Source organism: Streptomyces sp. NPDC047917, assembly GCF_043204345.1.
In the GTDB taxonomy this organism is placed as follows: Bacteria; Actinomycetota; Actinomycetes; order Streptomycetales; family Streptomycetaceae; genus Streptomyces; species Streptomyces sanglieri.
The window spans coordinates 1-178,934 of record NZ_JBIDCA010000019.1; the positions used below are offsets into that span (position 1 = coordinate 1).

Annotated in this window: 173 protein-coding genes and 11 pseudogenes; 88 read left to right on the forward strand and 96 right to left on the reverse strand. The window is 69.2% G+C overall.

What is annotated here, in order from left to right; genetic code table 11:
- Window positions 1-104: pseudogene (locus ACGF8B_RS36635) on the forward strand (GNAT family N-acetyltransferase); the annotation flags it as partial.
- An 876-nt stretch (window positions 105-980) separates the two neighbouring features.
- Here ACGF8B_RS36635 and ACGF8B_RS36640 read toward each other — a convergent pair.
- From ACGF8B_RS36640 to ACGF8B_RS36660, 5 genes and pseudogenes are all read right to left on the reverse strand, one after another.
- On the reverse strand, window positions 981-1,457 hold the full coding sequence (locus tag ACGF8B_RS36640) for a hypothetical protein (protein WP_392746944.1): 477 nt from the start codon (window positions 1,455-1,457) through the stop codon (window positions 981-983).
- Window positions 1,454-1,603, reverse strand: a pseudogene (locus ACGF8B_RS36645) (2OG-Fe(II) oxygenase); the annotation flags it as partial. The pseudogene ACGF8B_RS36645 and the gene ACGF8B_RS36640, both read right to left, overlap by 4 nt.
- Window positions 1,599-1,769 (reverse strand): annotated as a pseudogene (locus ACGF8B_RS36650) (methylenetetrahydrofolate reductase); the annotation flags it as partial. The pseudogenes ACGF8B_RS36650 and ACGF8B_RS36645, both read right to left, overlap by 5 nt.
- Window positions 1,766-5,254 carry a methionine synthase gene (gene metH / locus ACGF8B_RS36655; RefSeq protein WP_392746702.1) on the reverse strand — a complete coding sequence of 1,163 codons (3,489 nt, stop codon included), beginning with the start codon at window positions 5,252-5,254 and terminating at the stop codon, window positions 1,766-1,768. The gene metH and the pseudogene ACGF8B_RS36650, both read right to left, overlap by 4 nt.
- A complete protein-coding gene (locus tag ACGF8B_RS36660) occupies window positions 5,251-6,192 on the reverse strand; it encodes a carbohydrate kinase family protein (RefSeq protein ID WP_392746704.1) in 942 nt (313 codons plus the stop codon). Before ACGF8B_RS36660 ends, metH begins: the two co-directional genes overlap by 4 nt.
- Between ACGF8B_RS36660 and ACGF8B_RS36665 the strand changes: the two genes are divergently transcribed.
- Window positions 6,077-6,490, forward strand: a complete 414-nt coding sequence (locus tag ACGF8B_RS36665; RefSeq protein ID WP_392746705.1) for a hypothetical protein — start codon at window positions 6,077-6,079, stop codon at window positions 6,488-6,490. The two genes, ACGF8B_RS36660 and ACGF8B_RS36665, sit on opposite strands and share 116 nt — an antisense overlap.
- Window positions 6,491-6,514: 24 nt before the next feature.
- Here the strand turns inward: ACGF8B_RS36665 and ACGF8B_RS36670 are convergent, their stop codons facing one another.
- Window positions 6,515-6,925, reverse strand: a complete 411-nt coding sequence (locus ACGF8B_RS36670) for a heme-binding protein (protein WP_392746707.1) — start codon at window positions 6,923-6,925, stop codon at window positions 6,515-6,517.
- Window positions 6,926-7,112: 187 nt separating this feature from the next.
- On the opposite strand from ACGF8B_RS36670, the gene ACGF8B_RS36675 reads away from it, so the two are divergent.
- Window positions 7,113-8,570 (forward strand): MFS transporter, encoded by a 1,458-nt coding sequence (locus ACGF8B_RS36675; RefSeq protein WP_392746709.1) that lies wholly within the window; start codon window positions 7,113-7,115, stop codon window positions 8,568-8,570.
- Between the two features lie 70 nt (window positions 8,571-8,640).
- Here ACGF8B_RS36675 and ACGF8B_RS36680 read toward each other — a convergent pair whose 3' ends face one another.
- The 3 genes from ACGF8B_RS36680 to ACGF8B_RS36690 all read right to left on the reverse strand — a co-directional run bounded on the left by ACGF8B_RS36680 (window position 8,641) and on the right by ACGF8B_RS36690 (window position 10,634).
- Complete coding sequence (locus tag ACGF8B_RS36680; protein WP_392746711.1) at window positions 8,641-8,883, reverse strand: hypothetical protein; 243 nt, start codon at window positions 8,881-8,883, stop codon at window positions 8,641-8,643.
- The gene (locus tag ACGF8B_RS36685) at window positions 8,883-9,299 is read right to left on the reverse strand and encodes a cupin domain-containing protein (protein ID WP_392746713.1); all 417 of its coding nucleotides are present in this window, start codon (window positions 9,297-9,299) and stop codon (window positions 8,883-8,885) included. The genes ACGF8B_RS36680 and ACGF8B_RS36685 overlap by 1 nt, the downstream gene beginning before the upstream one ends.
- Window positions 9,300-9,548: 249 nt before the next feature.
- Complete coding sequence (locus ACGF8B_RS36690; protein WP_392746715.1) at window positions 9,549-10,634, reverse strand: methyltransferase; 1,086 nt, start codon at window positions 10,632-10,634, stop codon at window positions 9,549-9,551.
- Between the two features lie 240 nt (window positions 10,635-10,874).
- Between ACGF8B_RS36690 and ACGF8B_RS36695 the strand changes: the two genes are divergently transcribed.
- The 6 genes from ACGF8B_RS36695 to ACGF8B_RS36720 all read left to right on the forward strand — a co-directional run bounded on the left by ACGF8B_RS36695 (window position 10,875) and on the right by ACGF8B_RS36720 (window position 15,865).
- Window positions 10,875-11,462: an RNA polymerase sigma factor gene (locus ACGF8B_RS36695; RefSeq protein ID WP_392746716.1), complete on the forward strand. Its 588-nt coding sequence runs from the start codon at window positions 10,875-10,877 to the stop codon at window positions 11,460-11,462.
- On the forward strand, window positions 11,459-12,283 hold the full coding sequence (locus ACGF8B_RS36700) for an MGMT family protein (protein WP_392746717.1): 825 nt from the start codon (window positions 11,459-11,461) through the stop codon (window positions 12,281-12,283). Before ACGF8B_RS36695 ends, ACGF8B_RS36700 begins: the two co-directional genes overlap by 4 nt.
- A 143-nt stretch (window positions 12,284-12,426) precedes the next feature.
- Complete coding sequence (locus tag ACGF8B_RS36705; protein WP_392746719.1) at window positions 12,427-12,975, forward strand: AMP-binding protein; 549 nt, start codon at window positions 12,427-12,429, stop codon at window positions 12,973-12,975.
- Window positions 12,923-13,372, forward strand: coding sequence for a hypothetical protein (locus ACGF8B_RS36710; protein WP_392746720.1), 450 nt, complete (start codon window positions 12,923-12,925; stop codon window positions 13,370-13,372). Before ACGF8B_RS36705 ends, ACGF8B_RS36710 begins: the two co-directional genes overlap by 53 nt.
- Window positions 13,373-14,837: 1,465 nt before the next feature.
- Window positions 14,838-15,455, forward strand: a complete 618-nt coding sequence (locus ACGF8B_RS36715; protein ID WP_392746722.1) for a hypothetical protein — start codon at window positions 14,838-14,840, stop codon at window positions 15,453-15,455.
- Window positions 15,452-15,865, forward strand: coding sequence for a hypothetical protein (locus ACGF8B_RS36720; protein ID WP_392746723.1), 414 nt, complete (start codon window positions 15,452-15,454; stop codon window positions 15,863-15,865). Before ACGF8B_RS36715 ends, ACGF8B_RS36720 begins: the two co-directional genes overlap by 4 nt.
- 62 nt (window positions 15,866-15,927) lie before the next feature.
- Here the strand turns inward: ACGF8B_RS36720 and ACGF8B_RS36725 are convergent, their stop codons facing one another.
- The gene (locus ACGF8B_RS36725; protein ID WP_392746725.1) at window positions 15,928-16,602 is read right to left on the reverse strand and encodes a hypothetical protein; all 675 of its coding nucleotides are present in this window, start codon (window positions 16,600-16,602) and stop codon (window positions 15,928-15,930) included.
- A gap of 582 nt (window positions 16,603-17,184) precedes the next feature.
- Here ACGF8B_RS36725 and ACGF8B_RS36730 point away from each other — a divergent pair.
- A pseudogene (locus ACGF8B_RS36730) lies at window positions 17,185-18,304 on the forward strand (transposase); the annotation flags it as partial.
- 65 nt (window positions 18,305-18,369) lie between these two features.
- On the opposite strand, the gene ACGF8B_RS36735 reads toward ACGF8B_RS36730, so the two are convergent.
- The 3 genes from ACGF8B_RS36735 to ACGF8B_RS36745 all read right to left on the reverse strand — a co-directional run bounded on the left by ACGF8B_RS36735 (window position 18,370) and on the right by ACGF8B_RS36745 (window position 20,836).
- A complete protein-coding gene (locus ACGF8B_RS36735; RefSeq protein ID WP_392746726.1) occupies window positions 18,370-18,933 on the reverse strand; it encodes a hypothetical protein in 564 nt (187 codons plus the stop codon).
- 502 nt (window positions 18,934-19,435) lie between these two features.
- Window positions 19,436-19,840, reverse strand: a complete 405-nt coding sequence (locus ACGF8B_RS36740) for a hypothetical protein (RefSeq protein ID WP_392746728.1) — start codon at window positions 19,838-19,840, stop codon at window positions 19,436-19,438.
- 21 nt (window positions 19,841-19,861) lie between these two features.
- Window positions 19,862-20,836, reverse strand: coding sequence for a hypothetical protein (locus ACGF8B_RS36745; RefSeq protein WP_392746730.1), 975 nt, complete (start codon window positions 20,834-20,836; stop codon window positions 19,862-19,864).
- A 433-nt stretch (window positions 20,837-21,269) separates the two neighbouring features.
- Between ACGF8B_RS36745 and ACGF8B_RS36750 the strand changes: the two genes are divergently transcribed.
- Window positions 21,270-21,893, forward strand: coding sequence for a hypothetical protein (locus ACGF8B_RS36750; protein WP_392746731.1), 624 nt, complete (start codon window positions 21,270-21,272; stop codon window positions 21,891-21,893).
- A gap of 120 nt (window positions 21,894-22,013) precedes the next feature.
- On the opposite strand, the gene ACGF8B_RS36755 is transcribed toward ACGF8B_RS36750, so the two are convergent.
- The 5 genes from ACGF8B_RS36755 to ACGF8B_RS36775 all read right to left on the reverse strand — a co-directional run bounded on the left by ACGF8B_RS36755 (window position 22,014) and on the right by ACGF8B_RS36775 (window position 26,583).
- On the reverse strand, window positions 22,014-22,364 hold the full coding sequence (locus ACGF8B_RS36755) for a hypothetical protein (protein WP_392746733.1): 351 nt from the start codon (window positions 22,362-22,364) through the stop codon (window positions 22,014-22,016).
- A gap of 506 nt (window positions 22,365-22,870) precedes the next feature.
- Complete coding sequence (locus ACGF8B_RS36760; protein ID WP_392746735.1) at window positions 22,871-24,037, reverse strand: ATP-binding protein; 1,167 nt, start codon at window positions 24,035-24,037, stop codon at window positions 22,871-22,873.
- Window positions 24,038-24,173: 136 nt separating this feature from the next.
- Entirely contained in the window at window positions 24,174-24,395 is a 222-nt protein-coding gene (locus ACGF8B_RS36765; protein ID WP_392746736.1) for a hypothetical protein, read from the reverse strand.
- An 852-nt stretch (window positions 24,396-25,247) separates the two neighbouring features.
- Window positions 25,248-26,126, reverse strand: coding sequence for an AAA family ATPase (locus tag ACGF8B_RS36770; protein ID WP_392746738.1), 879 nt, complete (start codon window positions 26,124-26,126; stop codon window positions 25,248-25,250).
- A 349-nt stretch (window positions 26,127-26,475) separates the two neighbouring features.
- Window positions 26,476-26,583 carry a hypothetical protein gene (locus ACGF8B_RS36775; protein WP_392746739.1) on the reverse strand — a complete coding sequence of 36 codons (108 nt, stop codon included), beginning with the start codon at window positions 26,581-26,583 and terminating at the stop codon, window positions 26,476-26,478.
- 79 nt (window positions 26,584-26,662) lie between these two features.
- Here ACGF8B_RS36775 and ACGF8B_RS36780 point away from each other — a divergent pair.
- Window positions 26,663-26,887: pseudogene (locus ACGF8B_RS36780) on the forward strand (ATP-binding protein); the annotation flags it as partial.
- A 23-nt stretch (window positions 26,888-26,910) separates the two neighbouring features.
- Here ACGF8B_RS36780 and ACGF8B_RS36785 read toward each other — a convergent pair.
- The gene (locus ACGF8B_RS36785) at window positions 26,911-27,285 is read right to left on the reverse strand and encodes a hypothetical protein (protein ID WP_392746741.1); all 375 of its coding nucleotides are present in this window, start codon (window positions 27,283-27,285) and stop codon (window positions 26,911-26,913) included.
- A 223-nt stretch (window positions 27,286-27,508) separates the two neighbouring features.
- On the reverse strand, window positions 27,509-28,285 hold the full coding sequence (uppS, locus tag ACGF8B_RS36790) for a polyprenyl diphosphate synthase (protein WP_392746742.1): 777 nt from the start codon (window positions 28,283-28,285) through the stop codon (window positions 27,509-27,511).
- Window positions 28,286-28,504: 219 nt separating this feature from the next.
- On the opposite strand from uppS, the gene ACGF8B_RS36795 reads away from it, so the two are divergent.
- Both ACGF8B_RS36795 and ACGF8B_RS36800 read left to right on the forward strand, forming a co-directional pair.
- Window positions 28,505-29,542, forward strand: coding sequence for a methyltransferase domain-containing protein (locus ACGF8B_RS36795; RefSeq protein WP_392746744.1), 1,038 nt, complete (start codon window positions 28,505-28,507; stop codon window positions 29,540-29,542).
- A 680-nt stretch (window positions 29,543-30,222) separates the two neighbouring features.
- Window positions 30,223-30,453: a hypothetical protein gene (locus ACGF8B_RS36800; protein WP_392746745.1), complete on the forward strand. Its 231-nt coding sequence runs from the start codon at window positions 30,223-30,225 to the stop codon at window positions 30,451-30,453.
- A 111-nt stretch (window positions 30,454-30,564) separates the two neighbouring features.
- Here ACGF8B_RS36800 and ACGF8B_RS36805 read toward each other — a convergent pair whose 3' ends face one another.
- The 5 genes and pseudogenes from ACGF8B_RS36805 to ACGF8B_RS36825 all read right to left on the reverse strand — a co-directional run bounded on the left by ACGF8B_RS36805 (window position 30,565) and on the right by ACGF8B_RS36825 (window position 36,914).
- Window positions 30,565-31,227 carry a DUF4232 domain-containing protein gene (locus ACGF8B_RS36805; RefSeq protein WP_392746746.1) on the reverse strand — a complete coding sequence of 221 codons (663 nt, stop codon included), beginning with the start codon at window positions 31,225-31,227 and terminating at the stop codon, window positions 30,565-30,567.
- Between the two features lie 595 nt (window positions 31,228-31,822).
- Window positions 31,823-33,292 carry a hypothetical protein gene (locus ACGF8B_RS36810; protein WP_392746748.1) on the reverse strand — a complete coding sequence of 490 codons (1,470 nt, stop codon included), beginning with the start codon at window positions 33,290-33,292 and terminating at the stop codon, window positions 31,823-31,825.
- A gap of 830 nt (window positions 33,293-34,122) precedes the next feature.
- A pseudogene (locus ACGF8B_RS36815) lies at window positions 34,123-34,428 on the reverse strand (SDR family NAD(P)-dependent oxidoreductase); the annotation flags it as partial.
- A 94-nt stretch (window positions 34,429-34,522) separates the two neighbouring features.
- Window positions 34,523-35,542 (reverse strand): zinc-dependent alcohol dehydrogenase family protein, encoded by a 1,020-nt coding sequence (locus tag ACGF8B_RS36820; protein ID WP_392746749.1) that lies wholly within the window; start codon window positions 35,540-35,542, stop codon window positions 34,523-34,525.
- Between the two features lie 136 nt (window positions 35,543-35,678).
- Window positions 35,679-36,914 (reverse strand): MFS transporter, encoded by a 1,236-nt coding sequence (locus ACGF8B_RS36825; protein ID WP_392746750.1) that lies wholly within the window; start codon window positions 36,912-36,914, stop codon window positions 35,679-35,681.
- A 136-nt stretch (window positions 36,915-37,050) separates the two neighbouring features.
- On the opposite strand from ACGF8B_RS36825, the gene ACGF8B_RS36830 reads away from it, so the two are divergent.
- Window positions 37,051-38,004 carry a helix-turn-helix domain-containing protein gene (locus ACGF8B_RS36830; protein WP_392746752.1) on the forward strand — a complete coding sequence of 318 codons (954 nt, stop codon included), beginning with the start codon at window positions 37,051-37,053 and terminating at the stop codon, window positions 38,002-38,004.
- A gap of 111 nt (window positions 38,005-38,115) precedes the next feature.
- On the forward strand, window positions 38,116-38,244 hold the full coding sequence (locus ACGF8B_RS36835) for a hypothetical protein (protein WP_392746753.1): 129 nt from the start codon (window positions 38,116-38,118) through the stop codon (window positions 38,242-38,244).
- A gap of 47 nt (window positions 38,245-38,291) precedes the next feature.
- Here the strand turns inward: ACGF8B_RS36835 and ACGF8B_RS36840 are convergent, their stop codons facing one another.
- Window positions 38,292-38,660 (reverse strand): VOC family protein, encoded by a 369-nt coding sequence (locus ACGF8B_RS36840; RefSeq protein WP_392746754.1) that lies wholly within the window; start codon window positions 38,658-38,660, stop codon window positions 38,292-38,294.
- Between the two features lie 182 nt (window positions 38,661-38,842).
- Between ACGF8B_RS36840 and ACGF8B_RS36845 the strand changes: the two genes are divergently transcribed.
- A complete protein-coding gene (locus ACGF8B_RS36845) occupies window positions 38,843-39,013 on the forward strand; it encodes a hypothetical protein (protein ID WP_392746756.1) in 171 nt (56 codons plus the stop codon).
- 171 nt (window positions 39,014-39,184) lie between these two features.
- Here ACGF8B_RS36845 and ACGF8B_RS36850 read toward each other — a convergent pair whose 3' ends face one another.
- On the reverse strand, window positions 39,185-39,496 hold the full coding sequence (locus tag ACGF8B_RS36850) for an NIPSNAP family protein (RefSeq protein ID WP_392746757.1): 312 nt from the start codon (window positions 39,494-39,496) through the stop codon (window positions 39,185-39,187).
- A 757-nt stretch (window positions 39,497-40,253) separates the two neighbouring features.
- Here ACGF8B_RS36850 and ACGF8B_RS36855 point away from each other — a divergent pair.
- The 8 genes from ACGF8B_RS36855 to ACGF8B_RS36890 all read left to right on the forward strand — a co-directional run bounded on the left by ACGF8B_RS36855 (window position 40,254) and on the right by ACGF8B_RS36890 (window position 48,204).
- Window positions 40,254-41,477 carry a hypothetical protein gene (locus ACGF8B_RS36855; RefSeq protein ID WP_392746759.1) on the forward strand — a complete coding sequence of 408 codons (1,224 nt, stop codon included), beginning with the start codon at window positions 40,254-40,256 and terminating at the stop codon, window positions 41,475-41,477.
- Window positions 41,478-42,038: 561 nt separating this feature from the next.
- A complete protein-coding gene (locus ACGF8B_RS36860; protein ID WP_392746761.1) occupies window positions 42,039-42,329 on the forward strand; it encodes a DUF6355 family natural product biosynthesis protein in 291 nt (96 codons plus the stop codon).
- Between the two features lie 502 nt (window positions 42,330-42,831).
- Complete coding sequence (locus tag ACGF8B_RS36865) at window positions 42,832-42,993, forward strand: hypothetical protein (RefSeq protein ID WP_392746763.1); 162 nt, start codon at window positions 42,832-42,834, stop codon at window positions 42,991-42,993.
- Between the two features lie 142 nt (window positions 42,994-43,135).
- The gene (locus ACGF8B_RS36870; RefSeq protein ID WP_392746765.1) at window positions 43,136-43,894 is read left to right on the forward strand and encodes a TnsA-like heteromeric transposase endonuclease subunit; all 759 of its coding nucleotides are present in this window, start codon (window positions 43,136-43,138) and stop codon (window positions 43,892-43,894) included.
- 143 nt (window positions 43,895-44,037) lie between these two features.
- On the forward strand, window positions 44,038-46,029 hold the full coding sequence (locus tag ACGF8B_RS36875; RefSeq protein WP_392746945.1) for an integrase: 1,992 nt from the start codon (window positions 44,038-44,040) through the stop codon (window positions 46,027-46,029).
- Window positions 46,023-46,304 carry a hypothetical protein gene (locus tag ACGF8B_RS36880; protein WP_392746767.1) on the forward strand — a complete coding sequence of 94 codons (282 nt, stop codon included), beginning with the start codon at window positions 46,023-46,025 and terminating at the stop codon, window positions 46,302-46,304. Before ACGF8B_RS36875 ends, ACGF8B_RS36880 begins: the two co-directional genes overlap by 7 nt.
- Window positions 46,305-46,306: 2 nt before the next feature.
- The gene (locus tag ACGF8B_RS36885; protein WP_392746769.1) at window positions 46,307-47,074 is read left to right on the forward strand and encodes a TniB family NTP-binding protein; all 768 of its coding nucleotides are present in this window, start codon (window positions 46,307-46,309) and stop codon (window positions 47,072-47,074) included.
- Complete coding sequence (locus ACGF8B_RS36890) at window positions 47,071-48,204, forward strand: hypothetical protein (RefSeq protein ID WP_392746771.1); 1,134 nt, start codon at window positions 47,071-47,073, stop codon at window positions 48,202-48,204. The genes ACGF8B_RS36885 and ACGF8B_RS36890 overlap by 4 nt, the downstream gene beginning before the upstream one ends.
- Window positions 48,205-48,590: 386 nt before the next feature.
- On the opposite strand, the gene ACGF8B_RS36895 is transcribed toward ACGF8B_RS36890, so the two are convergent.
- Together ACGF8B_RS36895 and ACGF8B_RS36900 are read right to left on the reverse strand one after the other, a co-directional pair.
- Window positions 48,591-49,049 (reverse strand): hypothetical protein, encoded by a 459-nt coding sequence (locus ACGF8B_RS36895; protein ID WP_392746772.1) that lies wholly within the window; start codon window positions 49,047-49,049, stop codon window positions 48,591-48,593.
- A gap of 386 nt (window positions 49,050-49,435) precedes the next feature.
- A complete protein-coding gene (locus ACGF8B_RS36900) occupies window positions 49,436-50,098 on the reverse strand; it encodes a hypothetical protein (protein WP_392746773.1) in 663 nt (220 codons plus the stop codon).
- Window positions 50,099-50,270: 172 nt separating this feature from the next.
- On the opposite strand from ACGF8B_RS36900, the pseudogene ACGF8B_RS36905 reads away from it, so the two are divergent.
- A pseudogene (locus ACGF8B_RS36905) lies at window positions 50,271-51,023 on the forward strand (IS6 family transposase).
- Window positions 51,024-51,116: 93 nt separating this feature from the next.
- On the opposite strand, the gene ACGF8B_RS36910 reads toward ACGF8B_RS36905, so the two are convergent.
- The 3 genes from ACGF8B_RS36910 to ACGF8B_RS36920 form a co-directional block, all read right to left on the reverse strand.
- Window positions 51,117-51,632: an Lrp/AsnC ligand binding domain-containing protein gene (locus tag ACGF8B_RS36910; RefSeq protein ID WP_392746775.1), complete on the reverse strand. Its 516-nt coding sequence runs from the start codon at window positions 51,630-51,632 to the stop codon at window positions 51,117-51,119.
- Between the two features lie 27 nt (window positions 51,633-51,659).
- Window positions 51,660-52,244 (reverse strand): NAD(P)H-dependent oxidoreductase, encoded by a 585-nt coding sequence (locus tag ACGF8B_RS36915; RefSeq protein ID WP_392746776.1) that lies wholly within the window; start codon window positions 52,242-52,244, stop codon window positions 51,660-51,662.
- 111 nt (window positions 52,245-52,355) lie between these two features.
- Window positions 52,356-53,843, reverse strand: a complete 1,488-nt coding sequence (locus tag ACGF8B_RS36920) for an MFS transporter (RefSeq protein WP_392746778.1) — start codon at window positions 53,841-53,843, stop codon at window positions 52,356-52,358.
- A 72-nt stretch (window positions 53,844-53,915) separates the two neighbouring features.
- On the opposite strand from ACGF8B_RS36920, the gene ACGF8B_RS36925 reads away from it, so the two are divergent.
- Complete coding sequence (locus tag ACGF8B_RS36925; RefSeq protein WP_392746780.1) at window positions 53,916-54,575, forward strand: TetR/AcrR family transcriptional regulator; 660 nt, start codon at window positions 53,916-53,918, stop codon at window positions 54,573-54,575.
- 23 nt (window positions 54,576-54,598) lie between these two features.
- On the opposite strand, the gene ACGF8B_RS36930 is transcribed toward ACGF8B_RS36925, so the two are convergent.
- Both ACGF8B_RS36930 and ACGF8B_RS36935 read right to left on the reverse strand, forming a co-directional pair.
- Window positions 54,599-54,733 carry a hypothetical protein gene (locus ACGF8B_RS36930; protein ID WP_392746954.1) on the reverse strand — a complete coding sequence of 45 codons (135 nt, stop codon included), beginning with the start codon at window positions 54,731-54,733 and terminating at the stop codon, window positions 54,599-54,601.
- 187 nt (window positions 54,734-54,920) lie between these two features.
- Window positions 54,921-55,169, reverse strand: a pseudogene (locus tag ACGF8B_RS36935) (transposase family protein); the annotation flags it as partial.
- Between the two features lie 85 nt (window positions 55,170-55,254).
- On the opposite strand from ACGF8B_RS36935, the gene ACGF8B_RS36940 reads away from it, so the two are divergent.
- Window positions 55,255-56,616 carry an erythromycin esterase family protein gene (locus tag ACGF8B_RS36940; RefSeq protein WP_392746782.1) on the forward strand — a complete coding sequence of 454 codons (1,362 nt, stop codon included), beginning with the start codon at window positions 55,255-55,257 and terminating at the stop codon, window positions 56,614-56,616.
- A 270-nt stretch (window positions 56,617-56,886) separates the two neighbouring features.
- On the opposite strand, the gene ACGF8B_RS36945 is transcribed toward ACGF8B_RS36940, so the two are convergent.
- Window positions 56,887-57,585: a DUF4232 domain-containing protein gene (locus ACGF8B_RS36945; protein WP_392746784.1), complete on the reverse strand. Its 699-nt coding sequence runs from the start codon at window positions 57,583-57,585 to the stop codon at window positions 56,887-56,889.
- A gap of 1,121 nt (window positions 57,586-58,706) precedes the next feature.
- Here ACGF8B_RS36945 and ACGF8B_RS36950 point away from each other — a divergent pair.
- Window positions 58,707-59,363, forward strand: a complete 657-nt coding sequence (locus ACGF8B_RS36950) for a hypothetical protein (RefSeq protein ID WP_392746786.1) — start codon at window positions 58,707-58,709, stop codon at window positions 59,361-59,363.
- 357 nt (window positions 59,364-59,720) lie between these two features.
- On the forward strand, window positions 59,721-59,960 hold the full coding sequence (locus tag ACGF8B_RS36955; protein WP_392746787.1) for a hypothetical protein: 240 nt from the start codon (window positions 59,721-59,723) through the stop codon (window positions 59,958-59,960).
- Here ACGF8B_RS36955 and ACGF8B_RS36960 read toward each other — a convergent pair.
- From ACGF8B_RS36960 to ACGF8B_RS36995, 8 genes are all read right to left on the reverse strand, one after another.
- A complete protein-coding gene (locus ACGF8B_RS36960) occupies window positions 59,906-60,358 on the reverse strand; it encodes a DUF5707 domain-containing protein (protein ID WP_392746789.1) in 453 nt (150 codons plus the stop codon). The two genes, ACGF8B_RS36955 and ACGF8B_RS36960, sit on opposite strands and share 55 nt — an antisense overlap.
- A 551-nt stretch (window positions 60,359-60,909) precedes the next feature.
- A complete protein-coding gene (locus ACGF8B_RS36965) occupies window positions 60,910-61,128 on the reverse strand; it encodes a hypothetical protein (RefSeq protein ID WP_392746790.1) in 219 nt (72 codons plus the stop codon).
- Between the two features lie 116 nt (window positions 61,129-61,244).
- A complete protein-coding gene (locus tag ACGF8B_RS36970; RefSeq protein WP_392746791.1) occupies window positions 61,245-61,388 on the reverse strand; it encodes a hypothetical protein in 144 nt (47 codons plus the stop codon).
- Between the two features lie 480 nt (window positions 61,389-61,868).
- Complete coding sequence (locus tag ACGF8B_RS36975; RefSeq protein WP_392746792.1) at window positions 61,869-62,771, reverse strand: geranyl diphosphate 2-C-methyltransferase; 903 nt, start codon at window positions 62,769-62,771, stop codon at window positions 61,869-61,871.
- 5 nt (window positions 62,772-62,776) lie between these two features.
- The gene (locus ACGF8B_RS36980) at window positions 62,777-64,096 is read right to left on the reverse strand and encodes a family 2 encapsulin nanocompartment cargo protein terpene cyclase (protein ID WP_392746793.1); all 1,320 of its coding nucleotides are present in this window, start codon (window positions 64,094-64,096) and stop codon (window positions 62,777-62,779) included.
- Between the two features lie 65 nt (window positions 64,097-64,161).
- Complete coding sequence (locus tag ACGF8B_RS36985) at window positions 64,162-65,574, reverse strand: family 2B encapsulin nanocompartment shell protein (RefSeq protein WP_392746795.1); 1,413 nt, start codon at window positions 65,572-65,574, stop codon at window positions 64,162-64,164.
- 590 nt (window positions 65,575-66,164) lie between these two features.
- Window positions 66,165-66,320 (reverse strand): hypothetical protein, encoded by a 156-nt coding sequence (locus ACGF8B_RS36990; protein ID WP_392746796.1) that lies wholly within the window; start codon window positions 66,318-66,320, stop codon window positions 66,165-66,167.
- A 206-nt stretch (window positions 66,321-66,526) separates the two neighbouring features.
- Entirely contained in the window at window positions 66,527-67,312 is a 786-nt protein-coding gene (locus ACGF8B_RS36995) for a hypothetical protein (RefSeq protein WP_392746798.1), read from the reverse strand.
- A gap of 296 nt (window positions 67,313-67,608) precedes the next feature.
- Here ACGF8B_RS36995 and ACGF8B_RS37000 point away from each other — a divergent pair, with 296 nt between their 5' ends.
- Window positions 67,609-67,785, forward strand: a complete 177-nt coding sequence (locus ACGF8B_RS37000) for a hypothetical protein (RefSeq protein WP_392746800.1) — start codon at window positions 67,609-67,611, stop codon at window positions 67,783-67,785.
- Window positions 67,786-67,937: 152 nt separating this feature from the next.
- Window positions 67,938-68,138, forward strand: a complete 201-nt coding sequence (locus ACGF8B_RS37005) for a hypothetical protein (RefSeq protein WP_392746801.1) — start codon at window positions 67,938-67,940, stop codon at window positions 68,136-68,138.
- Between the two features lie 343 nt (window positions 68,139-68,481).
- Here the strand turns inward: ACGF8B_RS37005 and ACGF8B_RS37010 are convergent, their stop codons facing one another.
- From ACGF8B_RS37010 to ACGF8B_RS37025, 4 genes are all read right to left on the reverse strand, one after another.
- The gene (locus tag ACGF8B_RS37010; RefSeq protein ID WP_392746947.1) at window positions 68,482-69,594 is read right to left on the reverse strand and encodes a serine hydrolase domain-containing protein; all 1,113 of its coding nucleotides are present in this window, start codon (window positions 69,592-69,594) and stop codon (window positions 68,482-68,484) included.
- 394 nt (window positions 69,595-69,988) lie between these two features.
- Complete coding sequence (locus ACGF8B_RS37015; RefSeq protein ID WP_392746803.1) at window positions 69,989-71,152, reverse strand: serine hydrolase domain-containing protein; 1,164 nt, start codon at window positions 71,150-71,152, stop codon at window positions 69,989-69,991.
- Window positions 71,153-71,334: 182 nt separating this feature from the next.
- Entirely contained in the window at window positions 71,335-73,752 is a 2,418-nt protein-coding gene (locus tag ACGF8B_RS37020) for an FtsX-like permease family protein (protein WP_392746804.1), read from the reverse strand.
- Window positions 73,749-74,480 carry an ABC transporter ATP-binding protein gene (locus ACGF8B_RS37025; protein ID WP_392746805.1) on the reverse strand — a complete coding sequence of 244 codons (732 nt, stop codon included), beginning with the start codon at window positions 74,478-74,480 and terminating at the stop codon, window positions 73,749-73,751. The genes ACGF8B_RS37020 and ACGF8B_RS37025 overlap by 4 nt, the downstream gene beginning before the upstream one ends.
- A 169-nt stretch (window positions 74,481-74,649) precedes the next feature.
- On the opposite strand from ACGF8B_RS37025, the gene ACGF8B_RS37030 reads away from it, so the two are divergent.
- From ACGF8B_RS37030 to ACGF8B_RS37055, 6 genes are all read left to right on the forward strand, one after another.
- Window positions 74,650-75,882, forward strand: coding sequence for a sensor histidine kinase (locus ACGF8B_RS37030; RefSeq protein ID WP_392746807.1), 1,233 nt, complete (start codon window positions 74,650-74,652; stop codon window positions 75,880-75,882).
- Window positions 75,870-76,505 carry a LuxR C-terminal-related transcriptional regulator gene (locus ACGF8B_RS37035; RefSeq protein ID WP_392746809.1) on the forward strand — a complete coding sequence of 212 codons (636 nt, stop codon included), beginning with the start codon at window positions 75,870-75,872 and terminating at the stop codon, window positions 76,503-76,505. The genes ACGF8B_RS37030 and ACGF8B_RS37035 overlap by 13 nt, the downstream gene beginning before the upstream one ends.
- Window positions 76,506-76,694: 189 nt before the next feature.
- Entirely contained in the window at window positions 76,695-76,868 is a 174-nt protein-coding gene (locus ACGF8B_RS37040) for a hypothetical protein (protein WP_392746811.1), read from the forward strand.
- Between the two features lie 538 nt (window positions 76,869-77,406).
- Window positions 77,407-77,841 carry a hypothetical protein gene (locus tag ACGF8B_RS37045; RefSeq protein WP_392746812.1) on the forward strand — a complete coding sequence of 145 codons (435 nt, stop codon included), beginning with the start codon at window positions 77,407-77,409 and terminating at the stop codon, window positions 77,839-77,841.
- Between the two features lie 334 nt (window positions 77,842-78,175).
- Window positions 78,176-78,319 (forward strand): hypothetical protein, encoded by a 144-nt coding sequence (locus ACGF8B_RS37050; RefSeq protein WP_392746955.1) that lies wholly within the window; start codon window positions 78,176-78,178, stop codon window positions 78,317-78,319.
- A 70-nt stretch (window positions 78,320-78,389) separates the two neighbouring features.
- Window positions 78,390-79,529 carry a GDSL-type esterase/lipase family protein gene (locus ACGF8B_RS37055; protein WP_392746814.1) on the forward strand — a complete coding sequence of 380 codons (1,140 nt, stop codon included), beginning with the start codon at window positions 78,390-78,392 and terminating at the stop codon, window positions 79,527-79,529.
- A gap of 245 nt (window positions 79,530-79,774) precedes the next feature.
- Here the strand turns inward: ACGF8B_RS37055 and ACGF8B_RS37060 are convergent, their stop codons facing one another.
- Together ACGF8B_RS37060 and ACGF8B_RS37065 are read right to left on the reverse strand one after the other, a co-directional pair.
- Window positions 79,775-80,923: an HNH endonuclease gene (locus tag ACGF8B_RS37060; RefSeq protein ID WP_392746815.1), complete on the reverse strand. Its 1,149-nt coding sequence runs from the start codon at window positions 80,921-80,923 to the stop codon at window positions 79,775-79,777.
- 80 nt (window positions 80,924-81,003) lie between these two features.
- Window positions 81,004-82,236, reverse strand: coding sequence for a chloramphenicol phosphotransferase CPT family protein (locus ACGF8B_RS37065; RefSeq protein ID WP_392746816.1), 1,233 nt, complete (start codon window positions 82,234-82,236; stop codon window positions 81,004-81,006).
- Here ACGF8B_RS37065 and ACGF8B_RS37070 point away from each other — a divergent pair.
- Together ACGF8B_RS37070 and ACGF8B_RS37075 are read left to right on the forward strand one after the other, a co-directional pair.
- Window positions 82,174-82,494 (forward strand): hypothetical protein, encoded by a 321-nt coding sequence (locus ACGF8B_RS37070; protein ID WP_392746817.1) that lies wholly within the window; start codon window positions 82,174-82,176, stop codon window positions 82,492-82,494. The genes ACGF8B_RS37065 and ACGF8B_RS37070 overlap by 63 nt on opposite strands.
- Window positions 82,491-84,164 carry a caspase family protein gene (locus tag ACGF8B_RS37075; protein WP_392746818.1) on the forward strand — a complete coding sequence of 558 codons (1,674 nt, stop codon included), beginning with the start codon at window positions 82,491-82,493 and terminating at the stop codon, window positions 84,162-84,164. Before ACGF8B_RS37070 ends, ACGF8B_RS37075 begins: the two co-directional genes overlap by 4 nt.
- 159 nt (window positions 84,165-84,323) lie before the next feature.
- On the opposite strand, the gene ACGF8B_RS37080 is transcribed toward ACGF8B_RS37075, so the two are convergent.
- The 3 genes from ACGF8B_RS37080 to ACGF8B_RS37090 form a co-directional block, all read right to left on the reverse strand.
- Complete coding sequence (locus ACGF8B_RS37080) at window positions 84,324-84,848, reverse strand: S1 RNA-binding domain-containing protein (protein ID WP_392746819.1); 525 nt, start codon at window positions 84,846-84,848, stop codon at window positions 84,324-84,326.
- A 160-nt stretch (window positions 84,849-85,008) separates the two neighbouring features.
- Window positions 85,009-85,257, reverse strand: a complete 249-nt coding sequence (locus tag ACGF8B_RS37085) for a helix-turn-helix domain-containing protein (RefSeq protein ID WP_392746821.1) — start codon at window positions 85,255-85,257, stop codon at window positions 85,009-85,011.
- Window positions 85,257-85,667 carry a DUF2975 domain-containing protein gene (locus ACGF8B_RS37090; RefSeq protein WP_392746822.1) on the reverse strand — a complete coding sequence of 137 codons (411 nt, stop codon included), beginning with the start codon at window positions 85,665-85,667 and terminating at the stop codon, window positions 85,257-85,259. Before ACGF8B_RS37090 ends, ACGF8B_RS37085 begins: the two co-directional genes overlap by 1 nt.
- A gap of 519 nt (window positions 85,668-86,186) precedes the next feature.
- On the opposite strand from ACGF8B_RS37090, the gene ACGF8B_RS37095 reads away from it, so the two are divergent.
- A complete protein-coding gene (locus tag ACGF8B_RS37095; RefSeq protein WP_392746823.1) occupies window positions 86,187-86,696 on the forward strand; it encodes a GNAT family N-acetyltransferase in 510 nt (169 codons plus the stop codon).
- A 65-nt stretch (window positions 86,697-86,761) separates the two neighbouring features.
- Here the strand turns inward: ACGF8B_RS37095 and ACGF8B_RS37100 are convergent, their stop codons facing one another.
- From ACGF8B_RS37100 to ACGF8B_RS37115, 4 genes are all read right to left on the reverse strand, one after another.
- Window positions 86,762-87,100 (reverse strand): hypothetical protein, encoded by a 339-nt coding sequence (locus ACGF8B_RS37100; protein ID WP_392746957.1) that lies wholly within the window; start codon window positions 87,098-87,100, stop codon window positions 86,762-86,764.
- A 30-nt stretch (window positions 87,101-87,130) separates the two neighbouring features.
- Window positions 87,131-87,340: a hypothetical protein gene (locus ACGF8B_RS37105; protein WP_392746825.1), complete on the reverse strand. Its 210-nt coding sequence runs from the start codon at window positions 87,338-87,340 to the stop codon at window positions 87,131-87,133.
- A 179-nt stretch (window positions 87,341-87,519) separates the two neighbouring features.
- The gene (locus ACGF8B_RS37110; protein ID WP_392746827.1) at window positions 87,520-88,392 is read right to left on the reverse strand and encodes an RNA polymerase sigma-70 factor; all 873 of its coding nucleotides are present in this window, start codon (window positions 88,390-88,392) and stop codon (window positions 87,520-87,522) included.
- The gene (locus ACGF8B_RS37115; protein ID WP_392746828.1) at window positions 88,389-88,967 is read right to left on the reverse strand and encodes a carboxymuconolactone decarboxylase family protein; all 579 of its coding nucleotides are present in this window, start codon (window positions 88,965-88,967) and stop codon (window positions 88,389-88,391) included. Before ACGF8B_RS37115 ends, ACGF8B_RS37110 begins: the two co-directional genes overlap by 4 nt.
- A 475-nt stretch (window positions 88,968-89,442) precedes the next feature.
- Between ACGF8B_RS37115 and ACGF8B_RS37120 the strand changes: the two genes are divergently transcribed.
- Window positions 89,443-90,186: a tyrosine-protein phosphatase gene (locus tag ACGF8B_RS37120; RefSeq protein WP_392746829.1), complete on the forward strand. Its 744-nt coding sequence runs from the start codon at window positions 89,443-89,445 to the stop codon at window positions 90,184-90,186.
- 111 nt (window positions 90,187-90,297) lie between these two features.
- Window positions 90,298-91,230: an aminoglycoside phosphotransferase family protein gene (locus ACGF8B_RS37125; protein WP_392746830.1), complete on the forward strand. Its 933-nt coding sequence runs from the start codon at window positions 90,298-90,300 to the stop codon at window positions 91,228-91,230.
- 330 nt (window positions 91,231-91,560) lie between these two features.
- On the opposite strand, the gene ACGF8B_RS37130 is transcribed toward ACGF8B_RS37125, so the two are convergent.
- On the reverse strand, window positions 91,561-92,130 hold the full coding sequence (locus ACGF8B_RS37130; protein WP_392746832.1) for a histidine phosphatase family protein: 570 nt from the start codon (window positions 92,128-92,130) through the stop codon (window positions 91,561-91,563).
- Window positions 92,131-92,593: 463 nt separating this feature from the next.
- Between ACGF8B_RS37130 and ACGF8B_RS37135 the strand changes: the two genes are divergently transcribed.
- The 3 genes from ACGF8B_RS37135 (at window position 92,594) to ACGF8B_RS37145 (ending at window position 96,901) form a co-directional block, all read left to right on the forward strand.
- Window positions 92,594-92,890 carry a trypco2 family protein gene (locus tag ACGF8B_RS37135; protein ID WP_392746834.1) on the forward strand — a complete coding sequence of 99 codons (297 nt, stop codon included), beginning with the start codon at window positions 92,594-92,596 and terminating at the stop codon, window positions 92,888-92,890.
- Window positions 92,887-95,763 (forward strand): NACHT domain-containing protein, encoded by a 2,877-nt coding sequence (locus ACGF8B_RS37140; protein ID WP_392746835.1) that lies wholly within the window; start codon window positions 92,887-92,889, stop codon window positions 95,761-95,763. Before ACGF8B_RS37135 ends, ACGF8B_RS37140 begins: the two co-directional genes overlap by 4 nt.
- A gap of 82 nt (window positions 95,764-95,845) precedes the next feature.
- Window positions 95,846-96,901 (forward strand): DUF6801 domain-containing protein, encoded by a 1,056-nt coding sequence (locus ACGF8B_RS37145; RefSeq protein ID WP_392746837.1) that lies wholly within the window; start codon window positions 95,846-95,848, stop codon window positions 96,899-96,901.
- Window positions 96,902-97,374: 473 nt separating this feature from the next.
- Here the strand turns inward: ACGF8B_RS37145 and ACGF8B_RS37150 are convergent, their stop codons facing one another.
- The 3 genes from ACGF8B_RS37150 to ACGF8B_RS37160 all read right to left on the reverse strand — a co-directional run bounded on the left by ACGF8B_RS37150 (window position 97,375) and on the right by ACGF8B_RS37160 (window position 99,692).
- Window positions 97,375-98,154: an alpha/beta hydrolase gene (locus ACGF8B_RS37150; protein ID WP_392746838.1), complete on the reverse strand. Its 780-nt coding sequence runs from the start codon at window positions 98,152-98,154 to the stop codon at window positions 97,375-97,377.
- 294 nt (window positions 98,155-98,448) lie between these two features.
- Window positions 98,449-98,730 carry a hypothetical protein gene (locus ACGF8B_RS37155; protein ID WP_392746839.1) on the reverse strand — a complete coding sequence of 94 codons (282 nt, stop codon included), beginning with the start codon at window positions 98,728-98,730 and terminating at the stop codon, window positions 98,449-98,451.
- 494 nt (window positions 98,731-99,224) lie between these two features.
- Complete coding sequence (locus tag ACGF8B_RS37160) at window positions 99,225-99,692, reverse strand: hypothetical protein (RefSeq protein WP_392746840.1); 468 nt, start codon at window positions 99,690-99,692, stop codon at window positions 99,225-99,227.
- 427 nt (window positions 99,693-100,119) lie between these two features.
- On the opposite strand from ACGF8B_RS37160, the gene ACGF8B_RS37165 reads away from it, so the two are divergent.
- Window positions 100,120-101,568 carry an amidase gene (locus tag ACGF8B_RS37165; RefSeq protein WP_392746841.1) on the forward strand — a complete coding sequence of 483 codons (1,449 nt, stop codon included), beginning with the start codon at window positions 100,120-100,122 and terminating at the stop codon, window positions 101,566-101,568.
- Between the two features lie 832 nt (window positions 101,569-102,400).
- On the opposite strand, the gene ACGF8B_RS37170 is transcribed toward ACGF8B_RS37165, so the two are convergent.
- Entirely contained in the window at window positions 102,401-102,733 is a 333-nt protein-coding gene (locus ACGF8B_RS37170; protein WP_392746843.1) for a hypothetical protein, read from the reverse strand.
- Between the two features lie 63 nt (window positions 102,734-102,796).
- On the opposite strand from ACGF8B_RS37170, the gene ACGF8B_RS37175 reads away from it, so the two are divergent.
- Window positions 102,797-104,041: a hypothetical protein gene (locus ACGF8B_RS37175; RefSeq protein ID WP_392746844.1), complete on the forward strand. Its 1,245-nt coding sequence runs from the start codon at window positions 102,797-102,799 to the stop codon at window positions 104,039-104,041.
- Between the two features lie 151 nt (window positions 104,042-104,192).
- Window positions 104,193-104,612: a hypothetical protein gene (locus ACGF8B_RS37180; protein WP_392746846.1), complete on the forward strand. Its 420-nt coding sequence runs from the start codon at window positions 104,193-104,195 to the stop codon at window positions 104,610-104,612.
- Between the two features lie 223 nt (window positions 104,613-104,835).
- On the opposite strand, the gene ACGF8B_RS37185 is transcribed toward ACGF8B_RS37180, so the two are convergent.
- Window positions 104,836-105,384: a hypothetical protein gene (locus ACGF8B_RS37185; RefSeq protein WP_392746848.1), complete on the reverse strand. Its 549-nt coding sequence runs from the start codon at window positions 105,382-105,384 to the stop codon at window positions 104,836-104,838.
- A gap of 450 nt (window positions 105,385-105,834) precedes the next feature.
- On the opposite strand from ACGF8B_RS37185, the gene ACGF8B_RS37190 reads away from it, so the two are divergent.
- Complete coding sequence (locus ACGF8B_RS37190) at window positions 105,835-106,527, forward strand: TetR/AcrR family transcriptional regulator (RefSeq protein WP_392746850.1); 693 nt, start codon at window positions 105,835-105,837, stop codon at window positions 106,525-106,527.
- Window positions 106,528-106,574: 47 nt separating this feature from the next.
- The gene (locus ACGF8B_RS37195; protein ID WP_392746852.1) at window positions 106,575-108,131 is read left to right on the forward strand and encodes an FAD-dependent oxidoreductase; all 1,557 of its coding nucleotides are present in this window, start codon (window positions 106,575-106,577) and stop codon (window positions 108,129-108,131) included.
- Between the two features lie 108 nt (window positions 108,132-108,239).
- Here the strand turns inward: ACGF8B_RS37195 and ACGF8B_RS37200 are convergent, their stop codons facing one another.
- Window positions 108,240-108,767, reverse strand: coding sequence for a DapH/DapD/GlmU-related protein (locus tag ACGF8B_RS37200; RefSeq protein ID WP_392746949.1), 528 nt, complete (start codon window positions 108,765-108,767; stop codon window positions 108,240-108,242).
- 114 nt (window positions 108,768-108,881) lie between these two features.
- Here ACGF8B_RS37200 and ACGF8B_RS37205 point away from each other — a divergent pair, with 114 nt between their 5' ends.
- The 4 genes from ACGF8B_RS37205 to ACGF8B_RS37220 all read left to right on the forward strand — a co-directional run bounded on the left by ACGF8B_RS37205 (window position 108,882) and on the right by ACGF8B_RS37220 (window position 112,361).
- On the forward strand, window positions 108,882-109,811 hold the full coding sequence (locus ACGF8B_RS37205; RefSeq protein ID WP_392746853.1) for a LysR family transcriptional regulator: 930 nt from the start codon (window positions 108,882-108,884) through the stop codon (window positions 109,809-109,811).
- Window positions 109,812-110,166: 355 nt separating this feature from the next.
- On the forward strand, window positions 110,167-111,150 hold the full coding sequence (locus tag ACGF8B_RS37210; RefSeq protein ID WP_392746950.1) for a helix-turn-helix domain-containing protein: 984 nt from the start codon (window positions 110,167-110,169) through the stop codon (window positions 111,148-111,150).
- Between the two features lie 209 nt (window positions 111,151-111,359).
- On the forward strand, window positions 111,360-111,668 hold the full coding sequence (locus tag ACGF8B_RS37215) for a hypothetical protein (protein WP_392746855.1): 309 nt from the start codon (window positions 111,360-111,362) through the stop codon (window positions 111,666-111,668).
- Window positions 111,669-112,016: 348 nt separating this feature from the next.
- Complete coding sequence (locus ACGF8B_RS37220) at window positions 112,017-112,361, forward strand: hypothetical protein (protein ID WP_392746857.1); 345 nt, start codon at window positions 112,017-112,019, stop codon at window positions 112,359-112,361.
- A 389-nt stretch (window positions 112,362-112,750) separates the two neighbouring features.
- Here ACGF8B_RS37220 and ACGF8B_RS37225 read toward each other — a convergent pair whose 3' ends face one another.
- The 3 genes from ACGF8B_RS37225 to ACGF8B_RS37235 all read right to left on the reverse strand — a co-directional run bounded on the left by ACGF8B_RS37225 (window position 112,751) and on the right by ACGF8B_RS37235 (window position 116,152).
- Window positions 112,751-113,383 (reverse strand): DUF2461 family protein, encoded by a 633-nt coding sequence (locus ACGF8B_RS37225; protein WP_392746859.1) that lies wholly within the window; start codon window positions 113,381-113,383, stop codon window positions 112,751-112,753.
- A 278-nt stretch (window positions 113,384-113,661) separates the two neighbouring features.
- Window positions 113,662-115,341, reverse strand: coding sequence for an ADP-ribosyltransferase domain-containing protein (locus ACGF8B_RS37230; protein WP_392746861.1), 1,680 nt, complete (start codon window positions 115,339-115,341; stop codon window positions 113,662-113,664).
- 142 nt (window positions 115,342-115,483) lie between these two features.
- Window positions 115,484-116,152: a macro domain-containing protein gene (locus ACGF8B_RS37235; RefSeq protein ID WP_392746863.1), complete on the reverse strand. Its 669-nt coding sequence runs from the start codon at window positions 116,150-116,152 to the stop codon at window positions 115,484-115,486.
- A 424-nt stretch (window positions 116,153-116,576) separates the two neighbouring features.
- Between ACGF8B_RS37235 and ACGF8B_RS37240 the strand changes: the two genes are divergently transcribed.
- Window positions 116,577-118,313 (forward strand): immunity 49 family protein, encoded by a 1,737-nt coding sequence (locus ACGF8B_RS37240; RefSeq protein WP_392746864.1) that lies wholly within the window; start codon window positions 116,577-116,579, stop codon window positions 118,311-118,313.
- A 378-nt stretch (window positions 118,314-118,691) separates the two neighbouring features.
- Window positions 118,692-119,576, forward strand: coding sequence for a sensor histidine kinase (locus ACGF8B_RS37245; RefSeq protein WP_392746866.1), 885 nt, complete (start codon window positions 118,692-118,694; stop codon window positions 119,574-119,576).
- Window positions 119,577-119,588: 12 nt separating this feature from the next.
- Here ACGF8B_RS37245 and ACGF8B_RS37250 read toward each other — a convergent pair whose 3' ends face one another.
- Window positions 119,589-120,659: an alpha/beta hydrolase family protein gene (locus tag ACGF8B_RS37250; RefSeq protein WP_392746867.1), complete on the reverse strand. Its 1,071-nt coding sequence runs from the start codon at window positions 120,657-120,659 to the stop codon at window positions 119,589-119,591.
- 107 nt (window positions 120,660-120,766) lie between these two features.
- On the opposite strand from ACGF8B_RS37250, the gene ACGF8B_RS37255 reads away from it, so the two are divergent.
- Both ACGF8B_RS37255 and ACGF8B_RS37260 read left to right on the forward strand, forming a co-directional pair.
- Complete coding sequence (locus ACGF8B_RS37255; RefSeq protein WP_392746868.1) at window positions 120,767-121,402, forward strand: GNAT family N-acetyltransferase; 636 nt, start codon at window positions 120,767-120,769, stop codon at window positions 121,400-121,402.
- Window positions 121,403-121,437: 35 nt separating this feature from the next.
- Window positions 121,438-122,283: a PaaX family transcriptional regulator C-terminal domain-containing protein gene (locus ACGF8B_RS37260; RefSeq protein WP_392746952.1), complete on the forward strand. Its 846-nt coding sequence runs from the start codon at window positions 121,438-121,440 to the stop codon at window positions 122,281-122,283.
- 172 nt (window positions 122,284-122,455) lie between these two features.
- Here ACGF8B_RS37260 and ACGF8B_RS37265 read toward each other — a convergent pair whose 3' ends face one another.
- Entirely contained in the window at window positions 122,456-123,196 is a 741-nt protein-coding gene (locus ACGF8B_RS37265; protein WP_392746869.1) for a class I SAM-dependent DNA methyltransferase, read from the reverse strand.
- Window positions 123,197-123,600: 404 nt separating this feature from the next.
- Between ACGF8B_RS37265 and ACGF8B_RS37270 the strand changes: the two genes are divergently transcribed.
- Window positions 123,601-124,113 (forward strand): DinB family protein, encoded by a 513-nt coding sequence (locus ACGF8B_RS37270; RefSeq protein WP_392746871.1) that lies wholly within the window; start codon window positions 123,601-123,603, stop codon window positions 124,111-124,113.
- A gap of 1 nt (window position 124,114) precedes the next feature.
- Here ACGF8B_RS37270 and ACGF8B_RS37275 read toward each other — a convergent pair.
- The 3 genes and pseudogenes from ACGF8B_RS37275 to ACGF8B_RS37285 all read right to left on the reverse strand — a co-directional run.
- Window positions 124,115-124,348: pseudogene (locus tag ACGF8B_RS37275) on the reverse strand (IS630 family transposase); the annotation flags it as partial.
- A gap of 24 nt (window positions 124,349-124,372) precedes the next feature.
- The gene (locus ACGF8B_RS37280) at window positions 124,373-124,738 is read right to left on the reverse strand and encodes a S26 family signal peptidase (protein WP_392746872.1); all 366 of its coding nucleotides are present in this window, start codon (window positions 124,736-124,738) and stop codon (window positions 124,373-124,375) included.
- Between the two features lie 122 nt (window positions 124,739-124,860).
- Window positions 124,861-125,448, reverse strand: coding sequence for a DUF308 domain-containing protein (locus tag ACGF8B_RS37285; RefSeq protein WP_392746873.1), 588 nt, complete (start codon window positions 125,446-125,448; stop codon window positions 124,861-124,863).
- A gap of 231 nt (window positions 125,449-125,679) precedes the next feature.
- Here ACGF8B_RS37285 and ACGF8B_RS37290 point away from each other — a divergent pair, with 231 nt between their 5' ends.
- The 11 genes from ACGF8B_RS37290 (at window position 125,680) to ACGF8B_RS37340 (ending at window position 137,397) form a co-directional block, all read left to right on the forward strand.
- Complete coding sequence (locus tag ACGF8B_RS37290; protein ID WP_392746874.1) at window positions 125,680-126,291, forward strand: TetR/AcrR family transcriptional regulator; 612 nt, start codon at window positions 125,680-125,682, stop codon at window positions 126,289-126,291.
- A 297-nt stretch (window positions 126,292-126,588) separates the two neighbouring features.
- The gene (locus ACGF8B_RS37295) at window positions 126,589-127,047 is read left to right on the forward strand and encodes a hypothetical protein (RefSeq protein ID WP_392746876.1); all 459 of its coding nucleotides are present in this window, start codon (window positions 126,589-126,591) and stop codon (window positions 127,045-127,047) included.
- A 1,001-nt stretch (window positions 127,048-128,048) separates the two neighbouring features.
- Window positions 128,049-129,449 carry an ATP-binding protein gene (locus ACGF8B_RS37300; RefSeq protein ID WP_392746878.1) on the forward strand — a complete coding sequence of 467 codons (1,401 nt, stop codon included), beginning with the start codon at window positions 128,049-128,051 and terminating at the stop codon, window positions 129,447-129,449.
- A 2-nt stretch (window positions 129,450-129,451) separates the two neighbouring features.
- The gene (locus ACGF8B_RS37305; protein ID WP_392746879.1) at window positions 129,452-129,883 is read left to right on the forward strand and encodes a roadblock/LC7 domain-containing protein; all 432 of its coding nucleotides are present in this window, start codon (window positions 129,452-129,454) and stop codon (window positions 129,881-129,883) included.
- Window positions 129,880-130,263, forward strand: a complete 384-nt coding sequence (locus ACGF8B_RS37310; RefSeq protein WP_124723166.1) for a DUF742 domain-containing protein — start codon at window positions 129,880-129,882, stop codon at window positions 130,261-130,263. Before ACGF8B_RS37305 ends, ACGF8B_RS37310 begins: the two co-directional genes overlap by 4 nt.
- Window positions 130,235-130,855: an ATP/GTP-binding protein gene (locus ACGF8B_RS37315; RefSeq protein ID WP_371097248.1), complete on the forward strand. Its 621-nt coding sequence runs from the start codon at window positions 130,235-130,237 to the stop codon at window positions 130,853-130,855. Before ACGF8B_RS37310 ends, ACGF8B_RS37315 begins: the two co-directional genes overlap by 29 nt.
- On the forward strand, window positions 130,852-132,144 hold the full coding sequence (locus tag ACGF8B_RS37320) for a cytochrome P450 (RefSeq protein ID WP_392746882.1): 1,293 nt from the start codon (window positions 130,852-130,854) through the stop codon (window positions 132,142-132,144). The genes ACGF8B_RS37315 and ACGF8B_RS37320 overlap by 4 nt, the downstream gene beginning before the upstream one ends.
- A 165-nt stretch (window positions 132,145-132,309) precedes the next feature.
- Window positions 132,310-133,389: a polyprenyl synthetase family protein gene (locus ACGF8B_RS37325; protein WP_392746883.1), complete on the forward strand. Its 1,080-nt coding sequence runs from the start codon at window positions 132,310-132,312 to the stop codon at window positions 133,387-133,389.
- 47 nt (window positions 133,390-133,436) lie between these two features.
- Window positions 133,437-135,062, forward strand: coding sequence for a prenyltransferase/squalene oxidase repeat-containing protein (locus ACGF8B_RS37330; protein ID WP_392746885.1), 1,626 nt, complete (start codon window positions 133,437-133,439; stop codon window positions 135,060-135,062).
- On the forward strand, window positions 135,059-136,435 hold the full coding sequence (locus tag ACGF8B_RS37335; RefSeq protein ID WP_392746887.1) for a cytochrome P450: 1,377 nt from the start codon (window positions 135,059-135,061) through the stop codon (window positions 136,433-136,435). Before ACGF8B_RS37330 ends, ACGF8B_RS37335 begins: the two co-directional genes overlap by 4 nt.
- Window positions 136,432-137,397 (forward strand): terpene synthase family protein, encoded by a 966-nt coding sequence (locus ACGF8B_RS37340; RefSeq protein WP_392746889.1) that lies wholly within the window; start codon window positions 136,432-136,434, stop codon window positions 137,395-137,397. The genes ACGF8B_RS37335 and ACGF8B_RS37340 overlap by 4 nt, the downstream gene beginning before the upstream one ends.
- Window positions 137,398-137,512: 115 nt before the next feature.
- Here the strand turns inward: ACGF8B_RS37340 and ACGF8B_RS37345 are convergent, their stop codons facing one another.
- Complete coding sequence (locus tag ACGF8B_RS37345; protein ID WP_392746890.1) at window positions 137,513-138,166, reverse strand: DUF1772 domain-containing protein; 654 nt, start codon at window positions 138,164-138,166, stop codon at window positions 137,513-137,515.
- Window positions 138,167-138,331: 165 nt separating this feature from the next.
- Here ACGF8B_RS37345 and ACGF8B_RS37350 point away from each other — a divergent pair, with 165 nt between their 5' ends.
- Complete coding sequence (locus ACGF8B_RS37350) at window positions 138,332-139,216, forward strand: LysR substrate-binding domain-containing protein (protein WP_392746892.1); 885 nt, start codon at window positions 138,332-138,334, stop codon at window positions 139,214-139,216.
- A gap of 131 nt (window positions 139,217-139,347) precedes the next feature.
- Entirely contained in the window at window positions 139,348-139,878 is a 531-nt protein-coding gene (locus tag ACGF8B_RS37355) for a GNAT family N-acetyltransferase (RefSeq protein WP_392746894.1), read from the forward strand.
- A gap of 484 nt (window positions 139,879-140,362) precedes the next feature.
- Here ACGF8B_RS37355 and ACGF8B_RS37360 read toward each other — a convergent pair whose 3' ends face one another.
- The gene (locus ACGF8B_RS37360; RefSeq protein WP_392746895.1) at window positions 140,363-142,735 is read right to left on the reverse strand and encodes an ABC transporter permease; all 2,373 of its coding nucleotides are present in this window, start codon (window positions 142,733-142,735) and stop codon (window positions 140,363-140,365) included.
- Window positions 142,732-143,499 (reverse strand): ABC transporter ATP-binding protein, encoded by a 768-nt coding sequence (locus ACGF8B_RS37365; RefSeq protein ID WP_392746897.1) that lies wholly within the window; start codon window positions 143,497-143,499, stop codon window positions 142,732-142,734. Before ACGF8B_RS37365 ends, ACGF8B_RS37360 begins: the two co-directional genes overlap by 4 nt.
- A gap of 109 nt (window positions 143,500-143,608) precedes the next feature.
- Between ACGF8B_RS37365 and ACGF8B_RS37370 the strand changes: the two genes are divergently transcribed.
- The 4 genes from ACGF8B_RS37370 (at window position 143,609) to ACGF8B_RS37385 (ending at window position 147,175) form a co-directional block, all read left to right on the forward strand.
- Entirely contained in the window at window positions 143,609-144,829 is a 1,221-nt protein-coding gene (locus tag ACGF8B_RS37370) for a sensor histidine kinase (RefSeq protein WP_392746899.1), read from the forward strand.
- Window positions 144,814-145,461 carry a LuxR C-terminal-related transcriptional regulator gene (locus ACGF8B_RS37375; protein WP_392746900.1) on the forward strand — a complete coding sequence of 216 codons (648 nt, stop codon included), beginning with the start codon at window positions 144,814-144,816 and terminating at the stop codon, window positions 145,459-145,461. Before ACGF8B_RS37370 ends, ACGF8B_RS37375 begins: the two co-directional genes overlap by 16 nt.
- A 336-nt stretch (window positions 145,462-145,797) precedes the next feature.
- Window positions 145,798-146,148, forward strand: a complete 351-nt coding sequence (locus tag ACGF8B_RS37380; RefSeq protein ID WP_392746902.1) for a hypothetical protein — start codon at window positions 145,798-145,800, stop codon at window positions 146,146-146,148.
- Window positions 146,149-146,203: 55 nt separating this feature from the next.
- Window positions 146,204-147,175: a LuxR C-terminal-related transcriptional regulator gene (locus ACGF8B_RS37385; RefSeq protein ID WP_392746904.1), complete on the forward strand. Its 972-nt coding sequence runs from the start codon at window positions 146,204-146,206 to the stop codon at window positions 147,173-147,175.
- Window positions 147,176-147,200: 25 nt separating this feature from the next.
- Here the strand turns inward: ACGF8B_RS37385 and ACGF8B_RS37390 are convergent, their stop codons facing one another.
- From ACGF8B_RS37390 to thpR, 6 genes are all read right to left on the reverse strand, one after another.
- Window positions 147,201-147,767, reverse strand: a complete 567-nt coding sequence (locus tag ACGF8B_RS37390) for a hypothetical protein (protein ID WP_392746906.1) — start codon at window positions 147,765-147,767, stop codon at window positions 147,201-147,203.
- A 222-nt stretch (window positions 147,768-147,989) separates the two neighbouring features.
- A complete protein-coding gene (locus ACGF8B_RS37395) occupies window positions 147,990-148,523 on the reverse strand; it encodes a nucleotidyltransferase domain-containing protein (protein WP_392746907.1) in 534 nt (177 codons plus the stop codon).
- A 247-nt stretch (window positions 148,524-148,770) separates the two neighbouring features.
- Window positions 148,771-149,769: a type I glyceraldehyde-3-phosphate dehydrogenase gene (gene gap / locus ACGF8B_RS37400; protein WP_392746909.1), complete on the reverse strand. Its 999-nt coding sequence runs from the start codon at window positions 149,767-149,769 to the stop codon at window positions 148,771-148,773.
- Window positions 149,770-149,871: 102 nt separating this feature from the next.
- Window positions 149,872-150,825, reverse strand: a complete 954-nt coding sequence (locus ACGF8B_RS37405; protein WP_392746910.1) for a GlxA family transcriptional regulator — start codon at window positions 150,823-150,825, stop codon at window positions 149,872-149,874.
- 664 nt (window positions 150,826-151,489) lie between these two features.
- Window positions 151,490-153,034, reverse strand: coding sequence for an FMN-binding glutamate synthase family protein (locus ACGF8B_RS37410; RefSeq protein ID WP_392746911.1), 1,545 nt, complete (start codon window positions 153,032-153,034; stop codon window positions 151,490-151,492).
- 321 nt (window positions 153,035-153,355) lie between these two features.
- Window positions 153,356-153,982: an RNA 2',3'-cyclic phosphodiesterase gene (gene thpR / locus ACGF8B_RS37415; RefSeq protein WP_392746913.1), complete on the reverse strand. Its 627-nt coding sequence runs from the start codon at window positions 153,980-153,982 to the stop codon at window positions 153,356-153,358.
- A 278-nt stretch (window positions 153,983-154,260) separates the two neighbouring features.
- On the opposite strand from thpR, the gene ACGF8B_RS37420 reads away from it, so the two are divergent.
- Window positions 154,261-154,974, forward strand: coding sequence for a GNAT family N-acetyltransferase (locus ACGF8B_RS37420; protein ID WP_392746914.1), 714 nt, complete (start codon window positions 154,261-154,263; stop codon window positions 154,972-154,974).
- Between the two features lie 283 nt (window positions 154,975-155,257).
- Here ACGF8B_RS37420 and ACGF8B_RS37425 read toward each other — a convergent pair.
- The 3 genes and pseudogenes from ACGF8B_RS37425 to ACGF8B_RS37435 all read right to left on the reverse strand — a co-directional run.
- Window positions 155,258-155,371: pseudogene (locus ACGF8B_RS37425) on the reverse strand (DUF4232 domain-containing protein); the annotation flags it as partial.
- Between the two features lie 554 nt (window positions 155,372-155,925).
- Window positions 155,926-156,324, reverse strand: a complete 399-nt coding sequence (locus ACGF8B_RS37430) for a hypothetical protein (RefSeq protein ID WP_392746915.1) — start codon at window positions 156,322-156,324, stop codon at window positions 155,926-155,928.
- Window positions 156,269-156,706 (reverse strand): nuclear transport factor 2 family protein, encoded by a 438-nt coding sequence (locus ACGF8B_RS37435; protein ID WP_392746917.1) that lies wholly within the window; start codon window positions 156,704-156,706, stop codon window positions 156,269-156,271. The genes ACGF8B_RS37430 and ACGF8B_RS37435 overlap by 56 nt, the downstream gene beginning before the upstream one ends.
- Window positions 156,707-156,789: 83 nt before the next feature.
- Here ACGF8B_RS37435 and ACGF8B_RS37440 point away from each other — a divergent pair, with 83 nt between their 5' ends.
- Window positions 156,790-157,356 (forward strand): TetR/AcrR family transcriptional regulator, encoded by a 567-nt coding sequence (locus ACGF8B_RS37440; RefSeq protein WP_392746918.1) that lies wholly within the window; start codon window positions 156,790-156,792, stop codon window positions 157,354-157,356.
- A 396-nt stretch (window positions 157,357-157,752) separates the two neighbouring features.
- Here ACGF8B_RS37440 and ACGF8B_RS37445 read toward each other — a convergent pair whose 3' ends face one another.
- Window positions 157,753-158,202: an SgcJ/EcaC family oxidoreductase gene (locus ACGF8B_RS37445; RefSeq protein WP_392746919.1), complete on the reverse strand. Its 450-nt coding sequence runs from the start codon at window positions 158,200-158,202 to the stop codon at window positions 157,753-157,755.
- A gap of 90 nt (window positions 158,203-158,292) precedes the next feature.
- Between ACGF8B_RS37445 and ACGF8B_RS37450 the strand changes: the two genes are divergently transcribed.
- Window positions 158,293-158,799 (forward strand): MarR family winged helix-turn-helix transcriptional regulator, encoded by a 507-nt coding sequence (locus tag ACGF8B_RS37450; protein WP_392746920.1) that lies wholly within the window; start codon window positions 158,293-158,295, stop codon window positions 158,797-158,799.
- A 234-nt stretch (window positions 158,800-159,033) separates the two neighbouring features.
- Window positions 159,034-159,402: pseudogene (locus ACGF8B_RS37455) on the forward strand (ArsR/SmtB family transcription factor); the annotation flags it as partial.
- Between the two features lie 281 nt (window positions 159,403-159,683).
- Here ACGF8B_RS37455 and ACGF8B_RS37460 read toward each other — a convergent pair.
- Together ACGF8B_RS37460 and ACGF8B_RS37465 are read right to left on the reverse strand one after the other, a co-directional pair.
- Window positions 159,684-161,585 (reverse strand): SMI1/KNR4 family protein, encoded by a 1,902-nt coding sequence (locus ACGF8B_RS37460; protein ID WP_392746921.1) that lies wholly within the window; start codon window positions 161,583-161,585, stop codon window positions 159,684-159,686.
- A gap of 12 nt (window positions 161,586-161,597) precedes the next feature.
- Complete coding sequence (locus ACGF8B_RS37465) at window positions 161,598-161,951, reverse strand: multicopper oxidase domain-containing protein (protein ID WP_392746923.1); 354 nt, start codon at window positions 161,949-161,951, stop codon at window positions 161,598-161,600.
- Between the two features lie 522 nt (window positions 161,952-162,473).
- On the opposite strand from ACGF8B_RS37465, the gene ACGF8B_RS37470 reads away from it, so the two are divergent.
- Together ACGF8B_RS37470 and ACGF8B_RS37475 are read left to right on the forward strand one after the other, a co-directional pair.
- Window positions 162,474-163,121 (forward strand): RNA polymerase sigma factor, encoded by a 648-nt coding sequence (locus ACGF8B_RS37470; RefSeq protein ID WP_392746924.1) that lies wholly within the window; start codon window positions 162,474-162,476, stop codon window positions 163,119-163,121.
- Window positions 163,111-163,575 (forward strand): hypothetical protein, encoded by a 465-nt coding sequence (locus tag ACGF8B_RS37475; protein ID WP_392746926.1) that lies wholly within the window; start codon window positions 163,111-163,113, stop codon window positions 163,573-163,575. The genes ACGF8B_RS37470 and ACGF8B_RS37475 overlap by 11 nt, the downstream gene beginning before the upstream one ends.
- Window positions 163,576-163,640: 65 nt before the next feature.
- Here ACGF8B_RS37475 and ACGF8B_RS37480 read toward each other — a convergent pair whose 3' ends face one another.
- Together ACGF8B_RS37480 and ACGF8B_RS37485 are read right to left on the reverse strand one after the other, a co-directional pair.
- On the reverse strand, window positions 163,641-164,300 hold the full coding sequence (locus ACGF8B_RS37480) for an MSMEG_1061 family FMN-dependent PPOX-type flavoprotein (RefSeq protein ID WP_392746928.1): 660 nt from the start codon (window positions 164,298-164,300) through the stop codon (window positions 163,641-163,643).
- A 151-nt stretch (window positions 164,301-164,451) separates the two neighbouring features.
- Window positions 164,452-165,363 carry an alpha/beta hydrolase family protein gene (locus ACGF8B_RS37485; protein WP_392746930.1) on the reverse strand — a complete coding sequence of 304 codons (912 nt, stop codon included), beginning with the start codon at window positions 165,361-165,363 and terminating at the stop codon, window positions 164,452-164,454.
- Window positions 165,364-165,464: 101 nt separating this feature from the next.
- Between ACGF8B_RS37485 and ACGF8B_RS37490 the strand changes: the two genes are divergently transcribed.
- Entirely contained in the window at window positions 165,465-166,034 is a 570-nt protein-coding gene (locus ACGF8B_RS37490) for a TetR/AcrR family transcriptional regulator (protein WP_392746931.1), read from the forward strand.
- 255 nt (window positions 166,035-166,289) lie between these two features.
- On the opposite strand, the gene ACGF8B_RS37495 is transcribed toward ACGF8B_RS37490, so the two are convergent.
- The 5 genes from ACGF8B_RS37495 to ACGF8B_RS37515 all read right to left on the reverse strand — a co-directional run bounded on the left by ACGF8B_RS37495 (window position 166,290) and on the right by ACGF8B_RS37515 (window position 169,100).
- Window positions 166,290-166,676 (reverse strand): DUF4440 domain-containing protein, encoded by a 387-nt coding sequence (locus tag ACGF8B_RS37495; RefSeq protein WP_392746932.1) that lies wholly within the window; start codon window positions 166,674-166,676, stop codon window positions 166,290-166,292.
- A gap of 85 nt (window positions 166,677-166,761) precedes the next feature.
- Complete coding sequence (locus ACGF8B_RS37500; protein ID WP_392746933.1) at window positions 166,762-167,145, reverse strand: VOC family protein; 384 nt, start codon at window positions 167,143-167,145, stop codon at window positions 166,762-166,764.
- A 207-nt stretch (window positions 167,146-167,352) separates the two neighbouring features.
- Window positions 167,353-167,913 carry a hypothetical protein gene (locus ACGF8B_RS37505; RefSeq protein ID WP_392746934.1) on the reverse strand — a complete coding sequence of 187 codons (561 nt, stop codon included), beginning with the start codon at window positions 167,911-167,913 and terminating at the stop codon, window positions 167,353-167,355.
- 642 nt (window positions 167,914-168,555) lie between these two features.
- Complete coding sequence (locus tag ACGF8B_RS37510; protein ID WP_124723134.1) at window positions 168,556-168,828, reverse strand: hypothetical protein; 273 nt, start codon at window positions 168,826-168,828, stop codon at window positions 168,556-168,558.
- The gene (locus ACGF8B_RS37515) at window positions 168,825-169,100 is read right to left on the reverse strand and encodes a hypothetical protein (RefSeq protein WP_392746935.1); all 276 of its coding nucleotides are present in this window, start codon (window positions 169,098-169,100) and stop codon (window positions 168,825-168,827) included. Before ACGF8B_RS37515 ends, ACGF8B_RS37510 begins: the two co-directional genes overlap by 4 nt.
- 556 nt (window positions 169,101-169,656) lie before the next feature.
- Between ACGF8B_RS37515 and ACGF8B_RS37520 the strand changes: the two genes are divergently transcribed.
- The gene (locus ACGF8B_RS37520) at window positions 169,657-172,224 is read left to right on the forward strand and encodes an ABC transporter permease (protein WP_392746937.1); all 2,568 of its coding nucleotides are present in this window, start codon (window positions 169,657-169,659) and stop codon (window positions 172,222-172,224) included.
- A 147-nt stretch (window positions 172,225-172,371) separates the two neighbouring features.
- Here the strand turns inward: ACGF8B_RS37520 and ACGF8B_RS37525 are convergent, their stop codons facing one another.
- Together ACGF8B_RS37525 and ACGF8B_RS37530 are read right to left on the reverse strand one after the other, a co-directional pair.
- A complete protein-coding gene (locus ACGF8B_RS37525; RefSeq protein WP_392746938.1) occupies window positions 172,372-173,658 on the reverse strand; it encodes an MFS transporter in 1,287 nt (428 codons plus the stop codon).
- Window positions 173,655-174,194, reverse strand: coding sequence for an ArsR/SmtB family transcription factor (locus ACGF8B_RS37530; RefSeq protein ID WP_392746939.1), 540 nt, complete (start codon window positions 174,192-174,194; stop codon window positions 173,655-173,657). The genes ACGF8B_RS37525 and ACGF8B_RS37530 overlap by 4 nt, the downstream gene beginning before the upstream one ends.
- Window positions 174,195-174,363: 169 nt before the next feature.
- Between ACGF8B_RS37530 and ACGF8B_RS37535 the strand changes: the two genes are divergently transcribed.
- Both ACGF8B_RS37535 and ACGF8B_RS37540 read left to right on the forward strand, forming a co-directional pair.
- Window positions 174,364-174,933: a TetR/AcrR family transcriptional regulator gene (locus ACGF8B_RS37535; protein ID WP_392746940.1), complete on the forward strand. Its 570-nt coding sequence runs from the start codon at window positions 174,364-174,366 to the stop codon at window positions 174,931-174,933.
- Window positions 174,934-175,034: 101 nt separating this feature from the next.
- Window positions 175,035-176,213: a GDSL-type esterase/lipase family protein gene (locus tag ACGF8B_RS37540; RefSeq protein ID WP_392746941.1), complete on the forward strand. Its 1,179-nt coding sequence runs from the start codon at window positions 175,035-175,037 to the stop codon at window positions 176,211-176,213.
- A 139-nt stretch (window positions 176,214-176,352) separates the two neighbouring features.
- Here ACGF8B_RS37540 and ACGF8B_RS37545 read toward each other — a convergent pair whose 3' ends face one another.
- Complete coding sequence (locus tag ACGF8B_RS37545) at window positions 176,353-176,976, reverse strand: L,D-transpeptidase family protein (RefSeq protein WP_392746942.1); 624 nt, start codon at window positions 176,974-176,976, stop codon at window positions 176,353-176,355.
- Window positions 176,977-177,303: 327 nt separating this feature from the next.
- On the opposite strand from ACGF8B_RS37545, the gene ACGF8B_RS37550 reads away from it, so the two are divergent.
- Complete coding sequence (locus ACGF8B_RS37550; RefSeq protein ID WP_392746943.1) at window positions 177,304-178,770, forward strand: FAD-dependent monooxygenase; 1,467 nt, start codon at window positions 177,304-177,306, stop codon at window positions 178,768-178,770.
- Window positions 178,771-178,934 lie beyond the last annotated feature (164 nt).

Genomic DNA, 178,934 nt, shown 5'->3' on the forward strand with positions numbered 1-178,934 from the left:
AGGCCCTCTACGAAACATGGGGATACCGCAAGATCGGCGAACGCCAGCCCTTCCCCGACTCCCCGCTCTACGCCGTCATGCTCCGCGGCCTCCCCGACACGTAAACCGGCCCGCAGTCGTTGCCCGCGCCCTTGCTGACAAGGTAGGGGATCATCGTCGGGGCGACGGCCACCGCGCACCCGTCTTGAGTCTGCTCCGGCAAGGGCAGTCCCAGTATGAGCCAGCCATCCAGTGGTAGAAGCGGCAGCTGACACCGGGCGGCCAGGTAGAAGTGCCGGTAGGCCGTCACCTCGTCGGTGGCGGCCTACCGGCGTTCGTTCGCTCTGATCAGCTCGGCTCGTCGGGGTAGAACGGTCCAAAGCTGTTGATCACCTTGCTGGTGCTCCAGTCGATCAGGGGTCAAGGCCCGCCGAGCCCGCCAAAGGTGCACACTCGCCTCTCCCGCCGGCCCCGAGGCTGGGCAGCCGGTTGTGTCCCGACTGCTGGCGCGGTGACTTCGTCCTCCGTCCCACCAGGAGGGTCCGTGGCGCGTCACGGCTGGAGGCCCTGGCCTTGGCCGGAGCCCGGCTGCTGGTCCTGCTGCTCGTGCTCTTGGCGACGCCGGTCGACCGGCCCGGTCGGGTCGACGGCCGGGGCCGGGTTCTCCCCATCCTCGATGGCGCGACGGCGCGCATTGGCCGCGCGAGATGACCTCCACCGGGTACCGGTGGCCTTTGTACGACGGTGCCGTGGAAGGCATGATCGGCTCCCCTCCCCGGACCCACCAACCCGGAGATCATCCCAGCCGACCGTCAAGGTGACAGTCCCGTCCATCGTGTTCACCAGGTCGATGAAGCGGGTGCTGCGGATCATCCGGGGCGGGAATCCACGGTCGTCAAGAACGTGGGAAAGATAGGCAGTTGACGCCGGGCTGCGCCCGGCCTTTGTTCCATTGGTGACAGAGCCACCGGTCACCACTGGTGCCGCACGTGCGGGTGGGTTTACGGGTGCAGGTCAAGATCCGGGTCAGCGTCCGGTTCCAGGGGTGCGAAGGCGAAGGTGCGGTACGGGTCCCAGTCCGTGCTGAGCCTGAGCCTGCGGCTCAACTGGGCCCAGCCGAGCGGGGCTGCGGCGATGACCCACGCGTCCGGGCTCTGCGCCGTGAGGCGTACCGCGGGCCGCAGCCAGGAGGCTGCCCGCTCCGGCCAGTCCACGATCGCGACGACCGTGCCCCCGTCGGCCTGCCAGGCGGCGCTAAAGGCTTCGGCCGCCGCCCGTGAGGCCGCGTCCCGGCTGTGCCCGACCGCGACGGTCGAGATGCCGGCGGCAGGCGCCGTCAGCAGAGCCAGCAGCGAACGGAGTTCAGCCTTGGTGTGCGGAGCGGGTGGTGGCATCCCGGCGTACCGTGCGGCCAGCGCTGCGGGCATCAGCGGGGAGCGGGAGAGATCCCGGATCTGCCGTCCCGTCATGCGGGTCATGCGGCATCGTGGAAGACCAGGCCCGGGGCGTGGCGGCGGCCGGACCGTACGGTGCTGACGCCGTGCCGCATACCGCCGGCCGGCCAGCCGCGCGTTGAACGGATGGGCCGGTCCCGGGTGGTGAAGATCAGGCCGTGCCCCCCGGGACGATCCGCCGGCACCGTAGGTGACGGACACGAAGGTCGGCGAGAGCGATTCGACCTGCCGGATCGTCCGCCAGAGGGTGCGTTCTCCGGCGTCGGTCTTGGGTGGGAAGAACTCGAAAGAGAAAGTACGGGTGCCAGTTGCCAGGATCTCGCGCAGGGTGCTCATGAGGGGCCTCCATGAGCGCTGAAGTAGCTGGCTTCGGGGTGGTGGATGGTGATCGCGTCGGTGGACTGCTCGGGGTGCAGCTGGAATTCCTCGGAGAGGTTCACTCCGATGCGTTCTGGCTTGAGTAGGTTCATGATCTTGGCGCGGTCCTCCAGGTTCGGGCATGCGGGGTAGCCGAGTGAGTAGCGGCAGCCCTGGTACTCGGTGCGGAACATCGCGTCCAGGTTGTCCGGGTCAGCGCCCGCTATCCCCAGCTCGGTCCTGACCCGCCCGTGCCAGTACTCCGCCAGCGCCTCGGTCAACTGCACCGAAAGACCGTGCAGTTCCATGTATTCGCGGTACGCGTTCGCGGCGAAGATCTCGTTCGCCGCCGCCGACACCCGGTTGCCGACCGTGACGACCTGCATCTCGATGACATCAATCTCGCCGGAGTCCTCCGGACGGAAGAAGTCTGCCAGGCACAACCGGCGCCCATGGCGCTGACGCGGGAAAGTGAAGCGTGTCCGTTCACCACCGTCCTCACCCAGAATGATCAGATCGTCGCCCTTGGACACGCACGGGAAGTACCCATACACGATCGCCGCTTCCAGCATGTTCTCGGTGTGCAGCCGGTCCAACCACATCCGCAACCGTGGCCGGCCCTCGGTCTCCACCAGCTCTTCGTACGAAGGACCGCTCCCACGGGCCGACTTCAACCCCCACTGCCCCTTGAACAACGCGGCCTCATCGACCCAGGCCGCGTAGTCCTTGAGCGGTGTGCCCTTGATGATCCGCGTGCCCCAGAACGGCGGGGTGGGCACCGGGTTGTCCGTGACCACGTTCGACCGGACCGAGCCGCGTTCCTCGTCCGGCTCCTCGATGACGATGACCGGCCGCTCCGCGACGCGGCGCTGCTTGAGTTCGGGGAGGGTGGCGCCGGGGACGCCGCGCTTGACGGCGATCAGCGTGTCCATCAGCCGCAGACCCTCGAAGGCATCGCGGGCGTAGCGGACCTCGCCCTCGTAGATCTCGTGCAGGTCCTGCTCGACATAGGCGCGGGTCAGCGCGGCGCCACCCAGGATCACGGGATAATCTGCGGCCATTCTGCGCTGGTTGAGCTCCTGGAGGTTCTCCTTCATGATCACCGTGGACTTCACCAGGAGACCCGACATGCCGATCACGTCGGCCTTGTGCTCGGTCGCCGCGTCCAGGATCGCCGCCACGGGCTGCTTGATCCCGAGGTTGACGACGTCGTAGCCATTGTTGGACAGGATGATGTCGACGAGGTTCTTGCCGATGTCATGGACGTCGCCACGCACGGTGGCCAGCACGATCGTGCCCTTGCCCTCCGCGTCGGACTTCTCCATGTGCGGTTCCAGATACGCCACCGCGGACTTCATGACCTCTGCGGACTGCAACACGAACGGCAACTGCATCTGCCCCGAACCGAACAGCTCACCGACAACCTTCATGCCCTCCAGCAGCGTGTCGTTGACGATCCGCAGCGCCGATTGAACGGTCAGCGCCTCGTCGAGATCCCGCTCCAGACCATTCTTCTCACCATCGATGATCCGCCGCTGCAACCGCTCATCCAGCGGCAGCGCCGCCAACTCCTCCGCCCGCTCCGCCTTCACCGACTTCATGTCGACGTGCTCGAACGCCTCCAAGAACGCCTCCAATGGGTCGTACCCCTCCCGCCGCCGGTCATAGACCAGATCCAACGCGATCTCTCGCTGCTCCTCAGGGATCCGCGCCACCGGGATGATCTTCGCGGCATGCACGATCGCCGAATCCAACCCCGCACCTACACACTCATTGAGGAACACCGAGTTCAGCACGACGCGGGCGGCCGGGTTGAGGCCGAAGGAGATGTTCGACAGACCGAGAGTCGTCTGCACCAGCGGGTGGCGACGCTTGAGTTCACGGATCGCCTCGATGGTGGCGATGCCGTCCTTGCGGGACTCCTCCTGGCCGGTCGCGATCGTAAAGGTCAGGCAGTCCACCAGGATGTCGGACTCCTGGATGCCCCAGTTGCCGGTCAGGTCCTCGATCAGCCGCTCCGCGATCGCGACCTTGTGCCCGGGAGTGCGGGCCTGGCCCTGCTCGTCGATCGTCAGCGCGATCAGTGCGGCACCGTGCTCCGAGGCCAGTGCGGTGACCTGTGCGAAACGTGACTCAGGCCCGTCGCCGTCCTCGTAGTTCACGGAGTTGATGACGGCACGGCCGCCGAGCTTCTCCAACCCCGCCCGCAGTACGGGCACTTCGGTGGAGTCCAGCACGATCGGGAGGGTGGAGGCCGTCGCGAAACGGCCCGCGATCTCACTCATGTCAAGAGCGCCGTCACGGCCCACGTAGTCGACACACAGGTCGAGCAGGTGCGCGCCCTCGCGGATCTGGTCGCGGGCCATCTCCACGCAGTCGTCCCAGCGCCCTTCGAGCATCGCTTCACGGAACTTCTTCGACCCGTTGGCGTTCGTGCGCTCACCGATCGCCAGATAGGACGCGTCCTGTTTGAACGGCACCGTCTGGTAGAGCGATGCCGCACCCGGCTCCGGGCGCGGGTTGCGCGGGGACAGGTCCAGGCCCCGCACCCGCTCCACGGTCTGCCGCAGGTGCTCGGGGGTCGTTCCGCAGCAGCCGCCCACCAGCGCCAACCCGTACTCCCGCACGAACGTCTCGTGCGCTTCGGCCAGCTCCTCCGGCGACAACGGGTAGTGCGCCCCGTCCTTGCTCAGCACCGGCAGACCGGCATTCGGCATGCAGGACACGGCGATCCGGGCGTGCTGCGCCAGATAGCGCAGGTGCTCACCCATCTCGGCCGGCCCCGTCGCGCAGTTCAGACCGATCAGGTCGATACCGAGCGGCTCCAGCGCCGTCAGCGCCGCACCGATCTCCGAACCCAGCAGCATCGCGCCCGTCGCCTCGACGGTCACCTGAGTGATGATCGGCAGTGCGGTCCCCAGCTTCCGCAGCGCACGGTGCGCGCCGAGAACCGCGGCCTTGGTCTGCAGGAGGTCCTGACTGGTCTCCACCAGGATCGCGTCCACACCGCCCTCCACGAGACCGGCGACGTTCTCCTCGTAGCCGTCCCGCAGGGCGGCGTAAGGGGCGTGACCCAGCGTCGGCAGCTTCGTACCGGGCCCGACCGAGCCCAGGACCCAGCGCGGCCGGTCCGGCGTGGCGAAACCGTCCGCCACCTCCCGCGCCAACCGAGCTCCGGACAAGGCCAGTTCGTGGATGCGCCCGGGTATGCCGTACTCCCCCAGCGCCGCCAGATTCGTACCGAAGGTGTTCGTCTCGACGCAGTCCACACGCGCCACGAAATACTCCTCGTGCACCGACCTCACAATGTCCGGCCGGGTGACATTGAGAACCTCGTTGCAACCCTCCAGGTTCTCGAAGTCGTCCAACGACGGATCCTGTGCCTGCAGCATCGTGCCCATCGCACCGTCGCCCACCACCCGCGTGGCCAACGCCGCCCGGAGGCTCTGCCCTCGTGCGGTCATGACAGCCCCGCAAGGATCGGATCGATCTCGGTTGCGGCGGCCGGGCCGTAGGTGCGCTCGATCCGGTGCAGGAGTTCGGCGGGAACGAGCTTGTACTCCTGGGGACCGACCGATTCGAGTACCACTGTGGCGATTGCGCAGCCGAGCCGGGCCGCTGCTTCGAGGGGAAGTCCGGCGTCGATGCCGGCCAGGAAGCCGGCCCGGAAGCCGTCGCCCACGCCAGTGGGGTCGACCGGGGCCAGGGTGAGTACCGCAGGGACGTTCAGCGGGGGTTGGCCCTCGCGCGCGATGATCACGCCGCCGGGGCCCTGGGTCGTGATCCAGGTGCCGGACCTGTGCAGGATGTCGTCCGTGGTCCAGCCGGTGCGTTCCTGGAGCAGCGCCGCCTCGTACTCGTTGGTGAACAGGTACGTGGCGCCCTCCACCAGACGGCGGGTCTGGTCCCTGTCGAGCCGGGCCAGCTGCTGTGAGGGGTCGGCGGAGAACGGCAGGCCGAGGAGCCGGCACTCGTCGGTGTGGCGCAGCATGGCGTCGATGTCGTTGGGCGCGATCACGACGAGCCCGGGGGATTCACCGTGTTCGGCGATCGAGGCGAGGCCGATGTGTTTCGCCTCGGACATGGCGCCGGCGTAGAATGTCGCGATCTGGTTCTGGTCGGCGTCGGTGGTGCACACGAACCGTGCGGTGTGGAGGGTCGTGCTGACGCGGACGGATCCGGTGTCCACTCCGGTCTCCCGGAGCCATGCGTCGTAGTCGGTGAAGTCCGTGCCCGCCGCGCCGGCGAGCACGGGCCGCAGGCCCAGCCGGGCCAGGCCGACGGCGATGTTGGCGGCGACTCCCCCGCGCCGTACCTCCAGGGTGTCGGCGAGGAACGACAGCGAGACCCGGTCGAGGTGTTCGGGGATCAGTTGGTCGGCGAAACGTCCGGGAAAGACCATCCCGCATCTGTGGCTGGACGGGGGGCGCGGCGCCGGCAGTTCGCTGTACGACCGGCTCGGTGCCGGCTTCACGCTGCTGCGCCTCGGGGCGTCACCACCGGACGGCGCCGCGCTGTGCGCCGCCGCCGCGGACCGTGGTGTGCCGCTGACGGTCCTGGACGTGCCCGGACCCGTCGGACGTGAGCTGTACGGCCGCGGTCTGGCCCTGGTCCGGCCCGATCAGCACCTGGCGTGGCGCGGCGACCGCCTCCCACGCGACGCCGTCTCCCTGCTGGCGCAGGTGACGGGCGCCGGGTGAGCCGACGGGGCGGATGCGCCGGTTTCAGTCCGCCGAACGCAGCGCGTCCACCCCGGCGCGGGCGATGAACAGGTTCTTGCCGTCGCGCGATCCGCTGACACCGATCGCCCCGATCAGCGCGATACCGGGCTGGCTGCCCAGGCTGCTCACCAGCATGATGTTGTCCTCGATGGCCTTGCCGAACACATCGGTGGCCGTGTGCAGGGTCAGCGCGGTGTTGGCCTTGTTCAGCGCGACCGTGGTGGCTGTGTCAGCCGTACCCTCCCTCCTGGCCATCGCCGTCATGTTGCCCCCGGCATCGATCACCACCAACGAGACCCGGCAGTCCAGTTCCTCCGCGTGGGCCAGTGCCGCGCCGATGACCCGCTGCGCGCCGGCCAGGCTGATACTCCGGGCGGTGAACACCGCGGTTTCGGTCTTCCCAAGGTCACTCACGTCGATGTCTCCATCTTCGTTCTTTCGATGTTCCGACGGACACCTGCTGGGTGTCCGTCCCTTTCGGGGGAACAACACCGCCGACGGTCCGGCCGTTGCAACGGACCCCGTCCCGCCGGGGTTTACCCACCAGCGGCTGAGTGCCGCCACCGGCTGACACCCATGGCAACCCATCCGGAGACTCCTCATGGAAGAACAACCGCCCGCCCGGCACTCGGGCTGGCTCCTGGTCTCGCTGCTCGGCGGGATGTTCCTCGGCAGCGTGGACATCGCGATCGTCAACATCGCGACACCGTCGATCCGGGATCATCTCGGAGCCTCCGGCGGCCAGTTGGAGCTGATCGTCTCGGGCTACACACTGACCTACGCGATGCTGCTGATCACCAGCGCCCGGCTGGGCGACCGGCACGGATACCGCACGGTGTACCTGATCGGCCTCGTGGTGTTCACCGCCGCCTCCGCCGCCTGCGGCTTCGCCCCGACGGCAGGGGTGCTCATCGGGGCGAGGATCGTCCAGGGCGCCGGCGCGGCGATGGCCACCTCGCAGGTGCTGACCGGGATCCAGCTGCACTTCGAGGGACGGGAACGGGCCCGGGCCCTCGGCCTCTACACCGCTGTGCTCTCCACCAGTGCCGTCCTCGGCCAGGTGCTGGGCGGGGTGCTGGTTTCGGCCAACCTGTTCGGCACCGCCTGGCGACCCGCCTTCATCATCAACGTGCCGGTCGGCATCGCCCTGTTCGCGGTCGCGTGGTTCTGCCTGCCCGCGGTGGCGCCGAAGCGAAGCAAACGGCTCGACGTCCCGGGCGCGCTGACCCTGTCGGCGGCGCTGCTGCTGCTCGTGGTGCCGATCGTGATGGGCCGGGAGGCCGGCTGGCCGCTGTGGACCTGGGCCAGTCTGGCGGCCTCGGTGGCCGCTTTCGTGCTGTTCGTCCGGGTGGAGCGCCGCCAGGCCGCCCGCGGCGGCAACCCGCTGGTCACCCTCTCGCTGCTGACCCGGCGGCCCGTGGCCCTGGCGCTGATCTCGCAGGCCGCCACAGTGGCCACCTACTTCGGGCTGCTTTTCGCCCTCGCCCTCTACCTTCAGCAGGGGCTGGGCAGGAGCGCCGGATTCTCCGGTCTGTCCCTGGTGTCCTGGGTCGCCGCGTTCGGTGTCGCGGGACCGCTCCTCGGCCGCTCCGGACCACGTGCGAAGCGGCTCGCCGCTCCGGTCGGGCGGCTGGTGCTGGGTGCCGCCTTCGCCGGTCTCGCACTGACCCTCGCCGCCGGGCAGGCCAGCAACGACGCTCTGCTGATCGCCCTGCTGGGCATCGGCGGTCTCGGGTACGGCGCGGCCTTCAGCGGCACCCTGACCGGACTGACCAGCACCGTCACCGACGAGTACGCCGCTGAGGTCAGCGGGCTGTTCAACACCACCATCCAGGTGGGTGGTTCGCTCGGCGTCGCCGTGTTCGGCACGGTCTACCTGGACATCGCCCCGCATGCCGGCCGCGCCGACGCGGTCTCGGCGTTCACCGTTGTCGCCGCCTCGCTGGCGGGCACTGCAGTCGTCGCCGCGGTGATCGCCCAGTGGGCGCTGCGCCCGTCGCGGCCCGTGGCCCCCGCGCCGAGCGAGGAGCCGCGCTCCGAACCGGCGCTGCGCCGCTGACCGCCATTGCCCGGACGTACGCCGCCTCGCCACCGGTTCCGGTGGCGAGGCGGCGTACGTCCGGGCGCTCTCAAACCCGCGGCTGCACGCCCGCGCGCTGACGCGCTATCAGCTGGCGCTCCACCTCCGGCGGCAGCTCCTCCAGTTCCGCCCGCTGCGCCGGCTTCCACCCTGTGACGGGCGAGCAGGCGTGGTAGCCCCTGAGCCGCGCGAGCGGAGCGACCGCGCCGTACAGGGCGCGCTGCAGCGGCCACGGGCGACCGGTGAACCGCAGCACGTCGGAGAACTCCCGCAGAGTCAAGGAGGTCTGCATCAGGTTCGGCTTCCCCTGGTCGTCGCTCCGGCCCTCCTCCGCCAGGCCGAAGAGCTCGCGGAGCAGCAGGACCTCGAACCGTTCCGCCCGGTTGGTGAACTCGACGATCGCCAGGGTCTCTTCGTCGTCGCTCGCGCTGTAGAAGCGGTGCGACGTGCCCGGCGGGACGCCACTGTCTGCCCAGTCTCGTCCAGGATGACGTCCCGGTCGGCCATGCTGACCCGGAGCCGGCCGCGGACGAGCGTGAACCGCTCCTCGCTCGCCGGGTGGAGGTGATAGTCGGCGGCGAAGCCACCGGGAGCGACGTACAGGTCCAGTACCGACCGGGCGCCGCCGGTGTCGGCGGCGGCCGTACGGACGACGATCTTCTGACGGCACGGGGGGTTGTAGTAGACCTCACCGGCACTCACGGCCATCTTCCCTCTCCTTGCTGCATTCTGCGCGGTGGGACACCGGTCGGGTGTTCCCATGTCCTCTCACGTACCTGCGCTGCTGCGTATCTGTGCTATTACCTGCTTGTGCTGTTACCTGCCTGTGCTGCTGAACGGCGCGGGGCACGGCCCCAGCGGCCGGTCCCGGCGGCGGGGGAACCGCCGGAACCACCGCCGGGGCCGTGCCCCGCGCCCTGCCCGGAACCCGTCCGCACCCACCGGACCGAGGGGTGTTCAGGAGGGCATCTTGGTGCCGCAGATGATTCCGCGGACGGGGATCACATCCGGCGGCATGGTGCTGATGTCCCGCGAGATCGCCTTGGTGACCTTGAAGCCGCAGGCTTCCATCCACTGCTCGTACGTGGAGATCTTCTGCGGTCCGCCCTGGGCCATGGTGCAGCCGAGCATGTACGCCGGGAAGAAGTCCACAGAGTTCGAGACCTTCACGTCCTCGGGGTGGATGGGCACCGGGACGTAGACCTGTCCGCCTACCTCCAGCGCATCATGGGCGCTCTGGAATATGCGGTGGACGTTCTCCTTGTCGAACATGTCCAGGAAGTGCTTGATCATGATGGTGTCGAAGCCCTTGGGGAGGCCCTGGAACACGTCACCGCCGATGAACGAGCAGTTCTCCTCCACGCCGTGCTTGCGGAAGTTCTCCTGGGCCTCGGTCTCCTTCTCCGGGAAGTCGAAGCACGTCACCTGAAGGTTCTCGGCACCCTTGACGCCCTTGTGGCGGTAGGCGAAGATCGCGCCGAGACCGGTGTTCCCGGCCAGGTCAAGGATCTTCGTGTCCTTGCCGACGTCCAGCTGGTCGTAGAACCAAGGGTCGATGAAATCGGTGACCTGGTCCATCATGGCGCCCCAGGACGCCTGGAGTTCGGGGTACCGCGTGCTCGCCTCGTAGAAGTTGCCGTCGAAGTCGAAGAGTTCCTTGAGGCCGACGACGGTACCGGTCCTGACGCTGTCGGACAGGTGGTAGAGCTGTCGCAGGCAGACCTCCTTGACCATGTTCATCCACGGGATGACCCGCGCGAGGTCCTCGTCCGTCAGGTCCCGCAGACCGTCCAGCGCGTAGGTGGACGCGGTCTCGTCGAAGGAGACGAAGTCTTCCTTCACCATCAGGTGCAGCAACTGCTCGGCGGCGGAGGGGGTCACGCCGGCCTTCTTCGCTATCTGAGCTGCAGTCAGCCCGCCGCTCCTGTCCTCCTTGAGCGAATCGACGATTCCCAGTTCGAAACAGCTGAGCAGGTTCATGAACCTGAGCGGGCCCAGAGTGTATTCACGGAACTTGGTGAGTACGGCGTCCTGCGAGCTCATCGGTCTCCTTCGTTGGCCTGTCCGGTTTCCTGGCCTGTCCGGCGTCGTTCGGGGCAAGCGTCGTGTGTGCCAAACGTAGAAGCCGGATCGGTGCCGAGCACTCCGGAAGTTGCGGCCGAACCGGGAGCACCGTATGACGGCGTTCCGGAGCACCCGACGGGGAGGGGCGAGAACGACGGCACGAACTGCGGCGACGGGGACCGCGCAACCCTCTACACCCAGCCGGTGTTCTGAACGGCGATGGACGAAACGGCCGAACACCTGACGGAGCGACTGGCAGTGGACCTCGACGACGGCTTCACGGAGCTGGTACGCCTCCACGCCAGGGCGGTCCACGCGTTCCTGTTCCGGGTCACCGGGTCAGCCGTCGAAGCGGAGGACCTGGGACAGGACACCTTCCTGCGCGCCTACACGGCCCTGCGGGGCTACTCCCCTTCGCGCCGACGGGAGTTACGGTGCCGCGCCTGGCTGATGACCATCGCGGCCAACGTCTGGCGCAACCAGATCCGTACCAACGTCCGCCACCCGGTGTCGCCGACCCCGGTCGAGAACTCCGCCGATTCCTGGGCCGACGAGAGCCCCGGGCCGGAGGAACAGGCCACCACCGCCGACGACCGGGGCCGGCTGGTCTCGGCGCTGACCGAACTCCCCGAGAAGTCCCGGGTCGCGGTGGTCCTGCGGCACGTCGTCGGGATGAGCTACGGGGAGATCGCCGAGTCCCAGGGATGCCCGGTGGGCACCGTCAAGGCGCAGGTCTCCCGCGGGGTCGGTAATCTGCGGGAGCTGCTGGAAGCCGGCGGTCCACCCCCGAGGGAGGTGCTGAAGTGAGTCAGAACGACAACGCGGGCCCCGCGCCCCGGGACCACTCCCTGGAGGACGCGCTGGCCGGCCTCACGTCTCCCGGCCCGGTGGATCTGACGCTGCGCATTCTGCGGCACGTCGGGATCTCCCACGAGCGGTACGACGCCTATGTCCTGCTGGACACCGACGCGGGCGGCCTGTACGCGGCGTACAGCCCGACCGCGGTCACCGGCTCCGCACTGGAGTCGATGGTGGTCAGCCCCGAGATGTTCGAGGAGATCCACTGGCAGCGGACCGGACGCACCGCCATCCGCTCCACCGTGCCCTTCCCCGGGCTGCGCCCCGCCCTGCGGACCGGACGCGCCAAGTCGCTGCCCGTCGACCTCACCGGCCTCGACGCCCATGAGCGCGCCGTGCTGGAGGCCGTCAGGACCGTGCCGAAGGGCCAGTTGCGGCCGGTCAGCTGGATTGCGCGGGAGGCGGACGTGGTGGACGTGCCGGGCGTCAACGGCTTCGTCGCTGGGACTCTGGCGCGGAACCCGCTGACACTGCTGATCCCTTGCCACCGGGTCACCTACGAGGACGGCACCCCGTGCGACGGCGCGTACACCCCGGCCACCGGCAGGGCGCTGCGAGCCGCGGAGGGGATCGACATGCTGCGGCTGGCGGAGCTGTTCCGGCGCGGCGGCGTCCTGCTCGGCAGCGACACCACCTACATCTACTGCCATCCGACCTGTGCCCACGCCCGCCGGATCACCCCTCCCCACCAGCGGCCCTTCCGCACCGCCGCCGAGGCCAGGGGCGCCGGTTACCGCGCCTGCCGGAGCTGCCGGCCGGTCTCCGTCTGAGGACTGTCCGGTACGGCGCACGACGCGCTGTCCGGTAGGACGTACGACGCGGGGGGCAACCCTTCCCGGCGCACTGGTGTTCCGTTGTGTGCGGTGCGCGGTCGCCCACCGCCCCGGCACGACACACGGGAGGGACATCCGACATGCGCGACGAACTCGACGACGAGCCCCGCTGGTGGGGCTCCGGACTGCTGGCCCGTCATCCCGCCGACGCGGTGTGGGCGCGGGCCGACTCCGAGGTGACCTACGAACGGCTGCGTGTGCAGGTCACCTCCCTGCGACGGCTCTTCGAGGCGTACGGTGTGCGGCCCGGAGCTACCGTGGCGATCCAGGGCGCGCAGAGCTTCACCCAGCTGTGGTCGGTCCTCGCGCTGTGGTCGCAGGGGGCCCAGGTACTGCTCATGGGCCCGGGGATCCGCGGCAGGGAGCTGGAGCGGCTCCTGGACCGCTGCCGGCCGCAGTTCTACGTCGCCTTCGGCAACGGCGGCCCCCGGTACCGAACCTTCCACGACGAGGCCGAACTCCTCGTCCGCAAACTGCGCGGCGGACAGCGGGCGGTGACCGGCCACTGCCTCATCCACTTCACCTCCGGCAGCACCGGCTTCGCCAAGGCGGTCGCCCGCACCCCGCAGTCGCTGCTTGCCGAAACAGGCTGCCGGAGGAGGACCGCGCGTCCTGCCCGGCCCGGGTGACGCCGATACTCTGACCGAGGGCGGTCTTGACGCGGACACGGCCCGGCAGACCGCGGAGGGCAGTCTCGACACCGGGTGGACGGCCTGCGCCGACCACGACCGGCACCCGCTCACCCGACAGCCGTGCCAGATCACCTTCCTGGACTGTTTTCACTGCGGGAACTGCCTGGTCACCCGGGACCATCTGCCCCGTCTCCTCGGCCTGCTCGACGCCCTGGCCCAGCGCCGCCAGGAGCTGTCCGACGAGGTGTGGTGGCAGCGCTACGGCCCGGCCTGGGTCGCCATCCGCCAGGACATCCTCGTCAAGTTCACCCCCGCCAAACTCCAGCAGGCCCGGACCGAGCAGCCGCAGGACGCTCTGCTTGACCTGGTCGAGAACCCTTGGGAACTGCCGTGACCACCGCCATGCGACTCCTGCCCGGTCCGGGCCTGCTCCCGCAGGCCCGGACCGACACAACGGATCCGTACGTCTTCCACGGTCGGCGCCTACGTGAGGGCTGTCGGCTCGAAGACACCTCGCGGTTCAGCGACGACGTCTGGGTCTTGGACCCGGCGATGCTCAAGAAGCACGAGCCCCGGTCCATCCTCGACTTCACCCTCATTCCCGCCACCAACCGGCAAGCCGCGAAGGAACTCTGCTACGCGATGCTGTCCGGGACTGTCCCGGCAGGCGAGGACCGGCCCGCCGTCGGCAGCATCCGCACCGCCTTCACCGAGTACATCCGGTTCCTGCGCTGGGCCGCCGATCGCTCCACTCGTCTGGACGCCCTGACAAGACGGGACCTTGAGGACTTCCAGCGCTTCCTGATCAAGTCGCTGCCCGCATCTGACGCCCGCCAGAAGGCCCGCTCAGCAGCGCGCAAGTTCTGGATCTGGCGCAACTCCCTGCCCTCGGACGCCCTGCGGTTCGACCCCCGGCACCTCGACGGATGGAGCGAGCCCAAGGCACACAGCGGCGAGAACGCCACCGCACGGATCCCTGAAGAGGTACTCGGGCCGCTGTTCGTCTGGGCGATGCGCTTCATCAACGAGTTCTCCGCCGACATCCTCGCGGCGGACCGCTACTGGAGGACCCCGCTGGCAGCGCCGGCAGAGCCGCACGTCTACGGTGCCCTGCCCACCCAGCTGCGGGCCTGGCTGGACGAGCAGATCGCGGCACGGCGGCCGCTGCCCGGCTGGCGCGGCGAGCCCAGCACCACCGGGGGCGCCGACGCGCTGGGCCGCAGCCCGATCTCGCTCGGCCGCTACCGGCACCTGATCGAGGACGCCGCCGCCATCGTGGGACTCACCTCGCAGACCGTCGGCGACCGGCCCATCCGCGGCCGCCTCGACGACCGGCCGTGGATCGCGGCGATCCTGGCCGACCACACCGAGCCCGACAGCCTCGCCGCCCTGGCCCGCATGCTGCAGGACGCCTGCTACCTGGTCCTTTCCTTTCTCTCCGGCGCTCGCGACAGCGAGATCAAGCACCTCAAACGCGGTGGCCTGAGGACCGAGTGCGACGCGGACGGGGTGCCTTATCGCTGGAAGATGCACAGCCTGGCCTTCAAGGCCGAGGACGACCCCGCCGGCGTCCCGGCCGTCTGGAGCATCGGGGAGCCCGCTGCCCGGGCCATCGCCGTCTTGGAGCAGTTGCAGCCGCCCGGCACCGACTTCCTCTTCGCCCGCCTTGGGCACAGCCCAGGGGTCAAGCGCACGGCCGTCAGCCAGGTGCTGACCAGCGGGGCTACCAATGCCCACCTGAACACCTTCGCCGCCTGGATCAACGCCTACTGTCAGCAGCACGGCCGCACCGACGGTATTCCCGCGGTCAACAAGCAGCCCTGGCACCTGAAAAACAGCCAGTTCAGACGGACTTTGGCGTGGTTCATCGCGCGCCGCCCGGCGGGGTCATTGCCGGGGCGCTTGCCTACCGGCACCACTGCGTCCAAGTTTTCGAAGGCTACGCGGGGACCAGCGAGTCCGGCTTCCGGGCCGAGGTGGAGAGCGAGCAGGCCCTCGCCCGCGGCGAACATCTCATGGCCGCGATCGACGCCCACGAGCACACCGGCCTCACCGGCCCGGCCGTCGAGGAGGCCGCCCGCCGCCTGGAGGAGTTCGGCGCACGAGCCCGATTCCAGGGCAAGGTCGTCCTCGACGACAACCGTCTGCGACGGCTCATGGCCAAGCACGACCCGGCCGTCTATCCCGGCGAGTACATCACCTGCGTCCACAACCACGCCAAGGCCCTCTGCGAACGCGCCCGCCGGGGACGGGCGGAGGGGCTCCCGGACCATGGCGGCTGCAAGCCCCTGGCCTGCCGCAACGTCGCGCTCACCCCGGAGAACAGCGCGGCCTGGCAGCGCGAGGTCGACCGCATCACCCGCCGTCTGGCCTCCCGGCCCACGCTGCCGCCGCTGCTGCGGCACCGGCTGGAGTCCCGCCGCGCGGAGATCACCGCGTTCCTCCTCGAGAACACTACCGTTCTGGAGTCTGCATGAGCCGTCCTGCCGACATCCCCGCCGAGGCCCGCGTCCGCCGGGTCATGGACCGGTACATGACGGAGTGCCAGACCAACGGCACCAGGCCGAGCGTCCTCTCCCTGGCCACCAAGCTCGGCCTGAGCAACACCACCTTCCGGCGGCACTTCCCTGACCTGGCCAAAGAGACCTCCACCGTCCGCCCCAACCCGGAACCCGCCACCGCGGCGGAGAAGCATCCGAGCCCCTATGAGATCCTTGCCGCCAGAAACGCCAAGCTCCGCCGGGCGAACCGGTCACTGACGGAGAACCTCCGCTTCGCGGCGGCCCAGATCCAGCACCTGGCCGTGGACAACGCCCACCTGCGCGAAGCCCTCGAAGCCAGCAGCAAGGTCACCCGCATCGATCGGACCGGTCGTCCTGGACACTGACGATGGCCAGTCGGCCGCAATCCGAGCCGGTGGGCGATGGCGCAAGCCGTGCCGAACAGCCCTCACCAGCAGGGCCGTTGGCCAAGGAGGCCAGACTTCGGTCCCCTGGAGCGGCGCCGAGGTTTGAGCGCCGTGGCCTGAGCTCTGGCGAGCAGATCGGTGAGAACCTCCACGTCGCAGGCACTGTCCAGTTCCGAAAGGCTCCTCTCTACCGATTCCACATCCCTGCTGGTCGGGTCCATGTCCATGTGGTCGAGGGCGAAGGTCAGCAGCTTGCAGTGCCGGAGACCGTCCCCCAGTGCCCGGGCACGGAAGAGCTCGGCTCGCAGACCCTCGGCGTCCAGGACCTCGCACTGCGCTGCGAGGGCGTGGAAGTCGCTGCGTGACCAACCCACGATGGTCTGGAAGTCGTGCTCACACAAGGTGTCGTCGAAGCAGGCCAGGAGAAGGGCAGACCGGGCGGTGGACCAGGCAGAGCCCGAGATCAGGACGCGGTCCACCCGTCCGTGCTGCAGCTGCACGCCGTCGGCGGCGAGCCAGCGAGATTCGGGTTCCGGAGGCGGTTCCGTCGATCTGACGCGACGAAGCTCGTCGAAGAAGGATCGGCACGTTTCCACCGATGGCTCGCCGTCCGCAGGTGGGCGCCGGTGATAGAGGGCTATGAAGAGCGCGCGCTCGACGATGTCCGTCTCGTCCCGACCTAGGAGGACGCTGCCCGGCAGCAGGTCAGCGGTCATATCTCCCGGATCCGCTGCCGCCACCACGCTGCTGCATGCCATGAACTCACCGATGCGGCAGATGGGTCGGGCAGGGTGCGACGGAGGAATTCCTCATCAAGTCGGGCGACGATCCTGCGCAGCCCTCCCCGCGCTGCGGGCGGCAGTCGGCGGAGGGCGTCTTCGAGGGTGTCCCGGGCGTCCGTCGGGTCGCAGCAGGGGCAGTCGTCCCAAGGCAAATACAGGTATCGGCCGGGCCTCTGGAGGAAACTCTCGTATCGGTGCAGGGCCTCAGCAACAGCACCGGGCCAAAGGTGCCAGGCTTCGATCTGGTTGATGGCCGCCCGAGTTCGGCGGGGAATGCCTGGAATCTGGCGGACGGGACGGGTCATGCTTCGGGCTGGCCACCGCTGAGCGCGGATGGCGCCGGGCGGCCTACGCGCCATCGGCCTTTCGGGTCTGCGTCATGACGCCCATCATGCCAGAGCTCACGGTCACAGTCGGCGGGTGGGCCCGGCGGAGAATGACGGCACCAGCCCACCGACACAGGCCCAGAAGACTCTGACCACCGGTCAACGGTCAGCTCTCAACTACCTCCACAACTTGGCCCTGGACGTCTGCACGCACTCGCTGGTCGCCTTCCGGCTGACGCTGGTCTCCGACACCTCCGTCAACATCGCGATGGCGCTGCGGGACGTGACGATGCCGCTGCCGATGCGGACGGACTGGGGCGAGGACCTGGAATGGCCCTACCCCGGCCAGCCCGCCGCGATGGTGGCCGAGTTCGCCGGGCACGCGGTGGCCGGCCTGCCGTTCTTCGCCCCGGAGACGGTGACCGCCGACCACGGATCGGTCTATCGCAGCCACCACCTGGTCGAGGTCGAGCGGATGCTCGGCTGCCAGGTCCTGCCCGCGCGGGTGCTGCGGCCGACAAGGCCGCCGTCGAGCGGGCCTTCGGCGTGATCAGGCAACTGCTGTTCGAGCACCGAGTCGGCTACACCGGCGTCGCCGACCGCAGGGCCGACCCGGCCGCGGACGCGGTGCTGACGGCCGACCAGTTCGAGCACCTGATCGCGACCTGGATCGTCTCCGTCCGGCAAAAGCGCAAGCTGGGCGAGTACGCCCCCGCCTGGGATCCGGACGGCCCGCACAGTCCGAACTCGCTGTTCGCGGCGTCGTTCGCGCAGACCGGCTTCTCGATGGACATCCCCTCTCCGGAGCTGTTCTACGAGCTGCTGCCCGCTCACCACGTCCGCATCGACAAGCGGCGCGGGGTGAAGATCCGCGGACTTTGGTATGACGACATCGAGGTCTTGCGTGACTACCGCGGCGAGCTGTCGGCGCGGGGCGGCAAGCACAAGGGCAAGTGGCTCATCCGCCGCGATCCGCGGGATCGGCGTCGGGTGGTCTTCCAGGACCCGATCAGTCACGACTGGCACCCACTGCCCTGGAACAGGCATGCCCCGGGCCGGGCAGATGCCGGCCTTCGGGGACGCGCGGGCCAGTGCTCTGCTCGCGAAGGCCGCAGCGGCCGGGCTGATGCCGCAACCGGACGCCGAACTGCTGCCGGTGCTGCTGGAGCTGATCGGCTCGAACATCCCGGTCGGCAAGTGGCCGACCCAGCTGAAGAAGTCCCAGCGCACCGAACACGCCCGCGAGGCCCACCAGGCCAAGGCTGCGCAGGCCGACCGGCCGCCGAGCCCGCCCGCACCGTGCCCCTCGTCGGCGCGGACTGGTGCGCGTGGAAGGGACCTGCCATGCGTAACGGCAAGAAGAACGGCACGTCTCCTAGAACCAGCTGGTGACCCACTGCCGAGTTGCGGGGTTCCATGCGACGTCAGTGATCTGTCCGTCCTTGATGCTGACGGCGTGCCAACTGTCAGAAATCCACCGGACGGTTGTGGGGACATCGCCAAGCCCGTGTATGTCGGTGAAGTCGATGGCAGGGAGTAGTGCCAGGGCCTCTACTGGGGTGTGGGTGGAGAGCTGGATCCTCGTTCCCCCTTCGGCGGTGACGGTAAGAGAGGACTCGACCAGGTCGGCTACTTCCTCCTCCGTGCTGATGTCGCCGGCTTCTACCTGCGCACCAAGAAAGCTCATGGAGCGGGTGAGGATGGCGGGCCGTGGCACATGTCGCAGAATGCGCACGGCGACCTCTTCGATCCGCTCGCCCAAGCCGGTTCCCAGAACGGTCGCTACCGAGGTGATGAACGGCGCAAGCGTGACCGCGATGAGCACGTCGGGCAGTTGCATGTCCGACAACGCTCCGTCGACGGACACGCGACGGGACGCGATGTCCAGCTCCCGGCGGTCCAGGTATTCCGTAGCTTGGTCCTTCGCCCAGTAGCCCATTTTTCATCCCCTGCCGCCCGCCCCGTACATGGGCTATCAGCTTCTCCTGACAGCGGACGCGGCGCTGCCGGTTCCCGGGGCCGGGGCTGTCTGCCCGAGATTTCACTGGCCCCCTATTGGAGAGGTGCCGCACCGCGCCGGATTCACCAGACCGTTGTGACCGCTGACGATGCCCGGCTGACCGGCCGGCGGTCAGCGTGGCTCCGCCTCGGTCCGGTCCGGGTCCCGCACCCCCCGCAGTCCCGGCCCAGCGCAAGGCCCGCCGCGAGTACGAGAACCGGGTCAGCACGCTCACGCCCCAACCGAGATCATTCTCAGCGCCAACCGCTGTACCGATGTTCCCGAGGCCGTGGAGGCCCGTGAGTTCAGGAGAGCTGAAGGGCTCTCGTTGCGAACCCGAGGGTCCAGTGTCCTGATTCTCAGGTGCGGCCCTTGGGTTGGTTGTGAACCCGCGCGTGTGACCTCGCCGATGTGGGGGTGGGAGTGTCGTGCGGAATCGGTCTCACGCTTCGTCGCGGTGTATGAGGTGGCCGTCGGTCAGCCGCCAGTAGTGCTGGTGGTCAGTCAATTGCCAGGTCTCGTCGGCAGCAATCGCCTGTGTGATCCATTCGTGGAGTTGCGGGAGGGCATGCGCTCGCAGTACGGCGCGGGTGGCAGCACGATCAGTGGCATCGACCGGGTGGACGTCAATGCGGAAGCCGACCATGTCCGGGTGGATGCCGCGGCCGTAGTTGCGGGGGTTCGGGGCAACCCACCTTGCTCCCAGGACGATGGTCCCGCTGTCATGCCCGGTGAGGAATGCCAGGTCCGTGACTCGGGTCATGCAGGGGCCGAGACACTCGTGGATGTCGGTGGTGGTCAGTGGCCAGGCACGGTGCCGGGGCAGTCTTCGATTTCGTGCGGACATGGCAAGCAGAATGACAGAAGGTCACTGTCGGCTCTCGGGCATTTGTTCGGCGGCCTGCTCCAGCAACGCCCGTGCGGAGTCCGCGTAGCGCATCGCGGTCTTCTCGTCGAGCCCGAAGATCTCGGCGAGGTGGAGCGGGTCAGGGCCTCTGCCCATGGCCTCTTCGAGCTGCCGGTCGACGCGGGTTCTCTCCAGGGTCGCTTCCTGTCCCCGCATCGGAGCGCTGATCCAGTGATTGCTGGCCCGGCTCGTCGTGTTGGCGGTCTGGTTGTTGATCAGCAGGTGGAGGTTCGCGGTGGTCGGCCACCGGCGACGCCGGTGCTCCAGCCAGTCCAGCAGCAGCTGCAAGGTGAGATCGTCGAGCGGGTGGGCGCGTCCGGCGATGGTCAGCCGGCGGTTGCCGAGGTCGGCGTCGTCGAGCATGAGGTTGGCGATCTGGGCGACCCGGGCGGCGTGGCCCGCTGCGAGGGCGAGGATAAGCCGGGTCGCCGGGGTGGTGGCCGCCGCAACGGAGCGGTCGACCTGCTCGGGGATGAGCGGTTGCAGCACGGCGTACTCGTACTGCCCGACCTTGATCCGGCTGGTGGGGTTGCGGAAGATCAGCCCGTTCCGCTTGGCCCAGGTGAACAGCGAGCGTAGGCGAACGAGTTGGTCGTGCCGCTGGTGGCCGTGCAGCGTCTTGATGTAGGTGAGGACGTCGTCGCGTGTCACTTCGCGCAGGTGGTCGTAGGGGTTCGACCATTCCAGCAGGGCCGGGCAGGCAGCGACGGTCGTCAGTTCCCCGGGTCCTTGTCGCCCTTCCGCCGGTTGCTGCTGTACGACACCGCCCCGCGCACGTCCCACCTCGCCTGGCAGCACATTCCGCAGCTCCTGCCCGAGACCTGGATCCGGCAGCACTTCGACGTCCCCGCCCACCTCCACCAGGCACTCCGTCGGGCCCTGCCCGTCCACCTCGTCCAGATGCTCTCCAACGCAACGCAGCGGCTCAGCGCACAACGTGGGCTCGGTAATTTGCCTGAGTCCGTACCGTCGGCGCCTGCTGGTGTCGAGTGTCATGCCGGATCTACGCGCCAGGGGCGGGCCGGGTGACGGTCTGTCCTTCCGGCTCATCCGAATGTGCGCCCTGCCCGGACCGGGATCGTTTGGGGCATGTGCGGTGGCCCGGTGGCTGCGCCGGATGTCCCGGGTGGCGTCCATGGAACGGGAAGGCTCTGGGAGGGAAGGTTCCCGGGCTGCGTGATCAGCCGGCCTGGAAACAGCCCCGGACCAGGCTGCGTTCAACATAGGCCGAAATCGACGATCAAAGTGGCGGGTGACGCCGATAGCAAGGACGTCCAGGGGGTGCGGACAGAATTTACGGCGTGCGAGCAGAAGACATACGCCATACCGTGAAATCGGATGTCCGAATACTTGGAGCGGTGGAGGGAACATGCCTGACTGCAATGAGCTTTCGAAGAGGATTGACGAACTGGACGGAACCTTGCAGAAGTGCCTCAGCGGAGAACCGGGAGGAGACTGTGCAAATCAGCGCATGGCTTTCGAGGCTGCGGTTCAGGCATATTACAGAGCGGGGTGCATGGGTAAACATCACTCAGGCGGTCTCAAATGGGTGCAGCTCAAGGACATCAATGATGGCCTGGATCTTTCGGTGCGGACCCCGGACAACAAGATCGTCGTCGTCGACGACTTCCTCAATCCGCCTGGCATTCCCGGCCTCCACGAAGGCATCCCGGCTCACATCACTACCACTCCGAAATCGCCTGGTTGGGACGTCAGAGTAATCAGTGATTCGGATCCCCGCTATACGATCTGCTTCGATAACGAACCGGTGATTCCGTATGTCAGTCCCCGCCTTGGCGTCAGCTTCCACCATTGCGGTGAGCCGGATTCGTTGATGTACTTCCACTTCAAGGACAAGGTCATCCTGGACCGTCCTCGGGGAACGCTCGGCGTGGACTGTGTCACGCTCCACGTCTTGAATACACAGCTCGACCCTGACGGCGGCTACGGAATCCGAGTGGGTCCGGACAACATCATCGAATACCAAGAGTGATCTCGGAACTTCCGGGGCCCAGCCCTGCTCTCGACTCGGAGAGATGGCGGGGCTTTCAGGGTCACGAGGCGACCTGTGGCGACGGCCCGTCCCGCGCGCAGGGACAATCGCTGACGGGGGCTATCCGGGCACCGTCGCCGCCGGATACGCCTTCTCCCGCGACCGGCTGCCGGTGACGACCAACTGCTCACGGGCACCGGCGGCAACGCTGACCATCGCCTCGACCAGGTCGGTCCAGCGGGTGAGGACCTTGGCCACCACGGCTGTGCCGGAGGTCTCCAGCACGCTGGTGGCCGCTCCGTCCTGGTGGGCGAACAGCACCTCGGGCCGTTCCCGGTGCAGCTGGCACAGACCTGCCCGGTTCCGCTTGCCTGTGCGGCGTCGGCCGGACTCCCAGGCGCTCATCAGACTCGTGTCCGTCGCACCCCCGGTGATCGCGTTCAAGGCGTCGGCTGCCTCCTCCAGCGTCATATTCCGCGCAACCCCGGCCCGCCTGAGCGCCGAATCCGTGCTGCCGGCCGCGGCCACGGACACCGCCCCCTCCGTCCGCCGGCATGTACTCGCAGTCTCCCCTGCCCACGAGCGGTTCAGCAGGCCCTCACCAGCCTTCTCCCCGCCAGTACGTTCCGTGTGCCGGGCGGGAGTGGGACGGTCCCGCCCGGCACGCGATCCGCTGCTTCCCGTCGACCGGCGACAACCGTCGGGCCCCTGACCTGCGCGGTCTTCACCAGCTCCACTCATACGACTCGCCGCGGTCGTCGTGAGGCGCCGCAACATGTGAGTGCGCCTCGCGAGGCAAAATTCCGGTAGCTCGTCGCACTCTTGATGACGGTCTCTCATCTGTGAACATTTGTGAGAACGGTCCCAACTTCGCACGCGCGGTTGTAGGGCCGTTTCTGAAGCCTGACTGAGCGTCCGCACGTTGCCGACGCCCTGCTGGTCCCGGGAACGGGACCAGCAGGGCGGTTCGTTGCCGGTCAGTCCCGGCGGACCCCCTGGACTATCCGGTCGATGACGGCTGCGGCCCGCTCCGGGTCTTCCCGCAGCCACCTGCCGAGATGGTCCTGGACGGCCTGCCTGACACAGTCGTGCACTTCGGAGTTGCCCAGCACTCCGCGAGTGGAGCCCTGAAACTCGGGACGGTCCAGCTTCACCGACACAACCGCCGTCAGGCCCTCGCTGATCTGATCGGCGCCAAAGCCGGGGTGTGTAGCTGTCAGCAGCCCTTGCTCCCGCGCGTACGCGGTGACCGCGGCCGTCATCCCGTCGCGGAGGCCCACCACATGTGTGCCGTCGACGGTGGGCAGGTTGTTGGCGAAGCTCCGCACCCGCTCCTCATGGCAGCCACACCAGCGGAAGGCCACCTCCATCGCCCCTGCCATACGCGGCTCGTCTCGCTCGAAGGCGATGGTGTCCATGGAGGCGGACTCCACCGTACGACCGTCGAGGAAGTCGACGAAGTCCCGTGTCCCGCCCGGGAAGCGGAGCCGCACCGAACGGGACTCATCCGGGCGGCGCCGGTCGGTCAGCGAGATTTCCAGGCCCCGGTTCAGGAAGGCCAGTTCCCTGAAGCGCTCCTCCAGTCCGTCGAACGAGAACTCCGTGGCTTCGAAGATGTCGGTGTCGGGCCAGAAGGTAATGGTGGTCCCGCTTCCGGTCGCCGTCCCCGCCTCGGTGAGCGGGGTGGCGGCCACGCCTCGCGCGTACTCCTGGACCCATCGGACTCCCTCGCGCCGCACCTCGGCCGTCATCCGGCGCGACAGGGCATTGACGACAGCGGGCCCCACGCCGCAGAAGACGAGCGTTACATCGTGGCGGCCTCCAGCACCCGCCCCGGTCTGCATTCGGGTGAGCAGGGCTTCGAGCCCGGGACCGCCAGCGCCCTCCGATTCGTCGATGGGAACGCCCGGCCCGTCGTCGGCGACACACACGCCTCCGTCGGGCGTCAGAGTGATGTCGACGGAGGAGGCACGGCCAGCCAGAACCTCGCTCACCGCCCGGTCCGCGAGCTCGAACACCATCTGACGCAGGCCGTGTTCACGTGTCGAGCCGATGTACATCCCGGGCCGCTTCCGAACCGCTTCCCACCCCTCCAACACCTGGATGTGGCTGGCGTCGTACCTGGTGTCTTCCTTGCTCACCATGTCCCCTCCGGTAGTGTCCAGCAGAACCTTCCAGGCTAGGCGATTACCGGGAAAACACCAGGTCATAGACACTTCACTGATGCCGTGGGCGGGCGCGTGAGCGAATGTCCAGAGGCAGTCGACCAGAGGTCGCGAATCATGCCCCGGAGTGCGGCTGCGGCCCCAACGAGGGTGTGAACGGCACCCCTACCAGCGACCTCCGAGGCCCCAGTTTCGACTTCGGCGGGATCTTGTTCAGCCGCACCTGCCGGGCCGAAGCACCGATCTCGTCCACCTGCTCCGGCGACTGCGCGAGCGCGCCCCGCTTCCAGGGCGTGTCGATCGACCTGACGTCGATCCATCGCTGCAGTCGGAGCACCTGGCCACGGCACTTACTGATGTACGTGACGTCAATCTACTCAGGTCCTACAGCAGCATTCACGGTCCTCAGGACATGGGCATCACGATCCTGAAATCCGCCTGCCCCGACCTCAAGAACTGGGTGCACGATGCTGAGAACTGGCTGCCGGATCGTCAGAACCTCCTGGAATCAGTTGTTTTCGCAGGTCAAGACACATATCAAGGCCTCGCCCTCTCTAACAGGTAGGACAGGCCGTCCCGGACACAGCGCCACGGACACCTCGGGTGCTGAATGCAACCGTGCAAGGTGAGGGCCGGTACGTCGGGCAGGGCCTTCCCCGTCGTTCGTCATACCCATCGGTAAAAACCCTCTTGCGTCCCCCCGTCCTCAACCTGCGAAAGCGCGCCACAACGCGGCTGCAGTCAGCCGAGCACCCGTCACGTGTGCCACGATCAGTCCCACTGCCCTAAGCCACTCTGTTCACCACTGCCACTCAGCGCTCGCAGCCGCCCGATCACCTGTGGATCCCATCGGCGCATCGGAGGCCCTTAGGGGCCGAGGGTGCACCGACCAGTGGGCGCGAAGAGCGCGGGCCTGTGACCCTTCCCCACCCACCCTGACCACAAAGCCGTCGAGAAGTACCGTGAGCGGCTTGCCCTCGCACGGCGCAAGAGGCTCCGCGTCGCCTGAATGTACGCCGCTCCACTCCCTGCCGGGTGCAGCGCCGTATGCGTGCCGGTGTCGATGCCGACCCCGCCTGGGTGGACCAGAATCCACCGGTGCAGGGCCAGACAGTCTCAGGATGCCAGTGCTGCTCCGCGGAAGTTCGTGGAGGGGTGTCGGTAGGAAGGTCTGGACGCGTCGGATGTGTCAGGTGAAGGAGAAGCGCGCGGCGGCTTCGGCGGGCGTGGGTGCTTGGCATCGTCCGGGGACATCGTGGACGGTGGTTGCGCCCTCGGAGCGGAGCTGGTCGGCACCGGCGTTGCGGGTCATGATGGCGGCGTAGGCACGGACGTCCGCGGCGGTGAGGTCCGTGCGGCCTCGCTCGGTGTACTGCTGAAGGAGGTCGGTGACGTCCGGGTTGAATCGAAGCATGGTCACCGGGGCGTCGAAGCGCCTGGCGATGGCGATGAGTCGTGCGCGTGCCTGAGGCGTGACGTTCGTCGACTCGGCGACTGCTGTCTGGCCGTGGGCGAGCCTGGCGACGATCCTGCGGTCACGTTCCTCGAAGATCCGTGCATCCGCCGCGTCGGATTCCGCTCGTGCGGGTGAGGTGCCGAAAAGTTCCGCGCGGATCTCGTCGCTGGACACCACGGCTTCCGCGTCGATCTGCCGGCGCGCGATCAGTGCCTGGACGAAGCTGGTCTTGCCCGAGGCTGGTGGGCCGACGAGGACGACGAGTCCTGCCGGCACCCGGATGGCGGGCGCGAGAGTGTTGAGGTAGAGGTCGCCTGCGCAGTCGAGGGCTTCTTCCGGGGATCCGGCCGACAGTCCGCTGGGCAGGATGTTGTCCTGGTAGCTGTCGTTGCTGGCCGTATGGAGAGCGAAGCCCCAGGTATGCAGCACACCCGTGAAGCGCAGGCGGCACAGCGGCAGGCTCGTTTCGCCGGGCAACTCGGCTGCAACGTAGGCGAATCCTGTGCGGAAGCGGACCGTGATGGCGTCCACGTCGGGCCAGCGTGCGCGGGCGTGACGGTTCAGACGCTGGCGCAGGTGGTGCTGCATCGATTCCGGGGGGTTCTTCGGCACGGGCCCATCCTGCCGGGTGCGGCGGCGGTCCACCATGATCGTTGACCGTGGAGGCTGGGCGACGGGGCGGGGACAGCGGTGGCGGTGGCGATCGGTTCGCGGGTCCGCGAGCGGCTGTTCAACCTCCCCAAGGACTGGGCCCTCCCCAACGCCGGCCGCGGCCGCGGCCGCCCGGTACGGTGTCCACCGGCTGGGCCTGCGTCACCACCGGTGATCAGCTTTTCAACCCGGCCCTCTGTACCCCGGCTCAGCGCTCTGGCCCGGGGTACGGCCGTGTCTCCATCAGCAACGCCGCCCGGCCCGGCACTCTGTGCGCATGACCGGCCCCGGCCAAATACCGCGCGGCAGATCAGTCGGCGACGTGCACGGTCACGTACATGTCCCTGGGGGCACCGCCATGCTCGCCGGGGCCGCCGAGTTCGCGGATACGGAGCTTCCGGCCCTGCCCGATGCCCACGGGAATGCGGACCTTGTGGGTGTGTTGTTCGTGTATGACCCGGCCCTCCCCCTTGCAGGTGGTGCGGGCCCGTGCCAAACGAGCCGAGGCGAACCTGGTCTTCCAGGTCATCTCGAAGCGCTACGAGAAGGGCTCGATCATCCTGACCTCGAACAAGACCTTCAGCGAATGGGGCCAGGTCTTCGGCGACGAGGTCCTCGCCACCGCCATCCTCGACCGACTCCTCCACCACTGCGAAGTGATCTCCATCAACGGCCCCAGCTACCGCCTCAAGGCCATCGAACGGCACAACGACGTGGCCTGACCACCCGGCGGCCGATCACTGGATCAATTGCTGGTCACCCGCTGAAAGATCTCGGAGAACTCACCGTTCTCGATCAGTCCGGCGATCACGTCGGTCATGTTGTCGATGCCGGGATCCCTGACGATCAGGCCGTCCGAGACCCAGAAGTACCGGCCCCCGAGGGCCTCATCGGTCCCTGCCCAGAGTTTCATCAGACGCTCGACTTCCACGACGGTGAACACGGTCGCGGTCCAACGAGATCCGTCCCTCAGAGTCACGAAGACATCGACGTTGCAGACCTCGTCCAAGTCCTCTCCGTCGCTGGGCAGGAACGACGCCTGGAAGCCCTCCATGCGGACCCGATACCAGGGCTCGTCCCACCCTCGCTCGATCGGTTCAGACGATGTGCTGTGGCTCATCGCGCGAGTGTCCCCGGTTGGGGCATCGATCTCAACCGAGATCCTCTGCCGTGCTGCCGCTGCCCGCGGACAGAGCTGGGGACGTTCGTCCGTACGCAACTGGGGAGAAAAGTCCGTACGCCGACAGCAGATGACCGCCGGACTTACGAGCTTGCTCACCCCGGGCGACAACAGCAGGTGGTCGTCGGACCTCGGGCCGGCTCCGGGGAGGCTGTGTGCGTACTCATGCACCATAGCGACGCTGCCGGTCCGAATAACTGCGCAAGGCGCGCAGAAAGTCGATCTCCCGGAAGGCCGGCCAGTAGGCCTCGCAAAAGTACAGCTCCGAGTAGGCGCTCTGCCACAGGAGGAAGTTCGACATGCGCTGTTCTCCGCTGGTGCGGATGACGAGGTCCGGGTCAGGTTGTCCTGCCGTGTAGAGGTGGCGGGTGATGTCGTCCATCGTCAGGCGTGTTGCGAGGTCTTCGAGGGTGGTTCCGGCTGCTGCCTGTTCGTGTAGCAGTTCGCGCATGGCATCGATGACTTCCTGCCTTCCGCCGTAGCCGATGGCGAGGGTCACTCGCGATCCGGTGGTGCAGCTGCGGGTCGCCTCCACCGCTTCCTTGAGAGCGTGGGCTGTGGAGTCAGGCAGGGCGTCGAGGGTTCCTGCGAGGCGCACTTGCCAGCGGGCGTCAGGGCGAGCGAGATGGGTTGCCACCACCTGCTCGATCACCTGCATGAGAAAGGACACCTCGCTGTCGCCGCGGCGCTGCAGGTTCTCTGTGGAGCAGACGAAGACCGTCACGTGCTTGATGCCGGCCGTCTCGCACCAGGACAGCACGTTCTCCACGTGTTCGGCACCGTACCGATGGCCGATGCTCGGGTTGGCCATGCCCATCTGGCGGGCCCATCTGCGGTTTCCGTCCATGATCAGGCCGATGTGCTCGGGCAGCGGGCCCGCTGCGGTCTGCCGGCGCAGCCGACGGGCGTACAAGGCGTAGAAGAGATCGGCGGTGCGCATTGTGAGGCCTTTCGCGTGGTGCCCTGGGCAGAGATGGGGTCTTGACGCGCAGCAGAGGTCGCCTTGTTGCAAGTTCCCGGTCCGGAAGGGCCGGGGACTTGCGCAGCCGCAGTCGCCGGCGTCCGTCCTTCACCGCTACGGAATACTACGCGGCGCGTACTACGTGATGTGTAGCATCATGGGAATGCATCCCGGAGGCCGACCACAGCTGGAGAAGCCATGCGCACCAACGACGCCCAGATGCTTGTGCTGTGCGCACTGACCGATGGTCCGCTGCACGGGTATGCCATCAACGCGGCCATCGAGCAGGTCTCCGGGCATCGTCTGGGGCCTGGGAGCCTCTATGGAGCCTTGGCCCGCCTGGAGGCTAAGCAGCTGGTGAAACCCCTGGAGGGGAAGGGCCGTCAACGCCCGGTCTGTCTCACGCCCGCTGGGCGAGAGTTGCTAGAACGCGAGGCGCACTCCATGGCCCGCCTTTCCGGGCGCGTATTCGAGAGCGCGGTTCCTGATGAGCTCAGCTACCTCGACCGACTGGCCGCGACGGACCTGGCTCGTTCCTATAAGGGGGTCATGCTCGACGCATTGAATGCCCGGCCCGGTGAAACCGCACTCGATCTGGGTTGCGGACCGGGCACAGATCTCGGTGCCCTTGCCAAGGCGGTCACTCCGTCCGGGAGGGTGATCGGGATCGACTCCAGCCAGGAGATGGTCGAGCAAGCATGCGGGCGTACGGGAGATCTGCCCGCGGTCGAGGTACGGCTGGGCGATATCCATACGCTTCCCCTTGAGGACGGCAGCATCGACCGTGCCCGGACCGACCGCGTGCTCCAGCACGCTGCGGACCCGGCCCAGGTGCTTGCCGAGGCCCGGCGTGTACTGCGTCCAGGCGGCAGACTTGTCATGGGTGAACCCGACTGGGATTCGTTGACCATCGACTACCCCGACATCGAGGTCCCGCGTGCTTACACCCGCCACGTGACGGACAAGGTCGTACGCAACGGTGTCATCGGTCGTCAACTGGCCCGGCTCGCGTTGGATGCGGGGTTCGCGGTACCGACCGTTGTCCCGGTCACCTCGGTCTTTCGTGATGTTCTGGCTGCGGACCAGGTCCTTGGCCTTCAGCGCAACACCGAGCGCGCCGTGGCTGCGGGCTACCTATCCGATGAGGCATCGAAGGGGTGGCTCGACCATCTCGCCACGGGGCCTTTCTTCGCGACGGTGACGCTGTACGTCGTCGTTGCGGACGCCACCTTGTAGTTGTGGATGCCAGTCGGCCGCCTCCGCTGCGGACTGGCCATTCTCGCCCTGGCTTGGCCGCACTGACACGTCTCTGCCGGTGCTCGTAGACGGGAGCGGCAGCCACGGCCCCGCGAGGAACATCGCGGACCTGCGATGTTACGCAGCGCCAAGGCAAGCCCGCCCTCGTGCCGAAGGCCGCACAGCAGGATCCTCCGGCCGCGGGCAGCGCGTCCCGAGCAGCGTGCAGCAGCTGGCCGTGCTGCCTGGGCCGGGGCTGGCCTGCTACCCGTGCAGCACCCGTGTGCCGCCTGGCCCATGCAAATGCTGCGCTGCACCACGGACACCACACTGCTGCCCCCAGCAACCTGGTCGGCGTGCCCGGGCGGCGAGGACTGCGACGGAGCGCGGGACGTCGTCCATCGCGGTGCGCAGCCCGGCCGTCATGTGCCGGGCGTCGGCCGTGCTGAGCGGCGAGCGGGCCGCCGTGCTCCTGGTCCTCGGTGCGCTCGCCCGTGAGGCCATCGCTGGACTCGGACACCGACGAGGCGTTCTTCGCCCCCCTCGGGCCAAGCGCCGCTCCAAGAGCGTGATGGCGCGGGGAACCGGCGGCAGTTGAATACGAGAGCCCACCAGTATCAGACCCCGGCTCCGCGTCTGAGACGCTCCATCCGAGCAATCTGCTTGAGGAGGCACGATCCGTGGGTGACTGGCTGAGCTTGGTCTGGGGAGGCGTCGTGGGTGCCGGCGCGACGGCTGTCGCGCTCGACTATCGAAATTTCGGGCTGCGCGTGTATGACCTGATGGTCCAGCGCTCACCTGGTGGCGGGGTCGATCCAAGGTTCTCCCCGGACGTCATGCGAGGGATCTTCGGGGTCCTGGGTGTCGGCTGCCTTGCAGTAACCGGGGTCAGGGCATTCGGGATGTTCTGACCCGATGGTCACGGGCTCCTCGCCGGCCGCCGGACAGGGGCGAGATGTCGGGCCGGCCACCCGCTGGGTGACCAAGGCCGTGGCCGCCGGGGGAGGCCGTGCGCACCGTGTCTACTCGGTCGTGTGTGTGGGGTAGACCTCGACGTCGGTGTAGGCGCCCTTGATGTCTCCGGCGCCTTCGGGCCAGTTCAGGGTGACGGTGTGGGTCTCGTTGGGGGGCGTCACCAGGATGTTGGTCGGGGACGAGAGGCTGTTGCCGGTGTTGTCGATGTCGTAGGAGAGGTTGAAGACAGCGGCGTCGCCGGGCTTCAGGGTGGTGATACGCGGCTGGGCGTGGCCGCGTTCGATGGGGTTCGAGGTGTTGTCGGCGTCCTTGATGTCGACGCCCGCGAAGCCGGTTGCCGAGCAGGTGGTCGAACCCCGGTTGATCATGGTGATGTCGATCCTGCCGGACTCCTCGTCAGGTGCGGCGTCCATGGCGTCGATGGCGAGGTCCCGCGTCTTGCAGAACGTGACCTTGCCGCCGGTCTTCGTCACGGCGTTCGCGGCTGCCTCTGCCTTGGTGTCCTCACCGGAGCCCGTCTCCGCGGTGCCGGCCTCCGAGCCGCCGGAGCCGGCGCCGCCCTCCGCCTTCGAGCCGTCGTTCGAGGACGAGGAGGACGAGGCGCCCTTGGAGGACGAGTCCGTCCCGGAGCCGTCCCCGCTGCAGGCGGTGAGCGAGAGGGTGGCGGCGATACCGACGGCGGCGAGAGCGGTGATGCGGGTGTACTTCACGGTGATCCCCCAGGAATTACGCGGTGCGTGCGGTCGGAAGTATTTGTATCTCGCACCGAGTCACAGGCCGCCCCCCGCGACGTCTTCGTTCTGTCACAGGCACATCGGCCTCACGGTCCACCCTGCGCGGGCACGGCCGGCCCGGTCGGATCGACCCGTTCCAGGGCGGACACCAGAGCGGCCGGCACCCGCTGCAGAAGCCTTGATGCGCGCGCCACACTCCGCCAGCCGCGCCCCCAGATGCCCGTCTCCGTCGGCTCCCGCCCGTGCCGCTCGCCCACCAGATCGCGCTGCACGCGTTCCAGCTCGGCGCGCATTGCGGCGACGTCCTCGTGTTCCTGGCCGTCCTCGACATCCCCGGCGAGGGCGTTGGCGCGTGCTCCTGATCCTCAGGCGCCCCATGTGAAAGGCCCCACACCGCCTGATCGAAGAGGCTCCCCGACCAAGACTTGGCCGGGGAGTCCCGGTCGGCCGGGTTCGGGAGGCCGCGCCCGGCGGCCGGCACGGCTCCGGGCGGTCGGGTCAGGCCCGCGATGGGAGAGGGACGTTCCTGACACCGACCGGCGTCCTCGACAGCCGCCGGGGTGGAGGCCGGCTAGCTGCGGTCGTGCCCGCCGTGGTGACAGTGCCCGTTGCGCTTGATGACGGTGGGGTCGGTGGCGGTGTGAGTTGCGGTGTCGCCGCCTCCGGTGACGGTGGCGGTGTTGGTGGCCTTGTGGTGCGAGTCGCAGTCACAGGAGATCTTGACCTTGAGGGTGATGGCCGGGTAGCTGCCGCCTGCCACCAGGACATCGCTGCGAGTGCACGTGAGGGTGCTCCGGGTGCAGTTCCATCCGGCGCCGCTGATGCTGCGGGCGGCGAGTCCCGGCGGCAGGCTGTCGTGCACGGTGACCGTGCTGCCGTCGGTGACGCCCGGCCCGCTGTTGCCGACCGTGATGGCGTAGGTCCCCTGCTCGCCCTGGACGAACTTCCCGGTGTGGGTCTTGGCGATGGTCAAGGAGGGAGTGACCACCGTGTAGGAGATGATCACCTGACCGCTCTTGTTCGCCGTCCCGATCGCCGAGGCCGTGTAGCTCGTCCCGGTGCCCGTCGCGGTGGCGAGGCTGCTTCCTCCGCCGCCACCTCCACCACCCGCACGGCCGAGGCCGCTGGAGCCGGGGGTGGCGGCGCCGCCTCCGCCGCCTGCGTAGTACCCGCCGCCACCGCCGCCGCCGGCCCCGGCGGCCACGCAGTTGCCACCGGTGTTGTTGCCGCCGGTACCGCCGGTGCCCACCGTGGTGCCGGTGAAGCTGCCTCCCGGGTTGCCCGCGGCGGGCGTACAGCCTCCGGTGGGGGTGGCCGGCGTACCGCCGATGCCGCCGGTCATGGTGGTGGTGCTGCCGCCTTGCCCGCCGGATCCCGGCGAACCACCGCTGTCGAACGCTCCGGCGGTGCCGGCGGTGGCGTCCGGTGTGCCGCCGCTGCCCCCGTTGCCGCCCGCGATGGTGCCGGCGAACGGGGCGCCGCCGCCTGCACCACCGCCGCCGGCGACGACGAGGAGGCTGGAGCCGGTGCTGACGCTGGACGCCCCGCCTCCTCCGGGACCTCTGCGGAACTGCCCCGTGGGGTTGCTCGAAGTGCCGCCCGGCGCGCCGCCGTTGTAGCCACCGGTGCCGCTCCCGTTGCAACCCGCGCTGCCGGTGCCGCCGACGTTGACGGTGTAGGTCGTCGGGACGGTGGTCACCGGCAGCGTGGTGACGACGCGTGCTCCCGTCCCCCCGGACCCGGTGAAGCCGCAGGGAGTGCCGGTGTTGTCGGCACCGCCGGCACCGTCCGCGGTGATGGTGACGACCGCGTTCGCGGGGACGGTGAAGGTCTGCGGGGCCCCGGTGAAGCCGAAGGTGGACGACGGGTCGGTTCCTCGTACCGTTGCCGGGGTGGCCGGCCCGGCGGCGGCCGGTGCGGCGGTCGCGGGTGTCAGCGCGGTGCCGGCCAGTGCCGCGCACAGTCCCGCCACGGCTCCTGCCCGCCGCCACTGCTCACGAGCACCGATGACGGCGCGAGCTCTGCTTCGCTCTGTCTCCACTCCGGTGAGGGGGTGTTGTGGAGCCCGATGACTGGTCACTGATATCTCCCGACGTGCTGGCTCGGGGTGAGGCGGCCCTCCGCCGGTGGGGCAGGCCACTCCACCATTAATCACTCATTGTGATCATACGTGCACTTACGGTAACTTAGAAAAGGTCGGGCCTGACGACGTGTCATTCGGGTCCGGCGTCCCAACTGCGCTCGGACTCCACCGAACGGTTGACGCCAGGTCGGGGCAGCCCGGCTTCCCGCCATGGACAGCACCTGGACCGAGCGCCTCGTCAACGTCGTACACGTCGAAGCGACCTGCTGGGCCAGCTCCCAGCCGCCCGGCGCCGTCAGCGAGTTCCGCACCGAGCTGACCGGCCTCACCCAGTACGAGGTCGAGCAGGGGACCGGCACCAGCACCCCCGGCGCGGGCCCGGCGCAGTGCGGCGGCCTCGGCCGCCGCGGCTTGGTGGCGGCGCTGGGTGCGGGCCTGCTCGATCGGGGCCGGCTCATCGTCCGCAGCAACGTCGGACTCGGGGAACGCACGGCGGGACAGCTTGCGCATCGCCCTGGTCTGCCGCTCCATTGCCCGAGTGATTCCCGGGTCCAGCGGCTGTGCGGGAGTCACGGTCTGATGCGCGGCGAGCGCCTGGTGGAAGCCGGGCGATCCCATCTCGCGGGTCTTCACCGGTGCCTGCGGAGCGTCCGGCGCGGCGGCCGGGGCTTCCGGTGCGGTCCGGGACACTGCCGCCGGCGGCCGGGAGCTCCCAGGCCCGGTCGGCCATCAGCTCGGCGAGGACGGCGGCGAACCCGGAAGGCTCCCGCCCGTCCCGCTTCACGGTCGTCGGTCGGCGGCACCTGGATGCCGGCGTTGTCGAACGCCATGTCCAGGCGACCGAACTCCGTTACTGCGGCCCGCACTGCCGCTTCCGCCTGCTGTTCGTCGGTGACGTCGCAGACGACACCGATCGCCCGCCCGCCGCTGCCGGTGATCTCTTCGGCAGCCTCGTGGACGGCGTCGTGGTCGCGGTCGGCCAGGACCACGGCGGCGCCGGAGCCGGCGAAGGCGCGGGCGGCGGCCAGGCCCATGCCGGAGGCGGCGCCGGTGACCAGGGCCGCCTGTCCGGAGAAGTCGTAGGTGGGGTTCATGAGGGTTCTGCTGTCGAAATCAAAATGAGGTTCCGCGACCTGCCCGGGGGTTCGGGGCCCCGGGAGAGGGCGGCTGGAAGGGGGCGAGTGGGGGTCAGGGCTTCAGCAGGGTCTTGATGGCGCGGCGCTCGTCCATCGCCTTGAATCCCTCGGCGGCCCGATCGAGTGGGAGGGTGAGGTCGAAGACCTTGCCCGGGTCGATCGTGCGGTCCCAGATGAGCTGGATCAGCTCGGGCAGGAACCGGCGCACCGGGGCGGGACCGCCGTGCAGGTGCACCTCGGCGAAGAACAGCTCCTCGCCCGGGATCTCCACCCCGTGGGCCACACCCACGTATCCCACGTGTCCGCCGGGGCGGGTGGAGCGGATGGCCTGCATCATCGATTCCTGGGTGCCGACGGCCTCGATCACGCTGTGGGCGCCGTATCCGCCGGTGAGCTCCTTGATCCTGGCCACGCCCTCGTCGCCGCGCTCGGCGACGATGTCGGTCGCGCCGAACTCGCGGGCGAGCTTCTGCCGCGACGCGTGCCGCGACATCGCGATGATCCGTTCCGCGCCCAGATGCTTCGCGGCCAGGACGGCGAGCAGGCCCACGGCTCCGTCGCCGACCACGGCCACGGTCTTGCCAGGCCCGGCCTCGGCGGCCACGGCGCCGAACCAGCCCGTTCCCAGTACATCGGAGGCGGCCAGCAGGGAGGGGATCAGGTCGTCGTCCGGCATTCCGGGGGTGGCGACGAGAGTGCCGTCGGCCAGCGGCACCCGCAGGTACTCCGCCTGCGCCCCGCCCGCGCCGACGTACTCGGCATGGGCGCACCGCGACTGGTAGCCGGCCCGGCAGATCTCGCAGGTGTTGTCCGAGGCGAAGAACGAGCCGACGACGAAGTCACCGACCGCGGTGTTCTTCACGTGTTCGCCGATCTCGGTGACCACGCCGACGTATTCGTGGCCCATGGGCGTGTGGTCGACGGGCTCGACCCCGCGGTACGGCCACAGGTCGGATCCGCAGACGCAGGCCGCGGTCACCTTTACGATCGCGTCGGTGGGTTCGATGATCTTCGGGTTCTCTCGCTCCTCGACCCGTACGTCTCGGGCGGTGTGCATGACTACTCCACGCATGGTGGTTCTCCTTGTTCCGTGTTCCCGACGCCTCGGGTGTCTGTGTGTGATCAGGAAGTCATAATTTCCTGCGGAATAAGTGGAGATATTCCGGTATGGCGTTGTGGTGCCGTCCTGCGGTCTCGCAGCCGGTGCCCTAGCCGAGGGCGGGGCGGCTGCGACGCCCCTGGATGAGCGCGATGGTGATCGTGGGGATGAGTGCCAGAGCGGCCATGGCGGCACCGACCATGGCCGGCCCGGCGGCCTGGAAGGGCGAGTCGAGGGCCTGCCCGGCGATCCAGGAGCCGACCGCGGTACCGAGGTTGAATGCCGACACGGTCAGGGCCGAGCCCAAGGTGGGGGCCTTGCCCGCGAAGCGGACGCCGAGGGCGATCAGGACCGGAGTGCCGAGGAATCCGACCAGCCCGAGCAGGGCGACCAGCACCACCGTCGGGACGGCGAAGCCCGAGAGCAGACCGAGCGCCAGCAGGGCCACGGTGGTCGACGCCGCGGCGATGATGGTGGTCGCGTACGGGCGGACGTCGCCGGCGCGGCCGCCGACGAGGAAGCCCGCCAGAGCGCCGGCACCGAATCCGACGAGGACGAGCGGCACGAGACCCGGAGCGATTCCCGCCCGGTCGGTCAGCAGCGGCGCGATGTAGGTGTACGTACCGAGCACGCCGGCGCTTGTGGTGGCGCAGGCGGCAAGGACCAGCCAGAGCCGGCCCGAGCGCAGCGCGGAGAGTTCCGACCGGATCGACACCGTCTGTCCGCCGCGGGGCTCGTTCGGGACCGAGCGCGCGATCAGCGCCATCGCGGCCACGGCCAGGACGGCCAGTATCCAGAACGGTCCGCGCCAGCCCATCAGCTGTCCGGCGAACGCGCCGAGCGGCACTCCGACGACGTTGGCGAGCATGGCTCCGGAACCGACCACGCCCACGGCGCGCGAGCTCGCGGCCGGGCCGGCCGCCCTGGTGGCCACGACGTTCGCCACCGCCCAGAACGCCCCGGTCGCCAGCGCGGTCAGGAACCGGGCGGTGAGCAGCAGCCCGAAGCCGTCACCGACGGCGGCGATCACGTGTCCTGCGGCGAAGACGCCCAGGGCCAGCACCAGCGTCCACCGGGCGGGCAGCCGCAGCGTCAGCATCGACATCAGCGGCGCTCCGATGATCATCCCGACCGCGAACACGGTGATCGCCAGGCCGGCACGGGCCACGCCCACCTGCAGGTCGCCCGCGATCTCCGGCAACAGACCCGCCACGACGAACTCGGTCGTGCCCATCAGGAACGTCCCCAAGGCCAGTACGTAGACCACGACGGGAAGCCGGCGGGAGGCAGGTGGTCGTTCCTCAACGTGTTCGTCGACGGGGGCGTGGAGGGTCGCTCCTTGCATGGTGGGGCTCCAAGAGGTGTTCACTGCGGGTTGTCCATCCCAGAGAACCGGTATTCACGCAGGTCAGGAAGGTCGCAGTTATAGGGGGTACAAGCTCCACCTCCCTTCCCGGCGGAACACGCCTACCGTGAAAGGCATGGACAAGCGACCCGACAACCGCTCCGACATCCGGGATTTCCTCGCCGGCCGACGCGCCAGGATCACACCGGAGCAGGCCGGGCTGCCCACCAGCGGCCGGCGCCGCGTTCCCGGCCTGCGGCGGGAGGAAGTCGCCGTTCTCGCCGGCGTCAGCACCGAGTGGTACACCCGCCTGGAAAAGGGCCACATCAACGGGGTGTCCGAAGACGTCCTCGACGCGGTCGCCCGCGCACTCCACCTCGACGACGACGAACGCACCTACCTTTTCGACCTCGCCCGCGCCGCCCAGCCGGCCGACCGCGCACCCCGGCGCCGCAAGGCCGTCGACCTCCCGCCCCGCGTGCAATGGCTGCTCGACTCCATGACCCTGTCCGCGGCCTTCGTCACCAACGGACGCCTCGACATCGTCGCCACCAACGCACTCGCCCGTGCAGTCCTGTCACCCATGTTCGACAGCGACACCGCCGACGACCGCGGCCGTCCCAACTTCGCCCGCTACTACTTCCTCGACCCGGGCGCGCAGGACTTCGTAGCCAACTGGGACCAGGCCGTCACCATCACCGCTGCCTTGCTGCGCGCCGAGGCCGGCCGCTACCCGAACGACAAGGCACTGCGGGAACTCATCGGAGAGCTGTCCACCCTGAGCACCGAGTTCCGCACCCGCTGGGCCGCCCACGACGTCCGCATCCACCACGGCGGCGTCAAATCCTTCAACCATCCCGACGCCGGCCCACTGGAACTCACCTACCAGCCGCTGGACCTGCCCCTGTCCACCCGAGAGGCGCACTCCCTGACCATCTACACCGCCCAACCGGGCTCCCCCGACGAAGACCGGCTCAAAGTCCTTGCCAGCCTGGCAGCCACACCCGCCGGCCCCCAGGCACAACCTTCCCCCGCCACCCCCACGGTCCACCGGAACAGGGCAGGCGACACCAGCGCCTCACCTCAGTAACGGCGTCGGCCCGGTTCGTCGACGCCGACCTCGTACCAGGGCTCGCCGCGCTGGAGCCGGGGCAGGGTGCCAGAGCCGTCACGATCCCGGCTCCCCCACCAGGCCCGGCCGGTGGGTGACCTCCCGGTACGGACGAACTGGCGGATCCTCACCAAGCTCCGTACTGAACCCGCCCGCGTCACCCACCTGTTTCGCGCACTGCTCGTCCTGACGAACATCGAGGCCACTACCGTCAGTTGATCTCTACCGCAGGTAGCCCGCGAGCAGTGCATGCCCCCGGAACAGCGTCACAGGGCCGGGATCGGCTGAGTGAGGTTCACCGGGTTGCCGTCGGGGTCCTGGATGTGGGCGACGCGCTGTCCCCACGGCATGTCGTTGGGGCCGCTGCGGACCGAGCCGCCCAGCGCCGCCACCCGGCCGAGCGTCTCGTCGACGTCGTCGACACCGATGCTGAGCAGGATCCGCGGTGCCGCCCCGGTCCCCGGGTCCGCCTTGGCCACCAGCCCGAGGTCGGTGTCGCCGATGCGCAAGCCGAGGTAGAAGGCCGGGCCTTCCGTCGGTACCCGGAAGATCTCCTCAGCGCCGAACAATTTCGTATAGAAGCCGAGCAGGACATCCTGGTCGGCAGTCACGATCACTGGCTGGATGGTGGACATGGCACTCCTGTCGAGAACGGTCGTGTCGCTGGGTAGACCGTTCGAGGACGGCGAACTCATCGGCAGAACCACCCCACCGGACGATCTACAACACAGACTGCCGACCACAACCAGCACGAGCCCCCGAAACGAGGTCACGCCACCCCGCTGACCAGCCACTTCGAGATGGCGGAGCTTCTCTGGTGAGCGGGGCGTTCTTCTGGATCTGGTCGACCACGGGCGCGAGTGCCTCGTACATCCGCCGCGACATCGGCTCGACGCTGTCGTCGCCGAGTACGTCCGGCCCGGCAGGCGTCTGCTGGAAGTGCGGTTACCAGTGGCGGAGCTCGGTGGTCAGTTCCTCCCACCACTGAAGTCGGTGTTCGTCTTCGGGGTCGAGGTCGGGGCAGGGGCCGAGGGCGAGGACCTGGTCGTCGACGTGGTAGGTGAGGCGGTGGAGCAGGACTCGGGTCGCGCACTCAAGCCGGCGTTCGGTGTACGCCTGCGGCCTAAGGGCTGTCCCGCAATTCCTGGCGGGACAGCCCTTAGGCCGGGCCATCGAGTGGCCGGAGGAAGCGGCGCTCGTACCGCCTGATGCAGCGGGTGTCACGAGCCAACTGGAACGCCTCCTGGCACTCCGGGTCGGACATGCTGTCCGCGCGATACTGCTCGTATGCGGCCAGGCTGGGAAACGAGAAGAGGGCGTAGGCGATGTCGCTGTCGCCCTCACTCGGCAGGAAGTAGCCGTGGTGAGTCCCGCCGAAACGGTTGACGAGCCGGACCCAGCGGCGGCCGTATTCTTCGAAATCCTCAAGCTTGTCGGCGTCGATCTCGTACTTCAGATGAACAGTGATCATGTCCGCAATCATGCCGGGTGCCAGCAGGCAGCGGCCATGGCCTACCGGCCCGGCGCTCCTGCGGCCCGCAGCCCGAACCACCGGGGTCAGGTGAGGCATCCGGTGCGAGGCCGCCCCCCAGCGGTCAGGTACCGATCGCCCCGGGCTGGAGGCCGCCTGTACCGCGGCCCGGCGGCGAACTGATGCCACCCGTCCAGACCGCGGTGGACTTCGCCCTCACCCCCATTGTGCTGAATCACCCCGACCCGTTCGGCAACATCGTCATGCTGATGGAACCGAAGCGTCTGCCTGGCCCGACGATGCAGCGAATCGCCGTCCTCTACTCCGGCAATGCCGGTACCCGCGTACAGGTCGGGCTCCAGCGACAGGACCGTGAGCGGCTCCCCCGCCTTCACCGCGTGCCAGGCGATCACGGCCGCGTGAGCCACCGGCCAGTCCGCGTTCCTCCAGTCCATCGCATCCACCGCGTGCCCGGCGGTGAACGGAACGTTCTCCGCGAACCGCAGGGGACGCCGTGTGCAGGCCCGCACCCGTGACCGGCTGCTCCGCAGCGAGGGCCTTCGACCGCAACCCGGTCCTGCTGCCACCCGAGCTCGCCCGGCTGCGGGCCATCAGTCCACGCCTCACGGTCACCGGGGTGACGATGCCGCCCGCGAGGTCGTCGAGCTGCCGGATGACAGCGGCGCTCCCCTTGGGACGCTTGCTGCTGGAGTTCCGCTCGCTGGTCCGTAAGCAGGAGCCGGGCAGTTGGGAGCACATGGACGACTATGACCTGTCCTTCGAGCGCCTGGCCGACGCCGTCGACGCCGGAGCCAGGGCTCGGCGGGGCACCCGCTGGGAGGGCCCCGACCTCCGGCTGCGCTGCACCACTACCGAGGACGTCTACGAATGGTCGGAGGGCGCCCCCTACGACGGCGGGACGACGGTCACATGGAACGTTCCGGGCTACGTTCCCACGCCACCGGAGACGACTTCACGGACCTGCCTGCCTCGCTGTGCGGCTTCAGGTGGTCGGCTGAGGAAGGCCGGCGGGCGTCGGCGGAGGAAGGCCGGCGGGTGGAGGGCCTGCCGGACTGCCGTGAGTTCCTGCGCGAGGTCCAGCTCGGTGCTGACCGCCCCTGCGGCCGCCGGTGAGGACCGCATGGAGCACAGCCGGATGGCGCAGCACCTCGACGTGCTCCTGACCGTTGTGTTGATGCATCCGCGTACAGGCATCAGACGAGGAGTCGTGATGGGTAGGAAGAAGCCGGGCAAGGCGCGTCGGCCACGTGTGCCACGTCAGTACACCCTCCAGGAGCTCCAGCCGCCTGGTGAGGGTTACGAGGAGTGGATTCGGGTGACCGCTGGCATGAACCCTGACCGGATCGACGATCCGCGGGTCAGCGATGAGGCCCTCGCCTTGATGAAACGGTTGGTTCGGCTCGGCCCTCTGTACGGCAACAAGGTGCCGAAGGCAGCCCTGTATCTGGATGATCTGATCGACACCGGCCGGCTGCCGGTCTTCGGGGACGGCGAGAAGGGCACGCTCCTACCCCTCGCAGAGGCTGCGGCGAGGTTCGGTTTTCAGGATGGTGACCTTCGCGAGTCGCTCCACAACCTGCATGCGGCGGGAATGCTGCTCCTGGACACGGACAACGACCACGACATCGCCGTCATCCGCGTGGTTGCCCAGAAACCCGGGGAACCCGGAGGGCTCTGGCGGTTCCAGGGAGACCCAGACGCGGTCACCGCGAAGACGTGTATCCCGGATGGCATCTGGGAGGATCTGCCCGCTGAGATTGCCGGGGCCGTGATGTATCTGCGAATGTGCCGGTCCCAGTTGCAGGAGCCCGACCCCAAGAAGTTCGGCCAGCACGAGGGAGTGAATGGCACTGCGCACGCCAAGAAGCTGCTCGCCGCGGCGCTGGAGTCCGGCGCTGTCGACGAGAAGGGGTGCGAGGCGTGTCCGGCGGGCCACCTGTGCACCCGCACTGAGGACTGAGCGCGAGCGAGTGGAATGGGCCGCGACCCCGGCAGTTGCGATGCCGGGGCAGGTCGTTGTCACCGGGTGGCTATCCGAGCCAGGTGATGGTGAGGACGGACAGTCGGCGCAGGGACCTGTACCTCAGTAGGTGGGGGACAGTCGGCCGACGGAGACGTGGCGGACGTCCTCGCCCTCGGGGTCCTCCGCCGTTCCACTGCCGAAAGCCCCACGGGCCGCCGGCGGCGTCCAGGACGTCCCAGACCATGTCTTCGACGTGCTCGGGCAGGTTGTCGAGGACCTTCGCGGCCGGGGGCGGAGAAGCGGACCGCGTACGGCTGCTGTGCGGGCACCGACGCCGCCCGCGGAGCTCCGCCATGTCGATGAACTCGCGGGCGTCGTAACCGGAGGCGACGAACGCGTCGACCGCCGGAACGGAGGCGAGGTGGCCCTGCCAGCTCTGGACGACCGCGTACGGAGCGGCGAGGGAAAACGTGCGGCGGGATTCCTCACGACCAGCCGCGATTCGGCCAAGTCGGGGCCTTTGGTTAGCGTTTTTCGCTATATGGGCACTTTCTCCTCGTGAGCACACGACGACTGCTTCCTCTCGCCCTGACCACGCTTCTGCTGGGTATTGCCGCTCCGATGGCTGCGCCCGCGGTTGCGGCAGCCCCTGCAGCGGATCCTTGTGGGTATTTCACCAAGAAACACCTGGCCTTCTACAACCACTGCACCACTGACGGTTCCACCATCCAGATCAAGATCGACCGGATCAATGAGTGGGACACCACGCACTGTGTCCGCCCCGGCATTACTCAACTCGGTACCACTTCGCAGATCCGCAACGCTTGGTACACCGGCAAGCTCTGCTGAGGACGGAGCCTTTTCCGCGACTGCCATGTCGGTTGGGAACGGAGAGCCCGAGATTCTCAAACGGCATGGCAACAGGGCAGGTCAGCCTCGTGGCTCCCGCCAATTGCGCTGCGACAGGACAGCTGTGGAGAGCCCCGTTCGGGTCCCGGATCCGCCAGCTCCCGTGAACAGGACCCGCCAACTGCGATGAGCAGAAGTGTCCCGTCTCGGTGGGCCTGGTCCCGGTCTCAAATGACCTGGTTCGATTCGCTTGGCGTCTCAATTGATCTGGTCCGGCAGGGCAGGTCGGGTCAGATACGGTGCTGGCATGGCAGAGGCCCTTCCCGCTGACGTGGCTGACGTTCTCGACGTCCTTCTCAGCAGCGACGATCCCGTCCACCTGGCGCTCCGCGATCAAATACCCCACCTCCGCGTTCGAGGGCGCTGTACCTGTGGATGTGGCACCGCCTACTTCGAGCTCGACACGGCATCGGTCCGGCCAGCGCCCTCCGGGTCGAGCACGGTGGTAGCAGCAGAAGCACAGATCTACACGGGGAACGGCGATTGCCCCGGCGAAGTCCTGGTCTTTGCCGAGGCGGGCTATCTGTCGTGGCTGGAGGTCTGCTCGTGGAGCGACGACATCAAGGTCACGCTGGCCCTGGCCCAGCAGATGCTGTGCCACTGACCCACCCATGCTGGGCTGCATCGACCAGATTGTTTGAGACGGACTGTCACCCGTTCGTGTGACGCAATCCGGTTCTGAGCCACGATGATCCGCGGATGCTCCACTCTCGCACTGCCGGGGTGATGGAGGCGGGGAGGTGCTCGTGGGTGAGCCGGCGGAGGCCGTTCCGGCCTGGGAGTGGCTCTCGGATATCCAGGTCGGTTTCGTCGGGGCCGACGGCTCCGAGCGGCTCGGTACACTGGCACTGCACTGGGGCGAACGTTTTGAACGTGCCTCGCCCGCTCGGAAGTTCACTGCGTTCAAGGGGCAGAAGAACTTCACGGGCGAGTACTGGGCGGCGACGTCGCGCTCCCTGGTGGGCTACGAGTCGTGGGTTGAGCGGGATGCCGTCATGGCTCTGGACTTCGACCCCGCCGTCACCGCCTTGGCCTCCCAGCCCTTCCGCCTGGTCTGGAAGGACGGGGCGCGCAACCGCGAGCACACCCCGGACTACTTCGTGAGGCTCGCCGATGGCACCGGTGTGGTCGTCGATGTCCGGCCTGAGAGCCTGGTCGATGAGGAAGCCGCCGAGGTCTTCGCGTTCACCGCGCGGGTCTGCGAGACGGCGGGCTGGAGGTTTCGGCTGGTCGGTGACCTGGATCAGCCGTTCCGGGCGAATCTGCGCTGGCTGGCGCGCTATAGGCATCCGCGCTGCCACCGGGCGCCTATAGCGGTCCAGCTGCGGGAGGTGTTCGCTGAACCGCAGTTGCTTGTTGCGGGCGCCGAGCGGGTTGGGGACCGGCTGGCGGTGCTGCCGGTGCTCTATCACCTGCTCTGGATGCACGAGCTGGTGGCGGACCTGGTCTCGGCTCCGCTTGGCGCGGCCACGGCCGTCCGACTGGCGGCCGGGGGGCGATCGTGAGGTCTGCGCGTCCGGGACGGCTGCGGCTGCGGCTGCGGCTGCGGCTGCGGCTGGGCGATCGTGTCAGGTTCGAGGAGCACACCTACACGGTGGTCGGGCTGACCGGGATGCGGGTTCGGCTCGCCGACGTTCACGGCGCCGGCATGCTGGTGGACCAGGCCCAACTTCAGGCCGCCGAGGACTTCGCCGTCCTTGGCGCCGGTGAGCGGGCCGCTCTGGGTTCGGCCGCGTTGCTGGGGCATCTGCCGACGGAGGTGGCGGATCGTGCATTGTGGTGGCAGCGGCACCTGGTCGAGGTCCTGACCGGTCTGTCACCGGATGCCCCGGCCGGGACGAGGCCCCGTCCCGAGTACGATCCGGCCGTTCGTTCGCTGGCGGAGCGCGAGCGGAGCAAGGCGGCCGAACTGGCCGCGCTGGGTGAGGAGATCAGCGCGCGGACGGTCAAGCGCAAGCGGCAGCGTTACGAGGCCGGCGGCGTCGAAGCGGTGGTGGACCACAGGCTCGCCCCGCACGCGTCGCTGCTGGGCCGGGCCGACCCGAGCGTCGTGTCGGCTATCCGCCAGGCCATCGCCGAGAGCGTGGACGCTTCCACCCGGACGATCGAGTACGCGCGCTGGCGGACCGAGCAGATCCTGGCGGCCGAGCATGGCAAGGACGTGGTGGAGATGCCGTCGCGGGCGACGTTCTACCGGCTCTTCGCGAAGTTGTCCGGCGGCGTCCACGTGACCGGCTCGGCCCGCACGCGCCGGTCCCTGGCTGACCAGCCCGAGGGCCCGTTTCGCTACGAGCAGGTCGCGGCGCCAGGCGAGCTGATGCAGATCGACTCCACCCCGCTGGACGTGCTGGTCCGGCTCGATGAGGGGATGCCCGGCCGGGTGGAGCTCTGCGGCCTCGTCGACGTCGCCACCCGCACCATCGCCGCCGCGGTCATCCGGCCGACCACCAAATCGGTGGACGCCTCGCTGCTGCTGGCCCGCGCTCTGACCCTGGAGCCGATGCGGCCCGGATGGATCGACGCCCTCAAGATGTCCCGGTCGGTACTGCCGCACCGCAGACTGCTGTTCCTGGACGAACGCCTGGAGCATGCGGCGGCCCGGCCGGTCATCATCCCCGAGACCATCGTCTGCGACCGGGGCAAGGCGTTCATCTCGGAGAACTTCCGCAACGCCTGCCGAGCCCTGGAGATCACCTTCCAGCCCTGCCACCCCCGCTCGCCTGCAGAGAAGCCCCACATCGAACGCACGCTTGAATCCGTTGCCACGATGTTCTGCCAGTTCCTATCCGGCTACCTGGGCCGCACGGCCGAGCACGGCGGGCGCAACGTCGAGGACGAGCCGCTGTGGTCGATGCTGGAAATCCAGGAATTCCTGAACGAATGGCTCGTCGCCAAGTGGCAGAATCGGCGCCACGACGGGCTCAGGGACCCCGGCAGCCCCGGCCGCACCTTCACCCCGAACGAGAAGCACGCCAGCCTGATCGAGAGCGCCGGCTACGTCCCCCTCGCCCTGGGCGCGGACGACTACGTCGAACTCCTGCCCGCTACCTGGCGGGCCGTCAACTCCTACGGCATCAAGATCAACCACCGCGTCTACGACAACGCGGAGCTGGGCCCCTTTCGACGCCAGCCCTCCGGAGTCACCCGCAAACGGGACCTGTGGGAGATCCACCGCGACCCCTACGACGCCAACTGGGTCTGGGTCCGCAACCACTGGGAAGGCGGCTGGATCCCGGTCCCCTGGAAGCACCTGGGCAGCGTCCCGCAGCCTTTCGGGGACCTGGCCTGGAACCACGCTGCGGCCGACCTGCGTCGGCAGGGCGAGAGCGACCCCACGGAAGAGCAGATCGCCCAGGCCGTCACCGAACTCCTGACCAAAGCCGGGCAGGGGCCCGGCAGCGGGAAAGGCTCCCGGACGCCTCGTCCGTCCCGACGCGACCAGCGTGTCGCCGCCCGGACCCGGGCCGCCGCTGAGGTCCCCGGGCCGAGGCTGCCCAAGCCCGGAACACCACCGGCCCGCACAGACGATCCGCTGCCCCACGATGACGAGGAAAGGGACGGCACGCAGGACGGGCCGATCGCGAAGGTCATCCCGCTCGGCGTGTTCGATCCCTTCAAGGAGGCCGACAAACGATGGTGACCGCTACCGAACAGGGCCCGGACCGGCAGCGTGGATGGCGCACGGCTCTGGACCGGGAGGAACTGCAGCGCTACCTCACCACCCTGGAAGGCTGGCGGGAGTTCACGCGGCAGGATCCGGCCCCGCCCGTCCTGCTGCCCGACAGCGTCCGGGACGCCATGGACCAGGACGAGCGGCTCGACTACGACGACGGCCGGCTCGATTACCACACCCGACTGACGGTGGCCGCGACCTCCACCTTGCGCACGGTCGTCCACACCGGCAGGCGCGCCTGACATTGCTCAACCGGCATGCGATCAGCGCGCGCCGCGGCCTGATCCTGTCTGGCCCGGCCGGCACGGGCAAGACCACCGCGCTCACCCAGTTCGGCAAAACCGTCGAGACCATCGACCGGCGCCGACACCCGGGGGCCGACGGCCGGATTCCGGTGGTCTATGTCACTGTTCCGCCCGCCGCGACCTCACGCATGCTCGCTGTCGAGTTCGCCCGCTTCCTGGGCCTGCCCGTCACCACGCGCGCCAACATCACCGACGTCATCGAGGCCGTCTGCGGCGTCCTCATCGACGCCCGGGTCACCGTCGTTTGCGTCGACGAACTGCACAACCTCTCCCTCGCCACCCGCAATGGCGCCGAGGTCTCCGACACCCTGAAGTACTTCTCCGAGCGCATCCCCGCCACGTTCGTCTACGCGGGGATCGATCTGGAGGAGAACGGACTGTTCGCCGGAACCCGGGGCCGCCAGATCGCCGGACGGTTCAGCGCCATCGAAACCGTCCCCTTCCCCTGCACCGACGAATGGACCGGCCTGGTCAGCACCCTCGAACAGGCCCTGCGGCTGCACGATCACCGGCCTGGCACCCTGGAAGGGCTCTCCCACTACCTGCACGACCGCACCGGCGGCATGATCGGATCGCTGTCCCACCTCATCCGCGGCGCCGCCATCGACGCCATCCTGGACGGCACCGAGAAGATCACCCGCGCCTCGCTGCAGAAGGTGAAGCTCGACCGCGCGGCCCAGACCCGCAAGACCAAGCCCGCCTCGTGAGTGCCCCCGGCAGCGACGAAGGCCGCCTCCGCCTGCTGCCCAACCGCCCGCGTCCAAAAGCCGGAGAGAGCACCGACTCCTTCGTCCGCCGCCTGGCCCTGGCCAACCATCTCAAGCCCAGCTACCTACGGGGCTACCTCGCCGGGCCACCGGACTTCAGCCCTCGACGACGGCTTCGAGCCGACCGGCTCGCCGAACTCACCGGGCGCCAACAGGACGTGCTGGAGCGAACGCTGGCCGACCTCGCCCCGCGGAAGAAGACACCGGCCAAGCCCAAACGACACGTCACGACCGAGGCGGACAAGCCCGCACTCTTCGCGGCGATCCGCGAGGACTCGACAGTCAACCCCGAACTGCCGGTCCAGCGCCTGGCGGAGCGACACCGCGTCAGCCGGCGCATCATCCTCCAAGCCCTCGACTCTCTCACGCCGCCACCACGCAAGAAGCGCGCCGCCGTCAAGAGCCCCACCAGAGAACGCGCCCAAGCAGCCATCGACACGATCATCAACGACCACGCGGCCAAGCACGGCGGCCAGCCTCCAACGGTCATGCAGGCCTGGGAACGGCTGCTCGACGAATGCGACATCACCGTCGGATTCGCCACCGTCCACCGCTACATGTCCGACCACCCGGCCAACAGCCCGTCCACCCTTGCCAGCCACCCGGATCGAACTGCGGGGAACATCCTCGCTCTCACCCGGCAGACCTTCCAGAGCAACGTGTTCAAACACTATCGAGCGCTCCTGACCGCCCTGCAAAGAGACCCGACCCGGCACGGCCTGGACGACTCCTTCGCCGCAAACACCGCCTTCATCCTCGGCCTGGACGCCGGCACCTCCTGGAACATGCTCACGGGCTTCCAGGAGTGGCTCGTCGTCCGCCTGGACCACGGTCACGACCTCACCTGGCCCGTGCTGATCCGCCACCTCGCCCCCGGCGGCTGGATCCATCCGATCACTCCACACGCCGAGTCCGACGCCGTCACTACTCTCTACCGGCTTCTGCGCGAGTACTTCGACCTACGCGAGCAACCCGATGGCCTCGCCGTGATCTTCAAGAACTACCAGTCATGGCTGGCCAACCAGGCGTGGTATCAGTTTGAAACGCCAGAGACGAACCAGGTCAACTGAGACGGCTCCTGGCATCCGCCCCTCCGGGACCCGATCGATTGAGATTTCCGCCGGACGCGCGTCTCAATCGATCTGGTCTCCCCAGGTCAGAGCCCTCTCCTCAGGCCAGATCATCTGAGACGGGACACCCGTGAACAGGACCCGCCAACTGCGATGAGCAGAAGCGCCGTGACCTGCGAGGACTCCGGGATCGATCCGCGAGCGGTCACAATCGGCACTTGGCCACGTCGAGTTCTTGTTGGCCAGCTCGGATTTCGACCGTATCGGGCACTACGAAAAGGCGGTCTCGAAGGGGCGGCCCCCGCGAAGTGTCGAGACTCGGCAGAACGGCGGAGATACCTGTGTTTCTCGCACCCTGCGGGTTGCCCTTGCCCAGGGAGGAGGACTCAACGCCGGAACTGCCTCAAGTGTTGGGCGGCTGCTGATTGGAAGGCTTCGTGTGCCCGGCGGGCTCGGTCTTCCGAGCCGTCGATGGCTGGACGATCGTCGTGTGCGTGGTTTTTGATCTCACTAGACGTGTCAACCAGAGCAGTCGCCAAGCGTAGGAGCGTTGCGTTGTCGGTCGCGAGGGTGAGCGCGGTCACAGCCTTGGTCACTCCGCACTGTGCCTCGAACCGGCCCGCCTTCAGCTCCAGACTTTCCGCCTCGCCCGTCCCGCGGACGACATGTTTCAGGTACTGGTGGCGGCGATAGTCTGTCGCGGCACCGAGCAGGCTGGCTACTGCAGCGGCCAGCGCTTGCCGATCACGATCACGGCGGGCGGAGAGAGTGATGAGGTGCTGCATAGCACCCGCCACAAGAGCACCGAGCAGGGTGCCCAGCACGGCGATGATCGCAGCTGCCACAAGATTCCCCTTCTGCTGTCTTCCTTCCGTATTAGAGGACGCGTTCTCCACCCAAAGCCGGTGTTACCAAATTGATTTGAAGGTACGAGATCAGGTCCTGTCGCGACTGAAGGAGGGCGGTGTCTCGATCCAGCGACTGAGGGCCAACTATCGGTCAACGCTCTGACCACATTGGAATCAACGAAGCACTGGGTGGCCCGGGCCCGGGCCCTGGTCCGGGTCCTGGTCCTGATCCGGGTCCTGATCCGGGTCGGGCCCGTCGTCGGCCCGACCAGGACCCGATGGCCCAGATGGGTGAACCTGAGGGCTCGCGTACGCGGGCGGGGATCTAGGCGAGTGTGCGCAATTACGCCTGAAAGAGAGACGGCGCCGATTGGCGCGGAACACTAGCTTCGGATCATTTGCAGCTTTCCGAGCTCAGCTGAGGGCGTGTCTGGACCGTTCCAGCCAACCCAGCGGGTTCCACTGATGTCGGCGACGAGCGCGGAGCCTACAGTCCAGAAGCTGTGGCTGGGTTCTTCGAAGACGTACCAGCCGTCCAGCCAGAGCGGGATCGACCGGTTGGGCAGGGCCGCCAGCTCGCCAGTGGTGGCGAGGTTGCGGCATCCGAAGACCGTTTCCTGGAGCACGAAGCTCGTAAGGAACTGTTCGAGAGACGGCGTCAGCGGGGTGTACTCGTCTTCCGAGTCGTCGTCCCACATCCAGTGGGCGTTGCTCAGCACGACGGGTGCCGCTGGACCGGCAGCTGTGACACGACATGTCCAGCTGTCCTGGTTCTCGCTGAGGAACTCGACCGTTCCATCGTGAAGGCTCAGAGCCTCGGCGCGTACGAGCACATCTTGTTGTTGGAAGATCCCGGGCGAGTCCGGCAAGTGCTCCTCCGGATTCGGGCCGGGCCAGCGCCCGGCATGACGATACAGGCGTTGGAGCGGCACTGGGAGGAACTCGGGTAGTTCCGTCTCGGTCAGGCCGTAGCTCGGTTGACGTGGTCCGTGCCACACGGTGATGAAGTCCTCAAGCCACTCAACCGAACCATCCGACGCTCGCATGACACCACGATAGACAAAGCCGAATGGGGCGTGAGGCGTGTGAACGGGGCGACGATGGTCACGCGGGCGCAGTCCCCTCGTCGGCCGGCGCGATGACCGAAGCGCGCCGGGATGAAGATGAACTGGACGCGATCGATCCGGGAGGTGCTGTCACGTTGGCTGAGCGGGTGGGATGAGCTTCGGGTTGATCGTGGTGGAGGGGGAGTCCGTGGGGAGCGTGTCGCCGTCGTACAGGGGTCACCGGCACCCGGTCGAGGTGATCTCTCACTGCGTGTGGCTGTACTTCCGGTTCCCGCTCAGCTTCCGTGAAGTCGAGGAGCTGATGCTTCGAGCGCGGCGTGTCTCCTACGAGACCATCCGCCGCTGGTGCCTGAAGTTCGGTCAGCAGTACGCCAACTCGCTGCGCCGCCGCCGGCCCCGACCTGGTGACAAGTAGCACCTGGACGAGGTCTTCCTCAAGATCAACGGCGAGCAGAAGTACCTCTGCCGAGATGTCGACCAGGACGGCATGGTGCTGGACATCCTCGTACAGAACCGGCGGGACAAGACCGCGGCCAGGCGATTCTTCCGTCGTTCGGTGGAGACGACCCGTACGGTGCCGCAGGTGGTCGTCACAGACAAGCTCCGCTCCTACGGCGCCGCTCACCGCGAGGTCATGCCCTCGGTCGAGCACCGCTCGCACAAGGGGCTGAACAACCGGGCGGAGAACAGCCACCAGCCCACCCGGCAGCGTGAACGTGCGATGAAAGGCGTCCGCTCCGCTGGTGGGGCGCAGCGGTTCCTGTCCGCGTTCAGCGGTGTCTCACCGCGCTTCCGGCCCCGCCGCCATCCGATGACCGCCCCCGACTATCGCACCGAGATGCAGCACCGCTTCACCACCTGGGAGCAGGTCACCGGCACCGCCAGTCTGCCCACCACGGCCTGAGTACAGGCCCCACCACGCCCCGACACACCATCAGACACCCAGACACCCAACAACGTGACAGCGCCGGCCGCCCTCGCCGAGCGGGAGGATCAGCTACCTGTCGACGCTGTCGTAGGGGCGCAGCACCTCTCCACCGTCGGAAGTGATGGTGTCCGCACGGCGGTACGGGCTCCCGCCGATGGCGGCGTACCAGGCTGAGTCGAAATCGTTGAGCTGCCAGTGGTCACCTATCGCGACCACCTTCGCCACGGCATGACCGCTCGCGTTGTCGACCCCGGGGATGGATCCAGGCGATTCGAGCAGGAAGCGCGAGAGGATGGCGAAATCGCGCACCTCGACGAGCATCGTGAGCGCGCCAGAACCATTCGTGTGCTCGATGCTGAGGACGTTGGGCAGGCGCGCAGTTGGGTGCGCGACGGCGAGGGCCTGCGAGGGGGCGCAGCTCCGCTGGATGACGGCGAGGCAGGACTCCGGGGCGCCGTGGCCGGCGCCGCGCGGCCCGTGACCCAGGCCGTGCCGCTGTCGCTCGGCCTGATCCAGCGGCGTGCCGCCGTAGCCGGGTCGGCGCCGAGCGTCGAGCAAGGTGTTGCAACGACTACTGGAACTCAAGCGGACAGTGGCGGGACACAATTGTGTTCACTGTTGTGGCCCGGAGTCCCTGGCGGCGGAGCGGGCTGCCGCTGCGGTTCGGTGGATGTGCATCAGCAGCCGCAGCATGACTCCGGGGTCGCTGACCAGTACGCGTCCGTCGGGCTGCGGGTGCAGTGTCCTGGCCGCGCAGGGAACGATGGTGCGCGGGCCGACGAGGTCGCAGCGGGCGCTGGTGAGCAGTTCCTCGGCGGAGGTGAACGAAGAGGGCAGTGGTGTGACAGCGGCCTCCGTGGTCAGTACGGCGGTCGGCAGGGCCGTCAGCGGAGAGCCCGTGGGCGGCCAGCCGAGCCAGTTCAGGGCTGTGGACCAAGGCCATGGCAGTGGCCCGTCGGCTTCGGGCAGAACGATCAGCAGCGCGTGCGTGTCCGCCACCAGCGCCCGCAGCTTCTGCACCTGCGGCGGGAGGGAAGAGGTGCCGGGGTCGGCGTGCGCGGGCAGATTCTCGGGCACCTGGCACAGGTCGATGCGTACGCCGCTGGGCCCTGGCCCGGCGAGTGCGCGCAGCAGAAGTTCCCCGAAGGGGTCGGTGGTCGCGCCGGCGAACAGGCCGAGCATACGTACTTCGTCCATGGTCGTCTCTATTTCAGCGGGAGTTGGACGACAGGGCCCAGGGCTCTGGCGCATGTACGGCAGCGCCCTGTCAGGCGCGCGGTGACGCGGTCCGACGCGGCGCTGCGGGGTTCAGCCCTGCCGTGTTGCCTTGGGGCGCAGCCGGCGGGCGATCAGCATGCCCGCGATGGAGAGCAGGCCGGTGAGGACGAAGACGCCCAGTAGTGCGGTGCGGGTGGAGCCGCCGTGGTTCTGGGCGAATGCGATGGCCGCGCCGCCGAGCCCGGCGATCACGCCGGTCGCCAGGGTCTGGGCGAGCTGCAGCGCGCCGCTGGCTTCACCCTGCTGCTCCGGCGGGGCCTGCTCCAGGGTGTCGGTGGTGGAGGCGTTGAAGCCGATACCCATGCCGAGGCCGCCGATGGCCCATCCGACCAGGGCGGTCCAGGAGGGGATTGCGCTGGTCAGGATCGTCAGCGCAATCAGCGCGACGCCCGCCAGCAGGATGGCGAAGCCCAGCACGGTGGAAGCCGTGCGCGTGCCGTGATTCCCGTTGTCCCGCTTGGCCTGCAGGCCTGAGCCGACAACCCAGGTGAGGGCTCCGGCGGACAGGCCCAGACCGGCCAGTGTGGTGCCCATGCCCCGCAGCTGCTGCAGCCCGAGGGGCAGGAAGGCTTCGCTGCCGAAATAGACACCGCACAGCAGGCCACGGACGACGACACCCGCACCGAGGCCGGCCCGGGCGCTGAGGGTGCCTTCCGGGGCCACCCAGCGCAGCGCGGGCACAGCCATGGCGGCACCGGCCACGGCCAGCACGATCAGCAGGACGAGGTTCTTCAGCAGCAGCGCCTGGAGCAGTACGCCGGTGCCCACGGTGAGCAGGATCGCGCTGGGCAGCGGACGCTTCCACCACAGAGCGGCCGGGGCCGGGGCGGTGGCGGCTGCTTCTGCGCGGTGCAGGCGGCGCAGGCCGGGCAGGGTGAGCAGCGCGGCCACCGCGGCGATCGGCAGCATGAGCAGGAAGACCGAGCGCCACGTGATGAGGTCGGCGAGGATGCCTGTGACAGCGGGACCGACAAGGGAAGGGATCGTCCAGGCCGAGGACACCAGGGCGTACATCCGGGCCCGCAGGCGCTCGGGGTAGGCAAGTCCGATCATGGTGTAGGCCATGGACATGATGGCTCCTACGCCCAGGCCCTGTCCGAAGCGGCCGACAAGGAACAGTGGCCAGGAGGGTGCGGCGCCGGCCACCGCGCAGCCCGCCGCGAAGACGAGCATGCCCAGGGCCATCGGGCGCCAGGGGCCCCGGCGGTCTGCGGCGCGCCCGGCGAGCACGGTGCCGATGATGTTGGCGAGCATCAGTGCCGACAGGCCCCACCCGTAAGCGCCCAGGCCGTCGAGGTCCTCCGCGATGCCGGGCAGCACGGTCGCCACCCCGAGGGACTCGAACGCGACCATGCCGACCGACAGCAGGACGCCGAGGGTGAGCGCGCGGTACGTGCCCGAGAAGACGCTCTCCCTGCCCTCCTTACCGGCTCCGTTCTCTGCGGGGAGAGAGGGTGGGGCTTCTTCGGGGGTGTGCGCGGGGTCGCTGTCCTTCGCGTCGGCGGAGGTTTGGGACATGGGGTGGACTCCTCGAGAGATTTCGTTCCGTTCCATATCGGAACGTAATTGAATGCTACCTATACTTGCCGCATGGTCAACACCAAGAGCGACGGAGGAAGAGCCGGAGCCCGCAGCACCTCCGGCAGGCCGCGGGATACCCGTATCGACGAGGCCGTGCCCGAAGCGGTGATGGAGATCCTCAACGAGGTCGGCTACAGCAGCCTCACGCTGGAGGCGGTGGCCGCCCGCGCCGGTACGAGCAAACCCGCGCTGCGTCGCCGCTGGCGCTCCCGCCAGCACCTGGTCGTGTCGGCTCTGGCCCGGACCATCGGCACTACGCCGACCCCCGACACCGGCTGCACGCACTGCGACCTCATTGCCGGTATCGGCACCCTCAGCGAGGCGTTCACCAGCACCGTCGGCCGAAGAGCACTGCCGGGGCTCGTCGCGGACCTCGCCGACGACCCCCGACTGGAAAAGGAGTTCAAGGACACCTTCTTCCATCCGCGCCGCGCCACCACCGCCGAAGCACTGCGTCGCGGCATCGACCGGGGTGACATCCGGCCCGATGCGGACATCGATCTTCTGCTGGACATGCTGGCGTCGACCACGTACTACCGTGTGCTCTTCGGGCACCTGCCCATCACGCCGGAACTTGCCGAAGACGTCGTATCGGTGGTCATGGCGGGCATCGCCACCAAGCGGTGGTGTGACGAGCACGGTCCCGGCGGCGGTCAGGCGGACGAGTAGGCGGGCGGCAGGAACACCGTCAGCTACTCGCGCTGGCTGACCAGCTCACGCATGGCGTGGGAAACGTGGGTGTTCAGCCCTTCCCACACCAGCACGATCGGCGCCTTGACCAGCTGGTGCGCACCCCCGACCAGGGTGATGAATGCGCGCTCGCCCATGCTGCGGCGTTTGCCTCTGCCCGCGGGGTGGCAGCGCGGGCGGTGGCACAGCCGGGTGCGGGCGAAGGGCCGCGTGGCGATCGGCCCGTCCACCGACAGGCGTACAGAATGCCGTCCGCCGTCCGTCATGCGGCCCCGTCGGCCCCAGGTGCGTCCTTGGGCTGTCCTTGGGGCGGACGGCGGGTGAAGCCTCAGTCCGGTCGTGCATGCGGCCCGGGCGGTCCGCGCCCGACCACAGTAGGCGGCCCTGGCCGTCGCTGACGGTGGTGGTCTTGATGGTGTTCTGCTTCTTCTTGCCGGAAACGAAGGCCCGTCGCCCGGGCCGGTTGGCCTTCGGGCGGCGGACCTGGGGCTCGGCACCGTCGATCCGCGACCGGATCCCTTCGGCCTCGGCGTAGGCGAACACATAAGGGGGATATCCCCCGGTCAAACCCGGAGGAAGCCCCCAGCGCGGCCCGATCCCACCCCAGGCCATGATCGTTTCACCGCCCAGGGAACAAGAACGAGCCGAGGAGTTCAGTATGACCGCGCACCACCAGGCGATCGGCCGACGGAGGCTGCTCGCCGCGACGGCCGGGCTCGCGACCACGGCCCTGCTGGCCCCCACGGCCTCCGCCACGACCACCACCCCCGCCCCCACGGGGACGAAATGCCGGCAGGCCGACGCGCTCCGCGCGCTGGAGAGCGCCGCCCAGCCCCTACGCTCGACGGAACCCAGCGGCAACACCACCGACCTACGGGCGCTGGACGCCATGGTCGGCGACACCAAGGTGCTCGGACTGGGCGAGGCCACCCACGGCTCGCACGAGTTCTTCGCCATGAAGCAACGCGTCTTCAGCCACCTCGTCGAGGAGAAGGGCTTCACCACCTTCGCCCTGGAGATGAGCTGGACGGCGGGCCTGCGGATCGACGAGTACCTGCAGGGTGCCCCCGGCGACGCCCGGCGGATCGCCAAGGAGACACTGACCGGATCACCCTGGGAGCGCGAGGAATTCGTCAGCCTCATCGCCTGGATGCGGCGCTACAACGACCGCCACCCCGACCGAAAGGTCCACTTCATGGGCAACGACATCGGGGCGCCCAAGCTCGGCAACGCTGTCTTTGACCGGGTGCTCTCATACGCCCGGACGAGCCGCCCCCAGGACGTCGCACGCCTTGAGGAACTGTACGCGGGCCTGCGTCCCCTCGACGACGTCTTCGCCTACCTGCGCAAGCCCGTCGCGGAACGTCGCCTCGACGCCACCACCGCCCAGCAGGCGTTCGACCTGGTCACCGCCTACAAGGGGGCCGGCGGCGACGCCTACGAATGGGCCGCGCAGCATGCCCGCAACATCGCCCAGACCTTCGCGTTCACCTCGCTCGACCTGTCCGACCCGGCATCGGTGTCCGCCGCGGAGCACCTCCGCGACCGGGTCATGGCCGACAACACCGCCTGGTGGCACCGCCGCACCGGCGACAAGATGCTGCTCTCGGCGCACAACGGCCATGTGGGCTACCTGGCCACCGACCCGGTGATGTACCCCACGCCCCAGGGCGTCTTCCTGCGCGAGGCCCTCGGCCGGGACTACGCCGCCATCGGCTTCACCTTCGGCCGCGGCTCGTTCCTCACCGCGACCACCCTCGGTAGCCCTTGGAACAAGGTCACCGTCCCCGCAGCCACCCCCGACATGCAGGAGTACACCCTCGACCGGGTACACCACCGCGACTACTACCTCGACCTGCGCACCCTGCCCGCCGCGGGCCGCACCTGGCTGGACATCCCCCGCCCCACCTACGAGGCCGGCTCGTCCTTCAAGAAGGACCCGCTCCCCACTCTCGCCATCACCCGGGCCTACGACATTCTCATCCACCTCAACCAGGTCCACGCAGCCACCAGTCTCTGACCCAGGGTTGAGGGTCCGTCAAACGAGTGGTGTAACTGGGGTTGATGGTTACTGACGGGCTACAGGGAGGCGGCCGCCGTGGATGCAGCCGCAACTGCTCGGCGACGCCCTCGGTGCGCATGGCGGTCTGGTCGTGCATCCGGCCGGGCTGGTCGGCTCCGGATCACAGCAAACGGACGCCCGAATACTGGGCGCATTCGGGCGTTCCGACAACGCGGCGAGGTGCCGTGGCTGTCGTCGCATACCCGCCAGGAATTGCGACGACAGCCCTTAGCCGACCGAGAAGGCGCCGAGCTTGAAGGAGTCGGCGCAGAGGCTGAAGACACCGCCCGGCGAGCCGTCCGCCTTCATCACGTTCACCGTGGTACCCGCGTCCTTCGGCAGCGCGACCTTGACCGTGGGCGATTCCGTCCTGCAGGAGAGGCGTGCGGTGCCCTCGGTGTTCACGTCGTTGTACATCACGTCGGCCGTCGCCGTGCCGCCCGCCGGGATGTCGACCGCATCCGAGCCTTCCTCGGAGTTGTCCGCGGAGACCGGCCCGCTACCCTTCGCCTCATCGGCGACGGTCACGACCGTGGGACCGACGATGGTGCAGGCGGCGCCGGAGGAGTTGGTGATCCTGAGCGAACCGGCGGCCGCCTGCGACTCGCTGGCGTGGTTCGCGCTCTGGCGGAACTGCGCCGAGGTGTTCTGGGTGGTGCAGGCCGCGGTGGCGCCACCACCGGACGAGCTGCCGCCGGACGAGGTGCCGCCGGACGAGGTGCCGCCACCGTTCGAGCTGCTCCCGGACGAGCTGCCGCCACCGTTCGAGCTGCTCCCGGACGACGCCTCGGGCGAAGCCGCGGTCGAGGCCGACGAACCGGCGGCGGCGTCAGCCTCGTCGCCGCTGTTGCAGCCGGTGAGCGCGAGCATGGACAGTGCGGCGAGTACGCCGGCAGCGGCTATGCGGGTACGGGCACGAGTACGCATGAACTTCCTTCTTCCCCATCAAAAAGCCTCAAGGCCAACTGAGAAGCAGGATGATCCTTCAAGACGCACGGGTTGCATCCGAAGGCGCAGTCTCACCAAGTCCGCACGAACTCCGCCCAAGATCATTGCCGATACCCGCGCCATCCGCTCCACCTCGACGAATCCCCGCAGCCACCGTCTCCGGCAACGACGCGTCCCGCGAAGGTCGAGGAGGTCCTCAACCGCTGACGGAGCCACACAGCTCCGCTTCCCCCATGAACGAAGTTCCAGGACCCGTGGAATTCGCCCCATCGGCCTGGGGCTCCGTGGTACGGCAGACTCCGGTCGTCTCGTCTCGTCTCGTCTCGTCTCGTCTCGTCTCGTCTCGTCTCGTCTCGCCTCGACCGGGCCCTGCCGCGCGTAATATCGCCCGACTCTCCGCCGAGTGAAGCGCTCCAAAGCACTGAACGCGTGCCGCCCGGGCCGGGGAGCGAGGAGGCCGCACCGCACTGGCTTTGTTCACGACTCGCCAGGTTCTGGACGGTGAGCTCTGGGACGCACGCGTGCTGCGCGCGCTACGGAAAGCACGCGCGGAGTTGGTCGAACCGGTTCCACTGGCGGAGCTCGTCAGCGACCGGCTGCTCAACGCCGTGCCCTTCCTGCACAGCCGCGCTGTACCGGCCGTGCTACGGCGGCACCCACATTGGGCGCACCTACGCTGCGGACAAGCGGATGTCCCGTGCGGACGGCTTCCTGCGCTGTCTGTGCCGGCAGCGGCGGCACGCCAACAGGGCTGGAAATCTGGAAGTCCGTCTGGCGGGTCCAGGCTCGCCCTGCTCTGCTCTGCTCTGGGACCTTCCCTTGCGGTCCCGACTCCCATGCGGACGACGAGGCCAACGGCCCTGGCCGGAATAGCTGACGCCTACATCTTTCCGAGGCAACTGAGGTCCGGCCGGCGCCTGGCAACAGGCCGGACCTCAATCGTGCTCAGCCGGCTGTCAATGTCCCAGCTCATGCATCACCCGGCACCGGAACCGACTGCCTCCGGTGTTACGGCCCGGCGGCTTCGACCCCTCCACTTGCTCACTTAAAGTGAGCGAGTCTTTACATGCAGCAATGAAGGGGATGTTGTGTTCCGTACCATGAAGCAGCGCCTGGCAGCCGGTGCCACCGCAGTGGCCCTGGCCGCCGTCACCGCCTCGCTCTCCGCCCCGGCCACGGCTGCAGGCGCCAAGGCCGCCACCGACCTGACCTACGGCAGCAAGATCCTGCTGCAGAACCAGTACGGCGGTGACGGCGGCTACCTCGACACGAACGGCGTCTCCGGCCAGCCCGGCGCCACGTACAACGTCAACACCAACCAGACCCCGAACAGCCGGGGCCCGGCGACATCGGAGTGGAAGGTCGTCTCCGCCACCGGCAAGGCAGCCGGTACCCGCGTCACCAGCGGCGACGTCGTCTACCTCATCAACAAGTACGGCAGCGGCACCTACCTCGACACCAACGGCGTCTCCGCCAGGAGCGGCGCCAAGTACATGGTGTCGGCCACCGCCACCAAGGACCGCGGCCCGGGCACAGGGAAGTGGCACATCTTCGGCAAGACGTCCTCCCCCGCGGACGGCCACATCCGCACCGACGACATCGTGCACCTGCTCAACGACTACGGGTCCGCCAACGGCGGGTTCCTCGACACCAACGGTGGCGCCAACCAGTCCGGCGCCAAGTACGACGTGACCACCAGCCACTACACCGACCGCGGCACCGGCACCGGCTCCTGGAAGGTGCTGCCCGCCACCTGACCGCTCCCACGCCCCGCCCGTGCGTGAACCATACGCACGGGCGGGGGCGGACATCCGGGCCGGCCCGCCCTCGTCCCCCACCGCAAGAACCAGCTGATGCGGTCTGGACCGGGGGCTGGTGAACCCCAGCACCAGGGCGTCGACCGTGTCCGCGTGCCACTGGTGAAGAGGCAGTATTTGGACTCTGTGCTATTTCGGGGCCGCAGGAGCGGCCCGGGGCCGGGCTGCTGGTCCTGTGCGCCGCTGCGGGTGCCGGGAACAGGTTTCATGGACTGGGTCTGTCGGGCGAAGGAGCGCGCCCACGGCGGACCAGCTCCACACCCTCGACTTCCGGGGCGGCATCAAGCACCGCATGGAGTGAACCCCGACGACCCGATCGACTCCGTCCGCACGCGGGTCGTCGGGCACCGAGTTTCCGCGGAGATCCCGGCGGTCGGCACCGTCACCATGGAACAGAACGACATCGACGTCGACGCGAAGGGCCTACTGCGTCAGCCCCAGGAGTTCCCGCCCAGGTACGAGCACCGCGAGGTCTGTCCGGGTCACCGGACGGTGAAGCCGGCTGCCTCGGTGTCCAAGGTCGTGGTGCCGTCCTGAGCGGTGGCCAGGACGGCGACGTGCCAGGCACCGCGCGGGGACGACGCAGCGACGGCACTGGTGACCTTGGCGGTGTAGGTGCAGCGCACGGCGTCCTGCCCGGAGGGCTTGCAATCGGCCGACTCCACTGCGGCCATGTCCTTGGCGGTCAGGCCCTCCTTGGCGAAGGACGAGTTCTGCGGCCAGGCCAGTACCTTCACGCTCTTGATACCGGAGGACGCCGTGACTTCGGTGGCGAAGGCCAGCGCGCCGTCACGGTCCCCGTCGGGAGCGGTGTAGCGGGCGGCGCTGTGCGTCAGCGCCGGAGCCTGCTCCGCGGCCTGGGCGAAGGCAAAGGCACCGGCACCACCGAGAAGAACGACGCCACCAACAACGGACAGAGCAACACGTCGATACACGAGATTCTCCGTAACTGTCTCAGCACTGAATCAGGTCGGCGCCGCTCTGATGCGGCGCTGCACCGATACTCCCCGCGTGAGGATTCGCCGGACATGGGCGCTCGTACTCAACCCGACCTGAGTGGTCGGTCAGGGGATTCCGGGGTACGGACGTGCAGCTCGGCGTGCACCGGGGCGATGGGCATCTCCCTCGGCGGGCGCGGGGGCGTTGCGGCGTGGTCTGTCTCTGCGGCATGTGCTGCCGTGTGCTCCTCGGCGCCGGCTGTACGTCTGCGTCGGCCGGTCTGGTCGGTGAGCCGGTGGCGGATCTCCGGTGTGTGTGGCGGCCCAGATCTGGATGAGGTGCTGTTCCAGGACGGTGTCGTCATCCTGAGCGTGGCTGTCGCCGACCGCGGATGCGGCATCGCGTCCCCGGGCGTGGATCCGGAACCTCCGCCACTGGTACTCCTCCTCGTCTCCGAGGAGGGGCACTTCTGCCAGGTCTTCGGAGAGGGGCGGCCGACGAGCGGTCCCTCGGTCGGGAAGTACAGGCTGATCTCAACGACTTCGTCTCAGCCTTGCATGCTCAGGGGAGCCGGGTAGGCGGTCGCGTCGAAGGTGACGTCGACGCGACCGTAGGAGGTTCCGGTCAGGACGGTTGCGTAGGTGGACTCCGCGTTGGTGCAGACGAGCCCGTTGCCCGCGAGCGTGCCGTCGGCCGTCGATGTCCTGGTCGGGTTCTTCGGCGTCCGTTTCCAGCAGAACGTACTGGTGGTGCGACACCTGGACACAGGCAGGGCACTGGACCGTCATCGTCTCTCCGTCGTCTCGGTCCTCCGAACGCCGTGCTGCGGCCCGCCCACCCGGACAAGGTGAGCGAGCCGCGGCACGGCGTGTGCGCTGCGGGTCAGACCGCGACCCAGAAGCCATCCTCGTTCACGAGACGCTCCTGCTTGCAGAACCCGATGATCCGGCCGCCCTGCTTGTCCTGCTCCGTCTCCGTCTCCGGGACCACGGCGATGCCCCGGCCGGCGGCTTCGCCTTCCCGCACACGGCTCGCCGGTTCGCCGCAGCCTTCTTGTCATCGGTGAGGCGGTGCAGCGGGTGCCCGGAGCCGGGCCTGTCGTAGTGGCCGCCCTTCGACTGGATCCGGCGGATGTTCTTCGCGATCTCCAGGAGCGTGCTCATCGTCTTCAGAGTGGGCTTGAGCTTCGGGGCCCCGGCCGTCGTCGGAAGGACGTGAGGCAACAAGACCGGCGCCGTATACATCGCCACCGCCGCCAGTCGGGTGCCAGCCGTCCGAGCATGTGGCTGAGACAACATCACCCGCCGGCCCACTGGCATGCACGCACGATCGTCGACACTGGCGAGTCGGCAGTGGCCGATGTCGTCAGACCGCCGATGACAACGACAGCCCCCGCGACCGCCACAGCGATCACTACCCCCCGGTGGACAACCACCCTGGTACACGGTGCGGTGATACTGGCCGACCGGGGGCCCTTCCGTGAGGGACGGGCCCGCTGGCCGCAGGTCAGACTCGGTCGGCGGCGATGAGGACGTACTGGAAGGAGCCGTCCTTGTAGGAGTTGATGAACGCGTCCTCGATTCCCGTGACCAGCGAGGACGTTGCCCTCAGCTCCCAGTAGGGCAGGGTGGCCGGCGTGAGGTCGATGACGGCCTGCGGCACCAGGCGGTGGTCGGCCATGGCGCGCAGGTACTCCCGGCGTGAGTGGATGTTGCATTCGAAGTGCGCGTTGATCTGGGAGACCCACTTCGAAGGCTGGCCGTACCGCGGGTTCCAGCAGCCGGTGATGGTCACGTAGCGACCGCCGACCTCAAGGATGCGGGAGTGCTCCGCAAAGAGGTCCTGCAGGTCGACGTACATGCTCGACTCGTTGTTCCACGAAGCCGCGGCCTGCCCGGTCTCGAAGGGCGTGGAGAGCATGTTGCAGACGCGGGCGCGCACGTGGTCCTGGATGCGGAGCTCCTGGGCGCGCCGGTTGGCGAAGTCGGCCTGCTTGGCCGACAGGGTGACACCCTCGACCTTGCATCCGAAGCGCTGGTGCGCCATCACCATCGACCCGCCGCGCCCGCAGCCGGCGTCCACCAGGGTGTCGTCACGCCCGATGCCGCCGAGATGCTCCAGGAGGACGTCGGTCTGCGCCGACTCCAGTCGGTGCAGCTCGGAGATCAGCTTCTTCTCGCTCTCGCTGTCCTTGGGGTCGCCGAGTGCGGCGTGGTCGACGTCACCGATGCCGTAGTGGTGGTGGTAGAGGCCGTCGACATCGCCGAGACGCAGGTTCACGGGCCGGGCTTCCCCGTCCCAGTAGCGGGCGATGTCCCCCTGGTAGGGAGTCGCCGGGCCGGGGATGATGACCTGAGCGTCGGTGGCGGTGCGTTCGGTGCTGGTCGTGCTGGTCACAGATGCGTCCATTCTTCCTACCAGAAGTCGGGCAGGCTGTAGCGATAGGTGTTGGTCTGGTGCCAGTGATGGTTTCCGTCGACCCAGGCGGCCACGCCTCGCAGGAAGCGTTGCACGGTCGGGATGGGGCAATCGGCGGCCAGGGCCGCGGCGTTGCTCTCGAAGTCGTGCATGAGCTCGTTGTGGACCTCGACCGACTTCAGATAGGCGTCCCGTTCGGAGAGGCCCTCACGTTCGGCGATCACGACAGGCAGATTCAGATGCCGCCCTGGAGCGTCGAGTTCCTTGGTGTACGAGTACAGGTCGTTCACGATGGTCGTCGCGTTTCCCGCGAGCGCGATGACCTTCTGCATGGCGGTCTGGGCGTGTAGGTCCGCCGGCAGTTCGTAGCCGCCGACGGTGTCTGTGATGGTCGGGCAGGGGCGGAAGTTGTTGAACTGGCGCATCGCCAGGTACTCCCACACCTCGGGGACGTGGTCCATCTGTGCCCAGGCGGCTTCGGCGAGATACCCCAGGTGAAGCCGGGCCATGTCGTGCCGGAACCGGTCGCTCCGCGAGGGGCTCGCCGCCTGGTCGAAGTAGGCCATGGCGGAGCGGTAGGCGCGCCGAGGCGCGTCGGCATGGAGCGACTTCGCCCATGGCGCCTGGTACTCCTCCGTCGTGTACACGGGGTCGAGCGCGGTGTGCGCCAGCAGAAGGCGTTCGCCGAGGCCGTCGGGCGAGCCCCCGTGGTCCTCGCAGTAGCAGTCGTCCACCGCGTTCTCGGCCACCATCAGTCGGGTGGCGATCATCAGGTGGTCGACGGAGGGTGCGTCCGGGTGGCAGCCGACCATGTAGCGGCCCACGGAGAAGCCGTCGAACTGTTCCTCCCAATCCTGGGGGTACAGGGAGACCTCGTCCAGCGCCCAGGACTTGATCCTGCGGCTGACCTCTTCGACCCGCACCGGGTCCGGCTCGGCCACCTGGTGACAGTAGAGACCTGGGATCGGCCTGCCTTCCGCCGCGGGTTCCGACGGCTGAGGAGCCGTCGGAACCGGTGCGCGCGGGGTCAGGCGCAGGCCCGCCGTGCCCAGGCCGCTGGGGCCGCGCATGACCCGCTTCAGGTCGTGGACTGGTGCCGGCACTGTTGGCACCACGGCTGTGGGGGCACCGGCGGGTCGCGGTGCCGGAACGGAATCCGCAGGCGGTGCGGGCACGGACGGTGTACCGGACAGCTCCCCGGTGACGGCCTTGATATCGCGTGCTCGAGCAGCGGCTTCAGCGAGGAAGTGCGCCGTGAAGCGGGCAGCGGCCGCCGACAGGCTCGGCTGCGGAGGTGTCGTCTCAGGCGCGGGCATCGATGGCTCCTTCGTGAGGTGGGCGGCTGTCCCGGGGCCCTTCCGGCAGGTGCGGGCCGAGCCCGCTACCTGGGCCAGCGGGCGATCTGCACGTTCTCCAGCACGCCGACCGCGTCCGGCACGAGGATGGCGGCGGAGTAGTAGGTGCTGACGAGATAGGACGTGATCGCCTGCTCGTTGATGTTCATGAAGCGGACCGACAGACCCGGTTCGTACTCGTCCGGCAGACCCGTCTGGTGAAGACCGATGACGCCCTGGTTGTCCTCGCCGGTACGCATGCAGAGGATCGAGCTGGTCCTCTCCTTCGTGATGGGGATCTTGTTGCACGGAAGGATCGGAACCCCGCGCCAGGCCGGGACCTGCTGACCGCCGAGGTCGACATGGTCCGGGTAGAGCCCCCGGGCGTTGAACTCACGCCCGATCGCCGCGATGGTCTTGGGATGCGCGAGGAAGAACTTCGACCCGCGACGACGGCAGAGCAGCTCGTCCAGGTCGTCCGGGGTGGGCGGGCCGGAGTGCGTCTGGAGGCGCTGCTTGAAGTCCGCGTTGTGGAGCAGGCCGAACTCCTTGTTGTTGACCAGCTCATGCTCCTGGCGCTCGCGCAACGCCTCGATGGTGAGCCTGAGCTGCTCCTTGGTCTGGTTCATCGGCTCGTTGTAGAGGTCGGCGACCCTCGTGTGGATCCGCAGAATGGTCTGGGCGACCGAGAGTTCGTACTCGCGCGGATCGAGTTCGTAGTCAACGAACGCGCCGGGCAGCTCATGCTCGCCGGTGTGGCCGGCCGACATCGCGATCTCCGCCTCGCCACGGTGGTTCTGCCGCTGGTGGGGAAGCGAGGTGAACTGTGCGATGTGGTCCCGCAAGGCCGGCGCCGTGGCGAGTACCGCCTCGAAGTCGGCGCGTGACAGGGTGAGGAGGGTGCCCGATGTCTCTGCGGTGGCGGTGTGCGTCCAAGGGCCGCTTCCGTCCAGCAGAGCGTGGTCCCCGAACCGGTCCCCATCGGCCAGTACGTCGAGGGCGACCTTGTCGCCGTACTCGCCGACGGAGGTCTGGCTGATGCGGCCGTGGGCGATGAGGTGCAGCTTGTCAGCGCTCGCACCGCGTTCCACCAGCGTCTCGCCGACCTGGAAGTCGCGCTGGACGCAGCGGTCTGCGAGGGCGGTCAGTACCTCCATGTCGTCGAAGCCGCGCAGCATGGCCAGCTCACCGAGCTCGCGGGGGATCACCCTGACATCGGCGCCGTCCTGGATGAACTCCACGCGCCCGTCGCCGACGGTGTACGTCAGGCGACGGTTCACCCGGTAGACGCCGCCCTTGGTCTCCACCCAGGGGAGCATCCGCAGCAGCCAGCGAGAGGTGATCTCCTGCATCTGCGGGGCGGACTTGGTGGTGGTGGCGAGGTTGCGGGCCGCCGCCGTGCCGAGGCTGGATTGCTGAGGTGACTCCGATTGTGCTTCCGGGCTCGAGTCAACAGTCATCGGGGCGAGCTCTCCTTGTTCAGGGCGGTGGTGGCACGTCTGCCGGTGTCATCGGACAGGCAGGAGAAAGAAAGGGGGGCTGTGCGAATGAGCATCTGGGCATCCGTCCAGATCCGATTCGACGCTAAAGGCCGCCCCTGCTCGTGGACCACGGGAAGCCGGGGCATTAACTCGATCCGTTGATCATGGCTTGCGCGATGTTTGCCGGGGGACCAGCGGGATTCGGCCCTGCTGCGCCGGCGTTCCGGTCGGTGGCCGATCGGCTCCCGGTGGGCGACAGGCAAGTCGGAGGTGTGGAGGTGTCCTGTTTTCAGTCCGCCTTGGGTGGTTTGGTGCGTAGAGAAGCCCGCCCCTTGCCTCCGCGGTCCGCCAGTGTCGCGGCCGGCACCTCGTCTCACGGCATCGCAAACGCGCCAGGATTCAGTCGGGGCGATGCCACGGCTGGAGGGAGGGTTCGATATAGGGAACCGAAGCCCAGTTCCAACGGCAGTTGCTGCCAGGTGATCCCGGTGTAGAGCACGAGCAGGATGCCCTGCAGGCACCGCCGGTCGTCCACTGGGCGCAGGCCCGGCGACCGCGGCTCGTACGGCCTATGCCTCGGCCGGATCGGGGGCGTGCTTCAACGCCATGCGTGCCGCGACCACGTCCTCGCTCAGCGTCGACCAGTACGGGTGCCGGGTGAGCGGGGCAGGGCCGGGTTCGGCCTGATTGTCAGTGGACGACGAGAGCGAAGGCGGCGTCCGCACTCAAGTTGCATTCCATGCCGTCAGCATCTCGAAGGCCGCGGAATGGCCGCGGCCTTCGACCGATTGTGCCTCCTCCAGCGGCCCAACTTCCGGGTGAGGTAGGCAACATGCCGGTGCACGTCCGGTCGGTCCCGCGATGTCGGCTGCCACCAGCTCCGGAAGCGCCGACCGGCCCGTCAGGCACCGAGTGGTACGCCGCGACCGGCTCATGCCCCGCCGCCACAGCCACCGCCGCACGAACTGGCCGCGCCGACACCGCCGTCGTTGGCCCAGCCGGAGGTAGCGGCGGAGCCCGTACCGGCAACCCGCTCCGGTTCAAGGACGCGAACGCCCGCCTCGGCGACGCAGCGCTCGCACAGCGCCCCGAACTCGGGCCACTGCTCCGGTCCCCTCCGCCCGTCCGCCACACCGAGCCAGACCGCCACCGGCACATGCACGGCCAGGGCGATCATGAACCAGAGCCCGTCCGAGCCCGGCCGGCGGGCGTAGAAACCGATGCCGAGGACGAGGACGGCGAACAGACCGCACACCGCGGCCCACCCTTCCCTTGCGCCGGGCACGTCGCGCGTCCGACGAACGGGGAGGTTGCGTCGTGCTGTCCGCCGCAACTGGGAGCGGAAGGCCGGGAAGCGGGACGATGCTCTCGCCTCCTCCAGAGAGCCGCTCCCTCCGGCGTCGTCGACGGCTGTCTGAAGGGACGCCAGCAGGGGGTGCGTTTCCGGTCCTGCTTCCGGGACCGCCCGGCGCCGGCCGCGGGAGGAGCGGGGCCCGGCGGAGAGCAGCAGCATCCCGGCGTGTGTCGCGGCCCGCTCTCCCTCAAGGTGATACATGGCGAGAACGGGCTTCGCGTCACCGGTCTCGAAGAAGCGTCCGATGGCCTGCCGGTCGCGCCGGAGCACGTACCGGAGGCGGAGCAGCGAGAACGCCATGAACGTCGTGAAAGCGCCCGCCCAGACCACCGCGAAGGCCCAGAAGGTCGGTAAGTCCGTCAAGAAGCCTGGCATCCGTTGCCCCCGCTTTCCCCCGCCGACGCATCCGGTCCTCAGAGTTGCCGAGCGAGCGGCGTCCCTGGCTTCCAGAGTGGCAGGAACGACTCCTGCCGCACAGATGCCCGCCAGATCCGCTTACGGTCAGCCGCGCACGTGCGACCGTGTCGGCGTACTTGTGAGAGTGCTCCATCGAGTACAGAGATCCCTGCACCAGTTTTCGCCCCCCTCTCGGGCCAAGAGCCGCTCCAAGGACGTGATGGCGCGTCCTGCGGAGTACTCTCGCCCCGAAAGGGGGCGTCATGGAGTCACTCGGGACGCTGTTCATGGCCGCAGCCTGGGGTGTTCCGCTGGTCAGTCTGCTGGGTGGCGTGATCGTCGTTGCAGCCGGCTCCCGGTGGCGCCGCCGAGCGATCAGCGCTCTGGAGAGCGCCGAGGCAGAGCAGGGCGGAGCTGCCCTCCACGTTCCCGATCGGTAGCATCCTGGCGGGTCGATCGTGCGCTCGCCGCCCGACAGCGCCCCCGAGCACGGACGTCTCACGTCACCGCCGTCATCGCTGATGCCGGGCCCAACGACGAGCCGCGGCAGAAGCCACCAATGTCCGCCCCGGAGTTGGGCATCATCAGGGTCATGCCGAGTTACGTGCCTTCTCCTGACGAAGTGACCGCCGCGCAGACTCCCGGCGGGGGCTGGACGAGGAGGCAGCTTGCGGAGTGGGGTGTTCCCTGGCCCCCGCCGCAGGGCCGGCGCAAGCACCTGGAAGCAGCGTGGGAGGGCAAGGACGTCCCACCGCTGCAGCACCAGGAACCCGACCAGGACGCCCTGTTCTGAGTCAGCCGCCCCGTCGGCAGGACGTTCAGGAACGCCTGCCGCCGGCGCTCCGTCGGCCTCGCGGCGGCACGGCAGTTCCACGCCCGCGAAGGACACCCAGAAGTCCCCCAGGCACGCACCCACGAAGCCATCGAGGTCCAAGAGCACGTCCTCGCCAAACGCGAGCGACTCCTCGGCAACGAACACCCCACACTCGTGCTGCTCGTGGTGCGCTGTCCCGGTGGCAGTCGGCCGAGGATGATTCTGGGAAGCCACCGTTGCAAAGAGGGACCGTTGGCCCCCACCACCGACGGGGCCGCGTCGGCGACCCCGCGGGCCGCCTTCCCGTCTGTCTCTGCCTGGATCAGCGGCACAGCGCCGTGTCGACGGCGGCCTCCACCCGCTGGGAGGCCTTACCCGTCGGGGCGGTGGTTACCGCGATGCCGGCGGCACGTCCGTCCTCTGTGACGCCTCCTCGTGTCCGGTATCCCAGGGCGGTTCCGCCGTGGCCCCAGTAGACGCCGCCGCATGACAGCGGCGTGCTGGTCAGGCCCAGTCCGTAGCGGACGCCGGGGCCGCGTGCCTCTGCGGGGACGGTGGTGCGCATCTGGGCGAGCTGGGCCGGGGGCAGGAGTTTGCCGTCGAGGAGGGCGGTGTAGAAGCGGTTGAGGTCGCTGTTGGTGGAAACGAGAGCACCCGCAGCCCACGCCATGGACATGTCCATGGTGGTGTAGTCGATCAGAGGTCCGTCGTCCGTTTCCCGTTCGTAGCCCTTGGGGTGGGGCTCGTGGAGGGTCGTCTCTCCGGGGGTGGGGAAGTAGGTGTGGCGCAGTCCGATGCGGTCGATGATGCGCCGGTCGATCTCCTCGCCTACGGGGCGGCCGGTGACCTTCTGGATGATCAGGCCCGCGACCAGGTAGTTCGTGTTGCTGTACTCCCACTTCGCGCCCGGGGAGAAGTGGGCCTTCTGTGCGAGGGCGCCGTCGAGCAGGTCGCGTGGCTCGAAGTACCGGTACCGGACGGCGGGGAAGTCCGCGAAGACGGGGGATTCCATGTATTCGGGCAGGCCGCTGGTGTGCTGGAGGAGTTGGCGGATGGTGATGTGGCGTCCGTCGATGCCTTCGCCGCGGAGCAGGCCGGGCAGGTAGGTGTCGACGGGGGCGTCCAGGGCGAGCTTCTTCTCGGCGACCAGTTGCAGCGTGACCACGGCCGTGAAGGCCTTGGTGTTGCTGCCTGCCCGTACCTGCCCGTCCTTGGGTGCCTTCGCGCCGGTCCTGAGGTCGCCGACACCTGCGGTGTAGTGACGGGTCCGGCCCTCGCGGTCCGCGACGCTCGCCAGCGCGGCTGGCATCTTGTCGTCAGTCACCAGGGCGTTCAGGCTTTTTTGAACGGGGTCCGGCTTGGCGGCGGAGGCCGCGGACGGGAACAGTGCGCCGGTGGTCATGACGGCCCCGGTGAGCACGGTCACGGCGAGCAAGGTCTTACGCCGGCCACCTCGCGCAAGAGTGGGACGGAACCTCGGCGATACACGTGCGTACATGGAACAACTCCTGTCGTGACAGTGGAGAGCAAGCGAAGAGCGAGTCGGTACGCGCCCCAGTGACGGTGGCGGATTCCGACTCCGGGACCGGATACCGGCTCTTGCGGGGCGTGGGGCGATGCCGGGCGGACCGTCGCTCCGGTGGCCTGGCGAAGCTCGTGAGCACGGGCCCGCCCGGGTATCGGTCGCCGTTCCCGCGAGCGGGAGCGGCGACCGATACCGTCAAGCGCCGCTGGCGGCAGGGGCCCGCCCACCGGCCCGACCCGCCCTCATCGGGCGTCTGCGGCCGCGGTGCGGGAGCGGCGGCTTTCCGGTTGGGTCAGTGAGGGTTTCAGCGGCACAGGGTCGTTTCGACGGCGTCCTGTGCGTGCTGTTCGGTGGCGCTGTCGCCCGGCATGGCGGTCAGTGCGATGTTGACCGCACGGCCGTCCTCCGTGACACCTCCAGAGGTGAAGGATCCCGGAATGGTTCCGCCGTGGCCCCAGTAAACGCCGCCGCACGGCAACGGCGTGCTGATCAGGCCCAGTCCATAACCGACACCCGGGGCGCCTGTGGGGACGGTGGTGCGCATCTGGGCGAGCTGGGCCGGGGGCAGGAGTTTGCCGTCGAGGAGTGCGGTGTAGAAGCGGTTGAGGTCGCTGTTGGTGGTGATCACCGCACCCGCGGCCCAGCCCCAGGACGGGTCGAGTTCGGTGACATCGCGCCAGGGCGAGTCGGCTGTGTCCCGGTGGTAGCCCTTGGCGTGGGGCTCGTGGATGGTCATGTCTCCGGGGGTGGGGAAGTAGGTGTGGCGCAGTCCGATGCGGTCGACGATGCGCCGGTTGATCTCCTCGCCCAGCGGGCGGCCGGTGATCTTCTGGATGATCAGGCCCGCGACCAGGTAGTTCGTGTTGTTGTACTCCCACTTCGCGCCCGGGGAGAAGTGGGCCTTCTGTGCGAGGGCGATGTCGAGGAGCTCGCGCGGCTCGTAGTACCTCTGCGGATCCTTGAGGACCGCGCCCTTGTCCAGGTATTCGGGCAGGCCGCTGGTGTGCTGGAGGAGCTGGCGGACGGTGATGTGGCGTCCGTCGATGCCTTCGCCGCGGAGCAGGCCGGGCAGGTAGGTGTCGACGGGGGCGTCCAGGGCGAGCTTCTTCTCGGCGACCAGCTGCAGCACGACCACGGCCGTGAAGGCCTTGGTGTTGCTGGCCGCCCGTACCTGCCCGTCCTTGGGTACCTTCGCGCCGGTCCTGAGGTCGCCGACACCCGCGGTGTAGAGACGCGTCCGGCCCTCGCGGTCCACGACGCTCGCCGACGCGGCGGGTATCTGGTCGTCGACCACCAAGGTGTTCAGGCTTTTCTGAACGGGGTCCGGCTTGGCGGCGGAGGCCGCGGACGGCAACAGCGCACCGGTGGTCATGACGGCCCCGGTGAGCACGGTCACGGCGAGCACGGCCTTACGTCGGCCGCCTCGCGCAAGAGTGGGACGGAACCTCGGCGATACACGTGCGTGCATGGAACAACTCCTATTCGGTAGGGGAACAACATCAAGTGGGTCAGTGAGAGGTGGTCGTGGCGCGACGGGCCTGCCGGTGGCTCGGCCCGGCCCTGTGATGGTCGCGGTGCATGAAGGAACGGCTTTCCGCTCGTGCCCCCGCCCGAGGACGGGGAGCATGAGAGAGGCGGGAGCTGGTTCCGCTACGTGATTCGAGGAGACTTTCGGCGGCGCAGCAGCCGGCGGGCGGGCAGCATGACGGCCGTCGTGCCCGACAGGAACACCGTGCCGAGTACGGCCGCGCAGACCGAGGGGGACACCGACAGCGCGGACAGACCGGTCACCGCGCCGCCGAAGGTCAGCAGCGTCACCGCCGCGACCAGGGAGCCGACGGCGGCCCCCGTGCCGAGTACGAGGAAGGTCTCCAGCCGCAGCATCGCCAGGACCTGGCCGCGGGTCGCGCCGATGAGCCGGAGCAGCGCCAGTTCACGACGGCGGGACGCGGTGGCGACGGCCAGCGTGGTCACCACGCCGATCAGGGTGAACAGGGAGATCGCCGCGACTGCGAGCAGTCCGGGCAGGGCCTGCTGGCGTGCCTTCTCGGTGAGGGCCGCACTGTACTGTCCGGCGGACGTGGCACGGGTTCCGGGGAAACGGTCGAGCACCGGTCGCAGGTCGGCCGCTCCCTTCACCAGGAGGTAGTCGTCGTGGCCCGCGTCGGTGACATGGGCGGCGACCACGTCGTGAGGCAGCAGGACATCCCCGAAGCCCTGTCCCCGGTCGTAGACGGCCACCACCTCGGGGCGGATCACGGTGCCGTCCCCGAGCCAGAGGGACACGGTCGAACCGACCTCGGCCGCGCTGGCCACGTTCGAACTGAGCGCGACCGTGTTCCTGCCGCGCAGACCCTTCAGCGAGCCCGCCTTCACGCCCGGGTCCAGGTTGGACAGTGCGCCCTTCACGCCTTGGGTGGGCAGGGACTGGAGCTGGGCCGCGACCGACATCACCACGGTGGTGCGTTTCACCGCTGTCACGGCCCCCGGTCCGGCCGTCCTTTCCACCGCCCGGTACGTGGCCCGGGGCACGCCCGGCCCGTTCGAGACGAGCACCTGGTCCGCGTGCAGCCCCGCGGCTGCCTGCGTCCGGGTGGCGTTGACCGCGGTGGTCTGCACGAACAGCTGGCTGGCGCCGAAGGAGAGCGCGAGCGCGATCGGCGTGATCACCGACGCGAGTCGCACGGCCGCGGCGGTGGCCGTGTCGGTGGCGAGCCGGCCCGGGACCGGGAACAGGAGGCGCATGGCGGGGCTGAGGACGACGATTCCCCCTCGGGCGATCGAGGGTCCCAGGAGGGCCGCCGCCCAGATGAGGGAGAGCACGAGTCCGCCCATGGCCGCGGTCGCCACCTGCCCGCCGAACGCGAACGCGGTGGCGGCGGAAGCGAGACCGACGACCAGGAGCACCAGGCCGGTGATCACGCGCCAGCGCGGTAGCCGAGTCGGTTCGGCGGAGGTCTCGCTCATGGCCTGGGCCGGCCGGATCCGGGACACGTGTCGTGCCGCGAGCCAGCCGGAACCGACCGCGGTGAGCACCGTGAGCGCCAGGGCACCGACGACGGGCAACGGTCCCAGAGCGAGCTCCAGCCCCGGGGGCAGGACACCCTGCTCGGCCATGAAGCGGTGCAGCAGCGTGCCGAGCCCCAGCGACAGCAGACCGCCCAGGAGCGACGCCGGTACCGCGACCTTGAGCGTCTCGCGGACGATCACCCGGCGGACCTGCCGGGGGGTGGCACCGATGGCGCGCAGGACGGCGAGTTCGCGGGTCCGGTCCCGTACGGACGTGTCCAGGAGACCGGTCACGATCAGCAGCACCACCAGGAGGGCGACTCCGCCGATCGACGCACAGACACCGATGAGGTCGAGTCGTGCCGCCGCCACCTCCGGGTTCTCGACGTCGCCACGGCCCGCGCCGGTCGCGACGACGAGACCGGGGGCGGCTGCCCGCAGCGTCCGGGCGGACGTCTCCTTCGTGCCGAGCACGACCAGCGCGTCCGCGCGCTCGGGACGGCCGCTGAGGACCTGTGCCGTGCGCTGGCCGAACCAGACGTCGCGGCCTGCGCCGGACCCGTCGGCCACCAGACCGGTGACTCGGTAGGGCTCCGGCGCCCTGCCGCCGACCTGGAGACGGACGGTGTCCCCGACGGCCCTGCCGCTGCCGGAGTCCACCGCGACCTCGTGTTCCGCCCGCGGAGCACGGCCGGCACGCAGTTCGACCTCGGTGAGCGCGGTCGCGTCCCAGCCGCGGCCGGTCCGCACGGCCCCGTCCGCGGTGACCACCGGCAGAGAGACGTCCGCGACCACCTCGGTGACCCCCGGTGCCGTGCGTACCCGGTCCGCCACCGATACCGGTACCCGGGCCCGTTCCACCAGCGGCCTGACATCGGTCTGGTCGTCCTTGACGACCTCGACGCGCTGGCTCGCGGCGATGACGGCCACGGCGTGCTCATAGCGGTCGGCCGATCCGTGCGCCCGTAGTGCGGACTCCAGCAGGACCCCGAACGCGCCCGTCAGCATGGCCGCGCACACCAGTGCCACCGCCACTCCGGCGGCGATACCGCGCCTCACAGCGTCTCCCAGTGGGCCAGGACGGTTGCGGCGGAGGGAGTCGTGAGCTCGTCGACGATCCTGCCCTCGCTCAGGAAGACGACGCTGTCGGCCCAGGCCGCGGCCACCGGGTCGTGGGTGACCAGCACGACCGTCTGCCCCATCTCGTCGACCGCGTCACGCAGTAGCTTCAGGACGTGTTCGGCCGACCTCGGATCGAGCGCGGCCGTCGGCTCGTCGGCGAAGACGATCTCCGGGCGGGTGACGAGCGCCCGGGCGACCGCCACACGCTGCTGCTGGCCGCCGGACAGACGTGCCGGGAGCCGGTCCAGTTGGCCGGCCATCCCCACGCGGTGGACGACTTCGTCCAGCCACCGCCTGTCCGCCTGGCGGCCGCCGAGGGACAGCGGGAGGGTGATGTTGCGCTCGACGTCCATCGAGGGCATGAGGTTGTAGCCCTGGAAGACGAACCCGATCCGTTCGCGGCGCAGCCGGGTCAGCTCCGTCTCGTTGAGCCCTCCCATGTCCAGATCACCGAGCCGTACCGTTCCGCTGCTGGGCCGGTCGAGGCCGGAGGCGCAGTGCAGGAAGGTGCTCTTGCCCGATCCGGACGGGCCCATGATCGCGGTGAGGCTGCCCTTGCGGAACCCCCGGCTGACCCGGTCCAGCGCGGTCACCTCGCCATAGGACTGGGAGACCTCCTCCAGGGACACAGCGAACGGCGTGGCCCGGGTCGTCGTCGGTTGCATGATGGGTCCTTCGGTTCCTCGATCGGTCAGAACGAGTACCGAACGTAATCGCGCAAGCCGGGCGGACGGCAGCGGTCCCGCTCCCGGACCGGGGGTGTAGCGGGCTCCACCTGCCAGGTGTAGTGCGCACTTATGACAAGGGAACACCCGTGAAGTACCGTCTTGGTCCATGGACCTGAAGGCAAGAGCACTCCACAGCCTACGATCCACGCGGTATCTACTGGGCGGACTTGCTACTGCTCTGCCTTCGCTGGCTGGTTACGTTCTGTTGCCTCTCGTCTGCTTCTCGTTGATCTTCGCGCCGATCCTGCCGTGGGCGGTGCGGCCGTTGCGTGCCTTGACCGATGCCGAACGCCGACGCGCCGAACGCGTTCTCGGCCGCCCCGTGCGCCGGCCCTACCCGACGCCCGAAGGCAACGCCTACCAGCGGTCGCTCCAACTGCTGCGGTTCCCGGGCACCCGCAAGGACACGGCGTGGATGCTGGTTCACGGCGTCGTGGGGCTCGTCCTTCCCGTCCTCGTCCTGGGAGTGCTGCTCAGCCTGCTGCTGACGATCTCCATCCCGCTGTGGTGGTGGACCGTTCCCGGCGGAACCCTCACCCTCCTTGCCGCCCCCCTCACCACCTGGATGCAGGCGATCGTCCTGTCCGCGGTGTGTGCCTGGCTCTTCGCTGCCCTCTTCTTGTGGCTGGCCCCCGCCACGGTGAAGCTGGAGACGTGGATCGCAGAGATCATGCTCGGCACTTGGACCGGTGCCGGCCGGCGGATCGAGGAACTGACCGCCTCGCGCGCGGGAGCCCTCCAGGCCCACGAGGCGGAACTCCGTCGGATCGAGCGCGACCTCCACGACGGCACCCAGGCACAACTCGTGGCGGTGGCCATGCGCCTGGCCCTGGCCGACCGCCGGTTCGACAAGGACCCCCAGAGTTCCAGGAGAATGATGCTCGATGCCAGGACCACCGTGGACGAAGCACTTGTCCAACTGCGCACCGTCATCCGCGGCATCCACCCGCCGATCCTTTCCGACCGGGGACTGAACGGAGCCATCCGCTCCCTGGCCGCAGGCCGGCCGATCCCCACCACCCTGGATCTGCCCGAGACCGACCGCCGCCCACCCGCCGCAGTCGAGGCGGCCGCCTACTTCGTCGTCGCCGAGGCACTGACCAACATCGCCCGGCACAGCAACGCGAGCCGCGCTCAGGTGTCGCTCCGGTACGACGGCCCCACGCTGCGCGTCGTCGTGCAGGATGACGGGTGCGGCGGGGCCACACCCGGTTCCGCCTCCGGCAGCGGACTCGCCGGGGTACGCCGGCGGGTCGCCGCCCTGGACGGTACGACGAGGATCGACAGCCCTGTCGGTTCCGGAACGACGATTGAGGTGGTGCTGCCGTGCGGATCGTGATCGCGGAGGACAACGTCCTTCTCCGCGAGGGCCTGATTCTGCTCCTGGAAGACGTCGGGCACGAGATCGTGGCCGTCGTGGGAAGCGGGCCCGAGATTGTCCCCACCCTGCTCGAACACCGGCCGGACGTGGCTGTCCTGGACGTCCGGCTGCCGCCCGGATTCCGCGACGAGGGGCTGCGAGCCGCCATCGAGGCCCGGAAACTCATGCCCGACCTGCCGCTCCTGGTGCTCTCCCAGTACGTCGAGGAGAGCTACGCCGCCGAGTTGCTCGGACAGGGCGCCTCGGGGATCGGCTACCTGCTCAAGGACCGTGTGGGGCACATCGAAGAATTCCAGGACGCGCTGGAGCGCGTTGCCGCGGGTGGAACGGCGCTGGATCCCGAGGTCGTCTCCCAGCTGATGAGCCGCCGGGACCCGCTCGACGCGCTGTCCCCCCGGGAACGGGAGGTTCTCGGGCTGATGGCGCAGGGCCTGGACAATCCCACGATCGCCACGACCCTGTTCATCACCGAACGTTCCGTCAGCAAGCACATCGGCAGCATCCTCGCCAAGCTGAACCTGCCGCCGAGCGACAGCGGTCACCGCCGGGTCCTCGCGGTGCTTGCCTACCTGAACGCCTGACCTGCGTCGCGGACAGCCCTCCCGTGCGGCGACGCGTCCGTCGTCGCACGGGTGTAGCGGGCTACACCTCAGGTTCGGGGGGACGGTCCGATGTGCCGACCGGGGGCGCGGGGAGAAGGTGAACGGCGTAAGAGATCCCGCCCCTGCCGCCCACCGGGCCGCCGGGGCGCACAACAGGAGGAACCCCTGATGAAGCCCGTGCTCTGGCTGCTGCTCTTCGTCTCCACGGTGGCGGCGGTCTACGTCAGCACCTTCGCCCACTACACCGGCACCATGAGGGTCCTGGCCGGAGTCGGCACCGGCGTCGTCTTCGTCGGATCGGCGCTGGGACTGTGGCTGACCAGCGGCAAAAGTGACCGGTAGCGGCGCGAGCGCATGAGGAGGGGGTGTCCGGCAGCGAGCCGGACACCCCCTCCTCATGCGTGATGCGGAAAACGAACACCCCCTGCACACCGGACGACGGACCGCGACCGGCCGCCTCCGCCACCTCGGCGGGCGGAGCAGCCCCGTACGCTCCGAAGAACGACGGGAAGCGCGACGGACGACGGGGCGAGCGGCTGGACCGCGCCACGATCCTGAAACTTCAGGAGGACACGAAGGGCAAGCGGCTGACGTCCCGGCATCCCCGTTCTCGTCAAGGACAACATCGACACCGCGGACCGCCAGCCCACCGAGGGTGCGCAGGGCGAGGTCGCGGGGAGGGCCGATCGCTTTGGCGAGGGCGAGGGGAGGGCCGATCGCTTTGGCGAGGGCGAGGCTCTCGCCCACCAGGGCGACTCCTGCGACGACCGCGTCGATGAGGAGCGGTTTGAGGGCGGGTGCCGCATTTGCCCGGCAGCTCTACGTTGCACCTGACGCCGCACTGGGCAGCGAGCTGGGGTGGCCATGGTCAACTAGCAGGGTGAACCAGGTACTTACGACCTTCATCGCGGTGGCGGGAACACTCATCGGTTCTCTTCTGGGGTACCGGTTCCAGAAGCGTGTGGCAGACCGGAGCGAGCGCCGCAGCGCCGTCCTCGCCTTCACCGCCGCGACCAACGAATACATACGGAGCCAACACGACTGGTGGCACCGCCAGCAGGAGGAACAGGACGGTCCGGCGCACGTGGCAGCCAGAACGGAAGCTTTCCGGATCCGCGGCCAGGCCTTCCAGGCGGTTCACCGGCTCCGTCTGCTCATGCCCGATGACGACCTGCATGCACGGGCAGAGCAAACCATCGGGATGATCGGTGCCCTTCACCGCGCAACAGACCGCGAAGAACTGCGGACGGATTCGGTCGAGGCACGGGCATCCCTCAACTCCTTCGTCGTACACGCTTCAGCCCGGATGAGGTAGACAGCCGGCGGTTCTCGTACAGGTATCCCGCTGCACACACCGGTGAGCAGCATGGGCTGCCCGAGCCGGATGATGTCCAGCACGCGGAGGCGTCCGGCCGCACGGTTGATCCAGTAGACGGCAGTGAGATGTCCGACCGCGGCGGAGCGGACATCCCCGGGATCGCGGGGCCGGACGCGGACTCTGTCACTCGACTGCAGAGCGGCGCATGCCACTTGGCTGAGACCGCGCGGCCGTGGTGGCTAGGCCGTTTGACGGAATGCTGTTCCGACTGGAGCGCGGGGTGTTGGGCGGCAGGGCCGGTTGAGACGGTGCCCGTAGTGAGGAAGGGTCTGTGGTCATGGAGTACTTCTGCTACCACCGAGACCGACTGGGCTCCCTCGCGCTACGCAGGGAGTTGCTGGAGGAGCACTGGTTCTACATGGGCCGGTACGCGGACGTCGAGGTCCACGACTGGGAGTTCGGCGGGTGTCGATGAACCACGGAGGCACCAGGCCGATGTCATCTGCGGAGCGCATTGATCTGGGACGGGGGCGGTGACGGTGGCCATGCGGGCGGTTCCATTGATGGGCGGGCCGGTGGAGTTGTGGGGTGCGCTGGACCTGGAGACCACAGCGGCAGGGGTGATGCCGCGCCGGTTGCCGGCGTGGACCAAGGAGCAGTACCAGGACCCGTCGGTCTACGGAACGACCGTGATGCCTTCGGGGGTGCGGCTGGTGTTCCGCACCGATGCGCGCGCATTGGAGTTCGAGGTTCTCACCTCCACCGGCCAGCTGGACACCGACCCCCGCCCTCGCCCGACCGGGATGCTGGAGTTGCTGGTGGACGGTGCCCTGGCCGGGCGTCGTCAGGCGCCCGTGGGCAACGTGCTGCGGATGGCGGGCCCCGGTTCCGTACAGCGTCTCGTCCCGGGCAAGCCCGGGACCGTACGGTTCGCCGGGCTGCCGGCCGGTATGAAGAGCGTCGAGCTGTGGCTTCCGCAGCAGACCCCTACGGAACTGGTGGCACTGCGCGCCGACGGCGACGTACTGGCACCGCTGCCGGACGGGCGGCGCCGCTGGGTGCATCACGGCAGTTCCATCAGCCACTGCATCGAGGCCGACGGCCCGACCGGGACCTGGCCGGTGGTGGCAGCCGCGCTCGGAGGGGTGGAGGTGATCAACCTCAGTCTGGCGGGCAACGCGCTGCTGGATCCGTATGTCGCCCGGACGATCCGCGACACGCCCGCCGACCTGATCAGTCTGAAGGTGGGCATCAACATCGTGGGCCTGTCCGCCTTCCGGTTGCGGACGTTCGGTCCGGCGGTACACGGATTCCTGGACACGATCCGGGACGGTCACCCGGACACCCCGCTGCTGTTGATCTCCCCGGTGAGCTGTCCGGCCCTTGAGCAGGTGCCCGGCCCGACCGAGACCGGGCCGGACGGGAGGATCACTGCCCTGGGCGACCCGGCCGATGTGGCCGGCGGCGCACTGTCGTTGACGGTGGTCCGTGCCGAGCTGGCCCGGATCGCTGCGGCACGACAGGCGTCCGATCCTCACCTCCACCATCTCGACGGACGAGCGCTGATCGGGCCGGACGAGGCAGACGACCTGCCCGACGGCCTTCACCCCACCGCCGCCGCGTACCGCCGAATGGGTGAGCGCTTCGCTGCCCACGCCTTCGCGCCCGACGGTCCCTTCCGCTGAGCTGTTCTTGGCTTCCGGTATCGAGATGCGCTGCGAACCGGGCTGCCGGCCCGGGCATTCGCCGGACGGCCGGTACCGCGAGGAGGCCGGCGGCCAGGGGGCGTTCGCCAACTGTGCCGCTGCGCGGGCTTCCGGCGCCGCTCCGGTGCGCAGGGGGCGCCTGGCTGCGGGCTGCACGTCGACCGCGATGGGGACAGGATCGGGTGCGAGTGGGGCAGCCCGCACCGGGCTGGACGGAGAGGCGCCTATGCGCCGCGCCGAGGGCAGTCGCCGTCGTCGCGTTGGGACTGGCGCCACTCTTCGAGCGTCGGCGTCAGCAGGGTGCCGATCAGGTCTCCGATCCACAGCCCCTTTTCGTATGCCATCCGCTTCAGGTCTTCACGATCGGACTTGGGCAACGTCACGTACGTGAAGGTGGAGTTCCTCTGCGTGTGCCCGCAGCACAGGACGCGCGTGCAGTGCTGGTCCGAGTGTCCGGTCTCCCGCGATTCCCACGGTGGGTAGGGGTAGCGCCCCAGTCTCTCCGTGCACCGTTCGACTTCCTCATGCTTCTCGCGCCGGAGCCGCGGTGTCTTCCTGTCGCCGTAGTGACGCTCGAACCATGTACGCCGGGGAGCGTCCTGTATCTCGCGCTTCACCTCGGATATGCGGTCCTTGACCCCTTTGACGACATGAAGCGGAAGCGAGTTGCGGCAGAAGCCGGCCTTCGGATGGGCGTGGTGCAACTTCATGTTGAGCACCCACTCGACCGCGCTCTTCTTCTGCTTCCAGCTGTTGCACCGATCACAGGCGGGTACGAGGTTCCACCAGATGTCCCGTCCCTTTCCGCTCGCCAGCGGCGCCTCGTGCTCCAGGGTTTCCGACTGCCTCTCGTCGCAGTACACACAGCGACCGCCGTGGGCGGTCAGGACCATGAGCCACACCCACAGCGGCTGGCTCCCCCGGTCCTTGCTCAGTACTTCCTGTCCCGCTCCTGTCACATCCACCCCTTTGTCCCATAGTTGGACGACATCGTAGGGAGAGGCACTGACAGTCCGGCGCCGCGCGGGGCCGCCGCGCTCGTCGCCTCGGCGCTCACCGTGGATGCCGTGTTTCACCTGTACTGGACGACGGGAGCCATATGGCCCGCGGCCGATGGCAGGAGCCCGCCCCACGCGGTTCTCGCTACGGTCGTGCCGTTCACACCACCGATCCTGCTGCTTCTTGTCGCCCTGCTCCGGCTGGAACAGCTGCCGTTCCTGTCGGCTTCGGAGATCAGGGTGGTGTCGGTGCTGGACGACGGCGACGTGCTCGGGATCGGTGTCGGCCTCATCGTTCACGGCGACGGACAGCACCGCCACGTCGGCGATCGACGGGAACAGCAACTTCTCCAGCCGGAGCACCACTTCTTCCACGGGCCGAACTGTCAGCCACACCACACCCGGTACGGGTCAATTCCGGGCAACTCCCCCAGGGCCCGCTCGCCCGACAACCGTCACTCAGCGTGCATGGTCCACGGAATGTGTGCCAGAACCCCAGAAGACGGCGGCTCGCCGCCGTAGCGCCCCGCTGCTACAGCCTGCGAGCGAGCCCTGAGAACCGTTCGCGCCAGCTCTTGCGCGGGGGCCTTGCTGGTATCGACCTTGAGGTCGTACCTGGCCTCATGGGCATGAACCGTCCGCAGGTGCCCCCTCGCCAGGCCCGCCGGATTGCCCCGTGCCACCTCCCGTTCCTCCAACACATCGACCGGGCAGTACACCCCAACGAGATAGACCTCTACGCCGGAGAACGCCTGGAGCCAGTCCTCCAGAAAATCGGGATCCAGCAGCATCTCGTCCACCACGACGTTGCAGCCCTCGAACGCCAGCTTGGCGACCGACGCACGGGCGGCGGCAAGCATCCGGCGGCCGACGTCGCCGTACCGGATGCTGATCAGCTGACGGCGGTCCCCGTCACGTTCCGACCGGTCGTAGCGGAACCCTTCGAAGCTCAAGTGCCCGCCGCGGGCGCCGGCCCACTTCTCCGGCACCATCGAGAAGAGCGTGTCGATGCCCCAGTACAGGTACGGCTCATCGCCTTCTTCCTGGATCGCGCGGGCCAAGGTGGTCTTACCGGCACTCGATGTGCCATTGAGAAGGATCACGTGACCAGGGCGGTCATACTGCACAGAGGCTCCCATCCAACCAACGTATCGGGCCCGGTCAACGACGGTGCGGCCCTCCGAGGCAGGAACCGGGCGAGTGGCCGGTGCGCGGGGCGGGTTCGACCAGCAGCGTCGGGCATCGAGCGACGGCCCGGTCGGCGGACCACCGGTGATCGAATCTGCGGTTGGCGAAGTGCGGGCTGGAAGCCCGGGGGGCCTGGATCCGAGGGTGGTGTTGAACTCGCGAACGTAGTCCTTCGCCCGGGGAACTTGACGCAGGGCGACGGTGTCGACGGACCGGTTGCCCAGCTTGAGGCCGTGGTCCCGGTCCCGGGCCTGAAGATGGGTGGTCCCCACGATCGCCGGCATCCGGTAGTGGGGCTTCTTGGGTTCGGCGCGACTTCTGCGTGCCATGATGACTCGTTCAAGTTCCTTCACTTCTAGGGAGTTGCGGTGCCAGGAATGCCCGTCGGAGCGGAACTGAGAGTGGCTGTCGAGGGCTTGGGAGAGGCCCAGCCGCATGTGGTCGCGTTGCGTGACTGGCTGGATTCTGAAGATGATCTGCGCGGCCGGGTGCGGCTCCAACGACAGCCTCCCCTCCCTGGCCACATGGGTTCCGCCATGGAGCTGCTGACAGTGGCTCTCGGCTCCGGCGGCATCCTGGCCGTGCTCATCCAGTCGGTGTGCACCTGGGCCACCTCTCGCGGCACCGACGTCAAGATCACGATCAGTGCTGAGGACGGGCGTCGGATCGAGGTGGACGTTCAGCGCGCAGCCGATCCCCAGGCGCTCCTGCGGGAGGTCGCGGAACAGTTTCCGGCGCCGGGATCACCACCCCGGTGACTGGCACACGCTTCCCGGAGCGTGCGACCAGCCGGGCGGTACTCATCGGGACAGGTACGTTCGACGACCCCGAGTTGCCTGATATTCCTGCCGTGCAGGCGAACCTGGACGCATTGCGGCGAACTCTCACCCACCCGGTTCATGGTGTGTTCGCGCCCGAACACTGCGTGGTGGTGGCCGACCCCAAGGACCAGGCCACCGTCGGCGCGGCACTGTCCCAAGCCGTTCGTGAGTCCGAGGACCTGCTGCTGGTCTACTACTGCGGGCACGGCCTGCTCGACGAAGCCGGGCTGCTGCACTTCGCCCTCACCGGAACCGACAACCAGAACATCGGTTGGTCCGCCATCCACCTCGACCTCGTGAAACGGATGGTCGGCGGGGCCCGCGCCAAGGCCCGAGTGCTCGTGCTCGATTGCTGCTTTGCCGGCAAGGCGATCTCCGCCATGGCCGGACCAAGCGGGCTGGCCGTGGGACAGCTGAACCTGACTGGTACCTACACCCTGACTTCCACCACGGCCACCGCCCCGTCACATGCCCCGCCCGGCGCTACCCATACGGCGTTCACCGGGTCAATGCTCCAAGCTCTGACAGTTCCCGGTCCACTCAACCTGGACGAAGTGCACCGTCACGTTGACCAGGAGCTGGCCGGGCTCGGCCTCCCTCGTCCGCAGCGGCGCTCCGTCGGTGCCGTCGGTGAACTCTCCCTGGTCCGAGGGCCGGCCAGAGAGCCGGAGGCGCCATCCGCAGCCGGCGCACCGGCACCGGCTGACGCGGATACCGACGCGACATCAGATTCGGCCTCACTCCGCCGCGCATGGGCGTGGAGAACGATCCCAGCCATCGCAGTGCTATCTGCCATGGCAGCACTGGGGAATCTCCTGTGGGGCGGCTCGAATTCCACTTCAAGCCTGTTCAGTGACGACAAAGTGCTGGTCGGATTGGAGGGCAATACGGATAACTCCCTTTTCCTTAACCCCGCGTGGGGAAATTTCTCGGCCTTCAGCCTGGAAGCGGTAGAGGGGGTACTGGAGGAGGCAGATATCGAATCGAGACCGATCCGCGTCGATGTCCAGACCGTGGAGCAGATTTCTTCTTTGCAGAACCGTGACGTCGACCTGAACGCCGCGCTCGCCATGACATCGAAGCGCATGAAGGAGGTTGAATTCGTGGGGCCCATCGCTTCCGGTGCGCTGGGTCTACTGGTCCGGGCGGCCGAAACGACGGGTATCCGGAAGATGGCCGACCTCGACGGCAAGTACGTCTGCACACAAGAGGGTTCAACGGCGCAGGATACCATTAGGAGCGAAACCTACGGTCGAATCCGGATGCTGGTGGAGCCGGGATTCCATTCCTGCATCGAAGCCCTGGAGGACAGGCGCGTCGATGCGATCGTCGGAGACACTCTGCCGCTCTCTGCATTTGAGTTGGAGAACAACAACCGACTCAAGGTCGTCCCAAATCTCACCATCGGTGGGCCCAGTAAATACGGCATCGCCCTGCCCAAGGGACACGACAAGGATTGCACACGCCTCCGTGACGCCCTCGTGAAGTACGTTGGCAGCGGTAAGTGGCTAAAAGCGTTCCGGACCCGGCTACCCAACTCAGCCCAGCATGCGGAAGAACTCCAGCCCAGTGCGACCCAGATCGATGAGTTGTCCTGCCGCGGTTGAGTACGTTCGTCCGTACTCCCCTCCTTCGAGGAGGGGAATGCGCACCTGGAGTCCCACGGTCATCACGCGGTGCCGGGCAGGCGCCCGATGAACCCGAAAGCGCCGTACGCCCCTCACCAGGTGGTTTCGGCGGCGTCCTGACCCGTACGCAGGTAAATCTCACCAGCGAAGGGACAGCAGAATCTGACGTTTCACAAGGTTGATGGCGATCACCTCCACCGCGACCCCGTCGCCGACCTGTACGGAGCTTTCCGGGGGATCAGCAGTGTGCCTTGCGAGGTCGGGCCACGGGACCAGCCCCACGCAGTGTTCATTGACCCGGACGAACGCGCCGATCTTCACCAGCTTCTCCACGCGACCTGCGACGACACGACCGAGTTGAGTCCGAGCGAACTCCGTCAGCGGGTCAGTGTGGAGCGCCTTGAGCGACAGCGCGCACTGCTCCCGGTCGAGATCAACGCCCAGGACGACGACGGTCACCTCCTGGCCGATCTCCACGACGTCCGACACCGCCTCGAAATGGGCCCAGGTCAACTCGGCCACGCTGACCAGTCCGTCCAGACCACCGATGTCGATGAACGCGCCGAAGCGTTCGACCGCCGAGACGACGCCTTTGCAGACCTGCCCCTCCTTCAACCCCTCCAGCTTCGCCCGGCGAATCTGCTCTCTGGACGTCTCCGTCATCCCAACTCCTTCCCGAGCTGCCGTCGGAGTGGCCCTGACACCCTATTCCGGGGGCTCGTCCGGGAAGTCCAGCCAGGCTTGCGTGGCTTTGACGACACGCTTGCCGAGAGCGGCAGTTTCATGGTGCGGTTCCGCTCCGCTCGTGGCCGGCGGGTGCCGTCTACCGACGCCGCTCGTCTTCGGCGCCCCGGTACGTAAGCAGGTCGCCTGGCTGGCAGTCGAGGGCCTCGCAGATGCGGGTCAGTGTGGTGAAGCGGATGGCGCGGGCCCGGCCGTTCTTCAGGATGGACAGGTTCACATTGGTCACGCCGACCCTGGAGGCGAGCTCCGCGAGGGTCATGCCGCGCTCGCTGAGCATGCGGTCGAGATGGACCTCGATTTCATGACTGTCGTTGTCGTCCGGTGGCATCACACCGTCCCTTCCAGATCCTCCCGCATGGCCACCCCGGTGCGCATGATACGGGCGAACGTGAGGATGCCCAGGGCCGTGAAGACGAGTGCGTAGGGCGGCTGCCAGGTCTCCAGCCAACTGTCCGCAGTGAAGGTGTAGTCCTTGGCCAGGGTCGCCAGCAGCGCTGCGTGCGCGCCCGCTTCCACCACCGCTGCGGCCAGGCAGCCGAGCAGCAGCCACCAGCCCGCGATCCGCAGGTACCTGACAGTCCGTGTGGTGAAGACGCCCTCGCGGGACGCGCCCTGTATCAAGCGGTCGAGCAGGAACAGAATGCCCAGGACCAGCAGCAACGAGGGGAAGCCGCCGAGGAGGTCGAACAGCCGCTGGACACCGTCGGCGTGGTCAGTGCAGTAGGACGGGCGAGTCATTACCTCGACCCCCGCACGGGGCTGGAACCTGTCGGTGAACCCGTCCGTGCTGAAGTCCGAACGGGACTCGGCACACACATTCGGGCCACCCCACATCAGGCTCAGCTTCGTGCCGACCAGAGGCCCCAAGGCGCTGGCGACAAGGCCCACGAGACACAGCCGGTAGACGCCCCGGACCACAGTGGCGACCGGCTCCAGCAGCCTGGCCTCGGCGTGTTCGCCATGTGACGGAGGTTGATCCGGCAGTTCGGCCCCATTGGAACTCTGTACCTCAGCGGACATCAACAACCGCCCCCATATCGAATATCGATGTTATCGAAGAACGATAAGAGTGGGTGGGGCGGTGGTCAACCCCGCACCGACGTCCAGCTGAGTGCCTCCCAAACTCAGGTTCTGGCTCAGCTTCCGTGCAGCGGCCACTCTCCGCATGGCCGTCGGCGAAGCCTGGTGGGCTCTCTGATCTTGCCCTTCACGCGACGCCCCGATCATGATCGTCGTATGACTAGGCACTCGGTAACCTTGGACGAGATCGTTTTGGAGGACTGGCCGGCCGTTCACTCGTGGGCGTGCCTGCCGGAGGTGTGCCGCTATCAGTCCTGGGGGCCGAACACAGAAGTCCAGACGCTGGACTTCGTGGACTCCGCAGTCAAGGCCTGGTCGGATACTCCTCAGCGCCGGTTCCCTTATGTCGCCCGCGTCGGGCGCGATGTGGTGGGCATGGGTGAGCTGCATGTCCGCAGCCATAAGCAGCGCCAAGGCGAGATCTCATACATCGTGCATCCCCGAATGTGGGGGCAGGGCATCGGCACGGAAATCGGTCGGCAACTGCTCGCGCACGGGTTCGACGAGCTGGGGCTTCATCGGATCCATGCCACCTGTGACCCGAGGAACCTCGGCTCCTCCCGAGTGCTGTCCAAGATAGGTATGACGCATGAGGGACGCCTGCGCCACACAGCGCTGCTCCGCGACGGCTGGCGAGACTCCATGATCTTCAGCAGCCTCGAAGGGGAATGGCGCTTCCCTGCGTAACCCCGCCAGCGGGGTGCTGTCGTTTCTCAGGTTTGGCTCAGCTTCCGTGCAGCGGCCACTCTCCGTCACGCGAGGAGGACTCGTTTGCGGAGAAGTTGGAACCCTGCGCGGCCGAACATCTGGCGCTTGAGCATCTTGATCCGGTTGACGTGGCCTTCGACGACACCGGAGTTCCAGGGCAGGGTGAGGCCGGCGATCACGGCATCGAGCCAGTCCGGCAGACGTTCACCCTTGCGATCGGTGAGCATGGCAGCGAAGGACCGGACGTGCCGGGCGAGCGCGTTGAGTTCGGGGCAGTGCGTCCGGACGGCTTCGAGCTGGAGCTGCTCGGATTCGGTGGGCGTTTCCGGGTGCCGGAGGATCCATCCGGCAACGGCCCGGGGCGAGGGAGGCCGGGCGGTCACCGGCCGTGGCGAGGTGCGCTTGTCGTGCAGTTAGGCGCGAACACGCTGGTAGCTGCCCTTGTAACCGAGCGGCACGATCTCCTCCCACAGCTTCCACGCATTGGTGCAGCCCTCGTTCCAGCGGTCATCCAGGTAGGGCTTGTAGTCGTCGAGGACCGAGGACCGGTTCTGCCACTGGCCTGTGAACAGTTCCTCTGGCTTCGTCGCATCGGCGAAGCGCTTGACGGTGTGCCAGCTCATCCCAAGCTGTCGCTGGACCGAGCGCAGGCTGTGTCCTGCCTCCATGTCGGATCGGGCGCCGATCCGCGTCCGTCCGGGATCCTCGGTCCGGCCGCCGTCGGGTTCTGGTCCGGCGTGCGGTCGTGAGTGTTCCGGGCGGTTTCACCCGGGACACTCACGACACCAGAGCAGCAGTCGGCTTACCTGGCGAGTTCAGCCGGTTCGTCGAGTCTCGTCAGCTTCCGCGGGTTTCTCACCAAGTAGACACGGGTGACCTGCTCGTTCTCCACCACAAGGCTCACCGCTGTGGCCAGCTCGCCGTCGATCTCGATCCGGCCCGCAGGTGCGCCGTTGAGCCACACTGCCATTGTCGCGAACGCGGCCGCTTCCACTCGGTTCGTGCGCGCGAGCACCTCGGCCACGAGCTCGACCCCGTGGATCGGAGCCAAAGCGGCGGCCGCCAGCCCACCACCATCGGCGATCAAGACCACGTCCGGCGCCATGACCTCCACCAGCTCCTGCAACTGCCCGGTGCGCAATGCAAGCAGGAACCGCTCCACCACGGCCCGCTGCTCCGACCGGCTCACCTGGACCCGCGGCCGCCGGGCCGCCACATGCTCGCGCGCTCTCCGCGCGATCTGCCGCACCGCGGCCACGGACTTCCCGATGGCCTCGGCGATCTCGCCGTACGGCAGCTCGAAGACCTCGCGGAGCACGAACACCGCCCGCTCCGTCGGCCCGAGCGTTTCGAGAACGGTCAGCATCGCGATCGAGACGCTCTCCGCGAGCTCTACGTCCTCGGCGACATCAGGACTGGTCAGCAACGGTTCCGGCAGCCACTCGCCGACATAGTCCTCGCGGCTGCGAGCCAACGTCCGCAACCGGTTGAGCGCCTGCCGCGTGACGGTCCTGACGAGGTACGCCCGCGCGTCGCTCACCCGCGACTGGTCGACCTCGGCCCACCGCAGCCAGGACTCCTGCAGCACGTCCTCCGCGTCGACCGCGGAGCCGAGCATCTCGTAGGCGACTGTGAACAGCAGGCTGCGATGGGCGACGAACGGGTCCCCGGTCATGCCGTCGACGCTACGTCAGACGTCTCAGGACGCGTGGCCAGCGGGATCTCGCAGGCATCGGAGTAGCCCTGCGATGTGATCCCATGCGCCGTGTTGCACCTGGCTGCCAGGTTGGCGAATCCGATGAACACTGTGAGCTCGACCAGCGCCGCCGGGCCGAGCCGGCCGAGCAGACTCGCCGACAGCTCATCGGTGACGGTCGTCGGCGTGTTCGTCATGGCCTCGGCGTACTCCATCACCTCCCGCTCCAGCGGCGTGAACACCCCCGACTCCCGCCAGCGCGGCACCTGGCTCGCCTTGGCCAGATCCAGGTTCTGGTTCAGTGCCGCGAAGTAGTTGATGTCGAGGCACCAGGTGCAGCCGACCTGTGCCGCGACGGCCATGTGCGCGAACGTCTTGAGGCTCGCGTCGACCGCGTCCCAGGTGCCCACCTTGGCTGAAAACTCCTGGTTGGCCTCGGCAAGCCTGGGGTTGTTCCAGAGCACCTCGTTGGGCTCGGGCACGGAACCGAGCTGCTTGATCAGGTTTTCGCGGAGCTCGGCGGGGAGCTCGGCCTTCGGGACGCGTAGCGCCATGGTGTTCTCCTCGAACGTTTGCCTGTTTGGCATGAAGACACCGCCGGGCCCGCGAATGTGACAATCACCATCGCCACTGCGCATGGATCGTAAGCGCGCACAGGCCGACCCCCGGCCGCTCTCGGACGGCAGTGACCGGAAGGGGCACTCCTCACTCGCCGGTGCGTCCGGGTAAGCGGCTACCTCACCCCTGAAAACGGTCAAACCCAACGGCGGAGCCGGACCGGATCACCCGAGACAACACCCGCCATCCCGACTCCCGGGACCGGAACACCTGAGATTCCCGGCACCCCGGCACAAGCTCGCCCTCGCCTACCAGGCCACACTCCGCCACGCCGCGATTGTCATCCGGGCCCGGCGACAGACCGGTGCCGCGACATTCCCCGGATCGCGCTCGCAAACTGGAAACATGCTCCACAAGAGCACGCGCAGGCCCCGAAACAGCCCGCTGAACGTGAAAACGTACAGTGAGCCGATGACGATCAGCGGGGTGGGAACAGCGGCGCCGGCCGGTGTCGATGGGGTGCGAAACTTCCGGGACGCCGGCGGAGTCGGGGGACTGCGGCCCGGTGTCCTCTACCGGTCCGGCGCGTTGCACGCGATGTCGGCGAAGGGGGCACGTGAGCTGGAGGGCCTGGGAGTGCGTGCGGTCGTTGACCTGCGCAGCCGCCCCGAGGTCACCGACCGGCCCGATGCCTTGCACGGGACGGCGATCAGATACCTGCATGTTCCGGTGTTCACCGAGCAGCGATGGCCGCAGGAGCAGATGGAGCTCTACCCGTCGATGGCCGAGCATTCCGGCCGTGCTGTGCTGGCAGTGCTACGACACCTGCGCGCCGAGGGCAACGGACCAGTGCTCGTCCACTGTGCATCGGGGAAGGACCGGACCGGTGTCGTGGTCGCCCTTGTGCAAACACTGTTCGGGGCGTCCGAGGCGGAGGTGGTCGCGGACTTCGTGCGTTCCAACACCGAGCTGGGTCTGCCCGTCGCACAGCCGTCAGGCCCACGGGGGCACAACACCCTGCCGGTCACAGCCGGACACCTTCGTCGCGCACTCCTGTGGATCCGCAGCCACCACGGTTCTGTACCCGCCTGCCTCCAGGCTCAGGGCGCCACGGAGGAAGACCTCTCCGTGCTGCCCGGCAAAGCGTCAGCGACCCACCTGCCTGCCACTCCTTCTTGGCCTCCGCCGCTCATCAAAGAGACACCCTCCAGCTGAGATCCCAGGTGGGAGGCATGTCCCAGAGGTGAACCGGCATCACGTGGACGGTGGGGCGGTGGCCGGCTCGGGCTTGGGTGGCGGAGCCGGGCCGGCGCGTAAGGTGCCCAGGTGATCGAGATACCAGAGGCGTTCGGGCAGAGCACGATTGAGCGCGAAGGAGAGCCTGGAGCGGCGTGGCTCGGCGAGCTTGCCATGATCGTGGAAGAGCTGCTGGGGCGCTGGGAGTGCGTGCCGGACGGGAAGGTCATGCACGGGGGTGTCGGGGTAATCGTCCCCGTGCGGCAGCGGGGCGAAGGCACTGCCGTGCTGAAGGTGTCGTTTCCGCACCCTGGCAACGCCCACGAGCCGGATGCCTTCGCGGCGTGGGGCGGGCGCGGAGCGGTCCTGCTGTACGAACGCGACGATGAGCGGTTCGCGATGCTGCTTGAGCGGGTCCATACGACGACCCTGGCCGGAGTCGAAGACGGCGACGAGGTTGTGAGGGTCGCAGGGGGTATCAGCCGTCGGCTGGCCATCCCCGCGCCGCCGGGCCTGCCCCGGCTGAAAGAGCAGGCCGATGGCTGGGAGGAGCAGCTACGCAAGGATGCCGCGGAACTGACGCATGCGCTGCCGCGCTACGTGGTGGATGCCGCCGTGGCGACCGTCCGCGAGCTGGGCCGCGTCCAGCCGGACACCCTCATCCACGGTGACCTCCACGCCAGGAACATCCTGCGTGCCGACCGTGAGCCATGGCTGGCCGTAGATCCCAAGGGATACGCAGGAGATCCCGCTTACGACGGCGGCACGCTGCTCAAGTCGCGCGCGCTGACGCTCCTGGAGGCGGACGACCTGCGCAAGGCGGTCCACCGCACTCTGGACGTCTTCGCCGAGGCTGCGGAAGTCGATCGCGAACGCGCCCGGCGTTGGGCCCAGTTCCATGCCGTCCAGGCTGCTTTCTGGGGCCGCCGCCAAGGATTCCGCATCGCTCGCAGCGGACCACAGTTGGACTGGCTCACCGAATTCGTCGGCCGTCTCGCGGAGTTGCTGACCGAACGCCCTTAGGCCGTCATCTCGTTGGGCCAGGGCGGGGTCGGAGAGGCCGGGGCCAGGGCGCGGTCGGGGCCAGGGCGGGGGCGGGGAAGTCGGCCCGCACGGCATGCAGCATCTGCTGTGCCGGGCCTGCCGGAATGCCGATGCCGATGCCGATGCCGATGCCGTCCACGACAACATGCGCAGATACGTCGTCGAGCACCTCCACGACGAGGCAGCGGCGTGAGTCTGTCGGGCGAAACGCCCGCGTCACCGATACCCGGCTGCGGCGGGTGGTCGCCGGGGTGAACGTCGCCCGACACGGCAGTCGCTATAGCCTGGACCGGCTATGGACGGCTGACATCACGTCACATTCCACCCGAGCACGACCGGCAGCTCGTGCTCGTAACCCAGCGTGTTGATCGTTGCCGGATGCGGGTGTCCGAACTGCCGTCCGGCCAAGGCGTCAAGCCCGAGCCAGCGCGCGGTGAGAACACGTGACAGGTGGCCGTGCGCGACGACGGCCACGTCGCCCTTCTCCAGCAGCAGCCGAACCCGGCCGAGGAAGGCATCGACCCGCACCGTCACGTCCCCGAGGTCCTCGCCGGCGTCGACGCCGTCGCGCCACAGCTCCCAGCCGGGCTTGAGCTCCTGGATCTGCTCGGCGGTCAGCCCCTCGTAGCGGCCGTAGTCCCACTCGATCAGGTCGGTGTCGGGCTCCGCGTTGCCGAGCCCCGCCAGTTCGGCGGTCCGCACTGCGCGAGTCAGCGGGCTGGTGTAGACGGCGGTGAACTCCCGTTCGGCCAGCCGCGGCGCAAGCGCTCGCGCCGCTTCCTCTCCCACCTCGGTCAGTGGCAGGTCGGTGCGGCCGGCGTGCTGGCCGGTCCGGCTCCATGCGGTCTCGCCGTGCCTGATCAATACCAATTGGCCCATGGCCGCGGACCGTATCCCACATCGAACACAGGGCGAACCAGGAACGCCGACACCCCACAGCTGAACAACCCTCGAACGGTCACCGGCGGGCACTACGACCACGTCCATGTCACGCAGCGGTGAACCCGGCTTCGTGCGCGGTGACCGGCCCCGGGACACCGCGACAGCGCTTCCGGGATCAGAGGCCGCATTGCCGGGCTCGGAAGGGTGCCGGTGGTCCAGTGCCGCGCCGGCGACTCGTCCTGGTCGAACTCATGGCCCCGCTCACGAACGACTCGGGACACGACCCGAATGAAGTCACCGGGCGAGACGTGGCGTTGCCTCGATTATATGGAGCCGCTTGTCACTTTGCGCCAACTTCGGGAGCGCAGGGCTGATTTGTCATGATCCGGGATCGGTCGGTTGGATTGCGATGCATCATGGTGGCAGTACCAGATGGTCGACGAGTGGGAATGGGGCGGAGTTGATCGAGTTGGCCACGGTGATCCAGGATCTGAGGGAAGAGCTGGAACGCGCGGTCGTTGCGGCCGAGGGTGAGGAGCTGCGCTTCGAGCTCGGGGTGATCGAGCTGGAGATGTCGGTCACGATGGAACGGTCCGGGCGTGCGGGGGCGAAGGTTCGCTTCTGGGTCGCAGAAACGACTGCGGAGGCGACCGCGGGTGCCAGTTCCACTCAGCGGATCAAGCTGGCGCTGCAGCCAACGCTGGCAGGGTCGGACAAGACATTCATCAGCGGCGTCACCGAGGCACGTGAGGAATGAGCGCTGCGGAACGCAGGCTCCCGGCGCGGTCGGGGCTTGATCTGAGGCGGTCGGTTCAGGTCCTCACCTCGACGGAGACGGATACGCAGCGACGCGGTTCGGGATACCGGGTTGCGGCGGACGCCGTACTTACAGCAGCCCACGTCGTGCAGGACGCGTTGTCGGTCCGCCTTCGTTTCTTCACCGAGGACGGCCGGACGACCGAGTTGCCCGGAGAACGGGTGTGGATCGACGCCTCGGCGGACATCGCGGTGATCAGACTCGAACGCGGCCCGGACAGCGGCCTTGCCGGACATGTCCCGCCGGTGCGCTTCGCATGTATCACGGACGTGGTGGAATGCGAAGCGCTGGGCTTCCCGAGGTTCACCATGCGCCGTAATCCTGCCTCCGCGGCGAGCGACCCCCCTACGGTTTACCGGGATTCCCACCATGCACGCGGCACCACCACCCCACTGGCCGGCGTGCGCCGGGGGACACTGGAGCTCGCGCTGCGAGCACCGGAGTACGACGTCGACCGGGAGCGCTCCCCGTGGGAGGGGATGTCAGGGGCCGTGGTGTGGAGTGGCGGGTATCTGATCGGAGTGGTGAGCGAGCATCATCGTGCCGACGGACTCGGCACGCTCGCAGCAACCCGGGTGGACCGCTGGCACCAGCTCCTCCCGCCAGACCGAATCCGCGAGCTCAGCGAGCTGATCGGCCTGCCCGTCGACGCCGCGCAGCTCGAACGACTCCCGCCACCGCAGAGCGAGCCATGGCTGCGAACCGCCGCGGAGCAGCTCGCCTCATGGGTGAAGGAGCAGTGGACGGACGAGGAACGGCGGCGGAGCGTGCACGACCCGTTCCCGATGAGTGTGCGCTTCCGGAACGCCACCGGCCCGTTCGACAATTGGTCCAACATCTGCCAAGCGCCTCCCCGATCGCAGACGCCGTCAGCGCCTTTGACCTTGGCCGGCCCCCTCGACCGGATCGTCGAGGTGTACAGGAAAATCCCGTCCCGCCGTTTGGTGGTGCTCGGTGAGGCCGGTCAGGGCAAGACGATCCTTGCCCTGCGCTTCGTGCTCGACTGGCTGGATACCTCGGTCCCGGGCGACCCGGTGCCGGTGATCTTCAGCCTCGGCTCCTGGGACCCCACCACCTCGTTGCACGGCTGGATGTGCGACCGACTGGTGCGTGACTACCCCGACCTCAACGTTCCGGCTCCGAGCGGCGGGAACCTGGCGGACGCCCTGCTCGGCGAACACCAGATTCTTCCAGTCCTCGACGGCTTCGACGAGATCGCCGAAGACTTGCAGCCCGCGGCGATCCGCGCAATCAACGCCACCGACACGGGCCTGCTGCTCACCAGCCGTCCGAAGGAGTATGCCGAGGCCGCACAGACGGCACATACGGTTCTCAGGGGCGCCGCCGGAATCATGCTGGATCCTCTCGACCTGGTCGGCCTCACCGCTTACTTACGCCGGGCGAGCCCGCCCGCTCCGGGAGGTGACGAAAAGAGCACCGCGTGGGAGCCGGTCCTGGTCGAGCTGGGCAGAAGGCCGCACAGTGAAGGCGCAGGGAATGTGGCTGAGGCGCTCAGCACCCCCCTCATGGTCGCCTTGGCCCGCACCGTCTACCACAACGCGCGCACGCAGCAGCCGGACGACAAGCCCCAGCCGAAGGACCTGCTGAACACCAGGCGCTTCCCCACCTCCACCGCCGTGGAGAACTACCTCCTGTCCGCGTTCATTCCTGCCGCCTACGACCCGCCGCCCACCGGCTCACGACCCGCCGGCGTCGGCACCGGAAAGCGTCCCCGGCCGCCTCAGCGGCGCTGGGATGTCGAACGTTCCCAAGCCTGGCTCAGCTACCTCGCCCGGCATCTCAACCAGCTCGGTCGGCGCAACGAACGAGACAAGAAGATCGTCCGCGACCTTGCTTGGTGGGAACTGGGCACCACCCTGCACCGTTCGTCGCGGGCGCTTGTCGTCGGAGGCCTCGCGTCGGTGGCTTTCGGGGTCACAACAGCGATCGGGAACATCCCCGTTGATCTGGTGGCAACCTCACGCGGGCTGGGGTTCGCCCTGACGCGGGGAATCGTGGTCGGGGTTCTGCACGGGCTCGCGGCCGGACTGGTCTTCGGGCTCATCTACTGGATCATGTCCGGGCGCGAGGGGCTCAAGCCGTTGCAGGTGCGGGCGAGACTTTCCCGTGGGGCCTGGAAGAGACACAGGGAAGCCCGCCTCGGCACCGTGGTCGGTGTCGTGACCGGTGCCGTAGCCGCAGTGATACTGCTTGCCCTCGACCGAATCGTGGTCCGGGAACTCGGGCTCGACGACGGCCAGGGCGGAGGCCGCGGCGCTGCGCTCGTGTTCATCTCGGAACTCGCGTTCGGGGGCGGCCTCGTCTTCGGACTGACAGCCCTTCTCGAAGCTCCCCTGCAGTCGGGATCCGCGACCCGGCCCAGCGACCTGCTGAACTCCAATCGCCGGCGCGTGGTCTTCCGGCTGATGCTCTGGGCTCTCGTCATCGGGCCGACGGTCGGGCTGGTCGAGGGGATCTGGCACGGCGCCCTGCGCGGGATCGAGGTCGGCACGGTGTTCGGGCTTGAAGCGGCCTTCGGCGCTGGGCTGGCCTACGGGTGCGGTCTGACCGCTTGGGGGCAGTGGGTCGCCCTGGCCCGGATCTGGCTGCCGCTGACCGGGCGGTTGCCCTGGCGGCTGATGGCCTTCCTGGACGACGCTCACCAGCGCGAGGTGCTGCGCCAGGCCGGCGCGGTGTACCAGTTCCGTCACGCCAGCGTCCAGGACCACCTCAGCAGCGAATACCGGAGACGCTCAGCAGGAGAGTCCACGCCTCACCCCCGGAACCCGCCGCTGTCACAGCCACGTCAATAGGAAAAAGGCGCGTATCGGGACTTTCGTTGATCAAACGACAGGAGGAGCGATGGGGCTCGCGGGAGGTTCAGGAAGGTCGGGGGTGAAAGTCGCTCTCGGAGCCGCGACAGCAGCACTGGTTGCAGTTGCGGGCGTACCCGGGACCGGTGTCGCAGCCGCGCGACCGGTCTCACTCACCCTGCACTACACCTGTGATTTTCCGTATATCAGGGGCCAACGTGTCACCGTACAGGTCAAAGCGGATGTTCCGGACTCGCACACCGTCGGCGTGCCCACCCGGCCGTTTCCCATCACGGTGATGGCGACGGTGAGCGAACTGTTCACCACCGGGCTCAATTTCCTCCGTGTGCACTCCGTCGAGGGCACGGCGGACGGCAACGTCAATGTGGCCGCACCACAGGGAAACTTCAGCGTCAGTATCCTCTTCACCATCCCCAACACCACCGTCCCGGCTTCCGGTTCCTTCCACGTTCCGGTGACTGGCGTCGGCCCCTCGCTCAAGTTCACCCGACAGGGTAAGGGGGAGGTCACCGCCGGGAACATCAACCTGCACCTCGCCGCAAGGGATGCCGACGGCAACCCGACCCTGGGGAAACTCGAACTGCCCTGCACCTTGGACATCGGGCAGAACGACGTGATCGAGTCGTTCGACGTCGGACCACGACCAACGGCGACCGCCACGGGGACGTCCGGGGCAACACCCACAGCCACCTCCGGACGGGCAACCCCGGGAGCCGGCGGGAATGGGACGAAGCAGGGCTCAGCCGCCATGAACGATCCTGGACCGGTGACCCCGGGAAGCGCAGTCACCTCAACCGGCGGCAGCTCGATCGCGGCGGGCCGCGGCGGTACGGTCGCACCTTCGACGGGCTCAGCTTCGGCAACCACGGCGAAGCCCACGACGACTTCCACGGTCAACGGTACGTCCCTGAATGCAACCGGGGGCGGGGCCGGCAGCACCAGTGCCCAGATCCTGCTCACCCTGGGTGGCTGTGCCGCGGCGATTGGCGCCGTCGGATACGGCGGGTTGCTGTGGCGTCGCCGCCATGCCGGCAGCGAAGGATTCTTGACGGTGAGCCAACTGGAGGAGGTCCCGGAGCAGGATCAAAGGGGCCAAGCTCCTCCTGGCGCCCCGTGAACCCGCCCGTACGCTCCGGGCGCCGGACAGGAAGTGTGATCTGCCTCGGGACTGGTTCCTGATACGGCCATGACATGGTGACGACTTACGGCAAGGCCGAGGCCCAGGTGTGGGACCGGATCCACTCCCGGCTCGCCCACCGCTCCGACGTGCCCGGCCGCTCACCGAAGACTTACGCCGGCCGTGGGAGAAACCCACTCCTCCGGCCGGCTCCCCCGGCCCGTGCCGCCGAGCCCCTCGCCTCGGTGACCCTCTTGTCGGCCTGCTCCGGCCTTGATCACGGGACCCGACAGCATCTGTGCATGCGCTCGGCAGAACTCGAAGTCTCCGCAGAACTCGAAGTCTTCGCAGAACTCGAACAGTTCATGACTTCGGGCAGTACAGGGCCCCTGCCGAGAGTTCAGCAGGGGCCCACGGTGCAGACGGTCACGAAGGGCCGGGGCCTGTCCGCGACGAGCGGTATGCCGCCGGCATCAGCTACTACCGTCTGCTGCCGGTCTGACGGCCCGGCCCGGCTTCAGGTGCCGTGTGAAGAACTGGGCCGCTGCGTCCCCCGCGAACTGCGGGACGCCGGTGTGACCGCCCATATTGGCGTGCAGGGACTTCTCCTTGGAACCGAAGGCGTCAAACAGGTCCAGGGCCGCCTGCCGGTCGTTGCCTTCGTCGTCCCACTGCAGCAGGACGTGCAGCGGAACAGTGACCTGCCGGGCTTCCTCGAACATGACGCGAGGCACGAGGCTCCCCGCGAACAGACCGGCGGCAATGATGCGCGGCTCGACCACCGCCAGCCGGATGCCGATGGAGATCACTCCCCCCGAGTACCCGACCGGGCCGCCGATCTCGGGCAGCGACAGGAAGGCGTCCAGCGCGGCCTGCCATTCCGGGACCGCCTTGTCGACCAGCGGGAGGACGAGTGAGTCAACGATCTCGTCACTGACCGGCTCGCCGGCCTGCATCGCCCGGCGCAGGTCGGCGCGGGCCTGGTCGAGGGCGGGCCAACTGGGCCGGTCGCCGCATCCGGGGAGCTCGATGGTGGCCGTGGCGAAGCCCTCCGCCGCGGAGTGCCGGGCCCGGGCCAGCAGTCGGGGGTACATCTTGCGCAGCCCGAGCGTGGGGTGGCCGAGCAGGATCAGTGGCACTGGTGCGGAAGCGGACGCGGCTTCGGGCGTCCACAGCATGCCGGGAATCTCGCCGAGGACGAATTCTCGTTCGAGGACACCGTCGTCGAGACGTTGCTCGGAAGTGAAATGCATGGTCGTGCCTTTCGGGAGTGCGCTGGAACGGCGCTCCCGGACGACCTGTCTATCGCCCGACCGTGACCCCGGAGGGGAGCACCCATGTCGATACTGTGTTCACGGGTACCACCTCCTCGCTCTCTCGCACGGTCTCCGGAAATGTAGCAGGGGCCGTCCCTCGTCCGCCAAGCGGTTTCCGCGGTGTCTCCGTGGCCGGGCCCCACGGAGACACTGCCAAGAGCTGCTGGAGGTGTCGCGGAGGGGGACGGTTCCGTTCGGCTGGAAGGGAGGTGCACACGAGTCCCAGGCTCGTCAGCGTTCTCGCATTCGGGTCCACCACCAGCCGAACGTCGACAGCTCGATGTGGTTCGGCTCCGGCAAGGTACGGCGCTCCAGCTCTTCATCGATGCGCATGATCAGTCGGCCCAAGTCCCGTTCGGCTCCAGGAGGAAGGTGCCGCATCGCCCACTCCAGGTCATCACGGGCATCGTTGATCCCGGGCGAGCAGAACACGGAGGCATCCAAGTACCGGCCGGGCCGCGCGAAGATCCACTCGATACTCGAGAGCGCGTCAGCTACCGCGTTGGGCCACATCTCCTGGTCCTCGACCCTGCGGATCGCTGCACGAGTCCGCGCGGAGACACCGTGGACCTTCAGGACCGGATAGTGCCGTCGTGGCCGCCACCGCTCTGCGCGGACGGCCTTGGGACGCCTACGCGGCATCGCCCTTTCGGATCAGCATGAGGCCATCCTGCCACGGTTGGGCGCCCGCCCGGACCTGGATCCGCACGCCCGCCGCAGCAAGCGTTCCCGCTTCTCGGCTCCGGCGTAGATCTCGGAGGCGTCTCGGGATGCCATTCGAGCAGGATCATCCTGCGGGGTAGTTCGAATCCAGCCCTTCCGTAGAGCTGACGCTTGATCTTCTTGATGCGGTTGACCGCCCTCTCGATGCCGCCGGAGCTGTGGTGATGGGTTGGTGTCGCGGATGGCCGATGCCCTGTCACGGTGGAAGCGGTCAGCGGCCCTCGGGGCGCAGCGCCGGCGCCCCCGGCGTGGGTGCCCCCGGCGTAGGCGCCCGACGCTGCGGATCACGACGGCCCGGGCTGGGGCTCCTCGCCGTCGTAGGCCCCCAGCGCAGCCTGGCGGCATTCCAGCAGGTCGCCCAGGTCCTCGTGGGTCACGTGTTCCTGGTTCAGTGCCACCATGGCCCTGGCCTCGACCGAGGCCCATGCGTGCCGGGCGCGTTTGTTGGCGCGGCGTCTGGTTTCGCTGCGCAGGAAGCCCGCTCCCGCCGCGAACCCGGCAGAGGCCAGAGCGGCGAGGGCGGCGGGAACGCGCACGTCCGCCGAGGCCAGGCCTGCCGCTCCCGCCGTGCCCGCGAGCAGGGCCGCGGGGAAGCCGAGGGCGATGTCCGTCCTGGTCCAGAACTCGGCCCGTCGGTGGGCGAGTTGCCTCTGGCGCGTCGCCTCGTCTCTCAGCCGCTCGATCTCGGCACGCAGGCGGTGCGCGAACTCGTCCGGACCAAGGCGCGTAATTCCGTTAGCGGGAATGACCATAATGGCATTCCAACATGCCTTCTTCAAAAGGCAGTTGGCGATCAGGGACAGCCTTCGGGCGCGGCGGACGTGAGCTTCCCACAATGGTGTGCCGCCGAGTCGTGCAGTCGGCCTTGCCGGTGCGGTGGCAGGCCGTCACCGCACGCGGCATCCGTCTCCATCACCGCACCTGGCAGTAGTGGAAGAGTGGCATCGAAGTCTTCGGTGGGGCCGGGGCGCCTCCCGTTTCTCGTGAACACTACCGAGCCCGTCGGCCTCCAGCCGCTGCCCGAAGTGCCGGACGAAGCCGCTGTCGAAAGTGAGGAAAGCCACACCCCGACATGGTCTCCCACGTCCGCTAAGGTCGGCTTAGACCCGCCCTGAACTGGGATTTTGCGTCGGCCGCAGCAATGTGATCGCCGCGGGTCTGGCCTTTCCTGGAGATTGCATGACCGATCTGGCATTTCGTTCCGCAGGTCAACTCGCCGCCGCGGTCGCGGCGAAGGAGGTGTCGAGCGTCGAGTTGCTCGACCACTACCTCGCCCGGGTGGAACGGCTCGATCCGAAGGTGAACGCCATCGTCGCCCGGGACGAGGAGGGTGCGAGAGCCGCAGCTCTGGCGGCCGACCGCGCGGTCTCCCGTGGCGAGCCTCTCGGCCGCCTGCACGGCGTCCCCATGACGATCAAGGACAGTCTTGAAGTTGCGGGCATGCGGACCACCGGGGGTTCGGCCCGCTGGGGAGAGCATGTCTCGACGAGCGACGCCGAGTCGGTCGCACGGCTCAAGAACGCGGGAGCGGTCGTCTTCGGCAAGTCCAACATGCCGCCCGACGCCCGGGACTGGCAGACCTACAACGAGGTCTACGGGACCACGAACAATCCGTGGGACCCGACCCGCGGACCCGGCGGTTCGTCCGGCGGGTCCGCCGCGGCGGTCGCCGCGGGGCTGACCGGCCTGGAGCTCGGCGGCGACACGGCAGGCTCGATCCGGGTGCCTGCCCACTTCTGCGGCATCTACGGGCTGCGCCCGTCGTTCGGGGTCGTGCCGAGGTACGGGAGCGTCTCGGGACATGCTCCTGGGACGCTGGCGGACTTCGACATGGCGGTACTCGGCCCGCTCGGCAGGCACGCCGACGACCTCGACCTGGGTCTCGACGTCCTCGCGGGAGCGGACCACGACCGCGCCCCGGGATGGCGGCTGGAGCTGCCCGCCGCCAGGTCGAGCACCCTGCGGGACTTTCGGGTCGCGGCATGGGTCGACGACCCGTTCTGCCCCGTCGACAGCGAGCTGGCCTCGATCATGCAGGCCACGCTGGAGGCGGTGCGGGCCGAGGGCGCCGTCGTGGTCGAGGGCAAGGGGCCGGTCGGGCTCGAAGAGACGATGGCCCTCTACCAGCCGTTGCTGATGGCACAGAGCGGGCTGGTCGAGCCGGACGAGTCGTATGCCGGGCTCGTGGAGCTCGCCGCGGCGGAAGGGGCCGCCGGCGGGTTCGCGTCGGACCTGACGCTCCGCTTCCGTGACTGGCACGACCTCGACGAACGCCGGCAGCACTCCCGCCGCCGCTGGGCCGAGTTCTTCCGCGACGTCGACGTGCTCATCTGCCCGGTGAGCCCTACGGCCGCCTTCCCCCACGACCACCGGCCCGACCCCGGTTGGTCGGTCCGAACTCTGCGGGTCGACGGCGCCGACCGCCCGTATCACGAGATGCTCACGTGGATGGCGCCTTCGTCGGTCAACCATCTGCCCGCGGCGGTGGCACCTGTCGGGGCGACCCGGGAAGGGCTTCCGGTCGGTATCCAGGTGATCGCGCCCTACCTGCACGACCGCACCGCGGTCCAGTTCGTGCGGTGCCTTGCGGAGGTGATCGGCGGGTTCCGCCGTCCGCCGGGATTCTGAGAGCCGCCACCGGGCTGCCGGGTCGTGGCGCACGCGAGCCGCCACCGGGCTGCCGGCCTGTGGCGCAGCGGCGGGCGACCTGGCCACCGCGCTCTCGTCGTGTGCGGAGCACTTCCCTGGCCGAGGGTGCCCGCGGGCAGGCCGGGTCGGTCGTGGTCGACCCCGTCGTGATCCGCGGGGGTGCGCCGCCGGGCCCGTCGACAGGGAGGTGCGGGCTGCGGGCTGGGGTCTGCGGACTCCAGACTCCAGACTCCGGACTGCGGACTGGGGTCTGCGGACTGCGGACTGCGGACTGCGGGGTGCGGTCTGCGGTCTGCGGGCTGCGGTCTGCGGTCTGCGGTCTGCGGTCTGCGACAGGACGACCTGGGCTGCTGCCCCTCACACCGGGCCCGCACCACCCTCGGGACGCTGTTGGTCAATTCGGTCCGGCTCGTGACGGCGGCCTTCAAGACCTGGTTGTGGTCTTGAAGGCCGCCGTCGTCGTACGGGTGTGGTGCGGGGTCGGCTCTGCGGGCGGCGCGGGCGGCGACGACGCCCGTGTCGGTGACCGTGGCCTCGGCGGCCATTTCCAGGTCGCCGAGGGTGAGCGGTCGACGGTGAAGGCCGGCCCTGCCGCGGGGCGCAGGCATCGTGTCGCGATCGTGGCGCCGGCGGTTCCACTGGCCCCGCACACGGCAAGCGAGCTACGTGATCACATCACCCACCGGGTCGTCCCCGGCCTCTCACGGCCGCTGCCCAAGGGGCAGGTCAGGCCGCTGATCAGCTCGGCGCACGGGGCCGAGAACACGCCCGTCACGCACCGCTCAGTGCGGGACGGACACAATGCGCGGTGTCAACCGCAGAGATGGCCCCATGCGTTGTTGGGACGCCAGGTCTTCTCGCCCGCGGACACACCCTTCCAGCTGAACGTCGCCACCACGCTGAAGCTCTGCCCCGGCCGGGCGCACGGGTCGACGGTGCTGGTGCCGGCCAGGTCCTCGGTGCCGTGCCAGCCGTCGTGGTCCTTCGCGGAACGCACCGTCGCGTAGCCGCCACTGCTGCTGGTGCGCTGAAGCTTCACGTCGGTGACCTCGACCCGGTAGCTGCCGCCACCGGCAACGTCGGTGGTCTTCGCCGACGCCCGGAAGGTGGTGATCTGGTTCATGAGGGCGGTCGCGAACAGCATTAGGGTGGCGCGTAGTTGACCGTGAACGGGGAGTCTTCTGTGCGATTCGCGTATCGATCTGTCATGTGCCTGATCTCCGCCGCTGTCCTGAGTGGTCTCGCCGGCTGTTCCGGCGGTTCTCCCGAAGGGGCCGGCAAGGTTCCGGGGGCCGGGCCGGTGGCCGAACCTACGGCCCGTGCCAAGGCGTTCGACCCCCCACTGAAGTTCGGCAAAGGTGTCAAGCCGGAGTATGACGAGGATGTCAGGACCCGGGGGTTCGCGCTGTTGGGCCCCAAGGCATACATCCGGACGGACGAGGGGCTCGACGCCTACGACACTTCGACCGGACGCAGGATCTGGTCGTCCGCCCTGGGCCGGAAGGACCGCTACACCGGTACGGCGGTGGACGACCCCGACACCCGGCGGATCCCACCGGTGTTCGTGAAGCAGGGCGATCGTACGGAGGCGCTCTTCGCGTACACCGACTACACGAAGGGCACCGGCACCGGTGTCGACCGGACCGATGTCTATCTGCGGGCCGTCGACGCGGACTCCGGCAAGGTGTCCTGGACGACCCGGCTGCCGGCACCGACCGGGATGGGAATCAACGACATGGAACCGGTCGTCGTGGGGGCGGAGAACGGGACAGCGGTCGTCACGGCCCTCACCGGGCTCGACGAAGCGAGCGGGGACGGCGAGAGCGCCGTCACCTACGCCGTCGATGTGAGCACGCGTCAGGTGAAGTGGAAGGAGCAGGGCTTTGCCGCCTCCGCTGTCGACAGCGGAACTGTTGTCGGTGCGCAGGTGGGTGACGGAGCGGACTTCGGGAGCCTGCTCGGCTGGAACTCCGACGACGACACCCTCGCACTCACCGGCAGGGCAGTCACCGACGGATCGGTGAGCTGGAAGGGCGGGGCTACCGGCAGCTTGGTGATCGACGGCGTGGGAGGCGGCCTGTTCGCTTCGAATGCCGGCCTGCACGACATCCGGACGGGCGAGTCTGTGGCCGGAATCGGCGGCGGTGACGCCTTCACCTGCCACTACGACCAGCAGTCGGTGGTGGTGTGTGAGGGCGACAAGCACGTGTGGGGGGTGGAGGCCGCCAGCCGCAAGGTGCTGTGGGACATCTCCGAGGACGACCCCACTCGTAAGGTGCCGACCATCCTGGGCGCGTTGCATGGTGCCGTCTACGGCTCCGCCTCCGACGGTGTCATCCTTGACGCCAGGACGGGGAAGGACCGGACGACCTTCACCGGCCCACATCTGTACCTGGTCAACGAGTACGCAGCCATGGACATCGATATGGTCACCTATCCAGCCACTGGCTGAGGGGCGCGGTTGGGGTCGCCACGTCGGCGAGCGGTCGGCGCGGTCGGAGCGGTCGGAGCGGTCGGAGCGGTCGGCGCGGTCGGCGCGGTCGGCGCGGTCTCGAAGTACAAGCCGGTCTTCGTCGACCGGCTCCTGGCCGCTGCACCGCGACGTGAAACCCGGCAAAGTACTGATGCGGGCCGACGGCACGCCCCCGCTCACCGACTTCGGTATCGCGGCCATGCGCGAGGCCACCGCCCTGACCAACACCGGCGAACTCATCGGCTCCCCCGACTACATGGCCCCGGAACGGTTGCGCGGCCACGATGACGATCCGTCCCCTGCCCTGTGGTCGTCGGCGATGATGCTGTACGTCGCGGTCGACGGGCATCATCCGATGCACCGCTCGTCCACCCTGGCCACCCTGGCCGCGCTCCTGGAGGAGGACGTCCCGCCGCCTCCGGTCCCCCCGCGCGGGACGCCGTCGGCTCCGACGCCACCGAACAGGTGCGGGACGAACCGGAGCCGCCTGCCACACCGGCGCCGGGCACCGGCCCCCTCACCGGACGGCGGGACCGATGGCGCGGGGTGACTCCGGCTCGGAGACGAGCCGGACACCCGTGCACCGTACGGGGGCCGGACGGTCGCGCCGACGGCTCACGCTCCCGGCGGTCCTGTTGGGCGCCCTGGTGATCGGGCTGCCGGCCAGGGAGTACGTACCCGCCTTCGGCGGCGACAACAAGGCCTCCGCAGCTGAGCTGCGGAACGGGCGTCGCGACGTTTCCGGCCCGGCCGAACCGTCCTGCCCTGGAACGTCAGACCCGGTCCGGCACCAGTTCCGCGTTGAGTACGGCGATGCCCGCCTCACCCTCCTCGAACAGGGCGATCAGCTCCTCGGGCCCTGCATCCGGACCAGCGGTGTGGTCGACGAGGAGGACCGGCTGGAACTCCCCGCTCTGCTCGACGGGGACGAAGCCGGTGGTCAGCTCGCGGCGGAGCAGGACGACCCGGTCGGCGTCGAGCGGATCGGAGGGCAGTGCTCCGGGCAGTACGCGCCCCTCCTCCGGACACCCCCGGAGGCTGTGGGCTACGACGTCCCGGTGAGCGAGGAGCGTCACCGCGAGCCGGTCACCGGTCCGCTCGTAGCGGGCTGCCAGATCCTCCGGCAGCAGGTAGAAAACGCCCTCCTCACCCTCGTGCCCCCGGTCGAGAAGAAGCCGCGCCAGCCGGGCTCCGGGCTCGTCGGCGTGCGAACCGAGCCCCAGAAACACATCACGCCCGCCGGGCCCGAGGGAGGGCACCGCCCCGATCCACAGCTCGGCGGAGCCCTCCGGGATCTGCTGGATGTCGTCTTCCTTCGTCATGGAAGCGATCCAAGCACACGGCGCCGACAGGCCGTTGTCGGTGCGCCGCTCGCGGCGCAGTACCCGGGGACGACCCGGCAGCCGGCATCCACGACGCGACTGCCCACCGCCGAAGCCGAAACCGGAACCGGCGACGGCGACGGCGATGCGGCTGCGGCTGGGGCTGGGGCTGGGGCTGGGGCTGGGCAAACCGTCACATGCCTCAAGCCGGCCATCTCCAACAGGCGAGAAAAGGTCGCAGAACTCCGGCAGTTGGCGACCAGCCTGATCCTCGCCGGCGCGGTTCTCATCCAGCGGGAGGAGTCGGCCGCCGGCAAAGCCGTTCCGTTCTGTCCATCCCTCACCTGACGTCAGTCGAACAAGCGCCTGGGCACTCCCGGAAGGTACGGCGGAACATTTGGAGCGCTGCACCAACTTGGTTTGGCGCTCCAAATGTGTCACGGTGGAGGCATGTCGACGAGAACCCGCAGGCCTCAGCGGCGCAACCAAGTGCTCTCCCAGGAGCAGATCATCGAGGCTGCGATCGAGCTGCTCGACGGGGGTGGCGGGAGCGCGCTGACCACCAGAGCGCTGACGGAGCGCCTGTCCACCGGGTCCGGGGCGATCTACTACCGGGTGGGCAGCCGTGACGAGCTGCTGGACATGGCAACGGAAACGATCGTCACCGCTGCTCTGGCAGCCGAGCCGGGCGTGGCCGCGGCCACGCCCGAGGACGAGATCCGCAGCGTCGCGCTGGCGCTGTTCGACGCGATCGCCGAGCACCAGTGGCTCGCGACACGGCTGACTCTGCAGATCGTCCGGAAGCCGTTCGGCCCGGTGACGGTGGGGATCTTCGAGAGGATCGGCCGCCAAGTGGGCGCGCTGGGTGTGCCACAGGCTTCCTGGTTCGACGCCGCCTCGGCGCTTGTGCACTACATCCTCGGGGCCGTCAGCCAGAACGCCCGCATCGACGGTGACACCTCGACCGTCCAACCCGACCGTGCCGAGTTCCTCGGAGCGACGGCGACGGCCTGGCAGGACCTCGCCCCCGAGGACTACCCGTTCATGCACGCCATCGTCGGTCAGATCAGGGAGCACGACGATCGCGAGCAGTTCCTCACCGGCATCGCCATCGTCCTCGATGGTCTGACCCGGCTCGGCTGACCTGTCCGGTCCGGCCCCCAGCGTACGTTTCCAGGAAGGTGTCTCCCATGCGTGACGTAGTGATTGCGGGCGGCGGCCCGGTCGGTCTGTTCCTGGCCACCGAGCTCGCCCTGGGCGGCTGTTCCGTCCTGGTCCTGGAGCGGGACGAGGAGGTCACCTCGCCCTACAAGGCGCTCCCGCTCGGATTGCGCGGCCTGAGCGCAGGATCGGCCGGAGTGTTCCACAACCGCGGCCTGCTCGAAGCGGTGTTTGACGCTTCCGGCACCGATGCGAATTCGGTCGGCGCCGGCCCCGACGCGATCGAGGCGCCGGCTCCCCGGGCCGTGAGCCATTTCGCGGGCATGGGCCTGGACGCGGCCGACATCGACGTGTCCGCCTTCCCGTTCCGGCTGCCCAGCCCGGCGATGGAAGGTTTCATGACCAGCCTCGAAGCGCTCGGCAAGGTCCTGGCCGAGCGTGCCATTGCGCTCGGCGTGGACATCGTCCGCGGCGCCACCGTCACGGCTGTGACGCAGGACGACCAGTCCGTCGCCGTCACGGCTGTGACGCAGGACAACCAGTCCGTCGCCGTCACGGCAGCCGGACAGGAGTACCAGGCACGCTACCTGGTGGGATGCGACGGCGGCCGCAGCACGGTGCGCGGCCTCGCCGGCTTCGAATTCGTCGGCACGGAACCGCTCTTCACCGGCTACGTCGCGCGCGTCACCTTCGCCGACCCGCAGCAGCTGCCGCTCGGCTTCAACCTGACGCCGAACGGCATGTATCTGCGTACGCCCTTCGAGGGGCACCTGGGCATGATGGACTTCGACGGCGGCGCGTTCGACCGTTCCCGGCCGCTGACCCGTGAGCACCTTCAGGAAGTCCTGCGTCGCATCACCGAGTCCGACCCGACGCTGACCGATGTTCATCTGGCATCGACCTTCACGGACCGTGCGATGCAGGTGACGACGTACCGCAGGGGCCGCGTCCTGCTCGCCGGCGACGCCGCGCACATCCACTCCCCCCTCGGCGGCCAGGGGCTCAACCTCGGCATCGGTGACGCCGTCAACCTCGGCTGGAAGCTCGCCGCGACCGTGCACGGCGCCGCGCCCGAAGAGCTGCTCGACACGTACACCAGTGAGCGCCACCCCGTCGGCGCCGCCGTCCTGGACTGGTCACGTGCCCAGGTCGCCACCATGAAGCCCGGCCCCAATGGCCCCGCGCTGCGGCGGCTGGTCCACGAGTTGCTGAGCACGACGGACGGAACGACCCTCGCCTACCGGAAGACAACCGGGTTCGACCGTTACGACCTGGGCAGCGCGCAGCCGCTCGTCGGCAGCACCGCCCCCGACTTCCGCTTCGAGGACGGCACTCGCCTCGGTGACCTGTTGCGCCAAGGCCGGGGCGTGGTCCTCGACTTCACCGGCGACCACGCGCTGGAGCGCGCGGCCAAGAGCTGGCAGAGCCGGATCCGGTACGCGACCGGCACGGCACGCAACGACCTCGGGTTCAACGCCCTGCTCATCCGCCCGGACGGCGTTGTGGCCTGGGCAGACGATCAAGCTCTCGACGTCAGGGCGTTCCGGCAGGCCGCGACCCGCTGGTTCGGCAGCCCGCAGAGCTGAGGCGGGTCCGTCAAACGCGAGCCCGGACCGGCATGCTCAGCCGGGTGTGACGAGGCATCCGGATCAGACCGCAGAGGTGCTGCGCGCCCGGGTCGGCAGCCGCCGGGCTCAGTCGATCGTCTTGATCACCCGGGCGGGCACTCCCGCGACCACGGTGCCGGCAGGAACATCCCGAGTGACCACCGCACCGGCCGCGACCACCGCACCGGCACCGATGGTCACCCCTTGCGTGATCACGGCAGCCGTCCCGATCCAGACGTCGTCCTCGATGACGATCGGGGCGAAGGAGAGGTACTCGCGGCGCTCGGCCAGGGGCAGTGGATGCCCTCCGGTGATGAGGCTGGCCTTCGGGGCGATCATGACGCCGTTGCCGATGCGGATGCCTCCCTTGTCCATGAAGGTGCATCCCTGGTTGACGAAGACGTTCTCCCCGAACGTCGTGTTCAGTCCGTGCTCGGTGAAGAACGGCGGGTAGATCATCACCGACTCCGGCAGCGGGCCACCGAACACAACAGAAAGCAGTTCCGCGCGGCCTTCACTGTCGCTGAACGGAAGCACGTTCAGTCGGGACGTCGCATCGGTCACCTCCACGATCCGCTCCACGTGACGCGCGAACTCGGGCTTCTGGACATACATGATCTGGTCTGTGCGAGTGGACATGCGCTGATCCCATCAGCCTGAAGAACCCACGATCAAACAACCCCGGGGCCGGCCGGCGACAACCAATCGTTGTGAAATTAGGGTGGGCGCGTGGATGTTGAAGGGATGCGGACGTTCGTGGCCGTCGCCGAGACCGGCCAGTTCCAGGCAGCAGCGGACGAGCTCGGGGTCAGCCAGCAGGCGGTCTCCAAGCGGATCGCGACCCTGGAGAAGCACCTTGAGGTCACGCTCCTGGTGCGAACCTCACGAGGCTCCCGGCTGAGCCTGGACGGGCAGGTCTTCCTGCCGCACGCCAAGAAGGTCCTGGCTGCCGTCGAGCAGGCCGAGCAGGCCGTCCGCCCCGGCAGCCGGCCCCTGCGCGTCGACGTCCTCAACCGGCGTATCGCTCCTGCCCAGGCCGTCTACCGGTTCTACCGATCCCACCCCGGGATGAGCCTGGACACGGTCACGCTGAGCAACGAGAACGCCGCCCAGGCCGCCCGGGCGGTGCTCGAAGGAACCGTCGACGCGTCCTTCCGTGCCCTGCCGGTGGACCAGGTCCCGTCCGGGATCAGCGCCGAACGACTCCTGGACGGCCCCCTGGAGCTCATGGTCGGACCCGGCCACCCGTTGGCGGACGTGCCCTGGGTCAGGCCCGCGGACCTGGCAGGCCACCGCATCTGGATCCCCGGGATCAGGCCCCGCACGGAGTGGGCGGCGTTCTACCAGGCGCTGTCCGAGGCCTTCGGTCTGAGCATCGACGCGCTCGGCCCCGACTTCGGTGACGAGGCCCTGATGGACGCGCTCGCCGACTCGGCCTCGCTGGCCACCCTCGTCGGCGGCGGGGACCGATACGTGTGGCCCCAGACCCACGACCTGCGGCGCGTCCCGTTGCGCGAACCGACCCCGGTGTACACGCACGTACTGCTGTCCCGCAGCGGAGACCGGCACCCCGTGCTGACCGCGCTGCGCGACCATCTGCGCGCCTCAAGGCTGCGCACCCCGGACGACCTGTGGGTACCGGACTGGACAGAACGCTGACGAGGCGAGAGCGAGGGGCCGGCAGCGGCCGTCGGCCGCTCCGCGATGCCTGGTGTCCTCGCGGCGGCCGGTGCCGGTCCGAGCGGGCAACAGGGTGACCGAACCGCGGCCCACGTGCCCGTTCCTGTGATTTCCGCATGGACAACGGGGTCCCGCCCACACGCCCCTCGACCGCTCCATGGCCGCCGCAAGCGGGTCGCCGCGCGGCCGGACGGTTCACGAGCGGCCTTCTGAGCACGCTTCGGCGGCTTCGTCTGAACGAGGCCCGGGAATAGCGTCGGAGGGCCGAGCTGTAGCGGCGGTCCGAAGGGTGATCACCAGAGCGGCGATATCGGGGGCGGACGTGTGGTTGAACGTGTCGAACGAGGAACTCCCCCCGCAGGAGCGGTTGCACTTCTGGGCCGACATGCTCTCCCGTGAACTGGCCCCTCTCACCGTGAGCAGTGCGAACGCCGATGTCGACTTCCCCGCAAGGGGCTGCCTGCTGGACCTCGGTCCCGTACGGGTGGCCGCGTTCGACAGCCCGCCCGCGCACCTGAAACGCACCTGGGCCGACGTCCGGCAGGCCGATCCGGCGACGTACCAGCTCACGTTCGTCTCCGGCACCCCCTTGTGGATCAGCCAGCGGCGCCAGGACTCCGGGCTGGTGTGCGGTGACATGGTGCTCTGGAACAGTTCGCACCCGTTCGAGGGGGAGGTGCCCGACCGGGGCCGTCACATTCAGTCGCGCATTCTGCAAGTGCCGCGCGAAGAGCTGCCGCTCCCACCCGACAAGGTCGACCGGATCCTCGCCCAGCCGTTGTCGTCCCGTGCCGGCATGGGAGCGATCCTCACCCGATTCGTGACGACTCTGGACGCTTATGGTCCTGACTGCGAACCGCACGATCTGAAGCGGTTGGGGGCTATGGCGCTCGACCTGGCAGGTGCTTGCCTGGCGCAGTACATCGGTGCCTACGGAGACCTCCCGGCCGAGACCCGCCGGCAGGCCCTTCTGGCCCGCGTCGACACCTTCATCGACCACAACCTCGGTGACCCGGAACTGAGTCCGGCGACCATCGCGGGACACCATCACATCTCCGTGCGCTCCCTGCACACCCTCTTCCGGCAGCAGGAGGAGACCGTGGCGGCTTCGATACGCCGCCGCCGGCTGGAACGCTGTCACGCCGACCTCACCGACCCCCGGCTGGAACGACGCTCGATCAGCGCCATCGCCGCCCGGTGGGGGTTCCTGCGCCCGCCGGAATTCAGCCGGGCGTTCCGTGCGAGATACGGGGTGCCGCCCCGAGAGCTCAGGCAGTCGGCGCTGGGCGGCGCACCCGAGACGGAAGGGCCGCGCTGAGCGACAAGTATCGGGGCACGTATCGCCAACTCGCGGATGCCACCGCACGCCACGATGTCAGGGACGGGGGTGCTGGGCTCCGCTACCGGGCAGAGCCCAGTTCGTCCGTTCTGTTGCAGTGGTCCATCGCCCCTGGCGGAAGCAGTGTGCCGCCGGAGCGGCACATCATCGGAACGTCGCGGCGGGCGCGAGTGTGGGGAGACACATCCATGAGTACCGAACGACCGAACGGTGGAAGAAGGACGAGGGTTGTCGCCGCGCTGGCCGGGTTCGCCATCGCGTTCGGAGGAGTCGCCGCTTCGGCTCCCGCGGCGGTCGCCGCGCCCAGCACAGTGGCCTCCTCGTCGCAGACGTACGACGTGGGCGTGTACTTCTATCCGGAATGTGTGGCCCGCGGCCAGTATTACGCGGCCTACTACTCGGCGCAGGGCTACAGGGTGTATGTCCAGTGCCTTTACGTGGGAGGCTTTCCCCTCCAGCAGTTCCTCCTGCGCGTGACCCTCGCCCTCCGGTCCTGATTCTGTCGGGGCGCTCGGCACGCCCGGCGGCAGCGGATCGGAAAGGTCCACAACACCGGCTCGTACGCCCTGGTCAACGGCGACCGGCAGGGCGGCTGGATCGCTTCGGGCAACGAGTGGGTCACGGACAGCGGTCTCGCGGCCGGCGAGCCCCGGCCGAGCCCGAGATCAGTGCCGCTGAGGCCATCCGCACCGGGCAGGTCCACATCGGGGGCCGGCCGGCCCGAACGAACGCCGAGGCACAACTCGACCGCAGACCGGGCAGCAGCGCGACCGGCCTTCCTCTCGTCCCGCAGCGCGGTCGCACAGTCACCGTGAAGTAAGTCACCATCGAATGAAGGGGAGTTCATGCGAAAGCTCATCGCCTCAGCGGCCGCTGCGGTAGTCATCGGAATGGGCGTCATGGCGCCCGCCACCGCAAGCGCCAGTGAGAACTGCAACACGGTCAACTGGGGAAAGAACGTGGGCTTCGGCAAGGCGACGGGCTGGGCCTGCGGGAACCACGCACACGGCTGGGTCACGGACCTGGCGGCCGACGGCTACTGCCCGTACGTGATCACTCATTGGACGAGCGGCGGTGTCGCCAGCGGCCCATGGGTCGGCCCCAAGGGGGCCGAAAAAGAGTTCGACTCCTACGACCCGAACGGATGGGGCGACTTCCAGTACATGGAGATTGCAGGTGTTCCCTGCTAAGGGCGGTCCCGCAATTCCTGGTGGAACAGCGTGCGGCGTCAGATGCGGTGCATCGCAAGGCGGAGGGACGTCCACATACTGGATGTATGTGGACGTTCCGACAACGCGGCGAGGTGCCGTAGCTGTCGTCGCACGCCCGCCAGGAATTGCGGGACAGCCCTTGGGGGCTGCCCCGTAATTGATCGCAGAACGAGGGCTCGGCCGGCGGCCCGCCGGCCGTGGCCCCGCGGCTCTTGCGGCAGGGCGACGTCCGCGAGGCAGACGGGCCTCATCAGAGCTTCGCATCGTTCGTCGCCGAGACGCTCGGTCCGGCGCCCGTCTCCGAGGCAGAGAAGTCGCCGGGCCGACTGTCACTGCCCGCCTCGCAGCCGTCAGTGGCCGAGGTGGCGTCAGGCGGCGCGTTTCACGTGGCGGACCAGCCACATCAGCAGGGCGTCCAGGTCGGCGGCGGCCGAGAGGACCCGGTCGACCGTCTCGGGGGTGTGCAGCCACTCCTCGCAGCCGAGGGGGCGGGCTGCGATCAGTGAACGGTGGCGCAGCAGGTCCGTACGGGGGTGGTCCGTCGGACAGCCGCGCGGCGGGCGTTTCATCACGTCCCCGGAGATGTCGTAGCCCTTCTTCCGCAGGTCCTCGACGATGGCGGACAGTTCGCGCCCGCTCCCCTCGGAGGTCACGGCTTTGCGGAACATGTCCACCTGGCCGGGATCGGGATACCACCAGGCGCCCTGGATCCGCAGGCCGTCCAGGGAGAACCGGAGACCGATCTCGATCTTGCGGCCGAGTCGGATCACCGCGCACTGGTGCTGCCACCACCAGGAGTCGGTGCGGTAGTGCCAGACGGAGAAGTCCTCGTACCGGGGGTCGGCGTCCGCGACCTCGTTGAGCAGGGCGATCATCGGCTGTCGGACCAGGCGTTCGCGATCCGCACGGCAGCGCTCGCGGGTCGCGCGGGTCGGTTCGCCCTGGAGCTGCCACAACACATCCATGGCCTGTTCCGACCAGCCGGTGAACTGTTCACGCATGGGCGGAGGATAGCCGACCCGTCATCCGCGCGCGGAGAGTGGGACGAGCGTTGAACGGCCGGCCGGGCGAGTGACGCGCCGTTGGTGTGTGGACCCGAGCCCGGCCGGACGACGATGTGGTCGCCCGGCCGAACCCCGTTCCCGAGGACCGGCTCGCGCCCGGCGGTACCAGCGCCATGGCACTGCCGCCCAGTTCGGTGCCTCCCCGGTCGGCAGCCCGCAAGCCCGGCTGCGCGGGATGCCGCCACGGGGCGCTCGTCTGCCCGGCCCCCGGGACGTCACGACACCAGGCCGGCCCCCTCCAGCTCTGTCAGTCGCACGGTGCACAGACCGCCACGCTCGGCCTTCACCTCCGTCACCTTCAGCTGCGTCCCCGGTGCGAGGATGTACTCCTCCTCCCCCGTGAACGCGGAGAACCGCCGGATCCCCACCGCCCGCGCGGGCGTCACCTCGAACAGCGTCCGCCGGCCACGTCCGCCGAGGAACGCGCGCGCCACCCCCAGCTCGGACGTGCACGACGACACGCCCCACCACGTCACCGTCCGCCCCAGCGGGTACTGGGACCGCAGATCCAGCGCCACACCACGCCACAGCGGCTGCGTCCGGGTCGGCAGCGCCTGCATCGCCGAGAACAGCAACCGCAGGTACGGCAGGTACGGCACCACGCGCTCACGGTCCGGCGAGCGCAGCACGGCGTTGATCTCTCGGTAGAAGCCCGACTCGCACGTGTACAGGTAGAGGGCCGAGATCGCGTCGGCAGACAAGGCGGCCACGGCCTTCCCGGACAGCGCGTCCGCAGACGGCGCGTCCGCGGACATCGCCTCCGTGGCCTTCTTCTCCCCGAAACGACTCGACAGGTCGATATGCCGATCCAGGTTCGCGAGCACCTGCGAGACCGGCTCGACGGCCTTCCGGAAATCCATCAGTGGCGTGTCGAACACGCCGGTGACGGGCGGCAGGACGAGGCCCTCGTCCTTGACGCTGGTGAGCCGCTCCAGATAGAGCTGGTGCAATTCCATCGTGGACGCGATGAACGCGCCCATCCGCTGCGCGACACCACCGTCCTCCGGCCCGCCGGCCCCGTCCGTCCCCTGGTCCCAGCCCTTTTGCGGCAGCCAGTCGACGGGCTCGGCCCCCACCGCCGCCAGGGCGTCGTTCACCTGGGCGAAGTGGTCGCCCTCACAGAACAGATCTCCCTGCGCGGCGGGATTGGCGTGGTCCAGGTGACGGACCTGCACCCCCGGGTACTTCTTCTCCAGCCGCTGGACGACCCTCTTCAGACTCCGGGCGTGTGCGCCCCACCAGGCGAACACCACTCCCCGGTCGTCCTCCTGCACCGAGTCCTGCTTCGCGCGGAGGATCTCCTCGACGATCTGCTCGGCCACGGGGCGCCAGAACGCCGTGTGCCGATCGGTCGCCATCGCCCCGTCCGCGCTCGCCGTGAGGGACGCGTTCAGCAGCAGCACACCCTGGGTCAGCATCGCCTGGAACCACTCGGGCGGCTGAACCGTGTCCTCCTTCTTCAGCAGGGCGCGGACATCGGCGATCGGGGTCTTCTTGACGATGCCGTACTTCCACATCGCGGCCGCCTTGATGAGGCAGCGGACGCTGACGACCCGGCCGAACTGGCTGTCCTTCCAGTCGTTGAAGGTGTTGTCGAACATCGCGATGCCGGTCGCGCTCTCCGCCCGCGGATAGGGGTTCTGTCCGAAGACGACCACCTTCCACTTCTCCGGCGGATGCGGCTTCAACGCCTGGAACGTCAGCTCGCGCACCGGGACGACTTCCGGGCTGCGCTTCGGACCGATGAAGTCGGCGGCTCCTGGCTGCGCCTCGATCACCGGTCCGAGCAGCGGCAGCCACGGCTCGCCGCCATCGGTGAACAGGCCGGCCAGTCCCAGCGGATCCCCCGCCGGGGAACCGGCACCGCCCGCGGCCGTCACGTCGATATCACTCACGAGGGTGGAACTCCCGGTACTCGAACCGGACGGCTCCACGAGCGCCCCGGCATGCTGAACGGATACGGCAGGTACGGCAGATGCAGCAGGGTCGTCGCCGGTGTCCGCGGTCTGGGCGGCATCGGCCTGCGAGGTACTCGGGTCAGGGGCGAAAGGAAGGCCGCTGCGGCACGTTGATCCGGACCCGCCGTGCGGACCCCGCTCCCTCGATGTCGTCGAGCTGCCCCAGTACGGCGGCCCGCAACTCGTCGTAGTCCGCGAAACCGTGGTCGTGGAAGAGGGTGTAGCCCGTCCACATCAGGTTGGCGCACACCTTCGCCGGTACCTGCCCGGTCTGTGCGCCCATCCCGACGAGGGCCACCGACCGGATGCTGCCCGGCTTCGCCCGGTTCTGCAGATGCACCGCCTGGAAGGCGGCCGCGCAGGCCAGGGCCACGTTCATCGTGTCGCTGACGTTCTGCGACGACTGGCGCATGGTGGGCGTCGAGATCAGATACCGGGGCACGTCCGCACCGGACGGGACGCACACCGCGCTGCCCACCGGCAGCCGTCCGCCGAACCGGTCGCGGATCGCCCGCTGCACTCGCACCTGGATGCCCGCACCGAGGTACCGCTTGACGACGGCGTCGACCCCACCGTCCATCCGGCCACGCTCGTTGGTGGGCGAGACCCAGGCGTCGGCGTCCACATCGAGAAGGGATCCCCGCCTGATACCGACCTCCGGCGTGTCCGCGAACGCGGACCGCCAGGCCGTCACCACCTCGTCGTTGACGTCGACCAGGACGACGCTCAACGCATGCCTGACACCCACGAATTCACCCCTCTCACCCCGTGATCCCGAACAATCCCGAAGCTACCGTGCGCCACTGACAGCGCCGTTCGACAGGATTGTTCGAGCAGGGTCGGCCGGGGGCGTATCGCGTGTGCCCGGGCGGCCGCCATAGCCGCGCTTCATTTCTTCTGGGCCCTGGGCCGGTGTGCCTGCGCCGTGCTGCTGGTGCGCGGCATTTCTCGCGAGGAGGGGGTCCGGGATCGTTCTGTGACGGTTGAACCGGACGCCCTGCTGAGGGCACCGCAGGCGAAGCTCGATGGCGCGCCGCCGGCGGAGCGGTGGACGGGCCGACCGTCGCGGCCCGCGTCCCCGGTGCCCGGCAGCCGTGGTCTGTCGGATCCCGCGCCTAGGCTGTCCGCAGAGATTCGATCAAGGAGCAGGGCTGCGGATAGAGCGTCACCAGGTGGGCGAGGCCGTCGTGTCGGCAGCGCGCGAGGACTTCACCAACCGGATCGGGGGCCAGGTGCGGTCCATGTCGCGAGCCGGCCGGATGACCACCTACGAATGGCAGTCGATCGCCGACACGTTCCTCGACTACCTGGGTGCCCTCTCCGTCGAGATACCCGGCCTCGACACCCCGGAGGCCAAGGCCGCCCTCAAGGACGCCTCCGAAGCGGCTGCCGGCGCCGTCGCCTACGCCGCGTACCACCCGCACTGCCACTTCCAGGTCTTCCTGGAGTACGTGAACTTCGGCATGAGCTACGACCCGGGCGAGGATGCCCCCGCGGAGAGCATCACGCCCGGGCAGTGGACCGACGCACTGTGCCTGTCGGTCCTCAGGGACAAGGCGAGGTGGCACGGCGAGGCCTTCCACTTCGCCCGGATGAAGTTCGCCGAGCGGGCGCAGGGAACGCCGGTCGGCGAACTGGCCACGGGATTGATGGCCGTGGTCCTGGACGACACCGGCGACGACGAGGAGTATCCGCCGAGCGCGCAGGCCAAGCTCGCTGCCGTCGACGCGGCCCTGGACCGCATCCGTACCCGCGCGGAGGAGACCGGTGCCCCTCTCCTGGACCGGCCGGACAGCATGGCGCTGCGCACGCTGCGCGCCCTGGCCGCTGAGGACCGGGAGGCCTTCGACACCGCACTGGCCGACCTCCTGGCCGGCCACGCCGCCCTGCACGGCTCTGCGGCCTCCCCGGGTACGCTGCTCCCGCTCGTGCCCATCGCCCTTGCCGCACTCGCCCACCGGACCCTGGGCTGGGCGCCGGCCGTCCGCACCGGCTACCTCCCGCACGCTCTGATCACCGGCTTCGAGAGCCGCGGCCCCCGGGTGGCGGCCTTCGGCAGGGATCGGCGGCCGGACGCCGTGGCCGCGCTCGCCGCGAGCCCGCTGGTGGTGGAGCGGCCGGCCTACGAGCGGACGGTGCCCGCGCAGGTGGCGGCCCTGTACGAGAGGCACATCCAGGAGGCGTTCACCGCCGTCGCCGGGGAACCCCTCGACGTCTGGCGGCTCAGCAGCGTCATGGGCGACCAGGAACGACTCTTCAAGTGGCGTGCGGAGAACTCCGACCATGTGACGGGCCCTCAGCTCGCGAACCTCAAGCTGGCCTCCCGGGCGGGGTCGGCCCTGTTCCACATCGCCCTTGCGGAGCCGGGCACCGAGACCGAGGTGACCGTCGACGGCCGCGCGGTGCGCTACCGGGCCGAGCGCGGCGAGAAGGCCGGCGCCGGCTTCTGGCAGAAGGCCACTGCCCTCGCCCTCATCACCGGCACACGCGAAGACCTCGCACCGCTCGTCCTCACCGGTCCTTCCTTCGCGCAGCCGGACGGCTCCGCCTTCAGCGCGTACCGCGAAGCCCTCCACGCCTATCTGAAGGGCATCGATCCCGAACCGGCCGTGCGGCGGGCGTTGCAGCAGGCCGAGAAGGCCAAGGACTGGGGCTTCTGCATGCCGCCGATCGTGCTGCTGTCGCAGCTCGTGGAGGGTGACGAGGAGAGCTTCGACCTGGCCCTGGCCGACGCGCTCGAAGCCCACCGCGACTACTACCAGGTCGCCGACCGCGCCGACGATCCGGACGCCTCCGTCAACCTCGACGTCCTCGCTCTGGCCTGCCACGCCCGCCGTCGTGGGTGGGGCGTCCGCGTCGAATCCCCCTACCTTCCGCAGGATCTCCTCCGGGCCGCGGAGCCCTTCTAGGGACATGTCGGCAACGGAGCGCTCAGATGATCCACCGGTATCCCCTCGGCCGTCCCGGGTCGCCTGCCACCGGGAACCTGTTTGCACCAGGACCGCCGAAGCCCTTCCCCGCCAGGGCAACGCCCTGGCGTCGCGCTCCCCGTTGAACGGTTCATCTCCCGCGACGCCGTCATACCTGAGAGCCAGACGGAAGGACGGCTCCGCAGAGTGAGGCCGACCAGCAGGTTCGCTCCGTAACTTCGTATCCGGAAGAGCGTCTGGAGCGGAAGTGCTGTGAGTGTCCGTGCCGAGGGACGGGGCTCGCGAGCCGGGCGGGGTCTCGTGGAGTGGTACATCAGCGACACCCGGGTCCCGTGAAAGGGGCCCTGGCGTTTCACGGTGATCGTGCTGGTGCTGTTCGTTCTCGTCGTGGTCGCCGCCATCGCGGTGCGCCGGACGAGGGAGGTCCGCATCCGGCTCGCGGAACAGGAATCGGCCCTTGCGCAGGAGCGGGCGCACCGCACCGTTCTGGAGGAACGCGCCCGCATCGCACGCGAGTTGCATGACGTGGTCGCCCACCACATGTCCGTCATCTCCATCCAGGCCGATGCCGCCCCGTATCGTGTCGCGGACCCGCCCGAGGAACTGGTCACGGCGCTGGCCGACATCCGCGCGGGCGCCCTGGAGGGACTGACCGAGCTGCGCCGCCTCCTCGGGGTGCTGCGCTCCGAGGACCGTCCCGACGGCAACTCCCCCAAGGCTCCGCAGCCCACTCTGGAGCGGCTCGACGACCTGCTCACCGGCGTCCGCGGGGCCGGGCTCGACGTGACGGCGGTGGCCTCCGGGCCCCGCCGCCCGCTGCCCGGAGGCGTGGAGCTGTCGGCCTACCGGATCGTGCAGGAAGCGCTCAGCAACACACTGCGCCACGCCCCCGGCGCCACGGCCCGCATCGAACTCACCTACACCGACTCCGCTCTTCACCTGCGGATCCTCAACGGCCCCGGACAACAGGCCGCCCGCCCCTCGCCAGGAGCCGGACACGGCATCCTGGGCATGCGCGAACGCGCCGCGATGCTCGGCGGCGAGCTCTCCGCAGGCGCAACACCCGACGGTGGCTACGAGGTCACCGCGCTGCTGCCCGTCACGGAAGGGGACGAGCGGGCGGGACCGCGCGTCCCCTTCGGTGGCGGAGAGACGGCCCGGGAGTACTTCGGCGTTGGCCGGCCGGGATGCCGGGCGGGTACCGGGAGTCGACCCCGAGCGGTGAACGATCTCGGTTCATGAGCCGGGGAGGTCTCACGGACGAGCGGTGGCGTGGCTGCCTCGGCCGAGCTCCTTGAGGAACTCTCGTTGGCCGTCCAGGAATCCGTCCGCGAAGAGCGAGCGGGGGGAGAAGAGCGCGGTGAGCGTGATCTTCAGGTCCGACTGCTCAATGGACTGCTTGAGCAGTGAGTGGGTCGCGTCCGGGTATCGCCTGACCGTCAATGCGCCATCTGCGTCCAGCGTCTTGTGGTAGACGCGCTCCGTGTCGGCGGTGTCCACGTTGATGTCATGGCCCGCCAGGGCCAGCAGCACCGGTACGCCGCGCAGGGCGCGGAGGTCTTGTGTCGCGTCCGCGGTGTGGTTCTTGGAGATGAAGCCCCAGCGCTCGGCGGTCATGCCGTCCGTGTCGCCGCGCATCGCCCCGACGTACTCCTCGAAGGTCGCGTGACGCCCCAGCAGCCGGCGGACGGTGTCGCTCCTGGCGACCTCCGCCCTGGTGCGGGCTGCCGATGCGCCGTCGGCGCGCAGCTCGGCCAGGAGGTTGTAGCGGCCCTGCCGGAGCCAGTTGATCGCGGGCGAGACGGCGATGACGAAGCTCACGGGCGTCCTGGCGGCGGTCTTGGGCAGGACCCAGCCCGCCTGGCTGGCGCCCCAGAGCCCGATCCGGTCGCCGTCGATGTCCGGGCGGGCGCGGGCCCAGGCGATCGCGGCGGCTGCCTCGTCGGCCCGGTCGTCCATGGACTGGTCGAGCCAGTCGCCGGGGGCGCCCGCGACGCCGGGCTTGTCCCAGGACAGGGAGGCGTACCCGGCCTTGGCGTTCGCCTCCCACATGGGCTTGTAACCGTCGTCGTGGGTGGCGTCGACAGGGCCGTCGCCGTGGACGTACACGACCAGGCCGTGTTGCTCGCGGCCGTCCCTGGGGATGGCCAGTACGCCGTTGAGGGTGTGGCCGCCGTGGCGGATCGTGACCCGCTGCTCGTCCATGTCGTACGAGTTCCGCCACAGCACCGCACCGACGAGGCCGGCGGCCACGACCAGGACTGCGACGAGTGACCACACGGCGGCGCGGAGCCCGCGTCGCCGTGGCGGAGTCTTCGGACACATGGGACGGCCGCCTCTGCTCGGGTTCGATCGAGCAACAAAACTATCACTGAAGAAACGATCGTATAGACTTTGATAGATTCAAGCTTCGTCGGGAGAGGTGGCACAGCATGGGACCGGACGCGACAGGCCCCGGGGCCGGACCGGTGACGGTGCGGCGGGGAGTTCCGGCCGGAGCCGAGCGGCGGGCGGCCGAGCTGTACTGGGACGCCTTCGGCCGCAAACTCGGTCCCGCCCTGAACCCGCCGGGCAAGGCGGTGCCCTTTGTCGCCGCCCACCTGAACGCCGATCGCGCGGTCTGCGCCCTCCTGGACGGGCAGCTCGTCGGCCTCGCCGGGTACCAGCACGACGGGAGGGCCCTCATCGGGGGATCGGCTCGCGCCGTGCTGCGCGCGTACGGACACCTGCGAGGACTGCGCCGACTCCTGCTGCTGGCCCTGTTCGAACGTCGCCCGGCCCCCGGACAGCTCGTCATGGACGGCATCGCAGTGGATCCGGGCATGCGCGGCCGTGGTATCGGGAGCCTGCTCATCGAGGAAGTAGCCGCCGTCGCGTCGGAGCAGCACTGCCGGGAGATCAGACTGGACGTGATCGACACCAACCCGCGCGCCAGGGCCCTGTACGAGCGGCGCGGCTTCACGGCCGTACGGACCGAGCGCACGCCCTACCTGCGCGGGCTGCTCGGATTCGGCGCGGTGACCACCATGCACCGCCCGGTCGGAACAAGAGAGGGGAGAGAGCTGTGAGCACCGAGACCGACCACGTCGAGGTCCCCACCCGCATGCTCGTCCACGCGCTGATCCGCGAGGACGGCACCGTCGGCGCGGACGAGCTGTACACCGTCGCCAACACGCTGGGCATGAGCGACCAGCAGGTACGGCTGTGCGTCAAACGCCTCGTGGCCGAGGGCCGATTCACCCACGAGGGCCGGGGCCGCAAGGCGGAACTGCGCGCGACCACGGACACCACGCGTGCTCTCGCCCCCAACGCGGACTTCCTGCGGCACGCGTTCCGGCAGGACGCCGGGCTCGCGCCCTGGGACGGTGTCTGGCACCTGGCCGCCTTCGCGGTGCCCGAATCGGCCCGACCCGCCCGGGACGCCCTGCGCGAGACACTCGTCCACCTCGGCGGCGCCCCGCTCCAGGGCGGGCTGTACGCCTGCGCCAACGCATGGGAACCGTACGTCGAAGAAGCCGCCCACCGCCTCGGCGCCCACGGCGCGCTCACCCTCCTCACCACGACGGACCTGCGCAGGGGCGATGTCCGAGAGCCTGCCGAACTCGCCCGACGCCTGTGGCCCCTGCAGGAGATCGCCGGCCGCTACCACCGGCTCGGCCGCGTCGCCCGGCCCCGCCTCGCCCGGCTCACCGGCTCTGCCGAAATCTCCTCGTCCGCACTCCTCACCATCGCTGTCGAGCTGGCCGCCGAACTCACCCGCGCCATGGAGCCCGACCCGCTGCTGCCACCTCAGTTCCTGCCCCAGCCCTGGCCCGGCACCCAGGCCCGGGAGCTCATCGCCCAGTGCTGGGCGGCCCTGCACCGACGCGACCGGGGCGAAGCCCGCCCAACCCTCTTCCGCCTCTACGCCGACATCACCCGCGAAACAGCGGACCGGGCCACGCGCTGAAGGCGGAACAGACGCCGCGGGGTCGCGCCCGCCGGAGGAGGACACCGCGAGGGCGCCTGCCCGGCTCAGAGGTTGCGGGCCCCCGGGCGCACTGATCCGCCGGCGATGCCTGAACTCCCGGCAGGCGTTTCAGGACAGACACGGCTTGCGGCGACTGCCCGGGTGGCCGGCCTCAGGCCGGCTTGCGCCACACGGAGATGTGCTTCGCGGAGTCCTGGGCGAACGGCGACCCGTCCCAGTCCGCGACGCGGGATTCCAGCTCCAGCCCAGCGATCCGTGCCATCAGGTCGAGCTCTGCCGGCCAGGCGTACCGTTGCCGGCAGTTGCCGCGACGGTAGCGGCCGTCGGCGCCGTCGCGGGTGAAGTGGTGCGAGACGAGAATCTGCTCGACCAGGTCGAAGGTGTCGAAGCCGAGATGCCTCTCGGAGACATCGAACGGCACCGCGACCTGGCCGGGCGGCAGGAACCGCAGCGGCGGCACATCCAGCTCGATGACGAATCGGCCGCCGGGCTCCAGATGACGTGCGGCGTTGCGGAAGCACTCGACCTGCTCGTCCTGCGTGAGCAGGTTCGTGATGGTGTTGTAGACGAGATAGACCAGGGTGAACCCGCCCGAGACGACGGTGGTGGCCATGTCCCCGATGGTCACCGGGAGCGTGCTCTCGTCGATCTTGCACCGCAGCACCGCTGCCATGTGCTCGGACAGTTCGATGCCCGCTACCGGCACGCCGCGTTCCCGGAGCGGGATGCCCACTCGTCCGGTTCCGATGGCGAACTCCAGTGCCCGGCCGTCTCCGGCGAGCTCGGCGAGGAAGGCGAGAGCCGGTCCGAGAACGGCGGCCGAGGACCTTTCGGCCTCCTCGTCGTCGTAGCGCTCGGCGGTCGCACGGGTCCACAGTTCGCTGCTCGTCACAAACGGCCACTTTGCCGGGTGCCGAGGGGCGCTGTCGACGTATTTACGTTCTCCTCGCCGCGGGTCGAGGACGTGGCCTGCCCGGGGCTCCGAAGTCGTTCGCGCGCGCAGCACCGCGCACCGGGAAAAACGGGCCGCCGCTGATCCGGCCGTCCGGACCCGGGGTGTTGGCGTCCTCGGCCAGCTTCTGTTCCGCGGCCAGGTCGACGCCGACGACGCGGAGCCCTTGCCGCAGGCCGCGGGGCGTCACCCGAATCCCCAGGTCCGCGAATGGCGCACTTTCCCGCTCGACTTCCTGGGATCCCGCGGGTGCCGTGATGGAACGCTGGTGCCGCGTCAGGCAACGTTCGCCTGTTGTGAGGACCTGCCCGCCGAGTGCTTCGGCCGCTGACGATAATCGAGTGATGAGCGCCCTCGAACGTCCCATGCCGCCCCTGAACTCCGATGAGCGCACCACGCTCGAAAGCTGGCTCGACTTTCATCGCATCACGCTCGCCATGAAGTGCGAGGGCGTGGACGATGAGCAGGCCGCCGTCGCGTCCGTGCCTCCGTCCGGCTTCACGTTGACCGGCCTCGTTCAGCACATGGCGGAGGTGGAGCGGAACTGGTTCCGTCGCGTGTTCGCCGGGGATCAGGCTCCGCCCATCTACGACCCGCAGGCCGGCCCGGATGCCCCCGACGGTGGCTTCGCACTGGCGGAGGGCGCCACTCTGGGCGATGCCCTCGCCACCTGGCGGGCCGAGATTGCCCGCGCCCGCGAGCTCTGCGCCGACCGTGCCCTGTCCGATACGGGGAGCTTCATGGGCCAGGACGTCAACCTCCGCTGGATCTACGTCCACATGATCGAGGAGTACGCCCGCCACAACGGCCACGCCGACCTGGTCCGGGAACGCGTCGATGGCACCACCGGCGTATGAGCAACGAGTCGAAGCCGTCGGCGTCGAAGTCGTGGACCACGTCGCGGATCCGGTCGTCGCTGGTGAACGGCAGCCCGGCGATCCTCGCGACCGGCATGCCCTGAGCGGACGGCAGCACCATCTGCGCGCGCCGGCAGGTCACCACCGGGCCGGTGCCTCTGCGGACTGTCCGCAGCCACCGCCGGCCCTCGCTGTCATCGGGCTCGCGAACGCGCGCTCGTTCTGCCGCCCGCACACCTTGGCTGCTGGAGCATCGGGTTCAGGCGGAGTCGGTGGAATCGGCCGCGGGCGTCCTGCCCGCGACCTTTGGCCTGGTGACGCCGTCGACCGCCACACAGATGCCAAAGACACGATCGTGGCTGGTCCAGCCGTTGACACGGCCGCGGTTGTTACTGATCTGCACCCGCTTCCCGGCGGGGTCCACGGACGACACCAGGTGCAGGTACACCGTCCCGGCGACGCGGGCGAGGACGATGTCCCCGACCTCCAGCTTCGACGGGTCGACCGGAGCAACCACCACCTGCTGCCGACTGCGTATCAGCGGGACCATCGAGGAGCCGCTGGGCCGGAACTCCACGGTGGCCCCGTCGGCAACCCTGCCTGCCACCGCATCCAGTGCACCCATCCGGCGATCGTGGCAGATTCCCCCGCGCCACCCCACCGGTCTACTCCTCGGTGCTCCACCAGCGGGGCGAGCGTCACTGCACCGCCCGGTCGGCGGCGCACTCCCGACCGGGCCCGTGCCGATCACGGCGACGTCGTACGTGTGAGCATCCGTGTGTCCTGGGCGGTGCGGCCCAGGCGCAGGGCCGAGACGAGGAAGAAGATGCCGCCGGGGACGGCGTAGCCGATCGCGGCGGTGAGCGCGGGCTCGTCCGCGCCGGCCGACGCGACGAACGAGGCCCCGGCCAGGATCGAAATGGCGCCACTGACGATCATCGGCCACTGGCCACCCAGCCGGCGACGGGGAACAGCCACGATCAGCTGGACCAGCCCGGACAAGATCGCCCAGGCGCCCCAGACGCGCAGTACCGCCGGAATGCCTGACGCGCAGGCGATACCCACGCCGGCTGCGGCGACCAGGCTGACGGCCATGTTCACGTAGAGCGGCGCGGGCGATCCCGTCGTGCGCGACGACCTCGCGTCGACGACGGCCGCCCCCACATCGAACAGCGGGTACAGCACGAGCAGCACGACCGCGGCCGGAGTGAGTTTCGTGGCCATCGTGAACATCACGAGGGCCCAGACGATGGCAAAGGCGAACCGGACGAAGTACAGCCGCCGCAGGGCAGCGGCCGTCCCGGTGATGCCGGACGGAGCAGCAATGGCGCTCACGATGGTCCCTTTCATGAATCCGCGAAGAGAGAAGAAGAGAGGGGCGGGGTTTCCTGCGGTCGGCCTTCTCGATCGGGCCGGACGCATGTCTTTCCGATGGCATCCCCGGTTGCCGCCCGATGGGGCCGGCGGCCGGATGCCACTCCTGCAAGACCGAACGTTCTGTTCACCAGGCTGGCAAGGGCGTCACCACTTGTCAAGACCGAACGTTCTACCCGCTAGAATCGCCGCATGGTGCGCGAGTATGAGGGCCGGCCGTCCGAAGCCCGGTCCCGGCTGCTCAACACAGCCGGCCGGGTGTTCTACGCGGAAGGGATCCACGCCGTCGGCGTCGACCGCATCATCGCGGAAGCACAGGTGACACGGGCGACCTTCTATCGCCACTTCCCCAGCAAGGAAACCCTGATCGTCGCGTACCTGAACGAGGCCGACCGGGCCATCCGCGACCAGGTCGACACCGCGGTCGCCGCCGGGCTACCGGCCGCCGAAACCATCCGTGAGGTCAGTGCGTACATCGCCCAGGGCATCCAGTCCCCCGGATTCCGGGGATGCGCCTTCCTCAACGCTGTCGCCGAGTATCCCGACCCCGATCACCCGGTGCACCTGGCCGTCCTCACGCACCGTCAGTGGTTCCTTGAGACCGTCACCGGCCTTCTGGCCGGGATTCGGGAGAATCCCGCCGCACCCGCCGCCCGCCACTTCGTGATGATGCGCGACGGAGCGATGGCCGCCGGCTGCCTCTTCGACCCGGACCTGGTGTGCGAGACCTTCCTACTCGGAGTCGATGCGCTCCTCAAGGCACACGCCACCCCCTCCGACGCCGAGTGGACCGAGGGCCGTTGACGCCCGCGTGAGGGCTGATGACACGGGGCGGGTCCGCCTCCGCCGGTCCCGGCGCGATGTGGCTGCCCGGTCCGGGCCGAAGGGTGGAACCAGGCACGTCCGCAGCAGTCGCCGGGGCCTGCAGCATCGGCCGCTCCACGACGGTGGCCCGGCTCGCGGAACCGGCACACGGCGCCGGGCCGGTTTCTCCGTGTCCGGACCCTATGAGGTGTGAGGTACCCCGCCCAAGTGGCCTCCAGCAGACTCGCATTGTCTCTCCGGAAGGGAGCGACAGAACACGACAGGGGGCATCACACCATGCGTGAGATCACTCGCCGGATCGCCGTACTGACGGGCGGACTGGCCCTGGTCACCGGCGCGATGAGCAGTGCTTCGGTGAACGCCGCGGCATCGGTTCCCGAGCGCTCGGCGGCGTCGGGTGCGGCCGTGACCTGCTACGGGAGTGCGACGAGCGAGACGTTCAACATGGGGACGGACGAGGCCGAGCACAGCTTCGGGCCGTACTACACCGCCAGTCCCAAAATCTGTGGGGACATCAACCTCAAGCTCACGCAGTGGGGCAGTGCCAATCCGCTGCACGTCAGGATCTGTTTCTACCCGACCGGCGGCGGCACGCAGTGCACCAAGTACATGAGCTTCACCAAGAGTGATGTGGGCAAGTGGCGGGTCCTCGCGACGGATGTCATTCCCGGCACCAAGTACCGGATCTCCATGGACTTTGCCAGCCACGTGTTCAAGGGCGAGCTCGCGGACTGACTCCGCGCGGACTGACTCTGCGCGGACTGACTCTGCGCGGACCGGCGAGCGCCGGCCAGGACGAGCCGGGGCATGTCCGGTGTGCGGTTGTGTGCAAGGCCCGGAGTGGGGTGGTTTCCCGACTCCGGGCCTTGTGGCGTTCGGCCGGCGACGTGATTCAGGCCGGTGGCCCGGTCCGGCGGCGCGGTTCAGACCGGTGGCCCGGTCCGGCGGCGCGGTCGGTGCCGCTTCCCAGCCGCCGGGTCCAGGCGGCCGGCGCCGCCCCGGCAGAATCCTGTGCCAGGGCACCAGTTTCCGCCACCGCACTCTGCCGGAAAGGCAGTTGCTCGTCGGGGTCCGCTGTCAGAGCCCCGCGCTCCACCTCAAACGGCAGGAAACGCCATCAATCTGCCGGCCGGGCGACACCGGCCGCCGACCGGAACCCGCTGCCGACAGGGCGGCGGGCGGTCGGTCGGAGGGGGCCGCTGTCCGCGCCGCGGGGGATCGAGGAAAGAGCGACGGGCGAAGATCGTCCGGTTCGTAACTGTGCGGGCCCACCAGGGGCGCGTGTACAGATCAACTCCAGTAAGCTGACTCCGTTTTAGGTAGTGGCAAGGCCGCGAGTCGACTGCGTGCGACGGCGGGAAGCACCCGGTAGCCGACGTTCGCAGTCCTCAACGGAGCTCTGATGAACCTGTTCGTCCGCGTTCAGCAGGCTCCGCCCTGCGACCGTTTCCGGGGGCGGCAGTTGTGGAAGGACCGACCGAGCAGCCGTCGTCGCCCGTGGGGATCGCGGCGATGGGGCTCCGGGTGGGCCGGGCGGCTCAGCGGGACTCGCCCCGGCCCGGCGGTCGTTCGTCCGCGGTGGCGCTCGTTCGCCGCACGGGCGGTCCACACGCCGTTCACTTGCCACCTCGTTCTTCTGTCCACCAGTTCTCCGGAGGCCGCGCGCACTCCCCTGCGGGGCAGTGAACCGATGCGCTGTTCTTCGAAGGCTCGATCGACCCCTAGGACCACCCTCCGTGACCTTGTCCTCAAAAATCGCCGTTGCCCTTGGCGTCTTGTCTCTTCTCCTGGCAGTCTGGGCGCTGCTTCTGGCACGCTCGCGCCGTATACACGTGCGACAGGGCAGAGCGTGGCGCGCGGAGACGCAGGCCGCCGATTCCCGTGCGCAGGCCGCTGAGGGACGCGCCCGGACCGAGGTGCAGAACAGGCAGGCCGCAGAGTCCCGTGCGAAGGAACTCGGTAACCGCGAGGCGGAGCTTCTCGGCGAGGTGCGTCATCTCGTCTCCGATCGGCTTCCCGCTCTCGCACTGCACCTGATCAGCTCTCATCATCCCGTCCCCGGGCTGCTGCACAAGCATCTCGCGGGATCGGAGGCCGCCCGGCTTCTCGATGCCGTGCCCGAAGCGGTTTCCCGCATCGTCCTCAAGGAGAGGCGCCGCATCGACGCCGCCGCTCGTGCTGCCCTGCGTGGCGCGACCCAGGAGTCCCAGGCTCTTTCCTACCGGTTGCAGACGAACATTGTGGGTCTGCAGCACGAGTTCAGCGCGCCGCCCCGTCTGACGCAGAGCCTGCTCGAATCCGACCACATCAACGAGCAGAACCTGCGCCTCACGCAGCGATCCGCCATCGTGTGCGGAGGCTGGCCGGGGCACGTCCGCAAGGACACCTACGTGAGCGAGGTCGTCAGTGGCGCCTCCTCCCGGCTGCGTGGTTTCGACCGCATCAACATCGTTTCCCGGCTGGGTCTTTCCAACATCGGTGTGGTCGGGCGTGCGGCCGAGCCCGTGGCCGTGGTGTGCGCCGAGTTGATGGCCAACGCGCTGGAGCACTCCCGCGACGACCTCATGGTGGACGTCGGCCTGGTCCAGACGGGCAACGGCAGTGTGTGCATCACGATCGACGACGCCGGCAAGGGCATGACGTCCGAAGCGCTCGCGCGCGGGCGGAGTCTGATCTCGGGTGAGCAGCAGGAAGTGATGCTCCTTGAGCTCGGTGATCCGCCGTCCATGGGTTTCGCCGCGATCGGCCGTCTCGTCGCCGACTACGGCCTTCATGTGTCCATCGACACTTCCTCTCCCTATGGCGGGGTGCGCGCTGTGGTGTCCGTTCCCGAGAACCTGCTGACTTCGATCGACGAGAACGTCACGCCTCCGTCGGTCATGGCTCCTCAGCCTGCTGTGGCGCCGCAGGCCCACAAGCGGCCGGCTGCTGCCGGTGCGCAGGCGCACTCCCCCGCGCCGTCCGCCGCGGCGGAACTGCCGCAGCGTCGCCGCCGTTTCTCGGCGACAGCCGCCCAGGAAGAAGCCGCCGCAGCGCCCCGCCCGTTGGACCCGGAGAGCACCGGTGCCATCTGGAGCGATTTCCAAAGTGGCCTCACCGACGGCCGGTCCGTCACCGATTCGGAGCACACACTGTGATCATGTCTGAAGCCTATGAAGAGACCGGCCCGTCCGCCTGGGTCCTGAAGCCCATCACGGAGATCCGTGGTGTCCGGCACGCTCTGACCATGACTCTGGACGGGATGGTCCAGGCCACTTCGGAGAACCTCACCAAGGACGAGGCGGACGGTATCGGTGCGATGACCGCCGCGCTGCACTCGGCCTCCCGCGCCGCCACCAACGCGGTTCTGGGGGCTCCTCCCAGCACTCCGCTGACGACCGTCACCTCGCACAACGACCGGGGTACGTACATGGTCATGCCGGTCGGTGAGGGGACCAACACCCTGATCGCGGCAGCGGGTGATCAGGACATGCCGATGGGGGTGGTCGCGGCGACGATGGCCCGTCAGGCGATGAAGCTCGGGGAGCAGATAATGTCCGTTCCCGCCCGTGTCAATGACGGGGTGTCATGAGTCGCGGCCAGGAACAGCGTCGGCTGCTGCCGGCGTATCTCGCGACGGGGACCAGCCCCGGTACCGGTCTCTCGGGCACTCTCGATTCGCTGGCCGCGCTGCGTGCCAGTGGTCTGCCCCTGGCCAGGTATCACACGGCGGTGCACCAGCGTGTGATCGAGCTGCTGACCGACGGTTCCCTCAGTGTCGTCGAACTGGCCGGCTATCTCGGTCTCCCGGTCAGCGTGACTCTGGTGCTCGCCGAACAACTTGTCAGTGATGGTCAGTTAAAAGCCACCGTTCCGCTTCCGGATGCCCTCCGTGCGTCGAATGATGGCCGACCGTCGAAAGAAGTCCTGGAAGAGGTTCTGAGTGGACTCCACGCTCTCCTTGCCGCCTAGCCCGTCTCCCGTCTACCTGCCCGAGGGTGAGCACCGGAGGATCAAGATCCTCGTTGCCGGTCCGCTCGGTATCGGCAAGACGACCGTGGTCAAGTCGCTGTCGCAGATTCCGACGCTGCACACCGACGAGGTCATGACCAACGCGGCGGTCGCCACCGATGACCTCAGTCACGATGTGCTGCGCGACAAGACCACCACGACGGTCGCCATCGACTTCGGCCGGCTGACGCTGCCGGGCGACAAGATCGTCCTTTATCTGTACGGGACTCCGGGGCAGCGCCGCTTCCTTCCGCTGTGGGAAGGCATCGCGTTCGGGGCGCTCGGCGCCCTCATCCTGGTCGACACCCGGCGGCTCAAGGATTCCTGGGAGGTGATGGAACTCATCGAGGAGCGCGGTTTGCCGTACGCCGTCGCTGTCAATGTCTTCCCCGACTCACCCAAGTACGACTTGGCGCTCATCCGTTCGAAGCTCGACCTCGCCCCGGAGACTCCACTGGTCACCTGTGACGCACGGGAGAAGAACAGCGGCCTGAACGCGCTTGCCCAACTGACCGCCCATTCCATATCCGTTGCCGGAGTCAAAGCCTCGTGACACTCATACCAGCCGAAGCGCCCGTGTCCCTGCACGGTGCCGAACACGCCGCGAACCCGCAGCGCAGTTATGACCTGCTGCGCAGGCAGGGGCCGGTCGGCGTGGCCGAGGTGGCTCCCGGTGTCGTGGTCAGCATCGTCACCGACTACCGGGCCGCACTCGATCTCCTCCAGGACGCCGATACGTGGACCAAGGACACCCGGGGCTGGCTGCCGCAGGTGCCGGAGGACAGCCCGATCCGGCCTCTGGTGGAGTGGCGGCCGAGTCTGTTCTTCGCCGACGGTGAGACGCACGCGCATCTGCGACGGGTGATCACGGACAGCTTCGGTCTGCTGGATCCGCACGATGTGCGCGCCCTGACGTTCCGCTTCGCCGACACGCTGCTCCAGGAGTTCGCCGACACCGGGACGGTCGACCTCGTCGGCCAGTACGCGCAGCAGCTGCCCCTGATGGTCTTCAACGCTCTGTTCGGTATGCCGGACGAGGAGGGCCGGCGGCTCGTGTGGGCGCTGGGGGCGATGATGGACAGCGATCCTGAGACGCAGGCGGCGGGCGGGCAGTCGTTCGGTGTCTATCTCGACACGCTCTACAGGACCAAGGCGGCGCAGCGCGGCCACGATCTGACCTCCTGGTTCATCGATCATCCCAATGGTCTGAACCAGGAGGAGGCTGTCAACCAGATCCTCATCACGCTCGGGGCCGGGAACGAGCCGCTGGGCAACCTCATCGCCAATGCGCTTGTGCGCATGCTCAGCGACGACCGCTATTTCGGTACGTTGACCACCGGAAGTCTGCCCATCCAGCACGCCATCGACGACGCGCTGTGGCACGACGCCCCGCTGGCCAACTTCAGCGTCCACTTCCCGAAGAAGGACGTGACCTTCCACGGTGTCCGCCTCCCCGCGGGCTCGCCCGTCATGGTGTCGTACGCCGCTGCCAACACCTGTCCCCATTCGGGCGTTCCGACGGACGGCTACCGCTCCGGGAACAAGGCGCACCTGGCCTTCGCCGCGGGGCCGCACGCGTGTCCGGCCCGTGACGTCGCCACGCTGGTCGCCACCGCCGCCATCGAGAGGCTGCTGACCTACCTGCCGGACATCGAACTGGCCGTTCCCGCAGGACGGCTGACCTACCGTCCCGGGGCTGTCCACCGCACGCTCACCGCGCTTCCGGCCCGGTTCACCCCGTTGGCTCCCGACGCCGACGGGGCGACCCCCTGGAGCCGCAGCCCGTCCCGCCCCGAGCGGGACACACCGTTCTCCCCGGCAGCAGGCGGTACCCCGGTGTAGAAGCCGTATCACCTGCCGTCGTTCGTCGCATCGCGGTGGTGCCGTCCGGGAACCGGGCGGCACCACCGCGCCAGCCCCCAGGGAGGAGGCGCGGGTCCGTCGGCCCCGTCCTCTGCAAGAACGGAACCGCGACGACGGTTCCCGAACGAAAGAGGTCAACCGCAGGTGACACAAGCCCTTCCCACAGCACTGCCCGATCTCGCTTCCCTACGACAGAAGGTGGGCGCGGCTCTGATCGGATTCCTGGACGCCAAGGAACGTACGGCGCCAGGAATCGAGCTGCTCCACCTGACCACCACTCTGCGCGGACTTCTGACCGGCGGTAAACGGCTGCGGTCCCTGCTGTGCCTGTACGGCTGGCAGGCCGCCGGAGCGACCGGTGACATGGCCGGTGCGGTCCGTGCCGCCGCCAGCCTCGAACTGTTCCAGGTGTTCGCCCTGGTGCACGACGATGTGATGGATGACAGCGATGTCCGCCGCGGCCGGCCGTCGGCCCACCGCGCCCTGGCCACCGCGTACACCGACGGCGGCGGCCCGGACAGCAGGGCCCGGGCACACGGTCTGGGCGCGGCCGTCCTGCTCGGAGACCTGGCCCTGGTGTGGTCCGACGAGCTCCTCTGTGCGGCGGGCCTCGGCCCGGAACGGCTGGCACAGGTGCTGCCTCTGGTGGCCGAGATGCGGAGCGAGGTCATGTACGGCCAGCTCCTGGACCTGCAGGGCACCGGCCGGCTTTCCGGCGATGTGGATACGGCCCTGCACGTCATCCGGTACAAGACGGCCAAATACACCATAGAGCGGCCTCTGCACATAGGGGCGGCGGTGGCCGGAGCGGCCCCGCCCGTACTCGATGCCTGTACCGCCTTCGGCATACCGCTTGGAGAAGCGTTTCAGCTGCGGGACGACCTGCTCGGGGTCTTCGGTGATCCCGCCAGGACGGGCAAACCCGTACTGGACGACCTGCGCGAGGGAAAGGCCACCGTCCTGATGGCGCTCGCGGTCCAGCGGGCCTCCGCGGCCGAACTGAGGACCCTGCGCGAGCTCGTCGGCCGGAGCGACCTCGACGAGGAACACGCCGCTGCGGTCCGTACGGTCCTGGAATCCACCGGCGCCCGGCAGAGCGTGGAGGAGATGATCACCGCGCGGCGGACGGCCGCCCTCGCCGCCCTGGACGACGCCCCCTTCCCGGCGAGTGCCACCGACTCTCTGCGCCGACTCGCCCTGGACGCAACGGCCAGGCAGACATGAGGCCCCGCCGTGCACCGTCTTCAGACCCCCGAGGAGGAAGCCGTCCCATGAGCATCAGCACCCCAGTCGGCACACCCTACGCCGAACGGGCCGCCGACCTGGTGGCCGGGGCCGACCAGGACCAGTGGGGAAGCGTCGGCCCTTCCCTGTACGAGACGGCCCGCGTCCTGTCGGCGGCGCCGTGGCTGCCCGGGGAGCCACGGCGGATCACGTACCTGCTGGATCAGCAGGCGCCCGACGGCAGTTGGGGGGACGGACCACCACCCTACCGGCTCCTGCCGACACTCAGCGCGGTGGAGGCCGCACTGGCGGTCCTGCAGAGGGGCGCCGCGTCCGCGGAGGTCACCGGCCGGCTCACGGCCGCGGTGGACAGGGGCCTGGGCGCGTTGCGGTCGCTGCCCCCGGCGGGCCCGTGGCCGGACACGGCCGCGGCGGAGATACTCGTGCCCGGCCTGGTCGCCGGGATCAACGAGAAGCTGGACTCTCCGGCCTCCGGCGGCGGGGACATGCCGGGTTCCGGCGGCCCCCGGCTCCCGGTGCCGGGCGGCTTTCACGGGTCGGCACCGGCCCGCGTGGCCGGGCGGTACGAGTCGGCGGGCAGCCTGCCCGTCAAGTACCACCACACGTTCGAAGGCATAGCCGGCTTCGTACCGCCCTCTCTCGTCCCCGACGCCGAAGGCCTGCTGGGCAGTTCGCCGGCCGCCACCGCGGCGCGGGCGGCACGGTCACCCGCCGCCACCGCTCGGGCCGTCGCCGACCTCTCCGCGGTGGCGGGGCGCTACGACGGTCTCTTCCCCGAGGCCGCGCCCCTGCGCGTGGTCGAACGGCTCTGGGTCGCCGCCGCGCTGGCACGCGCCCACCTGCCCGCTGCCGCTCTCGCCACTGTCCGTGAGTGGGCCGAGGACATCTACGATCCCCGGGGCGTGCGCGGTGCGCCCGGCCTCATGACCGATGCCGACGACACCGCCATGGCGGTGCTGGTCGCCTCGCTCGTCGGACTGCCCCACGGCCCGGCACCGCTGGACCTGTTCCACAACGGCAGCCACTACGACTGCTACATCGGCGAGGACACCGGTTCGGTCACCGCGAACGCCCACGCCCTCCAGGCCCTCGTGAGCCACCTGCGCCGCAGCCCGGAGGCGCAGCACACCCACGGTCCCCGGGCGGCGAAGCTGAGCGACTGGCTGGCCGACCAGCAGCACCCCGAAGGGCACTGGACCGACAAGTGGCACGCCTCCCCCTACTACGCCACCGCGCGGAGCGTCACCGCGCTCGCGCAGTACGGCGGCGAGCACGCCTCCCGGGCCGTCCACAGGGCCGCGAAGTGGACCACCGGAACTCAGCGCGCCGACGGCTCCTGGGGGGTGTGGGGCAGCACCGTCGAAGAGACCGCGTACGCCGTCAAAGTCCTGCTGGGCGCCGGCGCCCCCACGCCTCGGCACGCCCGGGCCCTGGATCTCGCTGAAACGTATCTGCACAACGCTTCGCACCCCGGCCGCCGGCACTCCGGCGGCCGCTACCCCGACCCCCGGCACCCCGCCCTGTGGCACGACAAGACCCTGTACGCGCCCGCCGCGGTGATCGACGCGGAGGTGCTCTCCGCACAGGAGCTGCTGCGGGCACGCCGCACAGCCGCATGCACAGAAGCCGACACGGAAAGGACCCACGCGTGAGTGCCGACACAGAGACGACTGCCGACATTGACGTTCCGCCGGCCGCTCCGGGGCGGCTGCCGCTCCTCGGACACGCCGTCCCCCTGCTCAGGAACCGCCTGGAGTTCGTCGAACGCCTGCGGACCTACGGGCCGGTCGTCCGTATGTCGGTCGGTCCCAAGAAGGTGACCGTGGTCAACTCCTACGAGCTGATCCACGAGATGCTCACCAGCAAGTCCAACTCCTTCTCCAAGGGGCTGCTGGGCGAGAAGCTCAAGCTCTTCGGCCGCTCGGCCCTGCCGGTCGCGGAGGGCGAGCCCCACCTGCGCCGGCGCCGCCTGCTCCAGCCCGCCTTCCACCGCGAACAGATCAGCGGGTACGTCGACACGATGCGGGAAACGGTGGCACCGTCCATCGCGCGCTGGAACGAGGGGGAAGTCCTCGACCTGAAGACCGAGATGGGGCTCATGGCCCAGGACGTGGCCATGGCGGTGCTGTGCTCCTTCCGCGCGGAACAGGAACGGGCACACGCGATCCTCGAAGCCGTCGACACGGTCTTCACCGCGGCCATCTGGCGCACCATGTTGCCCGTGTCCTCACTGGAGCGGCTACCCACCCGCAGCAACCGGCGGCTCAAGGCCGCCCGCAGCCTGCTGCGCAGCGAGGTCGCCGACATCATCGCCGAGCGCCGGGCGAATCCCGGCGTCCACAACGACCTCGTGACACTGCTCCTGGAGGCCCGGGACGAGAGCGGCGCGCCCCTGCCCGACAACGAGATCCTGTCGGAGATCATCGGGCTGCTGGCCGCCGGGTCCGAGACGACCGGGGTCATGCTGGCCTGGCTGTTCCACGAACTGGGCCGCCACCCCGAACTGGAGCGCCGACTGCACGAAGAGGTCGACTCCGTGGTCGCACAGGGCCCGATCACCGCCGAGCACGTCCCCCGGCTCGCCTTCACCCGCAGATTGGTCAGTGAGACCCTGCGCCTGCACCACGCCGGCTGGCTGGTGACCCGGCAGGCCACCAGGCCCGTGCGCCTCGGGCAGGTCAGCCTGCCGGCCGGGGAACAGGTGTTGTGGAGCCCCTACGCGCTGCACCGGGACCCGGACCTGTACCCCGACCCGCTGCGCTTCGACCCCGACCGCTGGCTGCCGGAGCGCCCCCAGCCACCGCGGGGAGCCTTCATCCCCTTCGGGTCGGGAAAACGCATGTGTATCGGCGACGCGTTCGCCTGGACGGAGGCGGTCGTCATCACGGCGTTCATCGCGTCCCGCTGGCGGCTGCGGCCCGTTCCCGGCGCCGCCGTGGAACCGGTCGGGCTGCTCACCGTGCACCCGTCGGACCCCCGTATGGTCGCCGAGACCAGGCGGGCCGTCACGGGGAAAGCCGCATGAGCCACACCCGCGGCCCGGACCCGCGCACCCTGCCGATGCCCGACCTCCGGGACACCTTCCCCGGTCCGTTCGCCATCAGCCCGTACGCCGACGCCGTCGAGGAACAGACCGCCCGCTGGCTGCGGACCTTCCCCCTGACCGGTTCCCCCGGCGAGGCGAAGGCCCTCTGCAACATCACGGCCCAAGGGGTGGCCCGTGTCCTGCCCACCGCGGACCGGGACGGTGTGATCCTCTTCGCCGGCCTCTTCGTGTGGCTCACCGCGTTCGACGACACGCACGGCGAGATCGAAGGCGGCCGCGACACCGCCCGCCTGGTCCGCCGCACCGCCCGTTGTGTCCAGCTGCTGGCCGGCCACGAGGGGCCGCCGACCGGTGACGATCCCTGCACCGCCGCCCTGCAGGACCTCCTGACCCGGTTCCGGGAACGGGCCACGCCCACGCAGTACCTTCGGCTCACCGCACACCTGCGGGACAGCCTCTTCGGCATCCTGTGGGAGGCCCACCACCTCGGCGAACCCGGCCGGATCACCCTGGACGACTACTGTGCGATGCGCCCGCACACGGTCTTCGTCCGGACCGTCATGGCGGCCGCGGAGATCATGCACGGGTACGAACTCACCGAGGACCAGCGGGCCTCACCGGCCGTACGGGAACTGGAACAGGCCGTGGCCGACCTCGCCGGGTGGATCAACGACCTGGCCTCGTACGCGAAGGAGACGGACCACGACGGCCCGGATCCTCTGAGCCTGCCGACACTGCTGGTCCGCCATCGCGGGTACAGCCTCGAAGAGGCGTTCCGCGTGGCCTCCCGCATGTGTGAGGACCAGGCCGTCGCCGCACGCCGTCGGATCACCGAACTCACCGCCGGAGGCAAGAACCCGCTCGCGGATCACGCCCACACCATGGAAACCGTCACAGCCTCTTACGTATGGCACATAGGGCACTCCCGCTACAAGCGATAACCACCGCGTCCCGGGAGGCCACCGGGACGCCGTGGCCGCTGCCTCGTCCTGGCCGGCCGGTCGGGACGAGGCGGCGGCCCGGCGGCCGGGGCGGAAGGCGACTGCGGCCCCGGCTCTATGCCCGGGGGCCGGGGCCGGGGCCGGGTGCGGGGGAAGCGAACGAGGCGTAGTGGGACTGGGTTCCCTGCGGGTGCTGCGCGACCGGGGGGTGACCGGGGCCGAACGCCGGAGCGGGAATCCGCGCGGCCGCGCCGGTGTGCCTGCTCTCGTTCAGCTGATGCGCACCGTGCACGAACATCGCCCAGACCAGGCAGGCGAACGCCGCGGTGTGCAGCAGCGCGCGAACGATGTTCCACAGGACCCATTTGTTCTCGAAGTCAGCACGGACTGAGGCCAGTTGCCCGGCATGCGCGGGGTCACCGGCGCGGGCGAGCTGGTCGTTGAGGGGCACGTTGACGCCGCTGGTGACCATGAAGGCCACCAGGTACAGGACCAGTGCGGCGATCAGCCAGGGCAGCGCGGAGCGGCCGTGGCCGCGCCAGGCCAGCACGACGGCGAGACCGAGGAGGGGAATCGCGCCCATGAACGGGAGCATGAAGACCGGGTTGAGGATGGCCTTGTTGATGCTCTGCATCGCCTCGACGAGCGTGTGGTCGGACGACTTGGCCAGACCGGGCATCACCGCATAGGCGAAGGCGGCGAACAGCCCCGCCATGAGCCCGGCGGAGAGAGTCGTGGCGATCAGCACACCGGTCTGCAGGTGTTTCATGGAACGTCCTCCTGGTTCGGCACCGCATCGAGGACGCGCCTACGGCGGCGCCCTTCCCGGCCCAACCATCGACCGCGCGGAAAACACCGGCAACAGCGCTTTCCGCAGGGCCCGTTAACCTGGCGGTTAACGCGGACGAGGAGCGGCGACGAAACCGGGGGCAACATGGAGATCAGGGACATCGAGATATTCCTGACGCTCGCTCAGGAGCTGCACTTCGGCCGGACCGCCGAACGGCTGCACGTCTCCCCGGCCCGGGTCAGCCAGGCGATCAAGAAACAGGAACGCCGTATCGGCGGAGTGCTCTTCGACCGCACCAGCCACCATGTCCGCCTCACCCCCCTCGGCCGGCAGCTCTACGACGATCTGCTCCCCGTCCACCGCGGCCTGCAGCACAGTCTGGAACGGGCCGCCCTGTCCGCGAGGGAGAAAGGCGCGGTACTGCGCCTGGGCATGACGTCCAGCAACAGTCAGGACCTGCGTCCGCTGTTCACCGCGTTCACGTCCCGCCACCCCGGCTGCACCGTGCAGATCCGCGCCGTGGGCTACAACGACCCCTTCTCCGCCCTGCGCCGCGGCACGATCGACGTCCTGCTCGCCTGGCTCCCCATCCGGGAACCGGATCTCACCGTGGGTCCGGTGGTCTGTACCGAGCCGATCGTGCTGTGCGTGTCCTCCACCCACCGGCTGGCCTCGCGTCGCTCCGTGACCTACGAAGACCTCGCCGACGAAGCCGTCCTGACAGGTGCCACGCCCGACTACTGGCGCGAGTCGCTCATACCCACGCACACACCCGGCGGACGGCCGATTCCCAGAGGGCCGTCCGCGGTCAACGGCACGCAGCTGCTCGCCATCGTCAGCAGCGGGGAAGCGGTCTCCCCCGCGCACGCACACGCACTGCGCTACTACGCCCGGCCCGACATCGCCTACATCCCCATCCACGACGCCCCGCTCAGCCGCTGGGCACTGTGCTGGCGCACCAGCGGCGAGACCGCCTCGATCCGTGACTTCGCCAAGGCCGCCGACGATCTCGGCCCGTTGTCCCTGTGACACTCCCGGCGTCGTCTGCCACGGCCCTGGCGCGTGGCACAGGAACGGGGTGTGACGCGTGAGCGGCCGTGGGCCCGGACCGGCGCGAAGTGCCTGATCGCAGGGGGCGGGCGAGTGCTATGGTCGCCCGCATGCCCGAACTGACCATACCTACGGGGCGACTTCATTCCTCCTGGCTCGCAGCGCGTGACGAGTGGACGCCGGGCGCTCACCAGGACGGGGCCGGCCTGCGCCTCGCCCCCGAAGCCGGGCTCGACGACCCCGAGCTCTTCTCGGCATGGGTCGAGAAGCTGCGGCAGCAGTCGGACAGCTCGGTCGCGCTGGGAGAGGGGCACGTCCACGCCACCCACTGGTGGATCGTCGAGGACGACACCTATCTGGGAGCCATCGATCTGCGGCACCGCCTGAACGCCTTTCTGCTCGACGCCGGCGGACACATCGGCTACAGCATCCGGCCCTCCGCCCGCAGGCGCGGCCTGGCGACCTGGGCCCTGGGCGCGGTTCTGCCCGAGGCGCGTGCGATGGGGCTGGGGCGGGTTCTCGTCACCTGCGACGACGACAATGCCGGCTCCGCCCGCAGCATCGAGCGCAACGGCGGCGTCCTGGAGGACGTCCGCCCGACCAAGGCCGGCATCAAGCGCCGCTACTGGATCAGTCTGTAGGCGGCAGGGGCGCGGCCGTGCCGTTCACAGCCGCTCGTAGTGCGGCGGCGACCGGCAGGGCTGCCGCTCAGCGGGACGCGGGCCGGCCGTGCCTGGCGGCCGGGCCCACGGAGACAGGCATATAAGGCGTATACGGACGCCATGCGCAGGCGGGCCGTACGCGGACGGTGTGCGCAGACGGCACACGCAAGCAGACATACGCGGACGGTGTGCGGAGACAGTGCGCGCAAGCAGATGTGCGCGGACGATGTGGGCGGGCAGGCGTACGCGGACGTGTGCGCAGCCGATGTGGGCGGGCAGGCGTACGCGGACGTGTGCGCAAGCAGGCGTACGCGGACGACGTGGGAAGGCGGCTGCGGGGGTGTTCCCCTCAGCCGCCCTCTCATTTCCCTTGCCCGCCGCGGTCGTTCGTTCCCTTCACCTCCTCCCTGTCCTGGGCTGCTCGTTCTTCGTGATCAGGCGGGCGCTCGCACCGGCGTGGTGGCTAGGCGGACTTCCTCAGTGTCTTCCCGGTGACCATCACCCCCGCCAGGACCGCTGCGGCCAGGGTGCCGGTGATCGCCGTGGTGATGGCCGCGCCGTTCAGGTGCAGGCTGACGGCGGACGAGGTGGCCTGGGAGAGTCCGGAGGCCATTCCCGCCAGCGGGGGCAGCGTCACCAGGACACCGAGGCCGGCGCCCACGACCACCAGCAGGGCGGTCTCACCGGCGGCCACCGCGAGGAGCTGGCGGACGGTGCCGCCGGCGGACTTCATCACCGCGTAGTCACGGCGGCGGCCGTGGGCTGCCATGGCCATGCTGTTGGCGACGGCGATCACGCTGTAGCCGACAGCGATGACGATGAGCATGGCGGCCAGGCTGTCGGTCAGCCTGGCATCGGTGTTGTAGTCGTCGAGGGCGTACTGCAGGGCGTCGTGCCGGGCGGTGCCCGGGACCGTGACGGAGGCGCTGCTGCCCGCCGGGACGAAGATGTCGTCGGTGAGCGCGGCCGGGTCGTGGGCCCGGACCAGGTCGCGGGCGACCACGAAGTCACCGCGGGCCGGGTCGTCGGGCAGGACGCTGCCGACCTTCAGACGGACGCTCGCGCCGTCGGCGAACCGGACCGGGACGCTCTGGCCCTGCCTCAGGCCCAGTTCGGAAGCGGTGCGCCGGCCCAGAACGGCCTCGCCCGGCCGGCTCCACCGGGCATCGCGGGTGCCCAGCACGTCCAGGACGGTCCGCTGCTCACCGACGAAGGCGCGCGTCGGCAGGGCCGCCTTGCCGACCGGGTTCGCGGCGACGACCTCGTCGGTGTTGCCGGGAGTGCCGTCGGGGGTGACGATCGTCTGCCCGGCGACCTTCAGGGCCTCGCCCGCCGGATAGGCCACCCGCATCGTCTCCACCACCCCGCTGAGCAGGACCGCGAAGCCGACGGCGGCGATCACGGGGGCCGCCAGGGAAGCGGCGCGGCGGGAGTTGGCGGTGAGTTCGCCGCGGATCAGGACGGCGGCGGCCGAACCGCGCTTGCGGAAGGGGGCGGTCAGAAGACGGCCGGCCGGGCCGACGAGGGCGGGGGCCAGCAGGGCGGCCGCGACGATGAGCGTCATGGTCGCGAAGAGCGCCATGGTGATACGGCTGTCGGCACCGGTGGTCGCGGTCGCAATGGCAAGGACGGCCCCCAGGCCGAGGACGGACAGCGCGGCGGTCCAACGACCCCGTCCCATACCGTTGTTGGCGGGGCGGCTGTCGAGCAGGGCTTCGATCGGCGCGACCTTCGCGGCCTTGCGGCCCGCGGCCCAGGCACCGGTGACGCTGACACCGACACCGACCGCGGAAGCGGTGAGCAGCGGCCAGGCCGCCACGGTGACCTCCATGCCCGGCGGGGTGACGTCCAGCCCCTTGAGGATGTCGCGCAGCAGCGGGGCGGCGGCGATTCCGGCCAGGCAGCCCATGGCCGAGCCGAGCAGACCGACCACGGCGGCCTCGCCGAGGATCATGCGGCGGATCTGGCCGGGGGCGGCTCCGACGGTGCGCAGCAGGCCGATCTCCCGGCGGCGCATGCCGGTCGACAGGACCAGCATGGAGGCGACGACGAAGACCGTGGTGAACAGGCCGAGGACGGCCATGGCGCCGATGAGCTGGACGCCGAGGTTGCGCTTGTGGTCGATGTACTGGGGCTGGAGTGCGGAGCGGGCGTCACCGGAGAGGACGGTGCCCTTCCCGTCGAGGGCCCGCTGTGCGCCGGAGACGATCGCGGCGCCGGACGCTCCCTCGTCCGCGATCAGTGCGAAGACGCCGACGCCGGGCTGCTGGCGGGCGGCGAATGCCTCGCTGAAGTAGTAGCCGGGGCCGTCGACGGTGCCGACGACGGTGAACCCGGTGCGGCCCCGGGTGATGTTGACGGTCAGTGCGCTGCCCGCTGCCACGCCCAGGGCGCGGTCGACGACCACCTCCCGGTCCCCGCTCGGGGCCCGGCCGGAGACCAGTCGGTAGGGCGCCGTCCGGGCGCTGTCCCAGCCGTGGCCGGCTTCCGCGGCGCCCTCGTCGGTGACGGGTCTGCCGCCGCGGATGGCCTGGGCGTAGAAGGATCGGTCCACCACGACGGCGGCGACCTCGGGGACCGCCTCCAGTGCGGCGCGGATCGGTGCGGCCTCGGCCGGGCCCCACGGAATCCGGTCCTCGGGGCTGCCGTCCCTGTCGAGAGCCTGCCCCGGCAGGACCAGGGCGGCGGCACCGGCGTAGCGGGGCTGGGTGGTGGGGCGGGAGGAGTCGTAGATGACCAGGGTGGTGGTGATGAGGGCCACGCCGACCAGGACTGCGAGGAAGGCGCCGAGGAATCCGGACCAGCGTTCGCGTACGTTCGCGATGATCAGCATCATGCCTCCAGCCGGGCCATGTGAGCGGCGATCACGGCGGCGTTGTTGTTCTGGTGGTCCTTGTCCAGCGGGATCCGGCCGGCGATCCGGCCGTCCTTGATGAAGACGACGACATCGGCCGCGGAGGCCGCCACGGGGTCGTGGGTGACCATCAAGGTGGTCTGGCCCTCCCGGTCGACCAGCATCCGCATCATGCGCAGCACCTCTCGGGAGGTGACGGTGTCCAGGGCGCCGGTGGGCTCGTCCGCGAACAGGACGTCGGGGCGGGTGACCAGGGCCCGGGCCAGGGCCACGCGCTGCTGCTGGCCGCCGGAGAGCTGACTGGGCCGGTGGTTCGCGCGCTCGGCCAGACCGACCGAGGCGAGCGCTTCCGCGACCTGCCCGGGCCCGGCCCTGCGGCCGGCGAACCGGGAGGGCAGTTCCACGTTCTGGGCCGCGGTCAGCGACTCGACGAGGTTGAACGCCTGGAAGACGAACCCGATGTGCTTGCGGCGCAGTTCGGTGCGCTGCTTCTCGCTCTGCCGGCCGATGTCGACTCCCGCGAGAACGATCCGGCCGTCGGTCGGATGGTCCAGCCCGGCCGCGCACTGCAGCAGGGTGGACTTTCCCGAGCCGGAGGGGCCCATGATCGCGGTGAACGTGCCGCGGGGGAAGCCGATGGAAATGCTGTCCAGCGCGGTCACCGCGTGGTCACCGCTGCCGTGGATCTTACGCACGCCGTGGAGTTCGACCGCGTCCTGCACAAGGGTTTGTGTCGTTGTCGTCATGCCCTGATCCCACCGCACGGGGCGGGGGCGGGGCACTGATCCGCCCGCTACTTCCGGGGTAGTGCCGGCACTACCCCGGCGACCCGAACTCCCGGGCTACGGTGGCCGCATGCGTCCCACAACGGCCTGGCAGGCCATGGCTCAGCGCCCCATGAGCTTTCTGACATCGAGCTGGCCCTGGAGGTCCCTGGCCTACCTGGTCAGCGGTGTCCTGTTCGGCACGGCAGCGGTGACGATCCTCGCCGCCTGCCTGGCAGCGGGAGTCCTGCTGCTGGTGGTGCTGATCGGGATCGCACCCCTGGTGGGTCTCGTGCTGGCCTCCAGCACAGTGGCCACGGTCGAACGCCACCGCCTGCGGCTGGTCGACCTCGACCGGCTCCCGGACCCGCACCGCCGCCCGGACGCCCGCGGCACGAAGGCATGGGTGGCCTGCCGGCTGAAAGAACCGGTGACCTGGCGAGAGCTGTTGTTCACCCTGCTCTCGACGGCCGCACTGTGGTGGCTGGACCTGATCGTGCTGGGCTTCACCTTCGCCGTGCCCGCCGTCTTCCTCAGCTCGCTGGACAGCGAGACCTGGCCCTGGGCGGTGTTCAGCGCGATCGTGCTGCTCGCATCGCCGTACACAGTCACCTCATGGGCCGGAGCACGCGCCGCGATGGCCCGCACCTTCCTGGCGCCACGCGACCGGGAACTCGGCGAGGAGCTGCGCGAAGTACGTGCCTCCCAGGTCCGCCTGCTCGACTCCTTCGACGCGGAACGCACACGCATCGAACGCGACCTGCACGACGGAGCACAACAACGGCTCGTGTCCCTGGGAATGACCCTCGCGATGCTCCGTCTGGACACCCCGGCGGACTCCCCCCAGTCCGAGCTGCTCACCCAGGCGGAGACCCAGCTCTCCGCCGCCCACCAGGAACTGCGGGCGCTGATCCGAGGGCTCAACCCGCCGGTACTGGCCGACCACGGGCTGGTCGCCGCGATCGAGGACTACGCCGCCCGGTTCCCGATCCCCGTCGCCGTCGACCTCCGGCTGCCCGAAAAGCTACCCAGAAAGATCGAAACGACCATGTACTACCTCCTCAACGAAGCGATGACGAACATCGCCAGACACAGCGGTGCCGCGACAGCGGAAGTCCGCGGCAGATACCATGCCGACCTGTTGATCTTCGACATCACCGACGACGGCCACGGCGGCGTGGACACGGAGGCCGGCACCGGCATCACCGGGCTGGCCGACCGGGTCCGGGCACTCGACGGCCGGATACGGGTATCGAGCCCGGCCGGAGGTCCCACCCTGCTGCATGTGGAGGTTCCATGTCACTACGCCTGATCGTGGCAGAAGACGCCGTACTGCTGCGCGAGGGCCTGATCGGGCTGCTCCAACGTGTCGGACACGACATCATCGCCGCGGTGGGTGACTCCGACTCCCTGATCTCGGCCACGCGCGCCGAACAGCCCGACCTGATCATCACCGACGTCCGGATGCCGCCGACACACAGCGACGACGGGCTCAGGGCCGCCGTGCAACTCCGCGGAGAATTCCCGGGGCTGCCCGTACTCGTCCTCAGCCAGTACGTGGAACGCTCCTACGCCCTGGGCCTTCTCGACTCGGGTGGCGGGACCGCGGTCGGCTACCTCCTCAAAGAGCGCATTGCCGCGGTGACGGACTTCACGACCGCGATCGAGCAGATCGCCAACGGCGGCACCGTCGTGGACCCCGAGGTCATCCAGCAACTCGTCCGGATACGGAAAGACCCTCTCGAAGCACTCAGTCCCCGTGAACGCGAAGTCCTCGGCCTGATCGCTCAAGGGCACACCAACAGCACCATCGCCACTCAGCTGTTCATCAGTCCCGCCGCCGTGAACAAACACATCGGCAACATCTTCGCCAAGCTCGACCTCCCCACCACCACCGACGGACACCGCCGGGTCCTCGCCGTACTCACCTACCTGCGGACCTGACCTCCCACACCACCGGACCACACAAAGGCCCCTGGCACGAAGCGGGGTGACATGGAGTCATCCGCGGGGCACGAGGGGGCGGGCCAATGATGACCGGGCGTATGGATCCACAACACATCGGCCCGTGCACGGTGCTGCGCGGGCTCGGCGGCGGCGGAATGGGCCTGGTGTATCTCGGCGTCGGCGGAGCGGGGAGCGCGCACGGTCTCGCGGCCGTGAAGGTGATCCGCCCCGAGTACGCCGAGGACCAGCAGTTCCGGCGCAGGTTCGCCCACGAGGCGCGGTCCCCGGCACGGGTCTCCGGCCGGGGGATCGCGGCGGTGCTGTCCGACGGGGGTGGACGAGAATCCGCCGTGGCCGGCCACCGAGTTCGCCCCCGGCCCCTCGCTGGGCGAGGCCGTCCGCGCGTACGGACCGCTGGAGGTGCGCCGGCGGTGCGAGATCGGTGCGGGCACCGAGAGAGTCGCCGTCGTCGGGAACACCGTCTGCGCGGGGAGGTCTCATCCGAGCATGCTCCTGGCTCCCGACTCCCGTACGGGAAGGCCGCGCTGGGAGGCGGCGCTGCGGGATCCGTCCGCCTTGCCGTGGGGCGAGGACGAAGCCCGGACCTCCTCGGAGATCCACATCAGCGGCCGCACCGCGTACTTCACCGCTCTCGGCCTGTACTCGTTCCGCATCGATTCCTGACTCGCCGCCCTCCGGACTCCGGTCCGCACCCCGTGCCGGCCCGTCAAATGCCTCCGTGTCCGTGCCGGCCCGTCCCGCGCCCGCCGACAATGGAAACGGCGCCCCCGCTGTGCAGGACGGCGAGCGGGTGCGCACCTGCGGCAATGACGCGGGATCCGGCGGTGAAGCGGTCGAGACAGGGAGCGAGACGATGACCGGCACGGCGGCGCACTTGCGCGGGATGCGGGACCTGGCTGTCCAGATCATGCACGAACGCGATCCCGACGCGTTGCACACCCTCGTCCTGGCGGAGCTGCTGCGGGCCTGCGACGCGGAAGCCGCCGTGAGCAAGGAGAGCGACTGGCAGCCGGACGAAGGCGAGATGTCCATCGTCACGGCACCGGCGGCACGATCCGTCTTCGACCATCCGCAGGCCCGCCGGCTCATCAGGATCGGCCGCCCGTTCGCCGAGCACTACGCCTCGACGGGAGATTCCGCCCCCCGGCAGGCGGATGCGCTGGGCCGTCTCCAGCACCTGCGTGATGTGCGCCGCTTCACCCCTGGGGGGCGCTTCGCCTTCGGAATCCCACTGCCTGGCGTCCACTCCCCCGTACGCGGCTACATTCTGTTCCGGCCGGACGCGGGCTTCGGCCCGGCGGCCCTCGCCTATGGCGCCGAGGTGCAGCCGCTCCTGATGGCGGTGGACCGGCAGCGCGTCCTGCTCGGCCAGTGGCGCGCCGGTGCGGCCGCCGTGTCGTCGGGCTGTCACGACTGCCGCGCGCCCGTTCCGGCGGACGCCGCGCCGTACGGGCTGACTCCCCGTGAGACGACGGTGCTGCTGCTCCTCGCGGACGCCCTCACCGCCGCCGCGATCGGACGGCGGCTCGGCATCACCGCTCGCACGGTCAACAAGCACATCGAGCGCATCTACCGCAAGCTCGGTACCCGCGACCGGCTCTCCACCGTGCACCGCGCCCGGCTGAGCGGGCTCCTGTCGACTCCCTGCCCCTTTCATCGGGAGTCGAGTGGGCTCCGGACCGCCTTCTGAACACCGAGGGCGGTCACCGGGCCGCTCACCGGCAGTTGTTCACGTAGAGCACCCAGCTCCAGTCGGCCGTGTCGTCCTGGGCGAAGGCTCCGCCGTCGACCCATCGGACCGTCGCGGTGTTGTCCTTGAACTGAGCGACGGTCCCGGTGGTCTGATTGTTGATCCAGGAGCCGACGGTGGTCCACGGGATCATGTAGTCCGAGCAGCTGACCATCTGGATCTGGTCGCCCCACCACTGCGAGTTCGCGAAGGCGCAGAAGGTCTTGCTGTTGCAGCTGTCGAGGATCTTCCTCGTCCCGGTGAGTTCCCGCGCGCGCTTCTCCCCGGGCAGGGTGACCACGACGGAGCTCCCGCCGCCGAGATCGATCTTGTTCGCCGCGATCTGTTCCCCGCCCATGGTGGTCAGGTAGTCGTCCACCCGGTGCTGAAGGGCAGCGGCTTCCGCGTCGGTGAGGCCTTCCTTGTGGGCCTGAGCCGCGAAGGTCGCGGCCCGGGACTCCCCGTCGGGTGCGGCGGCCGACGCGGTGCCGGCGACGTTCAAGCCGGTGAGCAGTGCGCACACGGAGGCGAGGGTGGCGATTTTGCGCAGCATCGATCTCTCCCCGTTTTCCTTCGGCCCGTGGTCTTCGGGCCCCGGTGGCAGGATGGCACGGCGGTGGGAGGGGAAGTAGGGACTCTTCATACGCACAAGTGCGTACGTTCGGTGCCGGTCCGTGTGTTGCCGAAAGCCGCCCCCGGCTCGTCCGTGGCAACTACAGCTCGCCCTCCGCATCCGCCTCCGGCAGCAGCGGACGGCCGATGTCCGGGCCCTGGCTCAGGCCGTTTCGCCCCGTGCGCGGAGGGCCGCCTCCAGACGGGCGATGTCCTCGCCGTCCTTGGTCCGCCGAGGCCGGGAAGGATCCCAGACGGGCGTCATTCGCTTGATCTCGATCTGGGCCAGCGGACCGATGATCGCGCATCGCAGACCACCGATACGGCCCGGCCCGGCGTCGAGCATCCCTTCGGGCCAGGGCGCACCGGCCCAGGGGCCTCCGGCAACCACCACACGGCCGGCCGCGTCCCGGTCCAGGAGCGTAAAGCTGCTCTCCAGACCGTTCTTGACGAAATCGAGCTGCAGATCGGGCGGCGACCCCGGGACCGGCTCATAGCCGTGCCTCGGCAACTCTCCTGCCAGGTCCCCGGCATCGTCCGCCCGAGCGAACCAGTCGATGTCCTCGTGGTCCCGCGTGATCTCGCCGAGGAAGAAGTCCATGGCCCATCCACCGCGAAGCCACATTGGGACGCCAAGAGCCCCGGCAACCTCCACGGCCTCGGCGATCAGGCGGAGCTGTTGATCAGCACGTCCCATGTCCACGATCGGCCAGGCTATCCGGCAACGGTTGTGCCGGGCACATGATTTGTCCCCCACAGAGCGGGCGACGCCGCCCGATGCGGCACGGCGTCCGAACGCGACCTGCCCGGCGGCGGCGTGGGCACCGCCGTCCCCTGTTCTCTCGGACGTGGTCGAGCCTGTTCTCCCCGACGTGGTCGAGCCGTCGATCGACGCGGCCCAAGGAGGGGCGGCCTCCGGAGGTGGAGGCCGCCCCGGTGTCCGGTCAGCGGGTGGCGAGGAGTTCGAGGGTGTCGATCACGCGGTTCGAGAAGCCCCACTCGTTGTCGTACCAGGCGACCACCTTGATGTGGCGGCCGTCGACGCGGGTGAGGGCCGAGTCGAAGATCGACGAAGCCGGATTGCCCGTGATGTCGGACGACACGAGAGCGTCGTCCGAGTATTCGAGCACGCCGGCCAGCGGCCCCTCGGCCGCCGCTCGGTACGCCGCCAGCACGTCGTCGCGCGTCACGTCGCGGCTGACGGTGGTGTTGAGTTCGACGATCGAGCCCACCGGGACCGGCACGCGGATCGAGTCGCCGGACAGCTTGCCGGCGAGGTTCGGCAGCACGAGGCCGATGGCCTTGGCGGCGCCCGTCGTGGTCGGCACGATGTTGACGGCGGCGGCGCGGGCGCGGCGGGCATCGCGGTGCGGGCCGTCCTGCAGGTTCTGCTCCTGCGTGTAGGCGTGCACCGTCGTCATGAAGCCGTGCTCGATGCCGGCGAGGTCGTCGAGCACCGAGGCCAGCGGCGCCAGCGCATTGGTCGTGCACGAGGCGTTCGAGACGACGGTGTGCGCGACCGGGTCGTACGCGTCCGTGTTGACCCCGAAAGCCAGCGTGACATCGGCACCGTCCGACGGCGCGCTGACGAGCACCTTCTTCGCGCCCGCGTCCAGGTGTCCACGGGCGGCCTCGGCCGACGTGAAGCGGCCGGTCGCTTCGAGCACGATGTCCACGCCGAGCTCGGCCCACGGCAGCTGTGCCGGCTCGCGCTCGGCGAGCACCGTGATGCGACGGCCGTCCACGACGAGGGCGTTACCGTCGACGGTCACCGGGCGGCCGAGCCGGCCGGCCGTCGTGTCGTAGGCGAGCAGCCGGGCGAGGGTGGCGGGCTCCGTGAGGTCGTTGACGGCGACGACTTCGAGAGCACTGTCGCGTTCGAGCAGCGCGCGCAGCACATTGCGTCCGATGCGGCCGAATCCGTTGACGGCGATGCGAGTCATGAGTGGTGTCCCTTCGGTTCGCCACCAGCCTCGCGTGCCGTATCCGCCCGTGACAGCGGCGTGATCGCCACGGTTCAAAAGGATCACGCCACGTGGTGCGGGCTACTCGCCCTGCGTGAACGTGCGCCGGTACTCGCTCGGCGTGGTGCCGAGGATGTGCTGGAAGTGCAGCCGCAGATTGGCACCGGTGCCCAGACCGACGTCGGTGGCGATCTGCTCGACGCTCCGCTCCGAACGTTCGAGCAGTTCGCGGGCCAGGTCGACGCGGGCGCGCATGACCCACTGCATCGGCGTGTACCCCGTGTCCTCGACGAAGCGCCGTGAGAACGTGCGCGGCGAGACCGCCGCGTGCCGGGCGAGCGCTTCGAGGGTGAGGGACTCGCCGAGCCGATGCAGCGCCCATTCGCGGGTGGCGGCGAACCGCTCCCCCAGTGGCTCGGGCACGCTGCGCGGTACGTACTGTGCCTGACCGCCGCTGCGGTAGGGGGCCGCGACCAGGCGCCGGGCCGCGTGGTTCGACGCTGCCACTCCGAGGTCGCCGCGCAGAATGTGCAGGCACAGGTCGATACCCGAGGCGGCACCGGCCGACGTCAGCACACTGCCCTCGTCGACGAACAGAACGTTCTCGTCGACTTGAACGAGCGGGTGCTTCGCCGCCAACGCCCGCGTGTAGTGCCAGTGTGTCGTGGCGCGCCTGCCGTCGAGCAGACCCGTGGCGGCGAGCGCGAAGGCACCCGTCGAGATCGCGGCGAGCCGCGCGCCCCGGGCGTGGGCGGAGATCAGCGCGTCGAGCACCGGGCGCGGGGGGTCGTCGCGGTCCGGGAGCCGGTAGCCGGGGACGAAGACGATGTCGGCCCACGCGAGCGCGTCGAGGCCGTGGGCGACGTGGTACGACAGCCCGTCGCCGCCGGTCACGAGACCGGGCGCCGCACCGCACACCCGCACTTCGTACGGCATGCTCGCCCGGGTCGTGAACACCTGTGCGGGAATGCCGACGTCGAGCGGTTTCGCCCCCTCAAGCACAAGGACGGCGACGCGATGCAAGCGGGAGACCACGGGAAACAGGGTACGTGGGAGTGCGGGAGCCTGGGTGCAGGGAGCCACAGGGAACGTGGGGGTGCAGGGGCCCACGGTGTCGCAGCACCAGGCTCCGAGCAGTCGGTCAGCGGCGGGCAGTGCTCCTGTCCGGCCCTTCTCTGCCTACCTGGGCGCACCCCAGTTGATGCATCCATACGAAAATCGGATGTAAATGACGCGCCGAAAACACTTCTTCGCGCCCCGGTCCGGCCTACCCCCACACCTCGCACTCCTGCCAAACTGGCCACGGCCCCGTCGTGCTCGCGGCGGCTCCGCCCTCGAAGGAGGCTCCTCCATGACGTGTGGAAACTGCGGCGCGGCCGCCGGCCAGGGCCCTGACGGGTCCTGGATCTGTTCCAACCAGTGCGGCTGGTCCTCCCGCGTCGTCGCAGCAACTCCGGAGATCACGACCACCCGGTGCAGCGGCTGCGACGCGGAAGTCCACGGACTCGACGGACGGTACGCGTGCGGGCTCTGCGGGTGGTCCAACCACTGGGCCGAAGGGCACCGTCCCCTTCCGGGCACAGACCCTGCCGAGGTCACAAACGTCCTGGGCTGAGCACGCGTCACTCATCACGCGCCACTCATCACGCGTCACGCGTCACGCGTCACGCGTCACTCATCACCCGCCACGTGCCATTCATCAGCTGGCAGGCTTCTGGAGAGGCGCCGGTCCGGTGGTGAGCAGGGCGGTGATCTCCTGGGCCAGTTCCGGGCCGAGTTCGCCCCAGCCGTCCTTGTAGCCGTAGACGCTCGCCAGGGTGCGGGCGTCGTAGTCGCCGTTCATGATCTCGATGTCGGTGGTGGTGATGAGTGCCGGGTGGGCGACGCCGACAGCTCCCGAGACCTTCAGCAGCTCCTTGCGCAGGGTGCGCAGGTAGACAGCGGCCCGGGTGGCCTTCGAGGGCGCGTCGACGCCGCGCACCAGCCACGGGTTCTGGGTGGCGATGCCGGTGGGGCACTTGTCGGTGTGGCACTTCTGAGCCTGGATGCAGCCGATGGACAGCATCGCCTCGCGGGCGACGTTGATCATGTCGACACCCAGGGCGAAGGCGACGGCGGCGTTCTCGGGCAGGCCCAGCTTGCCGGATCCGATGAAGGTGAGGTCGTCGGTGAGCCCCCGCTCCGCGAACGTGCTGTAGACGCGGGAGAAGCCCATCCGGAACGGCAGCGACACCGAGTCGGTGAAGATCAGGGGGGCCGCTCCGGTGCCGCCCTCGCCTCCGTCGATGGTCACGAAATCGACCCCGCGGTCGCCACGCGCCATCAGCATGGCCAGCTCTTCCCAGAAGCTCATCTCCCCCACGGCGCTCTTGATCCCGACCGGCAGACCGGTCTCGGCAGCGATCAGCTCCACGAAGTCGAGCATCGAGTCGACGTCGTGGAAGGCGGTGTGCCGGGACGGGGAGGCGCAGTCCTTGCCGGCCGGGATGCCGCGGATCTCGGCGATCTCGGGGGTCACCTTCGCGCCCGGCAGCATCCCGCCGAGCCCCGGCTTGGCGCCCTGGGAGAGCTTGATCTCTATCGCCTTGACCGGGGCGCCCGCGACCACGTCCTTGAGCTTGTCGAGGCTGAAGGTGCCGTCCTCGTTGCGGCAGCCGAAGTACGACGTCCCGATCTGGAGGATGAGGTCACCCCCGTTGCGGTGGTACGGCGAGAGGCCGCCCTCGCCCGTGTTCTGCATCGCGCCGGCCAGCGCCGCGCCCTTGTTGAGCGCGGTGATGGCCGCGCCGGACAGCGATCCGAAGCTCATCGCCGATATGTTCACGACGCTCGCCGGCCGGAAGGCCTTGGCGCGCCCGCGCGGTCCGCCCAGCACCTTGGCCGAGGGCAGCGGGGCCTGCGGGTCGTGCAGATCGGGCAGCGTGCCGGCGAACGTCCGCTGCTTCACGTACGCGTGCCCCTGCACGTGCTCGACGTCCACGTCGGTTCCGAACCCGAAGTAGTTGTTCTCTTCCTTCGCCGACGCGTAGATCCAGGTGCGCTGGTCGCGGCTGAAGGGGCGCTCTTCCTCGTTGGACGTCACGACGTACTGGCGCAGTTCCGGCCCGATCGTCTCCAGCAGGTACCGGGCGTGGCCGATCACGGGGAAGTTTCTGAGCAGTGCGTGCTTCTTCTGGGCGAGGTCGCGGGCAGCCACCAGCGCCAATGCTGTTGCGGCGGCCGCTCCGATGCTCCGAGCGCGCATGAACGTTCCTCTCCTCGGTTGCTCGATACCCGACTCCGTCGCTGTGCGGCGGACGTCGTGGACGTTGGGCGGCGGACACGGCCAGGCAGGCATCGGCGTCCGACGACGAAACGCCACATGATGGTAGAGGTCTCGCGGCTGGGCGGACGGGGCAGGGTGTGAGTCCGGCCGCCCTCCGTATCACCCAGGGCCTGTTTCGCCCGGTGTCCCGGCCGGGCGGTCACCTCACCGGCCTGAAGGCGAACGGTGGCGGCGTCCGATCCGCCCATCGGGCGCCGCCGTGGCCCGGGTACGGACGAACCTCGCGAATCGTCGAGGTGGTCACACGTCTCCGGGCCGCTGTCGGTGCGTTCCGGATCCGGTGGCGTTCCCGTTGCCGAGGGGCCAGGCCTCGATGTCACGGTAGTGGATCGGTCCCCGGCTGCGGCCGGCGTTGCTTCCGACCAGGTGCAGACGTTCGGTGGGCCACTGGCATCCGGCGAATCCGGCGAGCCCATCGGCGATTTCTCCTGCCGAGGATCGATCCCCTCGGCGGGCACGGGCCAACGTCAGATGGGGGCGCAGGGGGCGGTCCTCGAAGGCGACACCGCAGTTCTTGACGACGGCACGCACATCGGCCGCGAGCATGCGCAGCCCATCGAGGTCTCCGTCGATTCCGCTCCACAGCACCCGGTCGTCGAAGTTCCCGCTGCCGCGCAGTGCCAGACGGATCGGCCGGTGGTTCGCCGCGAGGTCGGCGAGAGGCGCGCGCAGGAGCGGAACTGTCCCGACCGGGAGCTCCCCGAGGAACGCCAGAGTGATGTGCCAGTCCTCGATGCGGTTCCATCGCATGCGAGGGTGCGTGCCGTAGGCGGGGCGCAGTTCCCGGGCGAGTTCTTCTTTCGCGTGGTCGGGCGGGGCGAGCGCGATGAACACGCGAACAGTCGCGGGCTGAGTCTGATCGTTCACACCGGACTTCGTACCGCACTCGGTAGTGAACGCGACGACCCGGGTACGGCAGAAGGGGCGCTCGCGGTCGCGAACGCCGAGGAAGCCGATTCCGAGGGTGGCGGCAGGCCGGTGTTCACCTGGGCGAACGGCCCCTGTTCCAGGTGCGCGGCTCGGCCCCACTAGAGTCCGATCGCGGACAGCTGATCAGTGAGGCCTCCTCGCACCGGCCGCGGCGCCCGGGCGCCGCCTCGTACGGCGGGGTGCCGCCTCACGCTCGACACGGAGGACACAGCACCATGAAGGGCAGCAACGCTGTCGTACTCGACGACCCGGTGGGCGCGTCGCTCCGGGGCCACCACGCGCACCTCGCCCGTGGACACGGCCGGGCGGTCACCTACCTTCCGGAAGTCGCGACCTTCTGCGCAGTGCCCGCCGAACCGGGGCCGGCGGATTGGGCCGAGCTCACCCAGCTGCTGGGGGCAGGCGGCTTCGCGGACATGTTCGACTGTCCGTCGATCCCCCCGTCGCACTGGGAACCCGTCTTCGTCCTCGAAGGGCGCCAGATGATACGGCCGGGCGCCGGCTCACCCGTTCCTTCCCCGGCCGGGTTCGGAGCCGACGTGGTCGAACTGGGCCCGGGCGATGTGCCCGAGATGCTCGATCTGGCCGGGCGAACCCAACCGGGACCGTTCTGGGCACGTACCCCCGAACTCGGCACCTACCTCGGCATCCGCGACAACGGCACGCTGGTGGCGATGGCGGGGGAACGGCTGCGGCCCCCGGGATGGACCGAGATCAGCGCGGTCTGCACCGATCCCGAAGCCCGCGGGCGAGGCCATGCCGCCCGTCTGGTCGACGCGCTCGCCGCGCGGATCGTGGCCCGGCACGAGCGTCCCTTCCTGCACGTGGCCGACAGCAACACCGCCGCCATCGCGCTCTACGAACGCCTGGGCTTCGAGACCCGCAAGCCGGTGACGTTCCGCGGGTTCCGCACCCCGGCCGGTTCGTAGCGCCCGTGCTGTGGCGGGCAGCAGGTACTCAAGCTCAGTGAGCGAGGCCGGGGTGAGCACGTATGCAGCAGCTCATCGAGCGGTGAACCGGTGCTGCTCGTACGGTCGGGCGTGGGCGCCCTGACAGGACGGTGCTTCCGGATCGGCCCTGCGGCCACTTCGCACGTTACGCGGGGCCGATCCGCCTGCCGGGAGCAGAGCATCGCAGGGCTCGGCCCGCGGCGTCCGGCGCCGACCGCCGCGAGCCGGACGGGACTTCGTGGACACGGCCCGGACGTCCGGGTCAGCCCTCGTCCTGGCCGGCGCTGCCCATCGGGCCGACCTTCATCTGGGAACCGGAACCGTCCGTGACGGGCAGCCTCGCGGCACCCGGCCAGTCGAGGGTGACCGACCTCGTCCGCCCACGAGTCGCGTCCAGAGGTGCGACTGGGACGTCATCGCCCGGGATCCCGGCCGGCTCCGTCTGGCGGCCTGGTGGGATCTAGCTCGCCACCACGGCTTGGAGCTGGTCTTCGACGATCCGGGCTTCGTCAGTTGTCCGTCGATGTTTCAAGGTCCGGTGTTCCGGGACCCTGCGGGCGAGGAGCGTGCGGGTGTCGCTCGTCAACTCGGTGGAGAACTGCCGATCATCGTCGCCTTCGAAGCGGACGCGGGTGGTCGGGAGCCTGTCCCGTGTCCCGTGTCCCGTGTCTCATGTCTCATGTCTCGTTGCTGCGGGAAGGCTCAAGATCGTGCACGAGACCGTTCCGAGGTATTGACGGGACGACGTTGCCCCTGGCCGGCGCCTCGCACCGTGGGCGCGGCCGCCTAAGTAGCCACCGTGACCAATGGGCGCGGCCGCCGAAGTAGCCACCGTGACCAGTGGTCGATGCTCGAACGGCCCGTGAGCCGCACGCCCCTCGCGGCTGTCCCCCCTGCCACTGCCCCCCCTGTCTCCGTCCCTGTCCCGCTTCACGCGTTCCTGCCCAGGTCGCTGGAGACGGTCACCCGCTGCCGGCCCGGCCACAGATCGTCATAGGCGGCATCCATGAACTCGGCCTGCACCCCGCGCAGCGTGGCCGCGTCGGCATCATCGCCCCGTACCGTTTCGGCAAGCCGGAACGCATAGCGGTAGGTGGCACCACGCAGCGGCTCCGTCCTGGCCGCCAGGTCGATCTCTGCCTGCGCGAGCCACAGCTCCTCCACGAGTTCGGCAAGCCGGCCGTTCCGGTCGCCGTCGCCGCCGTCGCCGTCGCCGTACTGGCCACCGCCGCCACCCGAGCGGGCAAGCGCTGCCTTTAGCGACCCGCCTCCGTCAGTCGGGCTCTCCTCCCCTGGCGCCGGCGACTCCCAAGCTGTCCATGTAGTCACGGGCCCGCGTGATCAGTCCGCCGTGGACGTGGAGAATCAAAAGACCGGGGACGGTGAAGTCAGTGTGTCCGGTCGGCAGTGTTCCCACCACGACGTGCTCGGCGATGATCACTTCCGGATCGGCGGTCTCGTAGGCCACGATCTGTCTGACCTCCTGGACCTGGACGGGGCTCGCACCCCAGGCCGCCCGGTATCCCGAGCGCACTGCCTCGCGTCCCTCGTAGCGCGGAGGGAACCCGGTAGAGGTGAACGGGAACTCGTGTACCGCGTCCAGTGCGTAGAGATCGGCGAGATCGTCTGCGGACTTGTCGAGCATGGCCCGGTAGTAGCGGTTCAGCACCTCGCGAGGGGTGCGAACGGCAGGTGTATCCGCATGCGACACAGGGAATCCATTCACTCAACGCTTGTTGAGCCACTTACGGTAGGGTCGGCGGGGAGTTCGGTCAACGGCTGTAGAGTAAATCGGTGTCCACTCCTCACCGGTCCCGCGCCGACCGCCGCCGAGCGACCGAGGCGCGCATCCTCGACAGCGCCCGGGAGCTGTTCGCCGAGAAGGGATTCGATCGCACCACCATCCGCGCGGTGGGGACTGCGTCGAGCGTCGACCCGGCCCTGGTCATGCAGTACTTCGGCTCGAAGCGCGAGCTTTTCGACCAAGCCATGCAGGCGTTTCCCGCACTGCCGGAAACCACTGACACCGACGCGCTCGTCGATCAGCTGCTGGCCACGCTCGGTCTCAAGCTCGGCGGCCTTCCCGAGGGCACGCTGGCGATGATTCGCTCCATGCTCACCGATCCGGCGGCAGCCGAATACGTCCGCGTCACCCTCGACCGGCAGATCGACAGCGTCGGCGCCGCCCTGTCCACAACCGAGGACGCCGAGCTGCGCGCCGCACTGTTCGTCACCGCCTTGCTGGGCGTCACCATCGGCCACCAGTTCCTCGGCCTGGCCGCTCTTCGCGATGTCCCGGCCGATCGCATCGCCGCCCTACTGCGCCCGGCGTTCAAGGCCCTGGCCGGACCTCCGAGCTGAAAACGGCGGCGCCGCCAACGCCCGGTGCGCTCATGCGATCCCGGGTTCGACGTCACGGCCGTGACCGAGGCCGAGGCGTCGGCATACCCGAGACGGACGTGGCCGGCTTCGTCCGTGCGGCCATGGCCACGGGGGTGACGCGGTCGCATTCGGCCTGGCCGGCGCTGTGCACGCCGGACGTGGCGTCGAGCCGGAGACAGCCGCCACAGGCGACCCCGGCCAGCGCCAGGGCGGTGTATCCGAGCATGCGCCTGACGCGGGGCCGGTGTGCACGGGAGCTCTTCTCGGGGGCCGGGTCGCTTGCGATCGGGGCGGCAGGTAATTGACGGGTCGTCATGGGTGATCACTCGGGCTTTCCGCGGCGGGTGGCCGCATCACTGCGGTGAGGGACGGGGGTTACTTCTGGGCGGCGGGAACCAGGCCCGGGGCCGTCCTGAACGAGATCGCTTCCAGCAGCGGCTTGCGCTTGGTGTTGTGGAAGGCCGCGATGCGCCATTCCCCGTCCCCCTCACGCACCAGCGTGTAGGTCTGGATCTTCGTGAGCCTCTGCGGCCGGCTGCCCCTGTAGGTGTCGCCGCGGCCCGTGACCACGGCCGTGTCCGGTCCGTGGAAGCGGACGTCCAGGACCTCGTCGGCGAGCCGGGTCCCCTTCAGGTGCTTCTCGAACAGCGTGCGGTGGCTCTCCACGATGTCGGCGCGCCCTTGGTAATAGGTGCCGACGAAGGTGATGTACGTGGCATCAGCGGTGAACCGGGCTCCGTAGGCCTGCGCGTCATGGCGTTGCCACGCGTCGATCAGCGAGGCGATCACCGCTCTGACCGCGGCCGTCTCCTCGGTGGTAGTCATGCTGCCCCCAGGTGATTAGAATGAAGCAGAATCAGCTTTAAAGCAATATCTGCATGCGTGCAGATATAAATGTAGAGAGGGATACGCCCCATGGCAATCCCGGCACCTGCCGACCCGCATGTGATCTTCCGTCAGTACCTCGACGCCGTGGGGCTGCACGCCCTGGCCGGCGCCGAGGCCGCGGGGCTACAGGCCGGCGAGTGGTACGCGCTGAGCGAGATCACGCTCGCGGGCGGCATGACCTCGGGGGAACTGGCGACCCGCACCGGTCTCACAACGGGTGCCACCACCCGCCTGATCGACCGGCTGGAGCGCGCCGGCTACGTGCACCGCACCGCCGACCCGGCCGACCGCCGCCGGGTCGTGGTCGAGGCATCAACCGACAGCCTCCCCGACATCGACGACGTGGTCGGTCCCGCCCGCCGGGGCATCGCCGAGGTCCTCGACCGCTACACACCCGAGCAGCGCGCACTCCTCTTCGACTACTTCGCCCACGCCGCGCCTGCCTACCGTGCGGCCACCGACGAGATCCGCGCGGCGGCCACCCGGCGCCGCAAGCCGGGAAGGAAGCCGAGCGCACCGCCGGCGGCCCCGTAACCGCTCCCCCTCAGCCGTCCCATGGGGCCAGGTTGCCGGGTGGAGGCTCCAGCCGGTGTCGCTCAGCGGGCGGTCAGGACCGGCTGCCGGGCGCGGCGACAACGGTCGAGCAGGCCGAACGGCAGGGCCGCGTGCAGATTCGGCAGGGCCGCGTACAGGTATAGAGCCACGCACCGATACCGGGAGTCCTGTTCACGCTGTTTCGTGGTGGAGGGAGCCCAGGGCGGTCAGTTCGGGCTGGTGCTGATTCCATCGGCCTTCACCGGACCGGGCCTGCGCACCCGGGTGACATGGCCGGACCCGCCTCAACTCGCCTATCCGGCGCGTGGTGTCGGCACGCTGTGGGAGCCCCGGCGCGCCGCCGGGAACAGCGCGCTGGCCGGCGTACTCGGCCGTTCGCGGACCCTGCTGCCGACCGAACTGGGGACCCCGGCCTCCACCACCGAGCTGGCCCGTCGTACCGGGCTCTCCGCAGCCGGGGGGTCCCAGTGTCTGACCGCGCTGCGCGACGCGGGTCTGGTCAGCGCCCACCGTGTCGGCCGTTCCGTCCTCTACGCCCGCACCGCGGCGGCCGAGACCCTCCTCGAAGCCACTTCCGCCTGAAACGATCCGAGGCCCTTCCCCCGCCGGGGGAAGGGCCTCGTGAGCGAGCGCTGGGCAGGCCTTGCACCTGCATTTCCCCGCAGGAAGCGGGGCGTCTTTCCTTGGACGACCAACGCGAGGTTGTTCGCCGTGTGTTGCGGCGGACTCTCAAGATCAACTGTACCGCATGAGTCGGGGTGGCTGCGCCTTGGCGTCAGGTGCAGCAGCAACAGCTGCAAAGCCGGAGGCGAAAGCAGCGCCGGAATCCGCCGTCCGCCGCGGCGGACGGCGCTCGCGACCGGTCACCGCCCCGCGAAGCCGATGTAGGCATAGGCGAACCCCTCGCCCGGGCGTGGCGCCCGGGTCCAGGAGGTGGTGGTGAAGGTGTGGAGCCTGCCCCGGGTCAGCGCGAAGCGCGGGAGCGAGAGCCCGAGCTCTGCGTGCAGGGCGTCCAGCACACGCCGTTCGCGGTCCGGCTCGGTGTCTTCCGGGCGGAACAGCCGTACGGGGTCCAGGGCCCCGGGTATCGCGCCGGAGCACTGGATCTCCGTGCCCCGCACGGTGAACGCGTAGATCTCCTCGCCCCGTTCGGCCACCGACAGGTGGAACGTGGTCGGGTGGTCATCCCGGGACGTGCGTCTCGGGTCGCGCCACACCACCACCGCGCGGCCGGACGAGGAGGCGGCCGGGGCGGGCGACCGGAACAGCTCGTTCAGGTGGCAGGAGTGGCCTCCGAAGGCGAAGGACCACGCTTCCGCGGTGCGGCCGACGGCGACCACGGCCCGGTCCTCCCAGAGCTCCACCCCCTCCCGCTCGTGGGGTCTGGGGGCCCGCCAGGACGCCTTGCCCGGATCCGTGGGCGCGCTCAGTCCGGCGCCTTCCTCTCCGATCAGGTCGGGCAGGCGGGACGGGTCGACTCCCTCGGCCCAGACACAGCGGTATCCGTCGAGCGGCCACCGGTTCGCCGCGGGCTCCGTCAGCCAGGCGAGCCCCGGCGGGTCGAGATCGGGCACCGGCGCGGGAGCGGGGCCCGTCTCCCCGGCCCGCGGGGTCGCGAGGATCTCCCGCCCGCGCTCCGGGGTGATCAGCGGTCCCAGGACGGGATCGGCGAGCAGGCCGATCGGGGCGATCAGCGAGGGGCCCGGCGCCTCCCACAGCGGGAGCGCGTCCCGCAGCACCCGCCATGCGGCGTCGGTCGCCCCCCAGCGGGCCGACTCCCGGGCCCCGGCGACGGCCCGGCCCCATGCGCCGGGGGGCGCGTAGCGGTACGTGCCGTCCCGCATCGTGCTCAGTACGGTTTCCGCGGTCTTCCGGGCGGCCCCGCGGGCGGCCATCATCCCGAGCCAGTGGTCGTCCCCGCCCAGCCGCCATGCGCCACGGGCCGGCTCCATGGCCTCCACGGGCAGAATCTCGGGCAGGTAGCGTGGGTCGGCCACCAGATTGCCGTACCCCCGGGAGCTGTCCGGAGCCAGCAGATGCCGGATCTGGTTCAGCAGGACGGCGCTCCGTGGCCGTCCGAAGGACAGAGCTTCCTCCAGCAGCGGCAGGGCCTCCTCGTGACGTCCGCGCAGGGCGAGCAGACGGGCTGCTTCCACGTGGCCGTCCTGGGTGCGCGTGGTCGCGTTCTCGAAGTCGGACCTCTCCACCCGGACGGAGTGGAAGCCGCGGTACATGGCCTCCATGTACGCGCGGAACGACGGATACCGGTCCGGCAGCTCACCGCCCCAGCCCTTGTAGACGTAGAGCGCCCATTCGCCGTCCTGGTCCCTGTCACCCGGGTCGAGCAGGGCGTACGACAGGTCGGAGTCCGTCTCCAGCTGTAGCGCCCGCTGCCACATGCCGGCCAGCAGGACGTCCTCCTCGCGCGGGTCGTCGCCCAGGTTCTCCTCATATATCGGGGTCATGTCGTACGGATCCTGGAACCAGTTGATGTCCGCGGCGCCGCCGAGCTGGTAGATCCCGGCCATCTGGTCCACGTGCCACCCGTCGCTCGCGGACAGGAACTCCCGGTACGAGGGCGGCAGCCGCCGCCCCAGCCGCTCCTCGGCCGCGGCGATCGCTGCCTCGTCCGCCCCGGGCCTGCCCAGAGGGGCGACGGCCTGCCCGCCGTCCTCGCTCTCGTCCTCTTCCTCGTCCTCGCGCGGAACCCACTCCTCCTGCCAACGTCCCAGGAACTCGTACCAGTTGAAAGAATCGCCGCTCATGTCCGGATGATGTCATCCGGCACTGACAACTCCGCCGGCCCTGTTCGCACGCGGCTGCTCCTGGGCCACCCCGGCAGCGTGAGCAGCCCCGAAGGGCTTCGGAGCCGACCGCTCAGTGCCCCGCGCGTGTGTGCGGTGCGCGCACCCTGCCCGCCTTCTCGCCCTTCTCGACGACCACGAACTGCCCATCATTCCCAGGTCCTCGTGGTACAGCAGATGGCAGTGGTACATGTACGGAGTGTCCGGATCCGCCGGCCCGTCGAAGCGCATCGCCAGCTTCACCGTCGTGGTTCCCCGGGACGAAGACCGTGTCCTTCGCGCCGCGCCGCGCAGCCCGGCCGACGGCACGCGCTTGGGGCGAGACATGACTCCAGCGTCCCGGCGGGCGCTCGCGCCGGCATCGGGGATGGCCCCCAGCAGCCCCCACGCGACTCCCGCGATCCTCGGGAACTTCCCGGCCGCCCGCGGTGGCAGCGGCGACGGCGACAGTGCCCGCACCGTGACATGGCCGCGCCCCGACGGGTTCAACGCGGCGACGGCGACTGTGCCCGCACAGCGGCATGGCCGCGCCCCGACGGGTTCGACCGGGTCATCGCCCTCCTGCCCGGCTTCACGCAGATGCCGGCCGGCACCCCGTACCCCGAACTCGTTCCCCGCGTTCCCGCGCTCCCCCGCAAACCGCTCCGGATTCTCTTCGCCGAACCACCGGTTCACGGAAGGGTGAATCCTTCAGCGCCCGCCGCGCCTCTCATATGCGTGCGGACGACCGCGTCCGCCCTGCACCCCACCGGGAGGAACCCATGACCACCGTCGTCATCGCCGCCGCGGCCACCGCGCTGCTGCTGTGCGCGTGCACTGTCACGCTGCTGCGCCGCCGGAGGCGTCAGCGTGGCTGACCACACCTGGCCCGGCGCGACCCTGGTCGGCGCGGCACAACGCGGCGACGTCGAGGCGCTCACCGCGTTGGTGTACGGCTCCTACCCGCACGTGCACCGGTTCGCGCACACGCTGTGCGCCTCACCGCAGGACGCCGAGGATGCCGCCCAGGAGGCGCTGATCATCCTCTACCGCAAGATCGGCATGCTGCGCGCCTCCGGGGCGCTGGCATCGTGGATGTTCCGGATCGTCCGCAACGAATGCCTGCGGCGCACCCGCGCCGTGCTCCGTCGCGGACCGGCCGACGAACCCGCCGGGCTCGGAGCATCGGGCCGGTTCGACGGGGTCGGCTCGTCCGGCACGCTCGGCTCGTCCGGCACGCTCGGCACGTTCGGTGGCGCCGCGCGATCCGCCGAAGAGGATGTCCTGCTGCGCCTGGAGGCCGAACGCGTCGCGGCCGCCGTCGCCGCCCTGCCCGAGGACCAGCGGCAGGTCCTGGTCATGCGGGACGTCCAGGGCCTGCCCGGCCGCACCGTCGCCGACCGGCTCGGGCTGAGCACCGCCGCAATGAAGTCCCGCCTGCACCGGGCCCGTTCGGCGGTGCGCGAGGCACTGCGGGACGATCCGGCCGGGACGAGAGGAACCCACGATGACACCTGACCCGACCACGAGGACACGCACCGCCACGCCCGGCTCCGCCCCCGGTTCCACGCCCGACTCCCTATCCGGTTCCGGGTCTGGTTCCACGCCCGGTTCCGGGTCTGGTTCCGGACCTGGCTCCACGCTCGGCTCCCTGCCCGGTTCCGGACCTGGCACCGTCGGGGCGCGCAAGGCATCGGCGCGCGGTGGCTTCGCCAGCGGCACCGTTCCGCGCCATCTGGCCCGCGGCGTCGCCGGATTCGGCGCGCTCGCCGGGTCCCTGGCCCTGTTGCCGGTCGTCGGGCCGGCAAGCCTTCTGCTCGCCCCGGCCGGCCTGGTCGCGCTGCGCGGCTGCCCGATGTGCTGGGTGATCGGCCTCGCGGAGACCGTCTCGGCGGGGCGACTGCGTCGGTCCTGCACGGAGGGGAGGTGCGAGCTGAACCGTGCCGGGTCCCACGGGCCGGCCCACGATTGATTCCGGGGCGGCGCGTCGGCCTGCGGGTTCGGCGGGCCGGTGGTCCAGGACTCGCCGACGGCCCGTCACTCGTACCGGTACTTCAGCGAGTCCGCCTCCGCCTGCTCGATGTCGGCGATCGTCAGCTCCGGCATCCGCAGCTGGGCCAGCGTCACCTCGGCCGAGGTCGGCTGGGCGTCCGCCGGCAGCCACTGCTCCGGCTTCCAGGCCCCGCTGCGCAGCAGCGATTTGGGGCAGTGCGGGTAGACCTCCTCGATCCCCAGCACCAGCGCACTGGCCGGCGGTTTTCCCACGGCGGTCAGCTGTGACAGCAGCTCCGGGCGGGTGGAGACGACGGCCCGGCCGTTCACCCGCAGGGTGGTGGTCCGCCCGGGGATGATGAACAGCAGCCCGGCCCGCCCGGTGGTGATGACGTTCTGCAGGGTGTCCAGCCGCTTGTTGCCGGTCGCGTCAGGTATCGCCACCGTCCGTGCGTCCAGAACGGCGACGAACCCGGCGGGGCCGCCGCGCGGCGAGACGTCGCAGTTGCCCTCGGCGTCCGCACTGGCGACCAGGACCAGCGGTGAGCAGCCGATCAACCGCCGCGTCTGATCGGTGAGTTCGGTCATCTGCTTGCGCATGGCCGCGTCGCGGGGAAGTTCGTAGGTCCGGCGCAGTGTCTCCTGGTCGGGTACGGCGTCGAGGCGGAGCGAGTCGAAGGCACTGCCGGCAAGGGGTGTCGTCATGCCTCCGACCCTAACGAGCCGGGCTGCGGTTGATCTTGGCCGGTTGGTCCGGGCGTCGCGGGCGAGTCGGCGCAGGCAGTCGCGGTTGATGTGAACGGGTGGGACCGCGCCGTCCGCTCCTGGCCCGGTCGACCGCGTGGTCCGGCCGGGGTCACTTGCTGGAGATGCTCCACGTGCTGTCGTCGGCCTCGGTGGCGTTGTCGAGGGCGTTCCACGCGGCGCTGTTGAGCTTGAGGGCGTCGAGAAGGTAGGCGGAGATCGCGTCGGCGACGAGGGCGACGCGGACGGGGTCCTCGTCGGTGGTCTCGGCGACCATCTCACCGGCGATGCCGCCCAGGGTGTGCTCGCCCTCGGCGATGGTGAGCAGACTCTTCGGGGACGGGCCGAGGTGGTAGGCGTCGGTGAACCACTCCGGGCCGCGCGTGGAGAGCTGGGACCGGTCCTTGCCGCCCGCGACGACCAGGGCCGGGGTGGTCATGGTGGAGTAGTCCGGCCTCATGAACGGAAGGTGCTCGGCGGCGAACCGGGTGAGGGTGTCGCCGGTCCCGGTCGCGGCGATCAGCGCGCCGGCCGCGACCGCCGGGTGGGAGAAGTCCTCTCCGGGCATGCCGTCGGCGTCGAGCACGCGTGCACCGAGGAGCGCGCCGGCACTCTGGGCGCCCCAGGAGTGGCCGACGATCGCTATGCGCTCGCGGTCGACGCGGGACTCCAGACCGCCGGCCTGGAGAAGGATGTCGCCGAGGCCGTCGAGGACCGCGTGGAGGTCGGCGATCCGGACGCGCCAGACAGTGGCGAAGCGCGGGTCGTCCCACCCGAGACCGTTGCGGCGGGAGTCCAGGTGGGTGGGCTGCACGACGACGAACCCGGCTGCGGCCCACCGGTCGACGAGAGGCCCGTATCCGTCCAGGGACCATGCGTTGCCGTGGGAGAACACGATGAGGGGCAGGTTCTGGCCCGAGAGCGGGGCGGTGACCTTCACCTGCAGGTCGATGCCGCGGTCGGGCACGGGAACGGTGATGGGCTTGACCGCGACGATCCGCTGGTCGAGGTGGCTGGAAGACATGGGGGACCTGCCCTTTCTCCATGGGAGCGCTCTGCCGTACTTTGGCGGAGCACCGTTCCGCCACTTTAGCGGAACATTGTTCCGCGAACAAAGGAGCCCTCGTGCCGGAGACGGTCGGAGTACGCCAAGCACAGGCGCAACGCACCCGCGGCGGCGTGCTGGCGGCCGCAGCGGCGGTCTTCGTGGATCAGGGCGTCCAAGCCCCCATCCGCGACATCGCCGAACGCGCCGGCGTCGGCGTCGGCACGATCTATCGCCACTTCCCGACCCGGGCGGACCTCGTCACCGCCGTCTACCGGCACCAGATCGACACCTGCGCCGCACTCGCACCCCGGCTCCTGGAGGATTCGGCCTCCCCCTTCACCGCGCTGACCCTCTGGGTGGACGCGTTCGTGGAGTTCCTGGTGACCAAGCACGGCCTCGGCGCCGCGCTGGGGTCAGCCGACGCAGGGCTGGAGAACCTCCACAGCCTCATGCTCGACACACTAGTTCCGGCCTGCGCAACGCTGCTCGACGCCTGCGCCACCGACGACGAACTCAGCCCCGGCATCACCGCCTACACGCTCATGCGCGCCATCGGAAACCTCTGCATCACGGGACCCGACTACGAACAGGCCGACGCCAAGCACATGGTCGCCACCCTCCTCACCGGATGCCGCCGCAAGCCATAGCGACAGGACCCGGCCCAATGGCCGCGGGTCCGAGTACGGGGTGCGAGTGCGAGTGCGGAGTGCGAGTGCGGAGTGCGGACGTACTGGGCGTGTGGGAGCAACCTGCTGGAAGATCTCCCGCTGTCCATCGGGCATGAGACGCTCCGTCATTCCCATGCTCATGCCCGTGCCCGTGCCCATGCTCATGCCCGTGGCCGTGGCCGTGGCCGTGGCCGTGGCCGTGGCAACGGACGACCACCGCCCCTGGATTCGCCGTCACATGCTGTCGGGCGGGATGGGTGTGGCCTGGTGGTAGTACATCTGCCACGTTGCGGACGGACCCTGCTTGCGCCAGAGCGAGCTCCGCCGTGCCCGCTCTCCGTCCGACGTGGTCTCGTAGGTGAGGTGCACCAGTCCGGGCGCCAGCAGGACACCGGTGAAGTTGGAGGGCTCGTAGCGCGGACCGCCTTCCGCCCCACCGTCCAGCCCGGACAGCGCGGCGAGCATCTCGTCGTACGTCCACCGCCGCCCCGAAGCACCGACCTCCACGAAGTCCGGGTCCATCAGCTGTCGGGCAAGCGTGCGTGACATGCGCACTCTGGGATCCATGAGACGCAGCTCGCCTGCGATCGCTTCGCGTACGTCTTCTGTCTCTCGACTCATACGGGCATCCTCGCCCAGGTGGCCATGCCCGTCGCAACCGAGTTGTCACGCGCAGGGCACTGCTCGGCTTCCGCGACCGGGACTCTCAGGGAGACATCGCAGCGCGATCGGACTCGCTGCGGAGGACACAGAATTCATTGCCTTCAGGATCGGCGAGGACGGCCCAGCCCGCACCGTCGGGCTCCCTGCGATCCGCGACCAGGGTGGCTCCGAGATTCAGCAGCCGCTCGATCTCCTCCTCGCGCGAGGTCGTCGGGCGCAGGCACAAGTGGATCCGGTTCTTGATCGTCTTCGGCTCCGGCACCTGGTTGAAGTACAGCAGCGGGCCCTCCGGAAGGGTCACCTGGGTCTCCCTGCTGCCCCGCCTGTCCTCCGGGTGCAGCGGGCAACCGGTCACCTCACTCCAGAACCGAGCCAGCTCAAAGGCATCCGAGCAGTCGATCGCCATATTCTGCACTACCGAGACCATGCAGCTCAGCCTGCCTGAGCGCCGCTCCGTCCGCTACCAAGAACTGCGGCCGAACGCGGCGAAGTGCTCCCGAGGGCGTTTGACGCCGATCTCGGGATCGGCCATGTCGAGCCGCTTTTCCCGTGCTCTGCTGCCGGCGCGGGCCCCTGCGCAGGATCCAACCGGCCCACGCGCCACCGGGGGCGGCTCCGCGCACGGCTCGCGCATTCAGTCGGTGATGTACCAGTTGTTCCCGAGGTACTCCAGGGTGCAGCTGCCGAGTTCGGTCTCGGAGAAGGTGACGGAGGCTCTGACCGCTTCGGTCGGCATCTCGATCTTGTCGGGTGTGCTCACGATGATGCGCTGCGGGTCGATTGTCGCGGTTTGCAGGGCCTTCTTCTGTACGGGCGAGATCATCTGGAACACGACGGGGTACGTCGACGTGCACGGGCCGAGCCCTTCGTCCTGCGCCTTCTTCGCGGCGGGCCCGGCCACATCGCAGACCGTGTCGAGGTCCTCACGGCCCACGGCGTGGAGGTACTGCTCGTACCGCTGGATCGCGCCCTGCGTCGTCCGGGGCGCGGGCCGGTCGCCGGTCTCGGTGGCCGTCGGCTTCTCGGTCCGCGCCGATGCGGACGGCGTGGCCGACGGCTCCTTCGCCCCTGTCGACGCGGACGGCTGCGAGGCCCTCGCGTCCGTGTCCTCCTTCGCCTTCTCCGGACCGCACGCGCACGCCACCAGCACCACGCAGGCCGACACCGCCGCGCTCACAATCGTCCGCGCTTTCATCCGGTCCCCTCGGTCAGATCACCAGCCGACAACACATCAAGACATCAAGACATCAAGACGCCACGCAGGATCCGGGCGAACGGTTCCCGAGCCGGTCCGGGCATCATGGCCGGTGCCGCGCTCGTCGCGTCCGCACATGCGCGAAAGCCGCTGATCAAGCCCCCGGGTTCGTGGCCGTCGGGCGCATGGGAAAGGGTTCGGCAGTGGACAACGGCTTCGAAGCGCTGGTGCGTCGGGTTGCGGCTGCATCTGCGGCAAGTGACCTGCTCCAGCCGCCGATTTCCGCCGCGGAACTGGCCGGGGCCGAGCGGAATCCGGGCTTTCGCCTGCACCCCCTGCTCGCCGCGCTCTACCGGAAGGCGGGGAACGGTGGCTTCGGCCCCGCGGACTCCGTGCTTCCGCTCTGCGGCGGCCCGGACGAGAACCGGGAGACGTCGGTCGTACAGGATTACCAGGACAGGATTGCCAGGACAGGATTCCGCCGGAAGGAGCCGACACATGGTGGTCGTGGCCCGAAGGGGTGGTGCCTGTTCTCGACTGGTTCGGCGGGACCCGATGGGCGGACGCTGCCTCACGCATGCGGTCGGACCGGGCAGCCGGCTGACCGCCGCTCCGTTCCGCCCACGGGCCGAGCGGCTTGTGTCAGTGGAACCAGACCAGGACCGAGACGCGTATCTCCTTGGCTTCCCGCATGATCATGTACTCGATGATGACCGGTTCGCCGGGGACTTCGAGGGAGTACCGGACCTCGAAGTCGTCCATCGCGTCGCCGGGCGGTTTCCTGCCGAGGTTGATCGCGCCACCGGCCTCGATGGCCAGGGCCCGCAGGAAGTTCGCCGTCTTCCTGCGGAGGTCGACGGGCATGTCGAGCACGGTCTGTGCCGGAATCTCCTCCGTCCAGACGGTCCAGCTCACCGCGGCTCGTCCACGAGCAGGTCGTCGACGGAGACGAGGGCGCGGCCGGCGGCGGCATTGGCCCGGCTCTGGACCGCGGCGGGGGCACGGTGCAGCATCGCCGTCTTCCACCAGCGGCGCATCACGCCCGTTACCTCGCCTTCTTCGGCGGCCAGGACCTCGGTGTAGAACCGGGCACGCTCGGCACCGGTCAACGCGTCACCGATGGCGTTGATGGTGTGCGGGACAGCGGTGACCCGGGGGCCTGCGGGGTGCTCGGGTTGAGCCGTCACAGATCTCTCCTTCGTTCTGCTGACCCGAGTGTCCTACGCCGGAGCCCGGATCGGGAACCGGGCCGGTGAACTCGTGCCCGGCGTCCGGATGCGCACCGGGCCGCGCCCGGCATGCGGATGGCCTGCGGGCAGCACGACGACCATGCCGTCCGGCCCGCTTCCCTCTGCCACAAGTAGGAGCGCCTGTAGGTCGCGAGAAGTACGGCGCCGGTCTCCGCCCGACTTCCGGCAGGCCGTACATCCACGCCCTGGGACCTACGGATCGGCCGCGGCGCACGCCGAGCATGGAACGGAGCCGACCGCCCGCCCCGGCCGGTCCCGGATCCGCACCGAAGTCCCAGCAGTGAGCCATGGCACAGGCCGCCGCGCCCGCCCCGATCCACTCCCCGGCCGCCGCCGCGGCCCGTGCCACCGGGATCAGCAAGGTCTACGGCTCCGGAACGACCCGTACACCCCGCACACCCCTCGCGCCCCGCCCACCTTTCACACCCCGCAGACCCCGCAGACCCCGCAGACCCCGAAATCCTCGTCCCTCCGGACCTCCTGGACCGCCTCCATGCTGCGAACAGCCCTGCGCAACGTCCTCGCGCACAAGACCCGGCTGGTCATGACCGCGCTCGCGGTGATGCTCGGCGTCGCCTTCGTCTCCGGCACCCTCGTCTTCGGCGACACGGTCGCGAGCGCCTTCCGCGCCGCCTCCACCGTGAGCCTCAAGGACGTGGCGGTCTCCGTGAAGGCCGAGTACGTCCCCGGAGCCGGGGGTGAGACGCCGGCCACCGTCCTCGACTCCCGCCTCGTCGACCGCGTCCGCGAACTGTCCGGTGTCACGGCCGTGCGGCCCTCCGTGAACGGCAGCGCGACCCTCGCCCGCAAGGACGGCGAGCCGATCAACGCCGACAGCAGCTGGCAGAACCTGGCCGCCGACTACGTCACCGGGACCGACGGCAAGGACGACCGGCACCCGCTGGTGTCGGGCCGCGCACCGGCTGCCGGGGGCGAGTTGGCGCTGGACACGACGACCGCCGAGAAGGCCGGCTACCGGATCGGCGACACCGTACGGTTCGCCACCACCGGCCCCGCCCTCACCAAGAAACTCGTCGGCATCGTCCGTACCGAGGACCCCCGGGTCACGGCGGGCGGCACTCTCGTCCTGTTCGACACCAGGACCGCGCAGAGCCTTTTCCTCTCCTCCGGTCGGTTCAACGAGATCTCCGTGGCCGCCGCGCCCGGCACCGACCAGCACGCCCTGACCAAGCGGGTCCGCGCACTGCTGCCGAAGGAGGGCGCGACCGCGACGAGCGGCGCCGAGCTCGCCACCGAGCAGGCCAGGCAGAGCGCGCAGAACACCGGGGCACTGACCAAGATGCTGCTGGTGTTCGCCGGAATCGCCCTGTTCGTGGGCGTGTTCATCATTGCCAACACCTTCACCATGCTGATCGCCCAGCGCGGCCGCGAGATCGCCCTGATGCGCGCCGTGGGCGCCTCCGGCCGTCAGGTCGTGCGCTCCGTCCTCATCGAGGCCGGGCTGCTCGGACTCGGTGCGTCCGCCGCCGGTTTCGTCCTCGGCCTCGGCATCGCCGCCGGACTGCGTCCGCTGCTCAACTCGGGCGGCGCGGGGCTTCCCGACGGCCCGCTGGTCGTCGCACCCACCGCGCTGCTCGCATCCCTGGCCGTCGGCGTACTGGCCACGGTGCTCGCCGCCTGGCTGCCGTCCCGCAAGGCCGCGAAGATCGCCCCGGTGGAGGCGCTCAGCAGCATGGAGGCATCGGCCCCGGCCCGTGGCATGCGCGTGCGGAACGCCCTCGGTGCGCTGCTCACCGGCGCGGGCGTCGCCGTCATGCTGTACGTATCGACGCTGGGCGACGGCGCGGAGACGAACCTGCTGCTCGCCATGGCCGGTTCGTTCCTCACCCTGGCCGGCACGATCGTGCTCGCTCCGCTGCTGTCCCGGCCGCTGGTGTACCTGGTCGGCCGGGTCACCATCCGCTTCTTCGGTGTCAGCGGCAGGCTCGCCCAGGAGAACGCGCTGCGCAACCCGCGCCGCACGGCCGCCACCGCCTCGGCCCTGATGATCGGCCTCACCCTGATCACCGGCCTGACCGTGGCGGGCCACTCCGTCGACCGGGCCATGAGCCAGGCCGCCGTGCAGGGCCTCACCGCCGACTACCGGGTCACCAACTCCGCGTATCTGGGCCTGGACCCGAAGCTCGCCGACAGGATCGCCGATGTCCCGGGTGTCGCCGGGGCGACCCCTCTCGCCTCGGCCGGCGTCACGGTGGACGGTGAGTTCGCGTTGATCTCCGGCGTCGACCCGGAGCAGCTCGACGAGGTCGCGGACATCGACTTCACCAGCGGCTCGGCCGCCGCGCTCGGCCCCGGCCGGATCGCGGTCTCCGAGACCTACGCCGAGCGGGCGGCGCTGCGGACCGGCGACATCGTGAAGGGCCGGTTCGACCTGGATTCCGGGGAGCCGGCTCAGCTCAAGCGGCTCACGGTCGTCGGTGTCTACGCGGAGAACCGCGTCGTGGACGGCGTCGTCGGCGACCTCGGCGATGTCCTGCCGTACGCCATGGACGGCGGGTACGACAGCATCCTCGTGAAGGCGGAGCCCGGCAGGACAGCCGGCCTCGACCGCGAGATCCGCTCCGCGCTCGGCGACAGCCCACTGCTGAAGGTGCAGAGCCGGGAACAGATCACCCGGGAGGAGTCCGGCGAGATCGACGTGATGCTCGACATGATGTACGGGCTGCTCGGCATGGCCGTCGTCATCGCGATCCTCGGCGTGGTCAACACCCTCGCCATGTCGGTGTACGAGCGGACCCGTGAGATCGGCCTGCTCCGCGCCATCGGCCTGGACCGCGCGGGGATCCGCCGGATGGTCCGCCTGGAGTCGGTCGTCATCTCGCTGTTCGGCGCGGTCCTCGGCATCGGCACCGGCATCTTCCTCGCCTGGACGGGCGGCAGCCTGACCGCCTCGGGCCTGCCCGACTACACGACGACGGTGCCCTGGCCGCGGCTGGCCCTGTTCCTCGCCCTGGCCGTACTCGTCGGCGTCCTCGCCTCGATCTGGCCGGCCGGGCGGGCGGCCCGCCTGAACATGCTGCGGGCGATCAGCGCGCAGTGAGCCACGCCCGTACGTCCCGGCCCGCACCGGGACGTACGGGCGTGCGCCGGTGGGAGCCGGTGGGAGCCGGTGGGAGCCGGTGGGAGCCGGTCATTGAAATCGTCCGGACAACAGCCGTCCGGGCCACTGCCTGTTCCTCTCGGAGCCCTAGATTGCACTCTTCTGATCGGGATTCAGGGATTTCGGGTGATCCGGCTCATCGGCCGGGGCGGCGGCACACAGCGCCGCCTCGACCCGGCGGTTGCTGGTCATGGTCGACGTGACGGCGGTCATGGTGAGGAGGAGGCCGGCGGCGGTGCAGAGCGGGGTGCGTACGTCGTAGGTGGTGGCCAGCCAGCCGCCGAGGAAGGCGCCGAACGGGGCGGCGCACATGGCGAGCATGCGGGAGGTGGCGGCGACCCGGCCCATCAGGTGGGCGGGGACGATCGCCTGTCGGAGGGAGGGTCCGAGCACCATCGTGGCGCCCATGCCCGCTCCGCAGACGGCGAGCGCGAGGCCGGCCACGTACGGGTTCGGGGCGGCGGCAAGGCCCAGGACGGCGAGTCCCTCGACCGCGGCCGTGCAGGTCAGCGCGGTGCCGGTGCCGAGTCGCCGGCCGAGGAAGGAGGCGATGCCCGCGCCGAGCAGGCCGCCGGTGGCCTCCGCCGTGAGGAGCAGGCCGAAGCCGAAGGTGCCGATTCCGAGACGATCGTGCGCGAAGAGGGCGAGTACGGTCTCCACGGCGAGGAAGGCGATGTTCCCGACCGCCGGACGTAACGCGAGGCCGAGCAGCAACCGATCCCGGAACACGTACGAGGCGCCGGCCCGTGCCTGCCGCAGCAGTGACTCACGGGTCTGTGGCAGGGGCCGGGGCGCGGCAGGAAGCGACCGTACGAGCAGTGCGGAGAGCGCGAACGACACCGCGTCGGCGAGCAGCGGAACCGCCCGCCCGAGTGCGAGCAGAGCACTGCCCGCGGGCGGACCGGCGAAGCCGGACGCGGCCGTCTGGGTGCCGCGCAGGCGGGAGTTGGCGCGCTCCAGGAGCACGGCGTCGCGGCCGAGCAGATCCGGCAGATAGGCCGTGGCGGCCGTGTCGAAGAAGAGTCCACCGAGGCCGAGCAGGAAGGCGACGGCCGCGAGCAGTGGAATGCTCAGCAGGTCGAGCGCGGCCGCTGCCGCCGGTATCGCCAGCAGCACCGCACGCACCGCGTCCGTGACCCACATCGTGCGCCGACGGTCCCAGCGGTCCACCAGCGCACCGCCGAGCACCCCGAAGAGCAGCCACGGCAGCGTTCCGGCGGCCGTGACGACGGCGAGCGCCATCGGATCCCGCGTCAGCGTCAACGCGAGCAGCGGCAGTGCGGCATGCGACACCCCGTCACCGAGCGAGGACACCGTCTGCGCGGTCCACAGCCGTCCGAACCCGGTCGGCAACTTCCGGACGTCCGAGGTCATTCGGCGTCCTCCTCGACCCGCTCGCGCGATGCCGGGTGGAACAGCGCGAAGACGAGTGAGGCGTCCGGCAGCGACGGATCGGACAGCTCCCGGTACTCGTCCGCCAGTGCCTGCAAGCGTGCCCCCAGCTCCGCGAACTGCTCATCGGTGAGCCGCAGGTGCGCCATCCGTACGTGCCGCTCGCCATCCGCCGGCGCGGCCTCCAGGTCCGCCACCGCATGCCGCATCAGCACATCCGGCCCTCCCTCGCCCGGATCCGGCAGTGCGATCGTCCGCGCGGCCATGGCGTAGTACCGCTCGGTGACTCCCCGGACCTTCCGCGTCCGTACCACCTTCACCAGGCCGGCCCGTTCGAGCAGCCGTACGTGGTAGCTGGAACTCCCCTTCGCGAGGCCCACCCGGTCGGCGATCTGCGTGATCGTCGCGGGCTCGAAGCGGAGCACGGCCATGATCCGGTGCCGCGTGAGATTGGAGACGGCGCGCAGCTGCTCGTCGGTGGTGACACGGAACGTCTCGGGAAGATCGTCGGTAGGCATGCATCCAATGGTCAACGTTTCTTGACCATTGCGCAAGGGGCTCGGCCGAGGGGTTCGGTCGGGCTTCCGGAATCGACTGTCCAGCGCACGAGGTCACGAGAAGGGAGGCATTTTTTCCTAAAAGCTTTAGGCAAATGCATAATGGTTATCACCGAACAGGAGGAAGGTTATGGTCAGAGTGGGGTTGACCCCGGAGCGTCTGACGCTGGCGGGGGCGGAGCTGGCCGACGAGGTCGGCTTCGACCAGGTGACCGTTTCGGCGCTCGCCCGGCGGTTCGACGTGAAGGTCGCGAGTCTGTACTCGCATCTGAAGAACTCCCAGGAACTCAAGACCAGGATCGCCCTGTTCGCCTTGGAGGAGCTCGCCGACCGGGTCGCCGACGCCGTGGCCGGGCGGGCCGGCAAGGACGCCCTGGCCGCCTTCGCGGATGCCTACCGCGATTACGCCCGGGAGCACCCCGGCCGGTACGCCGCCGCACGGCTCCGGCTCGACCCCGAGACGGCGGCCGCCAGTGCCGGGGTGCGGCACGCACAGATGACGCGGGCGATCCTGCGCGGCTACGACCTGACGGGGCAGGACCAGACGCACGCGGTCCGGATGCTGGGCAGCGTGTTCCACGGCTACGTCAGCCTGGAGCTGGCCGGAGGCTTCGAGCACAGCTCCCCGGACTCGCAGGAGTCCTGGGTCTGGATCGTGGACTCCCTCGACGCCCTGCTGCGGAACCGCGCCACACCCTGACCACCGGGGTGCCACAGCGCCGACGGCGGTCCGAGGCGCCCCGCACCGGCTCATCCACAACATTCCGAGAATCCTGATCGACAGGCCGAGGCACTGAGGCAATGAACAGCGAACACAACACGATCACCACACCAGTCACCACGGACCTCCTGCGCGGCTTCCTCGATGTGGAAAAGACCGCGCACGGTCTGCTGCCGCACCGGCTGCCCGCCCGCGCACGCCGGCAGATCCCCGACGACCAACTGGCCGTGGCCGAGGCCCAGCCGTCCGGAGTACGGCTGGCCTTCCGTACCCGGGCCACCACGATCGAGCTGGACACACTGCCCACCAAGCGGGTCTACCGAGGTCTCCCGGCCCCGGCGGACGGCGTGTACGACCTGCTGGTCGATGGACGTCTCGCCGCCCGGGCCACGGTGACCGGCGGCAACGTACGCACGATCACCGACATGGCCACCCAGTCCTTCGAGCTCACGGAGGGACCGGCCGGCACCGCCCGGTTCACCGGTCTTCCGGCCGGTGACAAGGACATCGAGATCTGGCTCCCGCACACGGAGATCACCGAACTGATCGCCCTGCGCACCGACGCCCCCGTCGAACAGGCGCCGGACAACGGGCGCCGGGTCTGGCTGCACCACGGCAGTTCCATCAGCCACGGCTCGAACGCCACTCGTCCGACCGCCATCTGGCCCGCCCTGGCAGCCGCCCGGGGCGGGGTGGAGCTGGTCAACATGGGGTTCGGCGGCGGCGCACTGCTGGATCCGTTCACCGCCCGGGCGATGCGGGACGCGCCCGCGGACCTGATCAGCGTCAAGGCCGGCATCAACGTCGTCAACTCCGACGCGATGCGTCTGCGCGCCTTCGGCCCCGCGGTCCACGGCTTCCTCGACACCATCCGCGAGGGGCATCCGACCACGCCGCTGCTGGTCGTGTCCCCCGTCCTGTGTCCGGTCCAGGAGGACACCCCCGGCCCTCTCGCCCCGGACTTCGACGGCGGCACCTTGCGGTTCAGGGCGACCGGCGATCCGGCCGAACGCGCCGCCGGACGCCTGACGCTCAACGTCATCCGGGACGAACTCGCCCGGATCGTCGAACAGCGGGCGGCCGACGACCCGAACCTGTACTACCTCGACGGCCGTGACCTGTACGGCGAGCAGGACTACGCCGAGTTCCCGCTGCCCGACGAGGTCCACCCCGACCCGGCAGGACACCGCCGCATCGGCGAGAACTTCGCCCGGCTCGCGTTCGGCGACGGCGGCCCGTTCGCCGTCCGTACCGGCTGATGTCCCCGGCGGTCCTCGCCGGGGACGCGCCGCCACCGGCCACCGCTCCGGGTGACGCGGAGCCGTCGGGAAACACGTGGTGCCCGGGAAGCCTCTGGACGGGCTTCCCGGGCACCACGGACCGAGCACTGACCGGGGGTCAGTTCACCACATACATCTTCTTCGGCCAGCCGACCCGGTCCAGGCGCTTGAACAGGTCCTTGATGTTGGTCGGGTTGAGCTTGATGCAGCCGTTGGAGTAGTAGTCGTTGGGACCGCTGTTGGTCCACCGCTCGGACTCGATGGTGCCCTGCTTGCCGTTCGGCTTCATCTCGCTGTGGATGAAGAGTTCGGTGCGCTTGGTGCCGTTGTGGCACTTGCGGTCGGAGATCTTGATGACGAAGCCGTTGATGATGCCGTCGAAGTTCGTGCGGTGCCACTGAACGGCGTACGGCTTGCTCGCCCCGGCGTTGGGCAGCCAGCCCTTGCCGACCGCGCAGGTGTTCTTGACCTGGCCCGAGCCCGCCTTGTAGGTCTTGATCACCTTGTCCCGGCCGGGCGTGCGCTTGACCAGTTCGAGGCGGGAGTTGGTGACCGAACCCTTGTTGAAGCGCAGGTAGTAGGCGTCGGTCACCCGGGCGGACGCCTGGGCGGATGTCTGGGCGGATGCCTTGGTCCCGGTGCGCGCCTGGGCCGGGGCGGTCGTGGTGGCGCTCAGGCCACCGACGAAGACCGCGGCGAGCGCGAGGGGGACGATGCGTGCGGACCATACGTTCTTGCGCATGTGAGCACTCCTGTCTGATGTGTCGCTGTACGTGACTGCTGCGCCGGCGACACCGACCCTGCTGGCCCCGGGCACCGTCCAGCAAGGGATGTCCGCTGTCCCGGACAGTCCGCCGCTGTCCTGGCTGGTCACCACCGTTTCCGGGACAGGGATCGGGGCGGGGCGGCAGCGGCGCGCGCAGTGGGCGAGGCCGGTGCGCCGTCGGCACGGGGGGATGACGATGAGTCAGCCCGCGTGACGACCGGCCTGGACGTACGGGCGCATCCCTCAACCCCATAGGCCCTGGCGCTTTGCGGTCGCTTAAGCCCGATGGCGGAAGCTGGGACCATGTCTGATCCCATAGTCATCGTCGGTAGTGGCGCCGCCGGTCTGACGCTTGCGTGCGAGCTGGGGCTGGCCGGGGTTCCCACGGTCGTACTGGAACGCCGGTCCGAGCTCCTGGAGCGTTCCGGCGGCATGCTCCTCAACGCACACATCGCGGACTTCCTGCGCAAGAGAGGACTGGAGGAACGCTTCCGGACACCGGACACGCCCACCTGGGGGCGCAGTCACTTCGGTCTCGTCTACCGGGACATCGACGGCGAACTGGCCGAGACCGACTACGACTTGATCGTCCCGCAGTGGCGCAGCGAGCAGCTGCTGCGGGAGCGCGCCGTCGAGCTGGGTGTCGAGGTGCGGCTCGGCCAGGAAGTCATCGACATCGAGCAGGACGCGGACGGCGTGACACTCACGGTGGTCTCGCCGGAGGGTTCCGGCACTCTGCGTGCCTCGTACGTCGTCGGGTGCGACGGTCCGCGGAGTCTGGTGGCCGAGGCGGTCGGCTTCGAGTTCGAGTCCCTCGCCCCTGCGTACTACGGGGTCATCGCCGATGTCGTCGTGGACGACGAGGCACAGGCACTGTTCAGGGCCGGCTCGTATCCGAGTGGTCAGTTCGGTGTGCTGCCGGTCAATCCGGCCGATCCGACCGAGGTCCGGTTGATGACGGTCGAGTTCTACCGTGAGCCTCCGTCCGACGGGGAGCCGCTCACCGTCGACGAGATCCGCTCCACGATCGAGCGGGTCACCGGGCAGGCGCCGGATCTGCGCGAGGTGCGCTGGATGACGCGGTACGGAAGCCCTACGCGGCTGGCCCGGAGCTATCGCCTGGGCCGGGTGTTCCTTGCCGGTGACGCCGCCCATCCGCATCCGCCGTCCTCCGGGCACGGGATGAACACCGCCGTGCACGATGCGGTGAACCTCGGCTGGAAGCTCGCCGGCACCGTGCACGGCTGGGCCCCTTCCGGGTTGCTCGACTCGTACCACGACGAACGGCACCCCGTGGGAAGACGTGCGTGCCGGCGGGCCCTGGCGCAGCTCCCGTTGCAGGCGCCGCTCGACCGGGCCGTTCCGCTGCGCGAGGTCTTCGCGGAGCTGCTGGAGTTCGACGTGGTCAACAAGTTCCTTTCGCAGTACGTCACCCGGGTGCGCTATCCCATGTCCGCCGGTGATTCGGCGGATCACGAGCTGCTCGGTGCCGTCCTGCCCGATACGACTCTGGTGACGTCGGCCGGTGCCGTGGCGACCCCGGAACTGTTCCGTTCCGGTCGAGGGGTCGTACTGGATCTGTCCGGTGACCGGGGCGTTCCGGATCTGTCTGCGTGGGCGGACCGGCTGGACGTGGTGGTGGCCGATCCCTGCAAGGAGCTCGGGGCCGATGTGATGCTGGTGCGTCCCGACGGGCATGTCGCCTGGCTCGGCACCGATGGCGTGCGTCACGACGAACTGCTCGCCGCTGTCAGGACCTGGTTCGGCTGAGACGAACACTCCACGGCCGCGGGGGGGGGGGGGGGGGGGGGGGGGGCCCCGCGCCGGGGGGGGGGGGGGGGGGGGGGCGGGGGGGGGGGGGGGGGGGGCCGCTGCGGCGGGGGGGGGGGCCGGGTTCGGCGTGCGGGCCGGTGGTCGCTTCGGTTCCGGTGGGG

Excerpts from the sequence above, each read along its gene's own strand:
- ACGF8B_RS37390 (WP_392746906.1), bottom strand. The coding sequence starts at position 147,767 with ATGCTGCGCAAAATCGCCACCCTCGCCTCCGTGTGCGCACTGCTCACC.
- ACGF8B_RS36945 (WP_392746784.1), bottom strand. The coding sequence starts at position 57,585 with ATGCGTACTCGTGCCCGTACCCGCATAGCCGCTGCCGGCGTACTCGCC.
- ACGF8B_RS37355 (WP_392746894.1), top strand. The coding sequence starts at position 139,348 with ATGCCCGAACTGACCATACCTACGGGGCGACTTCATTCCTCCTGGCTC.
- ACGF8B_RS37350 (WP_392746892.1), top strand. The coding sequence starts at position 138,332 with ATGGAGATCAGGGACATCGAGATATTCCTGACGCTCGCTCAGGAGCTG.
- ACGF8B_RS37140 (WP_392746835.1), top strand. The coding sequence starts at position 92,887 with ATGAGCGCTGCGGAACGCAGGCTCCCGGCGCGGTCGGGGCTTGATCTG.
- ACGF8B_RS37185 (WP_392746848.1), bottom strand. The coding sequence starts at position 105,384 with ATGACGAAGGAAGACGACATCCAGCAGATCCCGGAGGGCTCCGCCGAG.
- ACGF8B_RS36755 (WP_392746733.1), bottom strand. The coding sequence starts at position 22,364 with ATGACGCTGGAGGAGGCAGCCGACGCCTTGAACGCGATCACCGGGGGT.
- ACGF8B_RS37105 (WP_392746825.1), bottom strand. The coding sequence starts at position 87,340 with ATGAGCTGGCACACCGTCAAGCGCTTCGCCGATGCGACGAAGCCAGAG.
- ACGF8B_RS37250 (WP_392746867.1), bottom strand. The coding sequence starts at position 120,659 with ATGTGTCCGAAGACTCCGCCACGGCGACGCGGGCTCCGCGCCGCCGTG.
- ACGF8B_RS36750 (WP_392746731.1), top strand. The coding sequence starts at position 21,270 with ATGCCTGACTGCAATGAGCTTTCGAAGAGGATTGACGAACTGGACGGA.
- ACGF8B_RS37345 (WP_392746890.1), bottom strand. The coding sequence starts at position 138,166 with ATGAAACACCTGCAGACCGGTGTGCTGATCGCCACGACTCTCTCCGCC.
- ACGF8B_RS36850 (WP_392746757.1), bottom strand. The coding sequence starts at position 39,496 with ATGATCACTGTTCATCTGAAGTACGAGATCGACGCCGACAAGCTTGAG.
- ACGF8B_RS36900 (WP_392746773.1), bottom strand. The coding sequence starts at position 50,098 with ATGCGAGCGTCGGATGGTTCGGTTGAGTGGCTTGAGGACTTCATCACC.
- ACGF8B_RS37535 (WP_392746940.1), top strand. The coding sequence starts at position 174,364 with ATGGTCAGAGTGGGGTTGACCCCGGAGCGTCTGACGCTGGCGGGGGCG.
- ACGF8B_RS37175 (WP_392746844.1), top strand. The coding sequence starts at position 102,797 with ATGTGCCTGATCTCCGCCGCTGTCCTGAGTGGTCTCGCCGGCTGTTCC.
- ACGF8B_RS37370 (WP_392746899.1), top strand. The coding sequence starts at position 143,609 with ATGCGTCCCACAACGGCCTGGCAGGCCATGGCTCAGCGCCCCATGAGC.
- metH (WP_392746702.1), bottom strand. The coding sequence starts at position 5,254 with ATGACCGCACGAGGGCAGAGCCTCCGGGCGGCGTTGGCCACGCGGGTG.
- ACGF8B_RS37220 (WP_392746857.1), top strand. The coding sequence starts at position 112,017 with ATGCGAAAGCTCATCGCCTCAGCGGCCGCTGCGGTAGTCATCGGAATG.
- ACGF8B_RS36830 (WP_392746752.1), top strand. The coding sequence starts at position 37,051 with ATGGACAAGCGACCCGACAACCGCTCCGACATCCGGGATTTCCTCGCC.
- ACGF8B_RS37130 (WP_392746832.1), bottom strand. The coding sequence starts at position 92,130 with ATGGGCCAATTGGTATTGATCAGGCACGGCGAGACCGCATGGAGCCGG.
- ACGF8B_RS36875 (WP_392746945.1), top strand. The coding sequence starts at position 44,038 with ATGCTGGTGGACCAGGCCCAACTTCAGGCCGCCGAGGACTTCGCCGTC.
- ACGF8B_RS37200 (WP_392746949.1), bottom strand. The coding sequence starts at position 108,767 with ATGTATGTCCAGAAGCCCGAGTTCGCGCGTCACGTGGAGCGGATCGTG.
- ACGF8B_RS37520 (WP_392746937.1), top strand. The coding sequence starts at position 169,657 with ATGCTGCGAACAGCCCTGCGCAACGTCCTCGCGCACAAGACCCGGCTG.
- ACGF8B_RS37460 (WP_392746921.1), bottom strand. The coding sequence starts at position 161,585 with ATGAGCGGCGATTCTTTCAACTGGTACGAGTTCCTGGGACGTTGGCAG.
- uppS (WP_392746742.1), bottom strand. The coding sequence starts at position 28,285 with ATGCGCACCGCCGATCTCTTCTACGCCTTGTACGCCCGTCGGCTGCGC.
- ACGF8B_RS36985 (WP_392746795.1), bottom strand. The coding sequence starts at position 65,574 with ATGACTGTTGACTCGAGCCCGGAAGCACAATCGGAGTCACCTCAGCAA.
- ACGF8B_RS37005 (WP_392746801.1), top strand. The coding sequence starts at position 67,938 with ATGCCGAGTTACGTGCCTTCTCCTGACGAAGTGACCGCCGCGCAGACT.
- ACGF8B_RS36880 (WP_392746767.1), top strand. The coding sequence starts at position 46,023 with ATGGTGACCGCTACCGAACAGGGCCCGGACCGGCAGCGTGGATGGCGC.
- ACGF8B_RS37420 (WP_392746914.1), top strand. The coding sequence starts at position 154,261 with ATGAAGGGCAGCAACGCTGTCGTACTCGACGACCCGGTGGGCGCGTCG.
- ACGF8B_RS36660 (WP_392746704.1), bottom strand. The coding sequence starts at position 6,192 with ATGGTCTTTCCCGGACGTTTCGCCGACCAACTGATCCCCGAACACCTC.
- ACGF8B_RS36940 (WP_392746782.1), top strand. The coding sequence starts at position 55,255 with ATGACCGCGCACCACCAGGCGATCGGCCGACGGAGGCTGCTCGCCGCG.
- ACGF8B_RS37480 (WP_392746928.1), bottom strand. The coding sequence starts at position 164,300 with ATGACGACACCCCTTGCCGGCAGTGCCTTCGACTCGCTCCGCCTCGAC.
- ACGF8B_RS37495 (WP_392746932.1), bottom strand. The coding sequence starts at position 166,676 with ATGAGTCGAGAGACAGAAGACGTACGCGAAGCGATCGCAGGCGAGCTG.
- ACGF8B_RS37410 (WP_392746911.1), bottom strand. The coding sequence starts at position 153,034 with ATGCGCGCTCGGAGCATCGGAGCGGCCGCCGCAACAGCATTGGCGCTG.
- ACGF8B_RS36720 (WP_392746723.1), top strand. The coding sequence starts at position 15,452 with ATGAGCCGTCCTGCCGACATCCCCGCCGAGGCCCGCGTCCGCCGGGTC.
- ACGF8B_RS37270 (WP_392746871.1), top strand. The coding sequence starts at position 123,601 with ATGAGCGCCCTCGAACGTCCCATGCCGCCCCTGAACTCCGATGAGCGC.
- ACGF8B_RS37260 (WP_392746952.1), top strand. The coding sequence starts at position 121,438 with ATGCTCGTCCACGCGCTGATCCGCGAGGACGGCACCGTCGGCGCGGAC.
- ACGF8B_RS36925 (WP_392746780.1), top strand. The coding sequence starts at position 53,916 with ATGGTCAACACCAAGAGCGACGGAGGAAGAGCCGGAGCCCGCAGCACC.
- ACGF8B_RS36980 (WP_392746793.1), bottom strand. The coding sequence starts at position 64,096 with ATGCCCGCGCCTGAGACGACACCTCCGCAGCCGAGCCTGTCGGCGGCC.
- ACGF8B_RS37190 (WP_392746850.1), top strand. The coding sequence starts at position 105,835 with ATGTCGACGAGAACCCGCAGGCCTCAGCGGCGCAACCAAGTGCTCTCC.
- ACGF8B_RS37090 (WP_392746822.1), bottom strand. The coding sequence starts at position 85,667 with ATGACTCGCCCGTCCTACTGCACTGACCACGCCGACGGTGTCCAGCGG.
- ACGF8B_RS37485 (WP_392746930.1), bottom strand. The coding sequence starts at position 165,363 with ATGTCTTCCAGCCACCTCGACCAGCGGATCGTCGCGGTCAAGCCCATC.
- ACGF8B_RS37165 (WP_392746841.1), top strand. The coding sequence starts at position 100,120 with ATGACCGATCTGGCATTTCGTTCCGCAGGTCAACTCGCCGCCGCGGTC.
- ACGF8B_RS36975 (WP_392746792.1), bottom strand. The coding sequence starts at position 62,771 with ATGGACGCATCTGTGACCAGCACGACCAGCACCGAACGCACCGCCACC.
- ACGF8B_RS37330 (WP_392746885.1), top strand. The coding sequence starts at position 133,437 with ATGAGCATCAGCACCCCAGTCGGCACACCCTACGCCGAACGGGCCGCC.
- ACGF8B_RS37545 (WP_392746942.1), bottom strand. The coding sequence starts at position 176,976 with ATGCGCAAGAACGTATGGTCCGCACGCATCGTCCCCCTCGCGCTCGCC.
- ACGF8B_RS37085 (WP_392746821.1), bottom strand. The coding sequence starts at position 85,257 with ATGCCACCGGACGACAACGACAGTCATGAAATCGAGGTCCATCTCGAC.
- ACGF8B_RS36920 (WP_392746778.1), bottom strand. The coding sequence starts at position 53,843 with ATGTCCCAAACCTCCGCCGACGCGAAGGACAGCGACCCCGCGCACACC.
- ACGF8B_RS36915 (WP_392746776.1), bottom strand. The coding sequence starts at position 52,244 with ATGGACGAAGTACGTATGCTCGGCCTGTTCGCCGGCGCGACCACCGAC.
- ACGF8B_RS37025 (WP_392746805.1), bottom strand. The coding sequence starts at position 74,480 with ATGCAACCGACGACGACCCGGGCCACGCCGTTCGCTGTGTCCCTGGAG.
- ACGF8B_RS36950 (WP_392746786.1), top strand. The coding sequence starts at position 58,707 with ATGAAGCAGCGCCTGGCAGCCGGTGCCACCGCAGTGGCCCTGGCCGCC.
- ACGF8B_RS36640 (WP_392746944.1), bottom strand. The coding sequence starts at position 1,457 with ATGACCCGCATGACGGGACGGCAGATCCGGGATCTCTCCCGCTCCCCG.
- ACGF8B_RS37310 (WP_124723166.1), top strand. The coding sequence starts at position 129,880 with ATGAGTCGCGGCCAGGAACAGCGTCGGCTGCTGCCGGCGTATCTCGCG.
- ACGF8B_RS37375 (WP_392746900.1), top strand. The coding sequence starts at position 144,814 with ATGTCACTACGCCTGATCGTGGCAGAAGACGCCGTACTGCTGCGCGAG.
- ACGF8B_RS37015 (WP_392746803.1), bottom strand. The coding sequence starts at position 71,152 with ATGCACGCACGTGTATCGCCGAGGTTCCGTCCCACTCTTGCGCGAGGC.
- ACGF8B_RS37225 (WP_392746859.1), bottom strand. The coding sequence starts at position 113,383 with ATGCGTGAACAGTTCACCGGCTGGTCGGAACAGGCCATGGATGTGTTG.
- ACGF8B_RS37030 (WP_392746807.1), top strand. The coding sequence starts at position 74,650 with ATGGACCTGAAGGCAAGAGCACTCCACAGCCTACGATCCACGCGGTAT.
- ACGF8B_RS36725 (WP_392746725.1), bottom strand. The coding sequence starts at position 16,602 with ATGACCGCTGACCTGCTGCCGGGCAGCGTCCTCCTAGGTCGGGACGAG.
- ACGF8B_RS36855 (WP_392746759.1), top strand. The coding sequence starts at position 40,254 with ATGGACGACTATGACCTGTCCTTCGAGCGCCTGGCCGACGCCGTCGAC.
- ACGF8B_RS36840 (WP_392746754.1), bottom strand. The coding sequence starts at position 38,660 with ATGTCCACCATCCAGCCAGTGATCGTGACTGCCGACCAGGATGTCCTG.
- ACGF8B_RS37170 (WP_392746843.1), bottom strand. The coding sequence starts at position 102,733 with ATGCTGTTCGCGACCGCCCTCATGAACCAGATCACCACCTTCCGGGCG.
- ACGF8B_RS37040 (WP_392746811.1), top strand. The coding sequence starts at position 76,695 with ATGAAGCCCGTGCTCTGGCTGCTGCTCTTCGTCTCCACGGTGGCGGCG.
- ACGF8B_RS37215 (WP_392746855.1), top strand. The coding sequence starts at position 111,360 with ATGAGTACCGAACGACCGAACGGTGGAAGAAGGACGAGGGTTGTCGCC.
- ACGF8B_RS37525 (WP_392746938.1), bottom strand. The coding sequence starts at position 173,658 with ATGACCTCGGACGTCCGGAAGTTGCCGACCGGGTTCGGACGGCTGTGG.
- ACGF8B_RS36680 (WP_392746711.1), bottom strand. The coding sequence starts at position 8,883 with ATGCAGACCTCCTTGACTCTGCGGGAGTTCTCCGACGTGCTGCGGTTC.
- ACGF8B_RS36665 (WP_392746705.1), top strand. The coding sequence starts at position 6,077 with ATGTTGGCGGCGACTCCCCCGCGCCGTACCTCCAGGGTGTCGGCGAGG.
- ACGF8B_RS37000 (WP_392746800.1), top strand. The coding sequence starts at position 67,609 with ATGGAGTCACTCGGGACGCTGTTCATGGCCGCAGCCTGGGGTGTTCCG.
- ACGF8B_RS37155 (WP_392746839.1), bottom strand. The coding sequence starts at position 98,730 with ATGTGGCCCAACGCGGTAGCTGACGCGCTCTCGAGTATCGAGTGGATC.
- ACGF8B_RS37295 (WP_392746876.1), top strand. The coding sequence starts at position 126,589 with ATGCGTGAGATCACTCGCCGGATCGCCGTACTGACGGGCGGACTGGCC.
- ACGF8B_RS36675 (WP_392746709.1), top strand. The coding sequence starts at position 7,113 with ATGGAAGAACAACCGCCCGCCCGGCACTCGGGCTGGCTCCTGGTCTCG.
- ACGF8B_RS37365 (WP_392746897.1), bottom strand. The coding sequence starts at position 143,499 with ATGACGACAACGACACAAACCCTTGTGCAGGACGCGGTCGAACTCCAC.
- ACGF8B_RS36695 (WP_392746716.1), top strand. The coding sequence starts at position 10,875 with ATGGACGAAACGGCCGAACACCTGACGGAGCGACTGGCAGTGGACCTC.
- ACGF8B_RS37360 (WP_392746895.1), bottom strand. The coding sequence starts at position 142,735 with ATGATGCTGATCATCGCGAACGTACGCGAACGCTGGTCCGGATTCCTC.
- ACGF8B_RS37110 (WP_392746827.1), bottom strand. The coding sequence starts at position 88,392 with ATGACCGGGGACCCGTTCGTCGCCCATCGCAGCCTGCTGTTCACAGTC.
- ACGF8B_RS37540 (WP_392746941.1), top strand. The coding sequence starts at position 175,035 with ATGAACAGCGAACACAACACGATCACCACACCAGTCACCACGGACCTC.
- ACGF8B_RS37080 (WP_392746819.1), bottom strand. The coding sequence starts at position 84,848 with ATGACGGAGACGTCCAGAGAGCAGATTCGCCGGGCGAAGCTGGAGGGG.
- ACGF8B_RS36685 (WP_392746713.1), bottom strand. The coding sequence starts at position 9,299 with ATGGCCGTGAGTGCCGGTGAGGTCTACTACAACCCCCCGTGCCGTCAG.
- ACGF8B_RS36930 (WP_392746954.1), bottom strand. The coding sequence starts at position 54,733 with ATGGGCGAGCGCGCATTCATCACCCTGGTCGGGGGTGCGCACCAGCTG.
- ACGF8B_RS36820 (WP_392746749.1), bottom strand. The coding sequence starts at position 35,542 with ATGCGTGGAGTAGTCATGCACACCGCCCGAGACGTACGGGTCGAGGAG.
- ACGF8B_RS37055 (WP_392746814.1), top strand. The coding sequence starts at position 78,390 with ATGCGGGCGGTTCCATTGATGGGCGGGCCGGTGGAGTTGTGGGGTGCG.
- ACGF8B_RS37195 (WP_392746852.1), top strand. The coding sequence starts at position 106,575 with ATGCGTGACGTAGTGATTGCGGGCGGCGGCCCGGTCGGTCTGTTCCTG.
- ACGF8B_RS37550 (WP_392746943.1), top strand. The coding sequence starts at position 177,304 with ATGTCTGATCCCATAGTCATCGTCGGTAGTGGCGCCGCCGGTCTGACG.
- ACGF8B_RS37305 (WP_392746879.1), top strand. The coding sequence starts at position 129,452 with ATGTCTGAAGCCTATGAAGAGACCGGCCCGTCCGCCTGGGTCCTGAAG.
- ACGF8B_RS37450 (WP_392746920.1), top strand. The coding sequence starts at position 158,293 with ATGGCAATCCCGGCACCTGCCGACCCGCATGTGATCTTCCGTCAGTAC.
- ACGF8B_RS37445 (WP_392746919.1), bottom strand. The coding sequence starts at position 158,202 with ATGACTACCACCGAGGAGACGGCCGCGGTCAGAGCGGTGATCGCCTCG.
- ACGF8B_RS37505 (WP_392746934.1), bottom strand. The coding sequence starts at position 167,913 with ATGAAAGCGCGGACGATTGTGAGCGCGGCGGTGTCGGCCTGCGTGGTG.
- ACGF8B_RS36690 (WP_392746715.1), bottom strand. The coding sequence starts at position 10,634 with ATGAGCTCGCAGGACGCCGTACTCACCAAGTTCCGTGAATACACTCTG.
- ACGF8B_RS37500 (WP_392746933.1), bottom strand. The coding sequence starts at position 167,145 with ATGGTCTCGGTAGTGCAGAATATGGCGATCGACTGCTCGGATGCCTTT.
- ACGF8B_RS37290 (WP_392746874.1), top strand. The coding sequence starts at position 125,680 with ATGGTGCGCGAGTATGAGGGCCGGCCGTCCGAAGCCCGGTCCCGGCTG.
- gap (WP_392746909.1), bottom strand. The coding sequence starts at position 149,769 with ATGACTCGCATCGCCGTCAACGGATTCGGCCGCATCGGACGCAATGTG.
- ACGF8B_RS36740 (WP_392746728.1), bottom strand. The coding sequence starts at position 19,840 with ATGTCCGCACGAAATCGAAGACTGCCCCGGCACCGTGCCTGGCCACTG.
- ACGF8B_RS36785 (WP_392746741.1), bottom strand. The coding sequence starts at position 27,285 with ATGAGCCACAGCACATCGTCTGAACCGATCGAGCGAGGGTGGGACGAG.
- ACGF8B_RS37115 (WP_392746828.1), bottom strand. The coding sequence starts at position 88,967 with ATGGCGCTACGCGTCCCGAAGGCCGAGCTCCCCGCCGAGCTCCGCGAA.
- ACGF8B_RS37150 (WP_392746838.1), bottom strand. The coding sequence starts at position 98,154 with ATGCATTTCACTTCCGAGCAACGTCTCGACGACGGTGTCCTCGAACGA.
- ACGF8B_RS37120 (WP_392746829.1), top strand. The coding sequence starts at position 89,443 with ATGACGATCAGCGGGGTGGGAACAGCGGCGCCGGCCGGTGTCGATGGG.
- ACGF8B_RS37475 (WP_392746926.1), top strand. The coding sequence starts at position 163,111 with ATGACACCTGACCCGACCACGAGGACACGCACCGCCACGCCCGGCTCC.
- ACGF8B_RS37160 (WP_392746840.1), bottom strand. The coding sequence starts at position 99,692 with ATGGTCATTCCCGCTAACGGAATTACGCGCCTTGGTCCGGACGAGTTC.
- ACGF8B_RS36825 (WP_392746750.1), bottom strand. The coding sequence starts at position 36,914 with ATGCAAGGAGCGACCCTCCACGCCCCCGTCGACGAACACGTTGAGGAA.
- ACGF8B_RS36735 (WP_392746726.1), bottom strand. The coding sequence starts at position 18,933 with ATGGGCTACTGGGCGAAGGACCAAGCTACGGAATACCTGGACCGCCGG.
- ACGF8B_RS37465 (WP_392746923.1), bottom strand. The coding sequence starts at position 161,951 with ATGTCTCGCCCCAAGCGCGTGCCGTCGGCCGGGCTGCGCGGCGCGGCG.
- ACGF8B_RS37280 (WP_392746872.1), bottom strand. The coding sequence starts at position 124,738 with ATGGGTGCACTGGATGCGGTGGCAGGCAGGGTTGCCGACGGGGCCACC.
- ACGF8B_RS36760 (WP_392746735.1), bottom strand. The coding sequence starts at position 24,037 with ATGGTGAGCAAGGAAGACACCAGGTACGACGCCAGCCACATCCAGGTG.
- ACGF8B_RS37530 (WP_392746939.1), bottom strand. The coding sequence starts at position 174,194 with ATGCCTACCGACGATCTTCCCGAGACGTTCCGTGTCACCACCGACGAG.
- ACGF8B_RS36795 (WP_392746744.1), top strand. The coding sequence starts at position 28,505 with ATGCGCACCAACGACGCCCAGATGCTTGTGCTGTGCGCACTGACCGAT.
- ACGF8B_RS37340 (WP_392746889.1), top strand. The coding sequence starts at position 136,432 with ATGAGCCACACCCGCGGCCCGGACCCGCGCACCCTGCCGATGCCCGAC.
- ACGF8B_RS37255 (WP_392746868.1), top strand. The coding sequence starts at position 120,767 with ATGGGACCGGACGCGACAGGCCCCGGGGCCGGACCGGTGACGGTGCGG.
- ACGF8B_RS36705 (WP_392746719.1), top strand. The coding sequence starts at position 12,427 with ATGCGCGACGAACTCGACGACGAGCCCCGCTGGTGGGGCTCCGGACTG.
- ACGF8B_RS37395 (WP_392746907.1), bottom strand. The coding sequence starts at position 148,523 with ATGGGACGTGCTGATCAACAGCTCCGCCTGATCGCCGAGGCCGTGGAG.